At 41.9% G+C, this 230686-nt stretch carries 190 protein-coding genes, 12 tRNA genes, 3 rRNA genes, 4 pseudogenes, 4 riboswitches and 2 other annotated features (2 of these 215 running past the window's edge); of the genes and pseudogenes, 153 read left to right on the forward strand and 56 right to left on the reverse strand.

Features of this window, described 5'->3' with window-relative positions:
• On the forward strand, nt 1-440 hold the end of the coding sequence (locus tag UB51_RS23990; protein ID WP_044879468.1) for a sugar ABC transporter permease. Its footprint begins 862 nt before the window's first position; the window shows 440 of its 1302 coding nt (coding positions 863-1302); the start codon falls outside the window, past its left edge; its stop codon occupies nt 438-440.
• Nucleotides 437-1282: a sugar ABC transporter permease gene (locus UB51_RS23995; protein ID WP_044879469.1), complete on the forward strand. Its 846-nt coding sequence runs from the start codon at nt 437-439 to the stop codon at nt 1280-1282. Before UB51_RS23990 ends, UB51_RS23995 begins: the two co-directional genes overlap by 4 nt.
• A 231-nt stretch (nt 1283-1513) precedes the next feature.
• Here UB51_RS23995 and UB51_RS24000 read toward each other — a convergent pair whose 3' ends face one another.
• The 4 genes from UB51_RS24000 to UB51_RS24015 all read right to left on the reverse strand — a co-directional run bounded on the left by UB51_RS24000 (nt 1514) and on the right by UB51_RS24015 (nt 6644).
• Nucleotides 1514-2803, reverse strand: a complete 1290-nt coding sequence (locus UB51_RS24000; RefSeq protein ID WP_044879470.1) for an MBL fold metallo-hydrolase — start codon at nt 2801-2803, stop codon at nt 1514-1516.
• 3 nt (nt 2804-2806) lie between these two features.
• Entirely contained in the window at nt 2807-4477 is a 1671-nt protein-coding gene (locus UB51_RS24005; protein WP_144407062.1) for an ABC transporter permease, read from the reverse strand.
• 43 nt (nt 4478-4520) lie between these two features.
• On the reverse strand, nt 4521-5591 hold the full coding sequence (locus UB51_RS24010) for an ABC transporter substrate-binding protein (protein WP_044879472.1): 1071 nt from the start codon (nt 5589-5591) through the stop codon (nt 4521-4523).
• 78 nt (nt 5592-5669) lie between these two features.
• The gene (locus tag UB51_RS24015) at nt 5670-6644 is read right to left on the reverse strand and encodes an ABC transporter ATP-binding protein (protein WP_044879473.1); all 975 of its coding nucleotides are present in this window, start codon (nt 6642-6644) and stop codon (nt 5670-5672) included.
• A gap of 180 nt (nt 6645-6824) precedes the next feature.
• Here UB51_RS24015 and UB51_RS24020 point away from each other — a divergent pair, with 180 nt between their 5' ends.
• Nucleotides 6825-7748: a LysR family transcriptional regulator gene (locus tag UB51_RS24020; protein WP_044879474.1), complete on the forward strand. Its 924-nt coding sequence runs from the start codon at nt 6825-6827 to the stop codon at nt 7746-7748.
• An 88-nt stretch (nt 7749-7836) separates the two neighbouring features.
• Nucleotides 7837-8700, forward strand: coding sequence for a hypothetical protein (locus tag UB51_RS24025; RefSeq protein ID WP_044879475.1), 864 nt, complete (start codon nt 7837-7839; stop codon nt 8698-8700).
• A 265-nt stretch (nt 8701-8965) separates the two neighbouring features.
• Here the strand turns inward: UB51_RS24025 and UB51_RS24030 are convergent, their stop codons facing one another.
• The 5 genes from UB51_RS24030 to UB51_RS24055 form a co-directional block, all read right to left on the reverse strand.
• Nucleotides 8966-10720: an alpha-glycosidase gene (locus tag UB51_RS24030; protein WP_044879476.1), complete on the reverse strand. Its 1755-nt coding sequence runs from the start codon at nt 10718-10720 to the stop codon at nt 8966-8968.
• A 181-nt stretch (nt 10721-10901) separates the two neighbouring features.
• Nucleotides 10902-11858, reverse strand: coding sequence for an L-lactate dehydrogenase (locus UB51_RS24035; protein ID WP_044879477.1), 957 nt, complete (start codon nt 11856-11858; stop codon nt 10902-10904).
• Between the two features lie 242 nt (nt 11859-12100).
• Entirely contained in the window at nt 12101-12580 is a 480-nt protein-coding gene (locus UB51_RS24045; protein WP_044879479.1) for a CcdC family protein, read from the reverse strand.
• Between the two features lie 128 nt (nt 12581-12708).
• A complete protein-coding gene (locus UB51_RS24050) occupies nt 12709-13269 on the reverse strand; it encodes a TetR/AcrR family transcriptional regulator (protein ID WP_044879480.1) in 561 nt (186 codons plus the stop codon).
• Nucleotides 13269-13985: an MBL fold metallo-hydrolase gene (locus tag UB51_RS24055; protein ID WP_044879481.1), complete on the reverse strand. Its 717-nt coding sequence runs from the start codon at nt 13983-13985 to the stop codon at nt 13269-13271. The genes UB51_RS24050 and UB51_RS24055 overlap by 1 nt, the downstream gene beginning before the upstream one ends.
• Nucleotides 13986-14184: 199 nt before the next feature.
• On the opposite strand from UB51_RS24055, the gene UB51_RS24060 reads away from it, so the two are divergent.
• The 6 genes from UB51_RS24060 to UB51_RS24085 all read left to right on the forward strand — a co-directional run bounded on the left by UB51_RS24060 (nt 14185) and on the right by UB51_RS24085 (nt 19483).
• Nucleotides 14185-14607, forward strand: coding sequence for an RrF2 family transcriptional regulator (locus UB51_RS24060; RefSeq protein WP_044879482.1), 423 nt, complete (start codon nt 14185-14187; stop codon nt 14605-14607).
• 197 nt (nt 14608-14804) lie between these two features.
• A complete protein-coding gene (locus UB51_RS24065) occupies nt 14805-15851 on the forward strand; it encodes a lactonase family protein (RefSeq protein WP_044879483.1) in 1047 nt (348 codons plus the stop codon).
• A 278-nt stretch (nt 15852-16129) separates the two neighbouring features.
• Nucleotides 16130-17203, forward strand: coding sequence for a sulfate ABC transporter substrate-binding protein (locus tag UB51_RS24070; protein ID WP_044879484.1), 1074 nt, complete (start codon nt 16130-16132; stop codon nt 17201-17203).
• Between the two features lie 91 nt (nt 17204-17294).
• A complete protein-coding gene (gene cysT, locus UB51_RS24075; RefSeq protein WP_044879485.1) occupies nt 17295-18128 on the forward strand; it encodes a sulfate ABC transporter permease subunit CysT in 834 nt (277 codons plus the stop codon).
• Between the two features lie 137 nt (nt 18129-18265).
• Nucleotides 18266-19126 carry a sulfate ABC transporter permease subunit CysW gene (gene cysW / locus UB51_RS24080; protein WP_044879486.1) on the forward strand — a complete coding sequence of 287 codons (861 nt, stop codon included), beginning with the start codon at nt 18266-18268 and terminating at the stop codon, nt 19124-19126.
• Nucleotides 19127-19258: 132 nt separating this feature from the next.
• Nucleotides 19259-19483, forward strand: coding sequence for a YezD family protein (locus UB51_RS24085; RefSeq protein ID WP_044879487.1), 225 nt, complete (start codon nt 19259-19261; stop codon nt 19481-19483).
• A 129-nt stretch (nt 19484-19612) separates the two neighbouring features.
• On the opposite strand, the gene UB51_RS24090 is transcribed toward UB51_RS24085, so the two are convergent.
• Together UB51_RS24090 and UB51_RS24095 are read right to left on the reverse strand one after the other, a co-directional pair.
• Nucleotides 19613-20539, reverse strand: a complete 927-nt coding sequence (locus tag UB51_RS24090) for a hypothetical protein (protein WP_052676060.1) — start codon at nt 20537-20539, stop codon at nt 19613-19615.
• 103 nt (nt 20540-20642) lie between these two features.
• Nucleotides 20643-20948: a hypothetical protein gene (locus UB51_RS24095; RefSeq protein WP_044879488.1), complete on the reverse strand. Its 306-nt coding sequence runs from the start codon at nt 20946-20948 to the stop codon at nt 20643-20645.
• A gap of 216 nt (nt 20949-21164) precedes the next feature.
• Between UB51_RS24095 and UB51_RS24100 the strand changes: the two genes are divergently transcribed.
• The gene (locus tag UB51_RS24100) at nt 21165-21797 is read left to right on the forward strand and encodes an NAD(P)-dependent oxidoreductase (RefSeq protein WP_044879489.1); all 633 of its coding nucleotides are present in this window, start codon (nt 21165-21167) and stop codon (nt 21795-21797) included.
• Nucleotides 21798-21874: 77 nt separating this feature from the next.
• On the opposite strand, the gene UB51_RS24105 is transcribed toward UB51_RS24100, so the two are convergent.
• On the reverse strand, nt 21875-22324 hold the full coding sequence (locus UB51_RS24105; protein WP_044879490.1) for a hypothetical protein: 450 nt from the start codon (nt 22322-22324) through the stop codon (nt 21875-21877).
• 267 nt (nt 22325-22591) lie between these two features.
• On the opposite strand from UB51_RS24105, the gene UB51_RS24110 reads away from it, so the two are divergent.
• On the forward strand, nt 22592-22798 hold the full coding sequence (locus UB51_RS24110; protein ID WP_044879491.1) for a hypothetical protein: 207 nt from the start codon (nt 22592-22594) through the stop codon (nt 22796-22798).
• A 152-nt stretch (nt 22799-22950) separates the two neighbouring features.
• Here UB51_RS24110 and serS read toward each other — a convergent pair whose 3' ends face one another.
• A complete protein-coding gene (serS, locus tag UB51_RS24115; RefSeq protein WP_044879492.1) occupies nt 22951-24228 on the reverse strand; it encodes a serine--tRNA ligase in 1278 nt (425 codons plus the stop codon).
• A 434-nt stretch (nt 24229-24662) separates the two neighbouring features.
• Here serS and ssuE point away from each other — a divergent pair, with 434 nt between their 5' ends.
• Nucleotides 24663-25226: an NADPH-dependent FMN reductase gene (gene ssuE / locus UB51_RS24120; protein ID WP_044879493.1), complete on the forward strand. Its 564-nt coding sequence runs from the start codon at nt 24663-24665 to the stop codon at nt 25224-25226.
• 152 nt (nt 25227-25378) lie between these two features.
• On the opposite strand, the gene UB51_RS24125 is transcribed toward ssuE, so the two are convergent.
• The 3 genes and pseudogenes from UB51_RS24125 to nrdD all read right to left on the reverse strand — a co-directional run.
• Nucleotides 25379-26410, reverse strand: a complete 1032-nt coding sequence (locus UB51_RS24125; protein ID WP_044879494.1) for a ribonucleotide-diphosphate reductase subunit beta — start codon at nt 26408-26410, stop codon at nt 25379-25381.
• Between the two features lie 68 nt (nt 26411-26478).
• Complete coding sequence (locus UB51_RS24130) at nt 26479-28812, reverse strand: ribonucleoside-diphosphate reductase subunit alpha (protein WP_044879495.1); 2334 nt, start codon at nt 28810-28812, stop codon at nt 26479-26481.
• A gap of 307 nt (nt 28813-29119) precedes the next feature.
• Nucleotides 29120-29775 (reverse strand): annotated as a pseudogene (gene nrdD / locus UB51_RS29855) (anaerobic ribonucleoside-triphosphate reductase); the annotation flags it as partial.
• 454 nt (nt 29776-30229) lie between these two features.
• Here nrdD and UB51_RS24135 point away from each other — a divergent pair.
• Nucleotides 30230-30535 carry an MTH1187 family thiamine-binding protein gene (locus tag UB51_RS24135; protein ID WP_044879496.1) on the forward strand — a complete coding sequence of 102 codons (306 nt, stop codon included), beginning with the start codon at nt 30230-30232 and terminating at the stop codon, nt 30533-30535.
• Nucleotides 30536-30630: 95 nt separating this feature from the next.
• Here UB51_RS24135 and UB51_RS24140 read toward each other — a convergent pair whose 3' ends face one another.
• A complete protein-coding gene (locus tag UB51_RS24140; protein WP_044879497.1) occupies nt 30631-30993 on the reverse strand; it encodes a response regulator in 363 nt (120 codons plus the stop codon).
• A gap of 288 nt (nt 30994-31281) precedes the next feature.
• Between UB51_RS24140 and UB51_RS24145 the strand changes: the two genes are divergently transcribed.
• Complete coding sequence (locus UB51_RS24145) at nt 31282-32235, forward strand: alpha/beta hydrolase (protein WP_044879498.1); 954 nt, start codon at nt 31282-31284, stop codon at nt 32233-32235.
• A gap of 157 nt (nt 32236-32392) precedes the next feature.
• Here the strand turns inward: UB51_RS24145 and UB51_RS24150 are convergent, their stop codons facing one another.
• Nucleotides 32393-33775, reverse strand: a complete 1383-nt coding sequence (locus UB51_RS24150) for an alkaline phosphatase (protein WP_044879499.1) — start codon at nt 33773-33775, stop codon at nt 32393-32395.
• 163 nt (nt 33776-33938) lie between these two features.
• Between UB51_RS24150 and UB51_RS24155 the strand changes: the two genes are divergently transcribed.
• From UB51_RS24155 to UB51_RS24245, 19 genes are all read left to right on the forward strand, one after another.
• Nucleotides 33939-34964 (forward strand): CapA family protein, encoded by a 1026-nt coding sequence (locus UB51_RS24155; RefSeq protein ID WP_044879500.1) that lies wholly within the window; start codon nt 33939-33941, stop codon nt 34962-34964.
• Nucleotides 34965-35611: 647 nt separating this feature from the next.
• Nucleotides 35612-37167: ribosomal RNA gene (locus UB51_RS24160) — 16S ribosomal RNA — on the forward strand.
• 368 nt (nt 37168-37535) lie between these two features.
• Nucleotides 37536-40465, forward strand: a 23S ribosomal RNA gene (locus UB51_RS24165).
• A gap of 175 nt (nt 40466-40640) precedes the next feature.
• Nucleotides 40641-40757, forward strand: a 5S ribosomal RNA gene (gene rrf, locus UB51_RS24170).
• The 16S, 23S and 5S rRNA genes sit together here with 12 tRNA genes alongside, the layout of an rRNA operon.
• Nucleotides 40758-40858: 101 nt before the next feature.
• Nucleotides 40859-40934, forward strand: a tRNA-Asn gene (locus UB51_RS24175).
• 5 nt (nt 40935-40939) lie between these two features.
• A tRNA-Ser gene (locus tag UB51_RS24180) sits at nt 40940-41031 on the forward strand.
• Nucleotides 41032-41044: 13 nt separating this feature from the next.
• A tRNA-Glu gene (locus UB51_RS24185) sits at nt 41045-41119 on the forward strand.
• A gap of 27 nt (nt 41120-41146) precedes the next feature.
• Nucleotides 41147-41222 (forward strand) — tRNA-Val (locus UB51_RS24190).
• Between the two features lie 6 nt (nt 41223-41228).
• Nucleotides 41229-41304 (forward strand) — tRNA-Thr (locus UB51_RS24195).
• A gap of 15 nt (nt 41305-41319) precedes the next feature.
• Nucleotides 41320-41396: transfer RNA gene (locus UB51_RS24200), tRNA-Asp, on the forward strand.
• 10 nt (nt 41397-41406) lie between these two features.
• Nucleotides 41407-41482, forward strand: a tRNA-Lys gene (locus UB51_RS24205).
• 16 nt (nt 41483-41498) lie between these two features.
• Nucleotides 41499-41582: transfer RNA gene (locus tag UB51_RS24210), tRNA-Leu, on the forward strand.
• Between the two features lie 7 nt (nt 41583-41589).
• A tRNA-Gly gene (locus UB51_RS24215) sits at nt 41590-41664 on the forward strand.
• Between the two features lie 17 nt (nt 41665-41681).
• Nucleotides 41682-41758: transfer RNA gene (locus UB51_RS24220), tRNA-Arg, on the forward strand.
• 18 nt (nt 41759-41776) lie between these two features.
• A tRNA-Pro gene (locus tag UB51_RS24225) sits at nt 41777-41850 on the forward strand.
• Nucleotides 41851-41863: 13 nt separating this feature from the next.
• Nucleotides 41864-41934, forward strand: a tRNA-Gly gene (locus UB51_RS24230).
• Nucleotides 41935-42162: 228 nt separating this feature from the next.
• Entirely contained in the window at nt 42163-42594 is a 432-nt protein-coding gene (locus UB51_RS24235; protein WP_044879501.1) for a hypothetical protein, read from the forward strand.
• Nucleotides 42595-42753: 159 nt separating this feature from the next.
• Nucleotides 42754-43037 (forward strand) — a binding site (T-box leader).
• A 200-nt stretch (nt 43038-43237) separates the two neighbouring features.
• Nucleotides 43238-44230 carry a tryptophan--tRNA ligase gene (gene trpS / locus UB51_RS24240; RefSeq protein ID WP_044879502.1) on the forward strand — a complete coding sequence of 331 codons (993 nt, stop codon included), beginning with the start codon at nt 43238-43240 and terminating at the stop codon, nt 44228-44230.
• A 151-nt stretch (nt 44231-44381) separates the two neighbouring features.
• The gene (locus UB51_RS24245) at nt 44382-45329 is read left to right on the forward strand and encodes a TraB/GumN family protein (protein WP_052676061.1); all 948 of its coding nucleotides are present in this window, start codon (nt 44382-44384) and stop codon (nt 45327-45329) included.
• Nucleotides 45330-45401: 72 nt separating this feature from the next.
• Here UB51_RS24245 and UB51_RS24250 read toward each other — a convergent pair whose 3' ends face one another.
• From UB51_RS24250 to UB51_RS24260, 3 genes are all read right to left on the reverse strand, one after another.
• Nucleotides 45402-45695 (reverse strand): putative quinol monooxygenase, encoded by a 294-nt coding sequence (locus UB51_RS24250; protein ID WP_044879503.1) that lies wholly within the window; start codon nt 45693-45695, stop codon nt 45402-45404.
• Between the two features lie 38 nt (nt 45696-45733).
• Entirely contained in the window at nt 45734-46369 is a 636-nt protein-coding gene (locus UB51_RS24255) for a nitroreductase family protein (protein ID WP_044879504.1), read from the reverse strand.
• 75 nt (nt 46370-46444) lie between these two features.
• Nucleotides 46445-46873, reverse strand: coding sequence for a MarR family winged helix-turn-helix transcriptional regulator (locus tag UB51_RS24260; RefSeq protein WP_044879505.1), 429 nt, complete (start codon nt 46871-46873; stop codon nt 46445-46447).
• 302 nt (nt 46874-47175) lie between these two features.
• Here UB51_RS24260 and UB51_RS24265 point away from each other — a divergent pair, with 302 nt between their 5' ends.
• From UB51_RS24265 to UB51_RS24275, 3 genes are all read left to right on the forward strand, one after another.
• Nucleotides 47176-47994, forward strand: a complete 819-nt coding sequence (locus UB51_RS24265; RefSeq protein WP_052676062.1) for a glycoside hydrolase family 25 protein — start codon at nt 47176-47178, stop codon at nt 47992-47994.
• A gap of 239 nt (nt 47995-48233) precedes the next feature.
• A complete protein-coding gene (locus UB51_RS24270; protein WP_044879506.1) occupies nt 48234-49049 on the forward strand; it encodes a squalene/phytoene synthase family protein in 816 nt (271 codons plus the stop codon).
• 154 nt (nt 49050-49203) lie between these two features.
• A complete protein-coding gene (locus UB51_RS24275) occupies nt 49204-50223 on the forward strand; it encodes a polysaccharide deacetylase family protein (protein WP_044879507.1) in 1020 nt (339 codons plus the stop codon).
• Here UB51_RS24275 and UB51_RS24280 read toward each other — a convergent pair.
• Entirely contained in the window at nt 50210-50548 is a 339-nt protein-coding gene (locus UB51_RS24280; protein ID WP_044879508.1) for a L,D-transpeptidase, read from the reverse strand. The two genes, UB51_RS24275 and UB51_RS24280, sit on opposite strands and share 14 nt — an antisense overlap.
• A 228-nt stretch (nt 50549-50776) precedes the next feature.
• On the opposite strand from UB51_RS24280, the gene UB51_RS24285 reads away from it, so the two are divergent.
• The 3 genes from UB51_RS24285 to UB51_RS24295 all read left to right on the forward strand — a co-directional run bounded on the left by UB51_RS24285 (nt 50777) and on the right by UB51_RS24295 (nt 54387).
• Nucleotides 50777-51484: a metal ABC transporter ATP-binding protein gene (locus tag UB51_RS24285; protein ID WP_044879509.1), complete on the forward strand. Its 708-nt coding sequence runs from the start codon at nt 50777-50779 to the stop codon at nt 51482-51484.
• Nucleotides 51430-52272 (forward strand): metal ABC transporter permease, encoded by an 843-nt coding sequence (locus tag UB51_RS24290; protein WP_044879510.1) that lies wholly within the window; start codon nt 51430-51432, stop codon nt 52270-52272. The genes UB51_RS24285 and UB51_RS24290 overlap by 55 nt, the downstream gene beginning before the upstream one ends.
• 564 nt (nt 52273-52836) lie before the next feature.
• Complete coding sequence (locus UB51_RS24295; RefSeq protein WP_199924969.1) at nt 52837-54387, forward strand: HD domain-containing phosphohydrolase; 1551 nt, start codon at nt 52837-52839, stop codon at nt 54385-54387.
• Between the two features lie 175 nt (nt 54388-54562).
• On the opposite strand, the gene UB51_RS24300 is transcribed toward UB51_RS24295, so the two are convergent.
• Nucleotides 54563-55624, reverse strand: coding sequence for an FAD:protein FMN transferase (locus UB51_RS24300; protein ID WP_052676064.1), 1062 nt, complete (start codon nt 55622-55624; stop codon nt 54563-54565).
• Between the two features lie 229 nt (nt 55625-55853).
• Here UB51_RS24300 and UB51_RS24305 point away from each other — a divergent pair, with 229 nt between their 5' ends.
• Genes UB51_RS24305 through UB51_RS24340 form a run of 8 tightly spaced genes read left to right on the forward strand, consistent with a single transcriptional unit; the run spans nt 55854 to nt 63613 of the window.
• Nucleotides 55854-56243: a NusG domain II-containing protein gene (locus UB51_RS24305; RefSeq protein ID WP_044879511.1), complete on the forward strand. Its 390-nt coding sequence runs from the start codon at nt 55854-55856 to the stop codon at nt 56241-56243.
• Complete coding sequence (locus UB51_RS24310; protein WP_044879512.1) at nt 56227-56778, forward strand: Gx transporter family protein; 552 nt, start codon at nt 56227-56229, stop codon at nt 56776-56778. The genes UB51_RS24305 and UB51_RS24310 overlap by 17 nt, the downstream gene beginning before the upstream one ends.
• 20 nt (nt 56779-56798) lie before the next feature.
• Nucleotides 56799-57689, forward strand: coding sequence for an ATP-binding cassette domain-containing protein (locus tag UB51_RS24315; RefSeq protein ID WP_044879513.1), 891 nt, complete (start codon nt 56799-56801; stop codon nt 57687-57689).
• Nucleotides 57665-58552 carry an energy-coupling factor transporter ATPase gene (locus UB51_RS24320; RefSeq protein ID WP_044879514.1) on the forward strand — a complete coding sequence of 296 codons (888 nt, stop codon included), beginning with the start codon at nt 57665-57667 and terminating at the stop codon, nt 58550-58552. The genes UB51_RS24315 and UB51_RS24320 overlap by 25 nt, the downstream gene beginning before the upstream one ends.
• Nucleotides 58549-59382, forward strand: a complete 834-nt coding sequence (locus UB51_RS24325; protein ID WP_044879515.1) for an energy-coupling factor transporter transmembrane component T family protein — start codon at nt 58549-58551, stop codon at nt 59380-59382. Before UB51_RS24320 ends, UB51_RS24325 begins: the two co-directional genes overlap by 4 nt.
• Nucleotides 59383-59412: 30 nt before the next feature.
• On the forward strand, nt 59413-61338 hold the full coding sequence (locus UB51_RS24330) for a peptidase U32 family protein (protein ID WP_044879516.1): 1926 nt from the start codon (nt 59413-59415) through the stop codon (nt 61336-61338).
• 50 nt (nt 61339-61388) lie between these two features.
• Nucleotides 61389-62702: an aspartate aminotransferase family protein gene (locus UB51_RS24335; RefSeq protein WP_234405496.1), complete on the forward strand. Its 1314-nt coding sequence runs from the start codon at nt 61389-61391 to the stop codon at nt 62700-62702.
• A gap of 20 nt (nt 62703-62722) precedes the next feature.
• Nucleotides 62723-63613, forward strand: coding sequence for a UbiA-like polyprenyltransferase (locus tag UB51_RS24340; protein ID WP_234405497.1), 891 nt, complete (start codon nt 62723-62725; stop codon nt 63611-63613).
• Nucleotides 63614-64362: 749 nt separating this feature from the next.
• Here UB51_RS24340 and UB51_RS24345 read toward each other — a convergent pair.
• The 5 genes from UB51_RS24345 to UB51_RS24365 form a co-directional block, all read right to left on the reverse strand.
• Nucleotides 64363-65343: a polyprenyl synthetase family protein gene (locus UB51_RS24345; protein WP_044879517.1), complete on the reverse strand. Its 981-nt coding sequence runs from the start codon at nt 65341-65343 to the stop codon at nt 64363-64365.
• A 4-nt stretch (nt 65344-65347) separates the two neighbouring features.
• Nucleotides 65348-65809 carry a hypothetical protein gene (locus tag UB51_RS24350; RefSeq protein WP_044879518.1) on the reverse strand — a complete coding sequence of 154 codons (462 nt, stop codon included), beginning with the start codon at nt 65807-65809 and terminating at the stop codon, nt 65348-65350.
• Between the two features lie 158 nt (nt 65810-65967).
• Entirely contained in the window at nt 65968-67842 is a 1875-nt protein-coding gene (locus tag UB51_RS24355) for an FAD-dependent oxidoreductase (protein ID WP_044879519.1), read from the reverse strand.
• A gap of 33 nt (nt 67843-67875) precedes the next feature.
• Nucleotides 67876-68772 carry a hypothetical protein gene (locus UB51_RS24360; RefSeq protein ID WP_044879520.1) on the reverse strand — a complete coding sequence of 299 codons (897 nt, stop codon included), beginning with the start codon at nt 68770-68772 and terminating at the stop codon, nt 67876-67878.
• Nucleotides 68773-69115: 343 nt separating this feature from the next.
• Nucleotides 69116-69766, reverse strand: a complete 651-nt coding sequence (locus UB51_RS24365) for a phosphatase PAP2 family protein (protein ID WP_052676065.1) — start codon at nt 69764-69766, stop codon at nt 69116-69118.
• A gap of 390 nt (nt 69767-70156) precedes the next feature.
• On the opposite strand from UB51_RS24365, the gene UB51_RS24370 reads away from it, so the two are divergent.
• Genes UB51_RS24370 through UB51_RS24380 form a run of 3 tightly spaced genes read left to right on the forward strand, consistent with a single transcriptional unit; the run spans nt 70157 to nt 72464 of the window.
• Nucleotides 70157-71350 carry an MFS transporter gene (locus tag UB51_RS24370; protein ID WP_234405689.1) on the forward strand — a complete coding sequence of 398 codons (1194 nt, stop codon included), beginning with the start codon at nt 70157-70159 and terminating at the stop codon, nt 71348-71350.
• A gap of 30 nt (nt 71351-71380) precedes the next feature.
• Nucleotides 71381-72049, forward strand: a complete 669-nt coding sequence (locus UB51_RS24375; RefSeq protein WP_044879522.1) for an oxidoreductase — start codon at nt 71381-71383, stop codon at nt 72047-72049.
• Between the two features lie 34 nt (nt 72050-72083).
• Complete coding sequence (locus UB51_RS24380; protein WP_044879523.1) at nt 72084-72464, forward strand: RidA family protein; 381 nt, start codon at nt 72084-72086, stop codon at nt 72462-72464.
• 73 nt (nt 72465-72537) lie between these two features.
• Here UB51_RS24380 and UB51_RS24385 read toward each other — a convergent pair whose 3' ends face one another.
• Nucleotides 72538-73248, reverse strand: a complete 711-nt coding sequence (locus UB51_RS24385) for a tryptophan-rich sensory protein (RefSeq protein ID WP_044879524.1) — start codon at nt 73246-73248, stop codon at nt 72538-72540.
• A gap of 585 nt (nt 73249-73833) precedes the next feature.
• Here UB51_RS24385 and UB51_RS24390 point away from each other — a divergent pair.
• The 3 genes from UB51_RS24390 to UB51_RS24400 are packed head-to-tail and all read left to right on the forward strand — an operon-like array spanning nt 73834 to nt 78555.
• Nucleotides 73834-76920: a DEAD/DEAH box helicase gene (locus UB51_RS24390; RefSeq protein WP_044879525.1), complete on the forward strand. Its 3087-nt coding sequence runs from the start codon at nt 73834-73836 to the stop codon at nt 76918-76920.
• A gap of 42 nt (nt 76921-76962) precedes the next feature.
• Nucleotides 76963-77688: a hypothetical protein gene (locus UB51_RS24395; protein ID WP_044879526.1), complete on the forward strand. Its 726-nt coding sequence runs from the start codon at nt 76963-76965 to the stop codon at nt 77686-77688.
• 48 nt (nt 77689-77736) lie between these two features.
• A complete protein-coding gene (locus tag UB51_RS24400) occupies nt 77737-78555 on the forward strand; it encodes a M15 family metallopeptidase (protein WP_082063242.1) in 819 nt (272 codons plus the stop codon).
• Between the two features lie 231 nt (nt 78556-78786).
• On the opposite strand, the gene UB51_RS24405 is transcribed toward UB51_RS24400, so the two are convergent.
• Nucleotides 78787-79539 (reverse strand): GTP pyrophosphokinase, encoded by a 753-nt coding sequence (locus UB51_RS24405; RefSeq protein WP_445322345.1) that lies wholly within the window; start codon nt 79537-79539, stop codon nt 78787-78789.
• Nucleotides 79540-79844: 305 nt separating this feature from the next.
• Nucleotides 79845-79926, forward strand: a riboswitch (cyclic di-GMP riboswitch).
• A gap of 152 nt (nt 79927-80078) precedes the next feature.
• On the opposite strand from UB51_RS24405, the gene UB51_RS24410 reads away from it, so the two are divergent.
• The 5 genes from UB51_RS24410 to UB51_RS24430 all read left to right on the forward strand — a co-directional run bounded on the left by UB51_RS24410 (nt 80079) and on the right by UB51_RS24430 (nt 87154).
• Complete coding sequence (locus tag UB51_RS24410) at nt 80079-82700, forward strand: putative bifunctional diguanylate cyclase/phosphodiesterase (protein WP_044879528.1); 2622 nt, start codon at nt 80079-80081, stop codon at nt 82698-82700.
• Between the two features lie 21 nt (nt 82701-82721).
• Nucleotides 82722-84026: an ABC transporter substrate-binding protein gene (locus tag UB51_RS24415; RefSeq protein ID WP_044879529.1), complete on the forward strand. Its 1305-nt coding sequence runs from the start codon at nt 82722-82724 to the stop codon at nt 84024-84026.
• Nucleotides 84027-84126: 100 nt separating this feature from the next.
• Nucleotides 84127-84717, forward strand: a complete 591-nt coding sequence (locus UB51_RS24420) for a hypothetical protein (protein ID WP_052676066.1) — start codon at nt 84127-84129, stop codon at nt 84715-84717.
• 164 nt (nt 84718-84881) lie between these two features.
• Entirely contained in the window at nt 84882-85898 is a 1017-nt protein-coding gene (locus UB51_RS24425) for an AraC family transcriptional regulator (protein WP_044879530.1), read from the forward strand.
• Nucleotides 85899-86152: 254 nt separating this feature from the next.
• Nucleotides 86153-87154, forward strand: coding sequence for an ABC transporter substrate-binding protein (locus tag UB51_RS24430; protein ID WP_234405498.1), 1002 nt, complete (start codon nt 86153-86155; stop codon nt 87152-87154).
• 334 nt (nt 87155-87488) lie between these two features.
• Here the strand turns inward: UB51_RS24430 and UB51_RS24435 are convergent, their stop codons facing one another.
• Nucleotides 87489-89603: an ATP-dependent helicase gene (locus UB51_RS24435; protein ID WP_052676067.1), complete on the reverse strand. Its 2115-nt coding sequence runs from the start codon at nt 89601-89603 to the stop codon at nt 87489-87491.
• A 256-nt stretch (nt 89604-89859) separates the two neighbouring features.
• Between UB51_RS24435 and UB51_RS24440 the strand changes: the two genes are divergently transcribed.
• The 5 genes from UB51_RS24440 (at nt 89860) to UB51_RS24460 (ending at nt 94275) form a co-directional block, all read left to right on the forward strand.
• Complete coding sequence (locus UB51_RS24440; protein WP_044879531.1) at nt 89860-90591, forward strand: hypothetical protein; 732 nt, start codon at nt 89860-89862, stop codon at nt 90589-90591.
• 79 nt (nt 90592-90670) lie between these two features.
• Complete coding sequence (locus UB51_RS24445; RefSeq protein ID WP_044879532.1) at nt 90671-91486, forward strand: TrmB family transcriptional regulator; 816 nt, start codon at nt 90671-90673, stop codon at nt 91484-91486.
• A gap of 55 nt (nt 91487-91541) precedes the next feature.
• Nucleotides 91542-91829 carry a hypothetical protein gene (locus UB51_RS24450; protein WP_044879533.1) on the forward strand — a complete coding sequence of 96 codons (288 nt, stop codon included), beginning with the start codon at nt 91542-91544 and terminating at the stop codon, nt 91827-91829.
• 114 nt (nt 91830-91943) lie between these two features.
• A riboswitch (purine riboswitch) is annotated at nt 91944-92044 on the forward strand.
• Between the two features lie 266 nt (nt 92045-92310).
• The gene (locus UB51_RS24455) at nt 92311-92895 is read left to right on the forward strand and encodes a xanthine phosphoribosyltransferase (RefSeq protein ID WP_044879534.1); all 585 of its coding nucleotides are present in this window, start codon (nt 92311-92313) and stop codon (nt 92893-92895) included.
• Between the two features lie 27 nt (nt 92896-92922).
• Complete coding sequence (locus UB51_RS24460) at nt 92923-94275, forward strand: nucleobase:cation symporter-2 family protein (RefSeq protein ID WP_044879535.1); 1353 nt, start codon at nt 92923-92925, stop codon at nt 94273-94275.
• A 101-nt stretch (nt 94276-94376) separates the two neighbouring features.
• On the opposite strand, the gene UB51_RS24465 is transcribed toward UB51_RS24460, so the two are convergent.
• The gene (locus tag UB51_RS24465) at nt 94377-94715 is read right to left on the reverse strand and encodes a DUF4870 domain-containing protein (RefSeq protein WP_044879536.1); all 339 of its coding nucleotides are present in this window, start codon (nt 94713-94715) and stop codon (nt 94377-94379) included.
• Nucleotides 94716-95291: 576 nt separating this feature from the next.
• Here UB51_RS24465 and UB51_RS24470 point away from each other — a divergent pair.
• The 16 genes from UB51_RS24470 to UB51_RS24540 all read left to right on the forward strand — a co-directional run bounded on the left by UB51_RS24470 (nt 95292) and on the right by UB51_RS24540 (nt 108690).
• On the forward strand, nt 95292-95480 hold the full coding sequence (locus UB51_RS24470; protein ID WP_044879537.1) for a hypothetical protein: 189 nt from the start codon (nt 95292-95294) through the stop codon (nt 95478-95480).
• Nucleotides 95481-95912: 432 nt separating this feature from the next.
• On the forward strand, nt 95913-96956 hold the full coding sequence (gene coxB / locus UB51_RS24475; RefSeq protein ID WP_044879538.1) for a cytochrome c oxidase subunit II: 1044 nt from the start codon (nt 95913-95915) through the stop codon (nt 96954-96956).
• Between the two features lie 75 nt (nt 96957-97031).
• Nucleotides 97032-98876, forward strand: coding sequence for a cytochrome c oxidase subunit I (ctaD, locus tag UB51_RS24480; RefSeq protein ID WP_044880415.1), 1845 nt, complete (start codon nt 97032-97034; stop codon nt 98874-98876).
• 2 nt (nt 98877-98878) lie between these two features.
• A complete protein-coding gene (locus UB51_RS24485) occupies nt 98879-99502 on the forward strand; it encodes a cytochrome c oxidase subunit 3 (RefSeq protein WP_044879539.1) in 624 nt (207 codons plus the stop codon).
• Nucleotides 99503-99505: 3 nt separating this feature from the next.
• Nucleotides 99506-99826 (forward strand): cytochrome C oxidase subunit IV family protein, encoded by a 321-nt coding sequence (locus UB51_RS24490; protein WP_044879540.1) that lies wholly within the window; start codon nt 99506-99508, stop codon nt 99824-99826.
• A gap of 172 nt (nt 99827-99998) precedes the next feature.
• On the forward strand, nt 99999-100910 hold the full coding sequence (gene ctaG / locus UB51_RS24495; RefSeq protein ID WP_044879541.1) for a cytochrome c oxidase assembly factor CtaG: 912 nt from the start codon (nt 99999-100001) through the stop codon (nt 100908-100910).
• Between the two features lie 31 nt (nt 100911-100941).
• Nucleotides 100942-101406 carry a DUF420 domain-containing protein gene (locus UB51_RS24500; protein WP_044879542.1) on the forward strand — a complete coding sequence of 155 codons (465 nt, stop codon included), beginning with the start codon at nt 100942-100944 and terminating at the stop codon, nt 101404-101406.
• A gap of 215 nt (nt 101407-101621) precedes the next feature.
• Entirely contained in the window at nt 101622-102356 is a 735-nt protein-coding gene (locus tag UB51_RS24505; RefSeq protein WP_044879543.1) for an RNA-binding protein, read from the forward strand.
• Nucleotides 102357-102400: 44 nt separating this feature from the next.
• Complete coding sequence (locus tag UB51_RS24510) at nt 102401-102805, forward strand: GntR family transcriptional regulator (RefSeq protein ID WP_044879544.1); 405 nt, start codon at nt 102401-102403, stop codon at nt 102803-102805.
• Between the two features lie 5 nt (nt 102806-102810).
• Nucleotides 102811-103701, forward strand: coding sequence for an ABC transporter ATP-binding protein (locus UB51_RS24515; protein WP_044879545.1), 891 nt, complete (start codon nt 102811-102813; stop codon nt 103699-103701).
• 27 nt (nt 103702-103728) lie between these two features.
• On the forward strand, nt 103729-104634 hold the full coding sequence (locus UB51_RS24520; RefSeq protein ID WP_044880416.1) for an ABC transporter ATP-binding protein: 906 nt from the start codon (nt 103729-103731) through the stop codon (nt 104632-104634).
• Entirely contained in the window at nt 104627-105919 is a 1293-nt protein-coding gene (locus UB51_RS24525; protein WP_044879546.1) for an ABC transporter permease, read from the forward strand. The genes UB51_RS24520 and UB51_RS24525 overlap by 8 nt, the downstream gene beginning before the upstream one ends.
• A gap of 663 nt (nt 105920-106582) precedes the next feature.
• Nucleotides 106583-106756 (forward strand): hypothetical protein, encoded by a 174-nt coding sequence (locus tag UB51_RS28390; protein ID WP_160297299.1) that lies wholly within the window; start codon nt 106583-106585, stop codon nt 106754-106756.
• Nucleotides 106757-106835: 79 nt separating this feature from the next.
• Nucleotides 106836-107363: a nucleoside/nucleotide kinase family protein gene (locus tag UB51_RS24530; RefSeq protein WP_044879547.1), complete on the forward strand. Its 528-nt coding sequence runs from the start codon at nt 106836-106838 to the stop codon at nt 107361-107363.
• A gap of 177 nt (nt 107364-107540) precedes the next feature.
• Nucleotides 107541-108044 (forward strand): GNAT family N-acetyltransferase, encoded by a 504-nt coding sequence (locus tag UB51_RS24535; protein WP_044879548.1) that lies wholly within the window; start codon nt 107541-107543, stop codon nt 108042-108044.
• 199 nt (nt 108045-108243) lie between these two features.
• Entirely contained in the window at nt 108244-108690 is a 447-nt protein-coding gene (locus tag UB51_RS24540; protein ID WP_044879549.1) for an acetyltransferase, read from the forward strand.
• A 492-nt stretch (nt 108691-109182) separates the two neighbouring features.
• On the opposite strand, the gene UB51_RS24545 is transcribed toward UB51_RS24540, so the two are convergent.
• Nucleotides 109183-110544: a sodium-dependent transporter gene (locus UB51_RS24545; RefSeq protein ID WP_044880417.1), complete on the reverse strand. Its 1362-nt coding sequence runs from the start codon at nt 110542-110544 to the stop codon at nt 109183-109185.
• 81 nt (nt 110545-110625) lie between these two features.
• Nucleotides 110626-110853, reverse strand: a binding site (T-box leader).
• A gap of 236 nt (nt 110854-111089) precedes the next feature.
• Between UB51_RS24545 and UB51_RS24550 the strand changes: the two genes are divergently transcribed.
• The 4 genes from UB51_RS24550 to UB51_RS24565 all read left to right on the forward strand — a co-directional run bounded on the left by UB51_RS24550 (nt 111090) and on the right by UB51_RS24565 (nt 117186).
• A complete protein-coding gene (locus tag UB51_RS24550) occupies nt 111090-113153 on the forward strand; it encodes a methyl-accepting chemotaxis protein (protein WP_234405499.1) in 2064 nt (687 codons plus the stop codon).
• Nucleotides 113154-113685: 532 nt separating this feature from the next.
• Entirely contained in the window at nt 113686-114585 is a 900-nt protein-coding gene (locus tag UB51_RS24555) for a class 1 isoprenoid biosynthesis enzyme (RefSeq protein WP_044879550.1), read from the forward strand.
• Between the two features lie 546 nt (nt 114586-115131).
• Nucleotides 115132-116586 carry a sensor histidine kinase gene (locus UB51_RS24560; protein ID WP_160297300.1) on the forward strand — a complete coding sequence of 485 codons (1455 nt, stop codon included), beginning with the start codon at nt 115132-115134 and terminating at the stop codon, nt 116584-116586.
• A gap of 3 nt (nt 116587-116589) precedes the next feature.
• The gene (locus tag UB51_RS24565) at nt 116590-117186 is read left to right on the forward strand and encodes a response regulator transcription factor (RefSeq protein WP_044879552.1); all 597 of its coding nucleotides are present in this window, start codon (nt 116590-116592) and stop codon (nt 117184-117186) included.
• Between the two features lie 72 nt (nt 117187-117258).
• Here UB51_RS24565 and UB51_RS24570 read toward each other — a convergent pair whose 3' ends face one another.
• Nucleotides 117259-117489, reverse strand: coding sequence for a helix-turn-helix domain-containing protein (locus UB51_RS24570; protein ID WP_044879553.1), 231 nt, complete (start codon nt 117487-117489; stop codon nt 117259-117261).
• Between the two features lie 200 nt (nt 117490-117689).
• On the opposite strand from UB51_RS24570, the gene UB51_RS24575 reads away from it, so the two are divergent.
• The 3 genes from UB51_RS24575 (at nt 117690) to UB51_RS24585 (ending at nt 119924) form a co-directional block, all read left to right on the forward strand.
• A complete protein-coding gene (locus UB51_RS24575) occupies nt 117690-117875 on the forward strand; it encodes a hypothetical protein (RefSeq protein ID WP_044879554.1) in 186 nt (61 codons plus the stop codon).
• A 392-nt stretch (nt 117876-118267) separates the two neighbouring features.
• The gene (locus UB51_RS24580) at nt 118268-118843 is read left to right on the forward strand and encodes a TetR/AcrR family transcriptional regulator (protein ID WP_234405500.1); all 576 of its coding nucleotides are present in this window, start codon (nt 118268-118270) and stop codon (nt 118841-118843) included.
• Between the two features lies 1 nt (nt 118844).
• The gene (locus tag UB51_RS24585) at nt 118845-119924 is read left to right on the forward strand and encodes a DUF418 domain-containing protein (RefSeq protein WP_044879556.1); all 1080 of its coding nucleotides are present in this window, start codon (nt 118845-118847) and stop codon (nt 119922-119924) included.
• Between the two features lie 84 nt (nt 119925-120008).
• Here UB51_RS24585 and thiC read toward each other — a convergent pair whose 3' ends face one another.
• Both thiC and UB51_RS24595 read right to left on the reverse strand, forming a co-directional pair.
• A complete protein-coding gene (gene thiC / locus UB51_RS24590; protein WP_044879557.1) occupies nt 120009-121778 on the reverse strand; it encodes a phosphomethylpyrimidine synthase ThiC in 1770 nt (589 codons plus the stop codon).
• A 103-nt stretch (nt 121779-121881) separates the two neighbouring features.
• Nucleotides 121882-121990, reverse strand: a riboswitch (TPP riboswitch).
• 119 nt (nt 121991-122109) lie between these two features.
• Entirely contained in the window at nt 122110-123321 is a 1212-nt protein-coding gene (locus tag UB51_RS24595; RefSeq protein WP_052676068.1) for a DUF418 domain-containing protein, read from the reverse strand.
• Between the two features lie 141 nt (nt 123322-123462).
• On the opposite strand from UB51_RS24595, the gene UB51_RS24600 reads away from it, so the two are divergent.
• Together UB51_RS24600 and UB51_RS24605 are read left to right on the forward strand one after the other, a co-directional pair.
• Nucleotides 123463-124188 (forward strand): response regulator transcription factor, encoded by a 726-nt coding sequence (locus UB51_RS24600; protein ID WP_044879558.1) that lies wholly within the window; start codon nt 123463-123465, stop codon nt 124186-124188.
• Complete coding sequence (locus UB51_RS24605) at nt 124185-125921, forward strand: sensor histidine kinase (protein ID WP_044879559.1); 1737 nt, start codon at nt 124185-124187, stop codon at nt 125919-125921. The genes UB51_RS24600 and UB51_RS24605 overlap by 4 nt, the downstream gene beginning before the upstream one ends.
• Nucleotides 125922-125983: 62 nt before the next feature.
• On the opposite strand, the gene UB51_RS24610 is transcribed toward UB51_RS24605, so the two are convergent.
• Both UB51_RS24610 and UB51_RS24615 read right to left on the reverse strand, forming a co-directional pair.
• The gene (locus UB51_RS24610) at nt 125984-126799 is read right to left on the reverse strand and encodes an undecaprenyl-diphosphate phosphatase (RefSeq protein ID WP_044879560.1); all 816 of its coding nucleotides are present in this window, start codon (nt 126797-126799) and stop codon (nt 125984-125986) included.
• Between the two features lie 18 nt (nt 126800-126817).
• A complete protein-coding gene (locus UB51_RS24615; RefSeq protein ID WP_044879561.1) occupies nt 126818-127573 on the reverse strand; it encodes a DUF1836 domain-containing protein in 756 nt (251 codons plus the stop codon).
• 239 nt (nt 127574-127812) lie between these two features.
• Between UB51_RS24615 and UB51_RS24620 the strand changes: the two genes are divergently transcribed.
• The 5 genes from UB51_RS24620 (at nt 127813) to UB51_RS24640 (ending at nt 133719) form a co-directional block, all read left to right on the forward strand.
• Entirely contained in the window at nt 127813-129120 is a 1308-nt protein-coding gene (locus tag UB51_RS24620; RefSeq protein ID WP_044879562.1) for a hemolysin family protein, read from the forward strand.
• Nucleotides 129121-129297: 177 nt separating this feature from the next.
• Nucleotides 129298-129981, forward strand: coding sequence for a Crp/Fnr family transcriptional regulator (locus UB51_RS24625; protein WP_044879563.1), 684 nt, complete (start codon nt 129298-129300; stop codon nt 129979-129981).
• Between the two features lie 93 nt (nt 129982-130074).
• Nucleotides 130075-130734 carry a peroxiredoxin-like family protein gene (locus UB51_RS24630; RefSeq protein WP_052676069.1) on the forward strand — a complete coding sequence of 220 codons (660 nt, stop codon included), beginning with the start codon at nt 130075-130077 and terminating at the stop codon, nt 130732-130734.
• Nucleotides 130735-130786: 52 nt separating this feature from the next.
• Entirely contained in the window at nt 130787-131656 is an 870-nt protein-coding gene (locus tag UB51_RS24635; RefSeq protein ID WP_234405501.1) for a DNA alkylation repair protein, read from the forward strand.
• A gap of 113 nt (nt 131657-131769) precedes the next feature.
• On the forward strand, nt 131770-133719 hold the full coding sequence (locus UB51_RS24640; RefSeq protein WP_044879564.1) for an ATP-dependent DNA helicase: 1950 nt from the start codon (nt 131770-131772) through the stop codon (nt 133717-133719).
• A gap of 127 nt (nt 133720-133846) precedes the next feature.
• On the opposite strand, the gene UB51_RS24645 is transcribed toward UB51_RS24640, so the two are convergent.
• The 3 genes from UB51_RS24645 to UB51_RS24655 all read right to left on the reverse strand — a co-directional run bounded on the left by UB51_RS24645 (nt 133847) and on the right by UB51_RS24655 (nt 137258).
• Nucleotides 133847-134200: a DUF4190 domain-containing protein gene (locus UB51_RS24645; protein WP_044879565.1), complete on the reverse strand. Its 354-nt coding sequence runs from the start codon at nt 134198-134200 to the stop codon at nt 133847-133849.
• A 105-nt stretch (nt 134201-134305) separates the two neighbouring features.
• A complete protein-coding gene (locus UB51_RS24650; RefSeq protein WP_044879566.1) occupies nt 134306-135541 on the reverse strand; it encodes a serpin family protein in 1236 nt (411 codons plus the stop codon).
• Between the two features lie 421 nt (nt 135542-135962).
• The gene (locus UB51_RS24655; RefSeq protein WP_044879567.1) at nt 135963-137258 is read right to left on the reverse strand and encodes an MFS transporter; all 1296 of its coding nucleotides are present in this window, start codon (nt 137256-137258) and stop codon (nt 135963-135965) included.
• A 200-nt stretch (nt 137259-137458) separates the two neighbouring features.
• Nucleotides 137459-137652: riboswitch (cobalamin riboswitch) on the forward strand.
• A gap of 150 nt (nt 137653-137802) precedes the next feature.
• Between UB51_RS24655 and metE the strand changes: the two genes are divergently transcribed.
• Nucleotides 137803-140088, forward strand: a complete 2286-nt coding sequence (gene metE, locus UB51_RS24660; protein ID WP_044879568.1) for a 5-methyltetrahydropteroyltriglutamate--homocysteine S-methyltransferase — start codon at nt 137803-137805, stop codon at nt 140086-140088.
• A 312-nt stretch (nt 140089-140400) separates the two neighbouring features.
• Nucleotides 140401-141384: a serine/threonine protein kinase gene (locus tag UB51_RS24665; protein ID WP_234405502.1), complete on the forward strand. Its 984-nt coding sequence runs from the start codon at nt 140401-140403 to the stop codon at nt 141382-141384.
• Here the strand turns inward: UB51_RS24665 and UB51_RS24670 are convergent.
• The gene (locus UB51_RS24670) at nt 141381-143435 is read right to left on the reverse strand and encodes a vWA domain-containing protein (protein ID WP_044879570.1); all 2055 of its coding nucleotides are present in this window, start codon (nt 143433-143435) and stop codon (nt 141381-141383) included. The genes UB51_RS24665 and UB51_RS24670 overlap by 4 nt on opposite strands.
• 534 nt (nt 143436-143969) lie before the next feature.
• On the opposite strand from UB51_RS24670, the gene UB51_RS24675 reads away from it, so the two are divergent.
• The 29 genes and pseudogenes from UB51_RS24675 (at nt 143970) to UB51_RS24815 (ending at nt 173622) form a co-directional block, all read left to right on the forward strand.
• Nucleotides 143970-146138 carry a hypothetical protein gene (locus UB51_RS24675; RefSeq protein ID WP_044879571.1) on the forward strand — a complete coding sequence of 723 codons (2169 nt, stop codon included), beginning with the start codon at nt 143970-143972 and terminating at the stop codon, nt 146136-146138.
• 119 nt (nt 146139-146257) lie between these two features.
• The gene (locus UB51_RS24680) at nt 146258-146689 is read left to right on the forward strand and encodes a hypothetical protein (RefSeq protein WP_044879572.1); all 432 of its coding nucleotides are present in this window, start codon (nt 146258-146260) and stop codon (nt 146687-146689) included.
• 147 nt (nt 146690-146836) lie between these two features.
• Complete coding sequence (locus UB51_RS29490; protein WP_044879573.1) at nt 146837-147283, forward strand: J domain-containing protein; 447 nt, start codon at nt 146837-146839, stop codon at nt 147281-147283.
• A 49-nt stretch (nt 147284-147332) separates the two neighbouring features.
• Complete coding sequence (locus tag UB51_RS24690) at nt 147333-147869, forward strand: FHA domain-containing protein (RefSeq protein WP_044879574.1); 537 nt, start codon at nt 147333-147335, stop codon at nt 147867-147869.
• Nucleotides 147870-147917: 48 nt separating this feature from the next.
• Nucleotides 147918-148433: an FHA domain-containing protein gene (locus UB51_RS24695; RefSeq protein WP_044879575.1), complete on the forward strand. Its 516-nt coding sequence runs from the start codon at nt 147918-147920 to the stop codon at nt 148431-148433.
• Nucleotides 148434-148440: 7 nt separating this feature from the next.
• The gene (locus UB51_RS24700; protein ID WP_445322346.1) at nt 148441-149301 is read left to right on the forward strand and encodes a PP2C family protein-serine/threonine phosphatase; all 861 of its coding nucleotides are present in this window, start codon (nt 148441-148443) and stop codon (nt 149299-149301) included.
• Between the two features lie 49 nt (nt 149302-149350).
• Nucleotides 149351-151138 (forward strand): PP2C family protein-serine/threonine phosphatase, encoded by a 1788-nt coding sequence (locus tag UB51_RS24705; protein ID WP_052676070.1) that lies wholly within the window; start codon nt 149351-149353, stop codon nt 151136-151138.
• A 3-nt stretch (nt 151139-151141) separates the two neighbouring features.
• Nucleotides 151142-152428 (forward strand): hypothetical protein, encoded by a 1287-nt coding sequence (locus UB51_RS24710; protein WP_044879576.1) that lies wholly within the window; start codon nt 151142-151144, stop codon nt 152426-152428.
• Nucleotides 152419-153114, forward strand: a complete 696-nt coding sequence (locus tag UB51_RS24715; protein WP_044879577.1) for a hypothetical protein — start codon at nt 152419-152421, stop codon at nt 153112-153114. The genes UB51_RS24710 and UB51_RS24715 overlap by 10 nt, the downstream gene beginning before the upstream one ends.
• A 61-nt stretch (nt 153115-153175) precedes the next feature.
• Nucleotides 153176-155827, forward strand: a complete 2652-nt coding sequence (locus UB51_RS24720; RefSeq protein WP_044879578.1) for an acetate and sugar kinases/Hsc70/actin family protein — start codon at nt 153176-153178, stop codon at nt 155825-155827.
• A 28-nt stretch (nt 155828-155855) separates the two neighbouring features.
• Nucleotides 155856-156632 (forward strand): DNA and RNA helicase, encoded by a 777-nt coding sequence (locus UB51_RS24725; protein ID WP_044879579.1) that lies wholly within the window; start codon nt 155856-155858, stop codon nt 156630-156632.
• A 95-nt stretch (nt 156633-156727) separates the two neighbouring features.
• Nucleotides 156728-158269: a contractile injection system protein, VgrG/Pvc8 family gene (locus UB51_RS24730; protein ID WP_044879580.1), complete on the forward strand. Its 1542-nt coding sequence runs from the start codon at nt 156728-156730 to the stop codon at nt 158267-158269.
• A gap of 27 nt (nt 158270-158296) precedes the next feature.
• On the forward strand, nt 158297-159436 hold the full coding sequence (locus tag UB51_RS24735; RefSeq protein ID WP_044879581.1) for a pentapeptide repeat-containing protein: 1140 nt from the start codon (nt 158297-158299) through the stop codon (nt 159434-159436).
• 26 nt (nt 159437-159462) lie between these two features.
• Nucleotides 159463-159990 (forward strand): hypothetical protein, encoded by a 528-nt coding sequence (locus UB51_RS24740; protein ID WP_044879582.1) that lies wholly within the window; start codon nt 159463-159465, stop codon nt 159988-159990.
• A complete protein-coding gene (locus UB51_RS24745; protein WP_044879583.1) occupies nt 159971-160621 on the forward strand; it encodes a DUF4280 domain-containing protein in 651 nt (216 codons plus the stop codon). The genes UB51_RS24740 and UB51_RS24745 overlap by 20 nt, the downstream gene beginning before the upstream one ends.
• Nucleotides 160622-160652: 31 nt before the next feature.
• Nucleotides 160653-163829: an ADP-ribosyltransferase gene (locus UB51_RS24750; protein WP_044879584.1), complete on the forward strand. Its 3177-nt coding sequence runs from the start codon at nt 160653-160655 to the stop codon at nt 163827-163829.
• A complete protein-coding gene (locus UB51_RS24755; protein ID WP_234405503.1) occupies nt 163829-165061 on the forward strand; it encodes an ADP-ribosylglycohydrolase family protein in 1233 nt (410 codons plus the stop codon). Before UB51_RS24750 ends, UB51_RS24755 begins: the two co-directional genes overlap by 1 nt.
• 347 nt (nt 165062-165408) lie before the next feature.
• Nucleotides 165409-165780 (forward strand): hypothetical protein, encoded by a 372-nt coding sequence (locus UB51_RS24760; RefSeq protein WP_199924970.1) that lies wholly within the window; start codon nt 165409-165411, stop codon nt 165778-165780.
• A gap of 206 nt (nt 165781-165986) precedes the next feature.
• Nucleotides 165987-167645 (forward strand): hypothetical protein, encoded by a 1659-nt coding sequence (locus UB51_RS24765; RefSeq protein ID WP_144407066.1) that lies wholly within the window; start codon nt 165987-165989, stop codon nt 167643-167645.
• The gene (locus UB51_RS24770) at nt 167578-168486 is read left to right on the forward strand and encodes a hypothetical protein (RefSeq protein WP_144407067.1); all 909 of its coding nucleotides are present in this window, start codon (nt 167578-167580) and stop codon (nt 168484-168486) included. Before UB51_RS24765 ends, UB51_RS24770 begins: the two co-directional genes overlap by 68 nt.
• A 371-nt stretch (nt 168487-168857) precedes the next feature.
• Nucleotides 168858-169058: an HNH endonuclease gene (locus UB51_RS24775; protein ID WP_044879588.1), complete on the forward strand. Its 201-nt coding sequence runs from the start codon at nt 168858-168860 to the stop codon at nt 169056-169058.
• A 20-nt stretch (nt 169059-169078) separates the two neighbouring features.
• Nucleotides 169079-169555, forward strand: a complete 477-nt coding sequence (locus tag UB51_RS24780) for a DUF6985 domain-containing protein (protein ID WP_044879589.1) — start codon at nt 169079-169081, stop codon at nt 169553-169555.
• Nucleotides 169556-169838: 283 nt separating this feature from the next.
• A pseudogene (locus UB51_RS24785) lies at nt 169839-170090 on the forward strand (HNH/ENDO VII family nuclease); the annotation flags it as partial.
• Between the two features lie 30 nt (nt 170091-170120).
• A complete protein-coding gene (locus tag UB51_RS27475; protein WP_082063247.1) occupies nt 170121-170294 on the forward strand; it encodes an HNH endonuclease in 174 nt (57 codons plus the stop codon).
• Nucleotides 170291-170788 carry an SMI1/KNR4 family protein gene (locus tag UB51_RS24790; RefSeq protein ID WP_044879590.1) on the forward strand — a complete coding sequence of 166 codons (498 nt, stop codon included), beginning with the start codon at nt 170291-170293 and terminating at the stop codon, nt 170786-170788. Before UB51_RS27475 ends, UB51_RS24790 begins: the two co-directional genes overlap by 4 nt.
• A gap of 120 nt (nt 170789-170908) precedes the next feature.
• A complete protein-coding gene (locus tag UB51_RS29860) occupies nt 170909-171208 on the forward strand; it encodes a nucleic acid/nucleotide deaminase domain-containing protein (protein ID WP_044879591.1) in 300 nt (99 codons plus the stop codon).
• 75 nt (nt 171209-171283) lie between these two features.
• A complete protein-coding gene (locus tag UB51_RS29210; protein WP_234405504.1) occupies nt 171284-172111 on the forward strand; it encodes an HNH/ENDO VII family nuclease in 828 nt (275 codons plus the stop codon).
• Nucleotides 172112-172540: an SMI1/KNR4 family protein gene (locus tag UB51_RS24810; RefSeq protein ID WP_044879592.1), complete on the forward strand. Its 429-nt coding sequence runs from the start codon at nt 172112-172114 to the stop codon at nt 172538-172540.
• A 260-nt stretch (nt 172541-172800) separates the two neighbouring features.
• Nucleotides 172801-173622 carry a hypothetical protein gene (locus tag UB51_RS24815; protein WP_044879593.1) on the forward strand — a complete coding sequence of 274 codons (822 nt, stop codon included), beginning with the start codon at nt 172801-172803 and terminating at the stop codon, nt 173620-173622.
• Nucleotides 173623-173727: 105 nt separating this feature from the next.
• Here the strand turns inward: UB51_RS24815 and UB51_RS24820 are convergent, their stop codons facing one another.
• A complete protein-coding gene (locus tag UB51_RS24820; protein ID WP_044879594.1) occupies nt 173728-174066 on the reverse strand; it encodes a hypothetical protein in 339 nt (112 codons plus the stop codon).
• Nucleotides 174067-174244: 178 nt separating this feature from the next.
• On the opposite strand from UB51_RS24820, the gene UB51_RS24825 reads away from it, so the two are divergent.
• The 3 genes and pseudogenes from UB51_RS24825 to UB51_RS24830 all read left to right on the forward strand — a co-directional run bounded on the left by UB51_RS24825 (nt 174245) and on the right by UB51_RS24830 (nt 175917).
• Nucleotides 174245-174466 carry a helix-turn-helix domain-containing protein gene (locus UB51_RS24825; protein WP_044879595.1) on the forward strand — a complete coding sequence of 74 codons (222 nt, stop codon included), beginning with the start codon at nt 174245-174247 and terminating at the stop codon, nt 174464-174466.
• A 481-nt stretch (nt 174467-174947) separates the two neighbouring features.
• Nucleotides 174948-175046, forward strand: a pseudogene (locus UB51_RS29865) (GAP family protein); the annotation flags it as partial.
• Between the two features lie 226 nt (nt 175047-175272).
• Nucleotides 175273-175917, forward strand: a complete 645-nt coding sequence (locus UB51_RS24830; protein WP_044879596.1) for a hypothetical protein — start codon at nt 175273-175275, stop codon at nt 175915-175917.
• A gap of 102 nt (nt 175918-176019) precedes the next feature.
• On the opposite strand, the gene UB51_RS24835 is transcribed toward UB51_RS24830, so the two are convergent.
• From UB51_RS24835 to UB51_RS24855, 5 genes and pseudogenes are all read right to left on the reverse strand, one after another.
• Entirely contained in the window at nt 176020-177429 is a 1410-nt protein-coding gene (locus UB51_RS24835; protein WP_044879597.1) for a nucleoside recognition domain-containing protein, read from the reverse strand.
• A complete protein-coding gene (locus UB51_RS24840) occupies nt 177407-178138 on the reverse strand; it encodes a FeoB small GTPase domain-containing protein (protein WP_044879598.1) in 732 nt (243 codons plus the stop codon). Before UB51_RS24840 ends, UB51_RS24835 begins: the two co-directional genes overlap by 23 nt.
• Complete coding sequence (locus tag UB51_RS24845) at nt 178135-178389, reverse strand: FeoA family protein (protein ID WP_044879599.1); 255 nt, start codon at nt 178387-178389, stop codon at nt 178135-178137. Before UB51_RS24845 ends, UB51_RS24840 begins: the two co-directional genes overlap by 4 nt.
• A 232-nt stretch (nt 178390-178621) precedes the next feature.
• A pseudogene (locus tag UB51_RS24850) lies at nt 178622-179073 on the reverse strand (SRPBCC domain-containing protein).
• Between the two features lie 100 nt (nt 179074-179173).
• A complete protein-coding gene (locus UB51_RS24855) occupies nt 179174-180133 on the reverse strand; it encodes a helix-turn-helix transcriptional regulator (protein ID WP_044879600.1) in 960 nt (319 codons plus the stop codon).
• Between the two features lie 674 nt (nt 180134-180807).
• On the opposite strand from UB51_RS24855, the gene UB51_RS24860 reads away from it, so the two are divergent.
• The 8 genes from UB51_RS24860 (at nt 180808) to UB51_RS24895 (ending at nt 193545) form a co-directional block, all read left to right on the forward strand.
• Nucleotides 180808-182133 carry a glycosyltransferase family 2 protein gene (locus UB51_RS24860; protein ID WP_044879601.1) on the forward strand — a complete coding sequence of 442 codons (1326 nt, stop codon included), beginning with the start codon at nt 180808-180810 and terminating at the stop codon, nt 182131-182133.
• Nucleotides 182134-182177: 44 nt separating this feature from the next.
• The gene (locus tag UB51_RS24865) at nt 182178-183278 is read left to right on the forward strand and encodes an acyltransferase (protein ID WP_044879602.1); all 1101 of its coding nucleotides are present in this window, start codon (nt 182178-182180) and stop codon (nt 183276-183278) included.
• 4 nt (nt 183279-183282) lie between these two features.
• Nucleotides 183283-184422, forward strand: coding sequence for a glycoside hydrolase family 18 protein (locus tag UB51_RS24870; protein ID WP_044880428.1), 1140 nt, complete (start codon nt 183283-183285; stop codon nt 184420-184422).
• Between the two features lie 381 nt (nt 184423-184803).
• Entirely contained in the window at nt 184804-185793 is a 990-nt protein-coding gene (locus UB51_RS24875) for a LacI family DNA-binding transcriptional regulator (protein WP_044879603.1), read from the forward strand.
• Nucleotides 185794-185910: 117 nt separating this feature from the next.
• Nucleotides 185911-186675 (forward strand): alpha/beta hydrolase, encoded by a 765-nt coding sequence (locus UB51_RS24880; protein WP_044879604.1) that lies wholly within the window; start codon nt 185911-185913, stop codon nt 186673-186675.
• A gap of 106 nt (nt 186676-186781) precedes the next feature.
• Nucleotides 186782-188947, forward strand: coding sequence for a beta-glucosidase BglX (gene bglX, locus UB51_RS24885; protein WP_044879605.1), 2166 nt, complete (start codon nt 186782-186784; stop codon nt 188945-188947).
• Nucleotides 188948-189004: 57 nt separating this feature from the next.
• Nucleotides 189005-192349 (forward strand): GH36-type glycosyl hydrolase domain-containing protein, encoded by a 3345-nt coding sequence (locus UB51_RS24890; RefSeq protein ID WP_044879606.1) that lies wholly within the window; start codon nt 189005-189007, stop codon nt 192347-192349.
• Between the two features lie 377 nt (nt 192350-192726).
• Nucleotides 192727-193545, forward strand: coding sequence for an imm11 family protein (locus tag UB51_RS24895; RefSeq protein ID WP_044879607.1), 819 nt, complete (start codon nt 192727-192729; stop codon nt 193543-193545).
• A gap of 222 nt (nt 193546-193767) precedes the next feature.
• On the opposite strand, the gene katA is transcribed toward UB51_RS24895, so the two are convergent.
• Entirely contained in the window at nt 193768-195219 is a 1452-nt protein-coding gene (katA, locus tag UB51_RS24900) for a catalase KatA (RefSeq protein ID WP_324607788.1), read from the reverse strand.
• Between the two features lie 400 nt (nt 195220-195619).
• Between katA and UB51_RS24905 the strand changes: the two genes are divergently transcribed.
• From UB51_RS24905 to hflX, 14 genes are all read left to right on the forward strand, one after another.
• The gene (locus UB51_RS24905; protein WP_052676071.1) at nt 195620-197911 is read left to right on the forward strand and encodes an outer membrane protein assembly factor BamB family protein; all 2292 of its coding nucleotides are present in this window, start codon (nt 195620-195622) and stop codon (nt 197909-197911) included.
• Nucleotides 197912-198001: 90 nt separating this feature from the next.
• Nucleotides 198002-198640, forward strand: a complete 639-nt coding sequence (locus UB51_RS24910) for a TetR/AcrR family transcriptional regulator (RefSeq protein ID WP_044879609.1) — start codon at nt 198002-198004, stop codon at nt 198638-198640.
• 105 nt (nt 198641-198745) lie between these two features.
• Nucleotides 198746-199531: an SDR family NAD(P)-dependent oxidoreductase gene (locus tag UB51_RS24915; protein ID WP_044879610.1), complete on the forward strand. Its 786-nt coding sequence runs from the start codon at nt 198746-198748 to the stop codon at nt 199529-199531.
• 335 nt (nt 199532-199866) lie between these two features.
• Complete coding sequence (locus UB51_RS24920; RefSeq protein ID WP_044879611.1) at nt 199867-200904, forward strand: BMP family lipoprotein; 1038 nt, start codon at nt 199867-199869, stop codon at nt 200902-200904.
• A 123-nt stretch (nt 200905-201027) separates the two neighbouring features.
• Entirely contained in the window at nt 201028-202527 is a 1500-nt protein-coding gene (locus UB51_RS24925) for an ABC transporter ATP-binding protein (protein ID WP_044879612.1), read from the forward strand.
• The gene (locus UB51_RS24930) at nt 202524-203591 is read left to right on the forward strand and encodes an ABC transporter permease (RefSeq protein WP_044879613.1); all 1068 of its coding nucleotides are present in this window, start codon (nt 202524-202526) and stop codon (nt 203589-203591) included. The genes UB51_RS24925 and UB51_RS24930 overlap by 4 nt, the downstream gene beginning before the upstream one ends.
• The gene (locus UB51_RS24935; RefSeq protein WP_044879614.1) at nt 203575-204498 is read left to right on the forward strand and encodes an ABC transporter permease; all 924 of its coding nucleotides are present in this window, start codon (nt 203575-203577) and stop codon (nt 204496-204498) included. The genes UB51_RS24930 and UB51_RS24935 overlap by 17 nt, the downstream gene beginning before the upstream one ends.
• Before the next feature lie 29 nt (nt 204499-204527).
• Nucleotides 204528-205202: a sulfite oxidase-like oxidoreductase gene (locus tag UB51_RS24940; RefSeq protein ID WP_044879615.1), complete on the forward strand. Its 675-nt coding sequence runs from the start codon at nt 204528-204530 to the stop codon at nt 205200-205202.
• A 1-nt stretch (nt 205203) separates the two neighbouring features.
• Nucleotides 205204-205950, forward strand: a complete 747-nt coding sequence (locus UB51_RS24945) for a nucleoside phosphorylase (RefSeq protein WP_044879616.1) — start codon at nt 205204-205206, stop codon at nt 205948-205950.
• Nucleotides 205951-206252: 302 nt separating this feature from the next.
• Nucleotides 206253-208892 carry a cation-translocating P-type ATPase gene (locus UB51_RS24950; RefSeq protein WP_199925061.1) on the forward strand — a complete coding sequence of 880 codons (2640 nt, stop codon included), beginning with the start codon at nt 206253-206255 and terminating at the stop codon, nt 208890-208892.
• 200 nt (nt 208893-209092) lie between these two features.
• A complete protein-coding gene (locus UB51_RS24955; protein ID WP_234405505.1) occupies nt 209093-210031 on the forward strand; it encodes a DegV family protein in 939 nt (312 codons plus the stop codon).
• 264 nt (nt 210032-210295) lie between these two features.
• On the forward strand, nt 210296-210715 hold the full coding sequence (locus UB51_RS24960; protein WP_044879619.1) for a hypothetical protein: 420 nt from the start codon (nt 210296-210298) through the stop codon (nt 210713-210715).
• Between the two features lie 16 nt (nt 210716-210731).
• On the forward strand, nt 210732-215693 hold the full coding sequence (locus tag UB51_RS24965) for a DUF4132 domain-containing protein (protein WP_044879620.1): 4962 nt from the start codon (nt 210732-210734) through the stop codon (nt 215691-215693).
• Nucleotides 215694-216141: 448 nt separating this feature from the next.
• Nucleotides 216142-217407: a GTPase HflX gene (gene hflX, locus UB51_RS24970; RefSeq protein ID WP_044879621.1), complete on the forward strand. Its 1266-nt coding sequence runs from the start codon at nt 216142-216144 to the stop codon at nt 217405-217407.
• 98 nt (nt 217408-217505) lie between these two features.
• On the opposite strand, the gene UB51_RS24975 is transcribed toward hflX, so the two are convergent.
• The 4 genes from UB51_RS24975 to UB51_RS24990 all read right to left on the reverse strand — a co-directional run bounded on the left by UB51_RS24975 (nt 217506) and on the right by UB51_RS24990 (nt 221463).
• The gene (locus UB51_RS24975; protein WP_044879622.1) at nt 217506-218531 is read right to left on the reverse strand and encodes an S-layer homology domain-containing protein; all 1026 of its coding nucleotides are present in this window, start codon (nt 218529-218531) and stop codon (nt 217506-217508) included.
• 117 nt (nt 218532-218648) lie between these two features.
• Nucleotides 218649-219782 (reverse strand): bifunctional cystathionine gamma-lyase/homocysteine desulfhydrase, encoded by a 1134-nt coding sequence (locus UB51_RS24980; RefSeq protein ID WP_044879623.1) that lies wholly within the window; start codon nt 219780-219782, stop codon nt 218649-218651.
• Between the two features lies 1 nt (nt 219783).
• A complete protein-coding gene (locus UB51_RS24985) occupies nt 219784-220707 on the reverse strand; it encodes a PLP-dependent cysteine synthase family protein (protein ID WP_044879624.1) in 924 nt (307 codons plus the stop codon).
• A gap of 105 nt (nt 220708-220812) precedes the next feature.
• A complete protein-coding gene (locus UB51_RS24990; protein WP_044879625.1) occupies nt 220813-221463 on the reverse strand; it encodes a class I SAM-dependent DNA methyltransferase in 651 nt (216 codons plus the stop codon).
• A gap of 413 nt (nt 221464-221876) precedes the next feature.
• On the opposite strand from UB51_RS24990, the gene UB51_RS24995 reads away from it, so the two are divergent.
• Nucleotides 221877-222422, forward strand: a complete 546-nt coding sequence (locus UB51_RS24995; RefSeq protein ID WP_160297303.1) for a tetratricopeptide repeat protein — start codon at nt 221877-221879, stop codon at nt 222420-222422.
• Between the two features lie 66 nt (nt 222423-222488).
• Here UB51_RS24995 and UB51_RS25000 read toward each other — a convergent pair whose 3' ends face one another.
• On the reverse strand, nt 222489-223346 hold the full coding sequence (locus UB51_RS25000) for a DUF6612 family protein (protein ID WP_044879627.1): 858 nt from the start codon (nt 223344-223346) through the stop codon (nt 222489-222491).
• Nucleotides 223347-223681: 335 nt separating this feature from the next.
• Between UB51_RS25000 and UB51_RS25005 the strand changes: the two genes are divergently transcribed.
• The gene (locus UB51_RS25005) at nt 223682-224059 is read left to right on the forward strand and encodes a hypothetical protein (RefSeq protein WP_044879628.1); all 378 of its coding nucleotides are present in this window, start codon (nt 223682-223684) and stop codon (nt 224057-224059) included.
• Nucleotides 224060-224150: 91 nt separating this feature from the next.
• On the opposite strand, the gene UB51_RS25010 is transcribed toward UB51_RS25005, so the two are convergent.
• On the reverse strand, nt 224151-226832 hold the full coding sequence (locus UB51_RS25010) for an endo-beta-N-acetylglucosaminidase (protein WP_044879629.1): 2682 nt from the start codon (nt 226830-226832) through the stop codon (nt 224151-224153).
• A 335-nt stretch (nt 226833-227167) separates the two neighbouring features.
• Entirely contained in the window at nt 227168-230305 is a 3138-nt protein-coding gene (locus tag UB51_RS25015) for an alpha-mannosidase (protein ID WP_044879630.1), read from the reverse strand.
• Nucleotides 230306-230566: 261 nt separating this feature from the next.
• Here UB51_RS25015 and UB51_RS25020 point away from each other — a divergent pair, with 261 nt between their 5' ends.
• Nucleotides 230567-230686: the 5' end (the start) of a sensor histidine kinase gene (locus UB51_RS25020; protein WP_052676072.1), read on the forward strand. The gene runs 1701 nt beyond the window's last position; the window shows 120 of its 1821 coding nt (coding positions 1-120); its start codon is at nt 230567-230569; the stop codon falls past the right edge of the window.

Raw genomic sequence — 230686 nt, forward strand, 5'->3', positions numbered from 1 at the left:
TAACGGTTATTGTTGTAAACATGTGGGTTGGTATTCCGGTCTCAATGATATTAATTATGGGTGTATTGACAACGATTCCACGTGATATGTATGAAGCAGCTGAGGTAGATGGGGCAAGTAATTATCAGAAGTTTCGGATCGTTACTCTGCCCATGATACTCTTCACAACAGCGCCAACACTCATTGCACAATTTGCTGGAAATATCAATAATTTTAACGCGATCTTCCTGCTAACAAGTGGAAATCCTGTAGTGGGCGATTACCAATATGCAGGAGCGACTGACCTGCTCGTCACTTGGTTGTACAAGTTAACGCTAGATCAGAATAAATACAATATGGCTTCTGCTGTGGGGATCATTATTTTCCTAATTATCGCCTCGTTCTCAATCTATAACTACCGCCGAACGAAGTCTTTCAAAGAGGAGGATATGATCCAATGAGTGGACGAAAAGTAAAAAAATCCTTGCGTTTGACCCTAAGTTATATCGTTCTCGTTATCATGGTGATCGGTTCCGTGTATCCAGCGTTGTGGGTCATATTGGGTTCCGTTCGACCTGGTAAATCTCTGTATAGTAAGTCATTGATTCCTAGTAGTTTTACACTGGAACACTATAGAGAGTTATTTACATCCAAAAGTTATATGTTTGGTAGCTGGTACATGAATACGTTGAAGATTTCGATTATTTCTATGTTGATTGGTATTGTTCTCACGCTGTTAACCAGCTATGCTGTATCACGCTTTCGTTTCCGTGGACGGCAGACGGCGCTCTCTACGGTATTGATTCTGGGGATGTTCCCTGGATTTATGAGTATGATCGCCATTTATTTGCTTCTTAAAGAGTTTCATTTGCTTGATACACATCTTGCATTAATTATTGTATATGCAGCAGGTGCTCCTCTTGGGGGAACCTTTATAGCTAAAGGGTTCTTGGATACGATTCCAAGATCATTGGACGAAGCGGCCAGAATCGATGGGGCAAGTAATTTTACGATCTTCACACGAATCATTCTTCCGCTTTCTCGGCCCATGCTCACTTATATGGCGCTAACGCAATTTGTTGGTCCGTGGGTTGATTTTATCTTTGCGAAGATGGTACTACGGTCTAAGGAGAAATGGACAGTGGCTGTGGGGCTGTATGATATGGTGAGTTCGAACACGAATTCAAATTTCACACTGTTCGCAGCGGGCGCAGTTCTGATCGCACTTCCAATTACCATTCTGTTCATGTTCCTTCAACGCCTTCTTGTGGAAGGTTTAACATCCGGAGCGAGTAAGGGATAGAGCTCATCTAAAGGGGCTAGGTTATATAGGTGTGATAAAAAGGTGTAGACCCTACGTTGAATCGATAGCTTCATAATTACAATCCGTCATATATAAAAACAGGCATCTTCGCATAAATAGATTGTGCAAAAGATGCCTGTTTAATTTTTTGGATTTTTCAGTGGCCTCAAATAATTGACGCGTTTTTTGTTAAAAAGATGTCTATACACTATTTCAGGCCTTATATCGACTTCAAAAGGGCAGTGTCTCCCCAGGACAGAGCGAATGAAGCATGTGATGGCCTTCATGCCGTAGCACAGTGAGCAAACGGTCAGTGCGCGTCTTGGAGGCATGTGCAAGAACTGTCGCTCTGCTCGGCACCCACTCAAGCATGTTTCGAACATCGGGCAAACCTTGATGAACCTTATACCGGACATGGTGTACCTGAGCGCCAATGCTATTTTTCCTCAGCAGCAACTCGCCATAGGAGCCAGCAGCCAAATGACCCGTCATAAGGATAGTATTATACGTTGAGTTGGCTAGTCGCTTATAGTACCATTGCGCGGTTTCAGATTGCATCATACCGTCATCGGTGAAAATAATCGCCCCTTCTGATCGGGAAAGCGCCTGTTCGCGTTCCCCTTCTTCAGCAACAATGTGCAGCCTGCCGCAGGCAAGCAGCGCTTCGATACGTGCAAGCGCATTGTCATGCAGCCAGTCTGGCATAGCCGCAAGCTGATGAAGCTGCTCCATCAGTACTTGCTCCACAATAAGATCTGCTTCAGGGAAGATCTCGCTCGCCCACACCAGTAGCTCCTGGCCCCGACCATAGGTAGGGACGGGATAGAGCACAGTACCGTTATGCCGCAGTGTCTCTCTGGTTACTTTTTCAAGCTCCATTAGTCCGACGGCCTGAGAATCTGGGTCAGCGCCATAAGCTGCATCAATAATTGCCAAATCTGCGTAGGCTTGCTGCTGCGCCCCCTGCAAAAGCACAGGACGATCAGCAGCAAGCAAGCCGGACTCCTCTGTGTAATCCCCCGAAAAGTAGATCAGTTTGCCAGCCCAGTTTAGTACAAACCACACCGAGCCGGGAAGATGGCCACTGCGGCCCCATTTCATCCTCAAGCCGGGGAACACCTCGATCCAATCTCCCGCAGCAGATTTATCCTCCAGAAACACGTAATCAATAGCATCAATATGCCGGTCATCATAAGGCAGATCGATTGATTGAGAACGGGCATAGCGATTCCATGTTTGAAAATACAACGGGAGTTGTTGTGCTGTTGCGCGGGTTGTCCATACCTGTCCCTTAAATCCATGTTTATATAATAATGGGATGGCCATCGAATGATCCTCATGGGCATGGGACAGAAACACCGCCTTAAGGTGAGGTAGCACCTCTTCACCTATGAGCGGATACTGGCCCCCGCGCTCTTTTTTTCCTCCGCAATCCAGTAATAAGGCCTGATCTTCATGCTGTAATAAATAACTGGAGCGGCCGTGTTCTCCGGCCCCTCCCCAAATGGTTAAATGCGTCATAAGCTATTCCACTTTCTGTTTAGAACTAATATAAGACATTGCAAGTAGCAGTGCGGTCGTTATTCCGACGGAAATAACCGCCATAGCCATTCCCATGGATACTGCACCCTGTTCAAATTGGGCGAAGATATATGTCGCTGAGGTCTTCATCCCGGGTGGTAAAATTAGCAAGGATGCCACCAGCTCGCGATTAGATATCGTAAAGGTCATCATCCATCCTGCCAGCATTCCTGGCAGCAAAAGCGGAAGTAAAATTCTCCTTAGCACATATAGCTTGCGTCCGCCGAATACATGGCCCGCTTGCAGTAGCATAGGATCGATTTGTCCATAGCTGGATTTTACGTATTGAACGGTATAGGGAAGGAATAGAATGACATAGGTCAGCACCACCATGCCGTACGTATTATACAGCGGAATAGGCATCCATTTGGCATTCCACAGCAGAATCAATCCCACGACAATGACGATGCCGGGTACTGTATTAGGCAACAAGCTGAACAGGTCAACCAGCTTCTGTCCCGGCGTGCGGGAGCGCTGTACGGTCAGCGCCAACCAGGTACCTAGCACAACTGCAATTGTGGATGCAACGATCGACAAGCCAAAGCTGTTCAACAGTGCATTCAGGCTTTCCGACCCCGGAGCCAGTAAATCAGCGTAATGCTGCAGCGTAAGATTGCCCCAAGCGAGCCCTTCGCCGCGTAGCTTGAGTAGCGAGGCTGTAATAATTGAGAAATACGGAACTCCAATCGAAGCCAACAGTAGCAGGCCGATATAGAACCAGCATACGAAACCTCTCCAATTCTTAACGGAAGCGTATTTGCTGACCGTACCCTTGCCACCGACTAGACGATACGAATAACGGCTACTGATAACGCTCTGGATATACCACATGACCAAACAAGAGGCGAGTAGAACAGAAGCAAGCGAGGTTGCCTTGCCGAAGTCAATCGGCCAACTTGAAATGTATTTATGAATTTCCGACGTCATGACATAAAAGCCGATTTTGCGGCCAAAGGTTGCGGGCGTACCGAATTCCGCAATCGTCTTGACGAAGATTAACAAGGCGCCCATGACATAGCTCGACAGAAGCAAAGGCAGAATGATTCGTCTAATACGGTAAAAAAATCCCCCACCATGCACAGCTGCCGCTTCCTCCATGTTCCCGCTAATTTGGAGAAGCGAATTGCGAAGCAACAAATACAGGAAAGGAAACAGATGTAGGCTCATAATGGTAACCATCCCCCAGAAGCTGAAGAACGCAGGGGTCAGAGCCGAAGCAGCTGGGATGAATTGTTCCATATAACCATTGGTCTGCATAAAAAGCATCCATCCCATTGAACCAATGTAGGGAGGAGTCATGAACGGAATGAGTAGCACAATATCGAGCCACTTATGACGGCGCAGTTCCGTCTTCGCCATAATCCAGGCCAGCGGAAACGCAAGTACTGTTGTGGCCGCAATGACACACAGCCCCAGCCAGATGGAATTGAACAGTACCTGACTTACCTCACTCTGCATAATATTGCGCAGCGGCGCCTGCAAATCAAAATTCTGGTCAGGATACAGGCTCGTCCAAAAAATCATCATCAGTGGTGCCAGCACCAGCATGCCAAGTAGCAGCAGTGCCAGCACTAGCCAGATCCATGTATACGATCTGAAAGAATTGGTTTGCATTGTCGTACCACCCATCTAAGCCCGAACCGCCGGGCGGCTCGTCTTACTTGAACAATTGTGTGAATTTCGTTGTAACACTGTCGCTATTTTCATTCATCCACTGCCAGTTCACATTGAATGTGGCTATCTCACTGGTATTAGCGCGATCCTTCGCCTCAACATCTGAGCGACCGGGTAGTAAGTATGCGTCAGCCACCAGCTTTTGCGCCTCATCTGAAATGAGGTAATCAATAAATGCTTTGGCATTGTCGCTGTTTTTGCTCGTCTTCATAATAGCTGCTGGGCGCGGGCTGATAACACTCCCTTCCTTCGGGTAAACAATATCAATAGGCTCTCCTGCGGCCTTCGCTTTATAAGCCATATAGTCGACACCAGCCGCGACAACGGATTTGGCACCTGTAATAACCGGGTCTAGTGCTTCCTGATTAGCGCCAGCCATCGCCACACCGTTCTGTTTATAGCTGTCAAAGAGTGTCCAGCCGTTCTCGCCTACATCGCTCAGATAACCTGAGATGAAATCCAGTGCGGAGCCGGACAAGGATGGATCAGGGATGTTCACTTTCCCCTTCCATTCTGGCTTGGCTAAATCCTCCCACGAAGTAGGGGGAGTCTGAACGAGCTTTGTATTATAGACAATGCCAAGTGCAGACGCGCTATAGCTGAAATAATGTCCGTCTTTATCAGACCAGTCCGTAATTAGCTTGTCCGCGTTGGCAGCCTCCGGGTAGCCTAAGAGCATGCCATCTTGATTGAGACCTTGCATCGCCGGCAGTGAAGCAAGTACAACGACATCAACGGCTGGATTTGATTTCTCAGCCTCCATACGGGCGAGTATTTTTCCGGTTGTTCCCTGAAACATCTCTACTTTAACGCCTGTTTTGGCCTCGAAGCCCTCTTTGATCTTATTGGCTAAGCCTTCCGGTCCCGCGCTGTAGACGGCTAGAGTGCCGCTCAGTTTCTTATCGGTATCTTGCGGCTCCACGGGTGCTGATACTGAATTTGCTGGCGCTGTTTCTGCAGTTTTTGCATTGTTCCCCGCTGCTCCACAACCGACTAAACCTATTCCCATACATACAGTTAAAGCAAGCATCATACCTTGTTTGGCTATTCTCATTTGTATTGCCTCCTATTCATAGTGTGCCGCCTGTTCAGGCTGGCGTGATTCAGAGCTTTCATTAACGAGTCGAATGGCTTATAACACAACATCATGTACATGCTGTGGAGATACATATACCTGCATCGTCTCACCGATTGACAACCGGGAAGGAGAGTACGCTGTCCATATTCCAAGATCCTGATGCATGTCCAGCTCAACTTCGTAGCGGTCTCCCATATAGCTAGCATGGCGTAATGTACCCTCAAAGCGATGATCAGCGGTGTTCTCCTCCCTCCAGCGGATATGCTCGGGTCGAACCATTTGTTTATCCTTCATCAGCCAATTCGATTTACCTATGAACTGGGCGACGAAGGGATGGGCTGGGGCGTTGTAGATACGCTCAGGCGTCCCACGCTGCAATATTTCTCCTTCTTTCAACACCACAACCTCATCTGACATGCTCATTGCTTCTGTCTGGTCATGTGTGACATAGAGCGCCGTAACACCAATCTCCTTGACTAAATGCAACAGCTCTGCCCGCATCTCATCACGCAGCATAGCATCAAGGGCGCTGAGCGGCTCATCGAACAGCACGAGCTGTGGCTTCATTATGATCGCTCTGGCAAATGCCACTCGCTGCTGCTGCCCACCAGAGAGCTGATGCGGGAACCGCTTTTCCATACCCTCCAGCCGCACGGTTTTCAGCGCATGAAGCACGGACTCCCTTAAGCCGTTTTTCTTTCTGGCTGCGCGCAGGCCAAAAGCGACATTTTCGAAAATCGTCATGTGCGGCCAGAGCGCAAAGTCCTGAAATACCATCCCGAAATGGCGCTGGTGAGCCGGCTTATTGATTCGCTGCGCCTTCGAATAATAGCACTCTCCATCCACATGAATTTCGCCTGCGTCGGGTGTTTCAAGTCCAGCTAACATCCGAAGCAGCGTTGTCTTGCCACAACCGGAAGGGCCGAGCAGCGTAGTGAAGCTACCTTTGGCAATCGTTAGGCTTGAAGGCCGCAGCGCCTGAACTGAACCAAAGGATTTTTCTAAAAGACGGATAGTGATATCTCCCATTTTTGTTAACCTGCCTATTCTTTAAGCTTGTTATCAGTCTTGCTTTCAGTATAGCGGTGAACTATTTGTCCTTTATTCGAGCAATGTAAATGAAACATTAACTTTTTAGTGGATTTGCTTTAACATTCATCGAATTTTTCTATGCTACAGTGGATAAAATGGAATTGGAGGCGTTAACGCATGAATTTGCTGAAATTAAAAATCGTCGAGCTCCTGGAAAATCATAAGAAAATCACAGCTGTCGCAAACGTACTAGAGCTAAAGCAGCCGACCATCACCTATCATATGAAAAAGCTGGAGCAGGATATGGGCGTCAAACTGTTTGAATCGCGTGGGGACAAGACTTTCTTGACCGCGCCAGGACGGGCTCTGCTCCATTACGCCTCCCGCATCAACAAGCTAGCGCAGGAGGCCGAGCGTGTTGTGAAGGAATATGGAAGCCTTGCCAGAGGGAATCTCACCATTGGAGCCAGCTATGTTCCAGCCACCTATGTGTTGCCGGAGGTACTGAGTGATTTCTCCAAAGCGAATCCCGGTATTGAATTATCGGTACTGGTCAAGCCGGCGCCTATTATTAAAGAGAAGCTTTGGAATCACGAGATCGACTTGGGGATTATCTCCTCTGAGCCCTTTGAGAAACCTTTCTTATCGACGCACAGCCTCTGCGAGGATGAGCTGGTTGTTATTTTTTCGCCTGATCATCATTTGGCTTCCTATGAGGTGCTCAATCCTGGCTTGATAGCGACGGCTAATTTTGTGCTTCATGGTAAAGACTCAAGTACGAGGGAAATGACGGCGAGGTGGTTGGATAATCACCGGGTGGGTCTGATTGGCCCCATTGAGTTGGATTCGATTGAAGCCATCAAGCAGACTGTGCAGCAGGGCGGACACATCGCCTTTATCTCAGGTCTGGCTGTTCAAGAAGAGGTCAGGCAGGGGCGCCTACTCATGCGACAAATACCGAATGCCAATTTCCATCGTTCCATCTATTGCTGTTATAACAAGGATCGCTTTGACTCCCGATTGACTGAGAAATTTATTGATACACTGCATAGAGACTTTAAAAATTCTCATCTCTCATCTATTAATTATTGGTATAATTAACTAAATCAGTTAGTTTGTTTGATCTCTTCATGACAATGGACCTCTAGAGTAGTACTTGTAATCCCATTCTTGAATAGGAGTTGAGAGCATGAAGCATTGGTTGGCAAAAGCAAGTGCAGTGTTCCTGAGTGCGACGCTATTGGTATCAGTATTACAGGCAAGTGAGACGGTTCAGGCAAAGGGTCAGGAGGCTAACATGGTTCCATCCTACGAGGTCAAGTTACTGCTGGATTCTACGCAAGTATTGGATGGAAATCACTCATTGACTCCTGCTATCCAGTCCGAATTCAGTCTATCCAGTCCCAAGCAGGTTAATGTCGAGTACTTTGATACCAATAACCTGAATCTCGATGCACAGGGGTGGAATGTGCGTTTTCGAAAAAAAGAGAATAAAGACAACTACGAGCTAAACTACAAAAAGCGGTATGCGATTCAAAATGAGGATATCCAAGCGGCTCTGACTCTTGCGAATAGCGAAGGGTTTGATATTACGGATGATAATTATGAGGCTGAAGTAGATTGGGGATATGGCAAGCAAACCTTAAGCATATCACTAGACAAAAAGGTCAGCACTTCATTAAATGGCGCCTTAGGACTTCCGTCAGAAGCAGTTGCTCGTGGAATGCTGCTGGACAAGTTGCCCGGCAAGCTGAAAGACTGGAGCTCCAGCAATTGGGGGAAGACACAGCTCCAAAATTCTCGTGCTTACGGTCCTGTGCTTGCCAGTAAATACGAAGGTAGCTGGAACGGACTTGAGGTAGATGTGGAGATATGGCCTATACGTGATGCAGCGGGAACAGGCGTTGAACGAATTGTAGAAATATCGTTCAAAACGGCGGATTATAACGACGCCAGCACTAACCGCACAGCACTCATTAACAGCTTGAACGATAAGGGCTGGCTCGTTCCAGCAGATGGGTTGAAAACCCAATTGATGCTGAACCGCTATTAAACCCAGCTCCATGGAAATGCTATTGAGTAAAATCAATCATTAGGTTAATACGAAGAGACGGGGGTTGTAGGGCGATTTCCCCTACAATCCCCGTCTCGCGTAAGGCTCTGTGATTTCATACTCATATCATCAGCTCACTAAGCAAAGTGAAGTGGACTGAACTGGTTAGGTGCCGATTACACTTCCGTGATGATAGGAAGTGTGATCGGCTTTTTTCATTAGATTTCAGTCTCGCCTATTGATTGACGTCAGAACTCCGCGTGAATCAGAATGTCTTTCCTTCGCTCCTAAGTATCAAGTATCCGTAAGGAGGCAGTTCAGCTTGGAGAGATCCATTCTGAGACGTTAATACTTCACCAGAGTAGATATTTTCCCACGTTGTTACTGTCACGGGTACTTCAATGGATTGTTCAGCATCACTATTATTCATGAGAATAATGATGTGATCTGTATCATCCTCACGTGAATAGCCTAATAGGGTACAGTCTGCCTCTGCAGACAGGAAACGGAATGTGCCTGTCCGTAACGCGCTATAGCGTAGGCGGATCTGGATTAGATCTTGATAGAAGGTGAACAAATCCTGATTCTGCTTATCAGGTTCCCATTCCATACATTTCCGGCAGTCAGGATCATGTCCACCTGTAAGTCCTATTTCATCACCATAGTAAATACATGGTGTACCAGGAAAGGTGAATAGGAATACAACAGCTAGCTTCATTTTACGTATATCTTCATTGCACAGTGTAATTAGGCGAGCTGTATCATGGCTATCGAGTAAGTTAAAGGCGACTTCATTTGCTTGACGTGGGTAGCGGGATAACTGCTTTCCGATGGCGTGTGAGAAACCTTCAGCATCCGTAGAACCTTCTACGAAGAAATCAAGCGTAGCATGGGTAAAAGGATAATTCATGACGGCATCAAATTGATCACCTTGCAGCCAACTTGAAGATTCATGCCATATTTCACCTAGAATATATGCATTGGGATTTGCTTTTTTAACAACTTGTCGGAATTCTCTCCAGAACTGATGGTCTACCTCATTGGCTACATCTAGCCGCCACCCGTCGATGCCAACTTCCTTAATCCAATATTCCGCCACATGAAGAAGGTAGGCTTTGACCTCTGGATTCTCGGTATTAAGCTTTGGCATCAATGGCTCAAAAGCGAAGGTATCATAACTTGGAATGCCATTCTCTACATGAATCGGGAATTTGGAAATATGGAACCAATCCTTGTAACGAGAGGATTCACCATTCTCCTGCACATCCACGAATGGGGCGAATGTTCTTCCGGAATGGTTGAATACGGCATCCATAAGTATGCGTATTCCTCGTTCATGACAGAGGGCTACTAACTTCTTCAATAGGTCAACATCACCGAATTGGGGATCGACTTGAAGATAATCCTCAGTATCGTATTTATGGTTAGTCGTTGCGGTAAATAACGGTGTGAAATAGAGAGCATTGATACCAAGGTTACTAAGATAGTCGATGTGATCGATGACCCCTTGTAAATCACCGCCAAAGAAATTATCTCGTTGCGGCGTTCCTCCCCACGGAAGTGTGCCTTCAGGGTTAATGCTAGGATCACCATTGGCGAACCGTTCAGGAAAAATTTGATAGAATATGGCATCCTTGACCCAATCAGGTGTCTTGAACACATCAATGGGGTTTATGTATGGGTATTCGAATAGTCGATCAGGGTTTGGGGGAGCATTATTCAGAAATGTATATTCTGTCATCCAACATTTTTCTTCGTTCTTCTGTAGTACAAAACCATACTTTAATCGACGATAGGGTGGTGTAACCTCACATTCCCAGTAATCGAACAATTCATCGGAAGTTAGAAGGGTCATAGGAAGGTATTCCATCGTATGATCCCAAGCATATTTATCCCCAGTCATGGCGGATACGGTAGAGACATCGTTCTTTTTGGTACGGATTCTGAGATGGATTGTGGTGCCATTATAGGCGTAACACCAATTTTGTTGTGGACGGTGATACACGGCTTCTAGAAACATATTATGACCTCCTTGATGTGAAGAAAAAAAAGGGCACAACACAAGACTATAAATAGTCGAGGTTGTACCTTTCGTTAACGGTAACATTGCCTTTAAATTATAAATAATGATCATTTGTAAATATACCATTTATTTCTTAAGTTTGACAACAAAATTAATCTAAGTTGCCAAGAGACTTAACTTAATGATATACAGTTAATCCGTTGATATTATCGCGGATAATGTCACAAGAAGTGTTGAACAAATAGGATTCCTCTTCGTTCAATTGCAACTCCACAATTTCCTGAATCCCTTCACTGCTAATAATGGCTGGAACACCGATACATACATTAGACTGCCCATACTCTCCATCAAGTACAGCAGAAACCGCAATAATTTTATGATCATCGTTGAGAATGGATCTTGTAATGAACGCAAGTGCGCTGCCAATTCCGAAATGGGTAGAACCTTTACGGGTGAAAATCTCCCAACCTGCATCTTTGGTTTTCTTGGCAATATCTACGAGGTCTAGATTCTGAAATCGTTCCCGGTGCTGAGCTAAAATATGCAGAATAGGCTTTCCGCCAATAGTAACGTGCGACCACGCTACGAATTGAGACTCGCCATGTTCCCCCATGGCATAGCCATTCACACTGCGGGGGTCGATGGAGAATACATCTGATAGTAGTGTCTTAAGACGTGAGGAATCAATGGAGGTTCCAGTACCAATGACCTTGTGACGTGGGAATCCAGAAATTTTCCACACCATGTAAGATACAATATCTACGGGATTGGCAGCAATGACAAAAATGCCATCAAAGCCACTTTTTATAATAGGAGTAACAATTTCCTTCGTTATAATAGCAGCTTCATCTAGCAGGTCTAGCCGTGTCTGCCCTGGTTTCGGATTAGCTCCGGCTGCAATGATAATAACATTCATGTCCCCACAGTCGACGTAGGTTCCGGCATATACCTTGGTACGGGTGTGTGTGAATTCCATGCAATGCGATAAATCCATGGCTTGGGCAAGAGCACGGTCATAGGTGCGATCAACCATCATGATCTCATCACATATGGACTGATTAATCATAGAATAAGCACAGCTTGAGCCAACCATGCCAGAACCTATAATGGCAACTTTTCTAGATTTAGCCTTCATTTTACATCAATCCCTCCATAAATTGAGTATTTACGTACGACATTTTTTGTATAAGGGATGGAAGACCGCTTATTGTGGTCTATTGGATAGGTGAAAACCTCGAAAGAGCGAAAGGTTGTATCGTCTTAGGTGTTATGGATGAATGGATAAGGGAATTGGCAGTAGTAGAAGCTTATTCAATCATGAGGCCCTACCTTGAGTGGATCAAGGTAGAGTTGGTGATGAGAGTAGGAATGTTCATGTTAGTTACGGGTCAACTGCTTAAATTCTTTGTACATAAATAGACGCCACCGTAATATCATTCCAAAAGCTAATAAAAAGAACAGAGCTCCAGATTGTGCAATGGAAACGTGTTGTTCAATAACTTGATGGAGTGCTGTACGAATAACGAGCAGGCCGAATAGTATCACTATGAAACTTCGAGAACGCTCCGCGTAGATCAAATCCTCAATTTTTTTAAAGTGAGTACTACGAATAAGTGGGTAAGAGAATATAAACCAGCCCACTATGAATGAAACGAGAGCCCACCATAAGGGGATATGCGTCACAGGTACAACAAACATCAAGAAGCCTGTTGACATTCCTAGCGGGGGAATAATGATTTTCTTAATGGTCACAGGTTTGTTGCTAGCTTTTAGTCTAATGAATATAGTTAGCAGTGCGAGAACGATAGCACCAATGGTACTACCTAGTTGAAGATATGAGGGACTAATGTTAGGCAAGTTCTAAACCCCTCTCTATAATAATTTACAATTTGAAGTATATTTATTATAACACACTGTTGAAGACATTCAATTGAAGACTGCTGTAACTCATTATTACCTCAATAGAAGGGGGTTATCCCTGTTCTCTAATGCTTCAGCCCTTGAAGAAAAGTATCGATCATATAGTGTAGACTTTCATCCCGGTCGATACTCATACGGAAGCCGTCGTTCTGCTCAAGTGAAGCGAATCCGTGCAGAAGACTTCGTAAACCACGGACACTATGAATAGTCTGAACTTCTCCCAATTGAAAAGGTTCTAATACACGTATAATCATTTCAACCAAAGCATTGCCTGCTTCTTCTAAGTCCGAACTAGTTATAGATTGAGGGCGATAAACAGCTTCATAAAGACCAGGATGGAGTCTGGCAAATTTAACATAGCTAATTGCGAGACTACGTGCCGCTTCATTACCTGATTTACCGATGACTGCATCAATCATCATGTGCCGAAGTTGTTGTAATCCATACACGGCAAGGTCGACTCGGAGTCCGGGTAAACCATCGATGTGATTATATAACGAAGGGGAGCGTATACTTAGTTTCTCTGCGAGCGCGGAGAGTGTTAGGGTCTCTAAGCCGTGCTTATCGGCAAGCTCTGTTGCAGCAGCTAATATAATGTTGCGATCCAATCCCATTTTTTTTACCATTATGATTTCTCCTTCAGAGCAGCTTGTGCTTTCGTAATAGCTAGTTGTATAGCATGAGTAGGATTTTGTATAACGAGTCCATGGCCTACAGCAAGCCAAGTTGGTTCTAGTAGTGCTAGACGTCTAGCGCTTTCTAGTGCAATTGATTTATTCCATGTTGCGAGTGCTGGAAACGGAAATAGGGGATTCAGATGACCAGAGACCGCTAAGCCGCCGCGTGTCTGGAAGGCATCTCCGGCAATAAGTATATTACTGCGAGTATCCATGAATGCCATATGTCCAGGTGTATGGCCGGGGGAGGCAATAGCTTGTAATGAGCCTATGCGGTCATCGTCCCCTAGTAAAAAATCTGGTGTAGTCTTAATGTTGGTGGGTATATCTCCACGTATCTTAGTCTGTGGTTCATGAGCTTCAAGGTCCAAGTTTCCTGAGAGTAGGGCTTGATCACGCCGTGAAATATATACCTTCGAGTCAGGTAAAGCTGTCTTAAGAACATCAAGAGCCCCGACATGATCGCCATGAGCATGAGTTAGAACAATCCGGACAATCGGTTTACCTAGGTCAGACGCAGCTCTAAGTATTCCATTCTTACTAAAAGACATACCCGTATCAATCAGTGTTAACCCATCCTCTTCTTCTATAAGGTACACATTGATTGGAAATAGACGCGGAAGAAAGGAAATCTGATGTACTTTTCCTATCGATATTACTCGCATAGTAATCCTCCTAAATTTAAACTAATGTAGTTAGTATAATAACTAATGTTATTAGTTTTGTCAATGAGGCTTGTGATTATAGTTAAGGACCTATCCTTCATAAGGACTCATTTTTGTAGGATATGAGGTTACATATCGTAAGTATACTTGACATAAAAAACTGTTATATATATATTTACAGATGAGAGGGAGCGATGTAATGAATAGTGAATTTAATATTGCCGTCCATTGTTTAACCCTACTTAGTTTAAAAAAAGACCATATGGCGAACAGTGATGATATTGCGAAAAGTGTCTGTACACATCCTGCTCGTATCCGTAAAGTACTTGGGTTGCTTCGCAAACAAGGTTATGTCACGACAAAGGAAGGTGTTGGTGGAGGCTACTTGCTAAACATCAACAGTGATGAATTAACACTTGGCGATTTGTATCGATTGCTTGCGCGAGGTTCGCTACAACCGAATTGGTGTTCCGGTGGTGGAGAAGCCGCTTGTGTAGTATCTGAACACATCCAAGAGGTAATGGAACAAATCTATGATAGTGGAGAATTGGTGTTAGAACGTCATTACGATAGCATCACTTTAGCTGATGTAACTCGTGATATTCAAGCAGGTCCTAAATAAGATGATGGTTCTCTTTAACCCGGTGAAAACCGGGTTATTTTAGTTATACTGACATACGTTAATTGTCATTGTACATATATAATTAATGAATTATATTTAACGGTGAGGATAGGGGGGTATGAAGTCGGTTTGATATGTGGATTCTTAAATGGGGTAATAAATAATTTAAATAACCAAATAATAGGAGTGATTTTAATATGAATATGCATAATGAGACATTATTTTATACGGCTAATTCAACGTCGAGAGAAGAGAAAGGTATTTATGTGTGTGCTCTAAATGGAAATGACGGTTCTATGCGTATTGTAAGTACGATCGCTGGTATCGCAAGTTGCTCCTACCTGACTCTTAATTCAGCAGGGGATCGATTGTACGCAGTAAGTGAAGTGTCGGAGGGTGAAGTCCTAGTCTATTCGGTTGATAAGAAGACGGGTGAACTTCATCAGATAGATCGTAAGCCAACAGAAGGAGCCGATCCTTGCTATATTAGCCTTTCTAAGGATGAAAAGTTTGTATTCGTTTCCAACTATTCAGGGGGGCAGGTTAATGTATTCCGTCTTGGGAACGACGGCACATTGGATGAAATGTCATCCCTAGTTGTACATACGGGATCAAGCATAGACCCGGAGCGACAGGAAGCGGCGCATCCTCATTCTGTTTTTGCAGATACTTCAGGTCAGTATGTTATGGTCTGTGACCTTGGATTAGATCAGATTGTAATCTACCGCCTTGAAGATGGCATTCTAGTCACACATCATGAAGTGGATCTTCCGCCAGGATCAGGTCCTCGTCACTTTGATTTTCACCCTGATAAGAAATGGGGGTATGTTGTGAATGAGCTTAATAATACAATTACCGTATGTGCATATAACGAGACGTCCGCAGATTTGAGAATATTGCAAAGTATCTCTTCACTCCCATCAGATTATCAAGGAATCAGTTATGTATCGGACATTCATATATCTGCTTGTGGTCGCTTCTTATATGTTTCGAATCGTGGATTTGACAGCATAGGTCTCTTTTTGATTGATCCTGATACAGGTGGACTTGAGGCTGTGGAATGGGTATCCACTCGTGGAGTAACACCACGGAATTTTGCGATTTCACCTTCCGGGCATATTATTGTAGCTAATCAGAATAGTGCGAACGTGATATCGTTCTCAGTGGACTCCGATACAGGGTGTCTGACAGAGACGGGGTTCAACCTTCAAATACCTAAACCAATGTGCATTCAACCTGTGTAATCTCAATAATCAAGCGAAAATGAAATCAATTTGAATCATGAATAAAAAAAGGTTTGACAGTTAAGCCAATGCTCATTACAATAACGACATACCTAACTAAACAGGTAGGAATAATAAAATAATTGTTCTTACCGTACAGACGGAGGAATATCATCACTTGTAAGCTGCACACACGAATCTCTTGGAGATCGGTGTGACAGCTGGAGTTGATGTATTCCTTCGTCTATTTGTTGTTCCCAGACTTGCAGGGTAGAGAAGAATGACTAGGGGTGAAGAGGATGAAAAAGGGGATAAAACAAGGGGTTTTGATGGCTGTAGTACTACTGATGACTGCGGCGATGGCTGCATGCGGAAACAAGACAACAGAGACTAAGGTTACGGGAACTACGAATACAACAGGGACAGAACAACTGAAAGATGTAGAGTTACTAAATGTATCTTATGATCCGACACGGGAGCTTTACGAGCAATATAATAAGGCGTTCACCGCTTATTGGCAGAAGGAAAAGGGACAGAAGGTTACGATTAAGCAATCTCACGGCGGTTCTGGCAAGCAGAGTAGATCCGTTATTGATGGGCTTGAAGCGGATGTAGTGACACTGGCACTTGGATATGATATTGATGCCCTTCAGGATAAAGGTCTCATTAGTGAGGGCTGGGAGAGCAAGTTCGAGTTGAATAGCTCACCCTACACATCGACTATTGTGTTCTTAGTCCGTAAGGGGAATCCCAAGAATATTAAGGACTGGTCGGATTTAATTAAAGACGGTGTGGAAGTCATCACGCCTAACCCTAAAACTTCAGGTGGAGCGCGTTGGAACTATCTTGCTGCATGGGGATATGCTCTGAAGCAGAACAACAATGATGAAGCGAAAGCTCAGGAATTTCTAAAGGCATTGTTCGCTCATGTTCCTGTTTTAGATACGGGTGCACGTGGATCTACGACGACTTTTGTTGAACGGGGAATCGGGGATGTGTTGATTGCATGGGAGAATGAAGCCATTCTATCTGTCAAAGAATTAGGTCCTGATAAATTTGATGTTGTATATCCTCCATTGAGTATATTGGCAGAACCTCCGGTAGCCATAGTAGATAAGGTGGTTGATAAACGGGGGACACGTGAGGTGTCTGAAGCTTATTTGAAGTATTTGTATAGTGAAGAAGGGCAGACCATTGCTGCTGATAATTTCTATCGTCCAACACTGGGTAGTATTAAAGAGAAATTTAAGGATTCCTTTCCTGACATTGAACTTTTCACGCTAAAAGATGTATTTGGAACCTGGAGAGAAACGCAAGAGAAGCATTTCAATGATGGTGGAGTGTTTGATCAGATTTACGTACCAGGAAACTAGAACGAGAATGATCTAAAGTCATCGCGCTTTAGATCATTCTACATAGCTGATCGGTTCATTAAACCGAAGGCAAGGAGAGGATGAAAGGACCATGAGTCAAGTCAAGAATATCCAGCGTAAAGTAATTCCTGGGTTTGGGATTACGATGGGGTTTAGCGTCTTTTATTTAAGCTTGGTTGTATTGCTCCCCTTGACGGCGCTAATCTTCAATTCTACAGGACTTACATGGGATAAATTCTGGCATGTGGCGACGGATCCTCGTGTGCTCGCATCTTATCGTGTTAGCTTCACAACTTCAGCGGTAGCCGCATTATTGGATACTGTGCTTGGACTCCTTCTAGCTTGGGTATTAGTACGATACAACTTTCCAGGAAAGGCGCTGTTTGATGCGTTGATTGATCTACCATTTGCATTACCTACTGCGGTAGCTGGTATATCACTAACTGCGTTATATGCACAGAATGGATGGATTGGCTCTATGTTAGAGCCACTTGGCATTAAGGTGGCATTCACACCGATTGGGATTACAATTGCGTTGATGTTCATTGGCATACCGTTCGTTGTACGGACAGTACAGCCTGTACTACAGGATATGGAGAAGGATGCTGAGGAAGCCGCTGCTATGCTGGGGGCCGGACGTTTTCGTACTTTTCGTAAAGTGCTGCTTCCTGAGCTAGTACCCCCATTGATCACAGGTTTTGCTCTAGCTTTTGCCCGGGGAATTGGAGAATATGGCTCTGTCGTATTTATCTCAGGTAATATGCCGATGAGAACAGAAATTGCGCCTTTGTTAATTATGGCGAAGCTAGAACAATATGATTACGCCGGTGCTACAGCCGTAGCGATGATTCTGCTCTTCATTTCATTCTTATTACTTCTCATGATTAACTCATTCCAAAGATGGACCCGCCGAGCCTCTCGCTAATAAGGTAGACTAGATAGAATGAACTAAAGACGAACCCTCATATTCATGATCTTTACTAGAATTTATAGAGTTTAAACTTTAGTTCAATCTATATAGATGATTTGGATAATACACTTGAACAAAAAGGAGAATTTCATATGGCGGGTTCTGTACCTTTAATGATACCACCACGAAAGGCGACTTCCCCTTCGGCAACTACAGAAGCGGTGTGGGTCAAATGGTTATTGATTGGATGTGCCATCTTAGTACTTCTCTGGTTAATTGTGCTACCGCTTGTCATTGTTATTACGGAGGCACTCAAACGAGGTTGGTCGGTATATGCGATGGCATTAACGGACCCCGATGCTTTATCTGCTTTGAAGCTAACCTTATGGGTTGCTTTAATTACGGTACCTCTTAATACCGTATTCGGGGTGGCTGCAGCATGGGCAATTACGAAATTTAAATTCCGAGGTAAAGGACTATTCATGACTCTGATTGATCTTCCATTCGCAGTCTCGCCCGTTATTGGTGGATTGGTCTATGTACTGGTGTTTGGTGCACAGGGATGGCTCGGGCCATGGTTGTCTGACCATGATATCAAAATTATATTTGCTGTTCCTGGAATTATCTTGGCAACATTGTTCATCACTTTTCCTTTTGTAGCGAGAGAACTGATTCCTCTGATGGAGGATCAAGGGGTACAGGAAGAAGAGGCCGCGGTGACGCTAGGCGCACATGGTTGGCAGATCTTCTGGAAAGTTACTTTACCCAACATCAAGTGGGGCTTGCTCTACGGGATTATTCTGTGTAATGCAAGGGCCATGGGGGAGTTCGGGGCTGTCTCCGTTGTATCGGGACATATACGTGGAGAGACGAATACATTACCTTTACACGTGGAGATTCTTTATAACGAATATCAGTTCTCTGCATCCTTTGCGGTGGCGTCATTATTACTATTGCTTGCGATGGTTACTTTATTGTTAAAAAGCTGGTTTTCACGGCAAAATGATCGTTGACATCTCTTTTAGGAGCATGATACATTTAATTCACACTAAATTAACTGGAAAAGAAGGAATATAAAGGGTTGTTGTAAAGGAAGTAGCAAAATCATGAAGGAATTATGAATTGGGGAGAGGGAGGCGATCATCTTGGCAAAACCACTTAAGGTAGATGAGGTATGGATAGCGCGCATTACTGATCTTCTAAATAATATGGAATTTGGCTCACTACAGATTGTGGTGCACGAAGGTCAAATTGTTCAAATGGAACGAACGGATCGCAAACGTTTTGAGAACACATCTTCTGGGTCTGTTAAGTCTAATGAAGTCTCGCGCATCGCATCCCCACATTTTAGGAAATCTAGTTCAAGGTAATTAGCGATGAATAACAAATAGCCTCAGGTGTTCATGTGAAGCTCTCCTTTTGAGAAGAAGAGACAGGACACTCGAGGCTATTTCTAATGACTACACGAAATGTGTAATATATTAAAGGAGCCTTTGATGTTATTCTGTGTTGTTTCGGTCATTCTTGGAACTAGAAAGGATGCGATCTGAACGTGAACCGGGAACAGATAGAGGATCTTCCTCTTGAATTAAAGGAGTTGCTTCCGTAAGTGAAAGATCACGACCTGCATAAGGTCTCTCTCGGCGGGAACGATTAGGGGTAAACCTAAAGCCTGCTAAATATAGGATGAGCTGAGCAGCTAGAATATAAGGGGCGATAAATAATCCTAGCATATGAAACAGCGCAACCGCAGAGATTAATATACATAATAGAGTATATATAACACGATAGGATGTGCGTTTAGTATCCCTCAATGCAAGGTACAGTGAGAAGGTGGCTACAAGGCAAGAGACAAAGCGAACCCAAGCATGAATGGTTTCCCAGGGAAAAGAACCCGAGTTAACTGAGACCTTAAGAACTTGATACAGTTGAAAACTCCAGAGAAGAACGGCTATAGCTGTTGCGAAGGGTACGGCTGGCTTCAGTAATAGCCAGAAGCTTAGTCCCCAACTAGGATTATCTAGCTTTCGTAAAAGAGTACTTTGTTCCTCAATTCTACGATTGACCTCACGCTCTAATGATTTATATAGTAGTTGAAGCCGAGATTCATCTCGTTCTCTTATGTAAGCGTCGATCTGTTCTTGTAAATCACGTGTTAATAGAGGTGCTGCTTTACATTCCTGTAGTAGTGAAATTAGATGACTTAAATCGTCAGGGTCTAGAGTATTCTTAGTTGTTATTTCGCTGAGCGGACCCGTTACGCGGCTGTATAGTAGCAAAGATTGCTGAAGTCGTTCTAAACGCTCCTTGCTAGCTGTTCTCAGTTGCACAGCGGTGCGTATATACATCCATATAAACAGAACGACAGCGAAACCTATAACCATAACGCCTTCTATTGAGCTTATATATGTGGTGATAAGGGACAACCTCGATCCCTCCTTCATTTTTCTTTCTCCACTATTGCACAAGCAACGTGAATATTCAAGGCGGCGAAGGTTACAGAGATCGAGGTTGATACGGATAGAGGGTCTAATACCTTGGTTTGCTTCGCAATGAAATAGCCTCAATGAGTAGCACTAGTGCTGTGATAGCATGCATAATCCAACCTATAACAGGAATAATGCCCACTAAGGAAGTTATGACACCGAGCCCATTACCAATGATGGAATGCCGATCTTTCAGGAGCGACACAATGGCGATCACATGGAGTATGAGCGCCGCAATGAGTGGCGTCCAGCCATATGACAGGATGAATCCTCCTCCAATCAGAGGGATGGCAAAGAACGCTTCGACAGCAAACGTGATCCATTTCAATAGCCTAGACGTATTGGACATTCGTGAACACCTACCTTTCTACTTGTTATATACATATATGTATAACCCATTCTAAGGTGTTTATGAACATGTTAACATGTTATATCGAAAAGAAAGTTTAGCATGAGGGTGTAACCACAGGCCTACGGTGGTAAAATAACTTGAACCATTAATAAATTTGGATAGAATGGATTGCATCTAGATAGAATGAACTAACTATGAAAAGAGGACTTAGAATTGAAGATTGTATTGTTTGGAGCCAATGGGAACATTGGTCAGCGTATAGTACGTGAAGCACTGAATAGAAGGTTTGAAGTGACAGCTGTTGTACGTGATGCTAAGAAATGGACAGAACAACACGATAACTTGCGAGTGATCGAGGGGGATATTATGAATCCGGATTCGGTTGCCTCTATCTCTGAAGGTCATGAAGCTGTTGTTAGTGCCTATGGACCTTCCTTTGGTGGAGAAGAAGAACTCTTGGAGGCCGCTAGATCCCTAGTAGAAGGCGTTCGCCGGGCTGGAGTACCACGACTGCTTGTTGTAGGTGGGGCAGGAAGCTTGGAAGTATCACCAGGACTTCAATTGATGGATACACCTGACTTCCCCGAGGAGTATCGGCCATTGGCTATCGCACATGCTGAAGCTCTGCGTATATATACCGAATCAGACTTGGATTGGACGTATCTTAGTCCAGCAGCAACGATAGAATCCGGACGTCGTACGGGGCAATTCCGCATTGGAACAGACAAGTTAGTGCTAGATGAAGCAGATAGAAGCTATATTTCAATTCAAGACTTTGCAGCTGCAATGATTGATGAAGTGGAAGATCCTTATTTCTCACGTACTCGATTTACGGTGGCTTATTAAATATTTAAGATGATAGCCAAATATCGGGATTTTCTTTCGCAGGATGCCGCAACCGATCTCGCGTCATATAACCCTTCTTATAGTAATATCTGACCAAGTATAGGAATAAGCCATGCCATGAAGGGAGTCAGAAGAGATTCCCGAGGTATGGCTATTATGCCTGCGTAGAATATGAGGATGCAGCCTATTCCCATTACACCGCCGAACCATGGATTACCAACCTGATTTATAAACAGGTAGAACCCTGTTAGAAATCCTAGTACCGTATATAGGACTGCCAGACTTATCTTCGATAAAGAAGAGAATCTGGCATATATAATGTCACCGAGGAAAGAAGCAATCATAATACATCCGTAGATCCAGTGTTCCGGAGAAAGGGGGAGAATGACTGGTTCTAGTACAAGTGCATGTAGAACGTTAAAGAATAGCAACAACGTGAAGTAAGCAAGTCCTGCACAAGCTAGCTTATGCAATACATACCTTCCAATTTCTATTCGCCACATCATAGGGTATTGTTTAGCTCTCATTATAAGCCTCTCCTTCTGATTGCAGGGGTCATGATATCAGCATAATCGAGCACCTAAGAAAAGGTTCCTCATGAATTGATTTCACGATAATGTCACAAGAATGACACTGATATAGAGCGCTACACATTACCAAATGTTGTTAAATATGATATTATGAAAGCGTAACCAAAACTTGGCAGGCAAGACCTTGCTATATCCTTCAGTTCCTACGGATGGATGATTGTTTGCAAGGTAGATGCTTGCAAACATCCGAGGAGGGATAGCGTTATGTATGAAGGATTTCTAGAAATGCAAAGAGTGGTCACTCAAATTCAATATTCAAGCACCAAGTTTCAGGAAGATGGAGCATACCAAAGAATTGAGTATGGAACAGAACGAAATGTACATGCAACGGATATGATGGAAGAAATTGAAGAACTATCGAATGCAACGTCATTCGGAACACCGAAGGGTTTCAGATGGTGGAGACATTAAGCTGAATTTCGTAAGATTTCTAATATTATTTAGAGATTGGATCATATGTACCTCTGAGATCTACTTTAAATGAAGAACTGAAAGACCCTTCACACCCACTGAATGAGTGGTTATGAAGGGTCTTAATTATGTTTAGTATTGTGGGGTCATGGTTACAGCTTAAGTTGTTCAATTCCGCCCATATAAGGACGAAGAGCTTTAGGGATATAAATGGATCCGTCTTCACGCTGATGGTTCTCGAGTAGAGGGATCAGGATACGCGGCGAAGCCACGGCAGTGTTGTTAAGTGTATGACAGAATTCTAGCTTGCCATTATCGTCTCTGTATCGAATATTAGACCTTCTCGCTTGGAAATCATGCACATTTGAAGATGAATGTGTCTCTCCATAGGCCTGACGGCTAGGCATCCATGTCTCTATATCATATTGTTTGTACGTTTTTTGCGACATGTCTCCGGTGCATACAGCCATTACCCGATAAGGAAGTTCTAGTAATGTAAGAATTTCTTCGGCATGGCTTGTGATTTCCTGTAAAATTTGCTCCGATAGGATAGGGTCATTGGGGCATAGGACAACCTGTTCTACCTTAGCGAATTGATGTACGCGATACAAGCCACGAACATCTCTTCCAGCCGATCCGATTTCTCTACGGAAGCATGTAGATACCCCTGCTAATTTAATCGGCTCTGTGACATCTACAATCTCGTCGCTATAGTATGATACGAGCGATACCTCAGAAGTACCCACTAGCCACTTATTCTCATCTACTAATTCATACGTCTGATCCTCCCCTATGGGGAAGAATCCTGTTCGTCTTAATGCTTCGGGTCTAACCATTACGGGTACATCCATGGGTGTGAATCCGTAAGATGTTAATAGATCTAGCGCTAAGCGTTGTACAGCTAGGTGAAGGAAAAGACCCGCACCTTTGAGAAAATAGTTCCGACTTCCTGCAGTCTTAACGCCACGGGGAATATCAATCAGATCATGTAATTCACCTAAAGTAACATGATCTTTGGCCTCAAAAGTAAATTCAGGTGGCACGCCGTAGCTTCGGATTTCCACATTATCTGAATCGTTCTTTCCAAGCGGTGTGTCGGGAGAAACAACGTTAGGTACAGCGAGCAGTAGTTCGTTACATCGACGGTCGGCGTCTGCCCATGCTATATCTGCGATGGTGAGTCGGTCGTTAATTATTTTTACTTGTTGTTTGATCGGTTCGGCGGCTTGAAGATCACCTTGTTGCATATGTGATGCAATGGTCTGCGTCAAGCGGTTACGATCTGCTCTTAACGTCTCTGTCTTCTGGAGAAGTTCACGTCGCTTGACGTCCCACTCCAATAACTCAGAGATCGAGATCTCCATGTGTTTGTGATGTACTGTTTCCTGTATTAACTCTGCATTTTCTCTAATGAACCGAATATCTAACATGTCCGCAAGCTCCTTTGTCTATAAAAATACAAAAAACGCCCTCATCCTTTGGGACGAGGAGCGTCTGCTCGCGGTGCCACCCAACTTGATGAAATCTGACATGATTGCCAAATTTCAATCCTCTTGGTTCCGTGATAACGGACGGATGCCGGTTAACTTAGAGAGCTTAGAGTCTTGCTCCGATCGCAAACGCCTCACAGTTGGATTCTGATCATAGGCGCAATAGCACTGTTCAATTCTGTGAGGTTAGTATAGACTAAACAAAGGCAATTTACAAGGGGGGATAATGTATATATAGGTGTTGACAATACTAAAAATGATTGATACCATAAATTAAACACAGTAAAATAGTCGGAATAGATATTAATGATAAAATGGCCAGATGGATGAGGCTTGGTTGAAACATATCATGATGTGATGAGGAGAATGGAATTATGCCTAAAATCGTTGTAATTAATGGAAGTCCTACATTAACTTCCAGACTTAATGCAATCCTTGAATATGTAGAGGGTCTTCTCAAGAATTCAGGATTTGAAGTAGAACGTATTGATGTAGTGAAATTGCCAGCAGAAGATCTTATTCATACCAAATTTGAAAGTGAACATATTGTAAAAGCTAATGGACTCGTTGCGGAAGCTGATGGCGTGATTATCGCAAGTCCAGTCTATAAAGCTTCCTATACAGGTGTACTTAAGACATTTCTTGATCTTGTACCCGAGAAGGGATTAGCTGGTAAAATTACGTTGCCTTTATTTATTGGAGGAAGTTTAGCCCATTTGCTTGCTATTGATTATGCTCTGAAGCCTGTGTTATCTGCGCTTGGCGCACGCCACATTCTAGGTGGGGTATATACCGTGGACTCTCAAGTTGTTCGTACAGACGATGGAGGCACTGAAATTTCAGAAGAAATGCAGCTGCGTTTGCAGGCTGCCTTAGAAGAATTGGCTACAGAGACAAGATTCAAGGCAGATCGTAACGAAAGTGTATTGAAGCTATAAGGAAAGAGTATATTTGATTGTGAAATAGATAAATAAACAAAAAAGAGGTGACCCTAGGGTCACCTCTTTTTTGTTAGTATACGACTCAATAATGAATGTATACTAACATATATTGTGATTAATAAGACGGATAGTTGTACTTCTTGCCCAAATTATAGATCTCCGAACCCGTTATCATCGCCGACTTTACCATAGTTACGTGACTTCGCTTCAAAGAAATCTGTTTTTGTTGTATTTAGTGCGTCATCAGAGAATGGTTTAATCCAAGGCATACAGTTCACATCCACACCTTGATAAGCTTTCTCCATTCCCATCAAAGTAAGACGTTTATTAGCAGTGTATTTAATATAATCGGATAGTTCATCTAGATCAATTCCACGGACATTAGTAAGCGTATAATGCGCCCAATTGATTTCAAGCTCAACGGCTTGATCAATTGTAGTATACACATAATCCATGTTCTCTTTCGTATTCAATTCTGGGAAATCCTTCAGAAGTTGTTTGTATACCTCAGCGAAGAAATAGCAGTGTTGGTTCTCATCGCGCTGAATATACGAGATCATTTGGCTGGTTGCCATCATTTTCTGGTCACGTGCAAGATTGTAGAAGAAAGCAAACGTACTATAGAAGAAAATACCTTCTAGAATCAAATCTGCAACCATAGACTGGAAGAAGGTCTGTGGATTCTGATTTTCACGGAAATTCTGGTAAATATCCGCGATGAAACGATTGCGTTCCAACAATACAGGGTCTTTCTTCCAATATTCGAATATTTCCTTCTGCTCTTGATCAGACACGATGGAAGATAGAACATAAGAATAAGATTGGTTATGAACAACTTCCTGTTGACCGATAATCGCAGAGATCGCTTCAAGAGAAGAGTCTGTGAAATAACGTTTCACATCTCCTACAAACATCGTTTGCATAGAATCCAGTACAGCAAGTAAAGATATATTAATTTTGAATACACGTTGTTCTTCAGGATCTAGCCCTGGAAATTGTTGAGCATCCTTGGACATTGGAATTTCATCTGCAATCCAGTGATTGAGGAGCAGTACCTTATATAATTTATACATATGTGGCATACGAATATCGTTCCAGTTTAGAATGCCGGAGCATTCCCCTTCAATAATTCGTGTTGATTGGTTAGGGGCTTCCGTATTAAAAATTTGCTGCATTTTCATACAAACTACTCCTTTATTTATACTTGTGAACCCTCTCTTGAAAGGGAGGGGTTAGGTAGGATAGATTATCAGCTCGAACATGATTCGCATTCTTCAATCGTTAGTGCACGACTACGTACATAGTAAGTGGACTTCATACCCGCTTTCCAAGCATGGATGTGTAGATCCAAGAAGTCGGTAGCCTTTATGTCAGGACGCACATAGAAGTTGAAGCTCTGACCTTGGTCGACATGACGTTGACGGGCAGAGGCCATGTTAATGGACCAATGCTGGTCGATATTGAAGGCCGTCTTATAATACCAGATCGTTTTGTCTGATAAGTCTGGTGCTGGATTAGCGATTTTATATGTTGTCTTCTCTTCATAGGATAATAGATCATACAGTGGATCTATACTTGCAGTGGAACCGGCAATAATAGAAGTTGAACCGTTAGGGGCAATGGCGAACATCCATGCATTACGTACACCCGTTTGTTGAACTTCTTGTTGAAGTTCCTTCCACTCTGCAGTAGTTACGAATTTCCCTTCATGCTGACCATCGGTATAACCGCGATGATTGAAGTATGCACCACTTTCCCAATCAGAGCCATGGAATTTAGGATAATAGCCTTTTTCCTTAGCCAGCTCCATGCTGGAGCGAACGAGAAGATAGTTAATTCTTTCATACAGATTATCATTATATGCTACAGCTTCGTCAGACTCCCAGCGAATGCCCTCAAGTGCAAGTAAATGATGCAGTCCGAAAGTACCGAGTCCGACAGCACGATATTGGCTGTTGGTATATTGAGCTTGAAGAACTTCAATATTATTAATATCAATAACATTATCTAACATACGAACTTGAATCGGCACTAGACGATCTAGTACACCTGCAGGTACAGCACGCGCGAGATGGATAGAGTTCAAGTTACATACGACGAAATCACCAGGGATTTTGGAAATAACAATGCGAGTCTGTCCATCTTTAGTCACTAACTCTTCGTGTTCTACGACAGTCGCAGATTGGTTCTGCATAATCTCTGTACATAAGTTAGAAGAATAGACCATTCCATGTGCGCTGTTCGGATTGGCGCGGTTTACGGTATCACGATAGAACATATATGGTGTTCCCGTCTCAAGCTGAGACTTCATAATCCGTTTCATAATATCAATCGCTGGGACTGTAATACGTGATAGCAGAGGATGAGCAACAGCTTCTGCATATTTATCACGGAATGCTCCTTGACCTAGCGTTTCATCATAGAAATCTTCAAGTCCAAGTGGACGTCCGTTCGTATCTTTCCATCCCATCACTTTCTTAACTTCATGAGGACAGAACAAATTGAACTCACCACGAGCTTCCACTGCTTCCATAAACGTGTCAGAAATGCATACGCCGTGGAATACATCATGGGCTCTCATGCGCTCGTCACCATTGTTTAATTTCAGATCAAGGAAAGCCAGAATGTCCTTGTGGAATACATCTAAGTAAACGGCAATGGCACCTTTACGCGTTCCTAATTGGTCTACGCTAACTGCGGTATTGTTCAATTGGCGAATCCAAGGAATGACCCCTGAGCTTGTGTTCTTATGACCCCGAATATCTGAACCGCGTGCGCGTACTTTACCAAGATAAACACCGATTCCGCCACCCATTTTGCTTAAGCGAGCAATATCTGTATTGGAGTCGAATATGCCTTCTAGGGAGTCATCCACAGTGTCAATGAAGCAACTGGAGAGCTGACCAGCGACTTTTTTACCTGCATTAGACATCGTAGGAGTAGCAGCTGTCATATAAAGGTTACTCATTGCCCAGTATGATTCTTTGACAAGTTCCATACGTTTCTCAACAGGTTCCTTGTGCATGAGGTACATAGCAATGACCATATAACGCTCTTGTGGTAATTCCATAACATGTCCGTCGAAATCAGTCGTTAGGTAACGTTCTGTTAGTGTTAAAAGACCGATGTAGTCAAATAGAAGATCACGACGGTAGTCGATAGTCTGGGCAAGTTCTTCAATTTGATCCTTCGTATAGTATTCCAAAAGCTCCTCACGATAAATTCCTTTTTTGACTAAGTCTGAGATAAGCGGAAATAGTGCACCATAAGGTTCATCTGGGTATGATTTATATCTGCGATAATAAGCAGCTTTTTTATATAGGGTAGTAAGCAGAGAGCGTGCTGCTGCAAATTTCCAATTGGGTTCTTCTATGCTAACCAGCTCAAGAGCTGCCATTGTGAAGGCGTTGCTGATCTCCTCACTCGTTACTTCCTCACGGCGGAGCTTACTAATTACACTTCGGATTAGACGTTCTTTATTAAGTGTCTCTAGTCCTTCTAGTAGGCGATCAGAATAAACGGAGAGACGAGTTTCATCAAAAGCGAGCTGACGATTGTTCGGTTTTGTTACAAATTGGGGCATGGGTTTCTTCCTTTCAATATTTATCATCTCATATTGGAGATTATAATTTCTATAGAACGATCTTGGAGTTTCGAGACTTGCCTGAATATCAATAATACGCTGATTTGTACTTCCGCGAAAGGGAAGAATAATACGACAGGTATGTGAAAAGAATTGGTGTAATATTCACGGTCGGTTACACCCGAAATAGAGCCGAACTTCTCGTGGTTTTTCATCGTAAATTCGCCAGAGATAGACCTTCAGCTAATGTCAACGGAATCATCAGGATGGTGTAGAAGTTCACCACCTTCCTAGACAGCTTCATGCATCATGAGATATGAGGCTGAGGGGGTTGACGTTTCTGCATTGTAAAACGGTGTAATAGACTCTTCAATGCAATATCAAGGCAAGGTTGAAGATGAGGTGTACAGCCTTCCTCATCAGGCCTGTCCATTCCATTGACTACACCGTATGTAATACCTAATTTCACGAGGTTAATCGTGTTGAAAGACAGATCTCCTTTGCCGGATAAGTGGTTTCGTCCATGACGGTAAGATAGAACCCGTGTAAGACAACCCATCGTGGTGAATTCCGTGTTAGAATCTGCTGGATCGTAACATTGTAGATTGAATGGTGCATCTAAGTTGGACAAATTTGAATGGAATCTGACCACCAGCGCGGCTAGACATGGTGTTTAAGTTATGAATCAAGCTTTCTACCGCTTGTAGACATTCTGTTTGTACCTCTTGCATTGCAAGAGAGAACGAACGGGGATGAGAGTTAGCTAATGTTAAGTTACCTAGAGTAACTTCTTGATCTTCCGAAGGGTATCTCACTAAAGTAGTTTAACCCTATTTTCAATTTCTTCGCAAATGACTTAGCGACATAAGGAACAAGGTCATGATCGATCTTGCTTCCAGAAACTCCACCATACTGTGAGTTTTGCTGGCATTGAAATATAATTGCAACGAGTGTCATGACGGTGGGTCAAACAGTGCCAGAATATAAACGTTGCAGAGTAACACTTTCTAGTTCCTCGTAGGATCGCCTTGGGTGGTAAATCAGTAGCTAGAGTCCTTAGAGGCGCTATGGGCGTGTCCATGTCGGGGTTACCCTGTATTTCTATGAAGTCTCGGGTATTTTTCCTAATATCTTCTTTATTTGATTCCACTATATTTAGCGATCCGAAAGTGGTTTAATCAATATATCATCAATATATAGTATAGGCAACTATTGTTTTATGCAGGCGTAATGGAAGCGAATTTATGACAGATCGTTGCTTAAACCACTATTGTAAAGATGGACAAGGAACCAAATTTATAGCAAAATTATGTTTTTTTAGTGACTATTTACTTCCGCGACTAAAGGCTTTGCGATTGTTTAGCGCGTTAGTTACAATGAATAATGAATGTTTAAACTTATGAGGGAGGTACTAATAATGGCTATCGCTGAAGTGACTATAGTTCCTATTGGAACGTCAACAACCAGTCTAAGTTCCTATGTGGCAGACATGCAGAAGGTATTGAAACAACAGCAGGGAGTTACTTACCAATTAACATCCATGAGTACTATTATTGAGGGACCCCTCGATCAAGTATGGAAAGCTATAGCCGCTTTACATGAGTCACCTTTTCTATCCGGAGCTCAACGTGTGTCCACATCTATCAAAATCGATGATCGTCGAGATAAAGCTTCATCTAGTGCACAGAAATTAAAATCGGTACAAGAAAAACTTAATTTGTAATGTAGTCGCCGAAAAGAACACCAAAATAATAAATAGAGCTGTTCCTGCAGCAGGTGTTCCTCCTGAAGGACAGCTCTATTTATTATAATGCCAATTTAACTAGCAATGATTTTGGCGATGGCTTCAATTACGCGTTCCTCTTTAATTGGTTTTACAACGAAATCTTTAGCGCCTGCTCTAATGGCTTCTGTGATGAACTTTTGTTGACCCAGAGCAGAGCAGACTAGAATTTTAGCCTGAGGATTTATTTCTAATATTTCTTTGAGAGCTGCGATTCCACTCTTCTTAGGCATATTAATATCCATTGTGATTAGATCAGGTTGTAATTCAGAATATTTCAGAACGGCTTCTTCACCATTCTCTGCCTCTCCTACAACAAAGTGCCCCATATTTAAGATGATCTCCTTTAATATAACTCTCATAAATAGAGAATCATCAACTACCAAAATCTTTGCCATCGTAGTACCTCCATATTGAGAACAAAATAAACGTAGTACCCTCATATTCTTGATTACTTTAGAATTTATAACTATTGTAGAGGGCAAACTATAGTTCAATCTATTAATTATATCGTCATTTTTTGTCTTTCTCTAAAGGGAGAACATTGTCTGATATTTGACAGTTTGGGTAGGTTTTTTGCCGATGATATATGAAAATGAGAATAAAGTTAGTATACTTTTACAATCAATAGTTCATAAGAATCAAATGAAAATATGAAATAATGGATAGATCCCGAGGAGGGTAACATGACCACACTAACCTTTACACAATTAATAAATAGAACATTAGCATTAAATGAGGATGCAGGTAGCTTGGAAGCCTACCAATTCATTACAGAACATGCAAATGAAGTGCAGGGAAATAGAGCGCAAATATTTAATTTTAGATACGCCCTGGCCGGTGCAGCGGGACTCGAGCAAGAAGCATTGACCATTATGAGAGAAGCCATCATAGAACATGGGTATTGGTATGGGTATGAATATTTGATGGGTGATGAAGATTTACAACTACTTCATAAATATGATGTCTTTCAAGAGATGGCCCAATTGTGTAAGAAGCGAGAAGCTGATGCACAGCAAACGGTAACACCTACCTTAAAAGTGATACGTGATCAGAATAGTTCGGAACATGAATCCCCAACGCTAGTTATAGCATTACATGGTGATCAAGAGAATATAGAGATAACAGAGGGATACTGGAGATCCATCGTATCGGATCATTGTATGCTGGCATTGCCGCAGTCCTCGCAAATTCAATTCTCAGACAGCTATGATTGGGAAGATGTAGATAAGGGATCTGATGAGCTACAAGAGCACTACGATCGAATGCTAGATAGCCAGAGTATAGAACCAATAAATGTTATTGTTGGAGGTTTCTCTGCCGGGGCTAAAGTAGCCTTGAATGCAATTTTATCTGGACAAATATCTGCTAAGGGATTTATTTTGGTTGCACCATGGTTACCAGAGATTGAAGAATGGGAACATGTATTGGACACCCTAGCGGAGAGGAATATTAAGGGGTATGTGATATGTGGCAATGCTGATGAAGATGGTTATGAATCTACAATACAACTGGTGACTTTACTGGATGAAAAAAATGTGGATCATGTATTTATAGAGGTAGACGGTTTAGACCATGATTATCCAGCTAATTTCGAACAATTGTTAAATGAAGCTACCGAATATATCGTTGGACTATAAATGATAATAGCCTCAGACAGTAGAGAGTGGTTTATTAACTTATAGAGCCTTTCCACCTGTCAGAGACGCGATTAGAGTGTAATTGGTTTACATGAGCATAAATACGAATGGCTCCGCCCTGTGTATAGGGCGGAGCCATTCGTATTTATTGGGGGGGTTATTTATTTTTTGCTTTTTTTGGAGCGTTATCTTCTAATATTTTAAAGATGTTTTTTGCATTGTCTGTGTTATCAATAAGTCCTGAGAACATTTCCTTACCTGGACCGTATGCGAATACAGGCACATCTTCACCTGTGTGACCGCCTGTAGTCCAGCCGGTATTTGTACGGATGTCAAAGATAAGATCAATGGCATTGTCTATTTTATCCTGATCCTTTGTAGCAGCCGCATCCTTGACGGATTGAATCTCCTCAGTGGTTAATGTCAAGTCGATATATTTCTTGAGAGTTTGTTCTACACTTGCACCTTTGAATATTTCTTGAGACATGAAATCGGATGTGCGTTTTGCTGCTTTGATTGGACTTACGTCAAAGACATAAGTTCCTCTTGCTCCAATGGACAATCCGCCTGTTGAATGGTCAGCTGTAGCCACAACTAACGTATGACCATCTTTTTTAGCGAAATCAATAGCCGCTTTAAATGCCTTCTCGAAATCAGCCATTTCGCTCATTGCACCTACGACATCATTGTCGTGTCCTGCCCAGTCAATCTGGCTCCCCTCTACCATAAGGAAGAAGCCATCTTTGTTCTTGTTCAGTCGAGTAATTGCAGCGCTTGTCATTTCTTGTAAAGAAGGAGTTTTATCTGTTCGATCAATCGCTTTATCTAAGCCACCCGAGGCGAATAAACCGAGAAGGCGATCATTTGTATTCTTTAGTAGCCCTGCTCGATCGCTCACATAGCCGTAGCCATCTTTTTTAAACAAATCCGTTAAATTTCGATCTTCGCGGACGAAGTTTTTCGATCCTCCACCAAGGAGGACGTCCACCTTATGTTTGCCGTTCACAAGGTCATCATAATAATCATCCGCGATAGCGTCCATATTTTTACGACTGATATCATGTGCCCCAAATGCAGCGGGTGTAGCATGGGTAATTTCCGAAGTAGCTACTAAGCCGGTTGACTTCCCTAATTCTTTTGCGCGTTCAAGAACAGTTTTAACGTCTTTTTTATGTGTATCAACGGCGATAGCGGCATTATAGGTTTTGACCCCGGCAGACATGGCCGTAGCAGCAGAAGCTGAATCGGTCACATTTTCTTTCTCATCATGTGGATAAGTCATTTGGTTACCTACAAGGTATTTGTCGAATTCAGTTTGTTCCATAACAGGTGTAGAAGGATTATCTTTAAGGTAGCGGTAAGCGGTTGTGTAAGATTGACCCATGCCGTCCCCGATTAAAAAGATAACATTCTTAATTTTTGCTTGATCTTTGTCTTTATTTGCTGCGTGAGTTGTTGTTCCTGAGAAAATAGCACTTACCGCCAGTGATGATATAACAACGGCAAAAGGTAAGATTTTTTTTACTAATTTATGATTCATATTAATCCTCCTGTATTATCATTTCTATTTGAGATACCCGATTTTTCAATGGCTGGGTACACAGATAACATTACTGTTGTAATATAAAGAGAGACCTACTTTTATGTAAAAAGTATGTTAAATATGCTGATGGTTTCAATTTAGATATAAAGGGGGAGCGATATTGAGGAGATTACTAGGCATTTTACTTATTCTATTATTTATTTATCCATCATCGTTCGTATCTAGTGAATCTTCCAAAACAACGAGTATCCAGCTAGTCTTTGCAGGTGACATACTCCTAGATGGTTATGTGGGGGATCAGGTTTCTAAGTATGGTGCTAATTATCCGTTTGTAAAAGTAGCGCCTATATTAAAAAAAGCAGATATGGCCTTTGCCAATTTGGAGACTCCTGTCTCTGTTAGGGGGAAAGCAGCGGATAAGATGTTTGCCTTCCGCTCGAAACCTGCAACCCTAAAAGGATTAGTATACGCAGGCATAGACGGAGTGACTCTAGCCAATAATCATATTCTTGATTACGGACAAGGTGCGATGCTAGATACGTTAGTACATTTGAACAATTATAAGATTGGTTATACAGGTGCAGGTAAAAATATCGAAGCGGCCTTTAAGCCCTATACTCAAACGATAAAGGGAAAAAAAATTGCAGTCATCGGGGTAAGTCGTGTACTTTCAGATCCTTCTTGGTATGCCGGTAAGAAGAGTCCGGGGGCAGCCTCTGCCTATACGCTTGAACCTATGCTAGGTGAGATCAAGAAGTCTTCCAAAACAAATGACGTTACCGTGGTGTATATTCATTGGAACGAAGAGTTTAAGGATTATCCTGCAAAGTATGCACGTACGATGGCCAAACAGATGATTGATAGCGGCGCAGACATTATCATTGGATCACATAGTCATTGCTTGATGGGGATCGAATATTATAAGAAGAAGCCAATCTATTATTCATTAGGTAACTTCGTATTTAATCGCTCGACACGTGGCGGTGATAAGACGCTAGATTCAATGATGGTAGATTTTGAAATGCATAACAATTCAATTACAAGTAAAATCACGCCAGTAAAAATTATAAGAGGTCAACCTAATCTGATGGGTAAAAGCTATAATAAACAAATCATTACGAAGATGAATAAACTTTCCTTCAATGCGATAATTGATTCGAACGGTAAGGTAACAGAGAAGAAATAAAAGGATACCTATTTAGAAGATGTATAGCATAGTAGTAAGAGGGATCTTAGCAATAGATTGTTCTATTGTTGAGATCTCTCTTGCATCATTTCTATTATATAAATAAAATGAGAAGATAGAGTAGGTTATAAATGAGGCTATAATAAGACTATATAGATGAAGGGAAATATTAAAGATACTACATCGGCATATTAAATGGGTGAAATTTGTTGGTGGATGTTGTCATGAACTCACTTATTGTTGGCAAGATTATATGATGAGCAAATAAAGGACATCCAATGCGCTCGCATTATGTGTAATAGCAGTGTTTATTCAAAATTAATAAAAAAGCTTGCACATTACTTACAGACGTGATATATTATTTATCCGGACATTAAACGTCGGTCAACACGAACCAGAAAGCTTAACAATCACATGAAAATGACGTTGAAAATAAAGCTTGCATAACTGAGTCGGACATGATAAGATATAGTAGTTGTCGCCGAGAAAAACTGGTGATGACGAAAGAGAAATTGATCTTTGAAAACTGAACAACGAGTGAGTAAAGATTTCACGAAAGTGAAGTCAAAACAAATGAGAAATCATTTGGTAGAGAATGCAAATTCTCGCCAGTTTGTTTCAAAATGAGCATATCGCTCTTTTCAATTCTATTGGAGAGTTTGATCCTGGCTCAGGACGAACGCTGGCGGCGTGCCTAATACATGCAAGTCGAGCGGAGTTGATGGAGTGCTTGCACTCCTAATACTCAGCGGCGGACGGGTGAGTAACACGTAGGTAACCTGCCTGTGAGACTGGGATAACTACCGGAAACGGTAGCTAATACCGGATAATACATTTTCTCTCCTGAGGAGATGTTGAAAGGCGGAGCAATCTGTCACTTACAGATGGACCTGCGGCGCATTAGCTTGTTGGTGAGGTAACGGCTCACCAAGGCGACGATGCGTAGCCGACCTGAGAGGGTGAACGGCCACACTGGGACTGAGACACGGCCCAGACTCCTACGGGAGGCAGCAGTAGGGAATCTTCCGCAATGGACGAAAGTCTGACGGAGCAACGCCGCGTGAGTGATGAAGGTTTTCGGATCGTAAAGCTCTGTTGCCAGGGAAGAAGATTCAGGAGAGTAACTGCTCCTGGAGTGACGGTACCTGAGAAGAAAGCCCCGGCTAACTACGTGCCAGCAGCCGCGGTAATACGTAGGGGGCAAGCGTTGTCCGGAATTATTGGGCGTAAAGCGCGCGCAGGCGGTCATTTAAGTCTGGTGTTTAATCCCGGGGCTCAACCCCGGGTCGCACTGGAAACTGGGTGACTTGAGTACAGAAGAGGAGAGTGGAATTCCACGTGTAGCGGTGAAATGCGTAGATATGTGGAGGAACACCAGTGGCGAAGGCGACTCTCTGGGCTGTAACTGACGCTGAGGCGCGAAAGCGTGGGGAGCAAACAGGATTAGATACCCTGGTAGTCCACGCCGTAAACGATGAGTGCTAGGTGTTAGGGGTTTCGATACCCTTGGTGCCGAAGTTAACACATTAAGCACTCCGCCTGGGGAGTACGGTCGCAAGACTGAAACTCAAAGGAATTGACGGGGACCCGCACAAGCAGTGGAGTATGTGGTTTAATTCGAAGCAACGCGAAGAACCTTACCAGGTCTTGACATCCCTCTGAATCCACTAGAGATAGTGGCGGCCTTCGGGACAGAGGAGACAGGTGGTGCATGGTTGTCGTCAGCTCGTGTCGTGAGATGTTGGGTTAAGTCCCGCAACGAGCGCAACCCTTATGCTTAGTTGCCAGCACATTATGGTGGGCACTCTAAACAGACTGCCGGTGACAAACCGGAGGAAGGTGGGGATGACGTCAAATCATCATGCCCCTTATGACCTGGGCTACACACGTACTACAATGGCCGGTACAACGGGCTGCGAAATCGCGAGATGGAGCCAATCCCACCAAAGCCGGTCTCAGTTCGGATTGCAGGCTGCAACCCGCCTGCATGAAGTCGGAATTGCTAGTAATCGCGGATCAGCATGCCGCGGTGAATACGTTCCCGGGTCTTGTACACACCGCCCGTCACACCACGAGAGTTTACAACACCCGAAGTCGGTGGGGTAACCCGCAAGGGAGCCAGCCGCCGAAGGTGGGGTAGATGATTGGGGTGAAGTCGTAACAAGGTAGCCGTATCGGAAGGTGCGGCTGGATCACCTCCTTTCTATGGAGAATCGTTTCCTGCAACGGAAACATTCATATAAGAGTCAAGATAAGACTTATGGAACAATAGATTCCATGAATATTTCCTCACTCGTTGTCAGTTTTGAAAGAGCAATCTTTCAAACATGTTATTTCTCTTGTAGAAATGACCTTGATCCTTGAAAACTAGATAACGAAACGAATTTGCGATTTAAAACATTCTTTTATATTTAACATTCAACTCATTATGAATTGAATGTAGTGTAAAGGTAGCTAGCGAATTTGATGTGATGATCGATCCTTTGGGAATTCATTTTAACCTCTAATGGGTTCACTCAATAGATGAAATGAACGGACAAGAGAGCGGACAGCGCAACAAATGAGCGAAATGGTTAAGCTACTAAGAGCACACGGAGGATGCCTAGGCGCTAGGAGCCGATGAAGGACGTGGCGAACAACGAAACTGCCTCGGGGAGCTGTAAGCAAGCTTTGATCCGGGGGTGTCCGAATGGGGAAACCCAGCTGTGGTAATTCGCAGTTACTCATTCCTGAATACATAGGGAATGTAGAGGCAGACCAGGGGAACTGAAACATCTAAGTACCCTGAGGAAGAGAAAACAATAGTGATTCCGTCAGTAGCGGCGAGCGAACGCGGAACAGCCCAAACCAAGGAGCTTGCTCTTTGGGGTTGTGGGACGTCTCACATGGAGTTACAAAGGATTAGGTTAGGTGAAGAGGTCTGGAAAGGCCCGGCATAGAAGGTAAAAGCCCTGTAACCAAAAGTCTAATCCCTCCGAGACGGATCCCGAGTAGTGCGGGGCACGTGAAACCCCGTATGAATCTAGCAGGACCATCTGCTAAGGCTAAATACTACCTAGCGACCGATAGTGAAACAGTACCGTGAGGGAAAGGTGAAAAGCACCCCGGAAGGGGAGTGAAATAGAACCTGAAACCGTGTGCTTACAAAAAGTCAGAGCCCTATTTATGGGTGATGGCGTGCCTTTTGTAGAATGAACCGGCGAGTTACGTTCCCGTGCAAGGTTAAGGTGAGAAGCCGGAGCCGCAGCGAAAGCGAGTCTGAATAGGGCGAATTTTAGTACGTGGACGTAGACCCGAAACCGAGTGATCTACCCCTGTCCAGGGTGAAGGTGCGGTAACACGCACTGGAGGCCCGAACCCACGCATGTTGAAAAATGCGGGGATGAGGTGGGGGTAGCGGAGAAATTCCAATCGAACTCGGAGATAGCTGGTTCTCCCCGAAATAGCTTTAGGGCTAGCCTCGGAAATAAGTCGTGGAGGTAGAGCACTGATTGGGTGCGGGGCCCGCAAGGGTTACCAAACTCAGTCAAACTCCGAATGCCATAGACTCGAATTCCGGGAGTCAGACAGTGAGTGCTAAGATCCATTGTCGAAAGGGAAACAGCCCAGACCATCAGCTAAGGTCCCCAAGTGTGTGTTAAGTGGGAAAGGATGTGGAGTTGCACAGACAACCAGGATGTTGGCTTAGAAGCAGCCACCATTGAAAGAGTGCGTAATAGCTCACTGGTCGAGTGACTCTGCGCCGAAAATGTAACGGGGCTAAACACGCCACCGAAGCTATGGCTTGATGCTTTGCATCAGGGGTAGGGGAGCGTTGTATGCAGGTTGAAGGTGTACCGTAAGGAGCGCTGGACAGCATACAAGTGAGAATGCCGGTATAAGTAACGAAAAGATCAGTGAGAATCTGATCCGCCGAAAGCCCAAGGTTTCCTGAGGAAGGCTCGTCCTCTCAGGGTAAGTCGGGACCTAACGCGAGGCCGAAAGGCGTAGTGGATGGACAACAGGTTGAAATTCCTGTACCACCGTAATCCGTTATGAGTAATGGGGTGACGCAGCAGGGTAGTGACGCGGACTGATGGAAGTGTCCGTCTAAGCAGTGAGGCTGATGTGTAGGCAAATCCGCACATCAATAAGGCTGGGCTGTGATGGGGAGCGAAAATTATAGTAGCGAAGGTCATGATCTCACACTGCCAAGAAAAGCCTCTAACCAGGAGAAGGTGCCCGTACCGCAAACCGACACAGGTAGGCGAGAAGAGTATTCTAAGGCGCGCGGAAGAACTCTCGTTAAGGAACTCGGCAAAATGACCCCGTAACTTCGGGAGAAGGGGTGCCCCGGTAGTGTGAATAGCACGAGGGGGCCGCAGTGAAAAGGCCCAAGCGACTGTTTAGCAAAAACACAGGTCTGTGCGAAGCCGCAAGGCGAAGTATACGGGCTGACGCCTGCCCGGTGCTGGAAGGTTAAGGGGAGTGGTTAGGGGTAACCCGAAGCTATGAACCGAAGCCCCAGTAAACGGCGGCCGTAACTATAACGGTCCTAAGGTAGCGAAATTCCTTGTCAGGTAAATTCTGACCCGCACGAATGGCGTAACGACTTGGGCGCTGTCTCAACGAGAGATCCGGTGAAATTTTAATACCTGTGAAGATGCAGGTTACCCGCGACAAGACGGAAAGACCCCATGGAGCTTTACTGCAGCTTGATATTGGATTTGGGTACGATCTGTACAGGATAGGTGGGAGCCTGAGAAGTAGGAGCGCAAGCTTCTACGGAGGCGCCGTTGGGATACCACCCTGATCGTATCTAGGTTCTAACCTAGGACCGTAAACCGGTTCGGGGACAGTGTCAGGTGGGCAGTTTGACTGGGGCGGTCGCCTCCTAAAGAGTAACGGAGGCGCCCCAAGGTTCCCTCAGAATGGTTGGAAATCATTCGAAGAGTGCAAAGGCAGAAGGGAGCTTGACTGCGAGACCTACAAGTCGAGCAGGGACGAAAGTCGGGCTTAGTGATCCGGTGGTACCGCATGGAAGGGCCATCGCTCAACGGATAAAAGCTACCCTGGGGATAACAGGCTTATCTCCCCCAAGAGTCCACATCGACGGGGAGGTTTGGCACCTCGATGTCGGCTCATCGCATCCTGGGGCTGAAGTAGGTCCCAAGGGTTGGGCTGTTCGCCCATTAAAGCGGTACGCGAGCTGGGTTCAGAACGTCGTGAGACAGTTCGGTCCCTATCTGTCGTGGGCGCAGGAAATTTGAGAGGAGCTGTCCTTAGTACGAGAGGACCGGGATGGACGCACCTCTGGTGTACCAGTTGTTCCGCCAGGAGCATAGCTGGGTAGCTACGTGCGGACGGGATAAACGCTGAAAGCATCTAAGCGTGAAGCCCCCCTCAAGATGAGATTTCCCAATTAGTAAGACCCCTTGAAGACGACGAGGTAGATAGGTTGGAGGTGGAAGTGCAGTAATGCATGGAGCTGACCAATACTAATCGGTCGAGGGCTTATCCTAAAAGTTTCATGAAGTGAAACTACTTCGGAAGCATATGCTGTTTTAAACTTGCAAATTCGTTTCGTATCTAGTTTTCAAGGATTAAACCTTGTGCTGATTTTAAATTGCATCTCTTTAGGGGAATTGAATATTTTGTATAAGGTATACAAAGTAGACAAGCAGTTGAAAAATCCTGTTTGGTGGCGATAGCGGAGGGGTTCCACACGTACCCATCCCGAACACGACCGTTAAGCCCTCCAGCGCCGATGGTACTTGGACCGCAGGGTCCTGGGAGAGTAGGACGTCGCCAAGCAGTTACCACATCCTTGTGGTATTTTTTTTGCCTGATTTCTTTCACTTACATAAGCATAAATATTCTTTTAGTAAGTAAGTAGGTCAGCAGTTCAATTCTATTCCCTGATAGCTCAGTTGGTAGAGCACTCGACTGTTAATCGAGTTGTCACAGGTTCGAGCCCTGTTCGGGGAGCCATTTATGGAGAGGTGTCCGAGCTGGCCGAAGGAGCACGATTGGAAATCGTGTAGGCGCCAAAAGCGTCTCGAGGGTTCGAATCCCTCTCTCTCCGCCATTATTATTATTTAGGCCCGTTGGTCAAGGGGTTAAGACACCTCCCTTTCACGGAGGTAACATGGGTTCGAATCCCATACGGGTCACCAATTATTATTATTATTTTGAATGTGTATGGAGGCTTAGCTCAGCTGGGAGAGCATCTGCCTTACAAGCAGAGGGTCGGGGGTTCGATCCCCTCAGCCTCCACCATCATACGCCGTTGTAGCTCAACTGGTAGAGCAACTGACTTGTAATCAGTAGGTTGGGGGTTCAAGTCCTCTCGACGGCACCATCTTTATAATAGTGCGGAACCGTGGTGTAGTTGGTTAACATGCCTGCCTGTCACGCAGGAGATCGCGGGTTCGAGTCCCGTCGGTTCCGCCATTTTTAGTAAGGGTTATTAGCTCAGTTGGTAGAGCACCTGACTCTTAATCAGGGTGTCGAAGGTTCGAGCCCTTCATAACCCACCATTTTCTTATCAAGTGTGCGCGTGTGGCGGAATTGGCAGACGCACTAGACTTAGGATCTAGCGTCTATGACGTGGGGGTTCAAGTCCCTCCACGCGCACCATATGTTTGCGGACGTGGCTCAGCGGTAGAGCATCGCCTTGCCAAGGCGAGGGTCGCGGGTTCGATTCCCGTCGTCCGCTCCATTGTTACAATGTAATGTGCGCCCTTAGCTCAGCTGGATAGAGCGTTTGACTACGAATCAAAAGGCCAGGAGTTCGAATCTCTTAGGGCGCACCATTTTCATATATATAATATCGGGACGTAGCTCAGCTTGGTAGAGCACCTGGTTTGGGTCCAGGGGGTCGCATGTTCAAATCGTGTCGTCCCGATACTAATTTTTACGCGGGTGTAGTTCAATGGTAGAACTTCAGCCTTCCAAGCTGATAGCGTGGGTTCGATTCCCATCACCCGCTTCATAGTAGAAGTACTTTAAATCCTTGCCCTGCAAGGGTTTTTTCTTTGCATAAAATTCGATTAATGGCTGCTTATTTTTGTTTAAATGGATAGATTGGACGATATTATATGATGATTATTAGATTGTGGGTGTGGATATAATTGTTATGAAGTAAATGTGATATAGCAAAAAATGTATGATAATGCTAGAGTTAGCTTAGTAAATCTTATAGGTAGGTGATTCATTAATGGATGATAATATAGTAGAAGGAATACAAGAAATGAATATTGATGATTTGCGTGACGACTTATTAGCAACTTTGGTGTTTAGATCGAATAATGAGACCTTAGATTTAGATTTGACAGTGACCTTGACGGTTGGGGGAACTTTAATTAGTGGTAAGCTGGTATCGGGTAAGACATATTGTGATGGTGTAGCAGGGATGCTCAATAACACGGGGATGAGTGGGAGAAGACTTTCAGAATTTTTCACTGATTTCGGCAAAGAGCGATATGCTGATAATGATGGAGACTATGATGAGGACGGGGAGATTCAGTTACCATCATATATCCACTTGAAAGATGCTAGAGTGATAGTAGGAAATCTAAATCTCGGATGGTGGAGAGGTAAATTGACTTCTATCAATGGCTTTACGATTGGGGAAATATATAATTCATAACTTGTGATTATATCTAAATAGAATCATAAAATAGATATAGGAAACAGGTAAGTTCTTTTTTAGAGAATCTACCTACCTGTTTTAATGGATAAGCCGTATTTATTTAATGAATACACATTGACTGCGGGCTTACATTGGGAATATAATATATAAAATATTTTAACAGCTGTGATGAAGGGTAAGTAGAGGTACGATAAAGACTTTCAGAGAGCCGGTGGTTGCTGTGAACCGGTGTCTAGCGTATCGTTGAATGGCCTTCGGAGTTGCTTTGCTGAATCATCACCATGATGTAGTAGGGAAGGCCGGGGTTCCTCCCGTTATCCTCAGGAGCATTATAAGAGTTCGTACATGGAGCTCCGTAATGTTTGAGATAATCGATACTCTGCTATGTATGCAGAAGGATCGGTTAATTAAGGTGGTACCACGATAGCTTCGTCCTTTATTGGGTGAGGCTTTTTTGTGTATAAAAGAAAATGTATTTGAGGTAACCGAAAAGAACGTGGGTTAAAGCTCGAAGCATAGGCTCTACTTTGTGGAGTATTAAAGGGGGTGATGGCCATGGAGGATGGCTGGTGGTGGCGACTATATGTTGAATTACTTGTTGATGTACCTTGGGATGTTCCAAATATGAGGAGGCCTATTTATGTTAAAAGAAAGAGTATTAACAGGAGATCGTGTGACCGGAAAGCTCCACCTTGGTCATTACGTCGGAAGTCTAAAGAATCGGGTTATGCTTCAGGATCAGTTTGAGACATTCGTGTTGCTAGCAGATGTTCAGGCATTGACGACTCATTTCCATAAACCAGAATTAATACGAAGCCATTTAAGGGAGATTACCCTAGATTACTTAGCAGCTGGAATTAAGCCTGAATCTACAACGATCTTTGTTCAATCCATGATACCTGAAATTTCCGAGTTAACCGTATTATACTCCATGTTCGTTACTGTGAATGTGCTACGTCATAATCCAACGATTAAATCGGAATCGCGAAATAGCGGGCTAGATGATATGAATTACGGTTTCCTCGGTTATCCTGTGAGCCAGGCTGCGGATATTACCTTTTGTAAAGCAACGATTATACCCGTAGGTGAAGATCAGCTTCCTCATCTGGAGCTAACGCGTAAAATTGTACGTCGATTTAATGAATTGTATAAGCCTATACTTGTGGAGCCTAAGCCACTAATCAGTGATATGCCTCGGCTAGTAGGTACGGATGGTCGTGCGAAGATGAGTAAGAGTCTTGGAAATTCTATTGATCTTGATTCTTCAGCTGAAGATATTTCTCACCAAATACGTAAAGCAGTTACTGATCCTGCGCGAATTCATAAGCATGATCCCGGACATCCAGATATTTGTCCGATTTATGCTTATCATTGTGCTTTTCGCCCAGAGGGATCATCAGAAATTCATGAAAATTGCCAGAAGGGAACTATGGGGTGTGTTGAATGTAAAAAACTCATAAGTGTGTCTATTGAGGAGCTTCTAGAGCCGATGCAGGAACGTAGGGCTTATTATAAACACAGACCTAGCATGGTTGAAGATATTTTGATGACAGGAACGGAGCGAGCTCGTACCATTGCTCAATCAACGATGCATGAAGTACGAGAAGCGATGAGTCTTAATTATTTTGGTTGAAATCCAATATAAACAAAACGATTTACTATTAAATCAAAGCATAGGGTATTTGCTAGCTAACCTATGTTTTGATTTAGCCTCTTGTAAAATATTTGGGATACCGCTAGACTGGTATATGGCATAATATAGCAGTGTGGGAAGGGGAAAGAGCATGTTTAAAAAGTTATGGTCTGCGCTATTGATCACAACGATTTCTATGATGTTGGTTGTGCCGGCATTCGCCGCAGAATCACAAGTTGTCGTATCAAATGGTGGAACAAAGACAATTCACAAAGCGGATTCAAAAGGTTTCTTCTGGAAACTGAAAAAGGGGGACAATATAGTATACTTACTAGGTTCAATTCATGTAGCTAGTAAAGATATGTATCCGCTTAGTTCAACAGTGGAGAAGGCGTTCTCTATCTCGGACAAAATAGTTGTTGAAGCAGATATTGTACATATGGACCAAGAGAAGTTTGCGGCTCAAACTTTAGAAAAAGGAACATATCCAGAAGGAGAAACGATTCAAGATCATATTTCTCCAGAACTATATGCTAAGCTGACTGACTTCTTGAAAGCTAATGGATTACCAGAGAATGGACTCGACGGCTTAAAGCCATGGTTAGTACAGAACGTACTGTCATCGCTCGCTGTTAAGGAAGGTTACAGTGAAGTTCCGGGTATTGATAGCTATTTCTTAAGTAAGGCTGGTAAGAAGCCGATCCTGGAGCTAGAAGGTATGGATTTTCAATTGAATATGCTAGCAGATGTTACTTCTGAGTTTCAAGAAGTGCTACTAAGGGATATGCTTGTGACACCTGAGACAGAGGGTGCTGGCAGCGGCATAGATGTGTTAGCCTCACTTTGGAAGAAGAGTGACGCCAAAGGGCTTGCTGATCTATTGAAAGAGTCTGCGTATGTATCAGAAGAAGCATTTTTATATAATCAATATATATTTGAAGATCGCAATGTAGGCATGGAGGAAAAAATACGTGGCTATCTAAATGATGGGACGGGAAATACGTACTTTGTCATTGCAGGTGCAGGTCATTTTATTGGACAAGACAACATCATTCAAATGTTGAAAAAGAACGGTTATACTGCATTACGAATTCATTAGTCGTTCTTACATCATTGTTAACCCCCTAAAGCAACTGTTTAGGGGGTTAACTGTTTATAAGATATTAGGCCTTTAATAGATGGCTTGTCCGTCAAATGATTTAACATCTAGTGGGGCAGCCAGGAAGTTGCCAGCCTTACCTACGAAAGAAGTGAAGTGTGTACTAGCATTGTGGCTTGCTACTGCATCGGCATCTTGCCAAACTTCAACCATAGTGAATATATTATCTTTGTCGGTACTTTTGAATAAGTCGTAAGAGATATTTCCAGTTTCTGCTCTCGAGACTTCAAGTAAAGGTTGAATCTCCTCAATAAATGCTTGATGCTTATCAGCAATAACGTTAAATGTAGCATGAATAATGATCATTTAATGTTCCCCCAGTAGTGATCCGTTTTCCTTCTATATTACTTCCATTGAGCAATTGTATCGATAGGTAGACGTACAGAGTTATAACCGCTGTTTGCTGCTTTACCTATGGATATAAGCATAACAGGAACGTGGCGATCTTTATCTAATCCGAATGCCTCTGCAATCTGATCTTTCTCATAGCCAGCGATTGGATTTGTATCGTATCCATGAGCGCGAGCTACGAGCATGAGTTGCATAGATACAAGAGCCCCATCAATGAGGACGGTCTCTTTGTTAACTTGAGGATCAAGTGCTGAGAAATGAGCTGCATATCTTGAAAGTTGCATCTCTTTTACCTCTAGAGGCATATAACCAAGCTCAACGGATTTACCCAATATTTCCTCGGCTTTGTCGAAATTGTTTAGATCACCAAAGACAGCGATAACTGCTGAAGATGTCTCAACTTGCGTTTGATTGAATCGTGCTAGCGGCGCAAGGATCGCTTTTGCCTCAGGACTCTCAATAACAACAAAGCGCCATGGCTGTAAGTTAATTGAAGAGGGAGCAAGGGTAGCTTCTGTAAGTATTTCAGTCATCTCTTCACGACTAATTTTGACGGATGGATCATAAACTCGGATTGAACGACGTCCTGTAATAATTTCTGTAAAATCATTTGTTTTGATGGAATTCATAGTGTATAGCTTCTCCTTTGTATGTTAGATATAGGATGACCATCCTTTGGTCATATTTATTCAAGTTTCTAAATTTTAAAAATGGCTAATATGGTTGATCATCCGGTTGAGCATCTCGGACAGCGCACTGCGCTCGTGGTCCTTGAAGTCTTTAAGCAATTGCGTAATAAATTGTTGCTTCTCATTCTTATAGGCGATGATTTCTTGCCGTCCATGATTCGTGAGTGTCACGAGTGTGACTCGATTATCATTGGGATTGTTACGCCTTGATACCATACCCGCTACTTCAAGTTGTTTTATGTGCCGAGTGACTGCTGCATTGTCAATTTTCACTTCTTTTTGGAGTGTGGTTTGACTAATTTCATCTACTTGATATAGCTGATTTAAGATCTGCAATCGTGATGGACTAATACCTGCACAACGTTCAAACTTAGTACTAATCTGTTTATTAAGAGACTGCAATTGGTCAAAAATATGAGCTTCCTCAGATAATGATGGGGTCAAAGTATACCTCCTTATAAACTATGGACAAAATAATTGTGTGCTATTAATTGATATATCAATGATTGATACATCAATTAATATAAATCATCTGTACAGATAAATCAAGTGCGCAAATAAAATATTAGAGGTGTTTTTGTTGAAATGGAGTAGAAGATTGGGTGCGAAAATGAATATATCTTTAATTTAATGATGATAAAGTAATAGTTGTGTGTAAGTACTAGGTACTAGGCGAAAAATTTAGTGGTAATTGAGTACAGGCATGAATAAGGGTGTATTCATACACTGTAAAAAAGGGTGATATTATGCAGGTGAGAAGTAGCTCGAATGCACGAGGAATTGATGTATCTCATTGGCAGGGCGTCATCAATTGGCAGCAGGTTCGAGCCGAGGGGCACGTATTTGCTTTCATTAAAGCTAGCGAGGGTAAATCTGTTAAAGATAAGAAATTCATCGCGAATGTACAAGGCGCTACGATGGCAGGATTGTTAGTAGGCGCTTATCATTTCTCTCGTGCCGCAAGTCCGGCAGATGTGAAAGCTGAGGTGGATTACTTTTTAACAGTGACTGATCCTGTTGAAGATAGCATGAAATTACCGTTTGTCCTCGATATTGAAACGAATGAAGCTGGAAGTCGAACCAATACGGTGAAGACTGTGAGAGCGTGGGTTGACTATTTCAAACAGCGTACGGGGATATTTCCGATGATATATACGTTTCCAAATTTTATAGATACTTCGTTGGATGACTCTTCGTTCCGAGATATCAAGTTGTGGTATGCGTACTACAACAAAGATAGTAGTCCGAACGATCGTGGAGGATGGAAGGAATGGGAGTTTCTTCAGTATTCAAGTTCAGGTACAGTGAAGGGGATCTCAGGTAACGTTGATATGAATGAATATAAAGGTTCAGAGGCGCAACTAAGAGCAGCATATGATCCGAAGACTACGATTCCTTCAGAACCGCCTGAAGTAGAACCCAAACCGCCTCAATGGAAAGAAACGGGTAAGCAATGGCTAGTTGATCAATTAGGAATCAGTGAGGATTGGAAAAGCACGGATACGTTAGATGTAGGTACACTAGGAACCATTCTGGCTAGGTATGCGAATAAATTTGGTAAGTAGAATAAGACGTTAGATGTTCGGAACCGTTAATGTTCATTAACGGTTTTTTCTATATTGTTACAGTTGTATTCACCTGTTTAGTGGGTCATATTGTGAATATCATTAATTTTATAGGTACAATTATTTAAAAATGATGACAGGATGTGCATCTGGGGTAAATGTATTGTATGATTATAGAATCTAATACTAATTCAGAGGTTATGATAAGACAGCTATGAGTTGAGAGGGGAAGTGGAGTTGTGCAACGGAATACAGCACTATTAAAAGATGCAAAAAAGGCACTAGCAGAGACTAGCAGAACTTTTATTATTCCAATTAGTCATCTAGGCCCAGGATTGCAGGAAGCCGTTATATCGGGGTATTTAAGCATGAGAGCCATAGATGAAATTGAAGATCATCCGACGATGACCAAAGAGACCAAAATTCATCTGTTACAATCGGTGTCCTCATTACTAAACACATCCTACACAGATGAGGAGTTTAGTATTTTATTTGAACCCTATATGAAGGACTTACCTGCAGTTAGTATTCGCCTAGCGGACTGGATTAAGCTTGCACCTCCACAGACCAAGTCACTAATCTGTCAGTACACCTCTACGATGGCACAAGGAATGGCCGAGTGGGTTATGAAGAATTGGGACATTAAAAATAAAGAAGATCTGGACGACTATACCTATTACGTAGCTGGTTTAGTTGGAATTATGCTCTCTGATCTGTGGGATCTCTATGGAGAGTCTAATATAAGTAAAGATAAGAGTGTTGCTTTCGGACGAGGTCTACAGCTTGTTAATATTATTAGCAATCGTGTGGAGGACATGGAGCGAGGTGTCAATTTCCATCCGCCAGGCTGGAGTTTTGATGAGATGATGTCCTATGCTCGTCAGAATTTGAAGGATGCGGAGAGTTATACCAACCGTATAAAGCTTGATCCCATCTATAATTTCTGCAAAATACCACTTGCCCTTGCGAATGGAACACTTGACGCTATTGAAGCTGGAAAGACGAAGCTTAATCGTGTCTCCGTACTCAAGATTGTGAGTGGGGCAGTCAGATAAGGAATAGAACATATAGCCGTGTCTCTTAACGAATTAGCTGGACCTGTTCATTTCATGAATGGGTCTATTTTTTTTTTAATACATATCGAAACAAAACCATCTTTTTTATCGTCTAATATAAGATGCCTACTTATATAGATAGCAAGGAGTGCTTATGATGAATAGAAAGGCAGTAATAACTTTAGGGTGCATCATTATATTTGCAACCTACTTCTTATGGAGTCAAGGTACTTATACATATCATCCCCTCGTACGAGAGCATGGTCATAATCAATCTAGACCCGCAAAATTGTTAACTCAAGGTCCATTCTCAACAATGCCAACGCCAAATCGTATATATTATAAGAATAATGTCGCTGTACTGATGTATCATGATGTTTCTCCCAACCCTACAGATGAGAAAAGTATAGATGTGAACGTATTTGAACATCAAATACAATTGATGAGGGATAACGGATTTAAATGGATCACGATGGACCAGTATGTAAATTTTGTAGTTCATCACGAGCCTGTCCCTGATAATGCAGTGCTGATGACTTTCGATGACGGATATGAAACGTTTTATCAGCACGTATATCCAATATTAAATAAGTATAGTATCCCTGCAACAAATTTCTTGATCGTGTCTACGATAGATAATCCAAAGCATGTAGGGATTCCAAAGTTAAGCTGGGAACAGATTAGGCAGATGCATACTTCAGGCATTGATTTCTATAATCATACATTTGATTCACATGGGTATGCTCCCATTGCTATTGAAGGAAAAACAAAGTTACGGCCAGCCCTGATGGGGCCATTAAATGATAAGAAGCATAATCATATTGAAAGTGAGGGAGACTTTAAACAACGAGTTCATCATGATTTGGCTGAGGCCGGTAACATACTGCGTGAAAAGCTGGGGAATGTGAATGATGTGTTGGCTTTTCCATATGGGGGATATACAGATTCTCTCCTGAGTGTGAGTAGGGAGCTTGGAATTCAAGTGACTTTCACCGTGAAAAAGGGAATCAATGGACCCGGACAACAGAACGGATATCGTGTTAATGCAGGTGGAATGTATAATATTCCAGAGATTTTGATACAGTATTTAAAAGAAGGCGCGAGTTCAAGGGGATCTAGTAAGATTGCCCATTCAGGTTCGGTGCTGGATAACAGCAGCATTAAGGACGGATAGTCACACGTGTGCTGATAGGAACTAATGAAGCAAGTTGAAGGACATCATGATTGTACATGCGTATGCATCCATGTGAGACTAGCTTGCCGATAGAAGAAGGGTCATTCGTGCCGTGAATACCATAGTGTGGTCTAGACAAGCCCATCCACATTGCTCCATAGGGACCACCGGGGTTGACCTGTTTGTTAATGATTGTATAATCACCCGCAGGCGTTTGTGTTAGCATAGTACCGATCCCAACCGGAAATTCTCTGACAACGATATCTGAGTCAAGTAGGTACAGACGACGATCGGAAAGATCCACAATAATTCGATAGTTTGGCATAGGCATAATCACTCCTTTAACATAGGTTATGTCACGATTACTAAAAAGGGACTTTTCGGGTGATAATCACCGAAGGAGTTCCTTTCTTTATACTCATTGTGTTCGCTAATCGTAATAAATACTATTTACAACTCATCTAACTTCCTATAGAATCAGACTATTGACTAATTTATTAAAGTATTATTTGGAGTTACAAGTTTAAGATAGTAATGGATTGGGGGAGTAAGGATGATTTTATCTTCAATGCGCAACGTTGTATTCGGATATGATGATAAACCTGTCATTGAGAATGCTTCAATTGATATTGCAGTGGGTGAATTTGTTGGGATTACAGGACCTAATGGAGCGGCTAAGAGCACACTTTTAAAGCTAATCTTAGGACTACTTAAACCTTGGAGTGGCACTGTGACCCTGAATTTAGATATTATAAAGGGAAATAAATTGTCTATTGGATATATACCTCAGCAGGTAGCTTCGTTCAACAGTGGCTTTCCTAGTAAAGTGATTGAATTGGTTCGTTCCGGTTGTTATTCCAAGATGGGACTATTTAAAAAGTTCGGTCCAGAGCAGGAAGCGATTGTGGAACGTAGTCTCAAGCAAGTGGGAATGTGGGATTATCGTAACAAACGAATTGGTGATTTATCTGGAGGACAGAAGCAACGGATATGTATTGCCAGAGCATTGGCACAAGAGCCTAATGTGTTAGTGTTAGATGAGCCAACCACGGGGATGGACAAGGAGAGCAAAGTAGGATTCATGCAATTGTTACGGCATTATGTGGACTCTCATCAATGTACGGTCATTATGGTAACGCATGGTCTGGAAGAGGTAGAAGGCTATTTGGATCGGATTATTCACTTAGAACGCAAAGAACGGGAGGGATGGCAGTGTTTGACTACGACTTCATGCAGCGCGCATTTTGGGCCGGAGGTTTAATTGCTATTATTGCCCCAATCTTAGGTGTCTACTTGATGCTTCGACGTCAGGTTCTTATGGCAGACACACTGTCGCATGTATCTTTGGCAGGAGTTGCACTAGGAGCATTACTTCATGTGAATCAGACCTTGGCAGGATTTCTAACGGCGGTTATTGGGGCCATTGCCATCGAACAGTTGCGACGTAACTATCGGACTTATAGCGAGATGCCTGTAGCTATTATGATGACCTCAGGGCTTGCGCTGGCCGTTGTATTAATGAGTTTACAAGATAATATGAGTAAAAGCTTCAGTTCTTATTTATTTGGTTCCATTGTAGCTGTGAATGAAACACAGCTGTGGTTCATCGCAGGTGTAGCCATCATCGGTCTTTTATATTTTATTGTGCTACGAAGACCGTTATATAGCATGACTTTTGATGAGGAGACTGCTCAAATCGGGGGCGTACGTGTGAATCTACTATCGTTCTCTTTCTCGGTCTTAACGGGTATGACGGTTGCTGCGTCTATGCCAATTGTAGGTGTACTACTAGTATCCGCACTTATGGTGCTGCCTGCGGCATTAGCTTTACGTATTGCTACAGGATTTACAGCAGTGTTGTTCACAGCGGTAGGCATTGGATTTGTTGGTATTTTCAGTGGACTTACAGCATCCTATTATATCAATACCCCTCCAGGTGGAACGATTGCTTTACTATTGCTGGTATTTCTTCTCTTAGGCATCTTTATTCAAAAGTTATACATTCGTATAAAGAGAAAAAATAAAGCTCCTTCAGATATTTTAATATGATATCACCATGAATTCATTAACATGAAAAAACACCCGGAAATTTTCCGGGTGTTTTTGTTGAAATATTAGAAAGGTTAAACCTTCTAATATTTCGTTTATCCTTGGTGTATCAGCATGTGTTGCTGTATATTTAACCCCTGACAGCTAATTGAATAATTCAGCTACAGTTGGTTCCTTGTATAGATGGGTTACAGAATAATTGACTACCAATACAACAAAAGCCCTACCTCTCTTTTGTCCTTGCGGCTCCAATGACCGCGCCAGTGTGAATCAGATATGTCCTTAAAACTCTACTTGTTTTGGGTTTGGTCAAAATAGAAATTTCAAACTTCATCGATTTATGAAGGTTATTCTTCTTACGAGGAACAAATATGGGGTTAAATTAACGATCTAATAATTATTGTATCATAAATAAGTTCGGATATCAACGTATTTTCAATATTTAAAATAATTTGTCCATTTAAGGCTAAATATCAAATCTGAATATATATCATTTTTTTTGCGTGTTTAGCCGATATTTATAGTACCGATAATCTCGCTATTTAAATATAGGAAGGCGCAAATATGATGAATATCAAACAAGCCCATGATGATAAAGACCAGAGTATACGCGCTGTAAGAGAGAGGTTTTATAAGGCTTTTTTGATGAAGTTGATATTTAATTATATTCTAGGTTCGATTATGGCAGCCATGGTTATGGGAAGCGTAATGATGATTACGACATTGGAAAGTTCTTCAGTAGAGATTAAGCGACTAATTCTTATACTTTTGTTTTCTTTAGTCGTGATGATGACAGCAGAGATCACTGTTTTTTTTAGGCATATTCGTCCGATCCGCAGGGGCTTGCTTCATGAATCAACAGACATAAGTATTATGGAGAAGGCTTACATTCAGACTCACTGTCTTCCAAAACTTTCGGTATACCGTATTCTAGGTCCACATTTAGTGGGGGTGTCAGTACCAGCAATTTTGTTAGCAAGTTGGATGGTGCATGAGAAATTACTTCATTTTCCTTATTATTACATTAGTTTGGCTGTTATAGGTGCATTTTTGGTAGCTAGTATGCATGCTATGGTTGAGTTTTTCCTAACAACAGTAGCTATACGTCCGATCGTTATCGAGTTTAGGAAACAAGGGATAAATCACTGCGGTGTCGATTTCTTAGCTGAGGGACATTCTTTCTCTTCCATACGGCTTAAGTTCTTGTTTAGTGCCATGTTAATAGGAATATCTCCCTTAATATTATTCAGTATAGCCGCACAAATTCGGTTAGGAAATATGAACAGCGAAATAGTAAAGGATTACTGGGTATGGGCGGGACTTATTTTATTTATTAGTATTGGCTTTTCATATTTGGGTGCATGTTTGATTACACAAGATGTCCAGCGACCGATAGGACAGTTATATGATGCTATGGATAAGGTAAGGAAAGGTGAATTAGTACAAATAACCAATTCCTATTCGGATGAATTTTCTAAATTAGTCGCAGGTTTTAATATGATGGTTAAGGGGCTTGAGGAACGGGAGAAGAAAAATAGGGATATGTTAGATAGTTATTTCTCTACACTTGCCGCAGCATTAGATGCAAGAGATGCGTACACAGCGGGGCATTCAATTCGTGTTACAGAATATGCCGTGCTGATTGGTACTCTCGCTGGGATGTCCAATGAAGATATTGGGATCATCCGTAGATCGGCCTTACTACATGATATCGGTAAGATTGGTATTAGCGATGGTGTTCTGCTCAAGGAAGGTCGATTGACAGATGATGAATTTGATCATATCAAGACTCATACTACAATGGGAGTGAATATATTAGCGCAGATTCAGCCTAAGGAGGCGATGGCACCATATCTTTCAGGTGTAAGATCTCATCATGAACGTTTCGATGGCAAAGGATATCCAGACGGGCTGGTGGGGGAAGGAATTCCGAGATTAGGACGCATTATCGCTGTAGCAGATGCCTATGATGCTATGACCTCAGATCGCCCTTATCGTAGAGGGATGGAATATAAACAGGCGCTTTCTATCCTTGAAGAAGGAAGAGGTATCCAGTGGGATCCCACATATGCTAAATTATTTGTGGATCACATGAGGGAAAGAGAACAAACATAACGTGAAATGAACTCATCTAAAGGGGGTTCTTCCTTTTCTCCGTTACTGAATATAGAAATCCCCTGAATGCTTGAACGCCAAGCCATCAGGGGATTTTTTGTTAAATATTTATCAGTGAACGAATGCCATCCTTGTGGGATTGTGAACTGGAAATGGCATACCCTTGGTCATATAACTATTTCTCATTGCCCGTGATTAATGTGTATTCATCATTGGTCATCTCAAGTAGTTCCTGAAAGCCTGAGGAAGCATAGATCTTCTTATCCTTAGTGATGAAGAGCGCTTCTGTGTGTTCTAAATTCTCAATGAATTTCAAGCCTTCTTCAATGCCTAAGGCGTAGACACTGGTGGACAACCCATCAGCATCAATGGATTTATCTGTGAGTATGGTTAAGCTACTCAGGTTATTATCGATGGGGAATCCTGTCTTCGAATCAAGAAGGTGATGGTAATGCTTCCCGTCCTCTACAAAGAACCGTTCATAAATGCCAGAAGTTACAATTGTCTGGTTATTCACATGAATATTGCCGATAGGATTTCCACGTGATTCGTTAGGATCTTGAATTCCAATCGTCCAGAGCTGATCGCCAGGCTTCTTGCCCATTGCAAATACATTTCCACCAAGATCAACGATGGCGCTCTTGAACCCTTTGTCTTGTAAATATTCCACAATCTTATCCGCCGCATAGCCTTTAGCGATTGCGCCTAGATCAATAGACATTCCCTTTTCACTTAGGTAAATTTCTTTCTTGTCAGCATCGAGGGTAACGTTCTTATAATCAATAACTTTCATCGCATCTGCGATCTGGTCCGCTGTAGGAACATGCGCGCCCTCATGACCAATATTCCACAGTGAGACAAGAGAACCAATAGCCAAGTTGAAGCCCCCTTTGGAGCGTTCTGTATAGTCCAGTGCTTTGGAGACGACCTTGAAAGTTTCATCTGACACCTTCACAGGCTGTATTCCCGCATTTCTATTGACGTCGGAAATTTCACTCTTGTCATTACTTGGATTCATTTGAATCTCAATGGTATCTAGAATTTCTTTGATATCCGTAAAGTTCTGTTCCGTAGTTCCGCTATCGAACACCTTCACTTGAACAATAGTCTCAAAAACATAAAATGATTTAGATACGGGCTCGACTTTTGCAGAGGATTGTTTCGAGTTTCCGCAACCCGTTAAACTGATGACAAAAGCTAGCAATAGTAGTAGTGGTGTCATTGTTCGGTTTTTCATAAACATTCCCCATTTTTCCCTAGATTTCGACATGGATTATAACAAAAATAAGTAGTTGAAGAGTGTGATAAATATCATACAATGAACAACTATTTACTGATATTATCTCAAATTTGATGTTTCTGTGACATCCTTTAAATTTGAGGGGTTTTGCATTGATGCATCGTAGTATCATGGGTATAATTAAGGCGTCAAAGATTTAGATAATTAAAATATAAGGGAGTTATCCATGAAACGCGGAGATTTACTTATCATTACAATAGTTGTTGCAGTGGCCCTGTTTTTCTTAGTTCCTAGGTGGCTTCCTGAAAATGATAGTGAAAAAAGTCACATTCCTCTTACGGCAGACATCACGGTGGATGGAGAGTTTTATAAGACCGTAACGTTGACAAAGGAAGAACAAAATTATGACATCAAAACGGCACGAGGCCACAACATTCTGAAAGTGCATGACTACGGAGTCGAAATGTATGATGCAGACTGTCCAGACCAAGTGTGTCTGTCGTTTGGATTTATTACCAAGTCTAAGCAGAGCATCATCTGTCTGCCGCATAGAGTTATGGTTGAAATTAATGGGATACAAGACGTAGGAGATGAACCTGATGCCGTTGTCCAATGAGGAATCCACGTTAGCTTTGAAAAAAACAGTAATTATTGCCATCTTTGCTGCTGTTGCGGTTGTACTAAGTATAGTAGAGTCTATTATTCCTATTAACATACAGCTGCCAGGAGCGAAGTTAGGGCTTGCTAATATTATGATTCTCACCTGTTTATATTTCTTGCGGGGACGAGATGCTCTCTTACTTGTCATTATGAAGACCGTGGTGACCGCCTTTATTTTCGGAACTTTCTCTAGCTTACTGTTTAGTTTACTAGGATCCCTTTTTAGCTTTATTGTCATGTTCGCATTGATGAAATTGGGACGTAAACAAATCAGTCTTATTGGGATCAGTATTATAGGTGGGGTTGCCCATAATTTTGGGCAAATCACAGCAGCTTCGATCGTATTTCGAACGGCTAATATCTATTACTATATGCCGCTGCTGCTATTAACTGGTTTAGTGACAGGGATTCTAGTTGGAATCGCAGTTCAGTATTTAATACCTTCCTTATCTAAGCTGTCTTTGTTCGAAGATCTTCAGACCAATCCTTGAGTAGAAGAGAGGGAAACAACATGTTATCGCATCAAACAGGGGTGGAGGAAGAGATTGAAACCGGATGTGTCCAGAGTCAACGAGATCCAGCTGTTCAATTCACGGGTGTCAGCTCAGGCTATGGGAAAGATCGCCCTGTGCTGGAGGATATCTCGCTTAGTATCCCTCAAGGGCAATGGGTGACATTAGTTGGAGCCAATGGCTGTGGGAAATCAACGCTAGTGAAGCTCATTAATGGACTGCTTCCTATGACCGATGGACAGATTTCAGTAGAGGGTATGGCGCTTATCCCAGCAACAATAGGAGATATACGGAAGAAGGTTGGGATGGTTTTCCAGAATCCTGACAACCAATTTATCGGCGCCACGGTGGAAGAGGATATTGTATTTGGCCTTGAAGGTCAGTGTCTTTCCATAGAAGAGATGGAGAAACGACTTGCCTCCTATGCGATTAAGCTGGGCATCACCGAGCTGTTACACAAGCATCCTAGTGAGCTATCCGGAGGACAGAAACAGAGGGTAGCCATTGCATCCATTCTAGCCATGGAGCCTGAAGTTGTGATTCTGGATGAAGCCTCTTCTATGCTGGATGAGAGGACGAGAAATGAATTAACTACGATTGTATCTGAAATGCATCAGAGTGGACAATACACCATCCTATCGATTACTCATGATGCAGAGGAGATAGCTGCTTCAGAGCGAGTACTGGCACTGCATGAAGGGAAGTTAATTGCTGATATATCACCAGCAGAACTATTTCAGAATGATGAGCTATTACAAAAATGCCATTTGATAGCACCTTTTGCGGTAAGGCTAAGGAATGAGCTGCACAGGCGAGGGATAGACTTGCTTGATCTTGGTTGCGACAAGGAACTCTGGGAGGAAATATGGCCATTACATTTAATGAAGTAAGTTATATTTATGACTCTCGTAGCGTGTGGAGCCAAATGGCGTTGCGTCATGTGAATCTGCATATGGAATTAGGGAAGTTAATAGGGGTCTCGGGGGCAACTGGATCTGGCAAGTCCACGTTATTGCAAATGTTTAACGGTATATTGCAGCCAACAGAAGGATCGGTTCAGATATTAGATGTAGCCATTCATGCGGGTGAGAAAGCTAAGAAGCTGAAAGATTTACGCAAAAGAGTGGGACTTGTCTTTCAATTTCCTGAACAGCAGCTGTTCGAGGATACAGTGGAGAAGGATCTGTGCTTTGGTCCGTTAAACTTTGGTTGTACTTTGGCTGAAGCGAAACAACGGGCAGTAACTGCGATGGAACGTATGGGTCTTGATTTAGCGCTTCTGTCACGTAATCCATTTCAACTAAGTGGCGGACAAATGCGTAAAGTTGCGATCGCCTCAGTCCTTGCAATGGACCCTGATATATTAGTGTTAGATGAGCCTACGGCAACATTAGATCCTGTGAGTCGCGCGGAGCTGATTGAACTGCTCCATGGGCTATGTCGCGAGGAAGGACGGACGGTGATCGTGGTCACGCACCGGATGGATGAATTGTTACCGTATGCGGATCAATGGGTCATTCTGAATGAGGGAGAAGCTGTATTTCAAGGGACGGTGAAGGCATTAGTACAGCAATCGGCACAGCTGGAGGCCTACGGGCTAGCAGTGCCTCAGTCGCTACGATTGTGGGACTCTTTAGCGAAACGCTATGGAATAAGCGAAGAATCCCCTTGCTTAACAGTTGAAGCCATGGCACAACGATTGGAACAGTTAGTTCACTCTGAACGGTTGCAAGAGGAAGAAGGCTCGTTATGAATGAGAAACTATGGATTGGTCGAACGATAGATACCGGATCATGGGTACACAGATTGGATCCTAGAGCCAAATTGATAGCCATGATCCTGTATGTTTCCATCATTATCATGTCGAACACTTGGCTAGAGATAGCTCTTGTGCTTGCATTTTCTATAGCTATAATGGCGTTCACGCGCATTCATATTAAATATTATCTTAAGGTTACGAAGCCCCTTCGAATATTGATGATCTTTATTTTTATTGTTCAGTGTTTGAAGGTGAAGGATGTCACGGGTTCTGTGCTGATGAGCATTGGATCATGGCATCTGTATAGAGAAGGATTTGAAATGGGGTTATTCTCGGTACTGCGGATGGCACTGTTAGTATCGTTTACAGCGATTCTAACGTTTACAACGACACCAGGTCGTCTTAATCAAGGGCTAGAAGGTGTATTAAGCCCACTTCGATGGATACGTGTATCACCTGATCGACTCTCTCTCATGATCAGTATATCGCTTCGGTTCATTCCGACGATTCTGGAAGAGACCCAGATTATTCTGAAGGCGCAAGCCTCAAGAGGGGCAGATCTGAAGGAGCTACCGTGGAAGGAAAAAGGGAAAATGTTAGTATCCCTGCTTGTGCCTGTAACCGTAGGGGCATTTCGGCGGGCGGAAGATCTTGTCCATTCTATGGAAGCTCGTGGGTTTCGAATGGGAGAGCCCCGCACGAAGTTTCACCGTCTTGTATGGAGGAGTCGGGATACGTTGTTTATTAGTTTGTTTATTCTGTTGGCTGTGGCTATTGTAGTCATGTCGAATTATGGAGCTCAAGAAATATGGAGTATTTACTAACTCGTCTATAACATACATGGAGGGATCATTATGACACGAATTTTTAATGGTAAAGAGATAGAGTTGCTTGCACCGGTAGGTACATTTGATATTTTTAAGGAAGTTATTCAGGCATCTTGTGATGCTGTTTATTTTGGAGGACCAAGCCTTAATATGCGGATGATGCGTAAAGGTTATAACTTCACGTTAGAGGAGATTGTTACGGCAGCGGAGATGGCCCATGCTTTGAATAAAAAAGTGTATGTTACTGTGAATAACCTGCTCAGTGAGGAGGATGTAGAGGAAGCGAGAGCCTATCTACAATTCCTGGAACAAGCTAATGTGGATGCTATACTCGTACAGGATTACGCCATATTGATGTTGATCAAAGAAATGAAGTTAGATCTTACAATTCATTCTTCTGTCATGATGAATGTACATAATCTAGAAATGGTTCGGGCCTTGAAAGAGCTAGGGGTAGCTCGTGTCGTGGCCTCCAGGGAGATGGATCTTCAGACTGCACGTTACATCTGGAATCAAAGTGGAATTGAACTGGAGTATTTCATTCATGGAGATATGTGCGTAGCGGACGGCGCTAACTGTAGCTTTAGTTCGGTCGTTTTTGGGATGAGTGGAAGTCGGGGTAAATGCATGAAACCTTGCAGATGGGAATATCGCGTGAAAAAAGATGGCTACGTCTACCCTACCGATTATCCAATGGCCGTTAAGGATATGTATATGTATGAGAATATTCCGGAGCTTATTGAATCAGGCATTTGTTCTTTCAAAATTGAAGGTCGAATGCGGGATCTGAATTTCATTCTTTCACTTGTTAACAGCTACGGTGATGCTATTGATCGTTATATTGAAGATCCTATTGGTTTTAATCGTACCCAAGATAGTAAGACGTTGTATGATAACCGTAAACGCGATTTCTCTACTGCCTATGCTTTTGGTAAACCTGGTTTGACTAACATTAATCGCCGGTATGAAGGGACAGGGAAATTCTATAGCACAGGTAAAGTGTTCAGTACACCTACTGCGGAACGAGCATTAACAGGAGAACGAGTATTAGAGTTACAGCAGCGCCTACTTCAAGTAGATCGGAATGAGCATGCTCGTGCTGAGCTGGCTGTTAGAGTTAATAATATGGATCAGGCTCGTATGGTGATAGAAGAGGGTGCCGATCATTTATATCTCTCGGGAGATGTATTCCTTCCCGATGTACCTTTCACGAAGAAGGATATAGCTGAGCTAAGTGGTATTAAAGGCCAAACCAAGCTGTATCTGGGTCTCCCAAGAATGATGACAGAGCTACATTTCGAGCAATATAGTGAATTGTTATCCAAAGAGCCTCTTGGCATTGACGGAATATTGGTTACCAGTATCGGTGCTATTCATGCTTTTGCGGATAAGGGCTATGCCATGATAGGAGATGTTAGCTTGAATATCTACAATCATTTGTCAGCAGAAATGTATGCCAATCTAGGAGTTACACGATTGACGCTTTCCGGAGAAATGACAGCCGAGCATTTCGCAGGACTGTTGCAACATACAAAAGTTCCGTTGGAAGCCGTGGTACATGGAACGCCGACAGTGATGTATATGGATCATGACCTGTATGAGAATACAGAGCTATTGGAGCCAGTAGCGGAAGAGGATAATCAATATGTAGATAATTCAGTACTCGTGCTGATGACGGATAAGGGTGAGAATCCAGTATATCGAGATCAAAATGGACGCAACCATCTCACATCGGCTAAAGAGCTATGTTATTTACCGATGGTTACGGATTTAGCTGAAGCGGGTCTATCGTGCTTAAGGATTGAGGGAGCCACCTATGCTGTAAATGACCTGCGTACGATTATTCGTGCTTATAAATCTGCTATGGAAGGGCAGTCTTCTGCTGGAGAGCAATTTGAACAACTACAACCCGTATATGCTGGATATACGCTAGGAGCTTTGCAATTTAATTAAATATCTTTTGTTACATCGCATACCAACTAGACATGGAGGAGATTACGTAGATGAAAGCAACGATGGAACAACATATTGGACCGGAAGAGATTAAGGTTAAGCGGCAATCGTACTTCTATCCTTGTACCCAGCATTTCTATAAGAATCCAGCTCAAATCGTCAGTGGCTCTATGCAGCATCTATATGACGAGCAGGGGAATATGTATACAGATTTCTTTGCCGGTGTGTCTGTTGTTGCGTGTGGTCACTGTAATCCAACGATTACGGAAGCAACGGTCCAGCAATTGAAGAAGTTGCAACATACCTCGACCATCTATTTAACTCAGCCGATTGTAGATCTGGCGGAAAGATTGGCAGAAGTATTGCCGGGTTCACTCCGTCGTACATTCTTTGTTAACAGTGGTACAGAGGCTAATGAAGGAGCACTTCTATTGGCACGTATGCATACTGGACGAAAAGGGTTTATTTCACTAGAGCATAGCCTACATGGTCGTAGTAATCTGACGATGAGTGTTACGGGTTTGTCTATGTGGCGCACGGACCCATTCTTGGATGATGAGGATGTGTCCTTCATTCCCCGTCCATATGACGCTGAGATGACTCCAGTCGAAGCAGCCGAGCTATCATTGAAGGCGTTAGATGAGGTGCTGGAAGTTAAAGGTCATTCAATTGCTGCCATGATCATCGAGCCGATTCAGGGAAATGGGGGTATCATCCTGCCTGCGGAGGGATACTTCCGAGAGGTTAAGCGGCGTCTTGAATCGTATGGCATTCTCATGATCGCAGATGAAATTCAGACGGGGTTTGGTCGTACAGGTCGGATGTTCGCCATGGAGCACTTCGACGTTGTGCCGGATATTATTTCTATGGCAAAGGCGTTAGGCAATGGTGTTCCCGTGGCTGCTTTTGCTACAACAGATCATATAGCGAAGTCTTTGAATCGACCGTCAGCGTCCACCTTTGGAGGTAATCCAGTATCTTCTGTTACAGCCATGGCTGTGTTGGATTATATCCGTGAAGAAAAGCTTGTGGAACGCTCAGAGCGTATAGGGGATATGTTCATACAAGCGTTGGAGGAACTTATGCATAAGCATTCCTTCGTTATCTCGGAAGTGCGAGGAAAGGGACTAATGATTGGCGTTGAATTACTTACTAATCATCCGAATCTCGGTGCTGAATATGTGGATCAGGTGCTTGAGAAGATGAAGGATCAGGGCTACCTGATTGGTAAGAATGGCATTTATCGTAATGTATTAGCCTTTCAACCCCCATTAATTATTCAGCAAGAAGATATTGAGAATATGATAGCTGCACTAGATGCTGTATTAAATAGTTTAGAGCTTCCTGAGAAGGTAGAGATTTAAGAAGGGGAGTGGACCATCAGATGAACGCTGGAACAACGATGACAAGGAAAACAATATTTCATAAGACCAAACAATTTGGTGAACTTGTGATGTTCTCACACACGTTATTCTCACTTCCCTTCGCTATCATTTCCATGGTGTGGGCGGCGGAAGGCTGGCCTTCGGCATGGGTGATGATATGGGGATTGATTGCACTAATTGGTGCTCGGAATGGAGCTAATGCCTTCAATCGACTAGCGGATCGTAAGTATGATGCACAGAATCCACGCACAGCTAGTCGCCATCTTCCTCAACGGCTACTTCAGACGAGAGAAGTAACGATATTCGTCATCATCAATTATGTAATATTCATATGTGCCGCTTCGATGCTTAATCCGTTATGTATGATCTTATCGCCAGTAGCCATTGTTCTTATCACGGTATACTCGTACACGAAGCGGTTTACGTGGCTTAGCCATCTCTACCTAGGTTTTGTTATTGCCTCTGCACCGATTGGTGCATGGTTCGCTGTCACCGGGCAATTTGCATTCACACCTTTCGTGCTGGGAACCGTGGTGATGCTCTGGATTGCAGGGTTTGATGTTATCTATGGTACGCAGGATATTGAATTTGATCGAAGTCATGGTCTCTGGTCTATTCCAAGCTTCTTCGGATTGAAGTCTGCTCTATGGATGGCTAAAGGGATGCATCTGATCATGATGATGCTACTATTATTCTTATATTATGCTAGACATCTAAGCTGGATATATCTTGTTGGTCTAGGTATCGCTGCTATTCTTCTCATGACGGAACATGGGATCATTAAGCCTAACAATACTAAACTGATGAAGGTAGCATCCTATAACTTAAATCAGGTGATCAGCATGGTTATTGTTATCTTTACGTTAATTGATTTCTTCTTTGTTGGCTAACTTTAGATCATGATTGTTACGGTAAGCACCTTCCTAATCTAGCGGATGTAGGGGGTGCTTTATTTGTGTCTAATAATAAAGACTTAACACCAAAACTTGTGCTTGATAAACATTAGTGTTGGAAGACCGCTACGATGACGGATTATTCTTACGATCGCTGTTGCCCTTAGATTTCTTGATTATATACCGCCTATAGCGGTAGAAATCCAATGGCAAAGGCGAACGCTATCGCTTCTCCAGAACAATTCCGTCCTCTTCGCTACCCTCTGCATGATCCGTTGTATTCTGTAAGCACTGATATTGCTTTTGAGCCATAATTAATATTATTCATCTAAAAGGCGGTAAGCATGGCCCTTCTTCAATAAAGTGGTCATAGTACCGTCTCGTCTCTATTTAGTAATTATATTGATAAAGAAAATGAGAAAGGATTGAGCCATACGGGATAAACCCTTATAGCTCAATCCTTTCTCATTGTTGGATCATGTTTAGAATTACTTCTTCTAATTTAATTCAGGCTCCATTTATAATCAGTGCTTGCTGGAAATAGAAGTCTATGCTTGAATCATAGCGGAGAGGACGGAATTGTCGTGTAGAAGCGTCAGCGTTCGCCTTTGCCCCCGAATTTTACCGCAAACAGCGGTATATTTGAGAAAATTTGGGGGCAACAGCGATCGGAATGACAATCCGTCCGCGTAGCGGTCATTTATCAACACTATACATTTTTAATACTGATTTTAATATTGAGCCATCTAAGACTCACGCTTTGAGAAATATTGCAGCAGTACCTGTAGGTCCTGATGTGCAGGGAATGTGGACAGGCTATCGATGATAGCTTGAGCTTGTGCGAGATATTGCTGGCTTAGCTGTTCTGTCATTTCTAATGCGCCACTAGAACGGATAAGCTGTAAGGCGTTCTCTATTTCTTCAGGATTTGAACCAGCATGAATGGCACGTATGTGAGGTGATAATTCGGGCATTTGTAAAGCATATAGAACGGGAAGCGTAACTTGACCATGGATTAAATCGTTTCCTGCGGGTTTACCTAACATTTCGGGGGTTTGCGTGAAATCAAGTAAATCATCCTGAATTTGAAAAGACATGCCAACGTGTTCACCGAATTGATAGAGTAGATCAGCAACCTCGACTGATGTTCCCGTAGACAGCGCTCCAACCCGTAAACATGTGGCCATTAATTGAGCGGTCTTATTTCTTGATTTCTCAAGATACTGTTCTGATGTGAGGTCGTAATCATACTTATGATCTAATTGCTCATATTCACCTAGACAGAGTTGTGCAGTTGAAATAGCGGATAAATCATGTACAAAGCGTTCTCTATCCGTAGAATGCATGGAGAGAAGTTCAATTACGCGAGCTGACATATAGCTGCCAATATGAACAGCTTCTGCTACACCTGTCTTGGTATGAAGAGCAGGCTGACCACGGCGCATATCTGAATGATCGATGATATCATCATGAATGAGTGAAGCCGCATGGATGAATTCAGCTGCAGCTGCAAGTTTCATCTGGAGTTTCCCAGAGGGTGTAGTGCCGAACCTACTTCCCACGATGACCATAATCGGACGGATTCTTTTGCCACCAGATCGAATGAGAGCCAGTATACTTTCAGACAGCATAGAAGAAGAAGGAACATCCTTATCTTGCTTCACGATATTCTCGATATCTCGATTAATATGTTTTAAGTTAATGTTAAGCGCAACATGTAAGTTCATAGCTCTAACCCACCTGTTCGATGGCCTTAGAGGCCTGATGGTGTTGGAATTCAAGATTTAAGAACTGTTCCAAGTAGGTGAACAACGACGCTTCATTGGAATGTCCTTCAGCACCTTTGATTTGCCATTTCTTAATACGGGGTGCCATATATGAGATCAGATCATACTCATCAAATTGAAGAGCCAATTGAATATAGAGACTGTATAAGTAATCTCCGTCAAGTATTTTGCGTGTAAGATTAGGGTCAGTGTAACTACAGTCTTGATGACGTTTAGTAGCCAAAGACAACACGGCATATAACGTTAACAGATGTATTTTACGTGTATACACAAAGTCATAACTATTCAAAAGAGAACTCATAACGAGTAGATCGGTTTGATCTATAATATTCATCTCAATTCCGGCCTTGGGTGAACATTCGGCCTGAAGTAAGCGTAAGGATTCATTCATAAGTTGTGCGTTCATAAGCTTCACCCCTTGGAATCGGTTCTGTAGTCTTCATAACCTTAGAAATAAGGAGAGTAATGTACAATGACTGTACATTACTCTAATTTGTTTATCTGGTCGTTGGTGATATGATTCTCAATTGAAAGGTATCTTCACCTACGGCACTCATTCACGGCTTAATCTGTAAAGAGGTACCAACGCCGCACTAACGGTATTTTCTTCCACTGTTTCTTGAGCCAAGGAAGTACATAGTAGTCAAGACCAAATACGCTTCCTGAGCCGCCGATTGTAGCAATTGCAGCTGTTACAAACCAGAGCATTTCGTAAGGAGCCATACCAGATGTCCAGATCATGACGCCCATACCAACCGTTGCAATGGATGCGATGGCTGTGAACAGACCAAGAATGAGGAGAATACCAAATGTAATCTCTGCAAGCACCATACCGGTTTGGAATACTTGAGCTAGGATAGTATAGCTACCGTCCGCATGATAGAAGAATATGTCCATAAATGTATTCATCAGACTCGTAATGAATCCAGGAACAGGTAAGGCTGTCAACGTCTCTCCTGTTGAGGCAACAGCAGAAGCTGCAGTCTGTGCATCCACCGCTTGCGCAACATTACTTACTGCTTCACTTGCTGCAGAAGTGGCATCTGCCAAAGGAGAAGCAGGGATCAAGAATATCCTAGATGGTTCTTCTATAATTTTACCGAGTTTCTCCCAGCCCTCATGGAGCCACATCCAACCTAAGTAGATCCGAAGAGGGACAAGCCAGAAATTTGGAGAACGTTTCGAGAAATGGCCTCCTAGAAAGCTTCTACGGTTCTCAACATGGAAAAATTCATGCATCATATAAGTCCATACTTTATTAAAACCAGCAACCATGGATAGATAGAACATATTGATGAAGTGCTTAGATAATAGTGCCATAAATCCAGTGAGCATAAACATTTTGCTAGGGAGCCCTACATTAGCAACGCCATAGCGACTACCAATAGATACCATGGTGCCATGGAAAGTAGGCTTGTAGGATTTCTTATCCTTGCCAGTCACATCAGAATGAATGTTATGTGCAATGATTGGAGCAGCAGCTTCAGCATTCTCGACCATTTGTGGAACCGGGCGAGTCTCACCTTCAGGAATGTAAAATATATTGTCTCCGACAACATAGACATTCTCGTGATCTAAGCTTTGGAGCTTGTCGTTTGTAACAATACGTTTCCGACCTTCTTGTTTCACATCTAATGTACCAACAAGATCAGATCCTTCTACACCAGCAGTCCATATAATCGTATTGGCTGCGACTTCTTGATCACCCAGCTTAACGGCTGTCGGTTCAACACCTGTAATTTTGGCGCTCGTAATAATCTCTACGCCCATCTTACGGAGATGTTTCTCAGATTTAGCAATGAGCTTATCTGGGAGAATCGGCAGAATCTTAGGAGCCATATCGGCTACAACCAGACGAACATCCTTAGGTTCAATGTAGAATTCTTTGCAAAGCTCGTCGCGGAACTCAGCCATTTCACCCACGAGCTCAACACCCGTGAATCCAGCACCTACAACAACAAAGGATAATTTCGTCTTGCGTATGATTGGATCTGATTCCTTGGATGCTTCACTGAACATATTGCGAATCTGTTGTTTCAAGCGAACGGCATCGTCGAAAGACCACAGTGAAAAGGTATTCTCCTCGGCACCTGGAATTCCGAAGAAAGTAGGTTTACTACCTGTACCAATGACTAAGTAATCATATGCGTAAGTTGCCTTATCAGACTTCAGTTTTTTGCTTTTGAAATCGATATTTTGAATGTCGTCAAGGACAACATCCACCTTTTGATTCGCGAAAATCTTCTTGAGATCAACCTTGACGGCATCTTCAGGTGTGCGGTTAGCAGCAACCTCATGTAGTTCAGTTAACAAAGTATGATAAGGGTTACGATCGATCAGTTGGATTGCGATATCGTCATTTTTTTTGAATTTGCTGGCAAGCTTTTTGGCGGTAAGAACACCACCGTAGCCTCCGCCCAAAACGACTATTTTTTTCACTAGAAGTTCACCTCGTTTATGTCGGAAATATGATTACTTCGCACCTTCAAGTGCTTTTTCAGATAGGGTTACGAAATCCGCAACATGGATGGTAACGCCTGTAATCGCATCTGTCTTGCCTTCGGCATTGACAGCTAAAGCTGCTGGATCTTGTTTCTCTATAAGAAAGGCTTCTGCTGCCTGAGCTTCTTCGTGCCATTCACTGGCAGATCCACCTTTTTCCTTCATTCCATATTTACCTTCGATAGAGTAGGCCTGTTTGTCATCACCAGCTTCATTTACACCACTGTAAAAAGCATAAATAATTTTGCCATTAGCAACTGTCAGGTCAACTGTTGATTTCCAACCAGATTCAGGATCGAATTGGTCACCTTCTGCATGGTACGATCCGTCTTTGTAAGTACCTGGTTCAGCAGGGCCTGCATCTAGAGCTTTTTTAGAAAGATTAGCTAGGTCACTAACATGAATGGATACGCCAGTGATTGCATCTGTTTTGCCTTCTGCATTGAGCGTAATGGCTGCTGGGTCTTGTTTATCTATTAGGAATTTCTCTGCAGAAGCAGCTTGTTCATACCAGTTGGCTTGGGCATTTCCTTTTTCTTTCATGCCATATTTACCGGCTTTATCTAATGCTTTCTTATCAGGGCCACCCTTATTACTTACAAAGTTCCAATCCGCTGTAGCAATCTTGCCATCTTTAACGGTAAGAACGATATAAGGCTTCCATCCACTTGCTGCATCAAATTCTCCTTCAGCATAATAGGAGCCATCCGCATGCTTACCAGATTCTTCTGTCGCCGCTGGCGTTGTAGAATCCGTAGTTGTTGCTGGTTCTGTAGTGACTGGAGCAGCATTCTCTTCCTTACCACATGCTGCAAGCATCCCCACTAGTAACAAGCTGCATAAAAGAACAGACCATTTCTTTTTCATTTGTATTGACCTCCATTTTTTTTTATAAAGTATATATATTAAAATGTTGCGTTGCACATTTTAATAACATAATTGCATTTAATTACCTTAATAGTTAATTAAGAGAAAATATATAATTGATATATTTAATATTTTAAATATAAAATATTTATGTATTTCGGTGATATCGTACCACGATATGTATCCCTATTAATGTGAAAAAAATCACATCAAAGGGACAAGTTTTAAAAATTTATTTTATTAATGAGGATGAGCTCAGTTAAGAGTCCATTATAACAATTGCTGAGGAGTTGGGGAATGAAGAAAGACACATCAAAAGGAGGGATTAGCCCTCCTTTTATCATTAACTGTATCTCTCATACCATTTGATGTGGGCTTTTTTGCGTATTCTTAACGCTGCTTGTAATAATAGAATGACTGCTTCGCTGAGAAGAATGGCTCCAAGTGCATCATAGATCACATGCTGTTTAATCATAAAAGTGGAGACAATGATCAGAATTGAACAAATAGAAATAACGATTCTGGCACGTTTACGAATAACCTTCGAAATCCACGCGGCTCTCAAGACAAGATAGGAGTGAAGAGCGTGAATACTGGGGAAACAGTTAAAGGGCTGATCCTGACTATAAATATATTGGAGTATAAGAACGTCCCAGCTGTTACCTGTGACGATGGGCCGTGGAACACTCGTCTGGAAATAATAGTAGATCAAATAACAGAATATCAGGCTAATGTTCATAGTAATCAGTGTACGTATGTAAAGCTGACGATCCTTCCAACACAAATAAGCCATCGCTATAAAAATGAATGGATACCACCCTAAATATACGATTCCCATCGCAGGTATCACTGGAATCATCTGATCAATAGGTGAATTAAGAATAAAAGCACCATGAGATCTCCCATTCAGTAGGGTATAGAATATACCCATTATACCCAATGATCCTAGTAGGCTGAGGGATCTTAGATAGGTTTTAATAGGTTGGTCAATCACGTGTATAACCCCTTTATATAAATAAGTTCTATCATAACAATTATATTTAAATTGTAAACAATCAAAATTTGTATGAGGAGCATAAATCCTTGAGATCTAGGCTTCTTTTTCATGAGTACAATGAATCCCTTAATCTATCTTTATACACATGGAAAGCGTTGAAGGAGAGGGCAGTAAGTTTTCGCTATATTTACCACTAAATCATATTGACAGATGATATTGTGCGTGTAGAATGGGGACAAATGAGAGAAGTAAAGCTACTTTAGCTTTACTTCCTGATCAATAGATGGCTTTTTAAACAACCTTTATTAAAAGGAGTGCATCCCCATTCGTACGGCTTCTAAGGGAAGACAGCGACGGAAATTCTCGATTCAACGTAAACAGTTGTTCATTGCAACATTGGAAGGTGTACCAGCCACTATTTTCCAGACTCTTCTGGGAGGCCCTTTTCTGACAGCATATTTATTGTATTTGGGCGCAGGAGCAAGTGTAGTAGGGTTTGTGCTAGCGATTACAACCTTTGTTAACATCGCACAAATTTTTATTGCATTTATGATTCAGAAATTAAGAAGTCGTAAATGGACGCTCATTATATTTGTATCTCTACACAGGTTATTATGGAGTGCTACTGGACTGATTCCTTTTCTATTCCCTAAGGAATGGTGGGTCCCGATATTTATTATTGTTTATTTCTCGGCCTTTATGGCTAATGCAGTGGGGGGTATGATCTGGACATCTCTTATTAGTGATATCGTACCAGCAGCAGTCAGAGGAAGATACTTTGGGATTCGTAACACGTTCTTAAACGCTCTGGGAGGCATTTTGTTATTTATAGGCGGCAGGATATTAGATGATTATCCCGGTAGTGTAGCATTTACAATTTTATTTAGTGTGGCAGGATTTTTTGCAATTTGTAACATTGGTACGTTCTTCTTGTATCCAGACGTTCCCTTCGAACGCTCGGTTGAAAATCGCTTTCTTCCGATGATGAAGAGGCCATTACATGATGGACCTTTTATGAAATCAACTATTTTTCTTGCAGGATGGTTATTTCTCCAAACATTAATTGTACCGCTGTATTCTTACGTCATGTTGGACTTATTGCATATTAATTATGAAAGCGTTTCATTACTTACTGTCATTCAGACGGTGTCTATGATGGCTAGTTTTTATATTTGGGGCAATCTGAATGTGAAATTTAGTAATAAAACACTGTTATTCTGGACATTACCCCTAATAGCAGCATCTAGTCTCACATGGGGTTTACTTGCGATTCTTCCTATGATGCTAGTGTTAGTCGTCATACATATATTATTGGGCGTTGGGGTCGGTGGATTTAACCAGCTAGCCTTTAACTTTATCATTGGGGATACCCCCAAGAGTGAACGACCGATGTTTATTGCGATGTATTCAGCAATAACAGGTCTAACTTCTTTTCTCGGACCCCTGCTTGGTGGTCAAATATATAGGGTCATGAACGACTGGCCGACATGGATTCAACAGTATGGATTTCAAACAGCAGTAGGTGTTATTATGTTACTTGTTGCTCTAACGTGGGGGCGTCGTATTCTTAAAGAAACATAAGAGCGCTTTAAAAACGTCGAGGAGGAATATATGGGATTTCAAGCTATGGTGTTAGGAGCCACGGGCTTAGTTGGTGGATTCGTAGTTAAAGAATTGCTGGACCGCGAGGAATACGACGAAGTGAAGGTGCTGGTGAGGAGACCTCTAGAAATGGAGCATCCGAAGCTAACTCAGATTATTCTAAATTGGGAAGAATTAGATCAGTATGGAGATGAGTTTGTAAATGTACGAGATGTGTTCTGTTGTCTAGGCACAACAATTAAGAAGGCGGGGTCTCAGGAGAGTTTCCGCCAAATAGATTTTGAATATCCTTTACATGCAGCTAAGTTGGCCCAGCAGGCTGGAGTACGTCAATTTCTATCTGTGTCATCTATGGGGGCTGATCCTGCGTCCCGTATTTTCTATAGCCGTACCAAAGGGGAGCTGGAAGAAGCTCTAACGAGACTGAGGTTATCTTCAGTTCATCTATTCCGTCCGTCACTGTTATTAGGTGTACGAGGAGAGAAACGTTTTGGGGAAATGGCAGGAGCATGGTTTATGACGAGCTTCGATTTTCTTTTTCGAGGTAATGGCTTGAAATACCGCGCGATACCTGCGAAGACCGTGGCACATGCGATGGTAAATATTGCAGTAATAGGTACGCCAGGGGTACATATTTATCCTAATGATGTTATTCATGTACTAGGGCTGGTACAATAATAGAAGTTTCTACATATGAAAGGAGATATAAATAATGAGTAAACAAGTCATTGCAACGAAGTCTGCTCCAGGAGCAATCGGACCTTATAGCCAAGCGATAGAGGGCGGAGGCTTCATTTATACATCAGGTCAATTAGGACTTAATCCTGAGACTGGACAATTCGGTGAGGGCGTACAAGAACAAACACGCCAATCCCTTAATAATGTGAAAGCTATTTTAGAAGCTGCAGGTGCGGAGATGGGACAGATTATCAAAACTACTGTGTTTCTAAAAGATATGAATGACTTTGTAGCTATGAATGAAGTATACAGTTCTTTCTTCTCTGAGCCATACCCTGCACGAAGTGCCGTTGAGGTAGCACGTCTACCTAAGGATGCATTAGTGGAGATTGAAGTTATCGTATTGAAAAATTAGTCTTAATGATTTAAAAAAGCTGAGCCAAGCGCACAACTGCGTGGGCTCAGCTTTTTGTGTACATTGAACGACGCTAGTCCCGATCCCGATTGCGGATAAAGAATAACCATATGGCGTAAAGGAACAGTATTGCAGCGAGGATGCAAGCAGCAAGGAAGACCTTGTCAACTTCTCTGTGCTCCATTGCTATTGCAATGTATGCCCACACGAAGACTAATGGGAAGGCACTATCACGGTAAGGGAAGCTGACAAGGATAGCTAGAACACTGCCAACACAGAGCATGATGACAGACCAGGTGACATCGCTAATTTCAAAGGCACCCCACTCATTTTTGGTAAGAGCTATACTTACATTCAGAATAGTCGCCACGCAGATCCATCCTAAGTATAGGCTAAAGGGTAATTTCACGAACCAGAATTCACCTATTGTAGGATAGGAGATACGACGGGTCCGAACATATAAGACCATGAGGCTGAGTAGCAGTAGAACCATAGCAATGACAGAAATCTCTATGTATAGATATTGCCATAATAACAACCATGCGATATTAAGAAGGCAACTCACGATGAACCAAGTTCCGATGGATTGTATCGAATCACGACTTTCATTCGATCGACTGAACTGATAAATCACAAATCCTGCCAGAAGTATATAGATGACTGACCAAATGGTAAAGGCATATCCAGCAGGTGTTATATAGGTTGGATACATATCGGAGACATCCCCCGTCTTTCTTCCTCCCACTAAGGTAGTCGTACTGACTAACACGTTAATTAGCATCATCGCAAGAAAAGCAAGGACATTCCACCATTTGTAATTATTTTTTTTAACATAGACAGTAGCCTCCTATTCATAACCATAGATGTATTGTTACCACAATGATGGACTTACTATAATGATATACCCAAAATTATGGGGAAAGAACATGTTTAGAGTGAAAATGGATGTCTTTTAAATTTGTTGATACTTAACAGTTTGGTTGTTATTAATTCTGTGCATATGGTATGATAAGTAGTGCAGATTGAACCCTTGTTTAATATTGATCTGGAATGAAGACATTCGTTTTTGTCGTTTCTAACAATCAAAAACCTACCTTTCAAGATAAAACTTAAGGTGGGTTTTTTCACATTATAAAACCTTCTAAAGAGAGCATAATTATAATTAGACTTTTAAATTTAGAAGGTTTTATATATCCAATCTTTTTGTATAAAGTGCGTGTTCAAAAAATCGTCTATTCAGCACATAGCTTATGCTTACGATGCCGAATATTCTTCTTGCGTTACTTCGTGATCAATAGACGATTTTTTTGAACAGCCTCTATAAAGATGTAATTAAAATATGTGAGCAGTCGAATGACAGGAGACAACGATGAATCAACCGCTATATGGCGTATGGCTAGGTGATGTGTTTTTTTGCTTTTCCGGTGAGGTATCTGAGCCTAGAGTAGATGCTTGGAGCCGGGTTGTGAGACAACTTGAATTTAAGGGTGGATTCCGTCCTTTTGCAAATGCTACGCTTCGATTAGCAGAGCTACGTTATCCTTCTCCTACTTCGAATGCGAAGGTGAACAGACGTGGTGAGAGGCGCCAATTGATGGGCAGAACCTTGGAAGGGTTAGCTCTGTCTGCACAGGATGCTTTCTTTATGTTGCTTGCATGGGACGAAGAGGCTCTTGTAGCGCAGAGTATACAGTCAGGCGCTGAAATGCACTATTGGGTGAAGACAGCGCAATATGCATTAGAGTCGCTACTGCATGGACATATTGCTCCTGGCACTGCACCGCTTGTAACAGCGGGCTCTCGCAAACGGAGTGGTGAACAGGTAGTCACTGCACGCTGGAAACCAAGGATGGCGGAGAAGTCGGATGAAGAGCGTTTCTTGCAGCTTGCAAGCGCGATACCACCACTTGCTTTGGGGGTTCCTGCATTTGCTGGGATGGAGTCAAAAGAAGACGCTGGAGTAGCGGTGTTGCACTCTTTTCTGAGCGATATTATTCACTATGAAGTAAAGGATGCATTGCAGGGGATGGAGGCGAAGTTAACTCGTTACATAGGTAACTATCGTCGAGGGTATTCGCCACTTGCTGTGTTGTGGTGGAACGGACTTTTGACACCAAGTCGCGATCTTCCGATACAAGGATCTGTAGATGAAATTGGAGAGTTGAGTAGTACGGTAGCGAGCATAGGAGGTACTTCCATCCCTTCCATCGGAAATGATGAGGATCAGCCTCAGCAGAATGGTCAACTCAATTTAGGACTACGTATGGAGCCACGCATGTTGGAGGAAGAGCAGCGATGGTATGTATCTTTTTGGGCTGAGATTCAGGATGATTATGGAACCTGGTTACCCGCTCATTTCGTCTGGGGAAGATCCGAGCCTGATCTGGCTGTACGAGGTAAGGCATACTTGGCTATACAAGAGCAATTCTTGCTTGTATTAGGTGCTGCCGGGGAGATTTGTATGGAAATTCAGGAATCGCTATGTAACTCAGTGCCACCTGAGGGCATGTTGCTATCTCCTGAACAATTATTTGCCTTTGTTCGGCAATCGGTACCGTTGCTACAAGAAGTAGGGGTGAGCGTTCAGTTGCCCTCACGCTGGAGCAGTGAACGTCGCCGGGTTGGACTGAGTTTGAAAATGTTACAACCAGAGAGTAATGAAGGGCAGTCTTCAGCGCTCGGAATGGAACATCTTGTCTCGTTTGAAATAGAGGCTGCACTAGGTGGGGTAGTCCTTACTCAAGAAGAAATGGCATTACTTGCAGAAGCGGATATGCCTTATACGCAATTTCGTGGTGAATGGATTGAAGTGGATCTTAAGGAGATTAGGCAAGTACTTCGTTATATTAAGCGCCACGAGAAGGGCCAAATGGAAATGTCCGATTGGATGCATTTGGCTGCCGGAGATGGCGATGATCGGATGTGGAAGGGCCTCGCCGTCATGGGCGTGGAAACGGTGGGGATGTTATCCTCCTTACTGGAAGGCAATAGTTCACGCCGCGTTCCGGCTAGAGAAGTTCCACCCCAACTCCACGGTGTATTACGTCCTTATCAAGAACGTGGATTTCAGTGGCTTGCAGCGATGCGAGATCTAGGATTCGGGGTATGTCTGGCGGATGATATGGGTCTTGGAAAGACAATACAGGTGATAACATGCTTGTTAGAGCACATGACGGAGGAATCCGGTCCAGTACTTATTGTGTGTCCTACGTCGCTACTTGGGAACTGGCAAAGGGAACTACAACGCTTCGGTCCTGATTTATCGCTCTATATTCATCATGGGAATCGCAGGCTCCATGGAGAGCAATTCATGGAACAGACTGCGAAGCATCATGTGATACTTACGACATATCATTTGTCTGGTAGAGATAGTGTGGATCTAGCCCAAGTATCTTGGGACTCCATTGTACTGGATGAAGCACAATATATTAAGAATTACCGTACCAAACAAGCACAAAGTGTGATGCGATTATCTGCTCCGCACCGAATAGCTATGACGGGTACACCTGTAGAGAATCGTTTAGGTGAATTGTGGTCTATTTTTCAATTTCTCAATCCAGGCTATCTGGGTACTTCATCATCATTCCGCCATCGCTATACATCTGGGGAAGGTGATCCGGGACGTTTACAGGAGCTGCATAAGCTGGTGGCTCCGTTCATGCTGCGCAGACTTAAGAGCGATCCAGATATCCGTAAGGATCTTCCAGAGAAGATTGAACTGAAGTCCTATTGTACGTTAACGGATGTCCAAGGGGCGATGTATCAGGCTGTGGTAGATCAAATGCTAGTTCAGATTGAGCAGCAATCAGGTATCGCAAGAAAGGGCCTAGTACTATCTTCACTGACTAAGCTAAAGCAAATTTGTGATCACCCTCAGTTGCTAGGTAAGGAAGAGCACCGGGCAACGAAGCAAGAAGCTTCTGGCAAAATGGAGCGTCTATTGGAGCTACTTGATAACATTGCTGAGAATGGGGAATCTGCGCTCATATTTACGCAGTACGTAGGAATGGGGCATCTTATCGTATCACGCTTGGCTGCTAGGTATGGCAAAGCACCTTCCTTTCTGCATGGGGGAGTCCCTCAGCAGGAACGTGATGAAATGGTCCGTCATTTCCAAGAGGAAGGCGGTCCTAAGTTCTTTGTCCTTTCTCTTAAGGCTGGTGGCGTAGGACTCAATCTAACTCGTGCAAATCATGTGCTGCACTATGATCGTTGGTGGAATCCCGCTGTGGAGAACCAAGCGACGGACCGAGTATTTCGTATTGGTCAGAACAAGAATGTGCAGGTACACAAGCTGATCTGCCAAGGAACTCTTGAGGAGCGTATTGATGAGCTTATTGAGCATAAGAAATCACTTTCCGAACAGGTTGTAGGTTCCGGTGAAACGTGGCTTACAGAGATGTCTGATACGGAGCTACGAGATCTTATTGCCTTACAGGGTGAGGATTGGATGTAATTACACTTTAGGTTTAGGCATAAAGAGTCTAGGAGGGCTAAGGTGACAGAGATGGCAGAAATAACAATGGATATCCGTCCTGGCATGCTGAATGGGACAATCACAAATTCATTTAATTCAATGATAGAAGAGCGTATGAGTTATAATGTGAATATACTGGTGGCGCCAATATCTATAGTAACGAAAGAAGATATTCTTGTAGGTCTAAACAGTGTCCCACAGGATTTGTATTGTCTGTTACGTGGTTCGGTAGTGCCGTGGATTGAAGAGTTATTGCCCACAGCTGTAGAATTAGTTATGTTACCTGCAACTTGTTCTTGCGAAGAAGCTAGCTGTCGTCATGTGGAGGAAGTTCGTGAACATGCACAGCAAAGCTTATCCGCTGATCCAATGCAACGATTAACATTGATGGGATTGACACGAAAAGAAATATTAGCTGCAGTATTCGGATCTTGGGCATCCAGAATGTCTGCCCAAGAGCAAGATATTGCAGTAATAGAAGCTTCTTTAATACAGGAGAAGGGCAGGAGTGGCCCATCTCCTGGGGAATGGGTATCAGAGTCTGTGGAGCAAGGGCGACTACATGAACCGGGTCCGATATTCCAGAGTATCACTTTACGTTTATCACCTGTACAGGATGATAAGTTCGTCCCTGACGATTGGACGCCATTGCTTCAAGAAACGACTGGAGTGACCAAAGTACTTCGAATGGTTATGAAAAAAGCATCGGATAATGCAGAGAAACTTCGCCGTAAATGGGTGGAATAAGGGATTACACAACCTAGAGAAATAAGTCACATTGAAGGGAGAATTCAGATGAATTCACAGACGGAGAAGACAAGAAACTGGAGATGGGGGGTGTTTGCTGCTCTAATACTACCCGCCATGCTATTAGCAGGATGTGAATCGGATACGGGAGGCTCAGGGCAGCAGGAAGGACAAGCTTTGCTATCTCCAGCTGAAGGACAAGCTACGGCTGTTATGGCAAAGCGGAGTGAAAATTCACTGCAAGCGACCATGGAGCAAGGTGTTGGCGGTATTGCTATTGTTACCAATCCTGAAGCGGTCACGGTTGTTGTGAATAAGAAGCGCAGTCTTCCCGAGGGCTACGAACCGAAAGATCTAGTAGAGCCGAACGTCCCATTTTCTTTCGACGAACCTCATGAGAAGCGCCACATGCGCAAAGAAGCAGCAGAAGCTTTAGAGAAGCTATTTGCGGAGGCGAAGTCTGATGGTATAGAGTTACGGGCGGTATCTGGCTATCGTTCCTATTCTCGTCAAAAGTCTATTTACGAGAATAACGTTCGCACGAAGGGAGAAGAATATACTTCTCAAGTAAGTGCAGTTCCGGGGACGAGTGAACATCAGACTGGACTGTCGATAGATGTATCAAGTCCGAGTGTTAATAATGCTATTGAAGAAGTATTTGGTGGATCTGTGGAAGGACAATGGTTAGCAGAACATGCACCAGAGTTCGGTTTCATTATTCGTTATCCCGAAGGTCAAGAAGCAGTAACAGGTTATGTATATGAACCGTGGCATATCCGGTATATTGGTACCGACTTGGCGCCTGATCTAGCGGCTAGTGTATTAACGTTAGAGGAATACTTTGATGACGCTAATATTAAGCTGTAGTCCAAAGACTTCGTCGTCCCAAAAGAACGGCATTCGTTTACTGATGAAATATTAGAAAGTTTAACCTTTCTAATATTTATAATAAAAAAGGAGTTGCTCTCTAGAAAGTAGAGAGCAACTCCTTTTTAAAATATAAGAAAGGTTAAGTTTTTACTAAACTTTGCTTATATTTCTACGAGAAACGGTTACCGTCCCTTCAAGGACTTTAAACGTTTCTTCTTGTTATACTCATCAGGTATTTTTGTCTTGTCTTTTGTCGGTTATCATGATCACGTTGTTCTGTAACATTTCTTGAGATTGAGCAAGAATTTCTTTTTGAATTCTGAGCATCTTCTGATCGAGTGCTTCGGCAGCTACCGCAGCTTCTTTCAGTTCATCAAGTACATGCGGTGGAACCTGTTTGTCATACTTGTAGAATAGGATGTGTTCCATGCTTGCCCAGAAATCCATAGCTAACGTTCTTAGTTGAATCTCTACCTTGATCCAGCGCGTCCCTTCAAACAACACCATGGGTACAGCAAGAATAACATGCAGGCTCTGGTATCCGTTAGGCTTAGGATGTTCAATATAATCCTTAACCTCCAGTACGCGGATGTCAGATCGTTGCTGGAAATGTTCAAGTAACCGGTAAATATCTTTGACAAAGGCGCATACGATACGCATTCCGGCAATGTCGTGTATATTATTTAGCATATTCTCTACGGTGAGGTTATATCCTTTGCGTTTCATTTTTTCAATAATGCTCTTAGGTTCTTTGATGCGGACTTTTATATGTTCAATAGGACTGTAACCGTCTTGTTGTTTCAATTCTGTCTTGATCAGCTTAATCTTATTCTGTAGCTCATCTAGAGCTAATTGATATAACATCGGGAGTTTCTTCCACTCATCTAATTGCTGTAAAAAGTCATTGTCTAATTCCCACGACCCCAAATCCTGTAAAGAAATCTGATTGAGCACAAGAGGGCTATTTTCAAGTTCTTTCAATTCGTGTTCTCCTAATAATTCAGATTATGATGATAAGTCTATTTTACATGATAATGAATGGTAGAAGCAAAAAATGGACAGCGGATAGATAAAATAAAGTCTTAGACTGGATCAGAGTTCCAGACATAAATAACCCAATAACCATTTGTGTTATTACTATAACGCTTTTATTTGGAGATTTGAGAGAAATCCAAAAGGGGTGTTTGTTGGATTGCAAAATCTTTTTTATAAATTTTAAAATAATATAGGTCGGAAATTCTATTCACGCAGAGTTATTTATAGTAAAATTAGGTTAATATAGGATTCTATATAACAGGCAAACTATGCGAAAGCATGGGACGCAAAGCCACGGGTCTAAAGCATTTGCATGATAGCCGGGCTGCAGATCACATACATAGAGAAACATATTATTTATGTTATATGCAGACCAATGGGCCGCCTAAGCTCCTGTTTGGTCTTTTTTTATAACAAAAGCAGGCAGATCTTGTCCCTATACTCTATCTATATCGAAGGCAAGCATCTGAAGGAGCGATTGTAGAATGAGAAGACCCTCTGTTGATTTCAAATCCCATCGCAAGTGGTTCTTTTTTGTAGGCGCTTTACTGTTGGCTTTGGGAAGTGCTTCGCAACATCTGCAACTGATTTACGGCATCACGTTTACATTTACGAACATTCTTCTGTTGATGTTGGTACGACTATACGGAATGCGAATCGTTCTGCCAGTAACCGGGATAATTTATGCTACTGCCATATTCATTCATCATGATCCTTCTTATATTGTCATATTTCTGCTTGAAGTTTGCTGGATCGGGCTTTGGCAGGTGAGAAGACCAGGCTACCTACTCGGCCCCGACGCCATTTTCTGGTTGTGTCTCGGTGCCCCAATTACGTTTATTGCTTGCTGGTTATCCGGAACGTTCTCGTTAATTGAATTCATCCTTCTGTTTGCCATTACAGCATCTAATGGTCTATTTAATACCTTAATCGCTGAAATGCTCATCAATTATCTGCCGCTGGGTCGTTGGCTTGGACTTGCCAAGGACATGCCTCTTCCGGTTACATTCCGCCGGGTTTTATTTCATTTGTCAATTACGCTTGTTGCCCTTCCTTTTCTCATGAATATGATCGTTAACGGAAGGAATGCACACGATGTGTCTACCCGCACGACGCTGCAAACGGCGAGTAATACGGCGAATAGTATAAGGGGAGAACTGGATCAGTGGAAACAGGAGGATGTGCTAGGAGTTCGGTTGGAGGGTCTAATTCAGATCGGATATTTGCAGGAAATGATCAAACGCAATACAACGCAGAAGCTGTTCGATATCACCATTACGAGTCCACACAATAAGGTGCTGGCCACGAACAGTAAGGAATCCACTCTACATCGGGAGCAGACCCAATCTGTTATCCCTATTGAGGATAACTTTTTGATTGAGGTGCCTGTTCAATCCACAGTGCTTCTTCCGACCCAACAATGGCGAAATGCTCGTTACGTTTACGCAGCTCCAATGGAACGGTTTCCGCTGATTATTTCGGTTAGCGTTCCTGTCAAGTCATATCAGGTACAAATATTCCGGGAATACATTTATCAATTATTGTACATGCTCGCCAATGTCACCATCGCAGCCCTGCTGGCATGGATTATTAACTGGTGGCTTGGTCGAAGCCTTATGCAGCTTGCCAGATCGACGACCAATCTGCCAGTGAGACTGAAGCAAATGGTCTCTCTGGAATGGCCGAACAGTGGGATTCTGGAAATTGATTCACTCACTCATAATTTCAAGGATATGTCCCAGAATCTACTTCATATGTTCCAGGAAGCCTTGTGGATGAACCAGCGGCTTCGATCTTCTGAGAAAAAGCTGCATCAATTAGCGTATTATGACAGCTTAACCACGTTGCCGAATCGGTTGCAGTTCCATCAAGTACTAAGCGACTTGCTCTTGCAAGAGGGCGACCGTACCGGACGGATCGCAGTCATGTTTATGGACCTGAACCGCTTTAAACAAATCAATGATACGCTTGGTCATGCAGTAGGCGATGTTCTCTTGCGGAAAGTAGCTGAACGGTTCATAGAGATTGCAGATGAAAGTTGCAGAGTTTTTCGATTGGGAGGTGATGAATTTGTGTTTGTCATGTGCTACGAAACAAGTAATGCACCGCAAAACTTCGCGGAGCGGATCTGCGACTGTTTTGAGGCGCCATTTGAGCTGGACGGCTCATCCCTCTACACGACGATCAGCATTGGTATCAGCTTATATCCCGAACATGGGACTTCTATGGATGACATTCTAAAAAAGGCAGATATGGCTATGTATGTCGCGAAGGAGCAAGGAACAAGCAGTTACCATTTCTTTAGCCAGGCGCTGGAAGACTCACTCAATGAGAAGATGTACTTGGAGAATGGCCTACGGAATGCGCTGCTAGATGAACAGTTCTTCCTTGTGTACCAACCAATGGTCAGTCCGGCATCAGGGAAGATCACCGGAATCGAGGTGCTAATCCGTTGGCATCATCCAGAAGGCGGGATTATATCCCCGGCTAAATTTATTCCGCTTGCCGAGACATCTGGCTTAATTGTGGACATTGACCTTTGGGTGCTCCGGAAAGCATGTATGCAGGTGAAGGAATGGCAAGACCGCGGTCTTCCCAAGATCCCGGTGTCTGTCAATCTGTCAGCGAAGCAGTTCTACCGGACTGGCCTTCTTGAGAATATTCGCACTATCCTAGAGGAGACAGGGCTGAATGCACGTTACATCAATCTTGAAATCACCGAGAGTGTATTTATCAAGCAGATGGATCCCGTCATTGAGACGTTGACTCAACTGCGGAACATGGGAATTCAAATCTCCATTGATGATTTCGGTACTGGCTATTCTTCACTAAGTCAATTGCAGAGGCTGCCGATCTCCGTGGTCAAACTTGACAGGACATTCATTCAAGACGCGGAACAGAGCGAGATGAAATCATCCATCGTAAAAGCAGTGATTGAGCTTGCTCATAGTATGGGGCTGAAGGTCGTTGCGGAAGGTATCGAGACCGAGCAAGAACGAGACTTTTTTACTCGTTTGGAATGCGATAAACTGCAGGGATTCTATTTCAGTAAACCGCTAAATTCTAGCAATTTTGAGCAATATTTGATTACTGAATATAGTCAGTAAGCCAATCGGAGGAGCTTGATCATGAGAAAATCGTTCTTTATCATATTTGTATCTTGTGTTCTTTTAGTTACAACGTTAACAGGATGCAACCAACACGATATCGTTCCTGTTACTGAGGTGCCCGCTTCATTATCCTCAGGTAACTTGTCTACAGAGCCAGTGGAGTTGGAACTTTGGAGTTACTACAGCGGTTTGGAACAGGCGATAAAAGCTTTTGAGAAAAAATACCCCAATGTATCCGTGAAAATGAAAACATTCGGGTATGATGCTTATGTATCCGCTTATCTTCATGCCATTGCAGACGGCGTAACTCCTGACATTATGGTGAGTGACAGTGAGCAGTTCGGTCAGTTTACAGCAATTAATGGATTAGAGGACCTGTTGGATTACGGTGCAGAGAAATATCGTTTAGACTTTAGTGAACACCTGTGGAGAAGCAACCTTTCTCACACCGAGACGAAATTAATTGGTTTCCCGGTCGGTACCTCACCACTGGTCACGTATTACCGGTCGGATATTATGGAGCAGTACGGGTTCCCTTCCGATCCTGAACAACTTGGAAAGTTCATGGAGACACCCGAGAACTGGATTGCGATTGCTAAGGCATTGAAAAACGATGATCGGTACATTACTCAATGGTCACCTGAGGTTGTACAAATTTTCGAGAGTACCCAAGGTTTATTTGATTCTCGTCTTAATTTTTCGCGTAATAATGACAAATTTCTTCAGGCCATCAATATTGGTAAACAAATCAATAATAACGGTCTCGCGGCCTCAATAGACATATGGACACCTTCTGGGGTGCGGGCCCTTAAAGACGGAACGATCGCCATGTTATATTTAGGGACATGGGGGGCTGTACAAATTGAAGAATGGGCACCGGAATTAGCAGGCAAATGGCGAGAGACCCGCCTCCCCTTTAATCAATACGGTTGGGTGAATAGTACCAATCTCATGATGCCTTCGGCTGCCAAGCAAAAAGAGTGGTCATGGAAATTCATTGAATTTTGCGTAACAGAGTGGAGTAGAGAGGCAGATGGAAATGGGGTGCCTGCTTATATTCCGGCACGCGGTAATCCGAAAAAGTTGGCTAAAGAGAACGATTATTATGGCGGGCAGAAGCTGTATGCCTTGCACGAGGGCATGGTCCAAAAGATGAAAGAATACAAATTAACTCCTCTTGATTTGCAAGCACGGCAAATCTGGAGAGATCAGATTAATGTTGGCATTGAGCGCAACAAGGACGCACAAGCAATACTGGACAAAACAAAACAAACCATACTCATGAATTTCGGTAAGGAAATTACGATTCTGCAAAAAAAATAGAAATTGGATGTTGATGGTAAACGAAAAAGGCCTGATGATACCCTTAGAGTGTTACTTGAGTTACATTTGTTATATAAGCAATATATTTAGGGGGTTATTTATGAGAATTTTTTCGGGGATCATGAAGTGGTTTTTGGCAACATCAACTTGGGTGAAAGCATTGTGGTGGTTGGCTGCATCACAAATAGTGTATTTTACTATGTTATGGGTAACCATTCCAGCCATTCAGAATAAGGCCAATGGAATGAAAATTTTTGATTTGATGTTTGTTGGGTATTCACCACAATATGTCGCATCATTTTTGGATACGATTGGTGAGGAGGGGCGAAGATTATATTTGATGCACCAGATTCCATTGGATCTTATCTATCCGAGTTTAATGGCAATTACGGGTGCTCTATTCATAGCTCTATTCTCAAATACAATAAATCGTCGTCTAGGTGTCATTATGTTTGTTCCTATTTTTGGAGCTGTTTTTGATTATCTTGAGAATATTATGGTCGCTGTGATGTTATTCTCCTTTCCTGATGTCCCCGAACCAATCGTTATGATTGCAAGTGTATCCACTTTTTTCAAAACAGTTCTAGATACTTTATACTTAGTCTTACTCATGGTTTTACTCTTTATTTTTATATACAAAATGATGCGAGGAAAAGGAAAAATTGAAAGAGGGGGCATGAAAGTCAACTAGTGGATAATCTAATAGAGAAGCTTGAATCTAAGCGTAAGAGTATGATAGCTAAGATTCAAGAGTTTAATGGTTTTATGAAAAGGGATGCTTGTTCTTCTAAGAAATATCGCCTACAATAATGATAATCATTATCAATTAAAAAGACGATATATATGGAGGTACAGATGCATCCTTCTACGAAGTACGCAACCGAGGGTTCTCGTGATATACATCGCGTATTTAATGCCTATTTTGATTCAATGCTTCTGCCTCAGCAACAAACGGCAGACCCGGTAATAATGGGGAAGGCTCAAGTTGCTAGCGAAAGAGAAATCAGCCGAATGATTACTGCTTCCGGTATTGAAATTGTGGAGTCAGATTTATATATGAGGAAGGATTGTCGTGTAGAGGTTCAGTCCTCCGCTGCAATGGCGGAGCTAAGCTTTTGCATGCAGGGTAGTGGAGCGGTGGAAGTCTCGGGTCATGATAAGCACGAACTGGTACAGGGGAGCTGTTCCCTACAGTTGATCCGGGATTTTACCGCTTCTTTTGAGTATGAAGGAGGAAAAGCCTTTCGCTCTGTGGCTATCGGACTTCCTGTGAATTTGTTTGATCATTATTCGGGTGGGTTTGGAAAGAAGGATAGCCTGGGTTTCACAGCCCTACTCCGATCGAAATCGTTCAGGATGTTTCGAAAGCCGGTGGATTCAGTGACCACCCGGCTACTACATGAGCTTATGAACTGCCCTTATACACATGGAATGCGCGAGTTATATGTGGAGAGTAAAGCGCTGGAACTGATCTACAGATACTTGGAAATCTTCCTACTGGAGCTGAACAGCAGTGGAAGGCAGCCATCATTGGTGTCGCGCACGGATCAAAGTAAAATTTACGAGGCTAGGGATGTGTTACTGTGCAGGATGGATTCACCGCCTTCATTGCTGGAATTAGCACGGCTAGTCGGCCTGAATGATTATAAGCTGAAGGTGGGCTTTAAAGAAGCATATGGCAAAAGCGTTTATGCTTATCTGCGTGACAGGCGCATGGAGAAGGCTTGGGAGCTACTTAACGGAGGAATGAGCGTCAGTCAGGCGGCAGGGCTGGTAGGCTATGTGAATTTCAGTCATTTTGCCTTAGCATTCCGCAAGCAATTCGGCTTCAATCCCTCCGAATTGAGTAACTGGAGAAGCGCAAAACAGTAGTATGGTAGCGTCAGAACTTGGGTTCCGGCGTTTTTTGAAATATAAGAAAGCATAAGTTTCAACTATACTTTGCTTATATTTCTAGGAGAAACGGTTACCGTCGCTTGAAGGACGGCGAAACCGTTTCTTCTTGGCGAGAATAAAATCCGCCAGCCATCCTATTCTCCGTTTGCGGGTAGACCTTGGTTTCTTTACGATGCTATTCTTAATTTCATTATGATGAGAATGATTATCAATGAAGGAGAGTAGAGGCAGTGATTAAATTAAGTGGAATTTCATATGCGAAAATATTTATCTTGTTGGTTTTGCTGTTAGCGGGCTGTAGCAATTCAACTGGAGATGCGATCCATAGCGAGGAACAAGCGGTAGCTGTTCCTCAGGCTTCATCGAACGCACAGAAAGTTTGCGGGCAGACCCGTACGGTCAAGGATGCTAAGGGGGAGGTTATAATACCGGCGGCCCCGCAGCGGATTGCGGATATCTCCGGTTCGACCGAAGAACTGCTGATACTCGGTTTCAAACCGGTGCTGAGCGGGAATACGGATATGGCCGATCCTAGCGTGCTTACACCCATTATAAAAGACAAGGTTGGAGATCAAGTGAGTACGGCGGGCTGGTTCCAAACGGAGATTGATTTGGAGGCGGTGATGGCCGCCAGTCCGGATTTAATTCTTGCCGGACCGACCCAAGAGAAGATTTATGAGCAGCTGGAGAAGATTGCTCCGACTATTAGGGTGCCCTACGGCTTCAATGCCTTTCGGGACAGGTTTACTTTTGTATCCGAAGTTCTCGGTAAGACGGCGGAGATGGAGTCGTGGTTGAAGTCCTATAACGAGCGAGTTAGTCAGCTGAGTAATCAAATTATGGAGGCTACTGGGCAGGAGACATTTGCCGTCATTGAAGCCACGCAAAAGGAAATACGTATATATTCTCGCACGGGCGTAGCGGATACTATTTTTAATGACCTGTCTTTGCCGATGGCACCCGGAACGCCCGAACCTGATCCATGGGGCGGGAAGGTGACAAGTCTGGAAGGACTGTCAAGCTTTGATCCCGATCATATCGTGCTGCTGTCCGACAACAAGGAGAATGTAGTGGAGCGCAGCGGCACTTGGAAGAATCTCAAAGCGTTTAGGTCTGGGCATGTATACCGCATGACAACCCGGCAGAACTATAACGAGGCTTTTTTTGCGCTAGGCAAGCTCGCTGTTCTGGAGAACATCAGTAAAGCAATACTTGAGGGTAATGCGGACTGAGTATGACTGAGTACGGTTGAAGTTCGATAAAATGATCATTATTCATTACAATGAGAATTATGATGTATTGTTGGAATCACAGTACGTAAGCAGAGTAAAGATCTGTGGAACAATTACGTTTTTACTATAATTATAATCATAACATTGACCCGTTGGACCCGCCTCATGAAGGGGGTCTAACGGGTCAATAGTATATTCTTCACCTTGAATTCCGCGTTTTATATCCTCATCTCTAGCCTGATAAATATAATCCCCCCCTATTACACCGCGACACCATTTAGCATAACGCCATACAAGATTTTACTCTTTAGTACACGTTGCAGCTAGATTTGAATCACTTAAAAGACATGTGGATGGGTGAAGAAGTCTTAGGATCTTTCACACCAAAGGCTTCCATTAGGAAACGAGATGGTGCTGCAGGTTTGCCGTGATAATGAAGTGGTGAAGTAATGAATAGACGCTCTTTAGCTCGAGTTACCGCCACATAAGCAAGCCGGCGTTCTTCCTCTAGAGCTGCCTCAGATAACTTAGCTGTGCTACTTTCTGGGTGAGTGACTTTCATTTCTTCGGGCACTTTCTCTTTCAGAACACTGCTGTGGGGAAGAATCCCTTCACTCGCACCAATCCAGTAGACATGACGGAATTCCATGCCCTTAGCACGGTGAATCGTCATGAGCTGTACGGCATTCTCAGCTCCCCCATCCCGTAGAGACTCCATTTGTTTATGGCGAGAGATTAACTCATCTGCATGAGCTATAAACTGATCGACGGTGTCAAAGCGCGCTGCGGCACTCTCTAATTCGTCTAAACTATCGGTTAGCGTCTCTTTATATTGGGTATGAAGAAGAGGGTCACCCGCATCCATATATTTATCATAGAAAAGCCTGCGCATCTCTTGGATAGCATAGACAGGCTTCAGAGTCATGAGTTTTTTGATTAATTTAATTCGTTCTTTGACTGCAACTTGTTGATAGGGCTGAAGCCGATCCCAGCGCGTCAAATGAATGAGTGGGTATTTCTTAGGCTGTTGATTCTCTTTATTTGTTAAATAAGCCAATCCATCTTCTCGAGGAATATAGAGTGGACCAAGCGCACTCTGGAAAGCTTCTTTACACCGAGGATTCAAGGAAAGTCTAAGGTGATCTATTAATGTCTTCACAACACTCTGCTCGTAGAAGACAGAGTTATTACCATATTGGACAAAAGGAATCCCTCTCAGTAATAGTTGTTCCAACATAGCGCGGCTACTACCTGCGGTCCGATGTAGAATAGCAATATCAGCATAAGTTGCTTCTCCTCGTTCAACATGCTGTTCTAAATGGCTCGCAACAAAGGCTGCTTCTTCCTCAACATTCATTGGAGAAGCATACTGAGGGGCTGCACCTGCCGCTCCTGCCGCTACAAGATGCTTAACACGACGGTGATGATTATAAGCAATGAGAGCTGTACCCAGACCGAGAATACGATTATCACTACGGTAGTTAATCGGAAGCGCTATAACCTTGGCATCTGGATACAGCTTATCGAATTGCAGGATAGATTCCTGTTGGGCTCCGTTGAAGGAATAAATCGTCTGATCGTCATCGCCTACTACCATAAGATTACGGTGCTCTGCAGCCAGCTTACGTACCATCTCATATTGCACCGTATTTGTATCCTGAAATTCATCCACCATCATGTAGCTGAACCGTGATTGTAGCCTTGCGCAAGTATGGGAGTCATTCAGTAATGCCGTCGTATGGAGTAGAATGTCATCGAAGTCCCACTGGTGCCTTCCTTGCTTCCACTCCTCATAATTGAGTAGAATACTCTTGATCTTTGATTCTTCTTCGGTATGGTCTGGGAGATCCTCAGGCCATTGTCCGTTCATCTTCCATGCTGAGAGAGCAGCTAGCAGCGTCTCAGGCTGATAAGCTTCGCTCACCTTGTGGCGACGTAGGATAATCTTCATTATTGTATGTCTAGTGGAGAAGTCTCCAAGAATTTGTTCTTGTTGTCCAGATTGTCTTAATAGGGCTAGACCGAAGGAATGAAAGGTCCGAGCTTGCACCGCTTGTGCAATTCTTGCAGAAATACCGGGTAGGCGGGCAATGCGCTCTTTGATTTCTGCTGCAGCTTTACTTGTAAAGGTGACAAGCAAAATCTGAGAAGCAGGGATGCCGCGTACTTGTATGAGATATCCCGTGCGCGCAGCTAAGACAGTCGTCTTGCCGCAGCCGGCTCCAGCAAGGGTAAGTAGTGGGCCTTCTCCATGCCGGACAGCATCTATTTGTGGACCATTAAGAAATATCCCTTCTTGCTCTAAGGCACGGAAATAGAAGGCATCATCCATATGGTGATCGATGAGATCGACACTAGTGGCTGCTGGTGCATCGGGTGCTTGAGGGAACGGAGTATCTAAGGGCACGGTTGCCGGGTGTGAATGATAACTAAGGGTTGATTGCTGCACGTTCTTCCGCCTTTCATAGATGTAAAATATTTACTTTTTCACAAGTGGTCTATAAATTTGGTATGATAGAGTTATGTTTATTAATTTAGTGTACAAATAAATCAGTAAATCTAATTATAACGCTAATTATACGATTGAGGTTAAGCTTTCCTTTTGTTTACAAGTTAAGAAGAGAATATTCCCTGCTTGGAAGCATAGGGCTATTATATATGCTAATACAGAAGTGACTTGAATGAGAATGAAGGAGGAGCAATTTATGAGCTTTATAAAACGTATTAAAGATGGCGCAAACCGGGCAACAGAGAGGGCGCAAAGTGCTGTCGAGGTGGGCAAAATTAATGGACATATTGCCGAAATAGAGAAAGAGATGGACCTTCATTTTTTGAAAATGGGCAAAGTATTCTATGAGGGTTACTGTTCTGAGGATATGCGAATCGCTGAGAAGGAGATGGTTGCACTATCCAAAACATGTGATCAACTTAAAGAGAATATAGATGAGCTGCGAGGACGAATTGCAGATTTGAAGAATGAGCGACTATGTAAGTGTGGTAAGGTTGTGGCATTGGATGTGAATTTCTGTCCTCATTGTGGCACAAAGATGTCAGAAGATCAGCCGAAACAGCAGCAGGAGAATGAGGTTTATGGCGAGAAGAGAACAATATACCCAGAGCCGCTGAATACTCTTACCCCTGAATCAATTCTGTTCGAGGATGATGATGAGATTTTTGTAGAAGATGATGTAGAAGATGCATCTCAAGATTTAGAGCGTGAGCGTAGACAAGTTGAGGGACTAGAGCGTGAACGTGAGCGGCAACTCGAGCTAGACAGACGTATTCGTTATTGGAACGATAACAATCATAGTGAAGATACTGGCTTGGATGATGAAGAGGGTGCAGAAAAAGAAAGAACCTTTAAATGCCAAATTTGTGCCGCAGATCTAACGCTAGGTTCCAAATGGTGCCCACGTTGTGGTGCTGAACAGATTTAATTTAAATAATAATCTTAAATAGGGATTAGATAAGCTTTTCATACAGGAATGTGTTCAGGCAGCTTGGGAGGGCAACAGTATGGAACAATTGTTACATCATCTACGGACTCTAGGATTCATAGAGATGGAAGCCAAAATTATGGTCGAATTGGCAGGTAGTGGGCCTTCTTCGGGATATGAAGTTGCCAAAAGAATGGGTGTATCACGCTCGAATGTATATGCCACACTTCAACGGCTATCTCAGCAAGGTTTTCTTCAGTGCAGTACGGGAGAGCCCATCCGGTATAACATGCTGAAGATTGAGGAATTGACACGAATGATTTCTGGTCAAATGAAGGAGTCTCTGTCCTTCATTGAGAGTAGAATGCCACGAGCTCAGGAGGAGACTCCACCTTTCTATCATGTCGAAGGGGAACGCAAAGTTCTAGACACGTTAGTTCGTGAGATGGAAAAGGCAAATCGAGAAATTGTGATTGATGTGTGCCGTGAAGAAGCAGCTTTATTGAGGAATGAGCTAGAGCAAGTGGAGAGTAGAGGCGTGAAGCTGTTATGGTCTACGGATGGGGGCGATGCTGCTATGAGCCGTTACTCAACATGGCCCTCTTGGGACAATGGATCAGCCCGTGATTCTTCGATTACTGGACGTAAATTCTCGTTTGTTATTGATAGGCACTGGTGTATGTTGGGCATGCGCGGGGAAGACTCTAGTAAGACGGTAGCTATGGTAACGGATCACCCTGTGATGACGGAGTTGCTCCTAAGCCATTTCACTCAAGAAATGGTGCTCTACGAAGTAGAGAAAGACATCGGCAGTGAGTTGGTAGATCGTTATGGTCCGCATTACGAGGAAATTTATCGTAAGTATGTGGGCGCGGATATTCAGGATGAAGATTAATGCAATCTCAGAGCAAACTCACTTGTGAGTTATAACAGAAGCGGAGGACGAATCAATGGAATGTCTCGTACACTTTGAAGTGAAACATAAGAATAACGAGTCGAAACAACTAAGGGGCCTTATTTTCTTGAACGATCAGCAACAGCCTGGAGATGAACAGTTGCTGCAAATGTTTAGAGATATGAAGTTTAATATGGTCATTGCTGACCGAGATACACTCCTGTTCAAACCTGTAGATCCATCAGCAGACTATGTCTCGATTCGAATCATTGAATTAGATATGGGTGAGGATCGTTACACGGAGGATAGAGATTTGAAAACTATTCTCTCGAATTTTTTGTGATTTATTCCTAACGGAACATCCAGACAAATTTCTCTTTATTTTATGGTGTCATATACGGTATAATTCAGGCATTGTCGTTTGATGTCAGTCTTTGACTCTTTGTGTCAGATTGTATGTGACCGTTTTATATTGCTCTCGTATAGGTGCAGGAATAGGCCTGCATGTCTCTACCCGATCACCGGAATGATTGGACTACGGAGTAACAATACATACCATTGGTTTCTGTATCTTTTTCAAGATCTATGTTGTTTATAGCATAGAGCGGGAGAAGGTACAGGAACTTTTATGTTTGTTATTCTGAAACCCATTATTCCTATGCCGAGCCCTCGGTATTGGAGAATGGGTTTTTTTTAAATATAAGAGAGTAGTTTTTACTGTACTTTGCTTATGTTTTTACGAGAAACGGTTTCCGTTCCTTAAAGGACGGCGAAGCCGTTTCTTCTTCAATTGTGAATAAATAACAACGAATAGGGGATTAGTCATGCAACTATTGAGACAGAAAGTATTAAATGAAGGTATAGTCCTGAGCAATCAAGTACTAAAGGTAGATTCTTTTCTTAACCATCAAATGGATCCTATATTGATGAAAGAAGTAGGGAAGGAGTTCACGCGGCGATTTGAAGATCAGCAGATTACACGTGTGCTCACGATTGAGTCCTCAGGCATTGCTCCGGGGATTATGACAGCGTTGGAGTTAAATGTACCGCTTATCTTTGCGCGTAAGCAGAAGTCATTGACGCTACGAGAAGATATTCTCGTTGAGAAAGTCTATTCCTTTACGAAGCAAGAGAGTAATGAGATTACAGTAGCGAAGAAATTTATGAATCCGGGAGACCGAGTGCTCATTATTGATGATTTCCTTGCGAATGGCGAAGCTGCATTTGGGCTTGCTCGAATTGTTGAGAAGGCAGGTGCGGAAGTTGTGGGGATCGGAATCGTTATAGAGAAGTCGTTCCAACCTGGGCGTCGTTTGTTACTTGAGGCAGGGTACCGGGTAGAGTCGTTGGTGCGCATAGCTGCATTAGATGATGGACAAGTCACCTTTGTAGAAGATCAAGAGGTCTAATTATTATATAGGGGGAAGCAGTACAACATGGGACATCAGAATCAACCGAGGCAAGAGCCTGTATTTAACAAAAATCGTCATCCACTACAAACATTTTCGCTTGGTCTCCAGCACGTATTAGCTATGTATGCTGGCGCTGTTATTGTACCCCTTATTGTTGCGAGGGCATTAGGCTTAACAACAGAACAATTGACTTATTTAATCTCGATTGATTTACTAGCTTGTGGTGTGGCAACACTCCTTCAAGTGTGGGGGAATCGTTTCTTCGGAATTGGTCTTCCCGTAATGTTAGGATGTGCGTTTCAAGCTGTGTCTCCGATGATCGCCATCGGATTGAATGACGGAGTCTCTGCTATTTATGGGGCCATCATTGCATCGGGTATTTTTGTTATTGTCTTCTCTGGCTTATTCGGTAAATTAATAGCTTTCTTTCCACCTGTGGTGACGGGTTCGGTTGTCACAATTATCGGTGTAACCTTGATTCCTGTGGCATTAACGGATCTTGGTGGAGGCAATGGAGCTGCAGATTTCGGCAGTCCTACGAATCTCATGTTAGGATTCGGGGTATTATTATTTATTATTGTAATGAGCCGTTTCACGACAGGATTCATTCGTTCAATTTCAGTACTTGTCGGTCTAATTGTCGGTACAACTGCCGCAGCTATATTCGGTCACGTAGACCTTGGGCCACTGAGGGAAGCTAGTTGGTTCCACGCCGTACAGCCTTTCTATTTTGGCAAACCGACTTTTCATATATCTGCCATTCTTACGATGATTCTAGTTGCAATTGTTAGCATCACAGAATCTACAGGTGTGTTTATGGCCCTAGGTAAAATTGTGAATAAAGACATCACGTCTAAGGACCTTACTCGTGGGTATCGTGCGGAGGGGATCGCTATCGTTATTGGTGGATTATTTAATTCCTTTCCGTATACAACATATTCTCAGAATGTCGGTTTAATTCAGATGAGCCGTGTGAAGACTAGAGATGTCATTGTTGTAGCAGGTGGACTCTTGGTGGTCATCGGCTTTATACCGAAGATTGCGGCTTTAACACAGCTCATCCCTTCCTCCGTATTGGGTGGAGCGATGGTCGCATTGTTCGGAATGGTCGTCTCTTCGGGTATTCGGATGCTCGGTGACCAAGTGGATCTCAATCGATATGAGAATTTGTTCGTTATTGCCTGTTCCGTAGGGATGGGTCTTGGTGTAACCGTGGTACCCGATATATTCGCACAATTACCTGACTGGGCTCGTATCCTTGTAGACAACGGGATTATTGCAGGTAGTGTAACAGCTATAGCGTTAAACTTACTCTTTAATGGTCTAAAGGGGTCTAGGGCTGGTCAAGTACATGCAGATGAGAGTCATGCTTCTTAAGTTACCATAATATAAGTATTCAAGAAGAAACGGCTTCGCAGTCCACTCATGGATAGCGAAGCCGTTTCGTTGTTCGTAGGATATGGATAAAGCCAATATGATCATAAGTGCCGGAGCTGTCTTTCGGCGATTTCTCCAATCCAAGGAAGCTTGAACCATTTACCTTGAGCTGCTTGCATGATCAGAACGACCCATAACACAAGCGTTAGAATAGATAAAAGGGAGGCCACGAGTGGACCGATAAGAGGCACGAATCCTGTGAGTACATGGGCAACCATAAGACCTCCGAAAGCCATTACGGATTGCAGAGAGTGGAATAAGACCAATCGACTGCGTTTCTCTACAGCTAGAAAAATGATACCTCCAATAAAAGTGAATAAATAGCAGAGCATCGCAGCCATATTCTCAGGTATACCGGTAGAAGATTTGAATGGTGACAGGGAAGATCACTCTCCTTATTCTCTGGAAAAAACGATTCCTTTTACCCTATGAATGTGTTAGACAAGTTATGTATAGCATTTTTTGATTCACGTGGGGTGGATATAAAACACAGTCAGCAGGTGCCGAAGCACAATTTAATACTAGAGCATATCATGTCCGTATGGAGCATAGTTTTGGAGTATATACAGAATGAAATGATCTATATTCGGAGTCATGATGGGGGTAGGATGTTTCGGTTGATCACAAAAAGGCTATGTGTCTTGGGAGTGATTATGAGTGACTTGGGTATTTTATGCACCAAATGAAGATGAAATAGATGTTTTTTAAACAATTTTTAGGTAATTTAGGTAAAGATTTTATGGGATAGCTGTTACCTAGAACAAAATATGGTACAATAGAATGGAGTGATTCAGCTTCATCCTTATGGGGTATTTATAATGTTAGAGCCTGAGTGATGGTTCGAAGAGCTTCTATCCACTTCATACTGCTTACTACTTCACGATGTTTATAAGGAAGATCTTTTCGGCATTCTCTTAACCCGAGCTTTTCATTCAGCGTTATGGGAGGGAACAATTATGGCAACGAAAGGTCATAACGAAGTCAAGGAAAGTCTGCGGGAGATGACACGAATTTTCCGGCCTAAGGATCCAAAGAAGTTTGTAAAGGATTACGTCCGGAAATACCATATTATGGGAGGATACGAAGAGGAACTAACCTCAGTGGTAGAACACGAGCTTGGACGAATGGATTCTTCCGTTTCTTAGATGAAATAATGATTATTAACAATAGTGAAAGATCCCTATAGACTGTTTTCTGCGCTAATTATTGCAGATCACGGTTTTTTTTGTGCATAAATAGACATATAAAATGCAATAAATAGACATACAATAGGCAATGAATGTACATATAATAGGGAGAAATTAACTTTGTATTCTCTGTTGGGAGAACGCTTTATAATACTATGTAAACAAATTATTTATAATGTAAACGTTTACAAAAGCTTATTTGGCGCGATTTTTTAAATATTTGAACAATTTGTGAACTGTTCTTGAGTCATTGACAAAGTACTACCATAAACTTATATTAAATAGGTGATTGTTTTTATTGACAGAGCTATGTTTTTCGTGATAATACAGGTGTGTTTCCGTGCATGTGGTCGGTGGTACCTGTGAAATTTGTAAAAGTGGGGTAGATAAATGATGAAATGGTGGCAGCCTGTGAAGCGAATCCTTCCCATGTTAGCGGTGTTTTCCCTGCTGTTAGCTGGTTGTGGCCGTGAGGACTTGTCGGTATTAAGACCGCAAGGACCTGTGGCACAGGGACAGTACGATCTAATGAAGCTTTCAATCTCAATTATGGTTGTGGTATTACTAGTCGTGTTTGTAATTGCGGGATATGTCATGATTAAATTCCGTAGAAGACCGGGTCAGACAGAAATACCTGAGCAAGTGGAAGGCAATTTCAAGCTGGAGATCATTTGGACCGTTATTCCTTTGATTTTAGTGCTAGTTCTTGCAGTTCCTACTGTGCGGGAAGTATTTGCTTTTGCAAATGATCATTCCGATGACAAGAATGCTGTACATGTGAAAGTAACTTCACATCAATACTGGTGGGAATTTGATTATCCTCAGTATGATATTAAGACAGCACAGGATTTGATTATTCCAACGAATAAAGATATTGCGTTTGAATTGAAAACAGTAGATGTGATTCACTCTTTCTGGGTTCCTTCCTTGTCAGGGAAGATGGATACCAATCCAGATGGTACGCTGAATAAGTTCAGCTTCAGTACTGCTAAAGAAGGCGTTTACTTAGGTAAGTGTGCAGAATTTTGTGGTACATCTCATGGTCTTATGGAATTCAAAGTTAAAGCTGTGAGTGAGGATGCATTTGATGCGTGGGTAGCTTCAATGAAAGCACCTGTGGAACCAATCGCTGATCAAGCGCTTGCCCTAACCTTCAAGAACCAATGTTTGTCTTGTCATGCCATTGGTGATCAAGGGGGATCGGCTGGACCGAACCTTACAGGAATTGGTTCGCGTGAAACCGTGGCAAGTATCTTGTTGAATGCAGAAGGTAGTCAAGGTGGAGATCCTGTCGTGGATAACCTCAAAGAATGGCTTCATGATCCGCAATCTGTGAAACCAGGTAATAAGATGCCAGCACCTAAAGATCTCGGACTTACCGATGAAGAAATTGATGGTATTGCGGAGTACTTGGCTAACTCCACATTGAAATAATAATCTCAGTTGGGACTTTAGAAGGGGGTACAAACCTTGGCTCACGCACATAGTGTTAAGCGTTACAAGGGCTTGATGGATTGGCTAACGACAGTCGATCACAAAAAAATAGCTGTTCTTTATTTGCTTGGTGGAACATTGTTTTTTGGTATCGGCGGAATTGAGGCCATAATAATTCGTCTTCAATTAATTAAACCAATGAACGATTTAGTATCTGCTCAAACTTTTAATGAATTAATTACGATGCACGGAACAACGATGATCTTTCTCGGCGTTATGCCAATCATCTTTGCACTAATGAACGCACTTATTCCGTTACAGATTGGCGCACGCGACGTAGCCTTTCCTTTTCTGAATTCCCTCGGATTCTGGACTTTCCTATTCGGGGGACTTCTACTGAATTTAAGTTGGTTTATGGGTGGAGCACCTGATGCCGGATGGACGGCGTATACTCCGTTGTCTGGTACGAAGTTCAGCACGACTCACGGGGTTGACTTTTATACCGTCGGCTTGCAACTCGCAGGACTGGGTACCTTGATTGGTGGTATTAACTTCCTAGCTACTATCATCACCATGCGTGCTCCAGGGATGTCATTCATGCGTATGCCTATGTTTACATGGACTACCTTTATTACTTCCGCGATGATATTGTTTGCCTTCCCTGCGATTACAGTGGGATTGGTACTCTTGACCTTTGACCGGATTCTAGGAGCGAATTTCTTTGACGTTGCAGGTGGCGGTAACCCCATTCTGTGGCAACATATTTTTTGGATATTCGGGCATCCTGAAGTATATGTCTTGATTTTGCCTGCCTTTGGTATTATCTCAGAAGTTATTCCAACATTTGCTCGTAAACGTCTTTTTGGTTATAGTTCCATGGTGTTTGCAACCATCCTTATTGCATTTCTTGGATTCATGGTATGGGCGCATCACATGTTTACAACAGGACTTGGTCCTGTAGCTAACGCCTTATTCTCGATCTCGACGATGTTAATTGCTGTTCCGACAGGGATCAAAATCTTTAACTGGATGTTCACCATGTGGGGCGGTCAAGTGCGATTTACGAGTGCGAACTTGTTCGCTGTTGGGTTTATCCCGACGTTCACCATGGGCGGAATTACAGGTGTTATGCTCGCTTCTGCTCCGGCTGACTTCCAGTTCCATGATACATACTTTGTCGTAGCGCATTTTCACTACGTTATTGTAGGTGGTCTGGTATTTGGATTATTCGCGGGTCTACACTTTTGGTGGCCGAAGATGTTCGGACGTATGCTTAATGAAACGATTGGTAAATGGACGTTCTGGACATTCGCTATCGGATTCCATATGACATTCTTTGTACAACATTTCTTGGGTCTCTTGGGAATGCAACGCCGTGTATTTACGTATTTGCCCAACCAAGGGTTTGATACAATGAATCTAGTGAGTACGTTGGGTGCTATTCTGATGGGCATAGGTGTTATGCTCTTCCTTTTCAATGCGTTTCATTCATTTACTAAGCCTAAGGGTGTGGCGAACGATCCGTGGGAAGATGGACGTACACTAGAATGGTCTATACCATCTCCACCGCCAGAATATAATTTCAAACAAATACCACTAGTACGCGGTCTCGATGCTTTTTGGAAAGAAAAGATGGCTGGACATCAGGAAATGACTCCGGCAGAACCGGTCGGCTCGATCCATATGCCTTCACCAACCATTCTTCCTTTTGTCATGTCCGTGGGTATTTTCATCGCAGGCCTTGGTTTAATGTTCAGTGGTGAGCAATTCTCTAATTCGTTCATGAGCTTCATATTTAATAACTGGATTGTATGTGGATTAGGTCTTCTTATCACTTTCGGTTCTATGGTGCTGAGATCGCTCTTTGACGATCACGGCTGGCATATCGAACTTGAGGAATTGGAAGAGGAGGGAGTATAAGCATGGCATCAGCACACACAGAAGTTGACGGTAAATTGCCAAATGAACCTGAGAAGGCGACATTGGAAGGTCGTAACAAGATACTTGGTTTTTGGCTCTTTCTTGGTGGTGAGGCCGTGCTTTTCGGTACACTCTTTGCCACATTCCTTACGCTTCGTAATCAGACTAATGAGGGTCCAACGGCGAATGAACTGTTCTCATTACCGTTGACTGCCATGGCAACAATGCTCTTGTTAGTAAGTAGCTTGACGAGTGTATTCGCTATTCAGGCTATGCATCGTCATAATCTTCCTTCCTTGATACGATGGTTATTTATCACAGTTTTACTTGGGCTTGTATTTCTAGGCTTGGAAATTTATGAGTTCGCGGAGTATATGATTAAAGATGACTTTGGTATGTCAACGAGTGCGTTTAGCTCGGCTTTCTATACGTTAGTTGGCTTCCACGGAGCTCACGTAGCATTCGGGGTTGTATGGATCGGAATATTGATTGGACAGCTGTACAGAAAAGGATTGACGGTCGTAACCGCGCCGAAAATTTATGTGTCTGCAATTTACTGGCACTTTATTGACGTCGTATGGGTATTTATTTTTACGGTCGTTTACCTACTTGGAAAGGTGGGCTAAAGTATGACTGTAGACCAGCAAACAGAGAACCAAGTGGTTCATCGCAGTACTCGGCATGAGGGTCCTCAAAAACATATTGTTGCCTTTATTTTCTCCATTGTACTCACGGCGATCGCTTTTGCTGCTGTAGCAGCAGGCGACGTGAATCCAACGTTTACAATTTCTCTGTTGTTGTTCATGGCAGTGTTGCAAGTTATTGTGCAGATGGGATTCTGGATGCACTTGAAAGATAAAGGTCATTTGATGCCCATTCTCTTCATGGTCGGTGGATTTTTCGTCGCAGGTACGGCAATTATTACTGCATTGTTCTGGATGTGGTGGTAAAATGAGAAAGAGGTGGCTTGGGCCACCTCTTTTTTTAAATGATAAGGGTTTATGAATTTCACTCTGTATTCGTTAGAAGTTTAAAGTACTATAATAAGATGTAATAGGCGTTCATTCGTGATGTTTGTCACTAATTAGACAGAAAATTACCCGGTGAGTAGGAGGTATTCACATGCTGGGATTAGAATACTTTAGCTTTGCGGACTTGTGGAGTCCTTTGTTTCTAACAGCTATGCTCTTGGTAACAGCTACGTATTTACTCATAACAGGACCTATGAGTGAGAAGTTTGCAACAGCGGAGCCTACTTCAGTAGCTAAGAAGATTATGTTCATGAGTGGGATGTTTCTGCTTTATTTAGCTCAAGGGGGACCTGTTAGTCTATTAGGGCATATGATGTTTTCCTTTCATATGTTGACTATGGCATTCTCCTATCTAGCAGCACCACCATTAATCATGCTGGGTATTCCTACATGGTTGTGGCGAGCTATTCTAAAAGTGAACCCCTTCAAGCCTTTAGGATTTCTAGCGAGGCCTATTGTAGCGGCAGTTCTCTTTAATGGCTTGTTCTCGCTTTATCATATCGCGGTAATCCATGATTACGTGATGTTGAATTTTACTGCGCATCGCTTGTATTATATTGTATTATTCATAACTTCTGTACTGATGTGGTGGACGCTTATCAATCCACTTCCAGAAGGGAAACAAGGGTCAAGTCTGGCAAAAATGGGTTATATTTTTCTGAATATGGTTCTGCTCACCCCAGCCTGTGGTCTAATCATATTTGCTTCGCACACGCTGTATGCGACTTATAGTGATCCTGTTGTATGGGCTGAAGCTATGGGATACTGTATAAGTGGAGATCCAACGGTATTATTGCAAAATTTCGGTGGACCCACTTTCTTTAGCATAATGAGTCCACTGGTTGATCAACAAGTTGGCGGTATCGCTATGAAGTTTATTCAGGAGTTTATTTTTGGATCAATGTTGGCCTATGTATTCTTTCAGTGGTATAGGAAGGAGAACCGTGAAGATGAGGATGCAAAGTCTGATGATCTCTCGGATCAATCTCTGAATCATGTGTAAATTTTAAAGGTCTTTAAGGAGGAACATCATCATGGATTTGTATATTATACTTCCAACCATCAGTACCTCATTCATTGTCATTAGTGCAATACTAGTAGCTATTGGTTGGGGGCTCATTATTAAAGGGAAGAGAGAAGCGCATAAGAAGGTCATGATCGCTGGAGCTATAGCGGCATTATTATTCTTCATTATCTATATGTCCCGAACTATATTCGTAGGTAATACTTCATGGGGCGGTTCAGAGGAGCTTCAGATCTACTATCAGATCTTCCTGATATTCCATATTACACTGGCTACAGTAGCAGCTGTATTTGGAATTACGACACTTGTACTTGGGTTCAAGGAAAAATACTCTAAGCACCGTAAATGGGGTAAGATCACATCCATTATGTGGTTTTTCACCGCGATAACGGGCGTTGCTGTTTATGTACTCCTGTATGTTCTATTCCCGGGCGGACATACGAAACCTGTATGGGAAGTCATCTTGGGGATCTAAATATAGGAAAGTAAAAATTCCCACTACACTTTGCTTGTATTTCTACGAGAAACGGCTTCGCGATCCCTTTAAGGATGGCGAAGCCGTTTCTTCTTGTGTGGAATGTTGAAATTGACGATTGACACTTGAAATAAGTACACTGTATACTGTGTATAAAGATATATACAGTAGACACAGTGAGTGAGAATTTAACCATTCATAGGGAGCGATACTAAGTGAAACAAAAAGTGATGAGAGACGCTTGGATGGTTACTAAAAAAGATTTGAAGAGCGAAAGATTTATGATTCTATGGTCAATTATCTTTATGGTTTATACAGGAGGAGCGACTGGAACTCTAATTGAGAGCGGGCTGAGTCATCAAGACATGGAACAATTCTTTAGCCCCTTCGTTGATAGTATGATGCTTATGCTTATTCCTATGCTGGGGTTTTATTTCTCCAGGAAGTCGTTCAAGTATTTAACAGAGGACTCATATACACAGATGCTTGCGTACTTCCGAACATTACCTATTGCCCCTAATGTCATTATGAGAGCTAGACATATACAGTTGGGAATCGCATTCATTCTGAACAGTATCGTCTTTTTTACCGTCATATATGTTAGTAGTTATCATATTCGATTACAATTATCGATCTTACCGTATATGGCCTTCGCTCTGATATGGATTGGATATTCAATAGCAATAAATGGGTTATATATCTACTTAGAATTTTTGTGTAACGGGAAGAAATATTTCTGGATGACGATGTTCCTTATGTTGATCACGGTCATTGTAGGTTTAGGGATACACTTTATGGGTGTAAATATACTGGAATTAACATTAGATAGTGCCAAAGCGTATGGATTCGGATCACCGTTCATGTGGGCTGCTCTGATCGGGGGAGTAGTTACCCTAGTTCTATGTGGCAAGTTAACACTTCATAAGCTCCAGATGAGAGATCTGGTTTAACAAGGAAATATAACTGAATAGAGTGTAGAAGTGAGGTGTGAAAGGTGTGGATTCCAATTCAAATTAATGAGAATAGTGCGGAGCCGCTTTATCATCAAATTGAGACCCAATTGAGATCGCTCATTATTAATGGACAGATTGAAGAAGGCAAACTTTTACCATCGATCAGGGAATTTGCTGGGGGATTGAACTGTAGTGTCATTACCGTTAGAAGAGTGTATCAGGATTTAGAGAGTGAAGGACTTCTGAGAACGAAGCAAGGGACAGGAACCTTTGTTGCTAAAGTTGGGCAGCCACAACGTGAAATATTTCGAAGGGAAGCTGTAGAAGAAGCCCTAAATAAGGCAGTTGATGTTGGGATCTCTGTTCAGTGTAGTGAGGAAGAATTGAGCAAATTGTTTCTGAGCATTGTGAATCGTAAATATCATGGTGAGGAAGGGGATGAGTAACACATATGGATCAGATCGCAATTGAGCTCCGAGGTGTCAAGAAGGAACGTCGAACCACAACGATTGGGCCACTTAACCTCTCCATTCCTCAAGGCTATGTGATTGGAATGGTCGGTGAGAACGGCGCAGGTAAAAGCACATTAATTCATATGATGATGCAGACCATTATTCCAGATGAAGGAAGTATACAATGGTTCGGAGAATCTTACCAGAGTCCCCTCCCCCTAGGAATTAGACGGAATATTGGATATGTAGCTGAAAATACGAATAGTGAGGAAAATAACTTAACCGTAGAGGAGGCATCTAAATTCCGAGCCTATTGGTACCCTGAGTGGGATCATGAGTTGTTCGAAGAACTGATGACGAAGTTCAAGGTTCCGCGTGGGATGAAGTTGAGCAAGATGTCCAAGGGTGAAAGGCGAAAGTTCGAAATATCAGCGGCGCTGGCGCCTCATCCCAAGCTATTACTACTTGATGAGCCTTCTTCTGGGTTAGACCCTTTTGCCTGGAAAATGATGATGGATGTCCTTAATGAGTATATGATGCAAGGGGATACAACGATTCTGTTGTCCACTCATATTGTAGATGAAGTCAGAAGGCTTGCCGACTACATTATGCTTATGCATCAGGGGCAAGTATATGGCATGTTGGAGAAAGACAGTCTCATGGATAACTGGAAAGAAATATGGGTTAGTGGTGATGCCGATTTGGTAGAGGATTTACCAGGAGTGATAGAGTGGCATCAGGAATCTAAGGGTGTATTGCGAATAATTACGACGGAGTGTCTAAGTGTTGAACGAATTCTTCAGGAATCTGGGATTGCTATTATCAGGACACGAGGTCTAGAGCTTGATGAAATATTAAGTCTATGGATACAAAGACAAATAACTGCCTAAGTGCAGTGAGAGAGGGGTAATATGAATATGGAATCTTTGAAATTGGAACATGTAGTCAAGCAATACGGAGATAAGACAGCAGTAAATCAATTGTCTCTGAAGGTAGAAGAAGGGGAAATCTACGGACTTCTTGGCGCTAATGGAGCGGGTAAAACAACAACAATGAGGATGGTGCTAGGTCTCATTTATCCTGATGGTGGGGAGATAAGTTATAACGGTAAACCACATAGTGCAGAACTTCAGCAAATTATGGGGTACTTACCAGAGGAACGAGGACTTTATCCGAAGGTTAAGGTTAGTGAACAGATTACTTATTTAGCACAGCTTCGGGGAGTGTCTAAGAAACAGGCAGATAAGAACCTTCGTTATTGGCTAGAACGCTTTGAAGTTCCTGAGTATTATGATAAAAAAATAGAAGAGCTCTCCAAAGGTAATCAGCAAAAAATGGGCTTCATAGCTGCTGTAGTACATAGTCCTCAAATTCTTATACTAGATGAAGCATTCAGCGGCTTGGACCCTGTAAATGTAGAGCTATTAAAGTCTACAGTTAAAGAACTACGCGATAAAGGAACTAGCATATTGTTCTCCACTCACCGCATGGAGCATGTAGAGGAACTATGCCAGAACATTACGATTATGCATCGTTCGAATCCGATCATTCAAGGAAGATTGAAAGAAATCAAAGGCAGATACCCGCGTGAGCAAGTCATTCTTAACACAACAAGTGAAGTTACAGGCATAGAGAATATTGCGGGTGTAACGAAGGTAGAGCCACAAGAACAGGGAGGATATGTAATTACCATATCTGACGCATCAGCAGCGCAGCTTATATTGCAAACGGCTATGCAACAAAGTGTAGTAGAGCGTTTTGAAATAAAGGAACCCACATTAAATCAAATATTTATTAAAGAGGTAGGTGAGTCTAATGAATAAGATGGGGACTGTAATTGGATTTACATTTCGAAATAAAGTGAAAACCAAATCCTTCCTAGTAACGACCATTATTCTAGCATTAATCATGTCCATTGGTATTAATATTCCGTATTTCATACAGTTATTTACGGGGGATGACTTGAAGAATGAAGTTACAAAAATCGGTCTTGTATATGAGCAACAAGTCGAGCTGGCAGATCAATTGGATTCATATTGGCAAGCACAGAAGAGCGGCGACTTCACCTTCGTGAAATATGATATGGCAAATGAAGAAACCTTAAATAAAGATATTGAAGAAGGCAAAATCGAAGGTTATCTACAGTTTGTATCAGATGAGAAAGCAGTGTTCCCAGCTGTTCTTTATTCTTCTGACGAAGAGAACGGTCTGAGTCCAGTAGTTCAGGCAGATTTAACGGGTGCATTACAAGCTGTTAAGATGCAATATATTGTAAAGGGTGCACTAACTGCGGAACAGACAGCAGCGTTGGCAACCCCGGTGCAGTTGGATTCACGTCAAGTAAATAATACTTCGACGGATGTGCCTGATACAGAAGAAGAGGTTGCTCAGAAAGTGATCAATTATGGTGTGGTCTACGTGTTGTTAATTCTGTTCTTCTTCACTTCGATCTCTACTGGAAATATGATTGCCTCTGAAGTAACAACGGAGAAGAGCTCACGGATTATGGAAATTCTAATTACGAGTGTGTCACCAATTTACCAAATGTTCGGAAAGATTATAGGGATGTTCTTAGTAGGATTAACACAGATCGCTGTATTTATTATAGTAGTCATAGGGAATGTGATGATGCCGCAAAATAAAGCCATCCTAGCCGACTTTGACCTAAATCTTTCAAATGTAAGCATAGATGTGCTAGTCTACGGATTTATCTTCTACTTGCTAGGTTACTTCCTGTTTGCCGTATTATTCGCTGCAGTCGGTTCTATCGTTAGCCGCACAGAAGACTTAGCACAAGCGGTTATGCCGATTACGATGCTGACCTTAGCAGCATTCTACATCGCAACATTCAGCTTCGGAGTACCTAATTCCATGCTAATGAAAGTAGCAACCTATATCCCGTTCTTCTCACCTACTACGGTGATCGTCCGAATCGGTGTTGGAGATATCGCTATTTGGGAGATCTGGGTATCCATACTTATCTTAGTTGTATCTATTCTCGTATTAGGTTGGTTATCCGCGAAGATCTACCGTACAGGTGTACTGATGTATGGTAAACGCCCAACCATGAAAGAACTTCGTAAAGCGATGAAGGCTTATAAGATATAGATTTAAGTTTGAGAATGTGTGTAAACTTTATGGTATATTGACGTTCGCTTGAGTGTATAATGGCATTAGCTTTAGGTTATAATGGCATTGAATTTAAAACCCAGTTGCAGCATTTCCTTGCTGTAACTGGGTTTTTCTTTTGAACTGTACTGAATTCAATTGTTATGGAGTAGTTAATTTAGCCCAAACTGCACTTTCTATAATAATGACGTTTCTATGTAAAGTGAGGTTTTTGTTACACAGTAAAGATACATACAGTAGTATTGTTCAATGACATTATAGATATGGGGGAAATCTTGAGGGGATAATCAAAAAATCAATGGAATGAAGATTAATGAAAAATAAAGTTAAAAGCTACCCAAAAAGCAGCCATCTTAATCATCAATGAAATGAATGTCAGATGAAAATAAAGTATTAAACTCTTCATTAAGCTCCCATGAAAATTAAATTAGCTCAAAACCTGAAAAAGAGCAAAATAAAGTAGACCCAGAATAACACTTTTAAAAAAAAAGCTGAGCCTCGTGAGTAATCCATATAGAACTTGTAAGATCTTTAAAAAAAAGCAAAAATATCTTTGACAACAAACATAAAGGCAGGGCTGGTGCAACAACCAAAAAAGGATTAATCTCCCATGAGTGCTACCCATATAGGGCGCGACATTCTGTGATGCACCGTGGTGGTCGGAGTCAGACTAACGGTTGGGCTCTATGGCACGATAGCTTATCGACCTTCTTCGCCAGCCGTACAAACAGTATAGACAGTGGCATCCATTTTCATCCTCTGTGGTGCAGCGCTGTTCTTGCGCTGCATGTATGGCTAACGGGCAGTATAGCGTAATAGTCCTCTTCTTTATATATATGATACAATACCCCATAAAGGGATGTGGATTGTCTTTTACATGAAGAGGGGATTGTTAATGCAAACAGTTTATATAGTGTCAGGACCAGCAGGAGTCGGAAAGTCAACGACTTCAAGTATATTAGTGAGTGCCTTAAAAAACAGTGCAAATATTTCAGGTGATGATGTAAGCCATATGCACATTAATGGTCGTCAGAAGCCTTGGGAGAGTGAACTGGAGTTATCCCTTATTTGGAATAATATCTTGAGTCTTACTCAAAATTTCCTTCTCAATGGAATTGATGTTGTAATTGATTATGTTACTTTCCCAGATGAGGCATATTGGCTTAAAGATAAGTTGAAGGGGTTAACCGAAAATGTCGTCTATGTGGTTTTATGGAGTGACCATGAGACTCTGTTAAAAAGAGACCAATTGAGGTTGCCCGAACACCAGATGGGAGAGCGGTGTCTTATTTTAATCGAAGAATTCAAAGAATCAGGATTTAAAAATAAACATTTGCTCGATACGAGTAAGACAATTGCTGATGGTATCCATCTAGTTATCGAAGAGATTGTAAACAATAAACAATACAGGTTAGAGGATTAAGCTAGCGGGAAACATTGGTTGAATATCAGTCAACATATTAATTGTCGCCTTTTTTCTGTCGCATCCGGATGAAACTACGCACTTCTTCTTGAACTAACGGGCAGGATAGTTTAACAAAATATGGAATTGGACTAGGAGATTTGAATATCTGATTTAAATAGAAATGAGGAAATATCAATGGTAACTATACAAAAGGTCGAATATGATCAAAAATCAACTTTAAGAAATCTCCTCGAGCTGTATAATTATGATTTTGGTGAATTTGACCCAGAAGATGTAAATGAAAACGGCTTATATGGTTACTTGTATCTGGATCACTATTGGACAGAAGAAGGCAGACATCCCTTTTTTATACGTGTAGATGGAAAACTCGCTGGATTTGCGCTAGTAAGAAGGATTGGAACAAATGAACATATTCAACCAATTTATTCGGTGGCTGAATTCTTTGTAATGAAAAAATACAGGAAACTTGGAGTAGGTCTAATCGCTTCTAATGAAATATTTAATCGATTCTGCGGAATTTGGAAAGTTGCTCAAATAGAGACTAATAAACCAGCCCAAATATTTTGGAGAAAGGTAATTGAAAGATATACAAATAACGGCTTCGAAGAGGTTAGAGAAGATGATTGGGATGGTCCAATACAAACATTTTCTAACGAAAATCATATAGTCATCGATTGAACTAAAGGGACACTATAGTTCAATAAAGAAAGGGCTGCCGTGAGGTAGCTCTTTGTTCAACTAACGGGCAGGATAGTATGGTGGCGATTAATTATCTTTACAAAAGCTTCCCTTTTCCACGTTTGACTCTGTATGATAGTACAGAAGATTTATCAAGGGGATTAATCTTTTAATAAATTAGAAATACGGAGGCTGAGTAATGCTAAACAAAATTGTCCCATATGAAGAAAACTATCATGATAATTTAATAGATATTTGGTACAAGGCTGTGTGTCATACACACACATTTTTGACTGATGAGGATATTGAATTTTATCATCAGATGCTTCAAAACGGAGCACTAAATGAAGTTGAGATTTGGTTGGAATTGAACGAAAATAAAGAACCGACAGGGTTTATTGGGCTTGACGGAGCAAAGATAGAGATGCTATTCGTAGATCCCAAATATCACGGAAGGGGTATAGGTAGTCGATTGATAAAACATGCCGAAAAATTAAAAGGCAGCAATCTCCAGGTTGATGTGAATGAGCAAAACGATGGAGCGTACACATTCTATAAACGGTTTGGTTTTGTACAGATAGGACGATCGGAATTGGACAGTTCAGGACGACCTTTCCCCTTACTTCATCTAGTAATAAAGAGTTAAGCTAACGGGAAACGATAGTTCTATAAGGAATTATTGGAGTCAGCCAACATATTAATTGTTGGTCTTTTTTCTGTCGTATCCGGATGATACTATGCACTTCTTCTTGAACTAACGAGCAGTAGAGCGTTAAATGGGAGAGTCTATTCGAATTCTTGCTGTGACACAAACAAAAAAATCAAGAAGACTTATTGGGTAATGTAGTGATAGTAAACTTTAGCTTCAAAAATAATGTGTATTCAATGAATTTGGAGAAACGATCCTTCTCGGATGAAAACATTATCATGGAATTAACTATTTTTAGCGATAAACAGTCTACAGATTTAACTGATGAGTTATATCAATTAAAGTATCAAAGAAATAGCTCCCCCCAGATAATCATAGCAGTAAAAATTCTTAAATAAAAAAGTGCTGAAGTTAGGCAGAATCTCTGCTAGCTTTCAGCACTTTTTGTTTCTCTCTTAATAAGCACTCAAAAAGGTAAGTGGTTTCATACTAAAAAACCGCAACTATTTTATCAAGTATTCCAGTAATATCAAGAAATACGATGATAATGACTAAAGGAATAATGAATCTCATGATAAAAAACCATATATTAAATGCAGTAGCCCCTAACCGAGAATGCTGTAATAGTTCCTCCCGCAAAGTGCTTTTCTTAATCTTAAGGGGTACGAAGATAGAGATTAACAACACGCCTAGTGGCATTAAAATATTACTAACTAAATAATCGGCTGAATCAAATAAATTGTTCGAGAAGATTAAAATATCAGCAAAAACACTATAGGATAATGCAGAGGGAATGCCTACTACAAAGATTAAAATACCAATCATAAATGCATATTTTTTTCTCTTCTCCTCTTTTCCTTTAACTGTAGATGCTACAATGATTTCTAACATAGAGAAAGCAGAAGTTAATGTAGCAAATAGAAATAATGCTAAAAAACCTAATAAGAAAACTTCTCCAAAAATAATTTGATCAAACACAGCAGGCAATACAACAAACAACAAACCAGGTCCTTCAGCGGGTTCTAAACCTAGTGAGAATACAGCTGGGAAGATTGCTAATCCTGCCAATAATGCGATCAATAAATTCATGGCAACGATTGAAATAGCCGGTTGAATTAAGCTTTCTTTTTTTGAAAGATATGAACTATAAGTAACCATTACGGATACTCCGACACTTAAGGAGAAGAAAGCTTGACCCATCGCAAACAGAATGTTTTGAGATGTGATTCTCGAGAAATCAGGTGCTAGAAAGAATTTCACACCTTCCATGGCGTTATCGAGTGTTAGTGAGCGAATGATTAGAACTATGAATAGTACGAATAACGTGGGCATCAAAATTTTACTCACTTTTTCAATACCATTTTGAATCCCTTTTGCTACAACTAAAACGGTGATAGCCAAAAATACAAATTGAGCTCCAATAACCAAGATAGGATTTCCAATCGTTATGTTAAAGACCGATCCATAATTGGCTCCCTCGCTAATGATTCCACCAAACAAACCTTTTACAAAATAGATAACAATCCAACCACCAATGACGCTATAAAAAGACAATAATAGGAAACAGGTAAATACCCCTAACTTTCCAATCCAATGCCACTTGCTATTAGGAGCTAAACTACGATAAGCACTAATGGCTTCCTTTTGTGTGCTTCTACCAATAACAAACTCTGCTAATAACAATGGAAAACCCATAAATAAAGAAAATAAGATAAATAGAAGAAAGAATGCACCGCCTCCACTTATACCCGTAACATAAGGAAGTTTCCATATTGCACCTACCCCTATAGCTGAACCTGCTGCTGATAAAATAAAACCAATCTTCGATGACCATTGCTCTGTTGTTTGCACGCTAATCCATCCATTCTTTTTTATTATGTCCTTTATAAAACAAAGTAAAAGACAGAAAAAAGCCACATCTCTATCTTTAACGATAGGGACGTGGCTCATCACGCGGTACCACCCTAATTGGAAACAATACGTGTTTCCCACTTGGTCAAATAACGGTTTGATCCGTTTTTATACTAATTTCAATAAGTTACAGTATAAAAAAAAGCTCCAAGAATGAAATTCACCTAGTCTTTGTATCAGTTTCCACCAACCACTGATTCTCTGTTAACAGGGAGACCGGCTTAATAAAGTTCTTGTCGTCGCTCATTCGATATTTATAATAATAAACGAAATTATAGTATGATAGCACCTAAAGGTCAACCCCTTTCACATGACACAACAATCCATATTGATCTGGATTGTTCTTTTTTATCGTTCAGTGAATGGTGAAGACTCCCCTCATAATATTTTTATTTCATATTAACAAACAGTGACTATAAGTAAATGAACTCCGTTTTCCGATAAAAAAGAGTACTAAAGAAATAGAAGGTTGGAGATGAGAGTAAGTGGGAATAACCAAAGGTCAACAGAACAAAAGCATCAGAAATATGTCTTTAAAGGTCAAGCTGCCGATACTTATAAGTGTGTTGGTGGCGATCGTATTAATCAGTTCTAGCTTTTTTACGTATCTGATAAGCTCTGAGTTATTGCTCAAGAAAAGTACAGATGAAGTAGTAGCCAATGCGAATCGGCTAGGTGAAGGCTTAGATAGCTCAGTTCAATTGTTGGAGCAGACCTCGCATTTGTTTGCAGTTAATGGTACGATTCGCAAATTACTTGTCCTAAGAAGTGAGAATGAAATGTCGGATGACGAATTCTTCTCTAAGAATAACGAAGAGTATACGGAATCTCTTGATCTATTACGGGAAAGCTTGGAGGTGACACAAGGCATTCAATCTTTGACAGTAACGGATACTAAGGGAATTATTGTCGCGAGCAGCTCCCCTGATAATGTCAAAGAAGATCGCTTTGATCGTGGATATTTGCAGGAGGCTCTGAAGGGGAATTTCAATGTCAGCGAAGCGCTCATATCAAGAACAACGAATGCTCTAATCTCTGTGTTTACACAGCCTATTAAAGATAGTAGTGGCCAAGTTATAGGTGTCCTACTCGTAACGGTTAACACCTCTTTTTTTGTGGAGAAATTGGATGATATCCAAATTAATGGTGAGGGAAAGATATCTATAATCGACCGATTAGGCACATATATTTATGAATCCACAGACAAGAGTCTAATTGGTCAAAAGATAAATGAGGAGAAATATTCAGAAGCCATTAGTGCACAAGCGACTGGAGATGTTGTTACGGACACAATTGATGATCCACTAAGTTATGTGCATTATACTAAGATTCCAGAGGCGGATTGGTCCGTTATTGTAGAGGATAGCTATAAGGATATTAAAAGGCCGCTTGAACAGCTTCTACAATACAGTATTATTGTAACATTAGTAGCTGTTATGATTGCTGTAGCTTGTGGTATATTCGTATCTCGTTCCATTACGAAACCGATTCTTCGATTAACCGGCTTATTCAAAAGGTTAGCTGCGGGGGATTTAACTGTATCAGCGCAAGGTAAGTACGATAGCGAATTCAAAGATTTGGCAGATAGCGTCAACGTTATGGTTGAGCAAAATAAAACACTAATTGGTAATATGAATGCATCGATCGAAGTATTAACCCTTAGTACGGCGGAGCTCGAATCTAACTCTAAGCAGACATCTCGTTCTGTTAATGAGACTTCAGCCACAACGATGGAGATTGCCAAGGCTATGGAGTCACAGGCTCATGATACGGAGCATATGGTCGGGAAGTTCAGCCAACTAGGCGATAAGATCTTTACGATTAATCATAGAGCACAGACGGTAAAAGGTAGCACCGAAGCAATAATGGAAGTATTCCATAGCAGCAAAGAGGTTATAGATAATCTTATGAATAACAACCGTAAGAACGAAGAAGAAGTTAGCATCATCTCATCTATTACATTGAAGTTGGAAGAGAGCTCTAACAATATCAGTAACATCACTGGGGCGATCTCAAACATTGCTAAACAAACAAATCTTCTAGCCCTCAACGCTTCTATTGAAGCTGCAAGAGCCGGCGAACACGGAAAAGGTTTTGCAGTAGTCGCTACGGAAATTCGGAAATTAGCAGAGCAAAGCTCTAAACAATCCAATGATATCTATGATATTATTCAGCAGACATTGCAGTTCGTGTCGGAGAACAACGATAGCGTGTTGGAGATTAAAGGAATCTCAGAAAAGCAGGATGAGTATGTAAATCATACGCAGGCAGCATTCCAAACGATTGTGGATAATGTAGTTGAAATTACAGAACAGATCAAAGAGATGGCTAGTGAGGTAGCCTCAATGGAGCAAGATAAGAATGAGGTACTAGACGCTACACAAGGTTTATCTGCTTCTGGTGAAGAAGTATCAGCATCGGTCGAGGAAGTAACAGCGACGATGTATGAGCAATCCTCAATGGTTCAGCAGCTTGCTGATATGGTGGGGACGATTGATCAGCTTAGCATTGAATTGAAAGAAGCCGTATCAAAATTCAAAATGAAATAAAAAATTCCAGATAGTCAAGGACCTACATGACATTAACGATTCAGCTTGTTAATGTCATGTGGGTCTTTTGCCTGTTCGTGTTATTAATGTTTTTGGAAACAGGGTTAGGATTCTTGAGCAAGTTAAAATAAGGAGATGTGGGAGGCGTTCTAATGGAATTCGTGATGATATGTTCAACTGTAGGTATTTTGGGTTTGATCAGTATCCTACATGTTTATTGGGCTTATGGGGGTCGCTGTTGTTTTCTTTCTTCGGGCGATAGGTGACTTTAGATATATAGGATTTTCAAGAAAATAAAGAACACTGTATTCGCTAGGAACGATACGTGGTTCTATAGTCCACTTTGTTTGTATTTCGGGTTAACATGTCTGATTATTTTGCTGTAGCATTGATGATAAACATGGCGGACATATATACGGAACTTCATTATATTTTATAAAACCCATTAAATGAATTGGTTTACAATATTTTCTTTTAAATATATAATTTGTTCAGGCTCCTTCTCGAATAATATGTATAAGGGGAGAACAAAATGAATATTGCGGCAATGAGAGAGAGTATTGATGATGAAATACGAGGAAGGGACCTTTTTGAGAAATACAACACGGTCTCGTCAATTGATATTTTAGAAGTTATACACTTAAAAGAGAGATTAGAGCAATTCAGTTGGGGAATATTTTATTTATACATACACTCCTTTAAGAATGATCATATAGGAAAGCAAGATATAGCTATTGCGGCAAACGTTGAAATGCTTTGCCTATCCTCAAAAATACTGGATGACTTTCTTGATGAAGATACTTCGATCAGTGAAATAATCAGTAAGCAAAATGTAGTTCTTTTGTTTACCAATTTATTGATTGAATCGTTGAAGCAACTTTGTAATCATCCCTCCTATGAGCATGGTCTTGTGTACTTGCAAGAAGCGATTTATGGAGAGTGGCTGGATGTTAATAAAACGGTGCTTGATGGTATTACTGAACAGGAGTACTTGGACAATATCATTCAGAAAACAGTCTCTATCTTTAAATTTGTAGCCATTTTTGCAAATCCGGAAAAACGGCCTCTTTGGGATGGTTTCTCAACTTATGCGGGTACAGCTATGCAACTGTCAAATGATATGAATGCTGTCTTTAATGATGACAAAAGCGATTTATTAAAATTAAAACCAACGCTTCCTTTGCTTAAATCACTCAATGTGCTGAATGAGGATAAAAAAGCGGAGATGGAAAGGATGTTCTCATCCATTCTGAAGGGCAACACATCTCTAGATCCGATTAGAGAAGCGATAATAGCTAGTGGTTCTTTAGATTATTGTCTGTTATTACGTGAATTGTATAAGGAGAAATGTATTGGATTGCTCAATGAACATTTTCCTGAGAAAGAGCTTTTAGTACAAGAGTTACTGGAATATTTGGAATTGGTAAATTAGATGAACAATAAGCTGATTGGCTTTATTCCTATCAATGCTATATTAATGATCATTACCATTGTCTATTTCAATAATCAGAATAGTAGTGGCTTGGCTAATGACGTTATTTTTAGTTGTTTTCTAATATGTATAGGCACCGTTGTATACTTGAATTCTTCCAAAATATCCGCCTCCAAATGGTTCATAATACTGATTTATATTACGGCATGGATATTGCTTTTGCTGAATGGGCCTTCCCGTATCTTCTTCGGGTTAAGCCGTATTCTCATGAGCTTGGCACCCATCGTACTATTTATTTTTTTTGTACACTTTACCAACATTCCTCGCAAACGTCTCTATAAAAAATGTTGTGTTTCACTGTGGATATCCGGCTTTCTTACTTTGATTGCTTTGCTTAGCTTTAATGAGTACCTAAGTTATTGTTTATTTATCCATCTCCTTTTTGCGATATTTTATTGCATTTACCTTTCATTCAAGTACAAGTCTAAACAGCGAAAAATACTAAGCCGGTATCAAACCATTTTAAACTTGGCGATGTTGGTGTCATTGCTACCCTTTATTATTACGCATACTTTTTTAAGAAAATTTCTTTCAGAAGAGGTTCAACTATATTCCATATATACATTTGTTGCTTTGCCTATTGTCGTTGGGTATATCCTAATTAACCGAAATGAATTGCAAATAGGTATCAATTATAGATTTTTAGCAAAGATTGCACTCATAACACTAGGTGAAGTTGCTATATTTATTATTTTTTGTATTTATGTAACGGATCTTTCCCTAATACAATCACTATTGATTTTGTTCGTAGTAAGTATCATATATTTTAGTTCTTTATTAATTCAAAGGCACTTTTCAACCCAACAATTATACATAGTGAATCAAACGAAGGAAAAGTTAGAGAAAGAACGACTCGAAATTTTGCAGAGAATTACTTACGATAGTTATCTGTCCACATTAAGCAATTTGATCAATCAATTCATTCAGAAAACGATTTCTTTAAATGGTACCTTAATTATCTGGAAAGAAAATCATCAGAGTTTTATCTTGGAGCAAAGTGGTGTATTTGAACATTTATCATTAAAAAAATATAACCAAAATCAGTTGAAAAGCACATTGCACACGATAACCTTTGGGCAAAAACAATATTTTTCATTTCCTTTAAAATATAAGAATATAGTTAATGGTTGGTTGATTATCGGCCAAAAATTAAATAAGGAAAAGTTCACGCCTGAAGATATCAATAAGATAACGATCCTAGCCGATACGATTTGTGAAATACTAAAAACAACAGAAATCCTGCATGGAAATCAGCAACGTTACATTCAATTGCCCAGCATAAAATATGACGAATATCTTAATATCACTTTGGTGCAAAAAGTTGAAGAAATCAGGCGGAATTTCGCTTTATATTTGCACGATGACATATTGCAATCGATACTTGCCGTTAAGAATATGACGGAATCATTGGTAACACCCCAGAAAGATACTCAGCAACTTATTATAACGACTTTCCAAGATTTAAATAAATCCATCAGAGAAAAAATGTTCGATATTTATCCCTCGACGTTGTCTGATCTGGGGCTTTATCAAAGCATTAGTATTATGTGCGAGAAATTGAAGCGAGAAGCTGTTCATCAGCCGCATTTAAAAATACGATTAGAAGCTGAACCCTTATTAGAAGTGGACAACAAACTGCAATATACTATTTTTAGAACGGTTAAAGAACTGCTACAGAATGCTATTAAACATGCTCAGGCTAATGAGATCAGGATCTCTCTTAATATGTTGAACAATCGAATTCTTATAATAGATGTCATTGATGATGGCAAAGGATTTGATATTGCAGCTGATCTCGAGAAAAACAGGTATACAAATCATATCGGGCTGCTAACGATTAAACAAGAAATAAATGATTTACAAGGTGAGTTCACCATTAAGAATAATATGGAATCCGGAACACATATTCAAATTAGAATTCCAATGAAAGGAAATGAGTAAACGATGCATATTATGTTATTTGATGATCATGAACTTTTTGCCAAAAGCTTAGAAATCTCAATTAGTAACAGTGTTACCAAATTTGAAACGTATACCTCTCCCGCAAACATTTTGAACATTCTAGAAAAAAAGCTACCGGACATACTGTTGATGGATATTCATATGGGTGATTTTAATGGGTTGGATATTTCGCAAATGATATTGGAAAAGTACCCTAGTCTGAAAATAATTTTTCTGTCCGGTTACGACTTGGTAGAGTATCATAATAAAGCTATTAAAATGGGGGCAAAAGGGTTCATTAGTAAAAATATATCGATTAATAGTTTGATTGGAAAAATAAAATTGGTTGCAGATGGTGCCATTATCTTTCCTAAATATGATTCTGAAATTGAACCACTCACAGATCGGGAGAAAGAAATTTTACAATTAACCTCAGAAGGATTAAGACAGCAGGAGGTTGCGGATAAACTATTTATAAGTCGCCGAACGGTCAATAATCATATTCAAACCATTAACGAAAAATTCAGTGTCAATTCTAGTATTGCCGCAACGGTACGTGGAATTGAGCTAGGGATTGTAAAATTAAAACATAAAAAATAAAGACTGCTTATCCTATCTAATCAGCTCTTGTTTTCCTGAAAAAACGACGAACTGCGCCTGCTACTGAGCGGCTTACAGTTTCGTCGTAACATCGTCACTATCTTCTTTAACAAATACTAATATGTCAGAGGGTAAACATTGCAAGTTGTTACATAATTGGTCCAATAATTCAAATCGTATAGACTTGTGCTTACCATTTTTTAGATTAGATAGATTTGATGGTGTAATACCTATTTTCTCAGAAAGTTCTATCAGTTTCATTCTTCTTTTTACCATGACTAAATCAAGATCAATTTTGATCAATAGTACGACCTCCCACTATATTTTCTTCCATATGATATTAGATTGTATACAAGAAACTTTTTATGTTAATGAGTATATTGTGCATTAGGTTGTATTTCTTCACTGTATCAATAAATTGTTATCATATTGCACAATTTACTCATTCTTATTTCCTTTTCTTGTAATATACTTCAATCAATAAACAGAAATGGAGGATGAAAATGATGAGGACGGATATGCTTTGGAATTTGGTACAGGAAGTGAGGGGTGGACAATTGCTTTTGGCGGATGTTCAAGCTAATGTCGCTCCTAATGTTTTTGAGAAGTTAACACTTATTTTAGGTAATTCACAGAAACAAAATGTTTCTAATTTTGTTAAAGCGTCCAAAGGAGAATGGCCAACCTAATCAGCTATATGTACAAGTAACCAGAACGGAAAATGCATTTTTCTAACTAACCCATGTCTTACAATGCGATGTACATCATGCGCTTATAGGAGTATTAATACATAAATCTTGGCTAGAGTCGTTCCAATTAGATGCCAGCGACTAGGTACTGAACATTTAAGTGAATGAATGATTAAGTATCTCAAATTTTTAATTATCCACGCTGCTGCTAAATGGGCTATTCCTTATTGTTTATAGGATTTCTATAACTTATTTCATGTCAATAACCCAGTTAATTCTAACTGGGTTATTTTCCATTTTCAGCAACCTATTGCAATAAATAATGTTATCTAGTATTGTTTACTTACCGACCGTTAAGTAAGTATTTGGGAAGGATGTTAAGAGAAATGAATATGAATGCAACGTATGCTGTCATTTTGGAAACAGGGTACCACTTATTTGCTGAGCATGGTTTTGAAAAAACAAGTATGGCGATGATTGCCAAAGAGGTAGGGATATCAAAGCCTGCGCTGTACTATCATTTTTCGTCTAAAAAAGATATTATCGATGTGATTTTTGACGAGATTTGCCAAAGTATTGGGTTTGCTAACTTTTTTAGTGTCCAGGACTACACGAAGGATAATTTTGAAGAGAAGCTTATTTCAGATGGCCTAAGTATTATTAACAGACAATATGAAGACGACTATTACTCACGCATCATGAATCAATTCCAAGCGCTGGGTTACCGGAATCCAAACTATTCACACAAATTAATCGAAAGCTTGGAAGGATTTACTACGGGTTTTGTTGAGCTGTTGCGACACGGGGCTTCGATTGGGGCTGTCGATGACAAAGATACGCTTATTAAGGCACAAATGCTGACCATGATCATTGATAGCATAGATAATTTTATTAGCTACAAGTTGGAGTATCGCTACGATGACATCTGGACTAAAGCGGTCAAAACCATTGTAAAGGAGATGTCGTGAAATGAGTCAGTCTACACAGCGAATAACTGCTTTTGATTTTGCGCGAGCCTTGGCATTTTTCGGAATGCTTATCGTGAACTATAAGCTTGCAATGCAGGCAGAAAACGATGGTGCAGCATGGTTGAGAGCCATAGCAGGTCTATTTGAGGGAAGAGCAGCAGCATTGTTTGTCGTGCTGGCAGGCATTGGAGTGTCATTAATGACCACGAAAGCAAGAAATTCAATGGACAAGGACGTTATTCGTCAAAGTCGGAACAACTTGTACCGTAGAGCTATTTTCCTTTTCATAATAGGTATTTATCTTCTGGTCATGGGCTGGACCGCCGATATTTTGCATTATTACGCGGTGTTTATGCTTGTAGCTTCGGTCTTGATTACAGCATCTGATAAAATAATACTCAGCCTGTTTGCGGTTATCCTGTTAGCATCCCAGTCATTTTTGATCTTGTTCGATTATAGTAAAGGTTGGAACACGAACTTTCACGAATATGCAGGCTTTTGGACGGTGGAAGGATTTATTCGCAATCTCTTTCTCAATGGTTTCCACCCCATCTTCCCCTGGGTGTGCTTTTTCATAATCGGCCTGTGGTTAGGTAGAAAACGCTGGTTGTATAAGGGGAATCGATCAAGGTTACTGCTTTATTCGTTGTCAGGGACTGTTGTTTTTGAGGCAATTTCCTATGGCCTAATTAAAGGGACTTCTTCTATACTCGATATAGAGTCAGCGAACTATTTGTTTACGACGAAACCGATGCCACCTACGATATTGTATGTATTATCTGCAACTTGTTTAGCGGTGGCCATCATTACTATCAGTTTTTATTTGGTTGAAAAATTAGGGCATTTTCGTCTGACGCAGGCGTTAATAAACACTGGACAGCTTTCATTATCTCATTATGTCGGGCATATATTCATTGGATTGGGTTTTCTTGAGATCGTTGGATATTTGGACAATGGAAGCCTTTCTTTTGCAATCGCATACGGATGTATCTATTTTATTATCGCCATGATCTTTTCATATGTGTGGAGAAAATGGATGAAAAGAGGTCCGGTTGAACTGATCATGCGGAGATGGTGCTGAGTGTTTGATTTGAACTCAATTCATGTCAATACCCCAGTTAGAGTTAACTGGGGTATTGATCATTTATGGTTTACTAAGTCTTATCTATTGATAAATGCCGCTGCCGGATTTTTTGAATTCTTGTGCTTTAGCTAGCATTCCTGCCTCTATGGTTTCCTGTTCTTCTTGCTTGTGGGCTCTAGTAGAATCGCGGATATCGTGAGAAATTCTCATGCTACAGAATTTCGGTCCGCACATGGAACAGAAGTGAGCCGTCTTGGCTCCTTCTGCAGGCAATGTCTCATCATGATACTCGAGCGCTCTCTCAGGGTCCAGCGATAGATGAAATTGATCGCGCCAGCGAAATTCGAAACGGGCTTTAGAAAGGGCGTTATCGCGATCCTGTGCACCTTTATGTCCTTTTGCCAAATCGGCGGCATGAGCAGCGATTTTATAAGTGATGACACCTTCACGTACATCTTCCTTGTTCGGTAGACCAAGATGCTCCTTTGGAGTGACATAACATAGCATAGCTGTACCGAACCAACCGATCATCGCCGCTCCAATGGCAGAGGTAATATGGTCATAACCCGGTGCAATATCTGTAGTAAGAGGACCTAAGGTATAGAAGGGGGCCTCATTGCAGATTTCAAGCTGCTTATCCATGTTCTCTTTAATCAAATGCATGGGGACATGCCCCGGTCCTTCGACCATAACTTGAACATCGTGACTCCAAGCCATTGCCGTCAATTCACCTAGCGTCTCTAGTTCAGCGAATTGCGCTTCATCATTAGCATCAGCAATGGAACCAGGGCGCAAGCCATCTCCAAGGGAGAAGGAGACGTCGTAGGATTTCATGATCTCACATATGTCCTCAAAATGTGTATAAAGAAAGTTCTCTTGATGATGGGCAAGACACCATGCAGCCATAATGGAGCCACCTCTAGAAACAATGCCAGTCATTCGCTCAGCAGTTAACGGAATATAGCGAAGTAAGACTCCGGCATGAATGGTGAAATAATCAACCCCTTGTTCTGCTTGCTCGATGAGTGTGTCCCGGTAAACTTCCCATGTTAAATCCTCCGCTTTGCCATTTACTTTCTCCAGAGCTTGATAGATCGGTACCGTACCAATAGGAACAGGAGAATTACGAATAATCCACTCGCGCGTGGTGTGAATATTTTTACCAGTGGACAGATCCATAATATTGTCTGCACCCCAGCGTGTCGCCCATCGCATCTTCTCCACTTCTTCCTCTATGGATGAGGATACAGCGGAGTTTCCAATATTGGCATTGATCTTTACTAAGAAGTTTCGTCCAATAATCATAGGTTCACTCTCTGGGTGATTGATGTTCGATGGGATGATGGCGCGGCCACGAGCCACCTCATCTCGTACAAACTCCGGTGTCACATTCTCGCGAATGGCGATGTATTCCATTTCGGAGGTGATGATACCCTTACGCGCATAATGCATTTGAGTGACATTGTTGTCTTTTTTTGCCCGTAGAGGTTTCCTTTGGAGTGCTGGAAATACTTCAGCTAATGCTTTACCGTTGGTATTGCCGTTATCCTCGGGTTGTATGGTTCTTCCTTCATAGGTTTCTGTATCTCCTCGTTCTTCAATCCAGCGTAAACGATTGGGTTGTAACCCTTGACGGATATCGGTATGAATTTCTGTGTCCGTGTAAGCTCCGCTAGTGTCATAGACATGGATAGGTGCATTCTCTTCTTCTCCGTGAATGCCCGATGTTGGACTGAGTGTGATCTCGCGCATCGGTACTTGAATGTCTGTACGTGAACCCTGTACATATACTTTTTTACTTGCTGGGAAAGCCGATAGGTTAATTTGATCTTTTTTCATTTCGCTTGACATCTCATTTCCTCCTATATAAAGGTGATTTGATCAAGCGGAGCAAATTCTATTCCTATAGAAAAAGACTGCATCTGAGTAAGAGGCAGTCTTAGAGTAGACAAATAGAAATAGAACTCCAATTCCTCCGCTGGCATTATCCAGATCAGGTTTGACGGTCGATAGTTACAACTATCCTCTCAGCCTGGTCCCACCAAGCTCCCGTAATATATAATTGCTAAACAAAGTATAACCAATTAGTAAAGAATATCCAAGTTTAATTTAAACCGTCAACATGACTTATTCTACAATATGGATAAGGCCAAGGCACCCAATGATTATTCGTACTTCATTATCACACGGAGGTATTTAAACTCGGATCATTAACAACCTTATGCGAAGCACGTGGCTTGCCGCTGAGTGAGAGATAAGTCCACATCCTAAGAAGTCTCTCGATTGGACCGTTCTTAAATCGTCGTAGTAGCAGGCTCGTTAGTACAGCCTGTACAGTATATATGAGCAGGGCCAATAGAAAGCCGTTCACAATGCCGATTTGTCCGAACCAACCCAGCCCATAACCATAAAATAAGGTCGTACAAATGACAGTTTGCATCAAATAGTTCGTCATCGACATGCGACCGACCGATTCAAACGCCGATACGAGCACTGATCGCTTCGATAAGTGCGATAGCACCAGTGCTAGTGCAAAAATATATCCAAGTGCGAGAAGCTGCCCTCCCGCCGTAAGGAATACGCCGCTCCAAGGGGATTGTGGTTGGAGTTCAGCTATGCTCTTAAACGCTAGACCAAGCGGCAGAAGGATCGCCGTCGCCCACACGTATCTACGTCTTTCTCGCCGCGGATTGTGAAACCACTGTTTGCTTGCAGCGGCAATCCCGAACAAGAACATCGGAAGCAGCAGGAACGGTGTGAAGAACATCACGATAATTATAGCGCCTGGCGGCAAATCAAGCGGATCCTCGTTAAAGCGAAACTTAGTAATCTCTTGATAGGTCCCCTCACCATAGACTTCAATAGATGTTGCGACATACTGCTGCATCCGCGCTTCTTCTTTAACTGTCTTCTTCTCGATACCATAGCTTAGGCCCGCCATCAATATGCTCAGTATGATTCCCCATATCATTAGCGTCTTCGGCTTCCTCTTAACGAATAGTAGCAAAGTAAAGCCCGTTACCCCGTAGGCTAGTAAAATGTCGCCCTCCCATAGTAATAGGCTGTGCATCAAGCCTAACGCAATGAGCATGAAGAAGCGCCGAGCTAACACCCATCCAGGCTTTAAGTTACGCTTCACCAAGCTTCCCCGAAGCTTATATAAGCTATAGCCAAACAGGAACATAAAGATCGGCATAAAACTTCCGACAACTGTAATTTTCAGTATATGATGAAATATCGTGTCCAAGCTTGTAGGGTTAAATTGTTGTAGTTCCCCTTGTCCGTACATCCCATACTGGAAAATGAGCATATTTGCAATAAGTATACCGAGTAAGCAGAAGCCGCGAATCGCATCTATAACGCGAATGCGGTTTCCTGTGTCTATTTGATTCATCTTTACTATCACCTCTCTTACAATCATAATCAATCAAGCTGAACAGCTAAGGAACAGAACCATAACATGAACTTAACTTTTTATAACTCTGTTCAACAGATGTTAAGGTTTATATGCTAGCATTACATCAGGTGATGAAGAATGAATATGAATAAAATAGTTATCGTTGATGATGAACCCTCTATTGTAAAAATGCTGCAACTTGTGCTCCAAAAGGAAGGATTTCACCAATTATATACAGCTGGAACCTGCCAAGAAGCACTCGATACGATTGCTCGTAACGGAGCTGATATCGTTCTGCTCGATGTTATGCTACCGGACGGTAGTGGTTTTGAATTATGTTCGCAAATACGCCAATTAGGCAACCCACATATTTTATTTTTGACTGCCAAGGTGTCTGATCTGGACGTTCTGACTGGATTCGCGATGGGTGGCGATGATTACATTACGAAGCCGTTTAATCCGCTTGAGATAGCCGCCCGCATTAAGGCTCGTCTGCGGCGCATTGATGAGATTGGCAAACCTGTGGCAAGAAACAATACTGTGGCACAAACTGTGTATAGCTATGGCCGCTTTCAATTAAATGAAGCTGCAGGGGAGCTACTTGTAGATGGTGCTGTTGTTACCTGTCCGGCTCAAGTGTTTCAGCTGTTATTGTATTTCTGCAAAAATCCCGGCATTGTCTTCTCTAAAGCGCAACTATATGAAGCCGTGTGGAGTATCGATGGACTTGGAGATGATAATACCGTGATGGTCCATATTCGCCGCATTCGTGAACGGATTGAGCATGATCCGAGTTTGCCTACCCATCTGCTGACTGTCCGCGGACTAGGCTATAAGCTGGCTAAGGAGCCGATCAACGTATGAAGATACAGCGTAGGATGGCTTTCCATTTTACATACCAACTGATTGTGTACTCGGTTCTCATAATCATCTCGATGACGATACTCTTCCTAGTCTTGATTAATAAAATCACAAATGATGAGCTTAAACGTAACCTTCCCGTGGCTGCGCTTGATTCCGTCATAAGCGAAACTTACTATCAGAATGATAAGATTAAGTTCTCCTCTCATTGGAATAAGTTCATTAAGGAAAAAAACATGTGGTTGCAGATCCTCGGATCTAAAGGGGACGTCATTTATGAAGTGAATACGGATTCAGATCAGCCCACAGCTTATTCGGTCACTCAGCTGCTAACGCTTCAAGAAACGGGGAAATACAATCATTACTTCGTTAATATGAAGCTGGATAACTCGTATGAATCGCCTCTATTATTCCTACTCGGCTTTGAGAATCCTCGTCAGGAGCAGCTCGCGTTGTGGTACGACAGCTATCAGGAGGACGGACTCGTTGCCGAAGGTTATAAGGAAGCAATGCTCAAGCAACTAAAGGAGACAAACAGTTACTTAACGATCGTCAATCTGGAGGGTGAAAGCATTCAAACGATTGGCAAACCCTCATCCTCTATGGATAGCTACGAGCCACTGGAGATCTTATCGATGAAGCAGGCCCCTGGAAATTTCGATACGAATGTGGTCGTTTATCAATCAGATAAGAATGCAATGACATGGATAGTTCATACCCCCAATCAACCAGGAAGTTTCAACGATCAGCCTATTTTGAAAGAGTTCATTCATATCTTCATTTGGGTAGCCGGCTCGATTCTCGTGTTGTCACTCTCCATTTCAATCTGGCACGGCTATCGTTACGGTCAGCCGCTTATTCTGTTTACAGGGTGGTTCGAGCGAATGGGTAAAGGGCTCTATGCGGAAGTGCTCACGCCGAAAGATCGTCGCAGGGTGTTTCGTAAAAATGGTAAGCTCCGTATCCGTTATCGTCTATATCGGGAGGTCATTCAATCCTTCTATCAAATGGCCGAGCAGCTCGCACAAACAGAGAAAGATCGCTTCCAATTAGAGAAGACCCGTGAGGAATGGATGAGTGGTATTTCGCATGACCTGCGAACGCCTCTATCGACTATACAGGGTTATGGCTACATTTTGGAAAGCTCGCCAGCGGTTTGGAGTCAAGAGGAACTTCAGGAGATGGGCAAGATGATTCGTGAGAAGAGTGACTACATGCTGGACCTGATCACCGATTTTTCACATATTTATCAATTAAAGCAAGGTGCTATATTCATGGATCAGCATGATATCGAGCTTGGTGAGCTAACGCGTAGATCAGTTCTAAAATATGTGAATGACGTGACGCTTGCAAATGTGGAATTTCAATACGAGGGCGATGATCAGCCCGTGCCAGTTATCGGCAACGAGAAATGGCTACAGCGACTTATGGATAATCTGCTATCTAATGCAGTGAAGCATAACTCTTCGGGTGTAACCATTACTGTAGTGTGCGGTATGTTGAATGACGAAGCCTTTATTCAAGTGTCAGACAATGGCCGCGGTATGGACGAGGAGACGATAGGCAAGCTCTTCGAACGCTATTACCGTGGGACGAACACGGAAGAGACTACCGCCGGATCAGGTCTTGGTATGAGTATCGCCAAAATGGTCGTCGAAGCCCATCTCGGGCGAATTGACATACGCTCTACGATTGGCAGAGGCACGACTATTTTTGTATATTTTCCAATTAAATGAGCTATTAACCCGAATGATGGACACTTTGAAGAAAAGTGTCCATCATTCAATACATTAAAAATTTATAACATGAATAATAATATAAATGCACTTAATAAGAAGCAGTACCATGAGAAATATTTAAGCTGACCGCGTTCCATAATCCCCATGAACCATCTCATAGAGAAGTAGGAAGCCACTAATGAACAGACAAAAGCTAGTGCGTAGGGAAGCGCTAATGTTCCCAGATTAGGATCATGTAATAGGTTCGAGCCTTCAAGAATCATACCCCCTACACTTACAGGGATGTATAAGAAGAAGGAAAATTTCAGTGCAGTTGATTGCTTTAAACCAATTCCCATACCCGCTACAATCGTAGCTCCGGATCGACTGACTCCCGGAATTAATGCAACCGTCTGGGCAAGTCCGATGATGATAGCATCTTTAAGTCTAAGCCCAGCCTCATTCTTACGCCCACGTAGATTGCGGATCAACCATAAGGCAATTCCCGTCACTAAGAGTGCAATAGCGATCGTTAATAATCCCTTTAATGCCTCAGCGATCCAATCATTAAATAGAAATCCGATTAACCCAGCAGGAATCGTGGCAATCACAAGATACAGAATGAAGTGAAAATCCTTTTTGTATTGCTCATCACGGCCAGTTAAGTACAGCAATCCATGCTTTCCTAGCTGGATCAGATCGTTCTTGTATATGAGCAGAATAGCGAGTAGTGAAGCGAAATTGACAAGGACCTCAAAGCTAAGTCCTTCAATTTCTAATCCAAAAAGCTTTTGCACAATAATGACATGTGCACTGGAGGAGACAGGAATCGGTTCTGTAACACCTTGTACTAAGCCCAAGAAGGCGTATTTAAGCAATGTTATGAAATCATTCATCTTGTTTGTAACACCTCGTTAGTGAAGATTGTGGAGAAACACCATACCATGGACATACCGGCGAGAGAGAGACTGGAAGCAGGATGTGTGAACAGAGGTTAAGGCTACATGAATGGCCGTTTGTAATGTTTCCCTCTGTTCGTCAGACAACTCTGCTTTGTGTGCGACATAATCTTTTGCTACCTCATTAATCATTTGGTCCCATTTATAGACGAAATCTGTCCGGTCACCCCTGTAATTGCGGTAACGTTCATCAAGTTCCTCGAATAGCTCAGCATAGGAGGAATAGAAATCAAGGGGATGAATCAGATGCGTGTCTTGGTTATCCTGACCTCGAAATAAAATTTGGAAAAACTTACGCATCGTGTCGTAATCCAGCGTTGATCTAAGATCTTCAATGATAAAGAATAGTGCGGCTTGTTGTAACGAATACTTCTTACCTTCCTCTGCATGTCCAATAAAATGTTTGAAATCTCGTTTCACCCAGTTCTGAACGGATGTAATAGAGAAATAGGTGTACTCAATTTGAGATCCTAGGGACACAATATCATGAAGAGAAAAGGCGGGATGAGTATCGGTCTTGATCATTTTTTCGATAATAGGCGGAAGTGCGGTCGAGATGAAGGCAGACATCGATGTCCCTTTTGCGAATTCTTGTTTGTGGTTTGCTCTCCATATGTCTTGGATGACGGTTCGTGGAGAGTTCGTTGCACCTGCTTGTAGGGAAAGCAATAAGGTTGCCATATCTTTGCGTGTAAACGTTAAAGTTTCCATAGAAACACCTTTCTATAATGACTAGTTCATATGAACTCATCATAAAATGATTATACGGTTGTGTCAAAAGGATATATAGAAAGAGAATAACCACTGTAGTTCCATTAGCGAGGTAAAATAGTCAAATTTAACCTCATATCAACGCTAGAGCCATTTGATATGGAGAGTATAACACAATATAATAAGTTCATAAGAACTACTTTACTGAACAACTCAAACAATATAAGAGGGAGCTCGATATGTTACTGAATTTATTTCTGGTTGCTTTACTGATTGTGCTTACAGCATTCTTTGTGGCTACGGAGTTTGCAGTCATTAAACTTCGACCGAGCAGAGTGGATCAAATGGTTATGGAAGGAAAGAAGAATGCTTTAGCTGTAAAAAAAGTAACGAGTAACTTAGATGGTTATTTATCTGCCTGTCAGTTAGGGATTACAATTACTGCCCTTGGACTTGGGTGGTTGGGTGAGCCTACAGTAGAGAAAATTCTGTTCCCTCTATTCGAACGACTTGGAATTGGTGAAAGTACGGGACATCTTTTTGCATTTATTATTGCTTTCGTGTCCATAACATTTCTCCACGTCGTGATTGGTGAACTTGCACCAAAGACACTTGCCATTCAGAAGGCAGAGCAGATCGCGGTGATTACTGCGCCAATTATTATATTATTTAACAAGGTTATGTATCCTTTCATCTGGATATTGAATGGTTCCGCGAATGGATTAGTAAAAATGTTCGGAATTATGCCTGCTAGTGAACATGAAGAAGCCCACTCGGAAGAAGAGATTCGTATTATTCTCTCTGAGAGCTATGAGAGTGGAAAAATTAATCAGACTGAATTCGGATATGTAGATCGTATTTTCACATTTGATGAACTACTGGCTAGAGAGATCATGGTACCGCGTACGGATATGATTTGTTTAGATGCCAATCAGACACTTGCAGAGAATATAGCCGTTATCAAAATAGAGCAATATACACGTTTTCTAGTGACTAAAGGAAGTAAGGATCATATTATAGGTTTCGTGAATACGAAAAAATTTTTCCTGAACTATGATAACAATCCAGACTTCGATTTTAATGCACTCATTCAGCCTGTTCTGACGGTTCCTGAGACGTTGCCTATTAAATCATTGCTACTGAGAATGCAACAAGAACAGGTTCATATTGCACTATTGGTTGACGAATATGGAGGTACTTCTGGATTAATTACGATTGAAGATATTCTAGAAGAAATTGTCGGAGAAATTCGTGATGAATTTGATGCAGATGAGAAGAAACCGATTGAAGCATGTGGTGATGGTCGATACCTAGTGCAAGGTAATACTTCGATTGATGAATTGAATCAGCTTCTTGGCATAACCATTGAACATGAGGATGTGGATTCCATTGGTGGGTGGCTATATAGTAGACAACCAGAGCTTGGAAAAGGTGTAGAGTGGCGCTATGGTCAGCTTACCTTCATTATTCGAGAAAAGGATAAATATCGGGTTCGTAAAGTTGAGATTATTCGCCATGATGACGAAGTAACCAAAGAAAAACTTTAAAATATAATAAAGAGAGCCTAGCTAAATTAGGGCATCAAGGGATTTTAAGAATTAGTGTGAGTAAAAGGAATAAAGCTGGCGAATGACCCTAGACTTGTTAGTTAGTCGGGGTTATTCGCTTTTTTCAAGACGAGAACCGAAGATCATATTGTTTGAATAGTAAAGTCAGGGGGAACAATGGATAAAATTCAATATTTATCACAATTCAATTTACTGAATTCGCTGTCAATGGAAGATTTAATAGAAATGGATCAATTAACCTCTATCACAATTATCCCGAAAAATAAGTTTATTCAAACACCAGAAACTTTTTCTGAAGGATTTTACTTTGTGAAAAAAGGAAAAGTGCGGATATATAGGCTGAATGCTGAGGGGAAGCAATTCACCTTGGATATACTCAGTGAAGGAAATGTCTTTGGCGAAATGGATGCAATCTCGTTAGGAACACGGGATATGTATATTGAAACGATAGAGGAAAGTCACATTTGCTTGATGAATAAGGAAAGGTTTGAAAGTTTTATAATTCAGCGTCCACGATTTATGATGAAGTTAATCAAAGTGTTGAGTGATCGAATTATTGCTATGAGTCATTTAGCTCAAAGTTTAGCTCTTGGGAATCTACACGATAAAATTTTGGATGTTCTTATAAAGCTGTCTGATCAATTTGGACTTACGAGTAATGAAGAGTATTACAAAATTGATTTACCCCTTTCACATCAGGAGCTTGCGAATCTAGTTGGAGCCACTAGAGAAGCTGTGACTGTAGCTTTACAAGAACTTGCGATAGAGGGAATCATTAAGACAGGATTTAAAACAATTTATATCCATCGTGAAAAGCTTTTGGAGAGAAATATGGCTTAAAGGATGAGTTGTAAACTGCATTTACATCTTTATTGAAAATAAAGAAGTATCGTATAAACGTTAAATAAATATACGATATGGAGAAATGATTCTATGGAGAAGCCAATATCTCAAAAATTGCAAATGGATTTAGATTTAGCAACCGCACAAATGGAAGAGATGCTTCCCAAAGAAGCACTGGATGCATTCGATAGATCGATTCAGGATCAGCGAGCATCTGATTCCGGTAAAGGGTTAAGGGTTGGAACCAAGGCGCCGGACTTCACTTTAGCTGATCCTACAGGTAAAACAATAACTTTGTCTGAAGAAACAGCAAAAGGTCCTGTTGTTCTTATATTCTACCGCGGCATATGGTGTCCATTTTGTAACTTGGAGTTACTGGCATACCAGCGAATAATGGATGATATTAAGGAAATTGGCGCTCAATTGATCGCTGTTAGCCCGCAAACCCCAGATCATTCTGCATTTATACAAGAAAAGAACGAATTAAGTTTCCATGTTTTAAGTGACTTGGGAAATCAAACAGCAGAAAAATATAATCTTAAATGTAGAGTGCCTGAATATGTACATGAAATCTATAGATCATTGGACATTTCACTTGATACATTTAACGGTGATAATTCTTGGGAGATTCCAGTACCAGCTACTTATGTTATTGATAAAGAAGGTATAATCTGTTCAGCAAATGCTGATGCAGACTATAAAAAACGTATGGAGCCTACTGAAGTATTGCATATCCTCCATTCTCTTTAATAGAGCTTTCTAAGGCGATTGGATTTCATCGTATTAAAGGGGGAAGCGATTCATGGATAATGAAAAGGAAATTATAATTTCTGATGCAATTTTACAACGAAAAGGGGCTCGAAAAGTATTAGATATTCCGGCTGAAGTAGTCACACTGCTTCAGAGGGGGCAATTACAAACGGTTAATCTGACAGAATGGCTGGCAGTTGATCATTCAATGCTACTGGAAAATGTTCTTCATGAGCTTGAATTACAGCAAGACTCGGATACCATTTTATCCGGACTGGCTCAATTAAATGAAAAGAAGATGATGAGAATCATACCTGCCATCGCTCGCGAGTGGCTGAGTATGTTAGATAGGAAATCGGAAAAGGAAGGTTCTCGAATCTTCAATGCGCTAGCCACTCATCGTTCAGATAGCGTTCGCTGTTGGGCTTGCTATATTATTGGACTAGATCAACGGTTAAGTATAGAAAAAAAATTGACAAGCATTCGCCCATTTGCTGCGGATTCTCATTTTGGTGTTCGCGAGATTGCATGGATGGGCGTAAGGGAATCAATTTCAAAGGAATTAATGGAATCCCTTGATATCCTAAAAGATTGGGTGCGCGATAAAGATGCGAACATCAGGAGATTTGCTATCGAATCGACCCGTCCGCAAGGCGTGTGGGCCAAGCATATTACAGAGTTAAAGGAGAATCCTGAGATGGCTATTTCGCTTCTGGAAGCTGTGAAATCCGATCCAGTCAAATATGTTCAGGACTCCGTAGGGAATTGGCTAAATGATGCTAGTAAAACTAATCCTGATTGGGTGATGCACATCTGTGATGAGTGGTTGGAGGCCTCGGATATGAAGGAAACGAAACGGATCGTGATTCGGGCTCAAAGAAGCTTAATGAAATCACACCCGTTGACTAACCCAAATGAATAGCGCTAAAGAAATTATATTGTAATTACTCTTAAATCATGGCATAATGAAATGTTAGCTCATACAATGTGTATTGGGCATTATTGTCATATGACTTTATGGAGGTAAACAATATAGTGGAGCGTTATCCTTTCGAGCATGATCCTTCCAAGCCCTTTATTCCACAAGTAGGGGATTGGGTAGCAGATGTATTCTACGAATTATTGCCAGCAGCGGGCTTTGAAGTTCGTGATGAACAGATATATATGGCGTTTCAATTGGAGCGTGCTTTTGCCGAGAAGAAGGCTATTTTTGCAGAAGCGGGAGTGGGGACAGGGAAGACGCTAGTCTATTTACTATATGCTATTTGTTATGCCCGTTACACTCGCAAGCCAGCAATTATTGCTTGTGCGGATGAGTCGCTTATTGAGCAGCTCGTGAAGCCTGAAGGCGATATTGCGAAGTTAGCGCAGCATCTTAGTCTAGCGATTGATGCCAGACTAGGAAAGTCACCTGATCAATATGTTTGTTTAGTAAAGCTTGATCGGGCTAGACTCGCAGATGAACAGGGTGCGCAGTGGGAAGATCTATATGAGAATTTACCGGATTTTGTTCATAGCCCTGGACCCATGCAGAAATTCTATGCCTATGGAGATCGTAAGAACTATCCTCATCTAAATGATGAGCAGTGGCATAAGATTAACTGGGACACTTTCCAGGATTGCTTCACATGCGATCGACGGCATCGCTGTGGGCAAACACTTTCAAGAGAGTACTACCGTCATTCGACAGACTTAATTATATGCTCCCATGATTATTATATGGAACATGTGTGGACGTATGAGGGAAGAAAGCGGGAAGGTCAGTTGCCTCTGCTTCCGGATCATTGTACTGTCGTATTTGATGAAGGTCATCTACTTGAATCTGCCGCGATGAAGGCACTTGGATATAAGATGAAACATGTTGTATTTGAAGAACTGATTCTGCGGTTATTACAAGGAACTGTGAGAGAAGCGTTAGCAGTACTTATTGATGAAGCGATCGAACAAAGTGAAATCATGTTTGATGTGTTAGGTCGACAAAGTGAAAGTATTCCCGGATCTGAACGGAAGCACATTCATTTGAATGATCAGCTCCTGCGGGAAGTTCATCGGTTCCGGAGTATACTAACTGCGATTGAAGAAGAGCTGGTATTTGAGAGTGAGCTGTATACACTGGATGATTACCAACTACGTATAGTCGAGGAACATATTGAGATGATGCAGAAGGCTTTAGGATTGTTTGAGAACTCAGAAGCTTTGATCTGTTGGGCAACAGACAGTGAAGACGGATTGACGTTATCCATCATGCCGAAGACGGTTAAAGAAGTGCTGCAAGAACGGGTATTCAGCACGAAGATGCCGATTATTTTCTCTTCTGCGACATTATCTGTGGATAGCTCATTCGATTATGTGGCGGAGAGTCTAGGGCTAGAATCCTATTTATCCTTCTCTGTGAATTCACCATATGATTATGAACATCAAATGAAGGCCTTTGCACCGAAATTGGCAAGCGGTGAGACATTTACCGTCAAGATGGAGATTGCAGGGCAACTGCTGGAACGTACAAATGGGAGAGCGTTAATCTTGTTCCGCACCCATGAGGAGTTACAGCAGTTTAAGCAGCAGATTTCAAATGATAAGCGTTATGCTTCCATGACCTTTTATTATGAAGGGGATCAGGAGATCAGTTATCTTATTTCGGCTTTTCAACGAGACGAAGCGAGTGTGCTGTGTGCAGTTAGTCTGTGGGAAGGGCTTGATGTACCTGGACCATCCTTATCCAACGTCATTATATGGTCATTACCATTTCCTCCTCAAGATCCTGTATTTATGGCTAAACGTAATGCTTCATCATCTCCTTTTGAGGAAGTTGATCTGCCGTACATGTTGCTACGTTTACGCCAAGGAATTGGTCGTCTAATTCGCACAAGCAGCGATCAAGGTATCATTGCCATTCTATGCGAGGAATTACAACAGAATGCTGCTGTGCGAGAGCATGTTCTGTCGGTAATGCCAGAGGGTGTATCTCTACAAGAGACGTTATAGATAGGCAGAGGTCATGCCAAGCTGCGACATAGCTTGATGATATACAGTAAAAAACCTTAATTCATCAGAAATGATGGATTAAGGTTTTTGTGTATGTATGTCGTTAAGAATTTGAAGTCTGGAGTAGCTAATATGAATTAATTTCAATTGTAGTAGAATACATAGCAAGAATCAGAATTATAAGAATAATGGCGTAAATCGCAGTACCGACAATTCCGCATACAAGACCAGCTATCGCCAGACCACGTCCTTGTTCGTCTTTGTATTTAAGTTCTTTGAGAGAGAGACTTCCGAAGATAATAGCAAGGATTCCTATAATAAAACCAATGTAGGGAATAGCAATGGATAATATGCCAAGTACGAATGTAGCGAAAGATTTGCCGTTCAATGTAGCGAAAGATTTCCCGTTCGTTGTTGCAGGTGGCATAGGCGGTGGATAGTTATTAGACGGCCCATTTAAATCGTTGGAAAGTTGATTCATAGGATGAATCCTCCTTAGTGGTACTTATTACAGGTCTAAGTATACCTAGGTATGTCCATAATTACCACCATTTACTTATGAAGGTAAGTGACACTTCTTAACCTATTAGGGTTGTGTAACCGAACCTATAAATAACCAAGCCTTACTTTGTGTATCTTCAATCGCAAAGAAGAACGGTCGATTGAGGGTCATAGTCACAGGTTCTGAAGGGGGAGCGGACCCGGCGTCTACGAGTACACTCGTTACTGCTGTAGCTTCTGTTCCTTTTTCATTCACTTCGATTAATGTTTCATGCATGATTGAACTGATATAAAGAGGTAGTTCATTAGACATTTGCGAGAAATCAGCTTCTTCGGGCTGGAAAGCTTTCTTCATCCCTAAGTTCTGCAGCACGGTCTTTAATTGTTGCTTATATTCAACTTTGAAGCGGGGTAGACCTATGTCCACAGTATTGTAATCATAGGGTTGCTGCCATGGAGAAGGGTTATTCCAGAGCTCTTGTTGGAGCTCATCTAGTGACGATTGCTCACTTGGTAGAATAATGAGCATGGACATCCGTCCGTCTCCATAAGGGAGTCTAATCGATTTCCAGTTCTTGGTCTCAGCATAGGGAAAGGAGTATTGCTGCCGCATCATTTGAACTTGCTGAGTAGATCCGTCCTGCCGTGTGAATGATTGTTCCTGTGTATGATCTTCGGAGAATGGATGCTGCCATGTTCCATTGAAATAGATCACATTGATAAGAACAGACAGGGTGTCTTCACTTAAGGGTTGATTAAGAATGTGAGTGATTTTATCTCGGGTATGTTTCTCAACCCAATTATTAATTTTATCCATTGTTTTAGTATTACATAATTTCAAAGAGTGAATGTCAGCATTGTAGCTATCTTTACTCGCGCGAAGAAAAGGCTTTTTAAACTCCATTCCTTCTTTGACCCAGACTGAATTCGCTATATCCAGTTGAATGCCGTTATCGGAACCTGAGAGTAGCTTTCTTAATTGTTCATTATATGTATTCAATTCCTCTAAATCTAAGCCCTCCCACCCCAGCGTCTTTGCCATTTCTAACGCCGTTTCTCCGGCGCTCCCATTATAGGCGAGTGCTAGTCCAGTAGATATGCTATATGGAGAAATCATCACATTCTCTCCCCCACCACTTTCAACAAGCTGGCGATGAAGCTGTAAGCCCAGTGTATTCTCAGCCTGTATGATCTGAGGATCTATGAGATTTACGGCTTGCTGTCTTTCTTTCAGAGATAATGCGGGTGAAGCTTGGCTAGATGCTGAACAAGCCGGGAGTATAAGCGTAAGCAGACAGATGAGAACCCGTAATTTATACAAACAAGACAACTCCTTATATTGAAACTATATATCAATCGGTACTTGTTAGACGAAATAAAGAGAGAGGATGTTGCATGAAAATGGAAATATTAATCCTTTGATTGGCGGCATATTCAAAAAAAATTTGGGGGCAACAGCGATCGGAAGGACAATCCGTCGCGTAGCGGTCAGTTATCAACGCGATACATTTTTCAAGCACTGATTTTGGTGTTGAGCTCAATTCGTTACACTATATGATCTAAATAGGGGAATGAGCGGTGTCTAATAGTGCGTACTTTATTGGTAATAAATCATCTGATCAAGTGAGAAAGGCATTCGAAGCAGAGGGGATTGAAGTTCATTTATATTTACGTTTATAAGTCACAATGAAATGAGTAGCTAATAAAAGTAAAAAGCAGCCTTAGAGGCTGCTTTTCTATGTCTAAATGATGTACTCAATAGACGTATGTGTTCCCTTTGATCCCGGTTTGCGAGAGTCTCTAAACATACTGTAATACAGAATGGAAGCCCCGACATAGAGTGTACCTGTAATGCTGAACGTGATTGCATATCCCCAATAATGGCCATAGGAAGTAATAAGATAGGATTGAACAGGTCCCATTAATGCCCATCCCAGCATAAACGCTGTCTGTGTCATTGAATTGGCTATGCCTCGTTTAGAATCAGATACACGGTCGATTAAGACGGTGGATAGAATTGGATTCGCAGCGTTCATCAAGGCTTGTCTGAATAAAAAGCTAATGGCTGCGATAGCCAGTATATTAGTAAAACCGGTTAATAGTAGGAAGGGTAGAGAGAGCATCTGGAAGCATATGATGGCTTTTACAGATCCGATCCGTCCTGCAAGTGAGGGGCCGATAAGCATAGATACAATCGTCATAATTTGTCCTAATGAGATGAGTAGACCCACGGTGCTAAGCGAGACGGCGAAACGATTGGTGAAATACAGATTCAAATAGGGAATGACGAGTCCAGAACCAATTCCAATGATGAGCTGTACTAAGGCGAATTGACCTATGATTTTGTATTCAGATTTCAATGTGCGATTGCGGACGGGCACAGTCTGAGGAACAACTGTGGGTGTAGCGTGGATAGATTTAACTGCTTTAGATGGCTCAATGATGAGTAATAGCGGAATAAACGCAGCAAACGTAGCGATCCCTCCGGTAGTTAGTACGATCTGCAAACTTGAAACCCGATTCACCCCAAGACCTTGAAGCATATCTGCTAGAATCCCACCACCCATGCTTCCAATGACCTGTGAAGCTAACACAAGGGATGAATAATAGCTAAAAACCCGTAGGCGCTGTGAAACAGGGACACTCTCGGCTAGAAAGGGTATAGCGAGTACTTGGAATATCGAAGTGAATAGTCCAGTCAAGACGGCAAAGGACAGTAGATTGAACTCGGTCACTAGGAAAGAGCGCCCAATGAAAGCAAGACCGGTGAATAGAGCTCCAATAATTAATAGACGCTTACGACTTGTTCGGTCACCAAGTAGTCCGACAGGAATGAACATGAGCGCCGTAGCTAAGGACTGAATACTAATGATCCTTCCATTCATGGCATCCGCATAACCAAGACCTTGGATAAACAGATTATATAATACGGAGAACATACCGCCTCCGATCTGAAATAAGATATTGGCTAGAAAAAATAATTTGATATTACGAGATAAACTGTTCCATTCTCTCATCATTCGTTGTATGAAATTCACGATATTCCCCCTAACTCTCTACGAACTAATCTTACTATTCTAGCAGTTATAGTAGTGACAAGGGAATGATTTTTTAATCCAAGTATCCCTATTGAGTTGACAGTAATTGAATGTCGGGGTATGATCATAAATATAATCATTACCGTTGAATAAAAATACAATTGCATGTATAATATTCATCGTAATGAATGCTTGTGAAATTGAATAATGTGGAATTAGGTGCTTCAGTTGAACGAATTGAAGCTTAAAAGGGAAGTTCGGTGTAATACCGACGCGGTCCCGCCACTGTAACAGAGGAGTCACTGCTATATAGCCACTGATTGTATAATCGGGAAGGTAAGCAGATGGATTACGATTCTGGAGCCAGGAGACCTGCCTATTTTGACAGCACTGCGTTTACCTACGGGAGATAGGAAGGTGTTAGAGATGGCCGCCAAATCAGGCATATTCAAAAGGCATCTTTATCCTCTTTGTGTTGGGTAAAGATGTCTTTTTGCTATGAACATATAAAGAGATTTGAAATAAGAGGAGGCACATTAACGACATGGTAAAGAGTAGTAATCTAGGGTACCCACGTATTGGCGCGAACCGCGAATGGAAAAAAACGCTTGAATCTTTCTGGGCGGGTAAGATTAATGAAGAGGATCTGATTCATCAATTAGAATCTATCCGATTAGACCATTTAAAGCTCCAACAAAGCAAGGGGATCGATCTCATTCCCTTGAATGATTTCACATTCTATGATCACATCCTGGATACGTCTGCTATGTTCGGTCTTGTTCCAGATCGCTTTGATTATGAGGGTGGGGTTGTTCCAGTCTCCACTTATTACGCGATGGCGAGAGGTGACAAGAATGGGACGGCATGTGAAATGACGAAATGGTTCAATACGAACTATCATTACATTGTGCCAGAATTGAATGGAGCTACTCCAGCTCTGACTAAGAATCAGCCGCTACATGCCTATCGTGAAGCTAAGGAAAAGTTAGGTATTGAAGGTAAGCCCGTATTGGTGGGTCTGTATACGTTCTTGAAGCTTGCTAAAGGATATGCAGCAGATCAACTGGATGCATTAATTGAGCAGTTCCTACCCCTATATAGCCAGATTCTACAAGAGCTGGAGCAAGAGGGTGTGCAGTGGATTCAGATCGATGAGCCTATTCTAGTGACTTCTTTAACGAAACAAGATAGAGAGAGAGTTCAGCATATTTATACAGTGTTGCATGCGGCTGCACCTAAGCTTAACATCATGCTACAGACGTATTTTGAAGCAGTTGATCATTATGAAGAAGTGATCTCGCTTCCAGTTCAGGGGTTCGGACTTGACCTTGTTCATGGACTAGAACAGAATTTGCAATCGATTAAAAAGTTCGGATTCCCAGAAGGAAAAACACTTGGTGCAGGTCTGATTGACGGACGTAACATTTGGCGTTCAAGTCTTGAATCTCCACTCCAATTGTTGAAAGAGCTATCTGAATTCGTATCTTATGATCGGATTGTGGTACAGCCTTCTTGCAGTCTACTGCATGTTCCGGTTAGCACTAAACCAGAGACGGCAATAGATCCTGTGTTAAAAGAGGCTTTAGCTTATGCGGATGAGAAGTTAGATGAGATTGTTCTTCTTGTCCAAGCTGCTAGCGGTCAAGAGGGTACAGATGCGAAGCTAAGTAATAGTAGAAACGCAGTCGAAGCGCTTAATGCGTCTCAGTCAAGAAATCGTGTTGAAGTTCGACAAGCTGCTGCGAATAGGGATTCACAGCCGTCGACAAGAAAGAGTGCCTTCAATAAACGCCAAGTTAGTCAGCAAGAGAAATGGCAGCTTCCATTCCTGCCGACAACGACAATCGGGAGTTTCCCACAGTCACCAGAGGTCAGAAAGGCTCGCCAAAGCTTCCGAAAAGGAGAATGGAGTAACGAGCAATATGAGAAGTTCATTCAAGATCAGATTCAAATATGGATTAAAATTCAAGAAGAGATTGGCATAGACGTACTCGTTCATGGTGAATTCGAACGAACGGATATGGTTGAATTCTTCGGCGAGAAATTGAATGGATTTGCCTTTACGTTGAATGGTTGGGTACAATCCTATGGTTCACGCTGCGTGAAACCTCCGGTTATTTACGGAGATGTGGAGTTCATTGCTCCGATGACCGTGAAAGAAAGTGTCTATGCCCAGTCTTTAACGGACAAACCCGTAAAAGGGATGTTGACAGGTCCATTGACGATATTGAACTGGTCCTTTGTACGTGATGATCTTCCTCGTAATGAAGTGGCCTTCCAGATTGCACTGGCATTAAGGGAGGAAGTTGAGGCCTTAGAGAAGGCTGGAATTGAGATGATTCAAGTCGATGAACCTGCACTTCGAGAAGGACTACCATTGAAGAAAGAGAAGTGGGATAGCTATCTGGAAGATTCCATTCTTGCTTTCCGTCTATCTACATCAACCGTAAAAGACACAACCCAAATTCATACACATATGTGTTATTGTGAATTCCACGAGATGATTGATGCGATACGGGCACTAGATGCTGACGTTATCTCCATCGAAACATCACGTAGCCATGGTGAACTTATTCATACTTTTGAAGAATCCACGTATGAGTTGGGTATTGGATTAGGGGTATATGATATTCATAGTCCAAGAATTCCAGCTGTGGAGGAAATGGTATCTATGATCGATAGAGCTTTACAGGTATTAGACCCAGCATTATTCTGGATTAATCCGGACTGTGGGTTGAAGACACGTGGAATGGAAGAGACGGTAGCATCTTTGGAACACATGGTGCAAGCGACTCAAATCGCTAGAGAAGCAAGAAAAGTAACGAATTAAAATTTTTATAAAAAGGTTACGCACTATAAGCACTGATGATGGTGTTGAGCCATAATAAGAAGGCCAGATTTCCCTGATATAACAGGGGGATTTGGTCTTTTTGAAATGACATAACAAAATGACATCATGATGTGAACCATCTTTGGAATGTGATGGAGAACGACAACGAGCATCGTTTGAGAATTCCAAGCTTGGAAATAATTATGCTGTCTGTTACTATAAGTGTGAATATAGTAGTTCGACACAATTCTATCAAACCCGGGAAATGGGCGATCCATATCCATCATAAAAGGGTTTAACTGAGAGGTTACCGTGAGAAAAAAATCGATGAATGGCGTTTTAGCTCGAAACACGATGCTTGGAGATGAAGAAATATATCAAATTCGTAGAATATTATCCCGTAGTGAGCTGTCTGTTGTGTATATCGTACGTCATGTAGATACAGGAATCATGAGCGTGATCAAAGAGTTCTTTCCGAGTGCCTTGGCTCGTCGTTCTTCCGACGGTAAGACACTTCAATACTTGCAAGCTTCGGTCTCGCCACAATTTGTGAAGCTAATGGAGGCATTTCAGCGGGAAGCTTGGGCATTACGTGATCTACAGCACCCAGCAATCGTCCGTTATGAGGACTACTTCGAAGGGAACGGGACAGCGTATCTAGTGATGGAGTATTGCCGAGGTATAACGTTGGACCGAGTCGTGAGAAAGAATGAGCAGAGCATGAATGCTAACTTTCTACGAACTTCCATGCTTCCGCTGATCGGGGCGATGGAACATATTCATCAACAAGGATTCGTACACCGAGATATAAAACCTGCCAATATTATCATTGGGGAGGATGGACGGAGCAAGTTGATTGATTTCGGGTCTGTCATTCGTTATACAGAATCTGATGCCGATCGCCCCATCTTTACTACGGCTGGATATTCACCCTTAGAATTGTACTCAAATAAGTCGTTACAGACCCCTGCGGCGGATATTTATAGCTTAGCGGCAACACTATACTTTTGCTGTATCGGAGCAGCGCCTACAGCTGTGCCGACACGGTTATTTGAAGATAAGTTGGAGTCGGTTCGCTTCTTAAATAAAGACATTTCGCCTTTCTTATCGCGTGTCATTCATTGGGGGCTTTCTCTTTCCACCGATAAGAGGTGTGGCTCCCTTCGATGGTTTAGAGCGGCACTACGAGCAGAATATATATTACAAAAAAAGAGTGTGGTTCGGCTAACGGGTCGTAAACCCACAGCTGTACCACACTCCCTTCCAACAGAGCGAGAATTCCACCACTCAGACTAGGCTGAGTGGTTGGTATTGTTCCCTGTATAAATGGTAGTAACGGGTTTAACCGCCTTATAGCGAAGTTCAATCTCGGTCTTCCCATCTTCAAAGGTGATATACAATTTATCATTGAAGTGGAGGGCTTCTTTCTTGTTTTTAGGAAGAGGAGATTTCCCCCGAACCACAGCACAACGTGTATGATGTCTGACATATAATGCCCCATTCTTTCCCGGTTCGAATATAATATATTCGCTCTCCGGCAGGTTCTCATTCACATCAAGACTTCGGAATAACTGCATCAGAGTAATCTGTCTGCCTGGAAATGAAGTCAGCGGCCAAGACTTGACTGGAATATCCGTACCGCTGGCTGTATTTAAGAAATAGCCTTCCAGCTTTCCTGCAAATTCCGGTTTAGGACGTAACCAGAGGTACATAAGAATGCCAACAATGAGAATAACGGCTACGGCAGCACCTATAATCTTATAAAGTGTATATTTGGATTGAATAGTCAGGTGGAAGAGAGCCGTCACGGTTCCACCTTCAGAGTCTGTTGCCAAGATTGCTATTTCCGATTGACCTGTACGCTTGGGCGTTAAAGTTAGCGTGCTTCCAAGTAATTCTGTAGGTAACTTGTCCCCCATTGCCTCCGGCAGTGAATAGGTTATGAGATCCTGATTAGGGTCCTGAATATATTTCCCGAGATCCAATGTGATTGCCCCATCTTCTTTGATGAAATTCAAATCCAATGACCCTGTTACTTGGGGAGGGAGGTTAGTGATTTTCACTTTATTGGATGAGCTCTCACGATAGAAGTTGGGTCCGTCAATCATGACTTTCCAAACATACTCCCCTGAATTAGGAAACGTATAATCTGTTCGAAAACCTTTGTTAGTATTGGTCATAGGAATACGCTGTTCTTCCTTACTTTCAACCTCTTTGACTACCAATTCGGCCTTCAGGCTGGTGTACACCGCATCATCTTTCAACCTCGTTGTTGCTCCGGGTGTTGCAAGATAGGCTTCAATCTCTGAAGGTTTCCCCTTGATCGGTTTATCATGACTGAGCTTGGCCTCAGCCTCTAGATTATAACTTCCTAACAGATTGATCTTGATCCAATCTCCTTGTTTACCTTTGAACTTAAGCACTGCAGTTCCTTGTTTCGGGTTAGAAATTTTCATTAAGGAATACTTATCGGATTTGAAAAGTCTCGTATTCTCAGAGTTGAAATATATTTGTGTTTCTTTTAATGGATGTTCTGAGAGCAGAATAATATTTGCTTCCTCCATGCTTGAATTGGGAAGTTTTACTTTGACTTCCTGTAGTTTACCTGTCGCTGTAACTCCTGCAACAGGTACGAGTACAGATCGTATCTCGCTGGCGAAAATTTGATTGAATATTTCAGGAAGATCGTCAGCACTACTTGTCATGAATGACGCTCCCCCCGTCTGGGAAGCGATTTGTTCTAGTTCCTTCTGGTTTACGGTACCGTCATGATTAAGTCCGATCGTGTAAATCGGGAACCCGTTCTTATCTGCTTTGGCTATAGCTGCTGTTACGTCTTTATCGGAATCTTGTTTCGCTCGCTCACCACTAGAAGGACCGAAATCGGTCTCCCCATCGGATAATAGAATGAGAAAGGGTAATCTGCCCTGAACTTGAGAAGATTGATCTGAATTCCCCGCCTCTAGCACTTCAGCCCCTTTGAGGAGACCTAGTCCCATATCGGTATAATTGGATCGTTTTAATTCATTAATTTGTTGCTTGAGTGCCTTCTTCTTCTCCACCACAGCAATGGAAGTGAGAGGTTGGGAAGCCACAATACGATCATTATAGGCTACGAAGCCGACCCGTGTACGACTAGCTTCACTCATATCCATGAATAGTTGGATAACCTCAGCCGATATACGATCTTTATCACTAGTACTCATGGAGAAGCTCGTATCCAGAACGAAAACGGCATCAAAAGCCTTGCCACTAGTATCTTTAACAGATGCCTCTGCGTAGATTGTCGAAGCTGCAAAAAATATGAATCCGAAAAACAGGTAAAAAGTCCTTGATAATATTCTCATGTTTTTGTAAAACCACCTTTTTTTCAGTTACTAAATGGGTTGTAAGTATGTATAAAATAGGCATGGGAAGCGGGAGTAGAAGCTTTTGTGATTTATAAAAATAGGACTGTTGGTTTAAATATATTTTTGATGGGTTGTAAAAAGTTTACACAAAAAAGTTTATCGGTAATTGTTCCTTGAATATTAATAGTTATCCAATAATTAGGACCTTATACGGACTTCAAATGCCAGTTCTCTCCTAAATTTAGGTCCAAATACCCCGTAATATACTTCGGTTCTATATATTGACAATATAGAACATATTTCCTTAATATTAACCCCATGACACGGGAAATTTTTGGGAATGAAGTCTTATTTGCTCGAAATGAATCATTGTGATGATGGGAAGAGCAGAAGAAAGAATGACCACACTTCTCAAGTCGGAGTATGCAGTAAACGGGGAGAGGAGGAGGCATGAATTTTTATGAGCCGTCAAATCCTGAATTTTGGGGTCTTGAGACACGAGTGGCTTGTAAACATTGATGCTGACCATTCATGGACATTATCAATCAAACGAATCGGACGATGCTTTTTGAGGAAATCAATCCAGAGAAATTAGATCTTGTAACTATCGTAGGGGATGTTAAAGGAATTGACAGCCTGAGCGATGACAAAGTCAAAGAGATCCACCAACACCTCTTGGTGAACAATTTTGATGAATTTCTAGACAAATTTTCACCAAGTGTGTACTCATTCTTTAATGCTGCCAATCAGAAAGTGATGTATGCCTTGAAGAAGCCTGAAGGATTAGCAGAAGATTGTATTTCTGAGATCCGCATTGATCAGAATAATGATTTCTTAAAGATGTTATTTACACTTATCGATACGAAACGCAGTCAGGGTATTACGAATGTGGATTTCAAATTCGAGAATTTACTCGATATGATTTCTCCGAAAAAAGTGATGGATGATATTCGCCAAGTGCGTAAGGAAATCCACTACCTATTCGGACAGTATGAGAAGTTAGATGAGGGTGATCCCAAGAAGTTAGACCTTGGAGACAAGCTGAATACCATGTTTGAAGACGCAAGTCAGAATTACAACAATGTCATGGCGATGTTGCCACTTGCCATTGAGGATATTAAGACCCGTCTTCTACTAGGTAATTCTCAAGAAGAGAATATGTCTGAAGCGATCCGTATCGGTACTTTAACCATTGGAGACAGTGGGGAATTGAAGATTATCGAGGCACCAAAAAGTGAAAGTACAGAATTGCTATTGCTTGATGAGAGTGGAACCAATGAACTGGTGAACGTCTTTGAAGATGATTATAACAGTGTTACAGAATCCCCTTCAGGGTATGTCAAAGATCTTGTCGTGCGTACGTTCTGCCCACTTCCGGCTGTGCATGAAGAAGTAGATATCTCAACAGAAATTCAGAATTATAATACCTATTTAGAATTTTACAAGACAGCTAAGGATGATTTCGTCAAAACGGTCAAGCCATTGGTTGAGAAAATTCTTGGCGTCAAGATGTTCTTTGATCAATATGCGATTAAGAACAAAGGGATGTTACCGTCACTTCTGATTACGAATACCAAGCTTGAGATGATGGTCAAAAGTAGCAATATCCCGAGACTTGAAACATTCCTGAATACGGTGAATTCCAAGAATGAATTCTCTGATACCATCTGGTTCGGTATTGTGCCTTCCATCGAGCTAGAAACGGCAGGTCACGCTAAAGTGAGTCGTGAACGTTTCCGTGGGAATGAGAAAATCGTTAAGCAGGATGGGAATAACCTTGAATCGCTAACGATGCTTCTTCAGGTCATTAAGGATTACAAAGTGCAGTTGTTCTTCAACTTTCAATCTGGAGAAGATACAACGTTTAGCAGTATGGCAACAGCAGGCATTGATAAATACATCGACAAATGTGCTCCATTGCTTCGTAAGGAATACAGCGAATTTGCGATTCCTTGTGTACCTAACTTCACCATTATTCCGAAGGATAAATCGGGTGTGGTGATTGATAGTCGTATGCTTCAGACAGAGGATGGAGCGCAGCTCTCCAAGGAGAAGGAAGATATTCTGAAATTGTGGATTGAAGGCGTGTATGTAGGCGCTTCTTATGTAGCGGCGGGTATTGTGGCTGCTTATCAATGTCCAGAATATTTGAAAGAATCCTTCAAGAATGTGAGTAGGGAGTTCCCTGGTGTTCGCTATGATATTGAGGCTAAGGACAACAGTTTGCGTTCTGTCACAACGATGGCCAAGGAAATCACTGGATTCACGAACAATATTAAGGATTCTATTAATCGCAAGAACTTTGGATTTGTATTCTCCTCGGAGAGTGCTCAGCTACAGGATAAAGATATCCGTCGGATCACTGTCTATAAAGCGAGAAGCCTAGCTGCTTCGGAAGACGGGTTCGACTCGATCTATAAGACACTTGTCAGTACCTATATAGAGCGTATTCTTCGCTTTCAGACAGGTGACTTCAAACATGAGAATATCGTGAAATTCTTCAGTAACAATCCCGGCAGTCAAAAGAGTAAGTGGCTGGGTACGCGAGGATTCATCAACTCCATTATTCAAGATGGAGACGATATGACCTATGTGATCGATGAGAAAAATAACCTGTGTCACATTGACTTGATCTTTAACGGTAACGTGAAGAACTTGGAAGTGATGATTACCAAAGCAACGAGTACTGTTAAAGCATGATCGGTTCACTAAAGCGTATGTTCGAGGCGTTCTTTAATAAGCTCGCCTCTACACATAAATTCTGGAGACGATCAAACGCTCCAGACCCAATATTAGCCATTTTAAAGGAGGAAGTATTAATGGGATTTATTCTTAAAGTAGAAGGCGCAGAAACGATTGAACTAGGTATGGACAACATTCAGAAGGTTGTATACGACACGGATACACCGGATGACTCCAACGCAAGATCAACAGATGTAGGTTCAACACTAAGAATTAGTGGTAAAATCATCACCGCGACTGACGGGGACAAAGCAGATGATACGCTGAAATTGGCTAACTGGTCACTTGTACCTGCTGAGAAGGCAGATTGCTACCGTAAAGTTACATTGAAAGTGATTGCAGCGGACCAAGTTGTTCGTGAAGTAAGTTTCCCTAACGCCTTTGTGGTGGATTATACCGAAAGTTTCGGTGATTCCGAAGGGGTAGGAACATTTAACTTGTATATCAAGCAAAAGAAAGACAAAACAGAATTCGCTGCCATTCTAGGCGGATATGCATTCTCACAATAAAGCATTTGCATCATTTGCCGCCTAATGAAGGCGACAATCTTGCAATTTTAAGAGGCTTCGGCCTCTTAAAATGCTTTTTTTTCTTTATTGTTCAGACCTTCTATTGTAATAGAGAGCGTTATACATAAAGGCGGGGGATCAAGGTCAGTGACTAATTATTATCAAATTCTCGGTGTTGGTCGGGATGCACAAGCAGTAGAGATCAAACAAGCCTACCGACAATTAGCCAAGCGATACCATCCAGATACGAATCAGGGCAGTGAAGAGGCTGCACAACGATTCAAACAGATCCATGAAGCATATGAGGTTCTGAGTAAGGAGTCCTCAAGACAGGCATATGATGCTAAGTCAGCTAGTGCGAATAGTCAGAACACACATCAACGTAAGAATGCACAAAGTGAATCAACGGGTAGGTCGAAGACGAACCCCACAGCATTTAACGCCGAACAAATGCGTAAACAGTTTGATCAGTTTTTTGGATATCAAGATAAGTCGAAGGAAGGGTCTTCTCAATCTAAAAAAGAAGAGAACTCCAAAAATCCACTCGATACTTCTGCCATATTCGATCGTTATTTTGGAACGAAAAGAAAATAAATAAATGAATGAATCGTGAATACCCCTTAAGGAGATGGAGGTGGCGGATATGAAGGCGCGTAAATCCGTGTGGATTATAGTGATTGATGTGATCATGTACGGCATTATAGCCGGCATTATTCTTTACACTTTATTACACCCTGAGGATCAAATATTGAAAATTTCAGTCACCGTGGGAGCGGCCTTTTTTATAGGTGCAATCCTATTGCAACGCTTGACTAGAAAGACTTCACGTACTGTAGAGAATCAGGTCGTGAAGTTGGTTCTATTAGATGACGATGGAGAACGTATGAAGGAATGGTACATCGAAGGAGAGACATCGTTACTCATTGGAAAAAACAGTCAACGCGGTGAAGTTGATATAGATTTATCGGAATGTGAATATGCGTCACTCATTAGTTCAGAGCATGCGGTACTGAACCGAGCGGGTGCACGGTGGTACATTGAGGATATGGAATCCAATAGTGGGACGGGTATTAGACAAGCGGGAACAAGTACCGCTAGTAAGTTGGTTGTTGAAGAGCCGCTACAGATTGGAGCGGGAGATTTGATCTATATCGCCAACACGCGACTGCTAGTGAAATAAACGTATAGCCGCGCTTTGGACTAAGATATTTGGAGGAATGAAGACAAAATGAGCTTGACAAGATGCGCCAACGGACACATGTTCAGCACAAGAAAGCATGGTAATACGTGCCCCTACTGCAACATTACGGTAGAGGCTACGCCGAAGGGAGAGCCGAGAAGGCAGGCTCCAGTAGATGCAGAAGAGAAGACGATGCCCTATCTAGGGGAAACCATGAGTATTCATCCCGTTACGGGTTGGCTGGTTTGTATTGAGGGACCTCAGATGGGTCAAGATTATCGGGTAATGTCAGAGAAGAATTTCATTGGACGCGCGGAGGAAATGCATATTCGTATTCTCGGAGACAATACCATTTCTCGTAGAAATCATGCTGTTATCGTCTATGATCCGAAGAAACGGAATTTCTATCTGCTTCCAGGGGATGCTTCAGGACTAGCCTATCATAATAACGAAGCAGTCTATTCACCTGCCGAGCTGGCGGCATATGATTTAATTCAACTGGGGCACAGTAAATTCATCTTCATTCCTCTGTGCGGCGCTCATTTCGAATGGGAAAACAATTGAGGACGTGATGTTAGCGATGTTGCAGACGGTAGAAATAGAGCATTATATCGTTATTTTATCAGCACTTATCTTATGGATTGTATTGTACTATATCCGGCGAGTACTCGTACGACGTCAATCAACCACGACCCCTACCACTGGGATTCAGATTGGGAATGGACAAAGTATCGGAAGACGGGAAGAGCAGGATGACTATTTCTCCAGTTCAACCACTTCTGTCGGTACACTTGCAGTCATCGCCGATGGGATTAGCGGTTTGTCTAACGGAAGAATGGCGAGTACGCTCGCTGTAACGGTGTTTAGCAAGGAATTTCTTTTATTGGAGAAGACGGAGGATTTCACTGAATTTTTCTCCAAGGCAGCAATGCAGAGTAATAGTGGAATTCTAGCCAACCTAAGCGGAAGTAACGGTGGAACAACCTTGGTCACAGCTGTGGTATCTTCTGGAATGCTTCACTGGGCAGCGGTGGGAGATAGTATGATCTCGGTGTTCCGAGAGGGCGAATTTATCTCTATGAATTCCAAGCATACGGTCGAGACGTTACTTCACGAGCAAGTTCTTAGTGGAGAAATGACCAAAGAAGAAGCTGAGACAAGCCCTGTCCGTAAGCATTTGGTCAATTATTTGGGATATGAAGGCTTTAGAAATATGGAGATCGGTGAACCCTTTCGTTTGCGCAAACAGGATAGAATTATGCTTGCTAGTGATGGGATCTACGATGCTTTAAGTGAAGTAGAGCTTGAAGAAATGTTGAAGCAGAAGAAGCCAGTGGAAGACATCGCTGACGATATCATCGAACAGATTGAGGCTCTAGGCTTAAGAAATCAGGACAATGCGACAGTTATTATACTAGAAAAGGGCTGGTGATTCCTTGCGGCATCCGCAAATCCGGATCGCTAGAGACAAGGGGGAACACATGCGGAAGGAGAACAGTGATTTCAAGACCGGTTTCGTTTCTGAAGCGGGTTCTTTTATTAATAATAAGGATTATTTCGCTTACATAGAGCTAGATGATATGGCTTGTTATGTCATTGCAGATGGGATCGATAACGATCAAGAAGCTCACAGTGCCGAGATGATAGCCAAGACGGTATTAGAGAATTTCATAGAGCGTCCAACCTTATCGCGGAGACAACTTAAAAGCTCATTACATGAAGCACATGAATGGCTGAAGTTCGAGAGTCGGAGGGTTCGGTTGAAGGCCAGTCTACTGGTGGTAGTAACCAACTATACCAAGATGATCTGGGCATCCAGCGGTAACGCGAGGCTATATCATTTCCGTGGGGGAAGGCTCAATCAGAAAAGTAAAGATCAGAGTCTATCACAGGTTATGGCAGATGATGGTTTCCTCCCAGATGAGACTGTATCACAGCATGAGGAGCGTGGCAATTTACTTCATTACATGGGTAATCCAGATCGTTTTCACCCGTATATTTCGCCTCGTATTCCCTTGTCAGATGGCGATGTGTTGTTACTCTGTACATCGGGATTATGGGAGCAGGTTAATCTTCCAGAAATGCTTGATGCATTGGAGGAATGTAAAGAGCCAGAGGCTCTAACAGATACGCTTGAGGAGATACTTCTCAGCAAGCAGAAAAGAACCATCAACAATTACACGGCTGTCGCTATTTATACGGATAAGACGTATAAGGAGCCACCTAAGAATCGTAAGAAATGGATCAAACGTATTCTTATTGCAATGATGGCTTTGCTGTTAACAGGTGGTGGAGTCTGGATTTATAAAGTAAGAGAAGCAAATCGGATCGCTGAAGCAGCCGCTAATATGGTGGAATTCGAACGTGACGGAGACGAATATGCGGCAGATGGTGATTATAGTAAGGCGCTTAAATCATATAGCGAGGCAAGGAACGCAGCTTCCAAAGTGAAGGACAAGATTCATACCAACCTTATTGGAAGAAAGCAAAAACTGGCCCGGATGTTAGTTGACGGTGACGAATATTTGAAGGATAGCATCTACGATAAAGCCGTGTCTAGTTATACGAAGGCGCTAGAGAATGCGGATCATTGGGATATGTTCGATGAGGCGGATATCCAAGAAAGAATCGATCGTACGACGGATTATGAAGTTGTAACAGAACAGATTAGGCAGGGAGACCTCAAATCTCAGGGTCAGGATTATAGCGGTGCTCTAGCTATTTACAAGAAGGCGAATACGGCCGCAATTGAAGTGTCGTACACCTCAGCTCAGAAGGATCTACAAGATAAGATGAGTAAGGCTCAGGAGAAACTGGATGCCGTGCAAATGGAGACGATTAACCTAAAGGGTGACAAGCTGGAGCAAAAAGGCGACCGCAGCTTCGATGCTCAAGATTATGCAGGGGCTATTGATAGCTACATGCAGGCACAGGAGAAATATCAGTCCACTGGCAAGTTGGAGCGGGTATTGGCGATGGAGCGCAAGATTGCTAAGGCGGATGAGAAGTTACATCCTGTCGTTCCTGTGGTTCCCGTAGTTCCCGAATCAGAAGCTATGACAGATAATAGTAACTTTGCAGATCAAGGAACTCCTTTTCCCTACGAATCGGTGACAGAGACTGATCCACAGGCTTCTAGGAAAGAAACTGTAGCACCTCCTGCTGGTGTGGATGATAACAAACAGAATGTGAAGGATGTAACGACGGATGTAACAGCGGATGATTCAGACCCGATAAGCCCTACCCCTGAAAGCAAGGAGGAATTGTGATTTATGAAGGATATCGTACAGGACCGGATTAGCAGGATGGAGGATTTACAACAACGTCGCATGTTGAAGAATATGATGACAGGTGTGTTTCTGAATCTAGTAGAGTATCAGGATGATTTGAATCGGAAGTTGGAACGTCGGGTATTCGATGAGGTCGAAGGTGACGATGGGAAGCATGATGTCTTTACGGCGTTATGCTCAAGGGAAGAATTGGACCCGATACATGAATTTCTATACCCGATGATCCCACAGGATGCGGAAGTGCCTGTTATTGATATGAAAGGTATCGTCGATGCTTTGGCTCAGAAGGAAGAGGTACTGCTGACTACGCTATTTCTACAGTGTAATTATTCGTTAATTAGACAACTATTGCAAAGTGATAGGGAATTTCAGGGAGAACTACTCACCACGAAGGGACGATATACCGTTAAGGTTAGACTGAAGCAGAACAGGACTTATCAGGATCAGATTGAGAAACTGTACCATGTATTTATCACTAACAGTCTTCCATGGAGAACGGTCAATCATCCCTATATACATAAATTTGTTGATGTACTGTTGACGGGGTGTGATGGGGAATTAGAAGAAACGGAAGAAATCTCGCAAGTTACGGTTCATTTAGAAGAATACGAGGCATTCAAACGAATGAATCTTATACCGCTGTGGAACATTCAGAAGCTAGAGCTGAAGACGGGTGGATTTCCTATTCCGGCGGAAGACCGTGTGAATTATGAACATGTGCTTCCGTTACGTAAAACCGGGACTAGACATGGTTATCTTGTAGATGGCGATGAAGAGAACATCCGTTATATCAAGCGTACACAGGACGAGATTACGATCGTATCCCCCCGCGATAAATCAGATATATGGCATTTACTCCAGCTTGCAGAACCGGTAGACACGGTGATCGGTAAGCTGGATTATGACGTTATATCGAACCGTAAGGTAGAGGGGTTTATCGGCAAATACAGACATAAACAGGATCAAAGGGTGAGATCCAAGGGTGAGATCATTCGCATGACTCAGGCCTTTGCAGAATCGAAGATGCTAGAACTGGTCGATTACGAATTAGTAGAGTCTGGCGTGGGTCGTTCCGTTACCTATGAACTGAATCCTTTTGTTAGCGATCATGTACGGTCGGAGCAAGGAAAGACACGCATGCTTCTTCGGTTTCGGAGTAGAGAGAGTCGGGAAGAGAACCAGTTCATATTGGAGGATCTAATGAGCTTTCTCGTATCTGAGATTCAGCTAGCTTTCCCTGAATATAAGTGCGAAGGAGAATGGGCTTGAATTATATCTGGGACCTCATGATCCGCGGACAGGAATTAGGAATGGCCAAGAAAGACATCTACTTCATGCCTGCCAAAGTCTATTCGCCATATATGGAGCTTAGTCAAGAAGATCTGAATGCCATGACGGTTGGGCGTGACGTTGAGGTGAATCCGTACTATCGATTCCACGATATTTTTAATGGGATGTTCGATATCAATAACTCCGAAGATATAGAACTACGCGGTGCATTGTTCGATATCTTAATTCATTTTTTGGCCGATATCGATTTGATGCAAGGGATGAACAAGCGGGAGTATCACATCCGCTTTATCCTACGGGATATTCAAGAGGGTCTGCTAGGAGAACCCGTGAAAGAGAATATTTCACTGTTCGACCGAGAGGAACAGGAGACTATTGCAGCTAATGTGCTACGACTGTACGACACTGGAGAAGCACTTCATTTGTTGAGATATACAGTAAGTCAGATATTTCAACATTCGACGATATATGCGAACTGTGAGGAGAAGGATGAACTGCTGTTCTATATCGGACAGAAGGAGAATGAAACAGCACGTAACAAGCTTCAATTGATTATGGACCTGTTTCTCCCCATCCGGTATCGCGCAGAAGTGTACTGGAACGATCATTTCGGCATTATCGATGAAGATTATACGATGATTCAAGATCGTATCGCACTCTATTAACAATCAGGTCTGTACAGGCTGTAAGGATGACTTCACACATGATCAGTGAGGGGGAAAGGGCATGAAGGGTTATTCCTACAAATTGCATAACAATCCCACAACGAAAGTCTCCGAACGTGGTGTGGCTAAGTATGGCCGAGATGAGCTTATGGAGATGACCACATTTCAGTTGCGGAATATTTGCTATAAACAAAGATTAGTTGAAGGACTGGGCAATAACTTGGACCGTGAAAGTCTAATCCGCATCATTATGAAGTATTTGAGTGCGGAGGAACGGTTATTCATAGGCCCCATCTGTGAGGGCGGCTTGGATAGGGTTCAAAGTACGATTCGTAAGTATATGCAGCTTCCCTTACAGGGCGATGGAGGGATCCGTGTACCTGCAAGGCTGATTCTTTATTCAGGGATGGCTATGGATAAGTCTGATAGTTATCGTGTAACAGCTACAGCACCGCTAACTGAATCGAACGTGTTATTGGTGAATGATCGGATGGAGCTATGCGGCATCCTTAATCTGCAACAAGATGAGGGCAAGCATGGGCAATATTATCTGTCAACAGATCGTGAAACACAGTGGGTGCTTACATCCAATCGCCAGTATAGCCTATTATTCTTGCGCAAGCGTGAGTCGGAATACATCTACAATACCTATTATCAGGTGCATGACCAACCTCCAGCCAATATCCAATATTATAAGATTCCACTCGCAGAACTGGAAATAAGAGAACTAGAAGAGACAAACGCCGTGCTTGCCATTGATTTCGGTACGTCTAACACGACGGCGGGTGCCTTTCTATATAACGGTTACGCGGCATCGCCAAGTAGTCTAGATCTGCTAAATGGACAAATTCATATGGATGCCATTAACTACGTTAAGTTCCCTGATACCACGTATAAGAAGACGGAATGGATTGAAGCATTGCCCTCAGTAGTTAGTGTGGCGGACTGTTCTGATCCTACCAACATTCAGTATAACTTCGGTTATCAGGCGCTTCGAAGCATGCGTCATAGTAGTTATAGTAGCCGCGCCAGTGTGTTTCATGGCATGAAGCGATGGGTGAACAATTACGCCAAGCTAGAAGAAGTCATGGATACACAGGGGAATATTGCTGTGGTGCCTAGGAGTGATATTCTTCGTGCGTATATTAGCTATGTGGTGACTAGTGCGGAGCATCAGTTCAAGTGTAGATTCAGACATCTACATCTATCTAGCCCCGTTAAGATGAAGACACAGTTTATCGATATGTTCACCAAGATTCTACCTGATTACAAGATCGAGCGAGACAATGCGCTTGATGAAGGGATGGCCGTACTCTATAACACGATTGCCGACGGAATTGAGCGGGGAGTGTTTGAGGACGAAGAGGAATATAAGGCATTGGTCATTGATTGCGGTGGAGGGACAACGGACTTATCTTCTTGTAGCTTTCGAGTCGAAGACGGGCATATGTCTTACAAAATCGATATTAATACGACCTATGAGAATGGGGACACCAATTTTGGTGGTAATAACATCACATACCGAATTATGCAATTCATGAAGATTGTTTTTGCCGACTATTACATGGGTCAACGCAATCTGAGCGATATTGATAAGCTGATCGATATCCCTGGAAATGATCTATTCCGAGAGGTCGATGAGCAGGGTGTTGAGCAAATATATAGTGAATTAGAACGAAGGTATCGTGAGGCGGAGGATGTCATCCCAACGGCATTTACCTTATATGAGAATCGTTCACGTGATGAGTATTTACGTGTACGGGGTAACTTTCACTTCTTATGGGAAATTGCTGAACAAATGAAAGAACAGTTTTTTCGCAGAACCGGAATATTGCGTAATCGATTCCACTCGGATCACGATACGCTCGAAGAAAGCGACTTACAGATTACGACGATGGATCGCTGGTTCTTATCGGTGTCTCGTAATGGAGATATGAAGGACGAGTATGAATTCCCCGATGTCGTGTTCAACATTAAGGAAATCACGCAATTAATTAAAGCGGATATATATAACGTTGTCCGTAAATTCTTGGATGATTTCTACCGTGAAGGCCGCATTAGTGATTATTCGATTATTAAACTAACGGGTCAATCTTGTCGTATCGACGTGTTCCGCGAAGCACTTAAAGAATTCGTCCCTGGACGTAGCATTGAATTCCGACAGAAGCCAGTGGAAGGTAGGATACCCGACCTTAAATTATCCTGTTTACGTGGTGCGATTCGGTATTTAAATGCACGTAAATTCGGCAGTATTGAAGTAAATATTACGAATTATTCGGCGGTTATTCCTTACGCTGTCAGTGCACATACCCATAATAACCAAGAGAAAGAGTTGATCAGTAGCTTGGAACGGAGTAACCGAGTGCTCGGCTGCATATCACGTCCATTCGATACCGCAGAGATAGAATTCTTCCTCCATGGAAGTGACGGCGGACTTCGTCAGAGCTATTTATATATTAATAAAATAGAGGATTACCGTCCTGTTACGCACGAGGAGATTAATCTGACTTATGCGGATAAAATCCCACAGGATGACACGGACTCTATCGTCAATGGAGAGACCAAATGGTTCGTGTTCGCCGATGATAACCATTGGGGATTTCACGTGCTTCCTGTAGCACGGAGGAAGGACGGATTGCACTTGGGAAGGAAACAAATATTTGCATTTGAGAGCGATCTGTCCGAACTGGATTTCTTTGACGGATTGAAGTAAAGGTACCAAGCGGCAGAGGAGGAGCGCATTGTTTACATATCTATATCCCCAGTTCAATAAAGGTAGAATTCTGAAGACAGAAATGTTGACGAACTTGCGAGATTTCCCGCGTGAATTCGTAGATATCCACTATGCGGATTATTCCGATGGTATTGTGACAGGTGCTAATCTTGAAGTCGGTCCTAAGCATCTGATTATATCACCAGGTATTGTGCGGCATGAGGGTAGGCTCTATACATTGAACAAATCCACGGAGCTTGCATATTTGGCTACAGGCAAGGAGTTAGTGGTCAAGATTCGATTCCTTGAAGTTAAGGAAGGGAGTGATTTGACGGTGTACACTAGCGAGATTGTGCTGGATGAACAAGTCGAATGTAAATCAACTGAGCTGGAGCTTGGTCGTTTCAAGCTGAAGGAAGGCGCTAGACTCCGCCAGGATTACCAGAACTTCGCTGATTTCACGACCGAATACAACACCTTGAATGTGTTGCACACATCCTATGCTGCACATGGAGAGAGTACAGTATCTCCCCTTGTGATGCGCTATTTCGCAGATCAGATGCTTCGTAGTGGCAGTGCGGACCCTCGTGATCTAGTCTTCGCGATGATGTGTGCCAATGAAGGAATCGTGTCACGCAGCCTTATCCTGCACTATATCTCGGGTCGTATGGGCATAGCATACAAGGATTATACCCATGTGCAGATTCACAAGCATTTGAGTCGGATTCTGGATAACGTTCGGAGCGGCGGTAAAGCCCGTGGTAGCCTCGCAGCGGGTGGGCCGCAGCGGGTGATTGTGGATTAGATTGTTGTTAGTTGCTGTGGTTTAAACGGGAACATTCGGAATAACACTCAGCATTCTTATAGATGTTACCCCAATAAAGTAAAGGAGATGATCTAATGGCAACATCACCCGTTACCTATGATGGTTTACAGATAGTTCCCTTTGAGATGAGATTGCACGATGTGAAGTTGGTCAAGAAAATTCACAATCACGCGAGCTTAACCTTCACTGGGATTATTCCCGAAGATAAGGAAGACTCTTATGTACGCATGGCAGATGAAGAGATACCAGTAGAACTTCTATATACTGACGAAAATGGGAAAAGTAAGAGGTTGTTTCATGGCACGATTCTTCGGCTTCATGTGAGGGTTGAAAATTATGTTTATTGGTTGGAAGCGGAAGCTGTATCTCATACGTATGCGATGGACATCAAACAGGAGACCCGTTCCTTTCAAAATAAGTCGCTGTTGATTAAAGATGTGATGCAACAGATTAGTGGAGGCTACCCAAAAGGTCAAACTTTCAATACGTTCTCTGAGAATAAGTCACTAGGTGCATTTACCTTACAGTATCAGGAAACCGATTGGCAATTTCTGAAGAGATTGGCATCCCACTATAACTCTATACTCGTGCCACTAGTGACACAAGATAGCATAAGAGTTTATTTGGGTATTCCTGAAAGCCGAGATATCGGTCAAATAGATGCCATCAACTACCGCGTATACAAAGATTTGTTGGCTTATAAGAATGAAGGTGGAGGGGACAATACTGATCTTAGTGAACAGGATTTCATCTGTTATGAAGTGATGCTGGATCAGGTGTTGGAACTAGGTGATAGGGTCACGTTTAAGGGACAGAAGCTTCATGTATTTGAAGTGCAGACCGAGATGAAGAGTAGCGTTCTCACCCATAAGTATACACTCTGCTCGAAAAAAGCAGGATACAAGCGAAAGAGATACAATTCGAAACTTATTGGAGCTTCTATTCAGGGTAAAGTGATGGAAGTTGTCAGGGACGAGGTGAAAATACAATTGGATACGGATCAGGGTTGGAGTTTAGATACAGCCTATTTGTTCCCTTATTCAACGATGTATGCTTCGGAAGATCAGACAGGTTGGTATTGTATGCCGGAGAAGGGGGACGGTGTGCGCGTATACTTTTCGAATGCAAAGGAAGCGGAAGGTATAGCACTTAGTTCCGTGAGGAAAAAGCTACCGCAGGAAGAACATTCTAGCGTAAGCAAGCCTAGTAGCACTTCGAATGCACAATCAAAAAACGTGACGACAACTATTGTTCAGCAGGAACAGCTTCAGCCCATCATTCAGTACGATAAAGATTTGAAAGATGATCTGATGGCAAATCCGAACACGAAGTTTATTCTTACTCCGTCCGGTCAGAAGCTTATGTTTGAGGATGACAAAATTACGATAGCCTCTTCGAAAGGCGGTCCATCCATCACATTAACGAACGCAGGAACGATTATTTTGAACAGCACGGATAAAATTATACTTCAAACAGGAAAGCAAATTGAATTAATGGCTGAATCAATCATCATGGTCGGTAATCAGATAGATATGTCTACAAAGGAAGGAAAGGGTCGAATTACTATCGATCAGGGTCAGGTCGTTTTAACAGGGGCTGAAATTTTGATGAAGTAATCAGGACAGATTTAAGGGGAGAATGCAATGAAGGGACAAGAAGCATGGGGAAATTTTGTTAGGCATGATGCCCTACCGCAACGGAATAATCAACTTAGAGCCCTGTATGAACACTTTTGTATTCATAAAGAAACGATTAAGAAGGAATTTGTTCAGTTGTTTGATGAATTTTGTATAGATATTGAGAAGCAACAAGTATCTGGAATGATGGGGAAATGTGTGAATATTCAAATTTCACTGATGCGAACATCAATAATGATGGGGCGACCCGTTTATATGCTGGAGGCCAATGATTTAGTATCCATTAGTGAGGTTAGAATTTCTCCATTTTGTTATGACGCTAGTTGGATTTTTGATTACATGGATGCATGGATTACAGATTTAGAAGAATCTCGAAGAGTCTATTTCGATCAGATCAAGCGACTCTCATTCGAATCTTGGTTGAGAGAGCAGGTATATCCATTTCATATGTTCATGATTCACACTGTTCGCTATGCGATGGATGAGATTATAGAATTAGCTTCCTATCAAAAAATATCGAAAGAAGCATTATTTGACATCCGTGTTGGTGAATATAGGGATCAAGAAGTTAGTGAATCAGTATTTCGAAATAATGAGTTGCAGAGGTCCTCTATTACTTGTAAAGGATGGCTAGAAGGCCTACTACAGCAGGACTATATCTTTGAACATATTGCTCAAGTAAATTTATCTCAAGGAAAGTATGAAGGAATTAATTTGCTATACACACGATTTGAGTCAGTTGATCTAAGTGGAAGTGGCCTTAAAAATAGTGTATTACTCGGAAATAAATTCATAGATTGCAAATGTGATCAAGTAGACTTCCATGGAAGTGTAGTTTTTGATACGGATTTTCGAAATTGTAGTCTTGAGAATGTTATATTCGATCACTGCGTCGGACCTCGGGACGTAATGAATGAGAAGAAGGGTACTTTTTTTGGACTTCATGGCGTCCGATTTATGCATGCAAACTTGAAAAAAGCTAGTTTCAAGTTTGCTAGGATTGCGGGCGATTTCTCATACGCGGAGTTAGAGGGTACTGATTTTACAGGTGCGGAATTAGCAGGAAGTAGGATGTTGAAACGTGATATTCTCAAAGTTTCATTAACTGAGGATCAACGCCATAGCATTACCTGGTTAGAGGGATAATTCTATTAATTAGTCGGGGGGAAGACATGGAATATTTCATCGTTGAGCAAGATCGGCGGTTGATCGGTGGAGCCATATCATTCCCAGAACGGATTCTTAAAGGGTTTGAATATGCAGAACCAAATGAAGTTCTATATACAAAATCAGAAAAAGAACTTGAGTATAGCTGTATCATCGACCGCCCTGTGCTGCTTGTTTCAGATGAACTCAGAAGAATTATCACTGAATTTGAGCCTCAAATGGAACATAAGGCAGTTGTTGTAATGGATTTGGAACGGCAGTTGCAATTCCCGTATTCCATGATGAACTTCCAGGACGTTGCATGTGATTCCAATAAACAATCTTACCTAGCTACTGGCCGGATAGAAGAAATAGTTATAGATGAAAAACAGATCAACGGTCAAGCTATTTTTAAAATAACTTATTACCGAAGTTCCTATCTTGTGGTACGCCTAGATGTTGCTGAATACTTGCTTAGGAGAAGTTTGTATGGTCTAAAGCTAAACCGAATCCAATCAATGGAGGGTGATAAATATGAATGTACCACCAAATGATAGCTTTATAAAACCAAGTACTATTATTAAGTTAACAGAGGAAGAGGTTTGGAGAAAGGAAGAGACATATGTGGCGCGTGGTGCGCACATGTATTGCACTATGGGAACCCACGAGGAAGTACTGAACCAAATTGAAAATCATGGAGTATATGTAAATGGACAATCCTTGATGACAGTAGATGACTGCGTGGTGTCTTCCTCAGAGAATATCACTGGAAATGTTAATTATGATGAACCGGGAAACGAGATAGATGGTAATCTGTATTCCTTTGGGTTCTGTCGGAGTCTAATTCATCCCCAGAAGGTTGCAGAAATAAACAACATCCCCCTCGGACAGCCAGGTGGTCCTCCAGTTCCTGATGGATCTTATATATTTGATGTTGAGCCTGAGTCTGGTTCATTACTAGGAAATAAAATATATCCCTGCGTTCCTAAATTTGATCCAAGACCAATGGATACTTCCAGAGGGAATCTAACACTAGCAACCAGATGGTCAGGTGGTAGTCCAAATGTGACGATTCAAGGGGCGCCAGCGTTAACTACTAGTTCGTGCTTATATTGTCGCTGGGCAGGGGTAATTAAGTTTTTAACTAATGGAATGGATCCGATTCCGCCTGAGTTTTTGCCGTGAGAAATCTAATAGGAAGGAGGAAATTGATAAGATGGAAACATGGCATAAAGGTGATGGATTTCAACTGCAATGGGTCTACCCAATAAAGGCGATTCGCAGTTTTCGAATTGAGCGTAAGTTCAACGACCATGCCAGATGCTCGTTTACAGCGGTGATGTCAGAAGAACAAGCGAATTTATGTATGCAAAGAGGGAATTTTCAAGATAGTGTGTTAATACACCATACTTCTGAAGAAAGTACACAGTATTGGTTCTCTGGAGGTATTTCAAGTATCGATATTCAGATGGAGGACGGCATCCCGCATGTAGAGGTAGAGGCTATCTCAAGATCATATGAGATGGATTTGACACCGAAGAGCCGATCTTATCAGAATAAAAACCTTACTTATACTAAAATGATCCGGCAAGTTGTTGATGGGTATCCAAAGGGAGATGCTCAGAATGAAGCCACTGAACCACATGCGACGTTAGGCGAACTTATGGTCCAGTATGAGGAGACGGATTGGCAGTTCATGAAACGACTAGCCTCTCGTCTTGGAACGGTGATCCTCCCTGATGTAATGATGGATGCAGTTCGTATATACTTTGGAGTACCTGATTTTTCTTGGGGTAAAGAGCTAAAAGCGTATAGTTATTCTATGATTCAAGACCATGCGAGTTACCTTGGTTACATATCACAAATTGAAGATGGGGGGGCAAGTGGTGCTATTTCCGAATCTGACTGGATTAGTTATAGAGTAAAGTCTAAACAGTACTTTCAGGTCGGAGAAAATGTAGGATTTAAGCATCAGATTTGGGTCATTACAGAATCTGTTATTATATACGAAAAGGGCGTAATTCAATATGAATACGCTCTTGTAAAGAGACAAGCTCTCCGGCGCAAATCCCGTCTTAATAAAGCCATTCAGGGGGTATCGTTGGAAGGTAGGGTTGTAAAGCGAGCAAATAATATGGTGAAGGTTCATCTTGATATCGATAATGAGCATGATGAACAAGGTAATTGGTGGTTTCCATATTCTCCTGAAGGTAATAACATTTTCCATTGTATGCCGGATGAAGGAGCACAGATTAAGGTCTATTTTCCGAGTGGAATTGAAAAGAAAGCAATGGCCATTAATTCTATACGCGGTGGAAGCGAGGAAATGAAGTCCAGAACCGTGTTTCAAAAGCCTACGACAAAGGTGTTTCACATGCCGGGAGCAGCAAAAATGGAGTTTGGAGATGATGGAGTATTATTTGAGAAAGACTCCGTTCGAATTCATTTGGATGGTAGTAATATTAGGCTCGAAGCAGACAAATACCTTTTCGTAGTAGCAAGTAATGGTCTGGAACTGGGCAATAACAATTTTGTGGTAGAATCGATAAAAATGATAGCGAATGATTTCATCTCATTTCAAACCTTTGATAAGCAGGAGCCTATAGCGATTCAAGGGGATCGCGTGGGAATTAAGAGTAAGGAAGTACGGTTTGAAAAGAAAGAAATACCGCTTGTCGACATGTTAAATGCGACCGAACTGCAAGAGTTATATAGTGACTTATTGGTCAGAGAACATTACAAATCGCTAAGCAAAGTATATGCTATGGGGACTAGACCTTCACAAGGGGGAGAGGCTCCTAAAATCACCCCTAGTGAAGCCATAAGACAACGAGTCGAGAAAGATCCAGATGCTAAGCAAAAAGCAAGAGAAAGAATGGGTCAGCTCGAGGAAAGTGAACTGAGATCTCTGTATCAGACCAAGTATGTCAAAGAATCGCAGGACAAGAAAACAACTAAAAAAATGAAAGAGGAGAAAGAAGGGTATACAAGGAATTATAACTTACAAAGTTCGCTCATGACGAAGGCTAGTCAAGGCAAGACGCAAAGTGAGCAGCCTCTGGAAGTTAATGCTAAGAGTATTGAAAGTAAATCTATTAGTTCTATCTTAAATTTGGATCCTGTGATGGCTCAATTGCAGAGCTTGTTTGAGAAAAGCGGTCTGGATTTACTAGCCATCTCACAGAAACCAGAGTATTTAGGCAAAACAGAAGACACCTCGAAATTGTATTCCAGATTTACGTTCTATCAGAAAGTGGTTGCGCCACAAATATTGGGTGCAGAACTGAATATTTTACTTGGGGTAGTAGCGATCGTGAGTGCAGTGTTTACAGGAGGAGGATCACTCCTTCTGTATACCTTAGTAGCGGGAGAACTTATCCTTGGCGGAGCAGAAATCAAAATCAACGCAGAGAAGCTAGGTGATCTCTATGATGGAGAATATTATACAAACCCTAAGTTCCTAGGAATGGATCAAGATGTTGTCAATGCTTTAGGATTAGTATTGGGCGGAGCAGAGATTAGTTTAGGGCTGAAGGCATTGCTCAAATCAGGGGATTATGCAGCTTATGCGAGAACTATCGATGACCTCGATACTTTGGATGATACGCTAAAGGCTGGATGGAAGCGGAATTCGATTAATGATGAGTATGTGAATGAGTTACGTGCAAGGATTGAGGCAAATATTGCTAAGAGTAAAGCTGCGAGGGAAGCATCTAACTTTGATGTGTATTTGAAGAAAGAGAAGGAACTATTTGAATCTATTAAGAAGAAGGAACCAACGAGTAAATGGAATCCGAGTAGGACGGTTGATCCACCGAAAGATCGACCAAATACAAATAAGTCTCCTGAGGGGACGGGTAAAGTTGAAACTCATGACCCGATTAATAATTCCGAGAGTTGGATTAATTCATTAAACGAAGCTGAAATTAATGCGTTATTAAAATATAAAGGTAATGATATTTATCAGGAGTTAAATAGAGGGCTTCGGTATGACAGTTTGAATGAAAATCTTAAAAAATATGTACCACTATTAGATTCTACAATAGCCAAAGGTGTATTGAAGGAAGACAAGATATTATACCGAGGTTTTAGTAGTGAAGAAATAGTGGATAATTGGAATAGAATTATGAAAACTCAGTCATATAATTATTCTGATAACGCTTTTGTTTCTACAAGTACAGATCCAGGTGTCGCAGAGATGTTCGCAATGGCTCATGATGATGATGGAATTTTTGCTATAATTAAAATCAAACAAGGTACTTCCGTAGCAAATATTGGCGCTATTGATGACTTCGAAAGTGAAATATTACTTGGTCGGGGACATAGTTTTGAGATTACAAAAGCTTGGGAAGAAGACGGGATGAAATTCATTGAAATGGAGATCGATGACTAATGATACCGGAGTCAAAAAACAATAAAAAATCGACTATGGCTCAACGCTGGGAACTCGATGAAGATATTCAAGTAAGTAGCGTTTCTCAGTGTTTTTATTGTACAAATTTTCAAAGTAAAGACTGTTGTTTAGCTTTTCCACAAGGGATTCCTAAGGAAATCACAAATAATTTAGTTATCCATAAGTCAAAATATTTAAATGATAATGGTATAAGTTTTTCCCCAATTAAGGAGAGATACGGAAGTACTCAATTTAAGCCATTAAGTAGAAGAGGATCTACTGTAATCCCTAATAAAGTGTTAGATGGTTTAATGGGGTTATGTGTTGGAGATGCTTTAGGAGTACCTGTTGAATTTAGTTCAAGAGCCAGTTTAAAAAAGAATCCTATAATTGATATGATTGGTTACGGTACTCATGATCAACCAGCAGGAACTTGGTCTGATGATAGTTCTTTGACTTTTTGCTTAGGAGATAGTCTTTGTAATGGTTATTACATTTTTGATATTGCAGATAAAATGAAAAAATGGTATGAACATTCATATTGGACTCCGCATGGTGAAGTGTTTGATATTGGAACAACTACATCAGAATCTATAAAAAAATTAATTGAAGGTAGACATCCTTCAGAATCTGGTGCTAAACAAGTTAATGATAACGGTAATGGATCATTAATGAGAATACTCCCGCTAGCTTTTTATTTACAACATGTTGAGGATGAAGAATATAAGTATCAAGTTATTCAAGATGTATCGAAGATTACACATGCGCATCCTAGATCAATTTTAGCATGCTCAATATATGTTGAATTTGCTTTATTACTTTTAAAAGGATTCTCCCTTCAAGAAGCTTTTAATAATATGAGAAATAACATTTTGAATTTCTTTTGTAAGAAAGAACCCTTTTCACTTGAAATTGAATTTTTTGAAAGGATACTTACAGAGAACTTGATGGAATTTGCTGAAGAAGAAATAAATTCCTCAGGGTATGTTATGGACACATTAGAAGCAAGTTTTTGGTGTTTGTTAACTACAAATGATTATAAAAGTGCTGTATTAAAGGCTGTGAATTTAGGTAATGATACTGATACTACTGCTGCAGTAACTGGTGGTTTGGCTGGAATATATTATGGGATTCAGCAAATACCGATTCAATGGATTAACGATATAGCAAAACGAGAGAAGATTATTGAGTTAGCAAATAAAATGCATAATGTATTTAAAAGGAAACAATGAGGCGAATTAACTTTTCAAATAAATTAGGTAGCAAGATTGTAAAACACAACAAAAACCCTTATGAAAATTGGTCAAGACCTCATTTTGGGGTTTACTAAGAATTTTGTGTAAACTAAATTTATAACTCTAATAACACAATCGTACTATGCCACAATGCGAGCTAGCCATCCGTATTGTGGTTATTTGTTTATTGTTCTGATGCGGTGGCGGATGAAACATTCCCTTACCTAGTGCGATTCAACCAATCATTTAACCAATAACCCATATAACCCATATAACCCATATAACCCATATAACCCATATATAATACCCTTATTAGTGAAGGAAAATCACTGGAAATCGCATATATGATTGGTAATCCTTTAGGACGAGAGATACTCTTGAGATATAATGATTTTAAGGTTGATATCGATAATTATCTTGCTGTATTAATAGGTGAATTGTCCTGTTATGAGCGTGGAGGTAATGTAACTTTTGTTACATCTCATAGAGATTATACAATAATTGAAGATCTTTTTTATAATGAGGAAGAAGATGAAGTTGAACCGATCTGTAAATTAGAGACAGTTGAATTTGTGAAAATCATATTAGTATGGGCTTATGAAAATTATAAATATATAAGTGAGTTGGGGGCGATTCCTCGAGAAGAGGTAGAAATGGTGATGAACTGGATTGATCAGAAAATGATAGAAGTTAAGAGTATGGAAAATAACGAATAAATATAACAAACGCTAAACATATATAAGGTAATGAGAAGCCTATTCCTATGATAGTCATAATGAGGAATAGGCTTTTAATATGCCGGGAAAAAGTATGAGGAAACTGAAAAATGAAACTAACTTAAGCACAGATTAAGGTCTATTTTCCAAATGGAATTGAAAAGAAAGCAATGGCCATTAATTCTATACGCGGTGGAAGCGAGGAAATGAAGTCCAGAACCGTGTTTCAAAAGCCTACGACAAAGGTGTTTCACATGCCGGGGGCAGCAAAAATGGAGTTTGGAGATGATGGAGTATTATTTGAGAAAGACTCCGTTCGAATTCATTTGGATGGTAGTAATATTAGGCTCGAAGCAGACAAATACCTTTTCGTAGTAGCAAGTAATGGTTTGGAACTGGGCAATAACAATTTTGTGGTAGAATCGATAAAAATGATAGCGAATGATTTCATCTCATTTCAAACCTTTGATAAGCAGGAGCCTATAGCGATTCAAGGGGATCGCGTGGGAATTAAGAGTAAGGAAGTACGGTTTGAAAAGAAAGAAATACCGCTTGTCGACATGTTAAATGCGACCGAACTGCAAGAGTTATATAGTGACTTATTGGTCAGAGAACATTACAAATCGCTAAGCAAAGTATATGCTATGGGGACTAGACCTTCACAAGGGGGAGAGGCTCCTAAAATCACCCCTAGTGAAGCCATAAGACAACGAGTCGAGAAAGATCCAGATGCCAAGCAAAAAGCAAGAGAAAGAATGGGTCAGCTCGAGGAAAGTGAACTGAGATCTCTGTATCAGACCAAGTATGTCAAAGAATCGCAGGACAAGAAAACAACTAAAAAAATGAAAGAGGAGAAAGAAGGGTATACAAGGAATTATAACTTACAAAGTTCGCTCATGACGAAGGCTAGTCAAGGCAAGACGCAAAGTGAGCAGCCTCTGGAAGTTAATGCTAAGAGTATTGAAAGTAAATCTATTAGTTCTATCTTAAATTTGGATCCTGTGATGGCTCAATTGCAGAGCTTGTTTGAGAAAAGCGGTCTGGATTTACTAGCCATCTCACAGAAACCAGAGTATTTAGGCAAAACAGAAGACACCTCGAAATTGTATTCCAGATTTACGTTCTATCAGAAAGTGGTTGCGCCACAAATATTGGGTGCAGAACTGAATATTTTACTTGGGGTAGTAGCGATCGTGAGTGCAGTGTTTACAGGAGGAGGATCACTCCTTCTGTATACCTTAGTAGCGGGAGAACTTATCCTTGGCGGAGCAGAAATCAAAATCAACGCAGAGAAGCTAGGTGATCTCTATGATGGAGAATATTATACAAACCCTAAGTTCCTAGGAATGGATCAAGATGTTGTCAATGCTTTAGGATTAGTATTGGGCGGAGCAGAGATTAGTTTAGGGCTGAAGGCATTGCTCAAATCAGGGGATCTGGCAGCTAATGCGCGGTATATTGATGATCTCGAGGATATATTGGATAATGTGAGGTTGGTTCCTGAGGGGAGTAGGAACATACCAAAATCAGTGGAACCTTCGGTACTAAAACAAGTGGATCTGACGCCTGATCATGTAGATGGTAAGTATTATTATGAGGGGTACTTTGATCCTAATATAGATATAGCTCATGGTTGGGAAAAAGCTTTGGCAGGGGAGTTATCCCCTGAAGAAAAAGTATGGTTTAGGCAATTAACAGATCATGAACTAGATGAAAGCATACGAATGCAAAATGGAGAGGTATACCGTACTATTGAGTCGTGGGATCCTGTTAAGGGTATGACAGGTGATCCACCAGGTGCCCATGACAATGCACCGAAGCCACCAGGTGATTATCCAGATCCAAAATTCAAGCCTAAATATTAATCGAGGTGAAAATACACTGAAAGAAAAACTTGAAGAAGTTAGAACATGCATAAAGAATATTGATTGGTTAAATACAGAGGAAGATAAACCTTCACATGCAGTATTGCTCTTTGAATTTTACAGAAGAAGAGCGATATTTTTGGACTATCTTTCAATAGAAACCCCAATGAGACGTGCTTTTAATAGTGCGGCTAAAGAAAGTGAGATTCAACTGCAAGAAGATATTGAAATAATTTGTCCAGAATTAGAATTAATAAAAGAAAACTGGCTAGTTAAGTGGACTTGTTTATTTAGTCTCGAGTGGGCCTATTTAATCGATAAAAAGACTCCAATTGCCTGTCAGTTTCAAGATATGTATGACCCGATTATTGAACTATTCAAGCGAGGTGGACGAGTACATTATCATCATGCTGACGTTATTTGTGGACGTCTGGGAAGATCTCGTATACCAAGTAGTAGCCTTACTACATACGATCCAGAGGATATCCGTGATGAAGTATTGGATGAAATGGACAACGCGTGGTATTATAAACAGATACTAGATAAAAATTATTTGGATAATATAAACATTGGCGAGCATAGTGTCGAAGAGCTTGCTTCAATAATATTGGAGCGATTGAAGGCTTGTAACTGCACCTTGGGTGAGAATATTATTATTCAAACCACGCTCGGTGAATTACTCTTGAATAAAGAAATACATGCGCATGAACATCTTAAAATTGTAAAAACTGAACTTGAGCAATTTAAGATGAGCGACCTGAGCGTGTTATTGCCCAATACCGAAAGGGAAGATTTGTTTTTACGAATTAAGGAAGTGCTAGCTAGGCTCAGCGAAATATAAAATATTTTAATCCCCCAAACGAGTACTGGAAACTTGTCTGGGGTTTCTTTCTGTTCTACCGCTATATCAGTGACAACGCGAACTGCTTAGAGAGTATAGAAAACAACTTCCCATTACCAGATCTTGAACCGTTCCAAATATCATCTATAGAAGAAGACGAAGGATGAGGGAATGAGTTTGACGGTATGAAATTATCTAAATCATTTTCAATATCTTAAAATGTGTAGTACATGTAATTAGAATAGAATATTTATTATTTTCTTTGTATACATATAAATGCTTCAAAGCATATGAGTCAGATACCACCATGATTGACCTGTTTTTTGTTATCTTCGCTTTCTTGAGTTTTTTCAAAATGAATCGCAACGGGTATGTCTGTTTCAAGACCTTCTAATTTTTCAAAAGCAGACGAATTGCTTGCAAAGCAGTGGACAAAGGCTGAAGTGGCAAAATGGAGAGTGCAAAACAAGTACACTTGGCATGAGCTTAAAGATGGAAAAAACATGCAATTGGTTTCAGGTAGTATTAATTCTAAATTTGGGCACCTTGGTGGTGTAAGTGAAGTTAAATAAGAAAGGACGATAATCTGAAAATGAAAAAAGATGAGTTGTTTGGAGAAATTGTTTATGAGGATTTGTGGATAGGAACAACAGAGATAACCATGTTTGGAAAAAACCCAAAAATACTTTTGAACATTTATGGTGAAGAGAATGAGGAAATTACTCCAAACCAAAGGGATGCTTTTTCGCAATTTAAAGCAAATATAACCAACATAGTAAAGGAAAGCGAAGATGAGATTTTTAAGTATTATTTAGAAAACTTTGAAGATTATCGAGCGATGCAAAGTGATAGTGAAGAAGTTGAAAAAATTGCTCCTAAGATTTCATCAATAGAAGAATTAGGAAAACTTGTAACGCCTACATGTTTGTTAATAAGATATGATTTCGATGACGGTATTAGAAGAGTAGGGATATTATGCGATTGTACTTGGGAACGAGAACATGGATTAGGTATTAGTATTGAAGACGAAAAAGTATTAGAAGTAGGCCTTCAAGATATTGTACTTTAACTTTTAAAATAAAAAGGCGATGGCGTCCACAATTGGTTGATATAACAGAGAAGAGGGTAGTACCTTCATAAGCGGAGTGAGAATTCTGTTTAATAAGTTTGATAGATAGAATGTTTACTTCTTAGAAGCAGGATCATACAATAATAACAACAAACCAAACACTAAACAACTTGATAAACTTTCAAAGGCTTATTCCAACTTGAATTTATGAGGAGGAATTGGCTTTTTTTGCACTTGTCTCGGTAGCTTCTAAAAACCAAAAACTGGATTAACTAACCTTGAGTTAATGAAAAAAGGTAGACCACCGTATTGGAAAGATGGTACGAAAGTAGAACTTCACTATACCATCCGGTTAGAACCTGGCCCAATGGTAGAATTACCTGCTAGTTTACATTATGAATATAGTAAAATATTGCATGGGCTAGTTGAAAACGGTGGTAGTTTTAGGAATAATCCTGCATTAGAAAAACAGTACAACAATTTCAGGTCAAAGCACTGGAGATGGAGAGCCAAACAACTTAAAGGGAAAGAGTAAAATAATTTGTTTTTTTAGGAGGGGTAGAAATTGGAACGTGACGAATTGATTGCTTTTATTCAAGAACACTCTGACGATACTGATTTTACTGGTGGAATCTCTGATGAGAACCCAAGTTCCAGGAAAATGAAATTAGTGCCAACTAACGTCCACAAGGTAAACCATTTAGGTGGAAATTCTCTTTGGGGAGATGGAATTAGATGAGTCAATATGTTGAATGGGAATTAGCTTTTGGAAAAATTACAAAAAATCAGGTAACTGAAGTTGAAAATGAATTCAACGTAAAGCTTCCTCAAGAGTATGTGAAAATTGTAATGGAATTTGATGGAGCAACTGTGAATCCAAATGTTTTTGATGTACAGGGAATAGTGAAGGTTTTTGGTGGACTCTTGTCATTTACTTACGAAGTTGAAGGAGAAAACATAGTAGAAGTGTACAAGGAAATAAAGGATAGAGTGCCTTCTAAAGTATTTCCTTTCGCTTCAGACCCTGCTGGAAACTACATTTGTTTTGATTACAGAAATGCAGAACAACCTAAAATAGTTTTTTGGGAACATGAACAAGCCGTTTCGCACGAGGATATATCCGATGAAGAATTCAAAAATGGGAAACTTGAAGAACTGCAAGAACAAGCTATATTCTATGTGGCGGATTCATTCTCGAAATTTCTAACTAAGTTGTATGGAAACGAAAAATAATAATTACTATGCACTTAACCCATTTATCATCACTACAAAGATTTCATTAATCCGTTTGCACTTACAGTAGTGCTTTAATAATTTAAATAAAGTTGTAGCGTAACAAAAAACAGGTCGATTATGGTTCGGATACCATTATTATTGACCTGTTTTTGTTATCTTCGTTTTCTCCCAGTTTTTCAAATATTTTCTCAACTATTGAATACTCTGAAACGAAACTTTTTGGTAGATGAAAAAAATGCTGCGGAAAAAAACGAGCAGAAATATATAGTCAATCGAGTTTATACTGAAAGAGAACCCTGTAATCTTGGTGGTCATGAATGTAAAGAGTTACTTACCAATGAACTCCCTGATACTGAAGTAACCTATAGTTTTGAATATGGGGACAAGGCTTCAAGATATAAAAGAATACTGCCTTAGCTCGAGCACTTAAAAAATGGACAAAAGCAATTCCAAGCCGCCTCCAATGTGATGGATCTTGCAGGTTGGACAGGTTTGGCAAAAAGTGTGGTCAAAAAATCAGTTAAACTAGCCCCAAGAGGAAAGCTACCCGGAAACAGGACTGGCACGCCACTAATGGCTAAGTTGGCCGCTTTTTTCACAGATGCAGCGATGAAAGACGGTAAATTTAAAACGAATGCGATGACCTTGAATAAGTTGATGGATGAACTGAAACTATCCAATATCCTTCAAGGTAAAATGATGACCAGCTTAAAGAATAACCCTCCGTTCAAAGTGGTGACTCTCACAACAGGAAACGGCTTCCAAAGAAAACAACTTGTGAAAAATCGGGATTACCAATTCACGTCTAGGAAGATGGATGAGGGTGGGGGTAAGAGGGATGGTAGGGGCACTGAGGGGACGGGTGATGATACTTATCGTCACCTTAAGGACTACGAGAATAATAAGTATTTCACAAGAAGTGTAGAATATAATGCAGGTAAAGATGGAACAGGATTTACTTATAAAGTTTATCAAAGAAATGATATTGATTGGGATATGACTCGAACAACTGGGGCGAGAAAGGGACGTGGTTTAACCAACGCAGAAGCCTCCGCAAAACATGGTTTAGCTCCAATTCTTGATGATGCAGGTAGTGTTGCAACATTACATCATTCACAACAGAAAGGAATTGGGCCTTTATATGAAGCATCAACTAGGTATCATAATATCAGTAATACAAAAAGAGCTCCATTGCATCCATATAAAGGTAAACTGAATCCGTTTTACCCTATGGATGAAGCAACTAGAGAAGCATTTCAAAAAGTAGACTCTATTAACTATTGGAAAAAACGGGGACTTAATGAATTAGGAGGGAACTAAATGAGTAATTTACCGTTAAAATTAGAGGGAATCCTTGAAGAAGACACTTACAAGCGTCAAAATAAAACTGAAGTGCACGAAGCGTTAATTCGCTTAGATGTAGTTGTATCAGATACGTTTCGTGAATTTTACAATAAGTATATGGGGCCGTTTTGGGAAGAAGTAGTACCTTTTGAGTTACTTGATATCGTAGAGGAAAAAAATAATATTGAGTCGTATACATTTATTTCTCGGAGAGAGCATGGATGGCCGAAACAGTATCTTGTTTTAAGCGAGATGTCAACAAATGCGGTACTTGTTCTGGATACCGTTACGGATAAGGTCTACAAAGTTAATTTCGAGGTCGGAGATGATTTGCTTATACAAGGTCAGTTAAAAGAATCATGGTTAACCTTCCAAGATTTTTTGAAAGATTATTTTAACTGTTAATTGGGGGCTACCCAGTGTCGAATGAACCCATCATTCAACCAATAACACATCTAACCCATGTAATACCCGTATAAAGATTTCGTCATTTCGTTTGTACGCACAATAATGCTTGACAATTATAACCTAAATAACGCTAAAGCGTTACATAAAACAGGTCGATTAGGGTCAGATACCACCATGATTGATCTGTTTTTTGTTACCTTTGTTATCTTGCGGTTTTTTCAAAATTACTCGCAACTGTAGAATACCATATAACGATAGTGATACTGAGAAAGAAAAAAATCGCACCTTTCAAGATGGATGGCACGACAACTATAGTAAAGGTGTTATGCAAAGACGAAAGCGAAGCGATGGTGATCCATTTCGTAAGACTTGAACCTCAAGGCGAGTACATCGAGAAAAGTCAACAAAAGATGGGGAATCCGAGTGTGAAATCATTCGGTAATCCACAGGGTAAGGAATTTACCATGAGTGAAAGTGAACTCGTCATGACGGCCAAGGAAGGCTTGTTGTACATCTCGATGAATGGAAGCCACGGTATAACATTAAATAGTTCGACAACGGTACATATACAGTCAACCGAAAGCCTAAATCTTCAGGGAAATGAAGTTCATATTGAGGCGTCTGAGGGACTGAATATAATGGTAAATGCAGATAAATTGGACCTCGTAGAAGATGTCAACATGACTAGCAATGAGATTGTTTTATCAGCCTTGAAAGGGTATGAAACGACGTATCCCGCAATATTAAGCGAGTTTGAACAGCAAGTGGCCGATAAGGGAATAGAACAAGTGAAGTCTGAGCGGATTATTGCGTCAATGATTCAACAGAATAAAGCGGGTAATCAAGAGGCATGGGGTATGGTTGTTGGATTAGGTAACATGGTTAAGGATGCAGGGGACTATGTTTTAACCAAAGTCATTGAGAATGTTCTTTTTCCATCAAAGAATGTTCTGGGGATAAGGACAAAAGAAGAAGCAAAAGAGTCACAAAAGATGGCTGACGTGCTTGCTCAAGGAATATATTATCAGGTATCTGGAGAACTTAACCCATGCAATTTTAAAAAGATTTTAACAATATAGAGGTGATAAGAGTTGAAGTAAGAAAAAAATAATGAATCTTATTTTGAATATTCTGGAATACAGTTAGAAAAGGATGGAAATGTATTTGAGCCATGTATGCCTGTATCAAATCTCCATATTTAAAAATAAATCTCCGGATGCTAAATTTATCAATTCTGAAATCAAAAATTCTAATGCATTCATGGTCTTCAGTTTTTGAAAGATCTCAGTAATTACAATCGTATCCTCACGGGTCACACCTGTAGCTAGTATTATAACAGCCACGTCGGTGCTTTCAGTATACAAATGGGAATGATCAGAGATTTTACGAACCTTTCGGAACCAGAGATAACCCCCGGTAATATACATAGCATGATTGTAATCGACGAGGTAACCCAAAGCAATTTCATAACTAAGATCGTCAGCATCATATGGACCCAAAACAATACAAATTTGTTCAAGCAAGTAAACCAACGACCTTTCGTTATTTTTATAGTGACATACTTCGAATTCCAAAACCAACGGTGAACATGTATTTTTTTGTTGATTTGTACGCATAAGCGTACGTCATTTAAAGGAATTATATCGTACGCTTATAGGTACAGTCAATGACTAAAATGATGATAGTTTGGAGCGTGTGAATATGACTAAGAAAGTGCGTGTGACACTGGACGAATCGTTACAGCGAAAGGGTATGACCATGAATGAATTGTCTTTAAGGGCTGATGTCCGTCGGGCTGCTATTTCTGAGCTTATCAATGGTAAGAGAGAAAACATCAACTTCCGTCACATTGAGCAGATCGCTGAAATACTTAAGATATCAGATATTAGAGAGATCATTACGCTAGTTGAGGAGAATGATTAGGTTGTTCCTCCATATCCATCTACCGGGTAGCTGTATGGAGCTAGTTAAAACAATAAATCACAAAAGATTTTACAGATGATTCCAAGATATAGTTCTATAACTTGGGGGCTAACAGTACGAAGTGACTCCATCTTTCACGAAATGGAACACTTAACCATTGTAATACCGCCACAATGATTTCTTCGATTCGTTTGTACGCACAAGAAAAGATTGAATATTATACCCTAGATAACGTTTTACGGTTACATTAAACAGGTTGATTATGGTCAGATACTACCATGATTGACCTGTTTTTTGTTGTATTCGTTTTCTTGTATTTTTTTCAAATTGATTCGAAACTGACTGTAGAATACCCTATTTCGATATATAGGCAGCGATTCCATTCGTAGGATGGGGAGAAGCGGGAGCCAAGTTCGTGGGAAAAGGGATTAGTGCATTCAATGCAAGTAAAAAAATAGTGAAAACACCAGAGCGAGCCGTAGTTCGGATGAAAATCGCTAATAATTCACGGTCGGCTCTTTCGTGGATTATGTGTATTGTTGGAATAATTCTGATTCTTAATAGCTTGGATTATTTGTAGGGTTTAAAACTCATAAATTAAGCTATTATTCCGATAAAGTAAATAATGGATCTTTGGTAGAAAAGCAGGTGTTTATTCATCCGCTTTTTTCGAATAATTAAGAGGTTAACCACAAGTTGAAGAAGCTATATTTAATTCATGCCAATACATAAATTCATTCTGTTCTTCGGTTTGTTCTAGATTTATTCAACTAATAGCGCCATAAACCATAAAAGGAGTGTATAAATTGACAGAGCACGAGATGTTTAAAGCTACAATCTATCCCATAGATTCAGATTCAAATAAAGTCATCATTCTTACACCAGACTACATATTTGACGAAGTAAAGCAAGATGAAGCTGAACAATTTATTGAAAGTGTATATGGAGAAGAAGACTTTATTGATAGTTTGGATCAAAATAAGGTACATAATATTGACACTATAGTAAGAGTGTCATCTAACCAAAAAACGCATATAATCACGGTTAAAACTAAAGTGAATGGTAAGAAAGAAACAGACTTCCTCTCTATAGATAACCGCGAGCGAACGGAGCAATTTCTCCAAGAATTATACCAGTATCTTAAGGATGACTGCAGTTTCCAAGTGAAGGAGTATAGCCGATGGACTGCAGCATTTAAACCATTATTAGCACTGCTTATCATTATTGGTTCAGGTGTATTTTTGACTTGGTTTGCCCAAGAGGCACAGAATGGTCTTAGTAGAACTAGAGTAGTTAAAGCATCGGTATATTATTTATATAAGGCCATGGCTTTCATCGGACCTACCGGCGCTATAATTATTTCGGGGATTGCATTGTTAATTGGTATGGCAGTGCTGGCATACAGAGTGAAGAATCCACCAATCATGACATTTATCAAGAGAAACAACTAGATTACTCATAATCCAACAAGGTCGTATTTCTGTATCACAATAGAAATAACGGACGCTAGAAGTAATTCTAGGCGTCCGTTATTTTTGTATTGTTAAATTGAATTATACCCAGCCGAACACCCGAGCAAGCTGCGCAACAGTAAATGTAACGCCAATGGCGATGCCGAGCGGTATAACTCCTGATAGTATGGTCCACTTCATACTTTTGGTTTCCTTGTAAATGTTCACGAGAGTCGTGCCGCACGGATAGTGGAGTAGGGAGAACAACATCATATTCAACGCTGTTAGCCATGTCCAGCCGTGATTCAGGAAAACATCCTTGATACTACCAAGGCTGTCGATATCGACCATAGCTCCAGAGGACATATAGCCCATGAGTAGAATTGGCAATACGATTTCATTCGCAGGCAGCCCAAGGATAAAGGCCATCATGATATAACCGTCCATCCCTAGCAAGTGAGCAAAAGGATCGAAGAAAGAAGCCATGTGGTTCAGAATACTTTCTCCGCCAACGAACATATTGCCTAGTATCCAAGTGATGATCCCCGCGGGAGCAGCAACGATGATGGCCCGAGTAAGTACGTTTAATGATTTATCCTTGGAGGAGATAAGAATAGTCTTCCAAATTTGCGGACGGCGATACGGCGGGAGCTCCAGCGTGTAATGCGTGGGAACGCCGCGCAGCGCAGTTTTAGACATCACCCAAGAGACAGTCAATGTGACGATAATACCGATCAGTACCATACCCATCAGCACGGATGCTGTTGTTAAAGTACGCATTGCACCGGTTGCCGCCGCTCCTGACATGAATAGTGATGACAGCAGAATCAGGGTAGGCCAGCGGCCGTTGCAGGGTACAAAGTTATTGGTTAGAATAGCCAACATCCGTTCACGAGGCGATTCGATAATACGAGTAGAGAGGATAGCGGCCGCGTTGCAGCCGAAGCCCATTGACATGGTCAAAGCCTGCTTGCCGTGACCGCCCGATTTCTTGAATAACCGATCCATGTTGAAAGCGACACGGGGCAGGTAACCGAAATTCTCCAGTAGTGCAAATACGGGGAAGAAAATCATCATCGGTGGCAGCATAACGCTGATAACCCATGAAGTACCCCGGTATAGTCCCAGAACAAGTACACCGTGTAGCCAATCCGGGGCATGAACGGCTTGGAATCCTGCGGTCAGATAGCCTTCAACGAAACCGAAGAAGGAAGCGAGCCAACCTGAAGGATAATTGGCACCAGCTATCGTAATCCAGAACACGACACCGAGGATGGAGAGCATAATGGGGAACCCCCATATTTTGGAGGTGACAATATTGTCGAGCTTATAAGTACTGTTCAGCTTCTTCTTATCACGGTAGGTTACGGCATCACTACAGATGCCTGCGGATACACCGTAAATTCCGCTGACAATTTCATCCCGTATCGTTCCCCCATCAGCGAGTTTCTTTCCTGCGGACAGGAGGGAATCAAGAGCGTCAGGTCCCTTAGTGATATGCGGTGACTCCATGGCCGATAACCTCCTTTGTTACGTGAGTAGCTTCGCGGCCCATGTTTGCTTTGAGCGAAGCAAGGAGGCTGTCGTCACCGTCCAATAGACGTAGTGCGATCCAACGTGCCGGATATTTAGAACCGATCGTTTGCTCTACCATTGGCGTGAGCTGGGCAATTCCCCGTTCAATTTCATCGGTGTAAGTGATTCGCAGTGGCTGGGCAGTGAAGGCGCCAGTAGCGACACGTTCCACCTGATCCAATAACGCTTCAATACCTATTTTATTGCGTGCCGATATCGCTACTACAGGAACGCCGAGCCGCTTAGATATCGCCTTTAGGTTGATGTCGATGCCAAGTCTACGAGCTTCATCAATCAGGTTAATACAGACAACCGCCCGTCCGGTGATTTCCAGTACCTGAAGTGCGAGGTTCAGATTGCGTTCCAGCGAAGTAGCATCAAGCACGACAAGCGTCACATCCGGCTGCTCAAAAATTATATAATCTCTGGCGGCCTCTTCATCAGCGGAGTTAGAATACAGCGAGTACGTTCCGGGAAGATCGACCGCGCGATACGTGTGCTCTTTGTGGGTGAATTGTCCTTCGGCGGTAATGACTGTCTTGCCCGCCCAGTTGCCCGTATGCTGACGCATTCCGGTTAGCAGGTTGAATAGTGTGCTTTTGCCCGTATTAGGATTGCCTGCAAAAGCGACGGTATAATGGCTCATGTCTCTACACCTCCGATCAATTCTCCGTAAATCAGTGAGCTTTCTTCCTTGCGAAGGGCGATAGTCGTGTTGCTTACCCGAAAGGCTGTGGGATCTCCAAGAGGACTGCGTCGCAGTACCTCTACGACATTCCCAACCACAAAACCAAGGTCAAGTAATCTTCTTCTTAACACGCCCTGTACTTCGATGCCGCTGATGCGCAGCACGCTGCCGTTTTTGGCTTCAGACAAAGGAATACCTGTTCCAGCCATAGGATCTCCTTCTTTCATCTACTGATTCGTGCGATATATGTTGTCCATCGGATATACTTTTGTAGTCTGCCACAATATTAGTATACGTAAATAAATTTGTCCTTGCAACAAAAAAGTTGCGCTAAGGCAAAATGAAAACACCCTCGCGGAGTAGACAGACATGCTGTCTACTCCGCGAGGGTTAGGGGTGGAAGTTCTATCAAAGCCTTTCTTTTATGCTCCATTCTCATTCTCAGTTTCCGAAGTCAAGAGTCTGGCCGGTCTCCACCATGGTCTTTATATTGCTAATAATCTGACACCATGCGCTATCGCTTGCAGCATAAGATGGGTCGTTAGGGTGCCAGTCATCATGAATGAGAGTCAGCTTGGTGCAGCCGCCAACCGGTTCCAGCAGCCATGAAATACGGATTCATAGATGTCCTCTCCATTGAGGTAAGAGGGTCCTACCTTGTGAGTGAAGCGTAATGCCTTCTCTGGAGCATACTCTAGCAGTGTACCATACACATGAACGGTTTCATCTCCTTCAGCACCCGGCCCGACATATTCCAGAAGATCACCTTCCTTAAAGCTTGAACGGATTACACTCCCGTAATAGATTTGCTTTGTGTTCTCCGGAGAGATGAGGCTGTCCCATACCTGCCCCAGTGTCCCACCAATATAAAGATTATATTTCAGTTCCTTCATCCAATACTCCTCCTTATGTGATACTTTCATGTATACCTCAGACCTAGTTACACTATACAAAAGGATCACTGACAACTACGGTCAGTGATCCTGCGGAATATTATAAAGTTTCATAGTGGAGGGATAGCTCTGAAGCAATAGCCGCCAATCGGTGATTCAAAGCTAGAGGTTCTAATATGTGTAGTGCTTTTCCATAAGGTAGAAGAAAGTATGGTACATAGGTAAATAAAGAGGTCTCATCGAACAAAAAACGGGCTTGATCTTTCGTGCGATGCTCCAGCGTATGTCCGAACAACCAATGGCTGCACAGATCATTAAGTATTCTTTCGCTGGATTCTATGACTACCGTAATCAGATTCTCTATTTTACTGTGATCTGGAAGTAGACTCTGCAGCAGAAACTCGCGTGCAGAAAAATCGGTGGGGCGCACAAAGCTTGTCTGTGTTCGCAGCAGTCCGCTAATTCTGTCTACCCGAAAACTGCGAATTTCCTGCCGCAGATGGCAATAAGCCACGGTGTACCATTGTCCTCTCCACAGCACCAGTCCATAAGAATTAATGGACCGTGAAGAAGTAGTTTCTCCATTTCCCTTACGATATTCCATTTGTAGTGTGTTTCCATTTGCAATAGACAATTCCAGCTCTCCCAGCAGATGCTCCAGCGGCGCAGAAAGAGTGTAGAGCGTTTCAATGCCGCTCTCGTGACGCTCCATATGCTCTATTTGTTCGGTATTACTGTACCGTTTCAACTTGGCAATTGCCCGGTCAAGGGCATCAACATACGGGTATCCGGTTCCGCGGGTGAAGGCGGAGGCTTGAACGAGTGCCCGCTTCTCCTCGGAGTCGAAAAATAGAGGGGCATCGGTAAAATGCTTCGGCAGGCTGTAACCGCCGCCCGGTCCGGCATCGGCGAAAATGGGAACACCGCTAGCGCATAGAGCATCAATATATCGGTATACCGAGCGGATACTGATTTCAAGTTCCTCCGCGAGTTCCATGGCGGTTCTTCTCCGTTGCTTTAGCATCCAGAGAATGGATAGCATGTGATCGGCTTTAGACATCAGGATGTATCCTCCCCAAAGACTCATAAATTACACCCAGTGTAGCACTGAATCTTCAATTCTGCCAAATCTAGGCTATACCAGTTCCGAGCTTCAGTCTCGCCGCAGCTTGGAATGATGATTCGTAAACAAAGGTGTCTTTTTCTCCGCTTTTTTTCGCTTAATACCCTAAATTTGAAACATTCGTTTACTAGATTCATATTTTCTTAAACCTAAACTTCGAGGACGAGTTGTCCTCTCTTATCAGATGAAAAATGATATGAATGGATGATAATATACTTATATGCTAAAATCTGCTATTTCCTCAATATATCTCTATAATATATCCCGTTTTCTTCGTTTTTCATAATGTAAAATGTAAATAATTGTATGTACAAAATAAAAAAATAAATATATTTTTCAGAAAATAACAATAACAGCGCTTTCATAGGTTGCTATTTTTGGGTTTATTTACTATTATTTATTAATAATTACTGTCGAAGAATGTTAGTGAATTAAACCCGTTTATTTACATTATTTTGTCGCTTGGACACGATAAAAAGATCTAGCTCACACGTGGTGGTCTGAACCCGTTGGCAAAATGGATTTATCGGATTTAGTGTCGGATTAACTGTCTGGAGAGCAGTTTAATTCATAGAATTACTAGCTTTAAATAGATAAAAAGGAGTGAGGATATGCAGTTCTTTTTTTATATGTCAACCATCATTTTTATTGGATTTCAAATTCTTTACACAGTTATTCCCTTGTTTTCCAGTAAAGTCAAGAAATTAAATACCGATTGCGCTGAAAAATCTATCTCCGTTTTAGTTCCTGCCTATAACGAGGAGCTCACCATTAAGAATTGTATAGATGCAATGGAAGGCTTAAATTACAGTAACTACGAAGTCATCATTATTAATGATGGTTCGAAGGATCAAACCTTTCAAAAGTTAAATGAGCTTTTGGACTTATCGCTAAGTGAAAGAGAGGCAGATTGTAAGCTTACATACGCAGCTATTAAAGGAATCTATCATTCGGAAAAATATAAAAACATATTTGTAATTGATAAATTTAATGGTGGAAAGGCAGATTCTCTTAATGCGGGTATTGATTGCGCAAATTCTGATATTGTTATCACGCTAGACGCAGATAGCATGTTAGAAATCAACTCGCTTAAATATGTGAATCAATATTTCCATGATGACAAGATCATCGCTTTAGGCGGTACTGTAAAGATCGTACAGGGCGCTGAGAAAAAGAACGGAGTTATCATAGATAAATTTACTGGCAAAGGTATTATAAAAAGCCAAGTGATCAGTTACATCCATGGTTTCTATGTGAGAAAACTAACACAATCCGCATTTAATTCCATTGTCGTTATTTCAGGAGCATTCGGCGCTTTTTATAAGAGTTTATTGGTAGACGTAAACGGGTTTAGAAGCACTGTAGGTGAAGATATTGATATCACCTTAAAAATTCACGAGTACATTAAAGCGAATAACTTGGATAAGAAGCTTGTCTACGCACCAGAAGCTGTATGCTACACGGAATGCCCAGAAAACATAACTAACTTCTATAAGCAAAGAATACGTTGGCAAAAAGCTTATGTAGATTGCATATTAATCTATTGGTCTAAATTATCGCGAAAGTTTAGCTTTGGCGTCAGTATCTTTTTTGCTATCGATGGATTTGTTCTAGGCACATTAACTGCATTTACAACCATTTTTTATATCATACAAAGTCTCTTTCTAGGTACAAATTTTTTTCAAATTATCATTCTTATGTCGTCTGTTCTTTTAATTAATGCGCTGCAAATTGGGGTTTCTCTATGCTTATGCAAAAAATATGGCAGCAATTATTCACTTAAAGATTATTTCCGGATGTTTGTGTTTAGCCAGGTTGAATTATTAACCTATCGAAATCTGTTACTTTATATGAATATCGTAGGCACGTTTAAATACTTTGATAATGACGAGGGTTGGGGGTTCGTTGAGAGAAAAGGTGTTTCAAGCATAAGTTAATCCCTACAATAACTATGAGAAAACTACTGCTATAGGAGGCACAAATGAGTCATATACTAAAGGATAAACGAGTTATATTTATAGATATTTTAAGAATACTGTCCATCATAGCTGTCATTATTTTGCACTACACGGCAGACTTACTTATAAGGACAAATGATTTCAACACATCATCATGGTGGATTAGTAACATTTTCAATTCGATATCCAGATTTGCCGTTCCGGTATTTTTTATGATTAGTGGCTCGATGATCTTGAGAGTTGAAGTGAAGTCATATCGACGATTTTATATAAAAAAAGTACTTCCTTTAATCATTTCTTTAGTGAGCTGGTCACTTATTTATGCCATTTACACCCAATATTTCATTCTAAAAAGTAGCATGGGTGTCTATGATTTCTTCGTTCAGTTTGCGTATGGTTTAATGTACGATAGAAATTATGTGCATTTATGGTTTTTATATGCAATTATTGCGATTTACATAACTGTTCCATTAATTAGTAGGTTGGTAAAAGCGTGCAGTGAAAAAGATTTAAGATATTTTCTACTGTGCTGGTTCTTGATAAGTGTGGTTTATAGATTTATCTCAGATATCGTGTTCAGGACGACCTCCGAGTATATCAATATCCCTATAACCAATATCCCTTTATTCACAGGTTATCTAGGATATTTTATTTTAGGGTATTATCTCTATAACTATACGATATCGCTGAGAGCCAAAAATCTTTTCTATAACTTGGGCGTAATCTCCTTTTTTGTAGCGCCAATAGCTACGTATTTTGCATCTTTTTACAGTGGTATTCTAGATGAGATGTTCTACAACCCTTATTCACTCACAACATTTTTTATGGCTACTGGAATATTTGTTTATTTCAAAGAAAAAGAAACGGTTATTAGTGAGAAGATCAATTACAAAATCAAAAAAATAATTAGCTCCGTTTCCAAAGCAAGCTTTAGTATCTACTTAATTCATTTGTTAGTTGAAATCATGGTATCTAGAAAAGCAGAAATAGATGCTACTTTACTCCAAACCACATTTAGTCTTATTTTTAATGTGGCTGTTATTTTCTCAATTAGCTATATCACGGTTAAGGTCTTAAATCTAAATAAATATATCACACAAATATTATTTGGAGGTAAAAGTTAACATGATAAAAATAAGCCTTTATACGAAAGCCTTCTTAGCTATATTGGTTATAGGTATGGGCATTTACTTTTACGATGTCAATTATTCAGACCCCAAAAAAATAACCTCTGTGTACATACCGATATGGAAAGACTTTAAAGATATTAATCTAAAAGATAAAAACATCGATATCGCTATTATCGCCTTTGCCAAAATTGATAAAACGAATGTATATTTTGATCTAGACCCTGCTAAAAATGAGGAAATCAAAGAAAATATAAAGAAACTACAAATGAATAATAAAAAAACAAGCTTCATACTTGGCGTTGGTGGCTATAAAGCGGATGGATTTTCTGATGCTTCGCTGGATGGAAATCGGTACCACTTTACTGAGAGTATGATTGCAATGGTTAAAGAGTTAGATTTAGATGGGATCGATATAGACTGGGAATATCCAGCTTTTGATTCATGGAATACGACTAAAGCAAGACCTGAAGATACCAAGAACTTTACCAATCTGATGAAGGAACTTAAAGAAAAATTGGATAGACTCCCGCGTAAAAATAAGAATTACTATTTAACCTTTGCTGCTGGGAACGAAGATTGGTTCTTCAAAAACGTTGAGATTAATAAAGTAGAAAAATATGTGGATTTCATTAATGTCATGAGTTATGACTTAACGGGTGCTTGGTCAGATACGACAGGGTATAATTCGAATTTATTTAAAGATAAGAATGGGAAGAGTATAACTAGCGTAGATCGTATTATTAATTTATATTTAAAACGTAATGTTGATCCTAAAAAGCTTCTCTTAGGAATTCCAGCTTATTCTTACGCATGGGAGAATGTGAAAAGTGCTACGAATAAGGATGCCGCATTTTCCATGGGTAAACCTATTGATATAAACAAAGTAGATTTGAGCTACAAGACTATAAAAGAAAAATATTTAAATAAAGATGGGTTTAAGCGATACTACGACGATACAGCGAAGACAGCCTATTTATATGATGGTGATACTTTTATAACCTATGAAGATCCAGAGGCTTTGAAGGCAAAAGTTAAATATATCAAAGATAAAAATCTAGCTGGTGCCATGGTGTGGGAATACTCTCAAGACTCCGATGATGGCATTGTAAAGTACTTAGCTGATAACCTGAACAAGTAGTATCTGCTCTTCCCTGCGCTAAAAAAGGTAGAACTTCGAAGATTGAAGTTCTGCCTTTTCGTGTACTCACAAAAGATGATTTGTTCGTTGAACGAGCTTATGAAATCCGCACGAAAGGCTTATACTAGTAATGTGCGGGAAGATGCCGCCAGTACTTATTCTTCATAAAGACAAAATGATTCTCGATGCCGCTAAAAAGTGTTCTTGAAATCACTATCAAAGGAAGCTATAATAATCATATCGAAACGTTTCGATCAAAAACGTTCCGTCATAATATTTACAATCTTCGAAAGAAATACATTATTGAAGGCTACACTTATCTTAGGTATGAAATACATACACAGTAAAGAATTATATATATGAATAGGGAGCGAGAAATGTATGGCAACGATTAAGGATGTGGCGAAGCTAGCAGGGGTCGCTTTGTCTACCGCTTCGTATGCGCTAAGTGGAGATAGTAGGGTGAGCGTGAAGACAAGGGCAAAGGTTGTTGAAGCTGCTAGGCAGTTGAATTACCGCAAAAATGGGATCGCTATGGACTTAAAACGGAGCAATACGAACACAATCGCCCTTATACTGACGGACATGTCAGGTCCATATTATTCTGAATTGATTCATAGTGTACAAGAGGTTACGCTCACGAATGGCTACGATTTAATAGCATGTAGCTCTTTGGGGGGAAAAGATTCAACCGCAGTTAAGTTTCTGCGTGAACATAGAGTAGATGGCGCCATCGTACTTGCCTACAATATTCTGGATGAAGTATTAATTGAAGCGTCTGCGCAGGGCTTTCCTATTATCGTGATGGATCGTGAAATATCAAGTGATGATCTGGTTAACGTGCTGGTGGACGGTGAACAGGGTGGCTATGTGGCTACGCGTCATCTGATTGATCATGGACATCGTACGATTGCTTACATCAGTGGACCTGCTAATTCCTATGATAATCAGCTTCGGTATAAAGGATACTTACGAGCGATGGCAGAAGCAAATTTGGAGGAACAGTCCAAATGGCGACTTAATGGTAATTTCGTACGAGAAGGTGGATATAGCGCCACCAAAATGCTGATCATGCAAGGGGAGCTTCCTTCTGCTGTCTTTTATGGTAACGATGAAATGGCCGTAGGTGGGATGAAGGCATTCGAAGATAGTGGAATCTCTATTCCGGAAGATGTTTCAGTTATTGGATTTGATGACATTCAATTAGCGGAGTATGTTAATCCTCCACTGACAACGATTCGTCAGCCTAAGAGAGAGGCGGGGTCACTCGCCGCACATCTTCTGTTCCAGAAACTTAGTGGGGCAGACGTGAAGCGAAATTATAAATTAATGATAGAAATGGTAGAAAGAAATTCTGTGAAAAGAGTCTAACGATATAGAATGAACTAAAGACGAACCCTCATATTCATGATCTTTACTAGAAACTATAGAGTTTGGAGAGTGTAAACTTTAGTTCAATCTATATAGTAGTGTAGGAGGTGAGTTGAGTTGGCTTGGATTCAATGTCAGTTCTACTCAGAAATATTAAGCTTATCTACAGGTATTAACGTTTTTATTCCTCAACATTCTGCGATTCAGGTCAGTGGTTCTGGTAAACTTCCGGTCCTGTATCTATTGCATGGGTTGAGTGCTGATCATACAGATTGGATAAGGCATTCTTTCATAGAACGTTATGCTGAGAATAAAGGAATCGCTGTGGTCATGCCAAGTGTTGGTCGTAGTTATTATACAGATATGAAGTATGGATCACCCTACTTTACATTTCTAAGCGAAGAATTACCTACTATTGTCCGTGCCTTATTTCCTATTTCTGACCGTAGGGAAGATACTTTTGTAGCAGGCATGTCGATGGGAGGGTATGGAGCATTCAAGTTAGGGCTTTCTTTCCCAGAACGTTATGCGGCTGCCGTAAGTCTGTCGGGAGGGTTGGATATTGTTAGTCGCATGAGTGGTCCTAACAATCTCCAGCCCCATGAATTGATCGCAACTTTTGGTGATGTGGCTGAATTGAAGGGAAGCTCCAATGACTTGTTCTATTTATTGGATAAATTGAAGGAGTATGACGGAGATAAGCCTATGTTGTATCAATGCTGCGGAACAGAAGATTTTCTGTACACAGATAATCAAACCTTCAGAAAACATGCGATAGATCTAGGGATAAAAGTGACGTATGAAGAAGGATCTGGGGAGCATGATTGGGATTATTGGGACCCCAAGATGCAACGTGTAATGGATTGGTTGCCAATATCATGAATTTATTGTGTTTGTAAATCGAAACGTTTCGAATTTATGATCATTGAAGCATAGTAATGGTTGATGAATGATGAGAATCAGATAACTTTAATGGAGGTTGATGATTATGGATAATAAACAATTGGTTGGATTACTAGAACAGATGACACTCGAGGAAAAAATAGCACAGATGCTGCAATTGGTAGTGTCTTATTTCGTAGGATCGGAAGAGGATGGTCAGATTACGGGACCGATGGAATCGCTCGGAATTACCGAGGAAACCGTGAATCAAGTTGGTTCTGTATTAGGACTTGGTGGGGCAGCTAAAGTGATTCAAGTGCAACAAACACATTTGAAGAACGACAGACTAGGTATTCCAATGATTTTTATGGCGGATATCATTCATGGATACAAAACCATTTTTCCAATAACTCTAGCTATAGGATGCTCTTGGGATCAGGAATTGGCAGAACAAAGCGCCGCCATCGCTGCAAAGGAATCCGCAGTATCGGGTCTGCATGTTACGTTTGCACCTATGGTTGATCTTGTACGTGATCCACGTTGGGGACGTGTGATGGAATCAACGGGGGAAGACCCATATTTAAATAGTTTGTTTGCTCGTTCATTTGTGCGTGGATTCCAAGGGGACGATTTAGCGAATGATGTCAGCCGTGTGGCTGCTTGTGTGAAGCATTTTGCAGCTTATGGTGCTGGAGAAGGTGGACGGGAATATAACACAGTTGATTTATCAGAGCGACAATTGAGAGAGTATTACTTACCCGCTTATAAGGCTGCCTTAAATGAGGGCTGTGAACTAGTTATGACATCTTTTAATACCGTTCATGGTTCCCCGGCTACAGGAAACCGAGCTTTGATGCGTGATTTATTGCGAACGGAATTAGGTTTCGATGGTGTACTTATCTCTGACTGGGGCGCGGTGATTGAGCTCATTGCTCATGGGGTTGCAGAAGATGAATCAGCAGCGGCATACCTAGCCGTTCAAGCTGGTGTCGATATCGAAATGATGACCTCATGTTATGTTAAGCATTTACCGGAACTTGTAAGAAGCGGCAAGGTGGATGAGTCTCTGATTGACGAAGCTGTGCTTCGTATATTGAATTTGAAGAACAAGCTGGGGCTATTCGAGAATCCGTTACGTGGAGCTGATCCGGAAGCAGAACGAAAGGTCGTATACTGTGATGAGCATAGAGCTGTATCACGCGAACTTGCATCCAAATCGTGTGTTCTTCTTAAAAATACAGGTGTTCTTCCACTTCAACCTGAGCAACAGATCGCTTTAATTGGTCCGTTCGCGCAGAGCCAAGATATTCTCGGTCCATGGTCTTGGCTGGGCGCTGAAGAGAATATTAAGCCTCTGAATAAGGCTATTCAGGAGCAAATTACATCCTCCAACGTGTTAGTTGCAGAGGGTTCAGGGATCGATACGATTACAGAGCAACAATGGCAAGAAGCATTAGAAATCGCTCGTCAATCGGATGTAATCGTTCTTGCTCTGGGTGAGAGCTCACCTATGAGCGGAGAAGGGGGAAGTCGTGCAGACATTCGTTTGCCGGAGGCACAACTTCAACTGATTGCTCACTTGCGAACGTTGGATAAGCCTATGGTGGCTGTCTTGTTTAACGGACGTCCGCTAGATCTTCATGGTGTCCATGATCAGGTAGATGCTGTTCTGGAAGCATGGTTCCCTGGAAGTGAGGGAGCTAGCGCGATCACAGATATTTTATATGGTGACGTGAACCCATCAGGACGTCTATCGATGTCGTTCCCGCATGCTGTGGGACAAATACCGGTATATTATAACCACTACAATACAGGGCGTCCGAAGAAAGAGTCCGAACCAGATAATCGCTACGCTTCGCAGTATCTAGATATTCCGAATGAACCTTTATTTCCATTTGGTTACGGGTTAAGTTACACGGAATTTAAATACGGTGAAATGGTACTCTCAGCAGAGGAAATGACGTTAGACTGTCCACTGCAGATCACAACGACGATCACGAACACAGGCAATAGGGCGGGAGAAGAAGTCGTACAACTCTATATTCGTGATATCACAGGAGAGGTTGTTAGACCGATGAAGGAGTTGAAGGCTTACTCCAAGGTTCTGTTGCAGCCTGGGGAGTGCCAAGAAGTCAGCTTTACAGTGACGGAGGAACAACTTCGGTATCATCATTCCGATTTAAGTTACACAAGTGATGCTGGTGAGTTTGCCGTATTTGTAGGATCGAATAGTAGAGACGTGACGGAGCGTAGATTTCGTCTTTTGAAATAAACAACAATATCAACGTATGACCAATTTGACATTACAGAGAGTAGGAGTGAGAAGACAATGATAAAGAATAATGAACAGTTGCTGACTTTGGAAGCGGGAAGTTTAACGTTTAGATTTTTGCCAAGTGGAGATTTATTTCAGGCTACTTACGGTGGGACGATGATTAATCAATGGTTGTCCAATTCAATCGATGGATCACTAAACAATATATATCTACGAGTACATGATGCGGAAGGCATTCAAGCCTATCCCTTGCTCGGTGTTAAATCACAAAGTCGGGTTCGTAAGTTAGATCATGGACTTGTATATGAAGGCGTAGTAGCAGGTGTCCGTTATCAAGTAATGTTCACACCGACGGAGCAGGGCATATGGTTCTGGGATGTAAAAGTTGAGGGGCATCATAAACAGGTAGACTTGATTTATGGACAAGATCTTGGGATTGCTGATCCAGGAACTGTTCGTAGTAATGAAGCCTATTTATCTCAATACATTGATCATGCTGTATTTAAGGATGATCGTCATGGATATGTTGTATGTTCTCGGCAGAATCAGCCGCAAGGTGGAGTCTTCCCATACATTCAGCAGGGGTCTTTAACGAAAGCTGCTTCATATTCAACAGATGGCTTTCAATTCTATGGTTTATCATACAAAGAAACGAATGAACCCGCTTGTTTAACCCAAGACACACTAGCAAACGAAGTCTATCAATATGAATTTGCCTATACAGCCTTACAATCGGAACGTATCCAGCTAGATGGAGAAGCTAGGTTCGTATTCTACGGACTATGTAAGGATGACCATCCTACGGCGATAACTACCTTAGAGTTCGGCGAAGAAGTATTACAAGCTCGTAAAGTAGTGGAGACGCTAAGCTTCGAGGGAGGAGAACTTCTGGAACGGGTCTCTCTATTACCTTCCATAGGGACTCCGCTGCATACGGAGGTTATGAGTGAGACGGAGATAAACCGTTTATTCCCTAATCGTCAGCAAGAGGAAGTGGCAGGGAACGACTTGCTAGCTTTTTTCACAGATCGATATGAGCATGTAGTTCTCAAGGAAAAAGAGCTAAGAGTAGAGCGTCCTCACGGGCATATTCTAATGAGCGGCGATAATGTGAGCCTGGAAAATCCAGTCATGACAACAACTTCTTATATGTACGGTATCTTTAACTCTCAGGTTGTAGTGGGAAATACTAATTTTAATAAAATGACGACAAATGCGAGAAATGCGCTGAATGTACCCAAAACAGCGGGTCAGCGGATCTATGTGGAGATAGAGGGTGTGTATCGCCTATTGACGATGCCATCACTATTCGAGATGGGGTTCAACTACGTACGTTGGTATTATAAAACGCAAGATGATCTACTGATCATCACCAACTTTACGGCAGTAGGTACGCCAGAGGTACGATTGAATGTGCGTTCAGAGCGTGGTATATCATATCGTTTCCTAGTGAGTAATCAGATTACAATGAATGTTAATGAATATGAGATTCCTTATCACATGCGTGATCATGGCGAATATCTGTCATTTCATGCAGACTCGGCAGCGTTAAGTGCTGATATCTATCCAGAGTTGGAGTATCGGCTTCATGTTACAGGAACGAGCATGACAGTTTCAGATGAGCGTAAGCTGGTAAGCCATATCGAACCAGGAGAAGCTTCACTGACTGTGCTGGAGCTAGATGCCAGCAGCGAATGGACGATGACTCTTCAAGGATTGCTGAATGGTGGAGAACTGCCTTTAGTGGAACGGAAGGCTGAGGAAGAGATAGAACGTTATCGGGAGTTTTTCCGCTCTGTCATGAATGGATTTCATTTGTCGGCAGGGAATGGGGATGATGCGGAACTATTTAAGGTGAATGGACTCGCCTGGTGGTACACACATAATATGCTTGTCCACTACTCCGTGCCACATGGTCTGGAGCAATACGGTGGAGCCGCGTGGGGAACACGTGACGTCTGTCAGGGACCAGTTGAATATTTCATGGCAACTCACAAGTATGATCAGGTACGTGCCACGGTATTAAATATATATTCTCATCAGTATGAAGACGATGGCAATTGGCCGCAGTGGTTCATGTTCGATAAATATACGAAGGTTCAACAGGAAGAGAGCCATGGTGATATTATCGTATGGCCGTTGAAGGTGCTTGGCGATTATTTGAATGTTACTCGCGATTACAGCATTTTGGAACAACAAGTTCCCTATACCAGAAAACATAGCTTTGATTTCACAACGGAGACGGCGACAGTATTAGAGCATGCTTATAAGGAAATTGATTATATCAAGAATCATTTCTTACATGGCACGCACTTATCTTCATATGGAGACGGCGACTGGGATGATACCCTTCAGCCAGCCAATGCTCAATTGAAGCAATATATGGTCAGTAGTTGGACTGTAGCTCTAACCTATCAGACGTTGAACCAATTCTCACGCGTGATGGAAGTTGTTGATCCCACTTCAGCGGCAAGCTTACGGAGTCTGGCTGATGGAATTCAAAGTGATTTCAACCACTACATGCTACAAACCGAAGTTATACCGGGTTTCTTGTATATGGAGAATCCTGAACAAGTAAAATTGTTGGTTCATCCAAGTGATGCCGAAACTGGTATACAATATCGTTTGTTACCGATGACACGAAGCATGATTAGTGAACTATTGACACCTGAGCAAGCGGCGACGCATTACGAGATCATTCGTGAGCAATTGTTCTGCCCAGATGGTGTACGGTTAATGAACCGTCCTGCACAATACGTTGGGGGCGTAAGCACCCACTTTAAACGTGCTGAGCAAGCGTCGAACTTCGGACGTGAGGTTGGACTGCAATATGTACATGCCCATATTCGTTATGTAGAGGCTATGGCTAAGCTCGGTAAAGAAGAAGAAGTATGGAGCGGGCTTGCGCGCATCAATCCAATTGGAATCCAAGATGTCGTTCCTAATGCCGAACTACGTCAAAGTAACGCGTACTTCAGTAGCTCCGATGGTAAATTTAACACTCGCTATGATGCGCAGGATAGATTTGATGAATTGCGTAGCGGACAGGTGCCGGTGAAAGGTGGCTGGAAAATTTATTCTAGTGGACCGGGGATCTATATGAATCAATTGATCTCTAACGCTCTAGGTATCCGCCAAGAGGCAGGTAGCCTGATCATTGATCCTGTGTTACCACAGACGTTAGATGGTCTACGTTTCGACTTCGAATATGCAGGAGCTCCAGTGCAATTTGTGTATCATTTAACGAGCGGTGAAAATCGTGTCAGTGTAAATGGTCAGGATGTTGCCACGGAGACCACAACGAATCGTTACCGTACTGGTGGATTACGGATTGATCGACAAGAGTTCGATCGTGTACGTTCAGAGGGAACGAACATTGTGGAAATTTATATAGGCTAAGCATCTAAATCATAAATGCACCCCTTAGAACAGACATTGGAGACCCCCTTAGGTTAATCCAATGCGTTCTAGGGGGTGTTTTTTTATGCCTGTGCCTCTTCTGCAGTAACGATGTCCTCATAGATCGAGGTCTGTGATCATCTTGTCATTGTTGTTACCGCGCTTTATCCTCCGCAATCGCGATTCGGACATTGTTGAGATATTCCGTAAATGTGAATAGGAGAGTTCAATGTATAATGGATGATATGGATATGATGTATTTTTCTGGCGAGGTGCTGATATGCGGTATGAAGTTGTTAACAGGTTAGAACTTGTTCGCGAAGAACTTCTGAATGGAAATCTTACTTAGTATATTGAGAACTGAAGAGGTGTAGATAATGAAAGTTTATGAACTCAAGAATAATAATAAAGCAATGTTATTAGCTGCTGTAGAAGACAGAAATCATCCTATTAATTTTGGCTTTAATGGCGAAACGAAAGAACAGATTTGGTCACCTATTGAAGTAGAGACACTTTACAAGAGAACATATAAAGACTTTCCTGTGTATAGAATTGGGAAACCGGTTATTTCAGCAAAGGTTAAGAGAGCGATTGAGTCATTTATATCAAGTGAAGTGGAGTTCTTGCCACTGGTCCATAAGGAATTAGAACTTTACATGATTAATGTAACCAATATATTAGATTGTGTGGATTGGGAACGCACCGATGTTGAATGGACTGAAGAAAACAGTTTTGCAGGCTTTAACAAACTCGTATTTGATTTTTCGAAGATTCCAGAACATACGTACATTTTTAAATTTAAAGAACTTGCAACAGTAGCAGTGTATGTAACCGAGGAATTTAAGGAACTCATCGAGCGAAATAAGTTTAAGGGCCTAGACTTTGAATTTACTGAAGTATATGATTCAGAATTCACAGAGGAGAAGGAACAAGAACAGAAGCTTGCTTATGAAGCAGCGATAGCGGCTGTTGAGCAGAATAAAGGGCAGGAATTTTCATATGAAGAAGCAGTGGAACGAGTGAATCAGGGCGTAGCAGTAGCCAGCGGTAAATGGAAGATGCAGTTGGATGGTGAAGGTAGATTTTGGCTTGGTGAAATTATTCTAGGTTTAACCTATCAATGGATTATGCCGGTATACATACCTCCCGTGTTGCTTAGCTTTCAGTGGCATGAAATACAGAAGTCGGAAATTTAACCTACATAGTGATGGAAACGAATCGAAGTGCCTAATCCCTAATTGCGATTAACGGGTGAAGTACCTAATTCTAAGGTTAACTTAGCAAAGAAAAAAGCCAGATTCGAACGCTAGAAGCGCACGAACCTGACCATAATAAATACAACCTATTTTTTCATCTTAGTAACTCCAAAAGAGGAGACTTTTTTTGATTAAATTTACCATGAGATCTTATGAGTAATCTTACTCTGTGCCCGGCACAGATAGCCCAAGCCCCTCAGCCACACGCTGTCCAAATTCTCGATCTGCTTTATAGAAGTGTCCGATTTGACGAAGCTTAATTTCGTCGCTCTCCACAGGCATCATAGCACCCACAATATTCTGAACGAGACGAGCACGTTCCTCTTCACTGAAGAGACGGTATAAGTCACCTGCTTGTGTAAAGTGATCATGATGATCGTAGCTAACGCTATCAGCTTGACCCGATACAGCATAAGCCGCTGGTTTAGTCTCTGGGGATTCTGAAGGTCCACCCAAGCTGTTAGGCTCGTAGTAGACGGACTTTCCACCATTGCCATCTGAGCGCATTTGTCCATCACGTTGATAATTGTTGACTTCCGCCTGCGGACGATTGATGGGTAACGTATTATGGTTCGTACCCACGCGATATCGATGGGCATCGGCATATGCAAAGAGACGACCTTGTAGCATCTTATCTGGTGAAGCTTCGATACCAGGCACGAAGGAGCCAGGAGAGAATGTAGCCTGCTCCACTTCAGCAAAGTAATTCTCCGGATTGCGGTCGAGTACCATGCGACCAACCTCAATTAATGGGTAATCCTTCTGCGACCACACCTTAGTCACATCGAACGGGTCGAAGCGGTAGGTATCGGCATCTTCAATAGGCATGATCTGTACATGCAGTCTCCAAGCCGGGAAATCACCTTGATCGATCGCATTGAATAGATCCTCTGTATGATAATCTGGATTGTCACCAGCTAACTTAGCAGCGAGATTGACGTCTAGATTCTTAATACCTTGCTCTGTTTTGAAATGATATTTCACCCATACCGCTTGACCTTCCGCATTGACCCATTTAAAGGTATGACTTCCGAAACCATGCATATGTCTAAGTGTAGCCGGAATTCCACGGTCTGACATGAGAATGGTTACTTGATGTAAGGATTCGGGTGATAGTGACCAGAAATCCCAAACCGCATTGGGATTTTTCAAGTGTGTCTGTGGATGGCGTTTCTGTGTATGAATAAAGTCAGGGAACTTAATCGCATCACGAATGAAGAAGATAGGCGTGTTGTTCCCGACCAAGTCGTAGTTACCTTCTTCAGTGTAGAATTTAAGTGCGAACCCACGTGGATCACGTACCGTGTCGGCAGATCCTAGCTCACCAGCTACGGTAGAGAAACGAGCGAACATGGGAGTACGTTTACCTACTCCAGATAAGAAAGCGGCCTTGGTATATTTGGATAAATCATTCGTAACTTCGAAATAACCGTGTGCTCCAGCACCCTTGGCGTGAACGACACGCTCTGGAACACGTTCTCTATTGAAATGTGCCAATTTTTCTAACAAGTGGACGTCTTGAATTAATGTCGGACCGCGTGAACCGGCGGTCATTGAATTCTGGTTGTCTCCAACAGGAGCTCCCCAGCTAGTCGTAAGTTTATTGTTATCTATCGTCATATTGGAATCACCTCAACTAAGTATTTTATATAATGATTACTATAATCGCTCACTTAAATAAAATCAATACTTTTTAATAATTATTATAATCTGGGAAAATATCACGAATTTTCATGAAAAAAAGGTTTGGTGAATACCTCCTCTCAATGAACGGTATAACAATCGACTCTGGTAGAAAATAGTGTGACTTAACAAGCAATGGAGGTGCATTTGACGATTTTTTTGTGTGAACGTAATGAGTGTAGGCGTGTACCCATAGATAGACATGTTACAGTCTATGTGAACGTGTTTATGATATTCCCTATTTTTCATACGAAATTACTCCATATTTTGTAACTTTAACCTTCATTTAAGCGTCTCATTATTAAAAGCCTAACAAAGAGGGGGATTATTTTTGGGCAAGCATCCATGGAGGAGATATTTACAATATGGCTGTATATGTGGGGTTTGTGCAGTGATACCGATCTTAATATGGAATATGAATCAATCAGGGGGCATTAGACCGATAACATCTGCTATAACACCAACGAATGAAGTTCAGTTAGTAGAGCCAACGGAAGTGAACAGTGGAAGCCTTCTACAGCCAGGTGATGAGATTAGAATGAGGACGAGAGGGGCCTATTTCTCGCAGCAACTCTCTAAGAGAACCCAGATCGAAGCTTTGAAAGTCCAATATTACGGCAAAGAGGGAGAAGCTTTTCAGGTGGAATCGGTAGGTAACGAAATGTTGTCTGTACAATCCGATGATCGGGGGACGTTATGGATCCCCACCTGGTATACAACAGAGGCTTCTAGTCAGGTGGAGCGCAGCGATCCGAGCTATGTTACATTACACCCACAGACGAATCTATCTCTGTCACCAGAGAGTACCTTGAAATGGCCGTTAGCAGGTAGGGGTGACCAGCGTATATGTATAGCAAAGTGGAATGACTGGTATGGTGTGATCGTAAGTCCTACCTTATGGCATAATGAATATGATATTTTCCGCCCAGTATTGCTATGGGTGCATGAGAAAGATATTCTGGACAAACAGCTCGTCCAGAAGCGATTATTTGATCCAGATTCAAATATAACGACTGACGTTGTTCGTAATATCACGGAAATGATGCTGACAGAAGGTAAGAGTCAAACTTTTGTAAGGAACTTGTTAGGTGAACCTCATTACATAGAAACGTCAGATAATTTGGAACAGACGGGAGTTCCAATGCAACTTGGTGTAACGTGGAGGTATGAACGTTCAGATGCCAACTTTACTGTAACATTCTCTGCGGAAGGTCAGCTCAAGCGGATGAATTGGATTTTGCCGACAAAGGGGAAGTCATGGAGCAATCTCTCTTCAGGGAATGACTACTATTTCACCTATGATTTCCTTACGACACCGCTTCCTTCTACGCTGGATTGGACTCATGTGTGGCGTAACCAAGGGGATTTGAATTTCACTTATTTGATCGGTGCGAATAAAGAGGTTCTCTTAATTAAAGGGGATGACGGTGGTTTTAGTGGTATGCATAATGATTCCAGCATATATGCGATGAATAGACACACAGGTGAGAAACTATGGCAATTAGATGCTGGATTTGGCTGGATCACGGCTAAGCTAGATCATTCAGGAGAGAATGTGACCGTCTTTTCCGATTATGACCCTGGTATGAAGGAGTATGTAACTAGAATACAACACATTCGTCTATCCGACGGTAACGTGCTGTGGCAATACAATCCTTCGTTAGGAGACGGGGGGATTGAAATGACAGCCACTCGGGATTCTATTCTTGTGTATGATCGGCAAGGACCTGAAGATACGACAAGAAAGCTGATTGTACTGGATAGTGAGACTGGCAAGGTGAAGTGGGAGAAGAAGCTGAACGATAATGATCAAATGCTAAATGATGGACAGCAGGATCAATACGTTCTTATCCAGCAGGATCAACAGCTTCAAGCGCTTGATTCAGATACGGGTTCCATAGTGTGGAAACGTGAGGTGAGCGATCAGATTGTCACCAATCCGGAGGGAGACCCTTACTATGCTGGGGGTGAACGTATCGATCCGTTTGTTCCTAGGAGTTCGAAACGTTGGGTGTTACTAGGAGATCAGTGGCTTCTAATAGATATGATCTCAGGGAAGCATCTGGCTGCGTACACTGCCAAGTTAGGGGAGCGCTTCGAGGTGATCGACGAAAGGTATCTACTAGTACAGCGATCGGCTGATCATGAGCAATTCAATGGAGATGGCGTTGAAACGATCTTCTATGATACTAAGAACAATAAGGCATTATGGACCATCAAAGGATTAGCTTCTAAGGGTGTTATAGAGGGAATCAGGATGTACCTTGTCGTCAATGGAGTTCCGACATCAGTGGATACAGAGAGTGGGAAGGTCATCTGGCAGATGGATACAACGTCTGGTGCCGGCGATTATCTTGCAGAATTTACAGTAAGTAGTTACGTGGTTACGGATCAATATCTGCTCTTGCCCTATGGTACAGACCTTTTGTTACTTGGTAAGAATGACGGTAAGGTCATCGGACGTATTCAAAATATAAGAACAGGATACGCAGAACTTCGTGAGCAAGAGACGAGGAATGGGACTATGAATAGAATAGGTAATGAGGTTTATGTTGGCACAGCTAACGGAGGTTTTACACGATTTAATATAGATAGACTATTTAATGTTGACAAAAATCGATAATTTAAATACAATGATTTCATAAGGAAACACTGTTTCCGAAACGCGCTTAAGCTTTATTTTTAAAAAAATTTTAAGGAAGTGCACCGAATCATGTCTAAACCACTGCATTCCTATAAAACTTACCCGGAAGTGAAGCTTCAACAGCAACAATTACTTCGTAAAAATGTAATCGATGCTGCGTGTCTCCTCCTTTTAGAGGAAGGTCCTGAGTCAGTTACAGTACGGCGGGTCGCTCAGAAATTAAGTTGTTCAACAAAAATTATTTACAGTATTTTTGGAAGTAAAGATGGTCTTGCCAATGAAATGTACATGGACGGATGTCGTCTATTAGCTGAAACATTTCAACAAGTACCGGACACAGCGAAAGTACTTGATGATCTAACTGCTATAAGTTGGTCTTATTGGCAATTTGCACAGCTTCATTCTGGTTATTACAAAATGATGTTCGGTGGGGCGTTATCTGATTTCAAGCCGGATGAAAAAAGCCTTGAGGGAACTACTACTGCACTATTTCGAATCCAGCAAACTGTAATACGCGCTATTGAGCAAGGTGAATTAGAAGACAATGATCCGCTACTGGTTGTCCAAATGCTTTGGTCTGCTTTACACGGGGTTATACATCTTTATTTTGCTGGTCATTTTTCTGAATTAAGTATGGCTCAAGAGGTCTATGCATTTACTCTAAATAAGACGCTCTCTGCACTAAAGACATCCTCATTTCAATCATAAAAGATTGAGTATACTGAAGTCGTTATAAGATGACTTCAGTTAATTATTAGCTTTCGGTAACAGTGTTACCGAAATAAAATTACGTTACTATGGAGGTTGATTATTATGTTCACGTATTCAAACAAAACTGCTCTCATCACAGGGGCGTCATCCGGCATTGGTGAAACATTCGCCTATTCGCTGGCAGCCAAGAAATGTAATCTCATTTTGGTCGCACGCAATGAAGAGAAATTGAAGGCATTAGCTACAGTGCTTTCAACTACCTACAAGGTTAAGATAACGGTAATTGCACTTGATCTTTCTACACCAGGCGCATCACAAGATTTACTCCATGAGGTTCAAAAGCAGCAATTAAAGGTTGATCTCTTAATTAACAATGCAGGCTTTGCTACCTATGGATACTTTGAGCAGGTTTCAGGAAATCGGCAGCATGAGGAAGTGATGCTTAATGTCACTGCTTTAGTCGATATCACGCATGCATTCATGCCTGATCTGTTACGTAATCGAGATGGTGGGTTAATCAATGTGTCTTCCACTGCCGCCTTTCAGCCGGATCCTTATATGGCAGTTTATGGAGCAACGAAAGCGTTCGTACTCTCCTTTAGTGAAGCACTTTGGGCTGAAAACCGTAAACGTGGGCTTAAGGTTCTTGCACTCTGTCCGGGCGCAACAGAAACTGCATTTTTTGATGTTGTTGACTCAAGTGAAGCATCCGTTGGCTCCAGACAAACGCCAAATACCGTCGTAAATAATGCTTTAAGAGCACTCGAGAAAGGGCGTAGTCATATTATATCCGGTCGCCAAAATTATTTAATAGCCCAGGTTTCAAGACTTTTCTCTCGTCAATTTATGTTAGGAATCGTTGAACGTACTCTCCGACCACAGAATTAAATCTAAATGCTTGCAGTGTGAATGGTAGAAAATTTCTCGAAAGAAGAAGAATGACAACCGTTTCTAATTTTTGATGAAATGGCACTCTAAGATGGTGAAGTGATTGGAAAACTATAAAAAGCAGCTCGTTCCTTGTCAAAGGATGGGCTGCTTTTGCTCATTTCCTTACTTTTTTGATGATCAAAAATATAACTTCTTCTACTAATACGAGAATCATTCTGTGGCAAAGGGAGCATTTTATGATAAATAAATCGACAAATTCCGGTTTTTGTTGACAAAAGTCACAGTTTTCTTATAGGATAAGCTAAACAGAAGAAAAAAAGGGGAGATTCCAGATGAAAAGAAGTTTATCGTTCGTATTATCCGTGATTATGCTGACTGTTTTACTAGCCGCATGTGGATCAAATACCGCAAAAGACGAACAATCGACAAATTCCGGAGCGGGAGATCAGGCTAAGACGAAGAAGATTGCTCTGGTATTACCTGAAAAAATAGGAGTAAACCCATTTTTCGTTCAAATGGATGAAGGTTTTAATAAAGCGGGGGCTGAATTCGGAGTAGAAGTGAAAACGATCCAATCTACAGACCCAGCGGCATTTGAACAAAATTTGCGTGCAGCAGTCGCAGAGAACTATGACCTGATCATCACAGCAACATTTCAGGCAGAGGATGCTCTGAAGAAGGTGGCTACAGAGAATTCTGATAAGTCATTTGCTATTGTTGATGTAACCGTTGATCTACCCAATGTACGTAGCGTAGGTTTCCGTGAATATGAAGCTGCATACTTGTTAGGTGCAACAGCAGGTTTGTCGACCAAGACGAACATCGTCGGTATGGTAGCTGCTGTTGATATTCCACTTATTAAGAAATTCACTGAGGGATTTCGTCAAGGGCTGGCATCGACCAATCCAACTGCTGAATTCCTTGTCAACTATGTAGGTGGATTTGCAGATCCCGCTAAGGCTAAAGAATTAGCATTGGTGACTGCTGGTAAAGGGGCCGACTTCATTGCTGGTGCTGCGGCAACAAGCGACTTAGGCGTATTCGAAGCTGCTAAAGAAAAGGGCTTCTATACATCAGGTCAGGACGTGGACCGTACGGAGCTTGATCCTGAGCACATCGTGTTGTCACAGTTGAAATCCACAGATACAGTAACCTATGAAACTGTAAAAGATTTCGTTAACGATAAATTCGAATTTGGCGCAGTGAACTACGGTTTGAAAGAGGATGGTGTCGGTGTGACATTCATTACTCGTGATAGCAAGTCAGCTCTTAGTCCGTTCATCGGGCAAGAAGTTATTGATAAGGTAAAGAAAATTCGTGATGATATCGTAGCAGGTACAATTGAAGTTAAAGATCCGCTACAGCAATAATTACGGTGTGTACGGAGTGGCAAGTTATTGCCGGTTGCCAATGAGCAGCCGGCTTTGCTGTCACTATCGGTTGCTTATATATGAATTGTAAACGTGGAGACAAAAGAGGAAGGAGCATGGGCTATGCTGCTGCAGATGGGGAATATAACGAAACAATATGGTGGAGTTATCGCCAATCAAGGTGTGAATTTTGATTTGGTAGAAGGTGAAGTACATGCACTGGTCGGCGAGAATGGTGCGGGTAAAACGACGTTGATGCGTATTTTATATGGTATGGAGCAGCCAACCTCAGGCACAGTCAAGATACGGGGAAACAATGTCTCCTTTGCTAATCCCGCTAAGGCAATGGCGAGTGGGGTTGGTATGGTGCATCAGCATTTCATGTTGTTTCCCTCTTTCACGGTTGCAGAGAATATTGTTATTGGGCGTGAACCGGCTGCAGGGTTAAGATTTGATCGTAAAGCGGCCGCTAAACTTGTGGAAGAGCTAGGTAGACGTTATGGTATGCCGGTGGACCCATGGGCTAAACTATCTGATTGTCCCATGGGAATGCAACAGAGAGTCGAGATTCTTAAGGTGTTATATCAGGGAGCGGACATTATTGTATTGGATGAGCCTACGGGAGCCTTGACCCCATTAGAGGTCAAGGAACTATTGGCGAATGTGAAGGCGTTAGCTCTTCAGGGTAAAAGCTTCATTCTTATTACTCACAAGCTCCATGAGGTGATGGAAGTTGCGGATCGGATTACAGTATTGCGTGATGGACAGGTTACGGGAACCCTTGCTGCGGCGGATACAGATATAGAACAACTATCTCGTTTGATGGTTGGGAGAGATCTTATTTCACTGGATAAGAAGCCAGTCTCATTGGGAGAACCCGTTCTGGAAATACAGGGACTTGGTATTACAGGGCTCAAGGGTAAGCCGTTACTTCAAGATATTCATCTACAGGTTCGGGCAGGCGAAATCGTAGGTGTCGCAGGCATATCTGGAAATGGTCAATCGGAGCTCATTCAAGCAATTTCAGGCATTCGGAAGGGCGATGTAGGAACTATTCGTTTAGCAGGTATGGACACTGCCGGACTGACTGTTCGGGATATTCGTGAACGTGGACTGGCACATATTCCAGAAGATCGCTATTTGTGGGGCGCGGCTAAAGACGCTACTGTGCTGGACAATGGGCTGATGGGTCATCATCATAAGTTTCAGAATCGGGGCATAGTTACGCACAAAGCGGCGCGTAATACAGTAGGGCAATGGATTCGGCAGTTCGGCATTAAGGCAGGTTCCATGGATGATAAGGTTCAGCATTTATCCGGGGGAAATTTGCAGAAGCTTATTGCTGCCCGTGAATTTGCGCAAGAGACGCCGTTTCTAATCGCTGCTGAACCTACGCGCGGGGTGGATATCGGAGCGATGGAGATTATTCATACTGAGCTTATTCGTAAAAGGGATGCCGGGGCTGGAATTCTACTTGTGTCCTCTGAGCTAACCGAGATTCTACAACTATCCGATCGGATAGTCGTGATGTATGAAGGAGAAGTGGTTGGTGAGTTGTCTGCTTTGGAAGCAACGGAAGAGAAGATCAGTCTGCTAATGGCAGGGGGGAAACAACGGACATGAGTGTTATTAAACAGAGCCTACGCGGACTGATACAGCCGCTACTGGCTATTATTATTGGTTTAGTGGCTGGAGCTATTGCTATTCTGATTGTTGGCGGCTCCATAACCGAGACTTACGTGGAAATGTGGAATGGGGCGTTCGGTAGTTTTTATTTTCTAACGAATACGCTCGCGCGTGCAACACCCATTATTCTGGCAGGGTTAGGTATTGCACTGGCATTCCGTGCAGGCTTCTTTAATATGGGAGCAGAAGGACAGATGGTTCTGGGAGGAATATCTGCTGCGCTTACGGCACTTTACCTTCCAGGACCCGGTTGGCTTGTGTTGATTGTGTCCATTGTAGCCGGCATTGTAGCTGGCGGATTGTGGTCTGTTCTGGCGGGTTGGCTCGATGCACGGTTCGGAATGAACCTTCTTATTACGACATTACTACTTAATTATATTGCGATTCTCTTTGCAGGATATCTGGTCGCTTATCCATTCAAAGATACGACGGGTTCTGCCGCTATGGCACAGTCAGCGATGATTGATCAGAGTGTATGGTTGCCTAAGTTATTTCAAGGTATGGGTCTTCATGCCGGGTTTATTCTTGCTATTGTGGCTGCTCTATTATTGTATGTTTTTATGAAGAAGACGGTAGCCGGATATGAGATTAGAATGCTAGGTAACAACCCACTCTTTGCCTCTTATGGTGGAGTGCGGCGAGGACGCATGATGATGATCGCAATGCTCGTTAGTGGTGGACTTGCAGGTCTTGCAGGAGCGGGTGAAGTGCTAGGTACGCAGTACCGATTCCTAGATGGCTCCTTATCCTCGGCTAGTTATGCTTGGAGTGGTATTATGGCCACGCTACTAGCGAGTTCTCATCCTCTAGGTACGGCGCTTGCAGCCATTCTACTTGCTGCTTTACAGACTGGTGCGATGGGCGTTGAACGAAATACGGAAGTGCCACTAGAAGTGGCAAGTGTGATTCAGGCGGTACTCACATTATTCGTATCTGCAAGAATAGGATATACATTCTGGAAGCGCAGAAAGGAGAAACAATCGAATGGAACAACTTCTTGATGCCGCTCTATTCAGTTCCATGCTGCGCGTAGTGACTCCGATTTTACTTGCTGCATTAGGTGGGGCGCTCTGTTCCAGAGTGGGCCTGTTTAATGTAGCCTTGGAAGGATTCGTTCTTGTGGGTGCATTCTCGGGAATCGTGGGTAACTATCTCTTTGGTAATGTATGGATTGCGGTATTGTTTGCGGTATTATGTGTCATGCTGTTTTCGCTAATATTTGGTTATATTAGTATTAATCTTAAGGCTAATGTTATTGTTGTCGGGATTTCGTTGAACTTTTTGGCTGCTGGCCTCACGACCTTTTTGTTGCGGGCGATCTTTGATGTTAAGGGAGCTTATTATGATAACAATATGGTGGGACTTCCGAAATGGGACATCCCCTTTATCCAGGATATTCCTTGGTTAGGTAGCGTTATTTCGGGGCAAAGCCCACTCGTTTATTTAGCGCTTATCTTAGTTGCCGTGCTACAGTTCTTCTTGTTCAAGACCATCTCAGGCTTTCGGATGCGTTCGGTTGGGGAGAACCCAGTAGCCGCGCAAAGTATCGGGATTAAAGTACGCAAGCATCAGTATAGTGCTGTACTGGCATGTGGGGTGCTCTGTGGTTTGGCTGGAGCGCAACTATCGCTAGGGCAGGTAACGATGTTTACAGAGGGCATGACGGCAGGGCGAGGTTTCATTGCACTTGTAGCTACGATGCTTGGACAGGCAAGTCCGATAGGTGTGATGGCATCGAGCATGTTGTTTGGATTTATGGACGCTTTAGGTATACGTCTTCAAGGCTTCTCTATGCCGTCGCACTTTACACAAATGCTACCTTATATAGTAACGCTAATCGCGATGTTCTTCTTCAAAGATCGAAGTTATCTAGAGGATGCACATAAAGCAGGCGGAAGCTCACGTTAGAAAGATAGGAATACAGGAGGATGCCCACATTGCATACAAAAGCTGATCGTCTAAAATCTGCAAAAGCCCCCAAGGTTCAGCAGTTGGATACTACGCTACAACATCGTTTGCCTCCTGGGCAGTCATTGACCGAGAAGTTTCCCATATTGCATGAAGGTGAAGTGCCTGAATACGATTTGGCAACTTGGAATCTTCGCATATTTGGAGAGGTCGAAGAGGAAAGAACCTTTAGCTATGAAGATCTGAAGGCGATGCCCCAGTCTAATACGGTTAGTGATATTCACTGTGTAACGCGTTGGTCCAAGTTCGATACCCCTTGGGAGGGTGTACGCTTCACGGATTTATTAAAGGTTATCCAAGTGAAGCCGGAGGCTCAGTTCGTTATGATTCATGCTGATCCTGAATACGATACGAATCTTCCGCTAGTAGATTTGATGAATGATGATGTTTTGTTAGCTTTTAACTTTGATAATAAGCCTTTAACGGCTAAACATGGCTGGCCATTACGACTTGTTGTACCGCATTTATATTTCTGGAAGAGTGCGAAGTGGATCCGTGGAATTGAGTTCATGCGTGAGGACCGTCAAGGCTTCTGGGAAAGTAATGGTTTCCATAATACGGCTGACCCATTTCTTGAGCAACGTTTCTCAGGTGAAGATATTCCAATTCCCGAAGATGAATGGAGACGGAAGGAGTTCGATTAAGATGTTGATGTCAATTTTGCAAGTAGATTCAGAGGATATTCCCCCGTATGCAATTGTATGTGGAGATCCGAAGCGAGCTGAAATTATTGCTCAGAGACTTAAAGGGGCTAGAGAGTTAGCATTCAGCCGCGAATACCGGACATTTGTTGGGGAGTATGAAGGTGTGCAACTAGCTGTAGTGAGCCATGGTGTAGGTTGCCCTGGAGCAGCTGTCTGTTTCGAAGAGTTAATTCGTGCAGGAGTGAACACCTTGATTCGAGTCGGTACGGCGGGTTCTTATTCAGAGGATCATCCAGCGGGCAGCCTAGTTGTCAGTACGGCTGCGGTTCGTGCGGATGGGCTAACACGGCAGTTAGTGCCTGAGGGTTTCCCTGCTGTTGGTGATAGTCAGGTCGTCAGTGCATTATACGAAGCGGCAAGCTTTGAGGCTGGAGTGACAGCGAAAGGGATTACCGTCACATTAGATGCTTTTTTCGCTGGCGTTGAGGAGATTCCTCATCGTAAGTATAAACAGGCAGGGGCCATTGCAGTTGAAATGGAGATTGCAGCACTTTATGTGGTTAGTACGCTTCGTGGAGCTCGTGCCGGAGCCATTCTAGCCATAGACGGTTACGCAGATGCTGAATTAGCCGAAGTCTATGATCCCCATACAGATGCAGTGGCACATGCTGTTGAGCGAGAGATTGCAGCTGCCCTGCGTGCCATCGTGTCATTGGCGCTTGAAGATGAGAAGACAGGAAGAGCTTGATAAGTCATTGTAATAGAAGTAGAAACCGTTGAATATTATAAAAATAAGTGTAGTCCTTTAGCAGCTTGATGAATCGCGATTCTGACTTGCACTGGTGAAGATACAACTTCTCTGTTGTAAGACATTTTTTCATATTAATAGGTCAGCCAGAACTTCTGGTTGGCCTATTTAAAATATAAGGAAGTCGCAAAAGTCGCTTAGAACGATAAAATTTCTGAAGATTTGTGATTATTTTGGGAATAATGAATGTAATAGTATATTGGATAACTTCAATTTGATAAATCAATGAAACTGAAAGGGTGTTGTTCATGTGGTTCTCAAAATCGCAAGAAGAAGTTCTTCAAGAGCTTCAAGTAAATGCTGCAACTGGGCTGACAACAGAAGAAGCTAAATCCAGGCTTGAACGATACGGTGTCAATAAGCTGAAAGGGAAACCTAAGAAAAGTATGGTCTCACTCTTCTTCGCACAAATGAAAGATATGCTTATCTATGTTCTTTTAGGTGCCGCGGTTATAACGCTACTCATCGGAGAATTCATGGATACGATCATCATTGTTGCCGTCGTTATTCTAAATGCACTAATTGGTGTAATTCAAGAAAACAAAGCGGAGAAAGCTATTGAAGCGCTGCAGCAAATGACGACACCCAAAGCACTTGTTAGACGTGATGGAGAAGTGAAAGAAATCCAATCCGAGGACATTGTACCGGGAGATATCATCATACTAGATGCAGGAAGGTTCATCTCTGCTGATTTACGTTTATTAGAGAGCGCGAATCTACAAATTGAGGAATCTGCGTTAACTGGTGAATCCGTACCCACAGACAAACATGCGGATGCCATTCACACAAATCCTAAAACGCCTATTGGAGACAAATCCAACATGGCATTTATGTCCACCCTTGTGACCTATGGCAGAGGTGAAGGAATTGCAGTAGCTACGGCTATGGATACGGAAATGGGGAAAATAGCCAAAATTCTAGATGATGATAATAAGGAATTGACCCCACTACAAAAAAAATTAGAGGAACTCGGTAAGACCCTAGGGTATATTGCGATCGGTATATGTTTGTTTATACTTATCATTGCTCTTATCCAAAAAAGAGACTTATTCGAAATGCTTTTAACTGCCATCAGTTTAGCCGTTGCGGCTATTCCGGAAGGTCTTCCAGCGATTGTGGCGATCGTATTAGCGCTTGGCGTTACAAGAATGTCGAAGATTAATGCCATCGTGAAGAAGCTAACGGCCGTTGAAACATTGGGCTCAGTTAATATTATTTGCTCAGACAAAACAGGTACACTTACGCAAAATAAAATGTCTGTCGTGAAGCATTTCATATCGCCAAAACAAAGTAAGGATGAATCTCCTGCTGCGTTAATTAAAGCACTTGTATTATGTTCAGATGCAACCTTCGAACATGGGAAAAGTACCGGAGATCCTACAGAAATAGCTTTAGTCGTATTCGGTGATCAGAATAATTTAACCAAAAGAACCTTAGATGCCGAGTTTAAAAGAGTTTCCGAAAAGCCCTTTGATTCCGACCGGAAGCTGATGTCTACATTAAATACAATGGAATCCGGCTATCGTGTACATACAAAGGGTGCTATCGATCAACTATTACAGATTGCTACCTCGGCACTCGTTAATGGAGAGGTTGTGGCCTTGACAGAAGAAATGAAGTCCCAATATGTTAAGGCTTCCGAAGAGATGTCGAATGATGCCTTAAGAGTTCTTGCTGCGGCTTATAATGATACCGATCGTATGATAGATCCAGATGAGATGGAATCTGATCTTACGTTACTTGGATTCGTAGGGATGATTGACCCGCCAAGACTTGAAGTGAAGGACTCTATACGGGAAGCAAAAGTGGCGGGAATTACTTCAGTGATGATCACTGGCGACCACAAGAATACAGCGTTTGCGATTGCGAAAGAACTAGGAATTGCAGATTCCATCGAACAAAGTATGACTGGTGCTGAAATCGATGAATTGTCAGATGAAGATTTCTCACAACAAATTAGTAACTATAGAGTATTTGCTCGCGTTTCACCTGAGCACAAAGTGAAGATTATTAGAGCCCTCAAGGCTCAGGGGAATATCGTCTCAATGACTGGTGATGGAGTAAATGATGCTCCTTCTTTAAAATATGCTGATATCGGTGTGGCCATGGGGATTACCGGGACAGATGTTTCCAAGGGCGCTAGTGACATGATCTTAACAGATGATAACTTCACGACAATCGTCCATGCGATTAGAGAAGGAAGGAATATTTATTTAAATATTCGGAAGGCTGTTATTTTCCTGTTATCATGTAACCTTGGTGAAGTAATTGCCATACTCGCATCGATCCTGTTCTTTTGGCCCATACCGCTTCTACCAACCCAGATTTTGTGGGTCAATCTTGTAACGGATACATTGCCTGCGATTGCACTCGGTGCTGACCCCGGTGAGAAAGATGTGATGAAGAAGAAACCAAGGGACCCGAAGGAAAGCTTTTTCGCGAAAGGCGCAGGATGGCGAGCTGTTATAGGTGGAGTGCTGATTGGGACGTTAACTTTAGTTGCTTTTTATTTAGGTTTATATGAACACGGATATAGCCTAGGCTCAAATAATATCTCTGAGGAAGCTATGACTTATGCGAGGACGATGGCCTTTGTTGTTCTTGCAACGTCACAATTGTTCTACTCGTTATCGATGAGAAGCGAAACAAAGAACATATTTCAATTGGGGCTATTTACGAACAAGTACTTGCTAGGGGCAATAATCATCGGATTAATTCTACAGTTTGGAGTGATTTCCATACCGTTCTTTGCCACAGCATTTAAGGTAGAATTCATCTCATTTACGGATTGGGGATTAGTGATCGGATTAGGATTAGTTCCTCTTATCATAAATGAAATCATTAAGATGTTTCGGAGAAGTGCAAATAGCAGTGAAGCGTGAATCAAAGAAGCCTCCTAAACCACAAAAGTGGCTAGGAGGCTTCTATTCTATTATTATCGACAACAAGTGACATTTTTCATTGACGGCAGGTAAGTAATAGGTTAGTGTACAGTGATTATACACAAATATTATATGAGAAGTAGGGAACGGAATAACGCCCCTGCTTTTTTTTCTTTGGAGGGCTTAAGATAATTAAGATAATGGCTGACTCAACGTGTGATTTGACGGAAGAGATTATTGAGAAATATAACATTGGTATCGCACCATTAACAATAATGATAAACGGTAAAGAGTACAGAGATAAAATAGATATAAAAGCCGATGAGTTTTATGCTATCCTTGGAAATCTTGAAGAAGACCCCACGACATCCATGCCAAACCCAACCAAATATTTGAACATTATAAAGGAAGCCATAGAAGATGGTTGCACAGAGATACTATGTATTTGTATGTCAAGTGGTACAAGTGGATCTTATCAATCAGCTGAAATAGCAAAAGAAACTTTTTTCGATCAAAATTGTGACTCTTCTATTAAAATCCATATCGTAGATTCAACCTCAATGAGCCAAGGCAGTGGATGGCTAATTTTGAAATCTGCTATATTGAGAGAAAAAGGATTTAATTTTGAAGAACTAATACATTTTAATGAAACCTATAAAAGTAATGTGAAACATTTTCTCTGTGTAGATGATTTAAATCATTTAATTAAAAGTGGTAGGCTTACAAATGTTAGTGCATTAATAGGTAGGATTTTGAAAGTCAAGCCGATCATGTCTATGAGAAATGGTAAGGGAGCTATAGTAGCTAAGGAAAGAGGACTAAAAGGGGTATTAAACCATTATGTGAAAGAGTTTAACCAAAGAAATGATTGGGAAGTCACAGATTTCATTATCATAGGTTACACTTCGGAGAGAACGATTGCTGACAAATTGATGGATAAGATTAGACAAGAAACAGAATTTAAAGGGGAAATATTTATTATGCAAATGGGGGTAGCGGTAGGGACTCATGTAGGATTAGGGGCAGTTTCCATGTTCTTTATTGAGAAGGGACATAAGAGAGATGGTTTGTTGATCAATGAAATGAATGGAATAACCGAAAAGAAAAATGAATTCATACATAAAATAAAGAATAGATAAAAAAGAAGCCATTAGGACAGATATAAATCCTAATGGTTTCTTTTTGCGTGTGGATGGAGCATTCTAAGCTTTTAGGAGTAAAGCCTCTAGATAGGAACGTGTGTTTCCGTTATAATATAAATGATAGATATAGAAGCGTTTATTTGTCACGTCGTGGGCTAATTTGGTAAGCTATTCACTACATAGGGTTAAGAATAGTGATAGTTTTTAAGAGAATAGGATAGATGCTCCTGATTATTTAAATGCGAGGTGGAGGAATCGTCTATGAAATTGTACGTAACCGTTAAAAGCTTGGGTAAACGTAAGAATATACTGACAAAAAATGAAATAGAGCTTCCAGTCGTTCCGACAACACTGAGGGAGCTCATTACGGAAGTTGTTATTATGAATGTGCAGGAGTTAAAGGATAAGCAACAAAGTACGGCGCTGATGCCATTCCTAACAGGGGCGGAGATCGAGGCGCGTGGAGAGAGTGGAAAGGTAGGATTCGGCTCGGTGTATAACGAACAGAGTCCTGATGTTGCGAAAGCAGTAGAGACCGCATTATTAGCTTTTGAAGATGGGTTATATAAAGTATTTATTCGTGAAGAAGAGAATAGTCATTTGGAGTCACCGCTTAAGCTTATGGAAGAAGATGAAATTGTATTTATCAGGTTTACAATGTTGGCTGGAAGCTTATGGTGAAGGGAGACAATGAATAATGGAGAAGCATGAACAAGAGAAGCGTTACTATGCATTATTACAAGAAAGAGCAGAGGGGTTAGATCCTCATCTTTCTCCATTAGCGAAGTTAGTGGTAGAGTTGGGGCAAATGAGGCATGTGCGCCAGGATGAAGAGTGTTTTTTGAAATGCCAAGAGATATTGTATTCACTTGCTGCGGGAAATGACGAGGTATTATTCGAACCACTGGTGAAAGTTGTGAGGCAACTTACGAATGTGTACACGGGAGAAATTTTTGATTATATTACGACTCATGCGACTGAATACCCTTATGGCACAGGATACGTACGAAGACCTTTTCGTACATCGGAACGGAGCGCCCACATGGGTCAGGTGATAAGCAAGATGAGCTCGCTTTTATCCATGGATTGTCATGAATTCGCAGTTATTGATTATTTGACGTTAGCGGACTATCCATTGAAGCAGAATTATCAATTGGCACAGACGATTAGTGACGTTATTGCCTTCGAGCTAGATTGTAACAATACAGAGGTTATTACGGCACTTAAGGAAATTGTATATGGAGATAATCAAACGGCGTTACTCACTCATGGGATGATCAAAGGAATATTTATGAGTCATCATGCGGAGTTGTACGTAATGCTAGGCGAGCTATTAGCGGCTGCAAGATTGCAAGAGGGGCTTCGACAATCTATTGTGGAACGAATGGACGAGGGGACGCTCGAGGCGAACCTGTACATGCTGAAGGTCATTATTGACCAAGGATTTATTCGCTATAGTTCTGTCGTGAGGGCACTTGGTGTATGGACAGGTATGGGGCTGGAATCAGTGAATCAGCGAGTGGCTGGACAGCTTATAGAGGGAGCGTATCATGTTTTAAGTGATGAATCCGTTCGTGCGTCGTGGTTGTCTAGTGACAATGCGAACCACGTTTATTTAAGTTTATGGGCTACAGCAGTATATGAAGAACGTGATTTATTTAGTGGAATTAAGGACTTGATGGAGCACGGTGCGCTGTATCAGAAGATTATTGCACAGTACGTACTCGCGAACAGTGAGAATAGAGATGTTCGTTATGGGATTGCTAGACAATACCTAGATGCTACGGACCCTGAACTACAGTTTTGGATTCTATCCAACTATAGTTATGAGTACCTTCGTACTTGGGGAAAAGAGGAAGAGAATGGGCTTAGTATTACGATTGAGCGTATGCCTCTGCTAGAGAACAAGGAAGAACGTCGACTTGAATTCGAACAACTTATGGGAATGTTCCTTGGCATGACTCACAAAGAGATATCCGCACCTTCCAAAGTGTTGGATTTTGCGCATGTTCATTACACGCCAGACCTCCCTATTCGTAAGATGCTATACCTTACAGCTTATGATATGGACAGTGAATGGATCGCCGCAATCATTGCCTTGAAGGATCGATTAAGTGCGGAGTTGCGTGGTGAGCTATTGTCTTATTTCATGCAGGATACGGATCATTCGGCACAGCGTGAATTTATATTCACATCCCTATCAGATAAAAGCATGCTTAATCGTGAGGCGGCACTCGACAAGGCGAAGAAATTGACGTTATCGGATGAAGAATTGAAGTTGGTAGAAGGATTGTTGAAGTTGAAGACAGGTTCCTTACGTCAAAGTGCTATTGAGCTACTGTTGCGTCAGCCTGAGGGCAGTGTGATGGCCTCTCTAACTCGGTTGTTGCAAGGTAAGAGTGAGTTACAGCGCTTGGCGGGGTTGGAGACGATTGTCGTGATCTTTGAGGATAGTGAACGAACAGAGCAGTATGAAGGCTTGAGTTCGCTGCCTCATTTAATTGAGAATCCCACACCTAAGGAACAGCAATTGATAGGAAGACTTAGTCAAAAGAATGAATATACAGCAGCGAATGGCTTCGGTCTATTCGATCCGAACACAATCGAACCTTGGCTTACAGAGACTCCAGTAATAGGAGAATTCGACTGGAAGCATATCTTTAGGTTGTCGAAGGAAGATGTGATCGGTTTTCTCTCTGGGCTGGAGGAAGAAATTCATAACCATCGTGAGTTTGAGTATGAGGCAGAGTATTACTCTGGTTATAAGGATACGTTGCTGCTCGGTGCAGACTTAAGGAGAATTCGTCCATTTCAAGAGGAGGAGGAGGATACACCTGAGCTTACGAAATATCCGCTGCACGAGGTTTGGAGAGATTACTTAGAGCGGAGTAATTTAGGAGCCTCTGAATTAATGGAGATCTATTTCTATTCCATACTGGAGCCCCTTAATCAGACACTGAACCAGTATTATCGGTATTTCTCTGATGAGATGGATTACGCTGAGCTTGAGAAACATAAGCTACTCGAGGGTTGGCGTAAGGAGTTTGCGGAGCAGTTGTATCCTGTTGCTCAAATTCAAGAGATTAAAGATGCGCTCGAAGGATTTAAATATAGCAATCAGATCAGCATCCTTATTCATGCTTACTTCATGGATAGCGATAAAAGCTCAACATTTGATTTAACGCTGAATGCCTTGAATGCTGTGATGCAAGCGATGCCTAAAGAGAAAGTATCCAAAGAGTGGGGGATATTGAAGCTCTTAGCGAATCCATGGTTCTCAATGGCCCGTAGTCGAATGTATGATGATGACAGCTTTAAGCGAGTGTTCCATACTTTCTATACATTTAATATCATGAACCCGAATGAGAAGGTTGATTCGGTACTTGACCTTAAGGATTACTTACGTGCTTTTGAAGCGGGGATGATCGGTACAGGGGAAGTATATCGGGAATTACTAGGCAGTTATGACAGTCGCAATCATGTACGCAATATTACATCTAAACGATATGATTGGATAGATTCCAAGCCTAAGTTAGCTGCGATTCGTCAGACGGCTGTTGAGCGGATTCTAGAGGTGGAGCTCGAACGTGGTGATCTAGCTACTGAGGTAACACCTCTGGCTATGGGACTGGAGCGCATAGAGGGTATGGAGCATTTCATTCATATATTATCTGGGTTACAGCAGGAAACCTTCATCCGTGGTTATATCTATGGATATGGGGATAGTATTACAAAGAAGGAATCTTTCTGTCATCTGCTTAAGATCAGTGATCCACGTGAGGGTGAAGACGATACACTCTTGAAACAAATGTTAGAAGGTCTTGATATTACGGAGAAAAGGTTACTAGAAGCAGCTATGTACGCTCCTCAGTGGTTAGATATTGTAGCTAAATATTTAAATTGGGATGGTCTGCGTAGTGCGGCTTGGTATTTCCATGCGCACATTAATGAAGGATTCTCTGCTGAGAAAGAAACGGTTGTTGCACACTATTCACCGATTTCAGCGCAAGACTTTAATGATGGTGCCTTTGATATAAGTTGGTTTAAAGAGGCTTATAATACGTTGGGAGAGAAGCGGTTCGACTTATTGTACGATTGCGCTAAATATATTTCCGCCGGAGCCAATCACCGAAGATCACAGCTGTTCGCAGATGCGATACTGGGGAAGCTAGATATTACGGAAATGCAAAAGTCCATAGAAGAGAAGCGGAATAAGGATCACTTGCTCTGCTATAGCCTTATTTCATTGCGTGACCCTCATGAACAAGATATTCGTGAACGGTATGAATTTATTCAGCATTTTCTGAAGCAGAGTAAGAAATTTGGCGCTCAACGTCGGGCAAGTGAAGGCATGACTTCGCAGATTGCCCTTGGCAATTTGGCGAGAAATGCAGGTTACGGAGATGTCATCAGGCTGATGTGGGATATGGAAGCGCGGAAGCTGGACGATATGCAAACATTCTTCCAGCCACATGAGCTGGATGAGGAGACGACAGTACAGCTTCTTATTGATGAAGAAGGAAAGTCAGAGATTGGCATTACGCGTAAAGGTAAAGCGTTGAAATCCGTTCCTGCGAAGTACAAGAAGGATGAATATATTGCTGCTTTGAAAGAAATGAAGGTTGAACTGACAGATCAATACCGGAGAGCACGTAAGGAGCTAGAACGCTCTATGGAGTCAGGCAATACATTTACTTTGCAAGAATTGAAGGGATTGTCAGGGAATCCAGTCATCACACCCCTATTGCGGACGCTGGTATTTAAATCGGAAGAGGTACTGGGATACTTCGATGCTGCTGCAGGCGGACTTATCGATCCAGCGGGTAAATTAGCTCTAATTGGGGATAAGGAAGAACTCCTTATTGCGCACCCCCTTCATTTATATAAAAGTGGTCACTGGAGTCAGTACCAGAAGGACTTATTCGATCGTCAACTCCGTCAGCCATTTAAGCAAGTGTTCCGTGAGTTGTATCTTCCAAATGCGGATGAGCAGGCTCAGGGAACGATATCTCGCAGATATGCTGGGCATCAAGTACAGCCGAGTAAAACGGTCTCCTTACTCAAAGGTCGGCAGTGGACAGTTAGTTATGAAGAGGGACTGCAGAAGGTATACTATGCAGAGAATCTAATAGCGAATCTTTATGCGATGGCAGATTGGTTCTCTCCTTCGGAGAGTGAAGCACCTACGCTTGAGACGGTTCAATTCTTTGATAGGAACACCTATAAGAGCGTTGCCTTGGATAAGGTTCCTCCTATACTATTCTCAGAAGTGATGCGAGACGTAGATTTAGTCGTGAGTGTGGCACATGTTGGTGGTGTGGATCCAGAAGCTAGCCTGACAACGATAGAGATGCGAAGCGTGATCGTCACAGAATCACTTCGCCTCTTGAAGATTGATAATGTTCGTTTAGAAGGTAATTATGCTCGAATTGAAGGTTCCCTAGGTGAGTATGGGGTACATTTGGGAAGCGGTATGGTTTACAGACAAGCTACAGGCGCTATGCATATCATTCCTGTACATTCACAACATAGAGGTCGTATATTCCTACCCTTCATGGATGAAGATCCAAAGACAGCGGAAATTCTGTCGAAGATCGTGATGTTGGCTGAGGATAAGAAGATTAAAGATCCGCAGATTCTAATGCAATTGCAATCATAAATGATATCGTAATGATACCTGTTGAATAACTCAAATTTGTGAATACTTGGTATTCGTGTTAACATAGAGGCAACTTTAATGATCGGAGGGTTCTCGAAGATATGTACATTAAATTCCGTTACAACACTTTGTGCAACTAATTGAATAGTGCAAAGGCTCTGCTCCTGGGCAGAGCGAACGGGATGAGTCTGCATATTTTTCGAGGTACCCTAAATGATGGATTATGAAATACGAGGGAATCAAGAAAGAAGGCGCAATCTGCCTTCTTTTTTGTTTGTTTAAGACGATCTATTTAGAAAGACTGAAGCTGCATGATGATGTAGCTTAAACGCGTAAATAGACTCCTCTATCTCTTACCTCACAACATGGAACCATTCCGTTCGCTCAAACCACAGGAGATTTGCCTGAGGTTTTTTATTATGAGGAATGAGAATATGGAGGTTTTAATATGGAAGAACAACAACAAAGAGCGATCATCGTAGGGGTAAACTTGAGTCATCAGAAGGATTTTGACTTTGAATACTCGATGGAAGAATTGAGTAATTTAGCATCGGCTTGTCATGTAGAAGTGGTTGGCCGGATGACGCAAAATTTAGAACGAGTGAACAAGTCCCATTATATTGGTAAAGGGAAAGTGCTGGAGGTCATGAACCTATATGAGGCGGCAGACGCGAATGTCGTTATTTTTAACGATGAATTGTCTCCTTCTCACATTCGTAATCTGGAATCTGATTTGCAATGTAAGGTAATTGATCGAACGATTCTAATCCTTGATATTTTTGAAAGAAGAGCGCAAACAAGGGAAGCTCAACTTCAAGTTGAGGTGGCCCAATTGCAATATATGCTTCCGAGGTTGATTGGTCTTCGTGAATCCTTAGGTCGGCAAAGTGGGGGTGTGGGCACCAAGAACAAAGGGGCCGGAGAGACGAGATTAGAGCTGGATCGTCGTAGAATTGAGGATAAGATTAGTGCTTTGAATAAGGAACTAGAGGCCCTTGTAATGGGGCGGCAAACGCAGCGTAAGCAGCGTAAGAATAACGGTATTCCTGTGGTATCGCTAGTGGGTTATACCAATGCTGGGAAATCGACGATTATGAATGCCCTTGTAGAGTCGTTCGGTCCTGCGAATGATAAGAAAGTGTTCGAGAAGGATATGTTGTTCGCTACATTAGAGACGTCCGTTCGTAACATCCAATTACCAGATCACAAATCTTTTCTTCTCACAGATACGGTTGGATTTGTAAGTAAATTGCCGCATCATCTGATTAAAGCATTCCGTTCAACCCTTGAAGAAGTGGCTGAAGCCGATCTACTCATTCATGTTATTGATTATTCGAATCCGAAGCATGAGCAGTTGACCCAGATTACGGAGCATACGCTACAAGAGATTGGTATTACTGATATTCCGACTCTTTTTGCATATAACAAGTGTGACCGGATAGACTGTGATATTCCAAAGGTTGAAGATAACAGCGTGTATCTTGCAGCTAAATCAAGAGTAGGCATCACGGAGTTGGTGAATAGGATTCGGGATCATATTTTTAAAGATTATATCCAGTGTGAAATGATGATTCCGTATGAGCAAGGCCAATTAGTATCATATTTCAATGAACATGCCCACATTACGGCAACGGAATATGAGAATGAGGGGACGCGCTTAACCTTAGAGTGTAGAACGATGGATTATGAGAAATATGGTGAGTATGTCATTTAATAAAAGAGTATCAGCATAAACGCACGCAAATAAGCAAGGGCTCTAGGCGATCATGCCGAAGAGCCCTTGCTTATTATTTCATTTATTATAATGCTTGTTTATTTAGCGATTAGTTCTTCGACATTATCTATTGGCGTCGCCGGAGCTTCTCCAGTAGGAAGCATCAAAGAGAAGGGATTTGATGTAGTCGCTGAATACTTCGCAACGGGTTTATAGTCGGCTGAGATGTAGGTTACTACGGTAGACTTTGAGATGACCTGGAGGTACATTTGATCAGGATCACCACTGTTTACGGTAAAGTAAACGGTAGCTGTCTTATCCTTATTAAATTCAATACGTTCAATGGAAGCTGAATAGCCTGAGTTCGGTAGATTATCTACAGTAAGCGATACTTTGTTTACGTCAGCTGTAGCTTTCTCTACTTTAACAATAGCTTCATAGGATTTCTCAGGTGTCTGTTCTTCTTGTGTAGGGTTGATTTTCTTAGCGAATTCAGCAGCATCATAGATCCAAACTGCTGCTTCAGAGCGTGTGATGGCATCATTCGGACGGAATGTATCATCCTCATTCAAAGAAATGATCCTCGTATTCAAGAGTGTTTGCAGACTGTTTGTAATGCCCTGAGGAAGCTTCTGGCCATCTGTAATGTGGAAGTACATTTTGGTAGTGACGAAATCGCCCTTAGTAAGTAGAGCTTGATGCAGTAAGTGTGCAAATTGTGCGCGAGTGATGACCCCATTGGGATTCACTGTCTTATCCACGGATAATCCATTCTGTTGAGCGATCAGGAAAGCTTCAGCGTACCAAGCCGTATCAGGCACTTTGTCGAAATAATGACTAGCTTTGGATGAACCTGTTGACTGTGAATCTAGGGTCAGATCAAAAGCATTGACGAGAAACTGAATTCCTTGAGCAAAAGTTACTTTAGACTTAGGAGCGAATTTGTCATTATTGACACCGCTGATGACTCCAGAAGACTGTAGCGCATTGATCTTGTCTGCAGCAGGAACGCCGGACAGATCAGAGAATGCAAAAGCGGAAGCACTTAAGGATAACGATGCTGCTAGGATACCGCAAGCTATCATTGTTTTTCTGGCATTTGTTTTGATGGTTTGTTTCTTCATTATTAATCACCTCTGCTACTATAGATGGCAAAATGATCCAAAATGTTGCAGGTTGGACATAAAAATATTAATTCGTGCACTAGCATAGATTATTTTTTTGAGACACCTTGTTTACATTTATTGCAAAGCTCTTGCTAAATCTTCAATGAGATCTTCGCTATCTTCAATGCCGACTGAAATGCGGATGAGTCCGTCTGTAATTCCGAGTTCCTCCCGTCGTTCTTTAGGAATGGAGGCATGAGTCATTTTGGCAGGAACAGAGATTAGGCTCTCCACAGCGCCTAGACTTTCAGCGAGTGTGAAATATTTCAATTTACGTAGTATATCAGCTACCTTATCATCATTGCCTACATCGAAAGATACCATGCCCCCGAAGCCCCTTGCTTGTTGCTTGGCAAGATCATGCTGGGGATGGCTCGCTAGACCGGGATAATAAATGTGATGCACAGCCGGATGTCCTGATAGAAATGCTACAATCTCTTTCGTATTCTGTTCATGAGCCTCCATGCGTATTCCTAATGTCTTCAAACCACGAATAAGGAGCCAGGAATCCTGAGGTCCGAGTATTCCGCCTGTAGCGTTCTGGATGAAGTGTAGTTCTTCTCCTAGCTTGTCATTGTTCACAATAGCGAGACCAGCGACAACATCGCTGTGACCTCCGATATATTTGGTCGCGGAATGCAGTACAATATCTGCGCCAAGCGCAAGCGGTGTTTGCCAGTAAGGTGTGCTGAATGTGTTATCGACAATCGCTAGTAAATTCCGCGATTTAGCCCAAGTAGATAGATGCTTAATATCAGTTAATTTGAGTAGGGGGTTCGTAGGGGTCTCGATATATATAGCCTTCGTATTCGGCTTCAGTGCTTGTTCGACCTTGTTTAGATCTGTTGTGTCCACAAAAGTGGTTTCAATGCCAAGGCGATTCAATATTCTTGTGACAATTCGGTACGTTCCGCCATATACATCATCTGTCACTATAATGTGATCGCCAGTGTTGAATAGGGTCAGAACAGCATGGATAGCCGCCATCCCCGAACCGAAGGCAAAGCCACGAGTTCCTTCTTCTAGATCTGTAATGAGTTCTTCGAGGGCGTGTCTTGTGGGATTACCAGTTCGAGAGTATTCATATCCTTGGTGGACGCCAATCTCTTCTTGTTTGTAAGTGCTAACCTGATAGATTGGAATACTTACCGCACCTGTGTGAGGATCACCAGAGATCCCGCCGTGGATAAGCTTTGTTTTGGGTTTCATGTTAAATACCTCCTTGGTAAATTTGTTTACTTAAATAACGTTCGCTACTATCGGGGAAAATGGTGACGATTCTACTTCCAGGAGAAGCGGTTTGAGCTTCGATAAGCGCGGCATGAAATGCAGCGCCAGAAGAACTTCCAACGAGTAAACCCTCACGTAAGGTAAGTTCCTTCACTCTATTGAAGGCATCTTCGTCATGAACCGTATGAATTTGATCGAAATAAGACGTGTCCATAAATGGAGCGAGAGATTCCACGCCTATGCCCTCCGTCTTATGAGATCCGGACTCGCCTCCACCTAGGATAGAACCTTCCGGTTCCACAATAACCGTTCTGACCTCAGGATTCTGTTCTTTCAGATATCGTGAGGTGCCCATAAATGTGCCGCCTGAGCCTGCTCCAGCAACAAAAATATCAACCTTTCCATTTAAATCACGCCAAATTTCGGGACCGAGTGTCTTATAATACGTTAATGGATTGGCTGGATTAGAGAATTGCCCAGGGCTAAATGCACCTGGAATTTCCTGTACGAGTTCTTCAGCTTTGCGAATAGCTCCTGTCATTCCTTGCGCATTAGGGGTATTGATTACAGTCGCACCAAGTGCTCTCATGAGTTGTTGCTTCTCTGTACTGAATTTCTCAGGAACTACACAAATGATGGATACTCCTCGACTAATAGCGGCTATAGCTAGTCCAATCCCCGTATTTCCCGCAGTGGGCTCAATGATCGTACCCCCAGCTTGCAATTGCCCACTATTAAATGCACTTTCTATAAGCTGCATACCCAGTCGATCCTTCACACTTCCTCCTGGATTCATGAACTCCAATTTAGCAAACAATTGTACACCTTGGGGGAGTTCAAATTGGGTGATTTCCACGAGTGGGGTATCTCCTATAAGCTGCTGTACGTGATTATAAAGAGTCATGAGCAGAATCCTTTCTATACGTTTTAGTGACCCTATATGACAGATCGAGTCCGATCCCAATCTGAGTCTAAATCCGAACCGTAAGGTTGAGGTATCATGCCAGCCTTAATTGGTAATCTGTTCTCTTGAGGCTTCAATCAACCAAACGTAGCGGTTGAGCTGATTGAACCTGACGAAGAACCCGTGGCGTGTGAATATGTCTTTTAACACTCCATGTGTAGTGTAATATTCTGTTTGTAAATCTTTAAGTAAACGATGGTGACCTCGTGCTTTCACGTAATTCTCTGTATCCTCACGAGCTTGTTCATCTTTAAATGTTGTGTCTGCAAAAACAATTTTTCCAGACTTTCCGAGGAGTTTGTTATAGATAGAAACAGCCTGTTCCTTCTCAATATCCGTCAAGTGATGGAATGCATAAGTGCTGACAATCGTATCCACATTGTCTTGAATTGTAGGGAAGTCAAGGAAATCTCCGGTAAGTAGGATACAAGGAAGCTCGCGCTTCTCCATTTGAGCACGCATCCCTTCGGAAGGCTCAATACCGTACACCTTTAGTCCTCGTTGTAGTAACTTAAACGTTAGGTTACCTGTGCCAACTCCAAATTCAATGACAACGCCAGAAGACAGTGAGGCGACCTTATCCAAAATATGCTCATAGTGTTCAAAAACTTCTTTGTATTCGGGGTCATTCCCTGAAACCGTATGGTTGTAATTTTCTGACCATTCATCAAATAAGCCAATAAACTCTCTACCCATCATCTAGCACCGCCTTTTCGAAGAAATGAGTTTTGTTATATTCTATTCCGATGTGTATTATCGGGTTACTGAAATTAAAAATTAGAGTATTACAGCACTTGATGCTGAACTACAAGGACATTTCTGTATGGAATGTACTGGGTTTGTGCATGATTATTGTTGGAGCCGTTTCATCTTGTTGATAGAACGATCGGCTGATGTAGTCACCTTTTTCATGTACAGCTTCTTCAACAGAGGTAATATCATTCTATGAAATGATATTAATTCGTCAAAACAAGTCAAAATTTCACTTTTTTCACCCTAGTCACATAATATGTTTATTGCTATAATAGGATCAAATTTCAATTAATTTCCATATTGATGAAAAACGGGAAATTATGTCTCATGAAGTTAACCAATTAAGGAGAGGGGGAATGATGATATTGCATAATAATTTCTATTCGGGAATGATACATCTCAAAAATAACGAGTTCGAGCAGGCTCGTGAATTTTTCCAACAAATTGTGGATCTCGAACCTGATAACGCTGAGGCACATGCTTGGCTCGCAGCGACTTACGGGCGATTGCTGGAATTCGGAAGCATGCTGGATAAGATGGCTATTCTACCGATCTTCGAGCACGAAGTGGCTACTGCGTTAGAGTTGAATTCCGAACTTGTATTGGCTCGGCAAGTTAATGGTTTGAGGTTACTTCTTACGCCTACGGATTTCGGCGGTGATCCAGAAAAGGCGGTGCGGGAACTAGAATATGCCATAAAGAATGGCGTCTGTGAATGTGAAGTGTTCTATGCGCTTGGTTTAGCATATCTGGCAACGGAAGATGAGGTAAGAGCGGCTAATGCCTTCGCTCAAGCATTGGAGTGTGATCCGAAGCATGTTCCAACACAGCAACAGATCGAATTTCTACATAAAGAGCTCCCTCATCAATCTATTGAATATAGAAACATGAAGATACAGTAGGATAACATTACATAACAATAAAACCACCGCCCCATAGGGGACAGTGGTTTTTCGGTTGATTAAATATTATTTAGCGCTATCTAAGGCTTCTTGAGGTACTTTAATGTCTTTAACACCGTTATGGTTGCTTAATTTACTGCTCATGTCCATCACCATAGAGATCTTTTGACCTTCGATTTCCATTGCCATTTCCATCGCTACAATCGTGTCGACTGGGAAATATGTTTTCTTGTCAACAGAATAGGACATATTCATACTTTTGATGTCCATTTGCTCAAGGAGTTGAGCCGTCTGTGGGTCGCCTCCTGCGCTTTTTTCCAAGTAGCTCTTAGCGAGCTCTTTCACGTTGGCGCCTGATACGTTAGCTTTGAGCAAGTAAAAGTCACCTTCTTCAGTTACTTTTACTTCATCTATAATGGCATTGAATTGTTCGAATTGTTGTTCGGGGCTTCCTTGTGACTTCATTTGCTCTAATAGTGGAGCGGCAGATTCGTCGGGTAGCTTCACCCAAGTGCCACCGATAGAAGAGTAGATTCCGTCCGTTGTAATGTATTGTTTAATATCTTGTGCTGCATCTATACCTGGTGTAGTCATCTTAATTTCTTGATATACGGAAAGGGGTTCCTTAACCATATCCGTCTTCATCTTCATATTAACCTTTTGCTCTTGCTTTTGATCATTCATGCTCATGACCATGTTTTGATCAATCGTACTGTCCATAGAGAAACTCTTGAGCTCAGCGCCAGCTGCGGTCACTTTCTCGATTAGTTCTTTCGCCGTAGGTACTTTCGTATCCTCGCTAGGCTTTGCCTCCGCTGTTGTGTTCGTTCCAGAAGCGGCTGGTGTGTCACTCTTTGCCTCTCCACACGCTGTAATACTTACTACTAATAATGCCCCTAGTAATATTGCTGTCCATTTCTTCAAAATCTAATCCCCCTAAAAATATGTAGTCTATTAATAATAATAACCAAATTGTAAGCATAGAAACAGAAAATATTGGAAAATGGGTCTATACACCTAATAAAAACGTGACTTAGTCCTATCGTTTGACCAATATATTTTCTTTTTTCGAACATGAAAATAGGTATAATATCACAAAAATATAATTTGCAAATAAATGGTATGGAATATGGGGGGGGAGGAAGTAAGGAATATTCATAATTCATACTATGAATTGGTCATGATAATAATTTTACATTTGGTCCAAACTCTTCTTTACTGCTCTTCATATATTGAATGCAGAAAGGAGGTTGATCATAATGATAGAATCCCAAAAAGTAAGCATATCTCAGAGGTTTCCTCTTCTTACTGTGTATTCTGAAGAGAATTTTCGTGGAGCTAGAAGAATTTTCACAGGCAACTTAGGTATTAGGAACTTAGATAGAGTTCTAGGCGGTATTGAAAGTCTCAGATTCTTCTCCACCAATCCCAATGCGACGTTAGTCTTGTTTACGAGAACTAGATTCCGTGGAAACTTCCGAATTCTTCGGGGGAATCGTAGTATCCGCGACTTAGACGATCTTATTGCAGGGAATGATGTAGAATCATTGATTTCAACGAATCAAAGATTAACCGTGGCTCAAGTCAGAAACATTCGTAACACCGGCACTTTACCGCCTGGATATCGTGTAATTTAACGAGAATGATAAAGGGATAAGTGTAGGATGATAGTAAAAACAAGCTAATGCCTATTTCCTAGGCATTAGCTTGTTTTTTAGCATTGTATAGTTACTTCTGGACACCATGAACTTCGAATTCATAAATGCGAGCCGCTGAATCGCCACCCTGTGTTCCTTTTAGAACAGTTAATTTGGCGTATCTAGCGCTGGTTACTGGAATGGAGTGGGTGGTTTCTGCTTGTGTATTTCCTTGAACATGAACGACTTCACTCCACGTTTTTCCGTCTTCACTGACTTCGATTGTGAAGTCACTCGTATTCACAGATGCACCTTCTCCACCCGTTTCTGCATGTTTGATGACGAATTGCTTCAGTCTAGAACTGGAACCGAGATCAACGGTTAACCAGTGAGGCCCTGAACCTACTGCACACCATTTACTATTGTCTGTTACTTTACCATCAACCGCAAATTCGGGTGCTTCGCCTTTACTCACAAAGCTACTTGCTGTGGTTGTTTTACCAACTGCTATGTTACGTGCTAGGGCGATCTCATCTGTCGTTACGTTTATATAACTGTCTTGTGTGTTCACATCTTGACCGGCACTGTTAGTTGCCGTAAGTGTCACGGGATAGATACCTTCTTTGTCATAATAGACAATGGGGTTTTTGTCCGTGCTTGATGAGGGTGTACCCCCAGGGAATGACCATAACCGTTGTTCAGTTACTTCAGAAGAGAGGTCGGTGAAAGCTACTTTTCCACCCGGCATGATGACGAATGTATCGGATGTAAATTTGGCTACTGGTTTTGGGTATTTAGGCCAATCGAAATGTACCTGAGTACGTTGTCCTTGTTGGTATTGTTTGTTGACTGCAACAACTTCAAGCGTCGTACGATCTTCTTTGTTGTCGCGTTTCATTTGTTGTACATAGTAAGCGTTGTTAGAGGTTGCACCTAACCATTCTTTTTGTCCAGATGGAAGAACACGATAGACTTCATACTGCTGCACATCGGCATCTAGTTTGTCCCAGACTAATCTAGCATCAGTATAAATTTCTTCTTTAAAGTCTGTTTCGCTAATATCTAGATTGGATACGGCAGGGAGCTCCTTAGCTTTATTAGTGTTATAGACCGACAATTCGCCAATATGAATCGTGTAATCAGCTATTTCTGAGTCACTAGAAAAGAATAAAGATAGGGAAGAGATGCGTTTACCTGCATATTGTCCAAGAGATAGCTTCTTTGTCGTCCATTTATTTTCTTGTGTCTCTCCAGCATCGAGATACACAATTTGATCTGGTGCATCTGCAAAAGTAAGACCTACTTTTATGTTGGACGTTTTATACGGTGTTTGGTATGTGACTGCAAGTTCAGTGCTCTTCTCGACTAATAAATCCGTTTTATATAGTTGTACATTTGTCGCGTTGGCTGCATTTAATTTACCAGCTACTTTTAATGAGCTTCCACCGTAATAGGCGGTAGTAAAGTCGATGCTTGGTTGTAATGCGACTCCTTTGCTTTCTGTCATCCATCTCCAGGTAGGCAAAATATCTTGTAAACTGCGATTGCTCCAAGGTTCTTCTGTCATCAATTGTCCATTAACTGAAAAGAAATGACCATTACCGGTATTGAAATGGGTAGAGAAGGGTAAGTGGTTAATGGCTGATTGTTCTACAACATAATTAGAGATACCTTTCCAAGCATCCGTTGTTTCTGTGTTGTTAGGTGTACCATTCGGTCCGACCCAGAACTTGTTTTCTTTCATGTAATATTCATCATGTGTTTTGGAGCTGCTGAAAGTCCAGTCTGGCGCGTACAAACCGAGAGATACTTTGGCATTGTTACCGGTACCCCCTGGGAACAGACCATCCCAGCTTACTTTGGTGTCGTAGCCGTTGGCTTGTACGTCGATACCTGCATACAGATCATAAGGACTTCTTCCTAGTAGGATTGCTTTGTCACGGGAAGGTTGCATGTCTCTCCACCAGAAGTTGAGGAACATGTTGTCGGCTACTTTTTCTGTTTTATTTTGCAAAAACATTTGGTTTGAATCTGTTAAAGCGTTCTGCCAGTTAATGTTACCTTTGTTGGTCATGGAGTCGTACCAGACGATCTGCATGTTGTCTTGTTGATGTTTTTTCATATATTGAATCAGTGTTTGCATTTGAAGAGCATCTTCAGGCGTACCACCTTCTGTTTCTTGATTAATAAACCAGCCATCAAAACCGTAGTAGTTAGCGACTTCTAGAAGTTTGTCCGCTACTGGGAAAGTACCATCTGGTTTTTGCTGCATAAATTCTTTAACCCATTCGTATTTGCCCCCATACACAGTCGGTGGGAAGAAAATAGTTCCCAGTACAGGTACACCATTCTTATGACCAGCATCAATGACATCTGCACTTGGTGGAACGATGATCCCTTCTCCTGCTGATCCTCCCCATGTAACAAGCTTATCGACATATTGCCAATAACCGAATGTGAACGTATTGAACTCATTCGAACCTTGCGAAGGTGTATTGCTTGTATGTGGATTCATGATGGAAAGCGCCATTACTTTGGGATCTACGGAAGCTTTTGGATTTACCTTTTGTCCAGAAAATCGATCTGCAAGCGGAATACTAGCTCTGTTAAATGGCGCATCTTTGTCTTGGCTGGAACTCCAAGTGAGCAAATCCTTTGGATACCAGTAAGAAGAATAAGGTTGTTGTGCTTGGCTGCTCGGTGCCAGACCCGCTATGGATGCTGCAAGCACACCTGTTGCGACTAACATTTTAAATTTAAACGGAATATTCATGCAATAACCTCCTACAAGTTTTGAGAGACATAAGCGATAGCGCAATCGAACAAAACTACATCGAAAGCATGGACCTAAGTTTTGAGAGACATAAGTGATAGAAATTAATGAAAGCGCATTCAATATTCTGTACATATTGTCCTTAAAATCAGAAATAATTGAAAGTTGATAAATGTTAGATTGAGTGGAAAAAGTAAAGGTTTAGTTAATTGTTGTAGATATTAATGTGTAATGACACTATTGGTATGTCAAAAACAAATCCCCTTCCTCTTAACAAAAATAGGTTAAGAGGAGGGTATTGGGTTAATGAATGATCGTTAAATGTGGATTAAATTCTATGCGAGCAGTTCGATTTGGAATGTTTTAATTTCATAAGGCTCAAGTACGAACGTAATGACAGGCTCAGTCTGGACATCGCCCTCAGGTCGCTCCATTAAATTGCATTCTTGCCATGAGACAATCTTCAAATCGCTAGTCATATCCATCTGCTTGCGGCTTCCGGAATAATCGTGAACACGTACAATTAATTTATGACCATCCTCAGATTTCTTCACAGCAGAAATCATGACCGTATTCGTGGACAGACGAAGAATGGACTTCGTTATTGCTTCGGCCTGACCCATTGTGCTCCGCAGTGGATTGTTGAGAGACCAAGCTTGACGGACGGTTTCACCCTGTAGCCAATCCCCTGGATGTGGCAGAATGGAGTAGGTGAATACATGCTCGCCTTGATCCGCTTCAGGGTCAGGGTGAACAGCTGATTTGATTAATGATAGACGCATGACATTATCTTTGATGTCATAGCCGTATTTGCAGTCGTTCAGCAAGCTTACACCATAACCACGATCAGACAAATCCGCCCATTGATGACCTACGGTTTCGAACCTTGCATAATCCCAGCTTGTATTCCAATGTGTTGGACGCGTAACATTCCCGAACTGGATATCGTAAGTGGCTTCTGTAGCTCGTATCGCAACAGGGAAAGCTACTTTCATTAGCTGCTGTCTCTCATGCCAGTCTACCTTCGTCACAAAGTCGATACGACGATGATGCGCATGTAAGATCATTTGCTGCTTAATCGTTGAATCCATGTATACCCATGTAAATTGTACAACGGACCGCAGGGGGCCACTCTCTATAACTTCAATGCTCTGGCAGTCTGTGACTTCACGCATTTTTTGCTGATAGAAGAGGTCAATATCCCAGGCTTCATGTGCAAGAGGCTTATCCTCAAAAATTTGGAAGACGTTACCGTGGCTCCCGTTAGCTAATACTTCACGCTGCTCGTGTATATCATAAACGCGTGATAATTGGCCTTGTTCGTTCCACGTAATTTCGAAGAATGGAGTTGAGATTCCTTGTTCATGCAACGTGAAGGGTACGCTTAGAAGCTCGGAATTCAGATCCTCTACGAATGAGATGGTGGTGTATCCGAGTGAAGGAATATTTGCTACTTCAACGATCCAACGATTACCTTCACGCTGAGCTTGTAATTGTTCACCATCCGAACTTAGCCAATGGCCTGTTTCCATGCCCGTTTCTACAGGGATTTCTACGAGTTCAGTCGTTTCCCAGGAAGCGTTGTTCCAGATTGTATATTTACCAGCTTCACTTTCGTTCACAAGTGCCTTCGTAGATTGTTCCCATACGGAATGACCAATAGCTTCCGCTTGTGCATATTCAATCGTACTGTCTTCATACACTTCGCGAATGGAAGAGCCCGGAATAATATCATGGAATTGGTTGCGCAGAATAATTCTCCAACCTTCATCCAAGTCAGTCTGACGGTAATTCGACCAGTCGCCTGCGACGACACTTTGCAGTGCGTTTAACCATTCCGCTTCGCGGTAAAGAAGTTCAAGCTTTCGGTTCATCCGCTTATTGTATGCTTGACTTGTGTACGTGCCCCGGTGATATTCCAAGTAAAGTTCGCCATCCCATACATGGACATAACGATCTGTTTTTGCAACGGTTTCTTGCAGGTTACGGAAGTAGTCTCCCGCTGTCCCTGTTTCAATCTTCGGTAGGCCTGGAAGATCGTTAAGTCTACGGCGCATCTCTAACATTTCACGGTTAACACCACCGCCACCGTCACCATATCCGTAAGAAAGTAACAGATTGCGATTAACTTCTTTGTCCCGGTACGTATCCCAAATTCCTTTTACAGTCTTAGGAATGATACGGCCATTATAGGTGTAGAACCAAGAATCCTCATCAGACCAAGGCTCTGGCGTCGTAATGAAATGTGTTAATACCTCGGTACCATCAATACCACGCCATTGGAACGTATCGTGTGGCATCCGGTTGTATTGATTCCAGCTAATTTTGGTCGTCATGAACGTATTGATACCTGATTTTTTCAAAATCTGTGGCAAAGACCAGCTGTAACCGAATACGTCTGGCAGCCATAAATAGTCGCATTCGACACCAAATTCGTTACGTAAGAAGCGTGTTCCATATAGTAATTGACGGACGAGAGACTCTCCTGATGTCAAGTTGCAATCTGCTTCAAGCCACATGCCACCGCCAGCTTCCCAACGTCCTTCGGCTACGCGTTCACGAATCTTCTCGTAAATTTCAGGATAATCGTTCTTGATATATTCATATAGTTGAGGTTGAGTCTGTAAGAATGTGTAGTCTGGGAACATTTCCATCAGACGTAATACGGTGGAAAATGAGCGGGCACACTTCTCCCGAGTGTGCTTCAATTGCCATAACCATGCTACATCGATGTGCGTATGACCGACACATGTAACGGTGACTGGCGAAGACTTCTCCATGTTATTAATTTCATCACGTAAATAATTACGGGCTTCCTCGATCGAAGTGTAGAAGGACTCCGAACCTGGACGAGACCAGTCGATAAGGAGAAACGCGCGGTCTACTGCACTAAGAAGAAGTGTGTGCTCAGGCGTTTTTGAATCGAGTACATGCAGCGTCTCAAGCACAGCAAGTGCAGTAAAGTAGAAGTCATCCGTCACTTCGTCCAGCCAACAAATTTCAGCCATGCGAATGCCATGAGTCTGATCCTTCTTTACACCACCGCCTTCAAGTCCTGACCATAACCGGAACGTAAGTGGAAGATGAGTACCCACCGTTTCATTCGGCAAGAACACTTCCGTATGATTAGAATCTACGCCTTGATAGGGTTTGCCTTTGTAGTAGAATAAAGATTCAAATCCGGAGTTGTTCCCCGCACCTGTCTCGCCAAAATCAAATCGGCCAAGTACTTTGCGTCCTGCCCAAGTGGCAGGTACGTCAATATGTGTTGTTAACCATAAATACAAATCGCGACCCTTCCAGGTATCGCCGACTTGCATCATGGACCAGTCTCCATCTACTGGCGGTTCGGCTGCAATTTCACCTTGTTCGTCAATCATGGAGTTGAAAAATGGAATGTTTATACGATCCCGGTAACGAAAATCGGAAATCTCGTGTAGTTGGGAATTAAGTTTACGCTGAGTTAGAAACATGAATAATAGCCTCCCCATATTGTGGTGGGAGACGAGGAAATTGTAAGATCCAATCGGTTGTATTAGGGTTGTTGGGGGGATTAGAAATCAACTATAGTCCATTTTGAACGAGATGTAAACTTGTATGGTGGAGAAAAACAATGGGGGGGAATCATGACCTATACTTTTCTTGTTATATTTGGATGCGCTTCCATTGCAGATAAATAACGGTGGTGTTAAACTTCTAACCGAAAGAGGATAGACGGAAAGAAGGCGATTTGGGTGAATATAAGGAAATTTTATCACAATCATTTACAGCGGAAACTGTTCAATAAAATTTTAGCTATATATTCAGTTATCATCATGATTACGTTGATAGCAGCATCATTTACTGTTTATAAG

The sequence above is a fragment of the Paenibacillus sp. IHBB 10380 genome, assembly GCF_000949425.1.
Classification (GTDB): domain Bacteria; phylum Bacillota; class Bacilli; order Paenibacillales; family Paenibacillaceae; genus Paenibacillus_AQ.

Bases quoted from the DNA above. Each gene is read 5' to 3' on its own strand.
- UB51_RS23995 (WP_044879469.1), top strand. From the start codon at position 437: ATGAGTGGACGAAAAGTAAAAAAATCCTTGCGTTTGACCCTAAGTTAT.
- UB51_RS24000 (WP_044879470.1), bottom strand. From the start codon at position 2,803: ATGACGCATTTAACCATTTGGGGAGGGGCCGGAGAACACGGCCGCTCC.
- UB51_RS24005 (WP_144407062.1), bottom strand. From the start codon at position 4,477: ATGCAAACCAATTCTTTCAGATCGTATACATGGATCTGGCTAGTGCTG.
- UB51_RS24010 (WP_044879472.1), bottom strand. From the start codon at position 5,591: ATGAGAATAGCCAAACAAGGTATGATGCTTGCTTTAACTGTATGTATG.
- UB51_RS24015 (WP_044879473.1), bottom strand. From the start codon at position 6,644: ATGGGAGATATCACTATCCGTCTTTTAGAAAAATCCTTTGGTTCAGTT.
- UB51_RS24020 (WP_044879474.1), top strand. From the start codon at position 6,825: ATGAATTTGCTGAAATTAAAAATCGTCGAGCTCCTGGAAAATCATAAG.
- UB51_RS24025 (WP_044879475.1), top strand. From the start codon at position 7,837: ATGAAGCATTGGTTGGCAAAAGCAAGTGCAGTGTTCCTGAGTGCGACG.
- UB51_RS24030 (WP_044879476.1), bottom strand. From the start codon at position 10,720: ATGTTTCTAGAAGCCGTGTATCACCGTCCACAACAAAATTGGTGTTAC.
- UB51_RS24035 (WP_044879477.1), bottom strand. From the start codon at position 11,858: ATGAAGGCTAAATCTAGAAAAGTTGCCATTATAGGTTCTGGCATGGTT.
- UB51_RS24050 (WP_044879480.1), bottom strand. From the start codon at position 13,269: ATGGTAAAAAAAATGGGATTGGATCGCAACATTATATTAGCTGCTGCA.
- UB51_RS24055 (WP_044879481.1), bottom strand. From the start codon at position 13,985: ATGCGAGTAATATCGATAGGAAAAGTACATCAGATTTCCTTTCTTCCG.
- UB51_RS24060 (WP_044879482.1), top strand. From the start codon at position 14,185: ATGAATAGTGAATTTAATATTGCCGTCCATTGTTTAACCCTACTTAGT.
- UB51_RS24065 (WP_044879483.1), top strand. From the start codon at position 14,805: ATGAATATGCATAATGAGACATTATTTTATACGGCTAATTCAACGTCG.
- UB51_RS24070 (WP_044879484.1), top strand. From the start codon at position 16,130: ATGAAAAAGGGGATAAAACAAGGGGTTTTGATGGCTGTAGTACTACTG.
- cysT (WP_044879485.1), top strand. From the start codon at position 17,295: ATGAGTCAAGTCAAGAATATCCAGCGTAAAGTAATTCCTGGGTTTGGG.
- cysW (WP_044879486.1), top strand. From the start codon at position 18,266: ATGGCGGGTTCTGTACCTTTAATGATACCACCACGAAAGGCGACTTCC.
- UB51_RS24095 (WP_044879488.1), bottom strand. From the start codon at position 20,948: ATGTCCAATACGTCTAGGCTATTGAAATGGATCACGTTTGCTGTCGAA.
- UB51_RS24105 (WP_044879490.1), bottom strand. From the start codon at position 22,324: ATGAGAGCTAAACAATACCCTATGATGTGGCGAATAGAAATTGGAAGG.
- UB51_RS24110 (WP_044879491.1), top strand. From the start codon at position 22,592: ATGTATGAAGGATTTCTAGAAATGCAAAGAGTGGTCACTCAAATTCAA.
- serS (WP_044879492.1), bottom strand. From the start codon at position 24,228: ATGTTAGATATTCGGTTCATTAGAGAAAATGCAGAGTTAATACAGGAA.
- ssuE (WP_044879493.1), top strand. From the start codon at position 24,663: ATGCCTAAAATCGTTGTAATTAATGGAAGTCCTACATTAACTTCCAGA.
- UB51_RS24125 (WP_044879494.1), bottom strand. From the start codon at position 26,410: ATGAAAATGCAGCAAATTTTTAATACGGAAGCCCCTAACCAATCAACA.
- UB51_RS24130 (WP_044879495.1), bottom strand. From the start codon at position 28,812: ATGCCCCAATTTGTAACAAAACCGAACAATCGTCAGCTCGCTTTTGAT.
- UB51_RS24135 (WP_044879496.1), top strand. From the start codon at position 30,230: ATGGCTATCGCTGAAGTGACTATAGTTCCTATTGGAACGTCAACAACC.
- UB51_RS24140 (WP_044879497.1), bottom strand. From the start codon at position 30,993: ATGGCAAAGATTTTGGTAGTTGATGATTCTCTATTTATGAGAGTTATA.
- UB51_RS24145 (WP_044879498.1), top strand. From the start codon at position 31,282: ATGACCACACTAACCTTTACACAATTAATAAATAGAACATTAGCATTA.
- UB51_RS24150 (WP_044879499.1), bottom strand. From the start codon at position 33,775: ATGAATCATAAATTAGTAAAAAAAATCTTACCTTTTGCCGTTGTTATA.
- UB51_RS24235 (WP_044879501.1), top strand. From the start codon at position 42,163: ATGGATGATAATATAGTAGAAGGAATACAAGAAATGAATATTGATGAT.
- trpS (WP_044879502.1), top strand. From the start codon at position 43,238: ATGTTAAAAGAAAGAGTATTAACAGGAGATCGTGTGACCGGAAAGCTC.
- UB51_RS24245 (WP_052676061.1), top strand. From the start codon at position 44,382: ATGTTTAAAAAGTTATGGTCTGCGCTATTGATCACAACGATTTCTATG.
- UB51_RS24250 (WP_044879503.1), bottom strand. From the start codon at position 45,695: ATGATCATTATTCATGCTACATTTAACGTTATTGCTGATAAGCATCAA.
- UB51_RS24255 (WP_044879504.1), bottom strand. From the start codon at position 46,369: ATGAATTCCATCAAAACAAATGATTTTACAGAAATTATTACAGGACGT.
- UB51_RS24265 (WP_052676062.1), top strand. From the start codon at position 47,176: ATGCAGGTGAGAAGTAGCTCGAATGCACGAGGAATTGATGTATCTCAT.
- UB51_RS24275 (WP_044879507.1), top strand. From the start codon at position 49,204: ATGATGAATAGAAAGGCAGTAATAACTTTAGGGTGCATCATTATATTT.
- UB51_RS24280 (WP_044879508.1), bottom strand. From the start codon at position 50,548: ATGCCAAACTATCGAATTATTGTGGATCTTTCCGATCGTCGTCTGTAC.
- UB51_RS24285 (WP_044879509.1), top strand. From the start codon at position 50,777: ATGATTTTATCTTCAATGCGCAACGTTGTATTCGGATATGATGATAAA.
- UB51_RS24290 (WP_044879510.1), top strand. From the start codon at position 51,430: ATGGCAGTGTTTGACTACGACTTCATGCAGCGCGCATTTTGGGCCGGA.
- UB51_RS24295 (WP_199924969.1), top strand. From the start codon at position 52,837: ATGATGAATATCAAACAAGCCCATGATGATAAAGACCAGAGTATACGC.
- UB51_RS24300 (WP_052676064.1), bottom strand. From the start codon at position 55,624: ATGAAAAACCGAACAATGACACCACTACTACTATTGCTAGCTTTTGTC.
- UB51_RS24305 (WP_044879511.1), top strand. From the start codon at position 55,854: ATGAAACGCGGAGATTTACTTATCATTACAATAGTTGTTGCAGTGGCC.
- UB51_RS24310 (WP_044879512.1), top strand. From the start codon at position 56,227: ATGCCGTTGTCCAATGAGGAATCCACGTTAGCTTTGAAAAAAACAGTA.
- UB51_RS24315 (WP_044879513.1), top strand. From the start codon at position 56,799: ATGTTATCGCATCAAACAGGGGTGGAGGAAGAGATTGAAACCGGATGT.
- UB51_RS24320 (WP_044879514.1), top strand. From the start codon at position 57,665: ATGGCCATTACATTTAATGAAGTAAGTTATATTTATGACTCTCGTAGC.
- UB51_RS24325 (WP_044879515.1), top strand. From the start codon at position 58,549: ATGAATGAGAAACTATGGATTGGTCGAACGATAGATACCGGATCATGG.
- UB51_RS24330 (WP_044879516.1), top strand. From the start codon at position 59,413: ATGACACGAATTTTTAATGGTAAAGAGATAGAGTTGCTTGCACCGGTA.
- UB51_RS24335 (WP_234405496.1), top strand. From the start codon at position 61,389: ATGAAAGCAACGATGGAACAACATATTGGACCGGAAGAGATTAAGGTT.
- UB51_RS24340 (WP_234405497.1), top strand. From the start codon at position 62,723: ATGAACGCTGGAACAACGATGACAAGGAAAACAATATTTCATAAGACC.
- UB51_RS24345 (WP_044879517.1), bottom strand. From the start codon at position 65,343: ATGAACTTACATGTTGCGCTTAACATTAACTTAAAACATATTAATCGA.
- UB51_RS24350 (WP_044879518.1), bottom strand. From the start codon at position 65,809: ATGAACGCACAACTTATGAATGAATCCTTACGCTTACTTCAGGCCGAA.
- UB51_RS24360 (WP_044879520.1), bottom strand. From the start codon at position 68,772: ATGAAAAAGAAATGGTCTGTTCTTTTATGCAGCTTGTTACTAGTGGGG.
- UB51_RS24375 (WP_044879522.1), top strand. From the start codon at position 71,381: ATGGGATTTCAAGCTATGGTGTTAGGAGCCACGGGCTTAGTTGGTGGA.
- UB51_RS24380 (WP_044879523.1), top strand. From the start codon at position 72,084: ATGAGTAAACAAGTCATTGCAACGAAGTCTGCTCCAGGAGCAATCGGA.
- UB51_RS24385 (WP_044879524.1), bottom strand. From the start codon at position 73,248: ATGATGCTAATTAACGTGTTAGTCAGTACGACTACCTTAGTGGGAGGA.
- UB51_RS24390 (WP_044879525.1), top strand. From the start codon at position 73,834: ATGAATCAACCGCTATATGGCGTATGGCTAGGTGATGTGTTTTTTTGC.
- UB51_RS24400 (WP_082063242.1), top strand. From the start codon at position 77,737: ATGAATTCACAGACGGAGAAGACAAGAAACTGGAGATGGGGGGTGTTT.
- UB51_RS24410 (WP_044879528.1), top strand. From the start codon at position 80,079: ATGAGAAGACCCTCTGTTGATTTCAAATCCCATCGCAAGTGGTTCTTT.
- UB51_RS24415 (WP_044879529.1), top strand. From the start codon at position 82,722: ATGAGAAAATCGTTCTTTATCATATTTGTATCTTGTGTTCTTTTAGTT.
- UB51_RS24420 (WP_052676066.1), top strand. From the start codon at position 84,127: ATGAGAATTTTTTCGGGGATCATGAAGTGGTTTTTGGCAACATCAACT.
- UB51_RS24425 (WP_044879530.1), top strand. From the start codon at position 84,882: ATGCATCCTTCTACGAAGTACGCAACCGAGGGTTCTCGTGATATACAT.
- UB51_RS24440 (WP_044879531.1), top strand. From the start codon at position 89,860: ATGAGCTTTATAAAACGTATTAAAGATGGCGCAAACCGGGCAACAGAG.
- UB51_RS24445 (WP_044879532.1), top strand. From the start codon at position 90,671: ATGGAACAATTGTTACATCATCTACGGACTCTAGGATTCATAGAGATG.
- UB51_RS24450 (WP_044879533.1), top strand. From the start codon at position 91,542: ATGGAATGTCTCGTACACTTTGAAGTGAAACATAAGAATAACGAGTCG.
- UB51_RS24455 (WP_044879534.1), top strand. From the start codon at position 92,311: ATGCAACTATTGAGACAGAAAGTATTAAATGAAGGTATAGTCCTGAGC.
- UB51_RS24460 (WP_044879535.1), top strand. From the start codon at position 92,923: ATGGGACATCAGAATCAACCGAGGCAAGAGCCTGTATTTAACAAAAAT.
- UB51_RS24470 (WP_044879537.1), top strand. From the start codon at position 95,292: ATGGCAACGAAAGGTCATAACGAAGTCAAGGAAAGTCTGCGGGAGATG.
- coxB (WP_044879538.1), top strand. From the start codon at position 95,913: ATGATGAAATGGTGGCAGCCTGTGAAGCGAATCCTTCCCATGTTAGCG.
- ctaD (WP_044880415.1), top strand. From the start codon at position 97,032: ATGGATTGGCTAACGACAGTCGATCACAAAAAAATAGCTGTTCTTTAT.
- UB51_RS24485 (WP_044879539.1), top strand. From the start codon at position 98,879: ATGGCATCAGCACACACAGAAGTTGACGGTAAATTGCCAAATGAACCT.
- UB51_RS24490 (WP_044879540.1), top strand. From the start codon at position 99,506: ATGACTGTAGACCAGCAAACAGAGAACCAAGTGGTTCATCGCAGTACT.
- ctaG (WP_044879541.1), top strand. From the start codon at position 99,999: ATGCTGGGATTAGAATACTTTAGCTTTGCGGACTTGTGGAGTCCTTTG.
- UB51_RS24500 (WP_044879542.1), top strand. From the start codon at position 100,942: ATGGATTTGTATATTATACTTCCAACCATCAGTACCTCATTCATTGTC.
- UB51_RS24515 (WP_044879545.1), top strand. From the start codon at position 102,811: ATGGATCAGATCGCAATTGAGCTCCGAGGTGTCAAGAAGGAACGTCGA.
- UB51_RS24520 (WP_044880416.1), top strand. From the start codon at position 103,729: ATGGAATCTTTGAAATTGGAACATGTAGTCAAGCAATACGGAGATAAG.
- UB51_RS24525 (WP_044879546.1), top strand. From the start codon at position 104,627: ATGAATAAGATGGGGACTGTAATTGGATTTACATTTCGAAATAAAGTG.
- UB51_RS24530 (WP_044879547.1), top strand. From the start codon at position 106,836: ATGCAAACAGTTTATATAGTGTCAGGACCAGCAGGAGTCGGAAAGTCA.
- UB51_RS24535 (WP_044879548.1), top strand. From the start codon at position 107,541: ATGGTAACTATACAAAAGGTCGAATATGATCAAAAATCAACTTTAAGA.
- UB51_RS24540 (WP_044879549.1), top strand. From the start codon at position 108,244: ATGCTAAACAAAATTGTCCCATATGAAGAAAACTATCATGATAATTTA.
- UB51_RS24555 (WP_044879550.1), top strand. From the start codon at position 113,686: ATGAATATTGCGGCAATGAGAGAGAGTATTGATGATGAAATACGAGGA.
- UB51_RS24565 (WP_044879552.1), top strand. From the start codon at position 116,590: ATGCATATTATGTTATTTGATGATCATGAACTTTTTGCCAAAAGCTTA.
- UB51_RS24575 (WP_044879554.1), top strand. From the start codon at position 117,690: ATGATGAGGACGGATATGCTTTGGAATTTGGTACAGGAAGTGAGGGGT.
- UB51_RS24580 (WP_234405500.1), top strand. From the start codon at position 118,268: ATGAATGCAACGTATGCTGTCATTTTGGAAACAGGGTACCACTTATTT.
- UB51_RS24585 (WP_044879556.1), top strand. From the start codon at position 118,845: ATGAGTCAGTCTACACAGCGAATAACTGCTTTTGATTTTGCGCGAGCC.
- thiC (WP_044879557.1), bottom strand. From the start codon at position 121,778: ATGTCAAGCGAAATGAAAAAAGATCAAATTAACCTATCGGCTTTCCCA.
- UB51_RS24595 (WP_052676068.1), bottom strand. From the start codon at position 123,321: ATGAATCAAATAGACACAGGAAACCGCATTCGCGTTATAGATGCGATT.
- UB51_RS24600 (WP_044879558.1), top strand. From the start codon at position 123,463: ATGAATATGAATAAAATAGTTATCGTTGATGATGAACCCTCTATTGTA.
- UB51_RS24605 (WP_044879559.1), top strand. From the start codon at position 124,185: ATGAAGATACAGCGTAGGATGGCTTTCCATTTTACATACCAACTGATT.
- UB51_RS24610 (WP_044879560.1), bottom strand. From the start codon at position 126,799: ATGAATGATTTCATAACATTGCTTAAATACGCCTTCTTGGGCTTAGTA.
- UB51_RS24615 (WP_044879561.1), bottom strand. From the start codon at position 127,573: ATGGAAACTTTAACGTTTACACGCAAAGATATGGCAACCTTATTGCTT.
- UB51_RS24620 (WP_044879562.1), top strand. From the start codon at position 127,813: ATGTTACTGAATTTATTTCTGGTTGCTTTACTGATTGTGCTTACAGCA.
- UB51_RS24625 (WP_044879563.1), top strand. From the start codon at position 129,298: ATGGATAAAATTCAATATTTATCACAATTCAATTTACTGAATTCGCTG.
- UB51_RS24630 (WP_052676069.1), top strand. From the start codon at position 130,075: ATGGAGAAGCCAATATCTCAAAAATTGCAAATGGATTTAGATTTAGCA.
- UB51_RS24635 (WP_234405501.1), top strand. From the start codon at position 130,787: ATGGATAATGAAAAGGAAATTATAATTTCTGATGCAATTTTACAACGA.
- UB51_RS24645 (WP_044879565.1), bottom strand. From the start codon at position 134,200: ATGAATCAACTTTCCAACGATTTAAATGGGCCGTCTAATAACTATCCA.
- metE (WP_044879568.1), top strand. From the start codon at position 137,803: ATGGTAAAGAGTAGTAATCTAGGGTACCCACGTATTGGCGCGAACCGC.
- UB51_RS24670 (WP_044879570.1), bottom strand. From the start codon at position 143,435: ATGAGAATATTATCAAGGACTTTTTACCTGTTTTTCGGATTCATATTT.
- UB51_RS24675 (WP_044879571.1), top strand. From the start codon at position 143,970: ATGGACATTATCAATCAAACGAATCGGACGATGCTTTTTGAGGAAATC.
- UB51_RS24680 (WP_044879572.1), top strand. From the start codon at position 146,258: ATGGGATTTATTCTTAAAGTAGAAGGCGCAGAAACGATTGAACTAGGT.
- UB51_RS24690 (WP_044879574.1), top strand. From the start codon at position 147,333: ATGAAGGCGCGTAAATCCGTGTGGATTATAGTGATTGATGTGATCATG.
- UB51_RS24695 (WP_044879575.1), top strand. From the start codon at position 147,918: ATGAGCTTGACAAGATGCGCCAACGGACACATGTTCAGCACAAGAAAG.
- UB51_RS24700 (WP_445322346.1), top strand. From the start codon at position 148,441: ATGTTAGCGATGTTGCAGACGGTAGAAATAGAGCATTATATCGTTATT.
- UB51_RS24705 (WP_052676070.1), top strand. From the start codon at position 149,351: ATGCGGAAGGAGAACAGTGATTTCAAGACCGGTTTCGTTTCTGAAGCG.
- UB51_RS24710 (WP_044879576.1), top strand. From the start codon at position 151,142: ATGAAGGATATCGTACAGGACCGGATTAGCAGGATGGAGGATTTACAA.
- UB51_RS24715 (WP_044879577.1), top strand. From the start codon at position 152,419: ATGGGCTTGAATTATATCTGGGACCTCATGATCCGCGGACAGGAATTA.
- UB51_RS24720 (WP_044879578.1), top strand. From the start codon at position 153,176: ATGAAGGGTTATTCCTACAAATTGCATAACAATCCCACAACGAAAGTC.
- UB51_RS24730 (WP_044879580.1), top strand. From the start codon at position 156,728: ATGGCAACATCACCCGTTACCTATGATGGTTTACAGATAGTTCCCTTT.
- UB51_RS24735 (WP_044879581.1), top strand. From the start codon at position 158,297: ATGAAGGGACAAGAAGCATGGGGAAATTTTGTTAGGCATGATGCCCTA.
- UB51_RS24740 (WP_044879582.1), top strand. From the start codon at position 159,463: ATGGAATATTTCATCGTTGAGCAAGATCGGCGGTTGATCGGTGGAGCC.
- UB51_RS24745 (WP_044879583.1), top strand. From the start codon at position 159,971: ATGAATGTACCACCAAATGATAGCTTTATAAAACCAAGTACTATTATT.
- UB51_RS24750 (WP_044879584.1), top strand. From the start codon at position 160,653: ATGGAAACATGGCATAAAGGTGATGGATTTCAACTGCAATGGGTCTAC.
- UB51_RS24755 (WP_234405503.1), top strand. From the start codon at position 163,829: ATGATACCGGAGTCAAAAAACAATAAAAAATCGACTATGGCTCAACGC.
- UB51_RS24760 (WP_199924970.1), top strand. From the start codon at position 165,409: ATGATTGGTAATCCTTTAGGACGAGAGATACTCTTGAGATATAATGAT.
- UB51_RS24765 (WP_144407066.1), top strand. From the start codon at position 165,987: ATGAAGTCCAGAACCGTGTTTCAAAAGCCTACGACAAAGGTGTTTCAC.
- UB51_RS24775 (WP_044879588.1), top strand. From the start codon at position 168,858: ATGTCTGTTTCAAGACCTTCTAATTTTTCAAAAGCAGACGAATTGCTT.
- UB51_RS24780 (WP_044879589.1), top strand. From the start codon at position 169,079: ATGAAAAAAGATGAGTTGTTTGGAGAAATTGTTTATGAGGATTTGTGG.
- UB51_RS24790 (WP_044879590.1), top strand. From the start codon at position 170,291: ATGAGTCAATATGTTGAATGGGAATTAGCTTTTGGAAAAATTACAAAA.
- UB51_RS29860 (WP_044879591.1), top strand. From the start codon at position 170,909: ATGGTTCGGATACCATTATTATTGACCTGTTTTTGTTATCTTCGTTTT.
- UB51_RS24810 (WP_044879592.1), top strand. From the start codon at position 172,112: ATGAGTAATTTACCGTTAAAATTAGAGGGAATCCTTGAAGAAGACACT.
- UB51_RS24825 (WP_044879595.1), top strand. From the start codon at position 174,245: ATGACTAAGAAAGTGCGTGTGACACTGGACGAATCGTTACAGCGAAAG.
- UB51_RS24835 (WP_044879597.1), bottom strand. From the start codon at position 177,429: ATGGAGTCACCGCATATCACTAAGGGACCTGACGCTCTTGATTCCCTC.
- UB51_RS24840 (WP_044879598.1), bottom strand. From the start codon at position 178,138: ATGAGCCATTATACCGTCGCTTTTGCAGGCAATCCTAATACGGGCAAA.
- UB51_RS24845 (WP_044879599.1), bottom strand. From the start codon at position 178,389: ATGGCTGGAACAGGTATTCCTTTGTCTGAAGCCAAAAACGGCAGCGTG.
- UB51_RS24855 (WP_044879600.1), bottom strand. From the start codon at position 180,133: ATGTCTAAAGCCGATCACATGCTATCCATTCTCTGGATGCTAAAGCAA.
- UB51_RS24860 (WP_044879601.1), top strand. From the start codon at position 180,808: ATGCAGTTCTTTTTTTATATGTCAACCATCATTTTTATTGGATTTCAA.
- UB51_RS24865 (WP_044879602.1), top strand. From the start codon at position 182,178: ATGAGTCATATACTAAAGGATAAACGAGTTATATTTATAGATATTTTA.
- UB51_RS24875 (WP_044879603.1), top strand. From the start codon at position 184,804: ATGGCAACGATTAAGGATGTGGCGAAGCTAGCAGGGGTCGCTTTGTCT.
- bglX (WP_044879605.1), top strand. From the start codon at position 186,782: ATGGATAATAAACAATTGGTTGGATTACTAGAACAGATGACACTCGAG.
- UB51_RS24890 (WP_044879606.1), top strand. From the start codon at position 189,005: ATGATAAAGAATAATGAACAGTTGCTGACTTTGGAAGCGGGAAGTTTA.
- UB51_RS24895 (WP_044879607.1), top strand. From the start codon at position 192,727: ATGAAAGTTTATGAACTCAAGAATAATAATAAAGCAATGTTATTAGCT.
- UB51_RS24910 (WP_044879609.1), top strand. From the start codon at position 198,002: ATGTCTAAACCACTGCATTCCTATAAAACTTACCCGGAAGTGAAGCTT.
- UB51_RS24915 (WP_044879610.1), top strand. From the start codon at position 198,746: ATGTTCACGTATTCAAACAAAACTGCTCTCATCACAGGGGCGTCATCC.
- UB51_RS24920 (WP_044879611.1), top strand. From the start codon at position 199,867: ATGAAAAGAAGTTTATCGTTCGTATTATCCGTGATTATGCTGACTGTT.
- UB51_RS24925 (WP_044879612.1), top strand. From the start codon at position 201,028: ATGCTGCTGCAGATGGGGAATATAACGAAACAATATGGTGGAGTTATC.
- UB51_RS24930 (WP_044879613.1), top strand. From the start codon at position 202,524: ATGAGTGTTATTAAACAGAGCCTACGCGGACTGATACAGCCGCTACTG.
- UB51_RS24935 (WP_044879614.1), top strand. From the start codon at position 203,575: ATGGAACAACTTCTTGATGCCGCTCTATTCAGTTCCATGCTGCGCGTA.
- UB51_RS24945 (WP_044879616.1), top strand. From the start codon at position 205,204: ATGTTGATGTCAATTTTGCAAGTAGATTCAGAGGATATTCCCCCGTAT.
- UB51_RS24955 (WP_234405505.1), top strand. From the start codon at position 209,093: ATGGCTGACTCAACGTGTGATTTGACGGAAGAGATTATTGAGAAATAT.
- UB51_RS24960 (WP_044879619.1), top strand. From the start codon at position 210,296: ATGAAATTGTACGTAACCGTTAAAAGCTTGGGTAAACGTAAGAATATA.
- UB51_RS24965 (WP_044879620.1), top strand. From the start codon at position 210,732: ATGGAGAAGCATGAACAAGAGAAGCGTTACTATGCATTATTACAAGAA.
- hflX (WP_044879621.1), top strand. From the start codon at position 216,142: ATGGAAGAACAACAACAAAGAGCGATCATCGTAGGGGTAAACTTGAGT.
- UB51_RS24975 (WP_044879622.1), bottom strand. From the start codon at position 218,531: ATGAAGAAACAAACCATCAAAACAAATGCCAGAAAAACAATGATAGCT.
- UB51_RS24980 (WP_044879623.1), bottom strand. From the start codon at position 219,782: ATGAAACCCAAAACAAAGCTTATCCACGGCGGGATCTCTGGTGATCCT.
- UB51_RS24985 (WP_044879624.1), bottom strand. From the start codon at position 220,707: ATGACTCTTTATAATCACGTACAGCAGCTTATAGGAGATACCCCACTC.
- UB51_RS24990 (WP_044879625.1), bottom strand. From the start codon at position 221,463: ATGGGTAGAGAGTTTATTGGCTTATTTGATGAATGGTCAGAAAATTAC.
- UB51_RS24995 (WP_160297303.1), top strand. From the start codon at position 221,877: ATGATGATATTGCATAATAATTTCTATTCGGGAATGATACATCTCAAA.
- UB51_RS25005 (WP_044879628.1), top strand. From the start codon at position 223,682: ATGATAGAATCCCAAAAAGTAAGCATATCTCAGAGGTTTCCTCTTCTT.
- UB51_RS25010 (WP_044879629.1), bottom strand. From the start codon at position 226,832: ATGAATATTCCGTTTAAATTTAAAATGTTAGTCGCAACAGGTGTGCTT.
- UB51_RS25015 (WP_044879630.1), bottom strand. From the start codon at position 230,305: ATGTTTCTAACTCAGCGTAAACTTAATTCCCAACTACACGAGATTTCC.